Raw genomic sequence first — 230686 nt, 5'->3', positions numbered from 1 at the left:
TCGTTACTTCCCCGAACTGCTCCCGGCGATCCGAGCGTCGCTCCCCGAACGCTGCGTGATCGACGGCGAGATCATCCTCATCACCGACGATCACCTCGACTTCGACGGGCTCCAGCAGCGCATCCACCCCGCCGAGAGCCGTGTGAACATGCTGGCGGAGAAGACACCCGCCTCGTTCGTCGCCTTCGACCTGTTGGCGCTGGACGACGACGACCTGCGCGACCGTCCGTTCGGTGACCGACGAGCTGCACTCGAAGCGGCACTGGCGGATGCACGACCACCGATCCACCTCACCGCCACCACCGCCGACACGGCGGTGGCCGCTCGCTGGTTCCGGGTGTTCGAAGGCGCCGGACTCGATGGGTTGATCGCCAAGCCGATCGCCGAACCCTATGCCGAGAACAAGCGGAGTCAGCTCAAGGTCAAGCATGTCCGCAGTGCCGATGCCGTGGTCGCCGGGTTCCGCTGGCACAAGGACGGTGAGGGCGTCGGGTCGCTGCTGCTCGGTCTGCACGACGACGACGGCAACCTCCAGCACGTGGGTGTGTGCTCGAGCTTCACCGCCAAGCGCCGCAAGGAGCTGGTTGCCGAACTCGAGCCGTACACGGTCGATGCGCTCGAGAACCACCCGTGGAAGTCGTGGGCCGAGGCCGAAGCGCACGAGGACGGCCGCATGCCCGGGGCACCACATCGCTGGAGCGCCCAGAAGGACCACTCGTGGGTACCGCTGCGGACCGAGTTGGTGGTCGAGGTCAAGTACGGCTCGACCCTCAACGGCCGCTTCCGTGAGGTCACCAACCTGCTGCGTTGGCGCCCCGACAAGATGCCCGAGCAATGCACGTTCGACCAGCTCGACGAACCCGAGCCTGCGAGTGTCGATGCTGTGCTCACCCCCGACTAGCGTCGGCCGCCATGAGTACGACGCTGACGCCCGAAGCCATCAATGTTGCGGTCGCCGAGGCCTTTCCCGGCTCGGCCAGTTCATGTGTCGAGCTCGGCGATGGTTGGGTCACCGCACGAATCACGCCGGACGCGTCCTCGCTGCGTCCGGGCGGCTTCATCTCCGGACCGACCCAGTTCAGCCTGGCCGATGCAGCCCTGTGGTTCATGGTGTTCAACGCCATCGGGCGGATCGAGCTGATGTCGCTCACGTCGGAGCTGTCGATCCGCTACCTGCGCCCGGCGATCGGCGAGACGCTGTGGGCCAAGGCGACACTCGACAGTGCAGGACGCCGAAACGTGATCGGGACCGTCCGGCTGTGGGTCGACGATCGAGACGACAAGCCAACCTCCGTCGCCCAGGGCACCTACATCCTCCCCAACAATTGAGCCGTCGCCGCTCAGCGACGCCACAGGGCGGCGAGGCCCGAGGGTGAGGTCTCCACGACATGGAAGCCCTCCTCATGGAGCCGGCGGGCGGTCACCACATCGAGCTCGCCGATGGCGATGAATACCGTCGGCACTACGGGTTCGGCGTCGAACGCCGTGCTCGGAACTCGCCCCCAGACGAACTCGGTGCCGTCGGGGTAGGCCATCGGCGACTCACCGCTGGCGGGAAAGATGTTGGAGAGGAACTCGGTGTCGGTCGCCGCCGCCATCCGACCGGCAACGTGCCCCAGCGGATAGGCGCGGGTGTAGGTGGATCCATCCGGGCCGCTGACCGCAGCGACGATGTCGTCAGGCTCGAGAAAGGCCTCGAGCGAGCGGATCTCGTCTCGCTGGTCGGCGATCGTGAGCACCGTGCCAAAGCGTGCCGCGCTCAGCCCGAGGAAGACCACCACCCCGATGCCGGCAACGAGGCGAGCCGCCCTCGGGCCCAGCGGTTCGAGCGTCTCACCGACCCAAGCGACACCGAAGATCACCGCGGCCATGCCGGCCCGATGCCACAGGTAGGCCCCGTTCAGCAGCGACGGTGGCGCCAGGATCCCGGCCAAACCGATCCCGAGCGTGAGGGTTGCCAGGCCGACCGACGCCGGCCGTCGCAGTCGAGCTCGGAGCCTCGGCGTCACCCAGGCTCGGTCGGCGGCGATGAGATACACCACCGCCGCCAGCACGACGGTGAAGAGACGCTCGGTGTTGTTGTAGATCGTGATGAAGGCGTCCCAGGAGCCGATGGCGACGACACGCTGGACGATGTCGAACTCGCCGGCCTGCACCGTGCCCTTGGGCGCAGCGACGACCCACCAACCGACTGGCACGAACACCGGCCACAGCGAACGCAACCGGTCCCGGAGTGCAGCCAACCCGAGACCGCCGTTCAGGAAGAGGTAGCCGAGCAGCACACCGAACCCGAGGATGTGAGCAAGCCAGGTGAGGACCAGACCCCCGTAGAGCACGAAGCGGTAGACACGGCCACCAAGAAGCGGTTGACTGTCGGTGCCCCGAGCGAGCAGGGCGCCGAACCCGAAGGCGAGGATGATCGACACCTGGTAGTTGTAGAACCCGAGGCCGTAGGTGGCCCCGATCGAGAACGGCGCAGCAAGTGCGACCGCCGTGACCGGCGACCAACCGTGCCGCACCCAGAACGCACCGATGGCGGCACACAATGCAGCCGGCATGAGCGCCAGCATCAGGGCGTCGGCCAGTTCGAGCCCGAGCGGCACAGCGAGAAGGCCGAGGAGCAGATCGCCCAACTCGTTCGGCCACGGCGCGTACTCACGAACCATCAGACCGTGCGGCTCGCCCCTCGCCCAACGGGCAACCTCATGGGCGAGTTGCGCGTGATGATCACCGTCTTGCGGTCGGAATCCGACCCCCACGAAGACCGCCGAGATCAGTGTGACCAGGGCGAGCACGACGGCGACGGGAACGACCGGCCAACGGTTCGAGCCCGAAGGAGCGGCGTCGACGCTCACGGTCGACCCGCGCCGAACAGGGAAGTCGGTCCTCATTCTATCTGTTCCCTCGCTGTCGTCTACCACGCCGTACCTGTCGAACCGCCGATGGACATGTCAGGCTGACTCCGCCAGTGTGGGAGAACACCTCGTCAGACGACAAGCGGCCGATCTACCCACGGAGTCGTGCCGCACAGGCGGGCCGTTCGCATCGCTCGGCGTGGGCCATCCGGCTCCAATTTTCCGCCCCGCAGTGCGTCATACCACCAAGTGTGGTGAACTAGACGAGGTGGGTAGTCAGCAGTCACCGAAGACGCCGAGACAACGCCCCACCTACGTCGAGCCTCAGACCTGGTGGCAGCGCCTGCTCGGCGTACCACAGCGCCAACTCATTCCGGTGCGAGTGCCCCCGCCGCAACCGCGGCGTCGATGATCGACTGAACGAACCGCCAGGCATCAGCCGAGCTCTGCCCGATCGGTGCGTTGAGATCTCGCACCTGTTGCTGCCGGATCCCGTGCTCTTGCCAGCTCCGTCCTCGGGTCGCGGCGTTCAGCAGAAGCGGCTGTAGCCGGTCGCAGGCATAGGCGAACGCTGCGGTTGGTGTGACGCCCTCTTCGTACTCGTCCCACAGCGCTCGTAGCCGTTCCCCTACCGTGGGTGGGGCGAGCGAGAAGATCCGGTCGGCGGCCGCCACCTCACGGTCCCGCTTGTCCTCGTGGCCGGCGGCGTCGTAGGCGAAGGTGTCCCCGGCGTCGATCTCGACGATGTCGTGGACCAGCAACATCTCGATGGCGCGCGTCACGTCAACGTCTCCATCGGCTCGATCCGCCATGACCGTGGCCACCAGGGCGAGGTGCCACGAGTGCTCGGCGGTGTTCTCGAGTCGCGAGTCGTCGGTGATTCGACTTCGCCGGATCACGGTCTTCAACTTGTCGATCTCGAGCAAGAAGTCGATCCGCTGCGCGAAGTCGGCGTCGATGTCGGCCGCCAGCTCGCTCACTCGGCTCCGATCGAGCCGGTCGGCGGTCACGATGCCGTGTGTGCGGCGAGGAACGCACGGAAGGCGTCGTCGGCCGCAGGCAGGTGCTCGTCATCCTTCCATTGCTCGACGAAGGTGACGTTGGGTGCCAGCTCGGCGATCGCCCGCGAGGTGGACTGGGGGTGGTAGAGGTCATTTCCCATCGCCACCAGTAGCGGCGTGTCGATCGCGGCCACCTCATCGGGCGAGGTGTTGAACATGAACTCGCCGTCGTACATGTTCGAGCGGAACGCCTCCCACGTTGCCTCATCGGCCTCGGGGTGGAGGTGGACGATGTCGGCCTTCCATGCGTCGAACATGTCGTAGAACGCCTGGTGGTTGTCGTCGAGCCCGATCGGCTGGAGCAGGACCGCCGCCTGCACCCGGTCGCCTGCTGCCTTCACCACCCCCATCACGTAGGGGCCGCCGATGCACATGCCGATGATGGCGAACCGGTCGATGCCGAGGTGATCGAGGACCGCCAACTGATCGGCGGTGTAGGTGTCCCACCCGTCATCCGCCGACACCGGCGCGGTCGACTGACCGGCGTTGCGTTGATCCATCCCAATGATCCGGTAGCCGTCACCTAGCCGGTCGTGCGGGTTCCACGGCATGTTGGCCCACAGACCGTCCGCCGACTTCATGCCACCGGGGGCGATCAGCAGGACCGGGACGCCATCGGGATCGCCGCTGTCGGTGTAGAAGAGTTGGGCACCGTTGGCTTCGAGGAAGGGCATGGCCCACTCTCTAGCAGAACTGGCAGCGATCGCTCACCTCGATACCGACGCAACGCGCCGAGTACCGTTCGGCCATGGCGTCGAGCGACCACATCATCGTCGAGCTGGCCGGGCATGAGGTCAAGATCTCGAGCCCCGACAAGGTGTTCTTCACCAAGCGGGGTGAGACCAAGCTCGACCTCGTTCGCTACTACGAGGCGGTGGCCGCACCGCTCATGAACACCATGGGCGGCCGTCCGACACTCATGCAACGCTTCCCCGACGGTGCGTCCGGGAAGTCCTTCTTCCAGAAACGGGTGCCGAAGGGTGCGCCCGACTGGCTGGAGACCGCAGTGGTGTCGACCCCCAACGGCACCACGTCGGACGCCATGGTGGCGGCCGACATCGGCCACATCGCCTGGGCCGTCAACCTGGGGTGTCTGGGCTTCCACCCCTGGCCCTACCTTGCGTCCGACCCCGATCACACCGATGAACTCCGCATCGATCTCGACCCGTCCCCCGGGGTCGGATTCGACGGCATCCGCGCGGGGGCGCTCGAGGTGAAGAAGCTGCTCGACGAGCTCGGCATCACCTCGTACGTGAAGACCAGCGGTTCGAAGGGCCTGCACATCTACGTCCGGCTGGTGAAGGAGTGGGACAGCTACGAGGTCCGTGCCGCTGCCGTCGCACTCGCTCGCGAACTGGAACGGCGACGGGGCGACCTGCTCACGGCCGCGTGGTGGAAGGAGGAACGAGGCCAGCGAGTGTTCGTCGACTTCAACCAGAACGCACCCCACAAGACCGTGTTCGGCGCCTGGTCGGTGCGGCCGCGGGTCGGCGCCCAGGTCTCGACCCCGATCGGCTGGGACGAGGTCGAGACGGTGCAACCCGATGAGCTCACGATCGCTACGGTGCCCAAGCGGCTCGAGTCGCAGGGCGATGCCTGGGCCGACATCAATGACCGTCCTCAGTCGATCGCGCCGCTGCTCAAGATGTCGGCCAACGACATGGCCGCCGGATTGATGGATGCGCCGTGGCCGCCCGTCTACCCGAAGCAGCCCAACGAACCGCCGCGTGTGGCGCCGAGCCGGGCCAAGCAGGAGGACTGATCGCCGCGGATTCTCTAAGCGTGATCGCCCCGCACCACGAGGACGGGGCAAGGTGCATGGTCGATCAGATAGCGACCGACCGACGGGTGGAAGAGCCGATCCCAGATCCCTCGCTCGTGCGAACCGATCACGATGAGATCGACCTCGTCTCGGATCGCCATCTCGACCAGTGCCGGGCCGGGAGCGCCGACGGCCGCTTCGATCTCGGTTCCCACCGGCAGTTCCTCGCTGGCCGACAGCGCTGTTGCCTCGGCCTCGACTTCGGAACGGTCACGAAGTTCGGTGAGGAGGACGACGTCGGGCTGCACGCCGAACGGCGAGACCGGCATGGTGATCGGATTGGCACCAATGCTGGCCACGATGAGTTGATGCTCACCGCCGAAGGTGGCGTAGGCGTAGTGCACCGCGTCGACAGATTCAGACGAGTCGTCCACCGCGATCAGAATTCTCATATCAGCTCCAACTCCTCCGGCACCGTTGCCGTGTGTCGACGATGGTTCTACCACGGCGACGAATCGTCAAACAGGGCAAACGACCTCGTCAGCCGTTGGCGGGGACGTCTCGGAAGTTCTTGTCACGATCGGGTTCGGGTTCGCGAGGCAGACCGAGGATGCGCTCGCCGATGATGTTCCGCTGGATCTGGTCGGTGCCGCCACCGATCGAGGTGAAGTAGGCGTTCAGCTGCGAGTAGTTGGCATCGCGCGCTCGCGGGTGCTGATCCCCGTCGAGTGCACCCTCGGGACCGAGCAGCCACCCCTGCACACGGCCGGCCTCGTGGAGCAGACCGGACATCGCCAGTTTGCCGAGCGAGAACAACGGCGACGACCCGCCCATCTTGAGTTCGGCCTTGGCCCGATCGCCGTTCCACTCGGTGACCTTGCGCATCTCGTGGATGCGGGCCAGGCGTTGCCGCACGAGCGGATCGGTGTTCTTGCCGAGGTCCTGCGCCAGCGCAACGAGCGAGAGATCCGGCGCCGGGATCGGGCCCATCGCCTCGGCGGTCTTGTCGACTCGCTCGCTCGATTGCTCGCGTGGCCGGCTCCCCGGCCGCCCCATCACCGCCCGTTCGTAGGCGAGCGCCGCCTGGAGGACACCCCATCCGTTGTTGAGACCACCGACGATGTTGTCGGCACTCACCCGGGCGTCGTTCATGAACACTTCGTTGAAGCGGGCGTCGCCGGTCATCTGTCGCAGCGGCCGGACCTCCACGCCTTCCTGTTTCATGGGGAACCAGAAGAACGTGATGCCCCGATGCTTCGGAACGTCCCAGTCGGTGCGAGCGATCAGCATGCCGTAGTCGGCGTCGCGGGCGCCGGAGGTCCAGACCTTCTGACCGTTGACGACGTACTCATCGCCATCGCGGACCGCCGTGGTGCGGAGCCCGGCGAGATCGGAGCCGGCTCCCGGTTCGCTGTAGAGCAGGCACATGGCGACCTCACCCATGAGCAACGGGCGGAGGAATCGGCCCTTGAGCGTGTCGGACCCGTAGCCGAGCAGGGTGCCGGCCCACAGATTGGTGCGGTCGTGACCGGGACCGGGAGCGTCGTTCGCAGCGAAGACTGCCTCGACCTCCTTGGCATCATCGTTCGACAGGCCCCGGCCGAACCACTCGACCGGCCAGCGCGGTGCCGCCCATCCGTTGTCGACCACCAGCTCGTGCCAGGCAGCCATCGAACCATTCGGGTCCCAGTGTTCCTCGATGAAGGCCTGGGCATCGGCGACATGAGAACTCATGGCCGCAAGCTAGTGCCCGGTACCAGATCGGTCGAACCCGTACCGGCGCACACGAACCAACGATCTGCTTCAGGTCGCCAGCGCGGCGAGTGCGTCGTCGAGTGCAGCGAGCGTCAGATCGGGCGTGGCGATCGCCACCAGACCCCAGCGGTCAGCGCCTCCTGCGATGTCGGCTCCGATCGGGAGCAGCGTTCGGCGCTCGCCAACACCCTGGACGATCCATGCCTGATCGCCACTCGACACGAACCCCTTCAACCGCACGAGCTCCACAGGGAGGTCCGCCAGGCGGTCTGCGAAGCGTTCGGGATCGATCGGGTCCGGAAGGCGGATCGACGACACCGTCCAACGAGAGGTGCCCAAGTGCTCGTCGAACTCGACGGGCACCCCGATCGGCTCGGCCTGCAGGATCGCCTCGAGCCCCAGCGACCGACCGTCGAGGACCGGCGCTGTGGTGTGGCCGAGAAGCGAGGGCGGCCGATCGACGAGGTCGGTCTTGGTGAGCACGATCAGGTCGGCGGCGCGCAGTTGCGCACGAACGGTGTCGGCCAGCCAGCGATCGGCCAGTTGGTGGCCGATTCGCTCGGCGTCGACACACACCACGATAGCGTCGAGTCGAAAGCCCGGCGTCGATGCCCACGGTGCCACCCGATGCGGCTCGGCCACGCCGCTCAGTTCGACCAGCACATGGTCGGGTGGGAGCGGCGATTGCCGAATCGTCTCGAGGGCCTCGCCGAGCCCGTCGGTCATGCTGCAACAGACGCACCCGTTGGTGAGCTCGATCACGTCGTCACGCACCGACGAGATCAGCGTCGCGTCGATGGCGAGGTCACCGACGTCGTTCACCAGCACGACGAGCCGCCGACCACCTGCGTCGGCCAGCAGCCGGTTGAGCAGGGTCGTCTTGCCCGATCCGAGGATGCCGCCGATCAGCGTGACCGGCACCCGTGTGCCGTCCCAGAGCAGGGCCACGGCGTCAGTTCGTCCGGAAGTTCACACCGCCGAGCACCGTGCCGTTGACCGAGATGTCTCGGATCGCCATCGGGTCGACGGTCACCGGGTCGTCGCTGAGCGCGGTGAAGTCTGCCAGCTTGCCGGGTTCGATCGATCCAATCGCGTGGTCGAGGTGGAGCTGATGGGCCGCGCCGATGGTGACCGCAGCCAATGCCGACTCGGCGGAGATCTTCTCGTCCTCGCCGAGGACGCGACCCTTCGGCGTGAGACGGTTCACGGCACACCACATCGTGTGGAGATGGCCGAGTGGAGTCACGGCGGCGTCGGAGTGGATCGAGAAGCTCACACCGTGGCGCTCGGCGGTGCCGCACGCGTCCATACGCTTCGCCCGATCGGGACCGACGGTGAGGTCGTGATGCTGATCGCCCCAGTACCAAAGGTGGTTGGCGAAGATGTTCGCACACATGCCCATCGCCGCCATCCGGCGATACTGAGCCGGCGTGGTGAGCTGGCAATGCTGCACCGTGTGCCGATGATCGACCCACGGCGCCAACCGGTTCGCCTCGGCAACGGCGTCGAGGAAGAGATCGACCGCCTGATCACCGTTGCAGTGGGTATGGATCGTGATGCCGGCTGCGTGGAGTGCAACGACCAGCTGACGGAAGCGGTCGGGATCGTAGAGCCAGATGCCGGTCGCCCCGTTGAGGTAGCCGGGCCAGTTCAGACGGGCGGTGAACCCCTGGATGGAGCCGTCGAGCACCATCTTCACGTGACCGACGTGCAACTTCTCGGTGGCCCGAGGTGCCAGCGCCTTGACCATCTCGACGATCTCGTCGACCGACTTGTGCACCGACCCGGGGTTGAAGAACAGCGAGACCCGGGTGGGGAAGTCGGGCTGCTCGACGACGTCGCTCCACTTGTCGAGCGTGTCGGGCCAGTCGAGGCGGGCGATCCCGAGTTCGGTCACCGTGGTGCAGCCCGCATGGCGAGCGCTGGCGCCAAATCGCTCGATCGCCGCCGGCTCGGCGATGGCGGCACCAACCATCTTCGCCGCCGTCCGCGGCAGCGAGTAGGCCGCAGCCTCCTGCAGTTCTCCGATCGGGCGGCCGTCAGCATCGACCGGGACACCCTCGACCTCGATCCCCTGCGTGATGCCCTCGACCTCCATGAGCGCCGTGTTCACGGTGGCGAGGTGTCCGCTCGCGTGGAAGACGTAGATCGGGCGGGTCTCGCTGACGGTGTCGAGGTGTGCCGCCACGAGGCGCTCCTCGCCCTCGAAATAGATCGGGTCGAGCCCCCACACGACGAGCGGTTGGCTACGGTCGGTGTCGGCCGCATCGATCTCACGCAGGCGGTCGAGCACCTCGGCGATGCTCGTGCATCCCTTGCGAAGAACGCCGTCGGCACCCACGCGGTCGAAGTAGCCGACGTACTCGAACGACCACAGCCCTCCCTCGAGCACGTGGCTGTGCGCCTCGACGAATCCGGGAACGAGCACGGAGTCGGCGAAGGTGTCGTCGATCGTGACCGGCCCCCACACCGAGAGCTCCTCGATGCTGCCGACACCGAGAATGCGGCCGTCGCGCACCGCGACGGCTTCTGCGGTCGGGCGGGCGGGATCGACCGTTCGCACCAGTCGAGCGCGGTACACCGTCGTGATCGGGTTGCCGGCGTCAGCGGCGGTTCCCGTGTCCGCGAGTTCCTTGATGACCATGGCGACCTCCTCGTCGGGACCGTAGGGACGGAAGCGCCCGACTTCGTCGAAACCGAAGATCTCGTGGAATCGCAGCGATCGGGGATTCGGCGGTTGGGTGTTGACCTCGGCGGCGAGGCGCGGTCGATCGTTGGCGACGGCCCATGCTTGGAAGTCGTGATAGAGCGCCGGACCCCAGCCCTGGCCGCGACCGGACTCGGCGATGGCGATGCGGTCGACGTAGGCGAAGGAGTCATGGCGTTCGAGGAACCAGTGATAGTTCTTCGACGGATATGCGACGTTGCGTTCGGTCAGGCCGATCAGCATCCCGATCACCTCACCGTCGACTTCGACCACCTTGAAGTAGGGCGATTCGGCGAAGAAGAAGTCGAGCTTGTCGGCGTCCATGACCCCGACTTCGGGGACATTTGCCGCGTTCAGCTCGAGCAATGCGGCGTGATCTTCGGGCCTGGCGTCGCGGATCACGAGGCCGCCCCACGACGGGAGGTCGCCAGTGCTGCTGCTCGCGTGACGAGATCCGGGGCGTCGAACCGCTCGGCGATGGTAGGGAGTTCGTCGGTCGGTCCGGTCCAGCGCAGTTCGTCGACGTCGGTGATGGTGGGCGCATCGAGATCGAGCGTGGCGATCCGGCGAAAAAGCAGAGCGTCAGCGAGGTTCTCGGCCAGCGTGTCGGCCAGCTTCGAGCCACCGCGCACGGTGATGTCCCACTGACCGGCGCCGGTCGGGATGTTCTCGATGTGGCCGTATCGGCTCAGCACCGCAGCGGCCGACTTCGCACCCCAGCCTTTCAGCCCGGGGAATCCGTCGGCGGTATCACCGACCAAACCGAGGTAGTCGGGGATGGACTCGGGCGGAACGCCGTACTTCTCGATCACATCGGCAACGTCGTAGATCTTCTCGCGTCGACGGTCGAACTGGACGATGCGCCCCTCCTGCACCACTTGGGCGAGGTCCTTGTCGGGGGTACAGATGAGCACCCTGTCGACCCGGGGATCGGCGGCAGCCACGATCGCGGCGGCACCCATGGCATCGTCGGCTTCGAACTCGACCATCGGGAACAGGGTGATGCCGAGCGCTCGGAGGCCGTCCTCGAGCGGCTGGAACTGGCCGAGAATCAACGGGTCGAGGCCCTCGCCGCTCTTGTACCCGTCATACAGGTCGTTGCGGAACGACTCGATCACGTGGTCGGTGGCGACCCCGAGATGGGTGGCGCCGTCCTCGAGGAGATACAGCATGTCGCGTAGCACCGAGCGGGCTGCGCCCACCTCCTCGCCGGCAGCATTCAGGTGCCCGGGGCGCCCGAAGAATTGGCGGAAGAGCTCGTAGGTCCCATCGATCAGATGCACGATCACCCCGCCATCATGCACCAGTTCCGGTCCAGGCGGGCAGGCCGCAGTTCGAAGAGTGCAGCGCCGTGCGCCGGCGACCAGCGTCGGCGCGCTCCCCGGCCGTACGATCACGGCGTGGAACCACCTCTCGACCATTTCTGCCGCTACGACGAGCTGACCGCCTACCTGCATCGCGTTGCCGGCGACCATCCCGACCTGGTCGGGCTGACCTCGATCGGGCAATCGCACGAGGGTCGCGAGATCTGGCTCGTCACGGTCACCGATCGGGCAACGGGAGACCACGCTGACAAGCCGGCCATGTGGGTCGACGCGAACATCCACGCGACGGAGCTCACTGCCAGTGTCGCTGCCATCAACCTCGTCCACCGTCTGGTGAGCGAGCACGGCCGCGACGACACGGTCACGGCAGCACTGCGAACGCGCACGTTCTACGTGGTGCCCCGAGTGAACCCTGACGGCGCCGAGCTGGCCCTGGCCGACGATCCTCGACATCTCCGTTCCGGTGTGCGCCCGTGGCCGTGGACCGACCGCTGGACCCAGCCCGGGCTCCACAAGCAAGACGTCACCGGCGACGGCCGCATCCTCAGCATGCGGATCGCCGACCCCACCGGGGCCTGGACCACCCACGCCGACGACGAGCGGCTCATGGTGCCGGTGCCATCGACCGGGCTCTGCGACCGTCCCCGCTATCGCATGCTCGACGAGGGGCTCATCACCGACTTCGACGGCTACACCGTTCCCACCCCGAGGGCGGTCCAGGGCCTCGACCTGAATCGCAACTACGCAGCGGGCTGGGGAACGAACATCCCCGGGTCGGGCGACTTTCCCGGGAGCGAACCCGAGACCCTCGCCTTGATGCGGGCGATCACCGCTCGCCCGAACATCTGTGGGTTCAACGCCTATCACACCTACAGCGGTGTGCTGCTCCGCCCATCGTCGACCCAAGCCGACAGCGCGCTCCCACCGGGCGACGTGTGGATGTTCGAACAGCTCGGCAAGCGCTGTACGGAATTGTCCGGCTTCCCGGTGCACTCCACCTTCGAGGACTTCACCTGGGACCGGTCCGACACGATGTCGGGAGCCAGCGACGACTGGGCGTACGAGCACCTCGGCATCTACTCGTGGACGACCGAGTTCTGGGATCCGGTCTTCGCCGCCACGGGCAAGCGGGCCCCGACCTCACTGTGGTGGGTCACACTCGATCCCGAGATCGAGCTCGAGGTGTTGCGCTGGTTCGACCAACACCATCCCGGCGCCTACGTGGACTGGGCGCCGTTCGACCATCCTCAGCTCGGACCGATCGAGGTCGGCGGCTGGGACTCGTTGCACTCGTGGAGCAACCCGCCCGATGCGCTCCTGGCCGACGAGGTGGCACCCCACGCCGACTTCGCCATCTTCCAGGCGCTCGCATCGCCATGCCTGGCGATCGAGCACCTGTCGGTCGATCGCCTGGGCGACGATGTGTGGCGCATCAACGCCGGCGTCGCCAACACCGGCTACCTCCCCACCACCGTGACCGAGTGGGCGGCGAAGAAGTCGATCGTGCGCCCAGTGGTTGCCGACATCGAACTGCCCGACGGAGCAGCAACGATCGAGGGCACCAGCCACCGCCAACCGCTCGGTCAGCTCGCCGGCTTCGCCCAGGCTCGTTTCACCGGCGGGAATGACGGCACGCCGAACCGAGCACTCGTCAGCTGGGTGGTGCGAGCTGCGGCCGGCACCAAGGTCGACATCGTCGCGTCGCACCAGCGTGCCGGCACGACACGGTGCACTGTCACCCTCGAAGCAACCTGAGGCGAGCGGCGCTCACCCAGCGGTGTGGGCGGACAGCCAGCCGATGATGTCGGCGGTGATCTCGTCGCGATTGGTTTCGTTCAAGATCTCGTGACGCGCTCCGGGGTAGACGGTCACGCTGACGTCGTCGATCCCGGCGTCGCGATAGCGCTGCCCGAGCAACTCGACCAGTTGTCCGCCGCCGGCGAGCGGATCGTCGCTCCCCGATGCGATCAGGATCGGGAGGTCACCGCGTATTCCGGCAAGCACCGTGGCGTCGGCCAGACGGGCGGCGGGCGCGAACAGCATCGGCACGGTGTCCTCTGGAAGGTCGAACCCACACCACGGATCGGCGACGTATCGATCGACCTCGGCCTCGTCGCGTGACAGCCACTCGTAGCCGGTCCGATGCTCGAACCCGACATTGAATGCCTCGAGCCCGACCGGCCCGTCCGACGCCGCCATCCCCGCGGCGAGCACGTCGAGCACCGTCGAACCGGAGAGCACGACGCCCGAGTACTGCGTCGAGTGATCGACGATGACCGCCTGCGAGGCGAACGACCCCATCGAGTGCCCGAACAAGAAGAGGGGGAGGGCATCGTGCTCATCGGCGAGGAGGCGGCCGTACTGGGCAACGTCGGCAATCAGGCCGTCGAACCCTGCAGCACCGAAGTCACCGAGGTGATCCTGACCCGTCCGGCCGTGTGCTCGATGATCGACACCGAACGCCAGGTAGCCCGCACGATTGAGCGCCATGGCGAAACGTTCGTAGCGACCGGCGTGCTCGGCGAGCCCGTGAGCGATCTGGACCACCCCACGCGCGGCCCCTGCGACGTCGGTCCAGGCGTACGTGGCGATCTCGATCCCGTCGGCGGAGGATACGAAGGACGAGTGGGTGGCGTTGCTCATGGCCGCATGATCACACACATCACCCTCCGGTGTCGCTCGGACCGCGTGGACGCCGGGGCGAGGCCGACCGCCAACAGATGGTTTTGAAATGGTGTGTTCGATCACACATTTTCGTTGACGTCTACGGGGCAAGTGGGTATCGTCACCATCACTGAAGGGGAGTACCCCTCGAGGCCAGTCGTCAGTACGCTCGGAAACGAGCCGGTGTGGCCAGCCCGACACGTTCGGGCGGGGAGACGTTCAGCATTCGTCCAGTCGTCGTGTGCTGAAAGGTCGTCCGTGTCCGACGTCATCGTTGCCTCCCCCGCTCCCTCCGATCACCGTGATTGGCATCGCCTGTCGATCGACGAGGTGGTCCAAGCACAGCATTCGTCGCTCGACGGGCTCTCCGCGGACGAGGCCGCTCGCCGCCTCGCCGACGTCGGTCCGAACGAACTCATCGACAACGGCTCGACGCATCCGCTGAAGATCATCTGGCAGCAGGTCTCCGCCGTGATGGTCGTGATCCTGATCGCAGCAGCCCTGATGTCACTGTTGCTGGGCAAGTACCTCGAGGCCGGCGCCATCGGAGCCATCGTCGTGCTCTTCACCTTGCTGGGCTTCTTCCAGGAGTACCGAGCCGAGCGAGCGATCGCCGCCCTCCGCCAGATGTCGGTACCGCTGGTCAAGGCACGACGAGACGGCCGCACCGTCGAGATCGCCGCCGCCGAGTTGGTGCCGGGCGACGTCGTCCAGTTGGAGGCCGGCACCATCGTGCCCGCCGACCTCCGTCTGCTGGAGGTGGCGAATCTCCGGATCGAAGAGGCCACGCTCACAGGTGAGTCCGAACCCGTCGACAAGCAGACCGAACCGGTCGCCGGCGACGACGTTGCCATGGGCGATCGACGCAGCCTCGCGTTCAGCGGCACCCAGGTCGCGGCCGGGCGGGGCAGCGGCATCGTCGTTGCGACGGGCATGGACACCGAACTGGGCCGCATCGCGACACTGCTGCAGGGTGTGCAGGACGAGGAAACGCCGCTCCAGGTTCGCCTCGACCGCGTCGGCAAGCAGTTGGCGCTGATCGGCGTCGTGGTGGCGGGTCTCGTGGTGGCGATGGGAGCGCTCGGCGGTGAATCCGCATCGGATCTGGTGCTCACGGCCATCAGCGTCGCCGTCGCTGTCATCCCCGAGGGTCTGCCCGCCGTGGTCACGTTCACCCTCGCGATCGGGGCCCAACGCATGCTGCGCCGCAACGCCCTGATCCGCAAGCTGCCTGCCGTCGAGACGCTCGGTTCGGTGACCGTGATCTGCTCGGACAAGACAGGCACGCTGACACAGAACAAGATGACCGTGACAGCCCTGCACGTGGGGAACGAGCAACTGATGGCCGAGCCCGGCGCGCCGATCGATCTCGACGGCTGGAGCGAGGGGCACCGACTGCTGGTCGCCGCGGCGGTGCTCTGCAACGATGCCGAGGTGGAGCCCTCCGGGACCGACGTCGCCATGATCGGCGACCCGACCGAGACGGCCCTCCTCGAGCTGGCGCTCCGCGCCGACATCGATGTCAAGGCACTCCGCAGTGCGTCACCCCGGACGGGTGAGAACCCCTTCGACTCGGGCCGGAAACGGATGAGCACCGTGCATGGTTCGCCCGACACCTCGGGCCACCCGCTGTTCGCCGCACTCGACCCCGAGCGTCCGGTCGCCTTCGTGAAGGGTGCGATCGACGGTCTCACAGCGCACGCCGAGCAGATCTGGACCGACGACGGTCCCCGCACCTTCGACGACGAGCAGCGGCATCGCGTCCTCACGGCCAACGACGAGATGGCCGCCGCCGGGCTCCGGGTGCTCGGCATCGCCTACCGTCAGTTCGATCCCTCCGACGCTCCGGCCGACCAGGCACGAAACGCCGAGACGGCGCTGACCATCATCGGACTCGTCGGCATCATCGACCCGCCACGGCCCGAGGTTCGCGACGCGGTCGAGCGCTGCCGGTCGGCCGGCATCCGCCCGGTGATGATCACCGGCGATCACCCGCTCACGGCACGGGCCATCGCCACGCAACTCGGCATCACCGACGGGGAGCGGGTGCTGACCGGTGTCGACCTGGATCGGCTCAGTCCGGCCGAGTTCGACGACGCGGCGGCAACCGTGCCGGTGTTCGCTCGTGTGTCCCCTGAGCACAAGCTGCGGATCGTCGAATCGCTGCAACGCCAACACCATGTCGTCGCGATGACCGGCGACGGTGTCAACGACGCTCCGGCTCTCAAGCAGGCGAGCATCGGTGTCGCCATGGGCATCACGGGCACGGACGTCACCAAGGAGGCGTCCGACATGGTGCTGCGCGACGACAACTTCGCCACGATCGTCGCCGCCGTCGAGGAGGGGCGGGTGATTTACGACAACCTCCGGCGATTCGTCAGCTTCGCCGTCGCCGGCAACCTCGGCAAGATCATCGTGATGCTCGGCTGGCCGCTGCCGTACCTGTTGGCCGGGGGCGAGTTCGATGACGCCGTCGCCCTCCTTCCTCTCCAGCTGCTGTGGCTGAACCTGATGACCGACGGCCTGCTCGGGCTCTCGATGGGTGTCGAGCCTGCCGAACGACGGGTGATGCAACGCCCGCCCCATCTTCCCGGCGCCAGCCTGTGGGCCGACGGACTCGGACGGCAGACCCTCTGGGTCGGCGCCGTGATCGGTGCCGCCTCGCTGGCCGTCGGCTTCGTCTACCGGGAATCCGGGAGCGATCTCTGGCAGACCATGATGTTCACCACGCTGGCGTTCATGCAGGTGTTCCAGGCGCTCGGGACACGGTCCAACACCGAGTCACTGCGGACCATCGGGTTCACCACCAACCCCGTGATGCTCGCCATCGCCGGCGCCGTCGTCGGTCTGCAGCTGGCCGCGTTGTACACCCCGCTGAGCAGCTTCCTCGATCTCGAACCGCTCGGTGTCATCGATCTCGTCGTGAGCGTCGGCCTGGGCGTTGCGCTGCTGGTCGTGCTCGAAGTGGGCAAGCTCGGCCGTCGTGGTGAGGGCGCCGACGTCGAGGGCTCGGAGGTGCAGGTCCTCCGTTGAACGAGATCCTTCCCCAGCTGGCGTTGATCGGTGTGTTGGTGATCCTCAACGCGGCCTTCGCCGGCACCGAAATGGCACTGGTGTCACTGCGCGAAGGCCAACTCCAACGGCTGGAGGCTGCATCGTCCACCGGTGCCACGCTCGCACGGCTGGCGCGCCAGCCCAACCAGTTCCTGGCGACCATCCAGATCGGGATCACGCTGGCCGGCTTCCTCGCATCGGCAGCCGCCGCGGTATCCCTCGCTGCCCCGTTCGAGGAACCGTTGTCGTTCCTCGGCGGGGCGGCGGGCCCGACGGCGGTGGTCGTCACCACGCTCATCCTCGCCTACCTGACACTCGTCTTCGGCGAGCTGGCGCCGAAGCGACTTGCCCTTCAGCGAGCCGAGGCCTGGGCGATGGCCATGGCCCGACCGCTCGCCGCACTGACCACGGCCACACGACCCGCCGTGTGGCTGCTGTCGCACTCCACCGACCTGGCCGTGCGTCTGCTCGGTGGCGATCCGAGCCGGCATCGTGCCGAGGTCACCGAGGAAGAGCTCCGGGACATGATCTCGGGTCACGACGAGTTCACGGCCGAACAGCGCCTCATCATCGATGGCACCTTCGAGGTCGCAGACCGCACGCTGGCCGAGGTCCTGGTGCCTCGCCGGTCGGTTTTCGTGCTCGACGCCGACCACACCTGCGCCGACGCGCTCGCCGAACTGGCCAAGTCCGGACACACCCGGGCGCCGGTCGCCCCGTCTCGCAACCTCGACATGACGATGGGAGTGACCCATCTCCGACAGTTGCTCACCGGGGCCGACGAGCCGATCACGACCGCCATGGCCGAGGTTCCGGTGTTCCCCGAGGCCGCCCACGTGTTGCCGACGATGCGCGATCTCCAGGTCGCCCGAGCCCCCATGGCGCTGGTTGTCAACGAGCACGGCGGTGTCGAAGGCATCGTCACCATCGAGGACCTCCTCGAGGAGCTGGTCGGCGAGATCTACGACGAGACGGATCCGGACCCCACCACCGTTCGAACGGAGGGCGACGGCACCCTGATCGTTCCTGGCGCCTATCCGGTGCACGATCTCGCAGACATCGGCGTCGAGATGCCAAGCGGGAACTACACCACGATCGCCGGCCTGGTGCTCGACCAGCTCGGCCGCATCCCCCGTGAAGGTGACGAGGTGGTGCTGGATCAGTGGATCATCACGGTGACGTCGGTGCACCGGCACGTGATCGCCGAAGTGGCCGTGACGCCGATCCCCTCTGACGCCGACGCGCCGGAGCCACTGGTGCCGTGACGCCCTCGATGTGGGGCCTGGTGGTCGGCTCCCGCGGTCAGGCAGGCGGACGGTGATGGTGCTGGGGCCGGGCCGACTCCATGGCCCGAGCTGCTCGCAGGAGTTGGGCATCGCCGAGTGGCGCGCCGACCACCTGCACCCCGACCGGAAGGCCGGCATCCGTGAAGCCGGCCGGGAGTGACAGCGCCGGCAGGCCGAACATCGTGACCCGGGAACACGATCGCATCCACTCGAGGTAGCGACCCATCGTGCAACCGGCGACCTCGGTGGGGTACTCCCACTCGACGGGGAATGGCGACACCTGACTCACGGGAGCGACGAGCAGATCGATGTCGGTGAAGAACTCGACGGCTCGACGCCACAACACGGTGAGATGTGACTGCGCCTGCCACACATCGGCTGCGCTCAACGCCCGGCCTCTCGCCACCTCGTCGCCCAGCACGGCCTTCGCCTCGCTCAGACGTTCGCCCAACGCTCCGAGCGGCCCATTGGCGTAGTACCACGCCCGGATGGTCTCGAAGCGCTCGTCGACGCCACCCATGTCGGGCTCGGCGTCGACCACCTCCCATCCCATCGAGGTCAGCCACTCGGGGACGGTCGCGATGACCGCCGACACGTCGGCCTCGACCGGGAGTCCACCCAGCGATGAGCTGTAGGCCACACGGAGCGGCCGCTCGACGGGTTGTCGCGCCGATTGGCAGTCGACCGTGCGATGCAACGGGTCGCGAGGATCGGGAGCGGCGAGCACCTCGAGCAGCAACAGCAGATCATCGACCGTCCGAGCCATCGGTCCCTCGATCCCGTAGGGAAGGAACGCGTTCCCGGGGCCGACACTGGGGACGAGCCGGGACGAAGACCGGAAGCCGACGATGTTGTTCCATCCCGCCGGGTTGCGGAGCGACCCACCGGCATCGCTGCCATCGGCAAGGGCGAGCATCCCGGTTGCCAATCCGACCGCTGCGCCCCCGGACGATCCACCGGCCGAACGCTCGGGTTGCCACGGATTGCGGGTGATCCCATGGACGGGATTGTGCGTATGCGAGCCTGCGCCGAACTCCGGCGTGTTTGTCTTGCCGACGGCCAGTGCGCCCGCCGCCTTCATCCTCGCCACCATCAAGCTGTCGGCGACGGGCCGATGGTCGGCGAAGATCGGCGAGCCGTAGGTGGTCGGGAAATCGATCGTGTCGGTCAAGTCCTTGTGTGCCGTCACGAGCCCGGCGAGGGGGCCGAGTTGGTCGCCACGGGCCAGCGCTGCGTCTTGCGCCTCGGCACGCTCGAAGGCATGGGAGGGATCGAGGGCAACGATGGCGTTGAGCTCCGGGTTGCGTTGATCGATTCTTCGCACGTGAGCATCGAGCAGTTCGCGGGCCGAGACCTCCCCGGATCGAAAGGCTTCCTGCTGGGCAACGGCGGTGAGGTCGACGAGTTCGGTCACCCGCAGATCCTCGCTCAGTGCTCGCCTTCGAGCGACTCCAACCGGGCGAAACTGGAATCGCCACGGCTCTGATCGGTCGACAGTGCGCCCTCGGCGGTGAGTCGTAGGAGCCAGAACAGCGAAGGAATGACGAGCACGACGGCAAGTGCGAACGCCACCACGAGAGCCCAGAGTGTGGCCGACGACGTAGCGGCGTCGGCGATCTCGATCTCGTCGACCAGCATCCACGGATACTGGCCGACGCCCCAACCGACGAGCACGCTCACGACGGCCCCGACAGCGGGCACCCGCGCCACCTGCGGGCGTCCGCGTGCGAGCAGGTACATCGTGGCCAAGCCGCAGGCGCCGGAGGCGACGATCAGCGGCGCGCCCCAGGTTTCGAGACCGTCGGCGAGCGAGGAGGCGTCCGACTCGATGACGTAGATCCCGACGAGCGACACCATGCCGAGCACCACCGCCGTGATCTGCGATCGACGGGTGAAGTACGCCGTGAGGTGCGGCTGGCCATCGCGGTCGGCGTCGGCTGCCAAGAAGACAGCCGCCAGCCACATACAGGTGCCAACGGCGAGTGCGCCGCCGAGCAACGAGGTCGGGGTCATCCAGACCTGCCACGGGTCGATCGGTTGGTCGAGCCGCACCCGCCCGGATGCGACGGCTCCGACGGCGGCGCCGAGAAAGAACGGCGTCACCAACGACGACACGGCAAAGAGGGCGCCGAAGAACCGAGCCTGTTCGAACGACGACGACGACTTGCGGAACACGAAGGCCCCACCCCGGAAGATGATGCCCACCCCGACGCCCAGCATCGGGATGAACACCGCCGTGACCAGCGCGGCGAAGACCCTCGGAAACCCGGTCCAGAGGAACACCAGGACGAAGATCAGCCAGACGTGGTTCGCCTCCCAGACCGGACCGATGCTGCGATCGATGCGATGGCGAACATCGGCGCCGCGGTTGGAGGACCCGGCGAGGAGATCCCACGCGCCGGAGCCGAAATCGGCCCCGCCGAACACGGCGTAGGCGAGCACGCCGAGCCAGATGATCGAGATGACGACGTGGACGAGCATCAGTGAGCCACCTCGACGCGTCCGGCGGCCCCGCCATCGCCGGCATCGTGCGATCGTTCTTCGGTCGGACCGTACGGTGTCGGAGGATCACCTCCTGCTCGCCAACGGTTCGACATGCTGCGCAACACGAACCAGGCCGACGCGCCGAGGCCGAGGTAGACCACGACGAAACCCGCCAGGACCAGACCGATCCCGTCTCGAGGCGTGACGGCATCCTCGACGAGCATGACCTGTTGGGCGATCCAGGGCTGACGCCCGGTCTCGGTCGTGGTCCAACCCGCTTCGAGGGCAAGCACCGCCGCCGGACCGGTCAAGGCAACCAGGCGATACCACCAGGTCGCCGTCGGGAGCTCACCGGTCCGCCACCGCTTCCACCCGGAGAAGGCGGCAAGCGTGAGAAGTGACATCCCGATCCCGACCATGAGCTGGAACGACAGGTGGACGACGTTGACCGGTGGGCGCCGATCGGGTGGGACGGCGTCGAGCCCGGTGATCGTGGCGTTCGGGTCAAAACTCTGCAGGAGCGACGTGAGATCGGGAATCTCGATGGCACCGACCTTCTTGCCGTCGACGATGACGCCGCCCAGGGTCATGGGAGCGCCGGCGGTCGTGGTCTCGAGCAATTCGATGGCTGCGAACTTCGCCGGCTGGTCGGCGGCAACGTTACGAGCCGCGAGGTCGCCGGTGATCAACTGGATGGGAGCGGTGACGGCTCCGACGGTGAAGCCGATGACGACGCCGAGCCGATGGAGCCGATCGCGGCGACCCCGGAGCCAGCCGACGGCGTAGACCGACGCAACGCCGAAGCCGGTGACCATGTAGGTGGCCGGCAGCATGTGCAGGAACTGCGGCAGGACCGAGCCGTTGAACATCGCCCGCCACGGCTCCACGTCGACCACCTCGCCGGTTGCCCGATACGTGGCGAGGTCGAAGCCGGTCGGCTCGTTCATCCAGCCGTTGACCGCCAGGATGCAGAACGTCCCGAAGATGCCGGCCAACCCGATCGGGATCAGCGTGGCGAGGTGGAGGCGGGCCGGCAGACCCTTCCATCCGTAGAGGTAGATCCCGAGGAAGATCGCCTCGAGGAAGAAGAAGATTCCCTCGAGTGCAAATGGCAGCCCCATCACATCGCCGAAGGTGCCCATCAAGCCCGGCCACAGCATGCCCATCTCGAAGCTCAGCGCCGTTCCCGAGACGGCGCCGACGGCGAACAGCACCGCAGCGGCCTTGCTCCAGCGCCGGGCCAGGGCGAGGGCATCGACGTCGTCGTCACGCAGACCGCGTCGGTGCGCGAGATAGATCAGGGTCGGGAAGGCGACGCCGAGGCACGACAAGACGATGTGGAAGCCGAGCGACAACGCCATGAGCCAGCGCGCCGCCAACAGGTTGGCCTCGGTGTTCCCGCCGGCGCCGGCGATCAGACCACTCAGACCAGACATGACGGGCCTCGGCTTTCTTCGTCAGCGAACGAACAGCTGGTAGAGGTCGGCGTAGACCCCACCCTCAGCGAGTAACTCCTCGTGCGTACCGGATTGGGCGACCTGTCCATCGTCGAGCACCACGATCAGGTCGGCCTCGGTGATGGTAGACAACCGGTGAGCGATGACGAGAGCCGTGCGCCCCTCGAGTGCCTCGGCCAGCGCGGCCTGCACGAGCGCCTCGTTCTCGGAGTCGAGGTGGCTGGTCGCCTCGTCGAGGATCACCACGGCGGGATCCTTCAGGAGCATGCGGGCGATCGACAGGCGCTGCTTCTCACCACCGGAGAATCGATAGCCACGCTCACCGACGACCGTGTCATAACCGCTCGGCAACTTGGCGATCACGTCGTGGATCTGCGCCGCCTTGCATGCTGCGATCATGTCCGTCTCGCTGGCATCGGGGTTGGCGTAGCGCAGGTTGTCGGCGATCGACTCATGGAAGAGGTGCGGGTCCTGCACCACGACCCCGATCGCCCGACGCAGCGAACTCTGCGTGTAGTCCCGAACGTCGTGCCCGTCGACGAAGATGGCGCCGTCGGTGACGTCGTAGAGCCGGGGAACGAGGTTCGTGATCGTGGTCTTCCCTGCGCCCGACGGACCGACGAGGGCCACCAGCGTTCCCGGCTCGATCGTAAGCCCGAGGTGCTCGATGACGGGTCGAGCGTCGGCGTCGGACAGCGAGGACGACGGCGTCTCGAGCGACGGGATGATGGTCTCGTTCGACAACGGGTAGCGGAAGGTGACGTCGCGGAACTCGATCCGGCCCTTGGCAGCCGTGAGTTCGATCGCATCAGGGGCGTCGGCGAGCGGGCTCGGGGCGTCGAGCACCTCGAAGACCCGGTCGAAGCTGACGAGCGCGGTCAGGATGTCGATGCGAGCATTGGTGAGACCCGTGAGCGGCTGATAGATCCGGCCGACGAGGAGGCCCATGGCGGCGAGATCACCGACGCTGAAGTCGCCGTTGATCACCATCAGACCGCCGAGGCCGTAGACCAGTGCCGTGCCGATCGAGCCGAGGAGGCCGAGCATGATCATGAACGCTCGGGTGAACAGTGCCGATCGGATACCGATGTCGCGCACGCGCTCCGCTCGGCTCGAGAAGAGGCGGACCTCGTCGTCGTGACGGCCGAACAGCTTGGTCAGGAGGGCCCCCGAGACATTGAAGCGCTCGGTCATCGTGGAGTTCATCTGAGCGTTCAGATCCATCGACTCACGGGTGATGTTCTGCTGTACCGACCCGATTCGACGATAGGGCAGGACGAAGAACGGGGTCAGAATGAGTGCCAGCACGGTCAGCCGCCACTCGAAGATGAACATGGCGATGAGGGTGGTGACCAACGTGATCACGTTGGCGACGACGGTGCCGAGCGTGGCGGTGAGGGCTCGTTGCGCTCCGATCACGTCATTGTTGAGACGATTGGTGAGCGTTCCGGTCTGGGTCCGGGTGAAGAAGGCGATGGGCATGCGTTGGACGTGATCGAACAAGGCCGAGCGGAGGTCGTAGATCACCCCTTCGCCGATGCGCGCCGACAGGTAGCGCTCGCCGAGTGCCAACGCCCCCTCGAGGAGCGATGACCCGACGATGAAGAAGGCGAAGATCCCGAGCAGACGCTTGTCGGCGTTCGGGATGGCGTCGTCGATGATCCGCCCGAAGAGCACGGGAGGCACCAGCCCGAGGGCAGCCTGCGCCGTGGTGATGGCGAGAAATCCCATGACCATGCCTCGGTACGGTTCGGCGAAACGCCAGACCCGCGCCGCCGACTCCTTCGTGATGCGGGCTCCCTTGACGGAGTCTCGGTCGCGGGGCCAGATTGCATGCATCGCCATCATCGCTCTGCAGGCTACGCCCGACACCTCCCGTCGAATCGTTGGGCGAGCTCGGCGAGTGAATGAGCGGGGATCCGAGGGTGTGACGTTCGACCCTATTGGCCCCTGGTCGTTCGCTTCACTCTGTCGTGGTGACGATCTGTGACCCGACCGAGCGCAACCGCGCCAACTCCGGTGCGACCGAGGGTTCTCCAGATCAACGTACCGAGTCGATCGTGCAGCAGCTGTATGCGACCGGTCTCAACCTGCAGATGTGTCTCGACGGCGCCAACAGCCCAGCGCAGCGGCACCGACTCGAGCAGGCGATCGATGTGCTCGATGGCCTGATCACCGAGCTCGGCTCGCGCCCTCTGAACCACCGCTCGGAGGACTGAGCCGAGCGCACCTGCGTCGCGAACAGACAGCCCTTCGCGATGCGAACTGACAGCCCTTCGCGATGCGAACTGACAGCCCTTCGCGATGCGAACTGACAGCAGAGTGTCACCTACGGCGTTTTTCCTCGATACTGGTGGGGCCCATCCCGGTCAGAGGACACAACGTGAGTTCCAGCGACACTCCTATCACCGTCTTTCTTCTCGATGATCATGAGATCGTTCGAGTCGGCTTGAGCGATCTGATCGACGCCGAGGACGACATGAAGGTCGTCGGTCAGGCGGGTTCCGGACCGGAGGCGTTGCGGCTCGTCGGTCAGCTGGCACCCGACGTTGCCGTCCTCGATGTTCGCCTGGGTGAGGGGAACGGCATCGCTGTCTGCCGGGAGATCAAGGAGCAACACCCGGAGACTGCGTGCCTGATGCTGACGTCATTCGCTGACGACCAGGCACTGATCGATGCCGCCGACGCTGGCGCCTCGGGCTATGTCCTCAAGCAGATCCGCAGCAATGAGCTCATCGACTCGATTCGCAAGGTCGCCGGCGGCGCCCAATTGCTCGATCCGGCGATGGTTCGTCTGGGCACCGAGCGGTTGAAGGGCACCGAGGCGGGCATGCTCGAGGGGCTCTCGCCCCAGGAACGGCGCATCTTCGATCTCATCGGCGAGGGTTGTTCGAATCGCGAAATTGCCGACGAGCTGTTCCTGGCCGAGAAGACGGTCAAGAACTACGTGTCGAACGTCCTGTCGAAGCTCGGGATGCACCGACGCACCGAGGCAGCGGCGCTCGCCGCCCGTCTCGACGAGCGCCGGAAGAATCGTTATGAATGACACCACCGACGACGAAGTCGCACCCGGCCATACGAATCTCGTGAGCAGCAGGGCGCTCGGGTCCGAGTTCATCGACGCAGCGCCCGACGCGATTCTCGTCGTCAGGTCTGACGGCACCATTGCCGTCGCCAACCATCAGGCACTCGATCTGTTCGGTTACCGCCACGAGGAACTGGTGGGCTCACCGGTCGAGCTCCTCGTTCCACCAAGCTCGCGCAAGCGTCACGCCGAACACCGCTCCGGCTATCAGCAAGAACCTCGCGTCCGCCACATGGGAGAGCTGCAGACCCAGCTCATGGGGCGGCGGGCCGACGGGTCGAAGCTGCCGGTCGAGATCGGGCTGAGTCCGGTGGTGGTCGACGGGACGCCGTACACCATGGCCATCATTCGTGACGTCACCGAGCGGCTCAACATCGATCGCCAGCAGGCCGTGATGAAGCAGCGGCTCGCCGTCTCGGAGGATCGAGATCGCATCGCACGTGATCTGCACGACCTCGTCATCCAGCGCATCTTCGCTACCGGAATGCGCCTCCAGGCGGCGCTCAACGACCCGGATCGGCTCCGCGATCGAGCCACGGGCGCCATCAGCGAACTCGACGAGACCATCGCCGTGTTGCGCGAATCGATCTTCCGGCTCACCAGCCCGACCGAATCGCTCAGCTCCCGGGTCCGGAGCCTCCTGATGCACCACGACATCAGTGTGCAGTGCGACGTCGACCTCCATATCGATGACGACCTCGACTCCCTGCCGGACTCCCTCGGCGAGCACCTCGTTCCCACCCTCAACGAAGCATTGTCGAACGTGGTCCGACACGCTCGGGCCTCGTCCGTCACCATCAGCCTGGCGATCGAAGCGGGCTCCGCCCTCGCGGTGCGGGTCATCGACGATGGCATCGGGATCGACCCCGACTCGACCCCGGGCTTCGGGCTGGCCAACCTGCGCCAACGAGCACAACAACTGGGCGGCACCATGGAGATCCGCACGTTGCCCGACGGCGGCACCGACCTGGAGTGGTCCGTTCCGATCGAGCGCTGAGAATCCCGGCCTCAGTGCTCGAACGCGGCGAGCGAGCGCTCGAGGAACCGCTCGGTTGCGTCGAGCACCCGGGCTGCGGTGAGGTCGGTCCGACCGACGGCGTGCCATCCGCCGAGCCCCACCGGTAGCGGCAGCAGACCAAGGACCGCCATTATGTCCCACCACGGCGAGTACGGACCGAACGACGAGCGCTCGTTGTAGGCCGCCAGCATGGCGTCGGCGGCGTCCTCATCGCCGAGTACTGCCAGGTTCCAGCGAGCGTGACCAAGCTCGGCGTGCGGATGGCCGACGCAAGCGTTCACCCAGTCGACGACCACCGGCCCGGAGGCATCCCACAGCACATTGAGTGGATGCAGATCGCGGTGGAGAAGCACCGCTGAAGACTGGCTCGGAGCGTCGGTACGACCCGCGGCGATGGCGCGGCGCCAGAGCGCTTCGTCGCCGCCGTCGGGGACGGTCGGACGCTCGGGAGCCCAGCTCCGCCATTCCGGCAATGCGTGCTCACTCGGGAGCGGCACCGCTGCGATCGAGGCCGCCAACCTGCCCAGGTCCCCGGCTCGCTCGGCCACACTCGACGGCGTCGTCGCCAGCTCGCCCGGCACCCACGACATGGCCAACATGCCGTCGGCTGGCGACGACGCCAAGAGTCGGGGAGCCCGGACCGACGACGGCTGCAGCAGGGTGAGTGCCGTTGCCTCGGCGTCGATGAGCCCGGGTTCTCGCTGCCGCCACTCGAGGTCGGTGATGTGTCGGACGACGAATGATCGCCTGCCGCTGCGACAACGACGGATCTCCGACGACATCCCACCCGGAAGATCTGTCCACGCGTCGATGGGACCCAACACCTGCTCGGCCCAGACGATGCTCGGCGGCGGCGTCATCGTCGAGCGCCGACCTGTGCGACGGTCACGGGCGCGGACGACATACCGGTTAGGCTACGACTCCGGGACTCGGCGCGACGCGCCGCAACTCCACGTGTTCTCTCCACCCAATTGGGGCAGACTCGATACATGGGCCACGTGCGGATCACCCCACTCGGGCTGAGCGGGATCAGCGTCGCAGGAGCGATCGATGCCGCCACGGCTCCTGCGGTGGTCGCCGCGGCCACCTCCCATGGCGCGCTCGTGCGCCTCGACCTCAGCGGATGCACGTTCATGGACTCCTCCGGCATCAGCGCACTCATCGAGATCCATCGCCACTCGATCGATGGGGGTGGCTCGTTGTATCTCGTCGACCCGAGCGATGCGGTGACGCGGGTGCTCATCATCAGCGGGCTGATGGCAACGTTCAACGTCGAGTGATCGGCTGATCCCGGGCTACGTGCCCCTCGATGGCGTCGTGAAGTCCAGACGCATGATCTCCTCGCCATCCCATGTCAGTCCCCGCATCGTTGCCGTGATCGTGTCACCGCTGTCGGCGATCTCGAGCGTGGCGAATTGTCCGCCCGATGCACTGACCCCTTCGCTGTAGGGACCACCCTTGACGCTGCCAGGACGGTCGAGCGGCGCGGCGTGAAGGAGGGGGAAGCCCGGATACCCATCGGTCGAGTAGTCCGTGTTGGTTCCGTCGTCGATGGCGACCATGTGGGCGTCTCCGCTGATCATCAGCAGGTTGTCGATGTCGTTGTCGGCGATGACGTCGGCGATTTCCCGGCGTTCGACGGCGTAGCCACCCCAGTGGTCGGCGCCATCTTCGGCGGCTGCAATCCACGGCACCGGGTTCAGCCACACCACGAGTTCGTGAGTCTGCGAGGACTCGATCAGTTCCTGCTTCAACCACGTCTTCTGTTCGGGGCCGAGCATGCTCGGCGCGTCGGAGTTGTCGTCGTTCTGCAGGTTCCTGGCCGATCGGGCGTCGGTCAGGATGAACCGGACGCGGCCGACGGTGAACGCCTGGTAGATCGCCGACTCGTCACCGGAAAGGCCGTAGCTGGGCACGTGTTCCCGGTAGGCCGCCATGGCGGCCTGGCGGCTCGGCGAGTTCCCATCGGCGTCGTTGCCGCCGTAGTCGTGGTCGTCCCACATGTAGGCGACCGGCGTCTGGCGATAGAGCGCCGCTTGCGCCGGCTCGGACAACGTGAGGTCCATCACTTCTTGGTACCGGACCAGATCGTTCCGACCGTTGTCGCCGTAGTGGAAGTCGCCGGCGATCAGGTAGAAGAGTGGATCGAGGTCCGCGATGGTGTCGAACACTGCGCCGTTGGAACCGACCCGGGCGCAGGAACCGATGGCGACGAGGAAGGACGATGCACCCTCGGGAAAGGTCCGGAACGTGCCTGCCCGAGTGGTGTCGAGGTCGCCATCGATCTCGACGGCGTAGTGGTACTGGGTCGCTGGCTGCAGCTGATCGAGCTCGAAGCCGACCACTCGTCCCGATTCGTCCCGAGCGTCGACGACGACGGCATCGCTCAGGTCGGCTGACGTGGACAGCGCAAGGCGGGCCGTTTCGTAGTCATTTCGTGGATGGGCGCGGATCTCGGCGCTGGTACTCGTGACCGCGCCGGACCACACCCAAGCGATGGCCGATGGCGGAGGGGCCACGACGTCCGACTCGGGATGCGTCGGACCCCAGAAGTGGGCGTAGACCTGCTGACCGGCCACAAGGCCGGCGATCGCCATGGCCAACATGCCCGAGACGCCGACGATGGCCGGCCGCGGGGACAGATCGGCAAGGTCGATCAGCGCCCAACACAGCGCAGGCACAACGAGGACGGCAACGACGATCACGGCGTGCACGGCAACGAGCTGGTTGGCGGCGAAGGCAATCAGCGCCGCACCGGCAAAGGCGGCCAACGCCCCTCCGATGATCTCCCACCGGAGCGCGATCAGCATGGCGACCACGAAGATGGCGGTGACGACCGGACGCACCTGGTTGTCGAACGCGGCTCCACCCGGCCGATAGTCCAGCCATCCGTAGCGGTGGCCGAGCGCGCTGGCCAGCACCGCACCGACGGCGATGAGATAGCCGAAGCGTCGCAGCGTGGCGACCACGCGGTCGTCGAGCGTGAGTAGGGGCCGTGGGCCGGTCGATGGCGACGTCATCGACGCTCAGTGTGGCGGTTCGAGGCGGCGTCGAAGCTCGTCGAGATCGAATCCTGGCTGGGGATAGGAGGCGCCGAGCGAGTCGAAGGTCGCCAGAAGCAATTTGGCAATCACCCAATTGCGGTACCACTTGTGGTCCGCAGGGATTACGTACCACGGCGCGTGGTCGGTAGAGGTCGCCGCGACGGCGGCACCGTACGCGGCCTGATACTCGTTCCATGATCGACGAGTGTCGAGGTCGGACTCGGCGAACTTCCATCGCTTGTCATCACGGCGCAGCCGTCGTAGAAACCGCTCACGCTGCTCGTCATAGGAGAGGTGGAGCAGGCACTTGACGAGCGTCACGCCATCGTCGACGAGGCAGCGTTCGAACTCGTTGATCTCTCCGATCCGCCGTTCGACCACCTCAGATGGTTCCGTCTCGTCGACCACCGGCACGATGACATCCTCGTAGTAGGAACGGTCGAAGACACCGAGCTGACCTGGAGCCGGAAGGTTTGGTCGGAAGCGTTCGAGGAAGTGTTGCTTCGCCTCCTCCTCGGTCGGTTCCTTGTACGACGACACCCGGACGCCGGCCGGATTCATGTTGATGACGACGTGCTTGATCGTGCCGTTCTTGCCGCTGCAATCCAGTCCCTGCAGTACGAGGAGGACCGAGCGTTGCGCTTCGGCATAGAGGAGCTCGTGGGCATCGAAGAGGTCCTCCGACATGTCCGCAAGAGCCGACTTCGCGTCAGACTTCGAGCCGTCGAAGAGTGGGGTGGCCGCCGACTCATACCCGGCCAGGTTGACCGCTCCCTGGATGGGGCGAGCCCGCAGGACCTCGTCGAGCTCGGTGAGCGCGGTCACTTGGTGTCCTCCGGATCTCCCGTTCCGGCCTGGTGCACGCTCAGCGCACCCGGTGTGATCGAGAACTGCAGTTTCGTGGTCGGTGGACGATCCTCGCCGTCGAGTTCATACGGCTGGGCGATTGCGTGTTCCACCTCGATCGACGCACCCTGTGCTCGCCTCGCCAGGTCGAGACGTTGTTCCTTGCGGCGAACGAGTCGCCAGAGGATCGACCCCCACTCTCGCATCGTGGTGGCAGACATGACGGCGATGTCGAGCTTGCCGTCGTCGGGGGATGCATCGGGGAACACCTCGAGCCCACCGCTGATCTGTCCGAAGTTGCCGACCAGCACCATCGTCGACCAGCCATCGAACCAGCGGCTGCCGTCGATGTCGATCGTCGTTCGGGCTCGATCTGATCGGAGGTGCCTGATCGCCGACAGGACGTAGGCGGCCGTGCCGACCTTCGCCTTCAGCTTCGGATTGGCGTCGCGGATCATCAGCGCATCGAAGCCCGACCCCGCCATGACCGCGAAGGCCTCGTCGTTCACGACGCCGAGGTCGATTCGGCGACGATTGCCCACACCGATGCCCTCGGCGGCGTCGAGGCCGGCATCGATGCCGAGGTTCGACGCCAGGAGATTGCCGGTTCCCAGTGGCACGATGGCGAGCGACGTCGAGGTCTCAGACAGTGGTTCGAGGCACGCTCGAACCGTCCCGTCGCCCCCGCAGGCCACGACGATCCCCGCCCCATTGGCCACCGCCTCGCGTGTCTGGCCGGCGCCGGGATCGTCCGCGGTGGTCTCGACCAGCGTTGTCTCGTCGCCCAATACCGCTCGAAGTTCGGCTTCGTCCGGCGCACTCCCGCTCGCAGGATTCCAGATGGCGACGGTGTTCCCGGTGGCCATGGTGTTCCCGACGGCCGCAGTCTCGACGCGAGCGTAGGTCCCGGTGGCATCGTTTGGTGCAGTTTCAGGCGTCACGAGATCCATCCCTTCGTTTCAGGCTGATGCGGGCGGAGGATCCGGTGGCAGATCACGATCGACACGATGCCCAGCACCGTGCCGGCCACGACATCGGACAAGAAGTGCATGCCCTGATACATCCGCCCCCAGGCGACGGCGATCGGCAGCAGTACGGCCAGTGCAATGGCGACGAAACGAGCACGGGACGACTCGGTCCGTTGCATCACGATGATGGCGAGCACCGCATAGACGGTGGCGGCAGCGACATGGCCGGACGGAAAACTGGTGTCCACCGGCGAATCGATCAACCGTTCGACGTCGGGTCGGGGCCGACCAACGAGGCGAGAGGTCGTGAAGTACGCCGTGGCTTCGAAGGCCAGCGTGACGCCGATCAACGCCGCTTCGTACCATCGCCGCCAACGCCACACCGCCAGGCCGGCGAGCACGATCGACAGACCGATCTTCACCGGAGTGTTGGCCAGGAACACACTCCAGGAGGCAAGTTCGTTGGTCGAGGCCGATCGACCGGCGGCCAGGTCCTCGGCGGTGCGTGTGTCGAGCTCGACGACGGCGTTGGGTGCCGTCCATTGGGTGAGGATCTCACCCAGCACGACGAAGCATGCGATCACGGCGACCAGGGCGACGAGGAGCTGGACTGCTTCGGTCCGTCCCAGGGGCCAGGTGCGCTTCCACCACGGCGTGGCGACACGGTCGTTGGTCTGGAGTACGTCAGTCATTGCGTGGCCCCTCCAGATCACGGTGGCGAGCCGACAACCCAGCGAACACGCCGTAGGCGATGAAGCCGAGTCCTACCGCAACGCTGAGCGCTGCACCGACCGGGTGGTCCGCGAGCTGGCGTATCGAATCATCGAGTCCGGCGGCCTCGTCGGGGTCGAACAGCCATGCCGCCCGAATCAGGAAGCCTCCGATGATCCCCATCGACGCGCCGCGTGCAATCCAGCCGACGGTGCCGAGCCGGTCGATCATCGTGCCCTCGATGCCGTGGTCGCCCGACATCTGGTCACGGAAGCTGCGGGTCACGCCCTTCTTGATGAAGGCCGCACCTATCCCGATCACGACGAGCCCGCCGACGACGACCAGCACTCGACCGGCGGTCATCGAGAGCACATCCTTCACGGCGCCCTCGACCATCCGGTCCTCTCGCTCACCGGACGAGGACGACGATTGCCGGATCACGCCGACGATCGTCAGCAGCAGTGACGAGTAGATGCCGGCCGACACGAGATACCCGATGCGGTCGAGCAGGGCCCGCCCGGTCCAGTCCCCCGGCAGGACCGCCGTGAGCAGGCGCCAGATCGCATAGAGGGCAAGACCGACGCCAAGCGCCACCAGCAACACGCGCCCCGCCGGCTGCTCGGCGATCTTCTCCACGGCACCGGCCTGGTTGGCTTCCTCACCGCTCGACGACCCGAGAGCGATGCGGACGAACAGAACGCCGACGAGGAGGTAGACGAAGCCCTTGGCGACCCAGCCGGCACGGCCGACCACCTCGAACCGCTCACCGGCGTCCTCCGCCCGTTCTTCGATGTCGATGTCGGACAGGATGGCGGCGTCGTGGTTGGTCATGGTGAGCAGGGTCCTCGTGAGCGTGGCGCCGGGAGGATGCCCACTTCGCGCTCGGCCCAAACCTGCGTTCTCGATGCCGCACGGCGACCGGCAACCGGCGGCCAAAACCACGAAGGTCCCTGACTCGACCGGCGCCCGGGGCGACGGCTGATCAGGGACCTTGACTGGCGGAAGATAAGGGATTCGAACCCTTGGTAACACGAAGTGCTACAACGGCTTTCGAGGCCGCCCCATTCGTCCGCTCTGGCAATCTTCCGTTGGCGAGGTTAGCGCCTTCAGTCGCTCCCACCGACCTCATCGAGTGCGGGACCGAGGTCGCGGAGCACGGCGAGGAGATTGGCGGCCTCGAACTCGTCGACCGGGCCGGTCTCCGACACCACACTTCCTGCGGTCACGAAGGCACGGCCGTCCTCGGTCGAGGTCCACCACACCATGGTGATCAGGCCCGGCTCCGACCCGCCCTTGAACGCAATCGTGTCCCAGGACGACCCGGTCGCGGGGACACCGGGGTTCATCGAGAGGATCTCGAGCGCCGTTGGGTCGGCCGTCAGCCACACCATGGCGTCGCAGAGCGCCGTCGGGCTGGCGAACCACTCGAGCTCGTCGACCAACACCGGCTGCGACAGGTCGACGCCACCGGCGGTCGGCAGCGGCGCCGCCGCCACCCGATCGGCCAGGATCGCCCGGCGACCCGACTCGTCGGCCGAGACGAACTCGCGACCGAGCTCCGGATCGCCGAACTTCAGCACGAACATCTCGCGCGTCGTGAGGAAGGGACGGTTGCGGTCGAGGGCGTCGTTGCCCATCGGAACGAGCATGTCCTCCACTGCCGCCCGTCCGACCAGGTCGATGAGATGGTCGGTGGCGGTGTTGTCCGAGATCGAGATCATCGCCTCGGCAAGTTCGCGAACGGTCATCACCGTTCCCGGCTCGAGGTCCTGCACCGTGCCCGACGGGAGGCTGTCGAGTTCGTCTCGAACCGCCACCTCGGTGTCCCATCCGATCGAGCCATCGTCCATGGCGTGGACCACCGCCCCGAGGACGTAGAGCTTGAACGCCGATCCCAGCGGCATGATCTCGGTGGCCCCCCGGTCGACCACGGCACCGCACGCTCCCTGCGAGGCGTCCATGACCGCGGCGCGCAGGTCGCCGAGTTCCGTCAACCGAGCCACGGCATCCTCGACCGAACCCGGTGCGTCGAAGGCTCGGTCGGGCGAGAAGAACAGGCCAGAGATTCCGTCGGGGCCAATGGCGACATCGAGCAGTACGAGGTCGCCGCCCGCTGCCTGGAGTTCGTAGGTCGCCATCGACCCCGCCACCGATCGCGCCGGTCCGAGCGTCCACGGCCCGTCGGCCGCCACCTGTGCGACCACGGTGGCGAAGTCATCGAACGGGAGCGCCTCTCGGAATACTGGGGCGAAGGCCGCGTCGTAGACCGCCTCGTCGAACGGGCTGCCGTTCAGGAGATCGACAACCAGGACAGCCGCCTCGTCGGTGGTCGTCGGCGTCGACGCAGTGGCTTCGGCGGCCACCGCGTCACCGGCCGATGTCACGGTGGTGTCGGTGGTGGTCGTCGGCTCGGCGTCGCCCGACGAATCGGATCCGCACGCGACGACCAGGATCGAGGCAGCGGCGACGACAGCAATGGCGGTGGAGCGAACCATCGTCGAAGTGTCGCAGGGTCTGGGTCCCGGGCGGTCGCGGTCGCACCGCCTTCTCCCCGAAACGGCTGCTATGACATGGCGTGTGCCTCCGACGCTGCTCGCTCGCCTCCCTGAACTCCGTGACGACTTCGAGGCCGTCGCCGACCCGGTGCGAGCCGTGGAGATGGCCGCCTACATGAAGGGGCACTTCGAGTTCCTCGGGCTACCGGCTGCCGTCCGGAGGTCGGCGCAGAAGCCGGTGCTCAACGCATCGGCCCGGGCGTCGAACTCCGAACTGCTGGCGTTCGCCGACGCCTGCTGGGACGAAGACGAGCGCGAGTTCCAGTACACAGCGGCCGACGTCCTACGCAAGCGGGCGGGTGCGCTCGAACCGGCCGACCTTGCCCGGGTTCGCGCCCTCATCGTGACCAAGTCATGGTGGGACACCGTCGACTCCCTGGCGGTGCACGTGGTGGGCGCACTGGTGAAGGCGCACCCGGACCTCGGTGACGAGATGGATGCATGGATCGGTGACGACGACCTCTGGGTGGCGAGGACCGCCATGCTGCATCAGCTCATGTGGAAGGACCACACCGACGCGGATCGGCTGTTCGCCTACGCCCGGCGCAAGGCAGGCCATCCTGACTTCTTCATGCGGAAGGCCATCGGCTGGGCGCTTCGCCAATACGCCCGGACCGACCCCGACGCCGTTCGGGCCTTCGTCGAGGATCTCGGCGACACCCTGTCACCGCTCTCCCGCCGAGAAGCGCTCAAACACCTCTGACTGTGAGTCTGTAGCTGCGGCCACCGCGCTCGTGGTGTGCTGTGGTCGATGGCCTGGTGCGTGACTCGAATTCTGACTGACCGCAGTGTCTTGTTGGGGACATGTCCGCATCCGGTCATCGGCCCCGGCCCTGGCCGGAGTGACTGGCCTGATCAGGAGCTCGACCGCCAGCTGATCCCTGGCGTGTCCCATCACAGTCCCGCCGATCTCCGCCCTGGACCGGAACCTCACGTTCCACGTTCAAAGGAGAAACGCAGTGACCATGCTGGCAGAAGTCGTCGACGTCGTCATCGGAGTCGACACCCACAAACACACCAACACCGCCGCTGTCGTTGCGGCATCGACCGGCGCCGTGATCGACAGCATGACCGCCTGCACCGATCTCGGTGGCCATCAGGCACTGCTCGAGTTCGCTGGGAATCACGGTGGCCTGCGGGTCTGGGCGATCGAAGGTGCGAACGGATATGGCGCCGGTCTCGCCCGTTGCCTGGCCGAGCGCGGTGAATGGGTGGTCGAACTCGATCGACCGAAACGAGCCAACCGTCGCCACGGAGCGAAGTCCGACCCGATCGACGCCGTTCGTGCTGCTCGTGAAGCACTCAGCCGTGAGCACCTGAGCGAGCCTCGCTCTGACGGGGAACGCCAAGCGCTCGCAGTTCGGCTGGCTGCCCGCCGCCTCGCTGTCGATAGCAGCACCGATACTCAACGCCAGATCCACGGGCTCGTCGTTGTCGCTCCCGAGCAGCTCCGGTCGAAGCTTCGGGGCAAGACCACGGCGGAGATGCTCAAGATCTGTTCCCGTCTTCGTGTGGATCCACGCTGGGACGTGGCGACACGTGAGACCGCACTCGTGTTGCGTTGTCTCGCCCGCCGGGCGATCAACCTTGCTGAGGAAGCCCGGGAGCATGAACGAGCGATCCTTCACCTCGTCCGCGCCTGGCGCCCAGACTTGTTGGACAACTGTGGTGTCGGCCCGATCGTGGCGGCGACCGTGCTCTGCGCCTGGTCACATCCCGGCCGCGTTCGCTCCGACGCTGCGTTCGCGATGCTTGCCGGCACCGCTCCGATTCCAGCCTCGTCGGGAATGACGATCCGGTATCGGCTGAATCGGTCCGGTGATCGCCGTCTCAACCAGGCCATCCACACCGTCGTCGTTACCCGCATGCGGGTCGATCCCGAGACCAGGGCCTACGTCGAGCGGCGCCGCGCCGAGGGCAAGACCGATCGGGAGATCAAACGTTGCCTCAAGCGATACGTCACGCGACAGCTCTTCCGCCAGCTCGAACATCACACCGCTTGACACGACATAGGAGCGTCCTCCAGCCCGCACCGCCTCCAAACCCACGCAACTTTGGGGAGTTGACACCTCTGAGCGGCATGAACTCTCCAAAGTTGCTGGGGGGTGGTGGGAGGTGGTGGGAGTGCAGGGGCCGGTCAGCGGTGGGGGGCGAAGAACGACGTGAGTAGTTCGGCGCACTCGGCCTCGAGGACGCCGGGCACGATGTCGATGCGGTGGTTGAGCCTCGGGTCGTCGCCGACGTTGTAGAGGCTGAGACAGGCCCCGGCCTTCATGTCGGCGGCGCCGTAGATCACGGACGCCACCCGGGCGTTCAGGAGCGCACCAGCGCACATCAGGCACGGTTCGAGTGTGACGACCAGCGTGCAGTCATCGAGCCGCCAGCGGCCGAGTCGTTCCGCCGCGTCGCGCAGCGCCAACACCTCGGCGTGCGCGGTCGGATCACCGGTGAGTTCACGCTCGTTGTGTCGGGAGCTGATCAGCGCCTCCCCTTGGAACACGAGGGCACCCACTGGCACGTCGCCATGTTCGAGGGCTCGCGCTGCCTCGGCCATGGCCAGACGCATCACACGCTCGTGCTCGTCGGTCACGCCGAACCAGGTGGCGGCCTGCGATGCCGGCACCTCGTCGGTCGGGGCGCCGGCGGGAGGTACAGCATCGGACATCGGTTCGGTCACGGCCGCAATGTAGTGGTGAACCTGTCCGGTACGCACGAGCGCGCACCGGGCTCAGGCGATCGTGTGCACGCCCGGGCGATCGCCTGCACACTCGGGCGATAGCGTCCAGCGGTGGCCCGGATCGTGTCGATGATCGCGCCGGACCGTCTGGGGTCCGACTACCGCCAGATGCTGGCCTCATCGTGGGTCACGAACCTGAGCGATGGCGTCGCCCTTGCGGCCGGGCCCTTGCTCGTTGCGTCGCAGACCCGCAACCCGACGCTGATTGCAGCCTCCGCCGCGATGGCCTGGCTGCCGAACCTGCTGGTCGGGCTGTACGCCGGCGTGCTCGCCGATCGGCTCGACCGGAAACGGCTGATCGCCACCGCCAACCTCGCCCGGGCACTGGTGCTCGGCGTCCTGAGCGTGTTCATCGTGACGTCGACCGAGAGCGTCTGGGTGGTGCTCATCGCCCTGTTCCTGCTGGGGGCAGCCGAGTCGTTCGTCGACACGTCGGCGTCGTCTCTCCTTCCGATGCTGGTCGAGTCCGACGACATCGGGGTCGCCAACGCCCGGCTCATGTTCGGGCACATCACGATCAATCGGCTGATCGGCCCACCCTTGGGCGCCGTCCTGTTCACCCTCGGCATGGTGGTGCCGTTCGTCGCCCAGATCGTGGCCGTTCTCGCCGGTGCCGCGCTGGTCCTCACCATCGCCGCGCCGACCATCGCGTCACCGACCGTCATGTCGGACGGAGAAGGTGCGGGCAGCAGCGTGCGCACCGAGATCGTCGAAGGTGTCCGTTGGCTTTGGCGGCATCCGCCGATCCGGACACTCACGCTCACGATCATCACGTTCAACGTCACCTTCGGGGCGGCGTGGTCGATCCTCGTGCTATACGCGCTCGAGCGGCTCGGCCTGGGCGAGATCGGTTTCGGCCTCCTCACCACCGTCGGCGCCGTCGGCGGCCTGCTCGGGACCACGATCTACCCCCGACTGGAACGCCATCTCTCACTCGGCAACATCATGCGGATCGGTCTGCTGATCGAAACGTTCACGCACTTCGGGCTGGCGATGACGACCAGCCCATGGGTCGCACTCCCGATCTTCTTCGTGTTCGGCGCGCACGAGGCCGTCTGGGGAACGGTGGCCACGACGGTGCGTCAGCGGGCGGTCCCTCCCGCCTTCCAGGGCCGGGTGACCAGCGTGTACCTGACGGGCGTCTACAGCGGCCTCGTCATCGGCGCCGTCGTCGGCGGCCTGATCGCCGGGCGGTGGGGCGTGACCGGACCCTTCTGGTTCGCCTTCGCCGGCTCGGTCGCCATCCTGACCACGATCTGGCGCCAACTCGACCTCATCGCCCACGCGGGATCGTGAGCGGGAACGAAGCGAGCCGGTGCCACTGGCACCGGCTCGGTTCGCGTCGTTGGCGGAGGAGGTGGGATTTGAACCCACGGAAGGTTGCCCTTCACACGCTTTCCAAGCGTGCCGATTCGGCCGCTCTCGCACTCCTCCAGTTGGGTGCCCAGGTTGACCTGACCACGAATCCGATAGGCTAGCGGACGTTCCACCTGCTTTGGCAGGTGACGGTCGGACCCTGTGCGACCGAACGCCGTGAACCGAGTCAGGGCCGGAAGGCAGCAGCTCTCAGCGGAACGTTCGGTGCGCCGCAGATCGTCTGGCCGTCACTTGCGAGAGCAGGTGGTTCGCCGTTTTGGGCACCGCCCGTGTCGAGGTTGCACCCCGCCGGCGGTCGCTCGAGACACCGCCGCCCGGGTCTGTCGGTGCTCACCGGTAGGCTCGAATCGTGGCCTATCAGTCCCTCTACCGCCGCTACCGGTCGCAGAACTTCGCCGAGATCAAGGGCCAGTCCCATGTCACGAAGGCCCTACAGACGGCGGTCGCCGAGGGGCGGCACAGCCATGCCTATCTCTTCAGCGGTCCCCGTGGCACCGGCAAGACCAGCACCGCCCGTGTGCTCGCCAAGGCGCTGAACTGCGAGAACCTCACCGACGGCGAGCCTTGCGGTGTCTGCAAGAGTTGCGTCGACATCCAGAACGGCACCTCGTTCGACCTCCACGAACTCGACGCCGCGTCGAACAACAAGGTCGACGACATCCGGGAGCTGATCGGCAAGGTGGCACTCGGCTCACCGGGGCGAACAAAGGTGTACATCCTCGACGAGGTGCACATGCTCACGTCCGGGGCCGAGAACGCACTCCTGAAGACCCTCGAAGAGCCACCCGAGCATGTCGTGTTCGTGCTCGCCACCACCGAGCCGCACAAGGTCGTGCCCACGATCCGGAGTCGTACCCAACACTTCGAGTTCAACCTGCTGCCCGGCGACGACCTCGATCAGCACCTGCGCTACGTCATCGCCGACGCCGGGCTCGACATCGATGAAGAGGGCATCGAGTACGCCTTGCGACAGGGCGGCGGCTCGGCTCGCGACACGCTCTCGGCCCTCGATCTCGTCGCTGCCGCCGGCGGAGTCCCCAAAGGATCCGACATCGGGGTCGAACTGGCGCTCGCCATCGGCGACGGCGACGCACCCGGCACCATCGCGGCGGTCGAGCGGGCCATCGAGGCCGGCCGCGAGCCACGGATCATCGGCGAGACCACGGTGGAAACCCTACGCAATGCCTTCCTGGCATCGATGGGGGCGCCACTCACGCAGCTGAGCGAGACCGCCCGGAAGGCGTCGACCGAGCTGGCCGACAAGCTCGGCCCGGCCACCATCACCCGCTCGCTCGAGATGCTCGGGCAGGCGCTCGTCGACATGCGACAGGCACCCGACCAGCGGGTCCCGCTCGAGGTCGCACTCCTTCGCCTCTCGCGCCGAGACGGCGCCGACACCGCCGGCCTCCTCCAGCGCATCGAACAACTCGAAGCCCAGATCGCCGCGCTCGCTGCCGGTGGAGTCGCGGCGGCGCCCAGCACAGCGCCCTCCGGTCCTGCACCCCAACCTGCACCGACCGCCCCGGTCCCCGAGGCACCAGCGGCAACCCGATCCGCCACCCCCGCCGCACCGCCCCCGCCGTCGGGTGCTCCGCCACCACCCGCCCGTCGCTCGGCACCGGCCCCCACCTCGCCGCCGGCATCAGGAGGCCCGGCCGACCTCGCTCGGGCCAACCTGGCCGAAACCCTCAACGCGTCGGCTGCGTCAGCCCCCGCCTCGCCATCGGACGCCACGGCGACCCCGGCACCAGCGGCAACCCCTCCAGCCGCCGCACCGACACCCGCTCCCCCGCCGGCACCAACCCCGGCGGCGGCAGCGCCGAGTGGTACCACCAAGCCGTTCTCCATCGGCACCCTGACCGCGGCACTCGACGCCGGCCTGCTCGACTCGGTGTCCCAACGAGCTCGGGTCCGCTTTGCCGCCGCCTCGCCGACCGCCGCCGACGACGGTGCCGGCACGGCCACGTTCGCCGTGCCCAACAACTACTACCTCCCGCGTTGCGAAGACGTCCGCCCCGAGATCGAGACCGCGCTGCTCCAGCACTTCGGTCGTGCGGTCACCGTCATCATCGAGGTCGACGACAACGCCCCAAAAGCGGTGAGGCCACCGGCGGCTGACCAGCCGGCAGCGGCCCCGCCCCCAACCCCCGAGATCGATGACGAAGACATCGGCGACATCAACGAGCTGGAAACGGCCACCAACATCGCAGGGTCCGGTATCGAGCGCCTCACCCAGGCGTTCCCTGGCTCCCAGGTGATCGAGTCGTTCGACAGCCCGCTCTGACCACCTCCGCGGCGATCCGTCGGGTCGAGGCGGAGAAACCGGCACCGCGTGACGCCGCGCGCCATCGCGCTCACTACGATTGGGGTTTCGCCTTCCCCAGGAGCGTCCCATGAGCGATTCGGTCGAACCCGCAGGCCTCGATTTCGGAGCCCTGCTGCAGCAGGCGCAGGCCATGCAGGAGCAGATGGTCGCCGCCCAAGAGGCCCAGGCCGCCCAGGTGGTCACCGGCACCGCCGGTGGCGGCAAGGTGTCGATCGAAATGACCGGCGGCGGCCAGTTCGTGAGCGTGTCGATCGCTCCCGACGTGGTCGACCCCGACGATGTGGAACTCCTCGAGGAGCTCGTCCTCGCCGCCCTCCACAACGCCACCAGTCAGGTGGCCGACCTCCAGCAGGAGGCGATGGGCGGCATCGATCTCGGCGGTCTCGATCTCGGTGGGCTGCTCGGGGGATCGTGAGCGTCTACGCCCGCCCCGTCGAAGTCCTCATCGACGAGCTCGGCCGGCTGCCCGGCATCGGGCCCAAGTCGGCCCAGCGCATCGCCTTCCATCTCCTGAAGGTCGATCCGATCGATGCCCGCCGCCTGTCGGACGCCATCAACGACATGAAGGAACTGGTCTCGTTCTGTGACCGCTGCTTCAACGTGGCCGAGGGCGAGCACTGCGAAATCTGCGCCGACACTCGACGGGATCAGCACGTCCTGTGTGTGGTCGAGGAACCGAAGGACATTGCGGCCGTCGAGAAGACCGGCGCCTTCAACGGCCGCTATCACGTGCTCCAGGGCTGCATCAACATGCTCGAGGGCATCGGGCCCGACCAACTCAAGATCAAGGAACTGGCGCTGCGGGTCGCCACCGAGGACATCACCGAAGTGATCCTCTGCATGAACCCGAACATCGAGGGCGAAACCACCGCCGGCTTCATCGCCACCAAGATCCTCGCCCCGTTCGAGATCACGGTCACGCGTCTCGCTTCGGGATTGCCGGTGGGCGGCGACCTCGAATATGCCGATGAGCTCACGCTCGGACGTGCGCTCGAGGGTCGTCGCACCTTCGCCTGACCCCCGATTCGACGAAGCGGCGAGCTGGCGAGTGCTGCGTCGATCGGGCCGACGCGTGCCGTCACACGGCTGCCGTCTGGGTGGCATCTGGCTCCAGACGCGACAACCGGGTCGGCGGGGAGAGGATCACCGACCCGGGAGTCTTCAGATTCGGCGGCCTGACCACTTCGACCTGAGAAGGTCGCCGAACGTCTTATGTCGGTTACGTTACGACATTGACGCTTCTGTGACAAGTGCACGGTGTGGGTATCTTTACCCAACTCGGGGTGCCTTTTTGATTACATCAACGTTATTTGACGCTCTTTAGGAGCACGGCATCGCCCTGCCCGCCACCGCCGCACAGGGCGGCAGCGCCGTAGTCGACATCGGATCGCCGCATTTCGTGCAACAACGTGAGTGCCAAACGGTTGCCGGAGGCCCCAATCGGGTGCCCCAGGGCGATCGCTCCGCCGTTGACGTTGACCACGTCGTCGCTGATGCCAAGATCGGCCATGGCGGCAAGGCCGACCGCGGCGAATGCCTCGTTCAGCTCGAAGAGTCCCAGGTCGGAGAGGGTGAGCGACGACCGCTCGAGCGCATCGACGATGGCGCGAGACGGTTGGGTCAACAGTGAGGTGTCGGGTCCGGCGATCTGGCCGTAACCAACGACTTCGCCCAACGGGGTGACCCCGACCGACTCGGCCTTGGCCTTGCTCATCATGACCACGGCGGAGGCCCCGTCGGAGATCTGTGAGGCGTTGCCTGCGGTGATGTTGCCCGACGCGTCGAAGGCAGGCCGGAGACCGGCCAGGCTTTCGGCGGTGGTGTCGACGCGTACCCCTTCGTCGACCGAGACCGTCAACGGGTCGCCGCGACGCTGGGGCACCTCGACCGTCACGATTTCGTCATCGAAGAGCCCGTTCTTGATGGCGGCGGCCGCACGAGCGTGCGACTGGGCCGAGAACGCGTCCTGGGATTCTCGGCTCAATCCCGCCGACGCGGCGTACTTCTCGGTGCCCGCACCCATTGCGCAGACATCGAAGGAGCAGAACAGACCGTCGAACATCATGGAGTCGACCACGGTCTTGTCGCCCGCTCGATACCCGGCCCGGGCACCCGGGAGCAGGTAGGGAGCGTTGGTCATGGACTCCATGCCGCCGGCAACGACCACGTCGGCCAGCCCAGCCTGGATCAACTGGTGCCCGAGGAAGATCGTGTTGAGGCCGGAAAGACACACCTTGTTGATGGTGGACGACGGCACGGTCATGGGGATCCCCCCGTTGACCGCCGCCTGACGGGCGGTGATCTGCCCGGCACCGGCCTGGAGCACCTGGCCCATGTAGACGTAGTCGACATCGTCGCCGCTGATCCCGGCCCGCTCGAGCGCCGCGGCGATGGCGAAGCCGCCGAGTTCGGTGCCGGGGAAGCCGGCGAGCGAGCCGCTCAGCTTGCCGATCGGGGTTCGTGCCCCGGCAACGATGTAGGAACCTTCTGATGACGTGGCCATGCGTTGTCCTCCTCGAACGAGTGTCGGAACGACACTAGCCACGCGGCTGCACACCGCGACGGAGAACGCGACGATGCCCCCGACCGCCGCAACGGTCGGGGGCATCGTCGATGCGTGGTCAGTTCTGGTTGCCTCGAGCGCTGTCGACGGCCCGCTGCATCGCTTCACGCACAAGCTTGGCCAGTGCGTCCTCGTTCTCCGGGGTGTCGATGTCGGCGAGGGCATCGGACGACCCGGAATCGGCGGCGTCAAGCGAGTCACCGCCCGCCTCGACGGCGTACTCGAGCGTCGGAGCGCCTTCGTTCTCGTCGGGGATCAAACCCTCGAGCGGATCGATCACGGCACCGGGGTCGTTCGAGCCGGTGTCGAAGACGGGGGCGTCGATACCGACGGGGGCGTCGAAGCCCGGAGGAGGGGGCGGGGGCGGAATCGCACCTTCACTGCGGGTGAAGAAGTTGCCACCGTGCTCGGACGGACCGAAACCGGGGGGAGGAGGCGGCGGCGTGATCGCCTCGGGAGCCGGCAGGTCCACCATGCCCGGAGCATCGGCGTCGGTGTCGGCGGGAGCCTCACCGAGCGACTCGATCACGGCTTCGGCGGTCATGCCGCCATCGTCGGCAGCGGCCGCTGCTTCAAAGGCGTCGGCGGCAGCGGAAGCGGCATCGACAGCGTCGGGGTCGATCTCGTCATAGCCGGCAGCTTCGTAGGCGGACGACTCGAATGACTCGGCCTCGAATGATCCGGCTTCGAACGACGACTCGACAAGACCGGCCTCGATGATGTTCGCATCGGCGAACTCGTCGCCACCAGCGGCAGGCTCGGCGGCAGCCGCCTCGTGGCCGACCTGACCGAGCGCCACCTGCTGTGCTTCTTCGAGCACCAGGTCTTCGGTCCCGGCGGGGAGGCCGGGGACCGGCTCGGCGTCGAGCCGAGCAAGTGCACTCTCGAGCTCCTTGCGAGCGGCAGCGATGCGGTCCTTCGAGGCGGTCTCGGTGGTTCGCAGCATGTCGATGCGACGCTGCGCCTGCTCCATGTTGGCTCGCACCTTGGTGCGAATGATCTCTTCGGACTCCTGGCGGATGAACTCCGACTGGGCCCGAGCTTCCTGCAACAGGGTCGAGACTTGCGCACGAGCGTCAGAGAGTTCGGCGAGCGCCTGCTCTCGCTCGGCGGCAACCTGGGCTTCGGATTCGGTGACGGCCTGCTCACGGGAGCTGAGGCTCGCAACGCCGTCGTCGATCGCCTGCTGGCGGAGGGTGACGGCTTCGGTTTCGGCCTGGCTGATGGTCTGCCCGGCCTCGGCGCGAGCAGCGTCGAGTTCGGCGGCGGCCCGGGTGCGGAGCTCGGTGGCGTCGGCCAGGGCGTGCTCGCGGATCTCGGCGGCTTCGGCCTGCGCATTGGCCAGCGCCTCCTCGGCGGCAGCACGCATGGAGGCGGCGTCGGTGTCGGCGGCGGCGCGGACCTCGATCGAGTAGCTCTCGGCAGAGGTGCGGAGTTCATCGGCGGCGGCTGCTGCTTCGCTGCGAGTCTGCGTGGCGTAGTCGTCGGCACTCGAGCGGATCTCGTCGCTGGCGGCCATCGCCTCGGCGCGAGTCTGGGCAGCGTCGGCGTTCGCCTGGTTCCGCACCTGTTCGGCGGTCTCCTGGGCGTCACGCAACAAGTTGGCGATGCGATCGCCCAGCACACCGAAGCGGTCGGCCTCGATCTCGGGCGACGAGCCGCTCAACGCCGCCGGCGGCGTGGCGACGGGCTCGGGAAGGCGGGTGCCAGGAGCCCCGAGGTCGGGCAGATCACGAGCAGGGAGGTCGTCGATTCGCGGAGCGAGCGTGGGCGGGGCCGGGCGGGTGTCGACACGGGGCAGCTCGAGGTCGCTCGACGGCCGCTCGGTGGCAGGTGCGCCACCGCGTGCGGCGTCGACCTCGGCCTCGAGGTATCGGACTTCGCCGGCGACACGGCGCAGGAACGCTCGCACCTCGGCTTTGTCGAACCCGCGCAATGCGGAGCCGAACTCACGTTGTTCGATGTCTTCGGGACGCAAAACCACGGACGGATTCCTCCTCGCTCAGACTATTGGATCGGCAGCAGCCGTTTTTCTGTGAGACTTTCGGAAGCAGTTTTACCCAACAGCGTGCCGCCACTTTGAGCGCGCAAGCCGTCTGCCGGTACCGTTCCCCGATGCATGACTTCCGTGAAGCCATAGAGAACGACGCCAGCCCCGAAGAGCTTGCCGCACTTCCGATCCCCGAGAGCTATCGGGCCGCCTACGTCCAACGCAGCGACGCTGCGATGTTCGAGGGCATGGAGTCCAACGACAAAGATCCCCGCCAATCGATCCACGTCGGCGAGGTGCCGACGCCGGAGCTGGCCCCCGACGAGGTCTATGTCGCCGTGATGGCGAGCTCGATCAATTTCAACACGGTCTGGACCTCGATCTTCGAGCCGCTGCCCACCTTCGGCTTCCTCGACCGTCTCGGCCGAGAGAGCCAGTGGGGCGCACGCCACGCCCTCGATCACCACGTGATTGGCTCCGATGGCTCCGGCGTGGTCCTGCGCACCGGGTCGGCCGTCCGCAACTGGAAGGTGGGCGACAAGGTCACGATCCACTGCAACTACGTCGACGACCAAGACCCCGACGCCCACCGCGACTCGATGCACGCCGCCAACCAGCGCATCTGGGGATTCGAGACCAACTTCGGCGGCCTGGCCGATCTCACGGTCGTGAAGGCCAACCAGCTCATGCCGAAGCCGGCGCACCTCACGTGGGAGGAGTCGGCGGTCAACGCGCTCTGCGCCGCCACGAGTTACCGCATGCTCGTGTCCACCAACGCTGCCGGCATGAAGCAGGGCGACACCGTGCTCGTTTGGGGTGCCACCGGTGGTCTCGGCGGCTACGCCATCCAGTTGGTCCTCAACGGTGGCGGCTACCCGATCGGCGTCGTGTCCTCTCCCGACAAGGCCGAACTCCTCAACCAGATGGGTTGTGAGGCCGTCATCGATCGACGGGCCGAGAACTACCAGTTCTGGTCCGACCCGCACACCCAGGACGAGAGCGAGTGGCGCCGCTTCGGCAAGCGCATCCGTGAACTCGTCGGCGATGATCCCGACATCGTGTTCGAACACCCGGGGCGCCAGACCATGGGTGCGTCGGTGTTCGCGACCAAGCGTGGCGGCACCGTGGTCACCTGCGCCGCCACCTCGGGCTACATGATCGAATACGACAACCGCCACCTCTGGATGAAGCTGAAGCGGATCGTGTCGAGCCACTTCGCCAACTACGCCGAGGCGTGGGAGATGAACAAGCTGATCGACCGGGGCGCAATCCAGCCCATCCTGTCGGCGGTCCACGATCTCGATCACGTCGGCGATGCGGCCTACCAGGTGCATCACAACCAGCACGAGGGCAAGCTCGGCGTGCTCTGCCTGGCGTCGGGTGAGGGCCAGGGCATCACCGACCAGGCCAAGCGTGAGCGCATTGGCGAGGACAAGATCACCATGTTCCGCCGCCACGCCGATTCACTGAAGTAGTCGCCTGGTCGCCGGCCTGCCCCGGCGACCGGATCAGAGCAACGAACGACCAGGGAGCATCCCATGCAACTCACCGCCATCGACCACATCGCCATCGCCGTGCGCGACCTCGAGGCCGCAATCGCCTACTACCAGGAGGCCTTCGGGGCCGAAGTCCATCATCGCGAGATCGTCGAGAGCGACGGTGTCGAGGAGGCGCTGGTGAAGGTGGGCGAGTCCTACATCCAGCTGACCGCCGCCACCCGACCCGATTCCCCCATCGCCATCTCGATCGAGAAGCGAGGCGAGGGACTCCACCATGTTGGCTATCGGGTCGAGAACTGCCAGGAAGCGCTCGACCAGATGGTCGCGGCCGGAGCGAAGGCGATCGATCAGGCGCCCCGACCGGGTTCGCGTGGCACCACCGTTGCCTTCGTGCATCCGAAGGGCAGCTTCGGGACACTGATCGAACTCGTCCAGGAGTAATCCTTGACGGTCGAACGATCGGCCCCGCCGACGAACCTGGTCGAGCTCCTCGAACTCGAACAGCTCGCGGCGGGGCTCTTCCTCGGTCGCAGTGCTGCCCGGGGACGAGAGCGGGTCTACGGCGGCCAAGTCGTCGCGCAGGCGCTCACCGCCGCCCGCTCCACGGTCCCCGACGACCACAAGGTCCACAGTCTCCACGGCTACTTCATCCGCGCCGGCGACGAGACCGTGCCGATCGTGTTCGACGTCGACCTCATCCGAGACGGCCGATCATTCACGACCCGCCGGGTCGTCGCTCGCCAACCGGGCGGCGCGATCTTCAACCTTTCGTGCTCGTTCCATCGTGACGAACCCGATGTCGAGTTCTCGCGAGCTGTCGCCGACCTCGCGGTGCCCCCGCCCGACGAGTGCATCCACGAGGAGTGGGACGACATCTCCGACGTCCGCACCGTGCCCGGCACCGAGCCCGGGCGGGCCATCGCCTGGATCCGCAACGCCCTTCCCGACCGACTGCCCGACGACCCGTGGGTACACACGGCCGCCATGGTCTACGCCAGCGACCACATCCCGATGGACGCCGTCTGGAGCGGCAACACCGAGGCGCAGGGGTACGGCGAGGGCACGCACATGGGGGCGAGTCTCGACCATTCGGTCTGGATCCACCGGGAATCCCGGGCCGACGAATGGCAGCTCTACGACATGCGGTTGCAGTCACTCCAGGGGTCACGGGGCGTGGCCCATGGCACCGTGCACAGCGCCGACGGGGTACTCATCGCCACGGTCGCCCAAGAGGGACTTCTCCGCCGGATTCGCCAAGTCTGATCCGACGCAACAGACTCGCCATCGTCCGAGCCACCTCACCACAGGATCTGCCGATGTCCACCGATCCCTCCGCCCCCGCCCCTCGACCCAGCGAGCCCCGCGTTGCCCCGGTGGCCGAGTTCGACGCCGAGGTCGCCGAGATCCTCGCCAACGCGCTCACCGTCGACGGCACCCCGCTCAACATCTTCGGCACGCTGGCCCACCACCCCAAGCTGTTGAAGCGGTTCAATCTCCTCGGTGGCTTCCTGCTCAACAAGGGACTGATCCCGGCCCGTGAGCGGGAGATCGTGATCCTTCGGGTCGGCTGGAACGCTCAGGCGGTCTACGAGTTCGGTCAGCACACCCTGATCGGCAAGCAGACGGGACTGACCGACGACGAGATCGCCGCCATCGCCGGCGGCAGCCGCGACTGGAGCGACGACGATCGAGCCCTCATCGATCTGGCCGACGATCTGTGCCGTGACGATGTCGTCTCCGACGACACCTGGGCTCGGCTTGGCCGATGGAGCGACGCCGAGAAGGTCGAGCTGGTCATCGTCGCCGGCTTCTACCGCCTGGTGTCGGGATTCCTCAACACCATGGGCGTGCAGCTCGACAACGGTGTGCCCAGCTGGCCGGGAACCGACTGAGACTCGCCGGCCGACGTCGTCAGCTGCCCAGCAGCAGCTGCACGACGGTGAGCCCGTTGAACAACACGTGGGCGATGATGACCGGCGCGAGCCGTCGGGTCCGAACCGCGACGATGGCGAACACCAGCCCGACACTGCCGATCGACGCGAGGAGCACCACGAGCTCGGCCGGGCTGGCCGAGATGTAGTGCGGCAACGTGAAGGCGATGGTCGACCCGATGATCGCGACGACCGATCCGGCTCGTTTCTCGAGCGCTCGTAGGATCAGACCGCGAAACAACAGCTCTTCGGTGAGCGGTGCGCCGATGGCCACTCCGGCGATGAGTACCCAGTAGGAAAGGGTGCCCTCGGCGTCGTCGAGGAACGACGTGTTGGACACCTCGTCGCCACCGACCAGGGTCGAGGCCAGCGCCCCGACGACGACAGCGAGCACGAGCGCCGCCAACCCGGTCAGGGGTCCGATCCACAGGTCACGCCACTCGAACGCCCAGCCCCAGTCGAGTCGCATCCCGCGGCCCTTCCACTTGGACACGATCCACGGCCACACCCCCTGCCCGAGCTGTTGTCCGACGAGCGAGGCGGCGAACAGCGAGGCCGGGAGCTCGGTGTCATCGCCCGACGCGAGACCACCGAGGTCGAGCGTGCCGCTGATCGCTGCGACGATTGCCCAGACCACCGTGGCGACGATGGTCGTCAGGATGATGACGGGTAGCGCAAGCAGGACGTCGCCGAGTCCCCACCACGGACGCTGTCTCGAGGGCGGCGGGCCGAAGGCGCCGGGCGGCGGTGGCGGCGAACCCCAGGGCGCACCGGTGGGCGGAGGCATCGCCGGTACGGCACCGGTTGGCTGGGCCTGCTCGAACGACGGCGGCCCGAGTGGTGGCGGGCCGAAGGGACCGTCGTGAGAGGGCGGGCCGAAGCGACCGTCGTGTGGGGGCGGGACCGGCGGTTTGGTCACTCGTCGGTGAACGGAGTGATCAGCTCACCCTGGGCCCACAGCTGGATTGCCCGCTCGAGCGGCACCGGGGGGCTCAGCAGGTACCCCTGGGCGACGTCGACCCCGAGCTTGGCCAGTTCGGCGAACTGGTCGTAGGTCTCGACGCCTTCGGCGACCACCGACAGGCCGAGCTGGGCGGCGAGCTGGGTGGAGGTCGACACGATGGCCGAGTCTTCACGAGAGATGCCGAGACCGCTCACGAACGAGCGGTCGATCTTGATGGTGTCGGCCATCGAGAACCGGCGCAGGTAGTCGAGGGTGGCGTAGCCGATGCCGAAGTCGTCGATCGAGAGCTTGCACCCGAGAATGGCGAGCTCATTGAGAGTCGCGGACGCTCCTTCGACGTCTTCGACCCGCATCGATTCGGTGACCTCGAAGCCAAGGTGGGCCGTCGACACGTGGTGCCGTTCCAGCGCGCCGATGACGACGGAGATGAGGTTGGCGTCGGACAGCTGCCGTGCCGACAGGTTGACCGAGATGACGGGCTTGGCACCCTCGGGTGAAACGGGCCAGCGAGCGATCTGGCGACACACCTCGTTGATGACCCACGCTCCGACGGGAACGATGAGTCCGGAGTCCTCGGCGATCTCGATGAACTCCGACGGCGGCAGGAGGCCCTTCCCCGGCCGGTCCCACCGCAGCAGGGCCTCGGCACCGACCATGCGCCCCGAGGCGATGTCGACCAACGGTTGGTAGTGCACCACCAGCTCGTTCTCGGTGAGCGCGACCTCGAGCGCCTTCTCGACCTCGAGGCGCACGAGCACCGGATTGGTCGTGCCCTTCTGGTAGATCGCATAGCGGGACCGACCGTCGGCGACGGCCTGGGCGAGGGCCGACTCGGCGTAGGAGATGATCACGTTGGGCGACTGGCCCGGTTCCTCGACCAGCACCACACCGACCGATGCGGTGATCCGGAGTTCGGCGTCGCCGATCTGGAATGGCCGTCCGATGCCATCGACGATCCGCTCGGCCATGGCCTGCACATCGGAGTCCGAGGTCAGGGCAACGCAGAGGACCATGAACTGGTCGCCGCTGATGCGTCCGACCGTGTCGCCGAGTCGCACAGACTGACGCAGCCGGCGCGACACTTCGATGAGGACCTCGTCGCCGACTTCGGGCCCCCAGGCGTCGTTGATCAGCTTGAACCGGTCGACGTCGACGAGCAGTACCGCGAGTCGGGCCCGCTCGCGTCCGAGGCGGGCCACCGCCTGGTCGAGACGGTCGGAGATCAGCATGCGGTTGGGCAGCATGGTGAGCCGGTCGTGCAGCACCTTGTGCGCGAGGTGCGCTTCGGCCACGCTGCGCTCGACCGCCAGGCTCACGAGCCGGGTGAGATGGCCGAGCGCCATCGCCTCGTCGTCGGTGGGCCGCAGACGCGACATGTGGGCGATCACCATGGCACCACGGCGCTGGCCGTTGGGACCCCACAGCGGTTGGAACCACAGCGCATCGATGTGCTGCTCACGAAGCGCAGCGGCCAGCGTGTCGTCGAGGTCGGCGACGCGGACGAACAGCTCGGTGCTGAGCTTGGTGTTGTCGATGACCGACTCGAGAACCCGATGGACCAGCTCGAGATCATGGGACCCCGTGATGACCGGCTCGAGTCCTCCGAGCTGATCGGCGAGCGCAATCCAGCAGGTGCCACCGCTGATGTGACGGTCGATGCGCTCGGCGGCGCGGTGCAACAGATCGGCCACATCGTGGCCACCGACCAGGGCATCGAGGATCTCGGCGGAGTCGGCGAGCAGCTGTTCCTGAGCCACCCGGGCGGTCGGCTCCCGGAAGATCGACAGGTAGTAGGGCCATTCCGAGGTCATCGACGGCAGACGGAGGAACGAGCCACGTACCCAGATGTCGGTGCCTTCGGCGCGTGACAGTTGGAGGTTCACCACCGCCTGCTTGCCGGCCTCGACCAATTCGGCAATGGCGTCGAGTTGCTCGCCGGGAGTGCTTTCGGCGAACAGGACACCTGGGCTCGCACCCAGCAGCTCTGCGGCCTGGTAGCCCAGGAGATCCAACAGATTCTCGCTCGCATAGAGGATGTGCCCGTCGCCGGTCTGCGGGTTGACCGCGGAGATGGCAACACCCTGGATCGACGAATCCGGGGTCTGGTCGCCCGTCAGGTCGATCAGCGGGCCGAGCTCGTCGACGGCGACCAGTGGAGGGTCGAACGGCAACGGCGGAGCGGAGAGATGTCGGGGATCGGGCAATGCGAGACTCGGGAACAGCGGGTGGAGGAGGGACGTCTTCACCGGTCGGGGGTCGGTGCAGACGTTAGTCATCAACGGAAACGGCGTCGGGGATGGTGGGGCGGGGCGACGGCGCCGAGGTCGTCATGGTGACCCCCCGACAGTAGCGTCTTTGGCGTGCCGGAGACGATGAGTGTGGAAGAGGTGTGCCACGCTCTCGAGCGCACGATCGACGACCGGTTCCCCGACGAGGTCTGGATCCGAGGCGCGATCTCGGGTCTCAATCGTTCGAGCAATGGCCACGTCTACTTCGACCTGATCGAACCGGGCGAACTCGGGCGACGCCCCGAGGCCGTCCTGCCGGTGGCGCTGTTCGCGAAACACAAGTTCCGGGTCAACGCGATCCTGAAGAAGTCGGGCCGTATCCGGATGGAAGACGGCATCGAGATCCGGGTGCGGGGGCGGCTCACCTTCTACCCGCCCCAGAGCAGAATGCAGCTGCTCATGACCCTGATCGACCCGTCGTTCACACTCGGTCAGCTCGAAGTGGCACGCACCCAGCTCCTGGCCACCCTCCACGCCGAGGGCATCATCGAGGCCAACCGTCGGCTGGCCGCACCGGCCTTGCCGTTGCGAGTTGCTGTCATCACCAGCGCGGCCAGTGCGGCCGAGGCCGACTTCCTCCACGAGCTGCGAGCCAGCGGCCTCCCGTTCCATGTGCAGGTGATCGACTCTCGGGTGCAAGGCCCCGAAGCCGTCCCGATGATCGTCGCCTCGTTGGCCGAGGCCGTCGACCACGCCCCGGACGTGATCGCCATCGTGCGAGGCGGCGGAAGTCGAACCGATCTGATGGCGTTCGACCACGAGGAGGTCGCCCGAGCGATCGCCCTCTCACCCATCCCGGTGTTCGTTGGGATCGGCCACGAGATCGACCTGTCGGTGGCCGACCACGTGGCCCATCTGACGACCAAGACCCCCACTGCGTGTGCTGCGGCCATCGTCGAGCGTGTACGCGCCTTTGTCGAACGAGTCGACGACGCCGAGCATCGCCTGATTCGCGTCGCCATCCAGCAACTCGATCGTGAGGAACGACGCCTCCTGGCGGCGGGCAATCGGATCGGACGGCTGGCCGGCGGCAACCTCGAGCGTGAACGGTCTCGGCTTGCACTCCTCGAGCACCGCGTCAGCCAATCCACGCGTCGGGTGATCGAGCGCAACGGCGACCTTCTGGAGCGCCAGACGCTGCGGACCAACGCCCTCGACCCCGCCGTCACCCTCGCCCGGGGCTGGTCGATCACCCGACGAGCCGATGGACACCTGGTTCGCTCCCCTGCCGATGCCCCGCCCGGCACCACCCTCGTCACGTCGCTCGCCGACGGGACCCTCACCAGCACGACTATCACCAGCACGACTATCACCAGCACGACCGCCACCACGGGGAACCCCGGAACATGACGAACGACGCCACCGCCATGCCACTGCTCACTCCGAGCGGCGACCCACTGCCCTACGCCGACGCCATCGCCGAACTCGAATCGATCCTGTCATCGCTCGAGTCGTCCGGCGTCGATGTCGACAGCCTGGCCACCCAGGTCGAGCGGGCGACGGCGCTGATCGGCTACTGCCGCACGAGGTTGGCTACCGTGGAGAACAATGTGGCGGCGGTGCTCGACGGCGACACGCGCCACGCCGAGGTCCCCGATGAGTGACATCCCGGTTGGCCTCACTCAGGTCGCCGACAAGGTCGACGCCAGGCTGGAGCAGCTCTTCGCCGACGAACGCGCACAGTGGGTGCAGGTCGACCCTCGGCTCGTCGAGGCGATCGACGAGCTCGCTCGTATGACCGCCGGCGGCAAACGCCTCCGTGCTGGATTCTGCTACTGGGCGTGGGCCGGCGTGCACGACGGTGAGATCGACGAACAACCGATCATCGACGCCGGAGCAGCGTTCGAGCTGCTCCAGGTCTTCGCGCTCATCCACGACGACGTCATGGATGCCGCCGACACCCGACGCAACCGTCCGACCATCCACGTCGAACAGGCCAAACGACTCACTTCGAACCAGTGGCGAGGCGAACCGCGACGCTACGGCGAGGGCGTTGCCATCCTGGTCGGCGACCTCGGCCACGTCTACGCCGATCGGTTCGTCGGGGGCGCCCACCCGACGGCGCGCAACGTCTGGGATCAACTGCGTATCGAGCTCAACCTCGGCCAATACCTCGACATGCAGGCCGCAGCGTCGGGCGAGGTCTCCCGTGAGACCGCCCAGCGGGTGGCGATGTTCAAGTCGGCGCTCTACACGATCGTCCGCCCGTTGCAGCTCGGTGCCGCCCTTCACGGTCGCGCGTCCCCTGCGTTGCTCGATCAACTCGATGCGTTCGGGCGCCCGATCGGCCAGGCCTTCCAGCTGCGCGACGATCTGCTCGGGGTCTTCGGCGATGCCGACCGGGTCGGCAAGCCCGTCGGCGGAGACCTGCGCGACGGCAAGCCGACCGAACTGGTGGCGGTTGCCGCAGAACGAGCATCCGATTCCCAGCGCAAGGTCCTGGCCACGATCGGCAGGCCCGACCTGTCTGACCAGGACATCTCGGCCCTGTTGTCGGTCCTCGACGAGACCGGAGCCGTCCGTGAGATCGAGCGGCGAATAGATTCCTTGGTCGAGGACGCGATCCATGAGTCAAATCGCCTACCCTTTGCCCCCGAGGTCAGGAAGACGTTGGTGGCGTTCGCCACCTATGTAGCGGCACGGAATCACTGAGAGCGACTTCATTTGGTCACCGATTGACACTCGGTGATTGATCCAACGGTTTTCGTGCCGATGGGAGCGGTATGACGACGAGCAAGGGGCAGGCAGGCGATGGCCTCCCACCGAGCGGGGCCTCTCCCGCCGGTGAGGTGCTGCTTGCGCTGCGCGCCCTTCGTCACGGCGGTCTCGACGACGCCGGGCGTGAGCTCGAACTCGGCCCGTCGGTCGCAAGCTCGCTGTCTGCCGTCCTTGCTGCGCTCCGCTGGGGAGCCGTCATGGTCGGCGTGGGCTGGGCCGCCGCCCGTGCCGCCGCCGGTGAGCTCCCCATCGTCGCCACCCTCACCGTGGCCATCTTCCTGGCCTCGTGGCGGACCATCCGTCCGATCCGGCTGGGCGACAAGAGTCAGCCGCAACAAGCCTTCGCCCTCACCGACGTCGCCATCCTGTCGGCCGCCGTCGGTGTTGCCGACGGTCTGAGCAATCCGTTCGTCGGAGCGGTCATCGTCGCCGTTGCGCTCGTCGCCTTCGGCTGGGGCCTACGCCTCGGTGCCTGGGCCGCCGGCACAGCACTCGTGGTGTCCACCAGCGTGGCCTCGGTCGTTGCCCTCGGCTTCGAGCTGCCCAATCCCGCCGGCGTGATGGCCGTCCTCGGCGCCTGGGCCTTCCCCGGCATCGCCCAGCAACGCCTGCTCCAGCTCGAGAACCGGCGTCGACTCACCAACGAGCGCGCCTCCGCACTGAGCGAGACCAACCAGCTCCTCGGCGCCCTGCATGCCGTGGCCACCTCACTTCCCTCGTCACTCGACCTGCCCGACGTGCTCGCCGCCACCCGCAGCCAGCTCGTCGACAGCTTCGACGCCGACCGCTTCCTCGTCCTCGCCTACGACGACAGCGTGTGGTCGCCAATGCTCGTCGAAGGGTTCGACCTGCCTCCCACCTTCACCTCACATCAGCTCCCAGCGCCCTTGGTCGAGGCCGCCATCTCGCCCGACGTCACTCGGGTCAACGACCTGTCCAAGGTCACCGTCGGCCGCACCGGAAGCGGCCTGTATGCCCGACTCGTGGTGAACGGGCGTGACACCGGCCTCGTCGCCGTCGAACGCGAGATGCCCGGTGGCTACACCTCGGCCGACGCCGAACTCCTCGATGGCATGGCCCAGATGCTGGCCCTCACCATCGCGAATGCCCGATCGTTCCAGCACCTGCGCTCGCTGGCCGCTGCCGACGAGCGGGGGCGCATCGCTCGAGACCTCCACGACCGTCTCGGGCAGTGGTTGACCTACATCGGTCTGGAATTGGAGCGGATCAACACGGCGCAGCCCGAACCCTCGCTCGAACTCAAGGAACTGCACGGCGACGTGCAGGGAGCCATCGCCGATCTGCGAGACACGCTCATCGAGTTGCGGGCCGCTGTGCAGCCAGGACGCCCGCTCACCGTCGTCATCGGCGAGGTCGTCGACCGCTTCTCGAAGCGGGGCGAAGTCGAGATCACGGTGAGCGTTCCCGACGACCGAACGCTCCATCTGGCGCCGATTGTCGAGAACGAGCTTTTGCGAATTGCTCAAGAGGCGCTCGCGAATGTCGAAAAGCATGCCAAGGCCACTCATGTTCATTTGAGTTGGTCGATCGAAGATGGACGAGGTGTGCTTGTCGTGCAAGACAATGGTCGAGGTTTCGAACCCAGCAGGGGCATTCGGGGCACCGCCTATGGTCTGGTCGGGATGAGGGAACGTGCTGCGTCTGTCGGAGCCATCCTTGAAGTGACGAGCGAACCCGAGCAGGGCACGGTCATCACGGTGCTGACAAGCCCACCCGCCTGAGAGGTAACCACGACATGATCAAGATCCTGCTGGCTGATGACCACGCCCTTCTGCGCGACGGTCTTCGTCGCTCCTTCGAAGCCGCCGGTGACACCGTCGTCGGCGAGGCGTCGACCGGCGAGGAAGCCGTTGCCCTGGCCAAGGCCCTGGTGCCCGAGGTGGTGCTGATGGACCTCTCCATGCCCGTCATGGATGGCATCGAGGCCACCCGCCGCATCCGCGACGCCGTTCCCTCGTGCCGGATCGCCGTGCTCACCATGCACGACGACCTCGGTCGCACTCGTGACGCCATCGGCGCTGGTGCCAGCGCCTATCTGAGCAAGGGCACCTCCTTCGCCGAGGTCCGTGAGACGGTCCTGCGAGTGGTCGACGGCGAAACCGTGTTGTCGCCCGCCCTTGCCGGCGCGATGCTCACGACCGCCGCCGAGCAGAAGGCCAACGACGAACTGCTGTCGGATCGCCAGATCGAGATTCTCCAGGCCATCGCCGACGGTATGAGCACGAAACAGGCCGGTCGCTACCTCGGCATCACCACCAAGACGGTGCACAACCACCTGAATGCGATCTACCGCAAGCTCGACGCCCAGAGCCTCACCCACGCCGTCCTCGGTGCGGTGCGACTCGGCATCATCAACCTCAACAACATCGACGAAGACGACGACTGAGCCGAGCCCTGCGTCCGTCGACTGACGGTCGCATTCGGGTAGTCCTGCTGCCCACCGATCGTCGTTCTACCCATCCCGGACCAGCTCCGATGCCGCTACAACTGTTGTTGTGCCTGGCGGCGTGGAGGCAGCTGGCATCGGAGGAACGGTGGTCGAAACGTACAAGCGCCTGGCGTTGCACCCGGCGAAGCGACGATGGTGGGCGGCCATGATCGTCTCGACAACGATCACCCTGCTCACCGCCTTCCCGCTCCTGTTCCACTGATCAACTGACGACCCGCGATCGCCTTGCGGCTCCGGCTGCACGTGGCGGTGCGGTCAGGGGTTGACCTTGGGCCCCCGGGCGTAGCGATCCCGCGCGCTCTCGGCCGATTCCCTCAGCACCCCCGGCTCATCGGCCACCGCCTCGAGCCATGGCGGCATGACCTTGGCCGTCACGGTCACCGGGTTGACCAGGTCGGAGTGGTCGAGCACCAGCCGCAGGAAGCCCATGGCGTAGTCGGCGGGGCGTACGTCGGTCGACAGCTCGAACAGGGCGTAGGGGTCGGGACTCGACCCATCGGCGTCGGCCGGTGCGAACCAGGTCCCCGAGCCGGGTCCCGACGATCCTCCGGCCAGGCCCGGACCGTCGCCGATCACGAAGCCACGAACCAGTTCTGGCCGCGCCGCTGCGGTCATGAGCCCGACATAGGCGCCGAGCCCGCGCCCGACGACGGTGGCCGGGCCGATGTGGCCGAGCGCGATGTCGACGTCGCTTGCCAACACCTCGCACGTGTAGCCGCCACCAGAGGGCACGGTGCTGTGGCCGTGGCCCGTGAAGTCGAGTCCCCACACGGCTCCCGGCCAAGTGTCCCACGGCAGTGGGATGGTGGACCCGGTCTCCTCGCCAAGCCCGTGCAGGATCAGCAACGGCTGGCAGTCCCCGGATCCTTCGGCCAATCGGTGGAGCGCGAGATCGATCTTGTTGTGTGGCAGTCGGACGATCATGCGAGGAACTCCAGGACGAGTTGGGCGATCTGGTCGGGCTGCTCGATGTGCACGAAGTGACCGACGTTCTCGAGCGGGACGAACCGGGCTCCCGGCGGAAGCCAGGGCTCGACGTCGTCGGGTTGGGTGCCCCAACCCATCTCCTCGAGTTCCAGGCCGAGGACGGCGAGGAGTGGGATTCGCAGGCCAGGGAGCCGTGACAGCGCCCATTCGGGCCGGTTGGGACCGAACCCGCCGAATCGCATGGACGGGTCGATCTTCCAGCGCCAGCCGTCGGCGTCTTCACGGGCCCCGATCGACACGAGTCGACGGAGCCATTCCCGATCGAGGCGTGGATTCATCCGGGCCCGGCGATCGGCAAGTTCATCGAGCGTGCCGGGCTTGCGTTCGTTCTCGTGCGCCGACCGCCGGTGATCGAGACGGCTGGTGAGCTCGTTGGCCATCATCCGGGTCCGTTCCCGGTCCGGGATGTCAGGGACGGTGCGGCGAGAGGGCAACCCGTCGAGATTGACCAGGTGGCTGATCTGGTCGGGGCGGACCTCGCTCAGCGACATCATCAAGCCACCGCCCTTGGAATGCCCGAGCATCGGCATCGGGTCCTTCGACACCGACCACTTCACGGCCAGGGCGTCGCGCAGGTCGGCGTCCCAGCTGTAGAGCGCAGCGTGCTGGGAGTCACCGTGACCACGCTGATCCCAGCTGATGACCCGCCGTCCGGCATCGGCGAGTCGGGCGGCGAAGCCGTCGAGGGTGCCGGCGAAGTCGAAGCCACCGTGGGCGATCATCAGCGGCGGGGCGGTGTCCTCACCCCACTGGTATGCCGCGATCGACAGTCCGTTGCTGTCGACCGTCCACTGACGATCGGGGCGGCGGGCGCCGGGGTAGTCGATCACGCCGGATGTCGACGGAACCGAACTCGCTGCAGATGCTGGTTCGTTTGCCACTCGGCGACACTAACGCCGCGATCCGCCGACGACAGCATGCGCCAGCCGCCGAAGCGCGCTCGGTGCGTTCGCTCCGCCACCCACTCCGGTAGCGTGCGACGGGTGACCACCGCTCGATCAGAGGCTGCCCGGCGTCGGACCTTCGCCATCATCTCGCATCCCGACGCAGGCAAGACCACCCTCACCGAGAAGTTCCTGCTCTACGGCGGTGCGCTCGGCAAGGAAGCGGGAGCGGTCAAGGCTCGTGAGGGCCGGCGATCGGCCACGTCGGACTACATGGAGATGGAGCAGCAGCGCGGCATCTCGATCACCTCCGCCGTCCTGCAGTTCCCCTACCGGGATTGCACGGTCAACCTGCTCGACACCCCCGGCCACCGCGACTTCTCCGAGGACACCTACCGGGTACTGGCCGCTGCGGACGCTGCGGTGATGGTGCTCGATGCGGCCAAGGGCATCGAGCCTCAGACGCTCAAGTTGTTCGAGGTCTGTCGAGAGCGCGAGATCCCGTTCCTCACGTTCGTCAACAAGTGGGACCGTCCGGGTCTGGGATCGCTCGAGATCCTCGATCTGATCGAGGAGACCCTCGTCGTCGAGCCGACGCCGGTCACCTGGCCCGTCGGCATCGCCGGCGACTTCCGTGGCGTGATCAACCAGGTCGACGGGTCCTACACCCGCTTCGAGCGGACCGCACGCGGCTCCACGATGGCGCCGGAAACCGCGGTCGACGCCGCCGAGGCCGCGGCCACCGAAGGCGATGCCTGGACCACGGCGCAAGAGGAGTCGGAACTCCTGCGCGAGCTCGGCCGCAACGTCGATCACGACTCGTTTCTCGCCGGCGAGTCCACCCCGGTCTTCTTCGGATCGGCCCTCACCAACTTCGGGGTCAGGGCCCTCCTCGATGGTGTGGTCGACTTCGTCCCTTCGCCCCAGCCCCGCCTGTTGGCCGACGGTTCGCGCCGCGATCTCGACGCCGGATTCTCCGGTCTGGTGTTCAAGGTCCAGGCGGGCATGGACAAGGCGCACCGTGACCGCCTCGCCTTCATCCGGGTCTGCTCGGGCCGTTTCGAGCGAGGCATGATCGCGACGGCCGGCCGCACCGGCCGCCAGTTCTCCACCAAGTACGCCCAGACCATGTTCGGTCAGGACCGAGAGACGGTTGACGAAGCCTGGCCTGGCGACATCCTGGGTCTGGTCAACGCCAACGACCTCCGGGTCGGCGACGCCGTCTACGTCGGTGAGCCGGCGTCGTTCCCGGCGCTGCCGGCCTTCGCCCCCGAGCATTTCATGCGAGCACGGGTGAAGGACACCTCGAAGTTCAAGCAGTTCCGCAAGGGCATCAGCCAGCTCGACGAAGAGGGGGCCGTGCAGGTCCTGCGAGAACGCGACATCGGCGATCAGGCCCCGATCCTCGCCGCCGTCGGCCCGCTGCAGTTCGAGGTGGCCACCCACCGGCTCGAGAACGAGTTCGGCGCCCCGGTCGAGCTCACCGCCACCCGCTACACGATCGCCCGGCGCACCGACGAAGCGAGCACGCCGGCGTTGCGAGCCATGCAGGGCGTCGATGTCCTGGAACGAGACGACGGCACCCGCCTCGCACTGTTCGAGTCCAAGTATTGGATGGACCGAGTACTCGGCGAACACCCCGAACTCACGCTCGAACGCCTGGTGGCCGAAGGCGGCCTGAGTTGAGGTTCCGGCCCGCCTGGTGTGCGATCGCGGCCGCCTCGATCGGCCTGGCCGCCTGCACGGGGGGCGGCGCCGCCGAGCTGACCGGCTCCGGCGACGTTGCGATCGACCAGGGCACCACCACGACCGAAGCGACGGCCGCAACCTCCACCACGTCGACGAGCACCACCGAGCCGCCGACCACCGAGGCCACCACCACGACGCTGGCGCCGTTCGACGGCTGGGTCGACCCGGCGTCATCCGGTCTGCCCTGGTCGGCGCTCGGCGCCAACGAGGGGCTGCTCACGTTCCGGGGCAACCCCACCCGCACGTTCTACGGTCAGGGTCCGGTCCCGACCAATCCGAAGGTGCTGTGGACATTCGACATCGGCTGCTCCAACTCCTCGGTTGGTGGTGAGGCCAAGCAGTGGTGCGGGTCCGGGTGGACCGGTCAGCCCTCGGTCTTCCATCCTCCTGGCGCCGAGCAGGGAACCGTCGACCCCGACCAGTGGTGGGTGGCCTTCGGTGGCTACAACCGCAAGGTCAACTTCCTCGACCCCGCCACCGGCGCCGAGGTCTACCCGGCCTATGCCACCGACGACATCATCAAGGGATCGATCACGATGGATCCCGACGGCTACCCCCTCATGTACACGGGCAGCCGCGACAACAACTACCACGTCGTCGCCATCGACGGTCCCGAGCCGCGCGTGCTGTGGAAGTTGGCCGCCGACCTCGTGCAGCCGACCAAGTGGAACAACGACTGGGACGGCTCGGGCCTCATCATCGACGACTACTTGTTCGAGGGCGGTGAGAACTCACGGTTCTTCATCGTCAAGCTCAACCGGGGCTACGACGCCGACGGGAACGTCACCGTCGATCCTCAGCTGGTCTTCACCACCGAGGGTTGGGACGCCGAGTTGATCGGTGCGGTCGGCAACGACGTGTCGATCGAGAACTCGGTCGCCATCAGTGGCAACACGGTCTACTTCGCCAACTCCGGCGGCCTGGTGCAGGGATGGGACATCACGTCGCTGGCTGACGGCGTCGAGCCGACACGGGTGTTCCGCTTCTGGACCGGTGACGACACCGACGCCTCGGTCGTGATCGACGACGAGGGCATGCTCTACGTCGGCAGCGAGTACGAGCGAGGCAATGCTCGATCCAAGGAGATCGGCCAAGTCATGAAGCTCGATCCGTCGAAGCCCGACGACCCGCTCGTGTGGAGTCGTGAGGCCAACAACGGGCTCGACACCGGTGTCTGGGCCACCCCGGCGCTCTACGGCGACCTCGTCATCGTCCCCACCGACGACGGGCGAGTGCTCGGGCTCGACCGTATGACCGGCGCCGAGCGCTGGGTGCTGCGCCTGCCCGGTCCCCTGTGGCAGAGCCCGGTCGTGGTCGACGGCGTGCTCATCCAGGGTGACTGCGAGGGCGGTCTCCATGCGTTCGACCTGAGCGACACCACGGTCGAGCCGCCGAAACTCTGGGACCTCCAGTTGGAGGGCTGCATCGAGTCGACCCCGGCGGTGTGGGACGGGCGACTGTTCTTCGGCAGCCGCACCGGCACGTTCTACGCCATCGGCGAGGCCTGAAGTTCGAGGCGACGGTCAGAAGCCGGCCGGCGCCGGTGGCGCAGGAACCGCCAACGGCCATACCGAAGCGGGCGGTGCGCCAGCGGTGTAAATCTCTTGGATGAGGTCGTTGTGGCGGGCGGTCAGTCGCGACACAACGGAGACGAACAGCACACCGGCCGCCACCAGGGCCATGTTCGACACAACAACGACGTAGGTATTGAAGATCACGTCATCGAGCGCCGGCTGCTGACCGCCGGCGATGGCGAGACGCGGCAGCAGACTGGCGGCGAGGAAGGCCGCCCACCACGAGCGGACGATGCGGGGTGCGGCGGCCGTGTTCCGGTCACGGGGCCGGGTGAGTGACCACGCCTGCTTGATCATCTGCTGAGGGCGGACAAAGTTCAGGAACGGAACAATCCAGCCGAGGATCGCCCACTTGGCCTCGTGGTCACCTTCGCCCGGCCGCAGCGCCTCGGTGTTCGATGTCAGCCGGTGGAGCCACATCATGGTGGTGATCCCGCTGACGAACAGCATCGCCAGCGACACGATCGCGGTCCCTCGATGGAGGTTCTCCACGCCGATCAGGCCGTCGAGGTCGACCGAGCCGTCCCGATACCCGGCGACGGTTTGCGCGTAGTAGATCCCGGTCGCCACCCCCAGCACTGCGAGGCCGGTCGAGATCCATACGGTGACTCGGGTGGCGTTCGCTCGGCCATCGAGCGGCTCGACCCTCCCGCCCGAACCGGGCGTCATGACAGGGATCGGGGGAGGTCCCATCGCCCGACCGGCCGAGGGGTCGTTGGCTGGGGGAGGGCTGGAGAACACCGCGTAGTCCGAACTCATGCGGTCACATCGGCGCGATCCAGGAACGACCTGAGAAGAACGTCACACCAGCGGTAGCTTGCTGCTCGAGCTGACCGAGACCACCGGCGGGAGAGAGATGACCAAACGACTTCGTGACCTGGGCTTCACCATCGGCCCCTACGCCACTGGCCCCCACAACGCCATCACCGACGTGGCCGGGGTCCGAGTCGGCCACCAGACCGTCATCCGTGACGAGCCGGCGGTCGTTCGCACTGGCATCACGGTCGTCGAACCTCGCCCGATCACCGACTCGTCGCTGCTCTGTCCGGGTGCCTATGTGGCGTTCAACGGCAACGGCGAGATGACCGGCTCGCACTGGCTCGACGAGAGCGGGCTGCTCGCCGGCCCCATCGGGATCACCAACACCCATCAGGTCGGCCTGGTCCGAGATCAGCTCGTCGCCGAGATGGTCCGCCGAGCACCCGAGACCGAGTGGTGTCTGCCGATCGTCGCCGAGACCTACGACGGGTTCCTCAATGACATCGGCGCCTTCGCGCTCCATGGCGACGACGTCCACGGCGCTCTCGCCGCGGCAGCCTCGACCGCCGGTTCCGGCCCCGTCGCCGAGGGCAACGTGGGCGGCGGCACCGGCATGATCTGCCACGGGTTCAAGGGCGGCATCGGCACGTCGTCACGGGTGGTTCCGGTCGGTGCCAGCAGCTACACCGTCGGCGTGCTCGTCCAGGCCAACTACGGCAACCGGGCGCATCTTCGCCTCGACGGTCGGCCAATCGGTGCGGTGCTCGACGGCAGCGCGGTACCACTGCCGACCGATCCCCGCACCGCCGACGCCGGCTCGATCATCATCATCGTGGCCACCGATGCCCCGCTGTTGGCCGATCAGTGCCGACGTCTGGCTCGCCGGGCCACCGTCGGTCTCGCTCGGGTTGGCGGGAACGGAGGAAACGGGAGTGGCGACATCTTCCTGGCGTTCTCGACCGGCAACGCCGTGCCGTCCGATGCCGCCGAGCCCGTCTCGATGTTCGCCCTGCCGAGCGGATCGATGACGCCGTTGTTCGAGGCGACCGCCGACGCGGTCGAGGAGTCGATCTGGAACGCCATGTGCGCCGCCGAGACCATGGTCGGCCACCTCGGCCGGACCGTGCACGCCGTGCCCACGCAACGACTCGCCGACTTTCTCTGACGTTGAGCGACCGGGTTGCTATGCGGGGGTGGGTGCGGTCGCCTCGTGGCTCCACATGGCCTGCGGCACCATGGTCGAGCCCGCGAGGAAGAGTGCCGTGAGCCCGATGAGGTTGGCGGCCGATCCGAACAGGAACGCCGTTTCATAGTTCGACCAGTCATGGAGCAGCCCCAGTACGAACGGGCCGAGCGCGACCCCGATGGTGCCGAACAACTGGTTGAGCGAGTAGATCCTGCTGTACTGCTTGACCCCGAATGCCTCGGCGATGAGAAGGGGCTGGAGCATCAAGAGGTTGCCGACGCTCAGCCCGAAGATGGCGGCGGAGACCAGCAGCATCGCACGAGTGTCGGCGAAGGCGATCAGAGCGAGGGCGATCGCCTGGACGACCGTGAGGGCCGAGGTCATCAGCTTGGTCGACAGTCGGATGACCACGACCCCGCCGACGAGGCGCCCGATCACGCTGGACAACGCCATGGTGGACAGCACGGTGGCGGCGATATCGGCGTCGGTACGTTCCTTCGCCAGGTTGAACAGTTGGGCGATGCCACCGACCTGGGCGAGGAAGATCATGGCGTAGGTGATGCACAGCATCTGGAAGAACCGCGTGGCCGTTGCCTCCGACAGCGTCGCGCCAGGGATGGCGGCCACCGTGGCCGGAGCCGGTGCGCCGTCGGGTTGCAGCCCCTTGTCGGAGGGGAATGAGCGGATCAACAACAGCGCGATGGGAACGACACCGAAGAACCAGACCAGTGCCATCCACGGGCTGGCGGCGGCGAGGTCGTGGTCTTCGATGTAGCTGGCCGCAACCGGAGTGAGCAGGATGCCACCGACCGACAGCCCCGTCGATCCGACCGACAACGCCACCGAGCGGCGCTTGTTGAACCAGCGGGCGATCAGCGTGGTCGACGGGACGAGGCCGGCCAGCGCGAATCCCACGCCGAACAATGCGAAGAAGACATAGAGCGCCGCCACCGAGTCGACGAACCGCAACCCGGCGAGCGCCGCTGCGCCGAGGACACCGCCGCTCACGTAGAACCAGCGAATGTCGACCAGTTCCATGCGCTTCGAGAGCACGAACCCGGTGATGCCACTGATGCCGAAGAACAGCGTGGGGCCGAACGAGACGGTGCCGACCTCGGTGTTCAACTCGTCGGCCGCCGCCGACAGGATCACCGAGGCGTTGTAGAACCCGAGACCGGCCGTGACCAGCAACATGAAGAACACGGCACCGACGATCACCCAGCCGTAGAAGAACGAACCGGTGTCGGGGGCGGCGATCGAGCGGGTGTCGTCCATCGAGGCGACGCTAAGAGCAGAGGTGGGGGCACGTCCAACTGACCGGTAGCATCACCTCCGTTCCGGGGGCTGTAGCTCAGTTGGCTAGAGCACCTGCTTTGCATGCAGGGGGTCAGGGGTTCGATTCCCCTCAGCTCCACTGGGGGGTCTTCGCGAAATTGTTGGCCCACAATTCTGGAATAAATGGCTGAGTCGGGTCCTCACGTTCTCGAAATTCGAGGCAACGTGAGATTGGTCCGTCCGGTCAGCACAACAGGATCGGCCCGGAACGAATGACGTTCCGGGCCGATCCTGTTGAATCAGTCTGAAGGTTGACTTCTGTTGTCTGTTCGCTGTGCTGACCGCCAAGAGCCGAGCGAGCGTGGACCCGCACCAAGTCCGTGGCGAGCGCCGAGATCGGCCTAACGGCCGCACGGCACGCTAGCCAAGCGCACTTACGGCGAGGGCCAGCACACCGGCGCTGGTCGCGCTGGTATCGGACACAACTTCGATCTAGGCAGCTTCGCTATCACTTTCGGACGACGAATCGCCAGGTTCGTCGTGTCGATCGAGTGCTACCTCAATGAACACCGTCCGCCCGATATCAGGGGCAGTGAGCCCATGGTCGATCGTCGGCTCGTGATCGCTTGCCCACTTTCTCAGCGTCCGAAGGTTGTAGGAGACGAAGGCGATGCCGACCGCCAAGGTCACGAACGCCAGGCCAGTCTTGCGGACGTACCCCTTCTCCACGCTCTCCAGCGCTTGGTTCTTCATGATGCCGAACACGCCCTCGATGTACGTGCGTCGCGCATAGCTCAGTTCCCAGGCGCGGCTCCCCCAGTAGTCCTCCTGCGTCAACTTGGGCTGCGAATCAGCCACGTCAATCGTCACTGTCCTCTGTGTGCAGCATTTCGGACGGTGCTCGGACGTGTCAGCGTTGACGACCGGCAGGCCGATCTCCCGTGCGGTCGAAACGTCGACACCCTGGAGCGGACAACCGACACTCCCAGCCTGTGCCGGGCATTCCCAGCGGATCCTGCCGGCCTGATCGACGCTCGTCACGCGCCGAAATGCGTACGGCCGTCGCTCCTCGATCTGGTCTCGAAAGTTTGCCTTCTCTTCAGCTGAGGCAAAGGGTGACGGCCTGCGGATGTGGCCCAGATGATCCGGCGTCGCAGGACAATGGGGCACACCGGCCGCCACTTTGATTCCTTGGTAGTGCCGGAAGCCCTGATCGTTCTCGTGCAGGTCAGCGACTTGTCTGATCTCACGTTCGCGCAGCTGGTAGATCCAGCGTTCGGGTGTTCGGTAGCTGTACTCACGGTCGACGAGAATCTCGGAGATCCCTGGATCGTGGTGCAGCGCCCGATCGATCGCGTCGAGGCTGGGCTCGACGCAATCCGCGTCGGCCGGCACGAGACTGAATGACTCGATCAGCCGCGGTTCGATCGCAGGTGCCTGTCCCTTGTCAGGCACCCTGACGAGCGCATGGCAGAAGTACCCGAAGAAGACCGTGTGACGCTCGCTGCCACCGCTGGTGTTGGTCTTCACGCCATATGAAGCGTCGGGGTCATGTGGCAGCGCCGCCGAGTGGCCATTGCGAATCCTTTCGCGGGCGGCCGTCAGCTCCGCCTGGCTGAACGACCGCGAGTAGGCCTTGATCGCCGTCGCGTCCAGGGCCACCGAAGTAGCTCGCCGAGCGATCAGTGTGGTCGCGATCAGCGAGTCAATCGCCTGGTAGATGAGTTCTCGACGTCGCATTCGCTCCTCAGCGTCCACGCCCCAGGCACTGAACTCGCCGAACTCGAGCTTCTCGTTCAGTAGCGCGCTCCAGTAGTAGAAGCGGCCCTCAGGGATATACGAGATCTCCCCCGAGGTTTCGGACCGGGTAGCGAAGCCCAGCTCCAGCTGGATTTCGAGGGTGATCTCCTTCGTGAGGGTTTGGTGGATCTGACGGATGGCCATCGAACCTCGGTTGCCGACCGACAGCAGGCTTCCAGCAAGAAAGCAACGGCTGATTCCGACGAGATCGGACTATCGTCCTCTCTGGTCCGTCCGTAGGGCAGTGGCCAGGAGTGTGGCCGACCCGCTGGTGTCGACAATGTGGATGATGCGACGTGCCTCGGCGTTGGTGAACATGTTGTTTCCCTTCAGTCACGCTCGGTACCGGGCGGTACCGAGGTGATCTGGACAGTCCGAGGATGTTCTGGCTCACCAGGCACCGGCCCGGTTAGCTGACGAAGCAGCTGACAATCTTTTCCAGCGTCGCTCGGCGGCACGTGCTCGAGAAGATCGGTGAGCGTCCGTACATCACGGTTCTCACAGACGACGACACCACCACCTGACGGGCAGGTGTGGGGTGTCGATTCGTGTTGTTCGACAGCAGCCACCCGAGTCGCGAAGACCCTGGTGCTCGAGGGCGAGCCATCGATCCGCCCTGCCGGACCACCGAAGCACCCAGCAACACCACCGTAGCCAGGCGGTATGACATCGCTCTCCGCCCGAGGATGGCCGACGTGCCACGGACGTGGACGCTGCGTCGCTGGCTCGAAGTCCGGCATCGACCGCACCATCGGTGGCCTGATTCGAGGTGGGTGAAACTCATCACCCCGATGGAGCTTGCTGTGACACAGTCGTGCCGTGACCACCAACGAACGCCTGACCGCAGCGCTCGCAACCCCCGATCAGCATCTCGACCCGGCGATCGCCGCCGGCTATGACCGAGCCGCCGGCGCCAGATTCTCCACCGAAGTGATCGGGCGCACCGTTGACGTGCTCAGCGAGCTAGTCGACGGCGGACCGGCAGTCGAGTTCGCCATCGGAACGGGCCGGATTGCGCTCCCGCTCGCGGCTCGGGGCGTGCTGGTGTCGGGAATGGACATCTCCGAACCCATGCTCGCCGAGCTGCGGCGCAAGCCCGGAGCCGAAGCCATCGACACGATCGTCGGCGACATGACCTCGAGCGTCATGCGAACCGACGCCTCGCTGGTGTACCTCGTCTACAACACGATCGGAAACCTGCGGACGCAGGCGCAGCAGGTCGCATGCTTTCGCAACGCTGCCGCCCACCTGCGCCCGGGCGGCCGCTTCGTGATCGAGGTCGGCGTGCCCCAGCTCGACCAGCTGCCGCCAGGACAAACGATTCGTCCGTTCGCGTGGACCGACGACTACCTGGGATTCGACGACTACGTCGACCCCGTCGGTCAAGTGCTCGTCTCGCGGCACTACCGCTTCGACGGGGATAGCGTCGTCCGCATCTCCGGCGCCTTCCGCTACGTGTGGCCGTCCGAACTCGACTTGATGGCGCAGCTCGCCGGCATGGAGCTCGAGTCACGTTGGTCCGACTGGGACCGCAGTGCGTTCACACGCGACGCCCCCTCCCATGTCTCAGTGTGGCGGCGCCTCCCGTAGAAGGGCGGCCCGCCTTGGGCTACGTCGAGACACGACGAGCGATCAGCGTTGCGTGGGGAATCTGACGCTCACGCGTCGTCGGGCGGCGAAGGAGGCGCATCTCCTCGACGATGCCGACCGCGGACAGCATCCCGGCGACGGTGGACGGGTCCAACTGATACGCAGTGCACACGGCGTGGTCGAACGGCTCACCATGTTCGCTGGACTCCGACACGGCGAAGAACGACACGAACAGCAAGCCACCCGGGACCAACACCCGAGCGAACTCCGTGAAGACCGCCTCGAGCTGCGGTGGCTCGGTGTGGATGATCGAATGGCGGGAGACCACTGCGTCGACCCCGCCATCGGCGACCGGGAGCATCGCGAGTTCGCCGACTCGGAAGTCGATGGCGGGAAACGACGCCTGCGCCAGGGCGATCATCTCTGGGGAAAGATCGATCCCGCAGATCTTCTGCAGACCACGATCAGCGAGGAACGACGTGATGTGGCCCGGCCCGCATCCAGCATCGATCGTCAACGCGTCGGGCCCAGCGAGATCGGCGAACAGCTGCAGCGCCGATCGTTCGAGCGATGCGTGGTGCATCTCACCGCCGACATGATCGAGATAGCGGCGAGCGGGTGCGTCGTAGCTGTGACGGACTCGATCCACCCGCTCTCGGTCGGCCATTGCCCCACCGTAGGCGGCACTCATCGACCGAGCGCACGAGCGGGAAAGCAGGAGCGTGTCCACCACAACATGCCAAAGTGGAGCGTGGCCGTTCTCGCCGACATCGTGTTCGATTGCCGACACCCGGCTTCCCTCGCACGATTCTGGGCGCAGGTTCTCGACGGCTATGACGTCGCACCGTACGACGCCGACGAGATCGCTCGTCTTGCGGCACTCGGAATCACCGATGTCGAGGACGATCCCACCGTGCTCGTCGAGGGGCCAAGCGGTCCGAGGTTGTGGTTCCAGCGGGTGCCGGAGCCGAAGACCAACAAGAACCGCGTCCACCTCGACGTGCGCTCAGCCGACCGAGCGGCCGAGGTCCGGCGATTGGTTGGGCTCGGGGCGAGCGTGCTCGACGAGCCTGCCGGAATGGGCCTGACCGTCCTCTGCGACCCGGAGGGCAACGAGTTCTGCGTGATCGACTGACGGCAGTGGTCGCTGCGCCGGCGAACGACCGCTCGCTACCATCGCAAGGCCGCAGGAGCGAACGAGGAGCAGGCGATGAGTGGACCACCGAACGGGCTTCCCCGCTATCGCCTCCTGACCGGGCCGGATGACTCGAGCTTCTGCGAGCGAGTCAGCGAGATGCTGGCGCTTGGCTACGAACTGCACGGCGGGCCGTCGGTCGCTGCCGGACCTGACGGCACGCTCGCCGCTCAGGCGGTTCTGTGGCCAGACGCAGGCGTCTCACGCTCCGAACTCGCGTCGAGGATCCACGAGCTGGCACACCTCGAAGGGTCGTTCCTGCTGCGGTCGGGGGTGACCGCCGACGTGTACTTCGACAAATACCAGTTCGAGGCGCAGCCCGACACGCTCCGCCAGATCGCCGCCGAGTTGGTACCGCTGGTTCCGGACGGGACCGAACTGCTCGCCGGTCTCGAACTCGGTGGCGTCCCGATCGCCACCGCCCTGTCGCTCCACACGGGCATCCCGGCCGTGTTCGTGCGGAAGCAGGCCAAGTCGTACGGGACCGCCAAGCTGGCCGAGGGTCCGTCGATCGAGGGTCGGCGTCTGTTGGTGGTCGAAGACGTCGTGACCAGTGGCGGCCAGATCGTCGAGTCGGTCGGCCAGCTTCGCGAGCTCGGAGCGATCATCGAGCGCGCGGTCTGCGTGATCGATCGTGAGCAGGGAGGCGCGGCCAACCTCGCCGAGATCGGCGTGGAACTCCGGCCGTTGTTCACGCGGAGCGAACTCGAAGCCTGACCGGGGCGAGGTTTGGCCGATGGCAATCGGGGGAAGCCGGTGGCCGAACCACAAGGAGTCCCTCATGAACATCGTCTGGATCATCATCGTCGTCTTCGCCGTCATCGGTTTGATCGCCGTGCTCCGAGGCCGGGTCTGACCTGCTGACCGCAGCGATCGCATCCGGAACGTCAGGTCGACTGCTCGGCTGCCGCCTTGAAGCCGGCGTTTTCGGTGGCGATCGCCTTGGCGATGGGTCGACGGATCAGTAGACCGATCGGGAACGCCAGGGGCCCGTCGAGATCGAGCGTGAGCGTGTTGATCATTCCTTGCGCCGATGGCCGGAGTTCGTGACCACCGGTCAAGGACTGACCGGCCAGCGTCGTCGCCCAGGCGAACCGAACGTTCGGCTCGAACGCCGTCACCGTCCATTCCTTGGCTCCCTGCGCCGGCTGCTTGATCCGGGCCCTCGACCCGAGACCGAACGGTCCGTCATCGAGCCGCTCCACCGATGTGATGGTGGGTGTGTGCTCGGGCCAGGACTCGACATCGATGGTGAGGTCCCAGACCCTCTCGACGGGGGCAGCGATCTCGATCGTGTGCTCGATCCTCATGGGGTGACCAGACCTTCCGAACGCTCGTGTTCCTCAGCTTTTCCAACCGGCCGCCATTGTACCAATTGGTACAGTACGCGTCGAGCGCTAGTTTCGTGACGTGACCGACGTTCGTATCCAGCTCATCGACAAGCTCGTTGCCGAGGTCGGAGCGAACGGATTGGTCGACCGCAGTCTCCGTGAGGTCGCCACGGCCATCGGGTCGAGCCATCGAATGCTCAACTACCACTTCGGTTCACGCGATGGCCTCGTGCGTGCACTGGTCGAACGCGTCGAGTCGTCACAACGCGACCTCCTCCAGTCCTTGGCCGAGGAGATCCACGATCCGGCCGAGCTCGTGCGTGCGCTGTGGGACCACCTCGTGCAGCCGGAGATGCGGCCGTTCATCCGGCTCTTCTTCGAGTGTGTGGCGTTGACGGGCGGCGAAGGACTGACCGACCCGTGGATCGACGACGCCAGGCCGATTGCCGAGCGGCTCGGCGGCTCGACCGATGCCGACATACTGCGCCTCGGTGTCGCCGTGTCCCGAGGTCTCCTGATCGACGTGCTCGCCACCGACGACCCACGACCCGCAACGCGCTCGCTCGAGCTCTTCCTCGATCTGTGGTCGGCATCGTCAGGAGAACTCACGCAGTAGCGTCACCGCCATGGCCACCACCAACGAGTACGGGCAACCGATCGGCGACGACCTCGGATCGTGGACCCCGCCCGAACTTCCGTCGAACGAGACCGTGCTCACCGGCAACCACGTACGCCTCGAGCCGCTCGACCCCGACGCCCACGGCCCCGCCCTCTGGGGTGCGCTCGCCACCGTGCCCGACTCGCTGTGGACCTACATGTCGGTCGGCCCCTTCACCGACGAGGCCGGCCTCACGGCCACCCTCCGCACCTTCACCCAGCTGGCCAACTGGCAGGCCTACACCATCGTGGCCGCTGACGGGCCGGCGGGCTTCTGCAGCTATCTCCGCATCGACCAGGCGGGCGGGGTCATCGAGATCGGATCGATCGTGTTCGGTCCCGACCTCCAGCGCACCACCGCAGCGACCGAGTGCCTGTTCCTCATGATCGATCATGCCTTCGCCCTCGGCTACCGCCGCGTCGAGTGGAAGTGTGACGATCTGAACGAGCCGTCCCGGAGTGCGGCGCGCCGCCTGGGGTTCACCTACGAAGGCACCTTCCGCAAGGCAACGCACTACAAGGGACGCAACCGCGACACCGCCTGGTTCGCCATCGTCGACGACGACTGGCGACAAGTCCGCCGAGCATTCGAGTCGTGGCTGTCACCCGACAACTTCGACGACGACGGCGTGCAGCGGCGCCCACTCGCCGCCGGTCGGTAGCGGCCACCAGAATCGCCCGAACCGAGCCTGCGCCCTAGTGTGCGCTGCAGCACGCATCGCAGTCACACGAAGGCACGCACATGAAACTCAGCACCACGATCGGATTCGACGGCGACCCGCACCGCCTCGCCAAACAGGCGGTCGACCTCGAAGCCGCCGGCATCGATATGGTCTGGGGTGGCGAGATCTACGGCTACGACCTCGTGTCGACCCTCGCCTATCTCGCTGCGAAGACCACGCGGCTCGAGCTGATGACCGGCATCCTCCCGGTGTACTCCCGGAGCCCGGCACTCATCGCCCAGACTGCAGCCACGCTCGACGCCCTGTCGGAGGGCCGGTTCATCCTCGGCCTCGGCACGTCCGGCCCCCAGGTCATCGAGGGCTGGCACGGCTATCCGTTCGACAAGCCCATGGGCCGCACCCGCGACGTCATCGAGATCTGCCGCAAGGTGTGGAGCGGCGACAAGGTCACCCACGACGGACCGGCCTTCAAACTTCCGCTTCCCGAAGGCGAAGGGACCGGCCTGGGCAAGCCGCTGAAGTTCATGAACCGGGTGCCCGAGAAGGACATCCCGATCGTCATCGCATCGATCGGACCGAAGAACGTCGAGCTGACGGCCGAAATCGCCAACGGTTGGCAGACGATTCACTTCGTGCCCGACCGGTTCGAGCAGGTGTGGGGCGACTCCCTGGCTGCCGGCAAGGCGAAGCGTTCACCCGACCTCCCGCCGCTCGACATCATCGGCGGTGGTGTCGTCGCACTCGGCGACGGGCCCCATGTGGCCGAGGCTCGCGAGGCGGCGCGCGCCCACATCGCGTTCTACGTAGGTGGCATGGGTGCGAAGTCCAAGAACTTCTACAACGACCTGTTCAAGCGCTACGGCTGGGAGGAAGAGGCCGAGAAGATCCAAGACCTCTTCCTGTCGGGCAAGCGGGCCGAGGCCACCGCTGCCGTTCCCGACAAATACCTCGACCTTTCGATGCTGTGCGGTGACGAGGCGCATGTGCGCGAGCGGCTCGAGGTCTACAAGCGGGTGGGCGTCACCCATCTCAACATCACACCTGCCGGCGAGAACCCGCTCGACACGATCGAGACCATCAAGGCCTGGATCGACTAATGACCGAACACATCATCGAATCCGAGATGGTCACCCTCGACCGCGACGGCGAGGTGTTCATCCTCACCATGGTCGACGGGGAGAACCGCTGGAACACCTCGTTCACTCGCGCCATGGATGCGGCCCTCGATGCGATCGATGCCACCGACGGACCGGCGGCGCTGGTCACCACCTCGGCCGATCCGAAGTTCTTCTCGAACGGGCTCGATCTCGACTGGGTCACGTCCGAGGGTGAGCATCGCGGCGGCGATCGGAGCGTCTTCGGTCGCGAGTTCATGGCCTTCATGGCCCGCGTCATCACCTTCGGTGTACCCACGGTTGCGGCGATCAACGGTCACGCCTTCGGCGCCGGGTTGATGCTGTCGATGTGCCACGACGTACGAGTCATGCGCGAGGACCGTGGCTTCCTGTGTGCCAACGAAATGGACCTCGGCATGGCGATCCCCCACGCCGAGCTCGCCCTGTTCCGTCACAAGCTGTCGATGCCGGTCTTCTTCGAGACGGTCCAACTTGCCCGACGCTGGACCGGACCGGCTGCGCTCGAAGCCGGGATGGTGCAGCACGTCGCAGCGCAGACCGACGTGCTGGCGGCCGCCACCTCGATGGCGGCCGGCCTCGCTCGGCTGGGCAAGGACCGCGCCCTGTTCACCTGGAGCAAGGAAGCCATCTTCGGCGAGAACGCTGCCGTCGCCGGGGCCAACGGCGCGGCCTACATGCTGCGCCATCCCGACCTCTACCCTCGTTTCACCAAGGGCTGAGCCCGAAACGCCCTCCTACACTCGCTGGGGTGGAACGATTCCTCCAGAACACACTCGTCCGTTCGCTGGTCAGCGTGTGGGCATGGTTCGCCCTCGGTCTCGTCATCGTCACGTTCTTCCCTCTCGTCCTGATCACCCGCGTCGTGACTGCGCCGTTCGATCCTGGCCGCTACCACGCCGGTCTCGTCTTCCGGAAGCTCGCCGTGGCGCACCAGCTCCTCAACCCGCTGTGGCGCTTCTCGGTGTCGGGCGCCGTGCCGACCGACCCTCGCCGGCCCTACGTCGTCGTCGCCAATCACGAGAGCTTCGTCGACATCCTGCTGATCTCTCATCTGCCATTCGAGATGAAGTGGATGAGCAAGGAGACGTTCTTCAAGTACCCGCTCGTCGGCTGGATGATGCGACTGGCCGGCGACATCCGACTCGATCGTGGTGACAAGGCTTCGGCCGCTGATGCGCTCGTACAGAGTCGCGACCGCCTCGACAAACACGTCTCGGTCATGATCTTTCCCGAGGGAACTCGCTCCAAGACCGGTGAGCTCCAGCGGTTCAAGGATGGCGCCTTCCGTCTGGCGATCGAGTCGGGTGCTCCGATCCTCCCGTTGGCCGTGATCGGTACCCGTCATGCCCTGATCAAGCACGACTGGCGGTTCGGCTACAGCCAGGCCGAGGTACGAGTGCTCGACCCTCTTTCCACCGACGGACTCGGTCCCGACGACGTGGCCTCCCTGCGGGAGACGACACGCTCCACCATCGCTGCTGCGCTCGACGAAATGCGGAGCGAACGGACCTGAGCACCAGCTCTAGGTTCAGGAGCGACGGATCCGGGGATCGGCCCAGAGCAGCGCCAGGTCGATCAGCGCCGACACCACCACGTAGACCGCCACCGTGTAGAGCGTCAGCCCGAGCAGCATGTGGAGATCTCGACCGATGCTCGCTTCGATGAGCGACTGCCCGAGTCCACCGATGCCGAAGATGATCTCGACCACAAAGGCTCCGGCAACGACCGACGGAATGTTCAGGCTGAGCACACTCAGCAGGGCCACGGAACCCGGTCGAAGGGCGTGGCGGAACAAGATGTAGCGCCGGCTGAGTCCCTTGCCCATGGCGGCGGCGATGAAGTCCTCGCCGAGGACCTCGACGACTCCCGACCGCACGACGCGAGCGATGACCCCGATCTCGGCGAACGCAATGGCGACCGCCGGGATGACGATCCCGTCGAGGTTTCCGATCAGCGACTCCGAGATTCGCGTCCAACCTGCGGCGGGAAACAAGCCCAGCTTCACGGCGAAGACCCAGATCAAGATCGTCGCGGTGGTGAAGACCGGAAGCGACTGGGCAACGCTGAGCCCGGCGGTGAGCACCCGACCCGACGGCTGACCGTCGGCGGCCGCCGCCATCAGCCCGAGGGGCACGCCCGCCACCACGGCGAGGAGCATTGACACCAGGGCCAGCTCGAGCGAGATCGTGAACCGGTGCCCGATGTACTCGGTGACCACCACGCCACCTCGGGTCGATCGCCCGAGGTCGCCCCGGAGGGCGTCGGCGACCCAGTGCGCGTGGCGGATGACGAGTGGCTGGTCGAGGTGGAATTCCTCGATGATCGCTGCGTCCCGCGGGTCGTTCGGATTGGCCCCCATGGGCAGGAGGACGGCTTCGTAGCCGCCGCTGATCGACACCTCGATCGCCAGGAAGACGGCAAAGGTGGCAACCAGGCTCGTGAGGAGCAGCCGGGTGATGAACCGCCGAACGAACGCCACCGCCACCATCGATGTTCAGTCGGGTTGGCGGTGCCAGATTGCGCCGGTCGGCTCGACGACCACGTGACCGTCGTCGGCCGCCACCACGGTCGCTGTGCCGTCGACCAAGAGGTGCATCGCGCCGGGCTCGCTCGTCGGCCACAGCAGGGTGACGGTCGGACGTTCTCCGCAGTTTGCGGTGCTGCGACGCCCCGCCGACACGGTGAACGCTCCGTCACCGAAACGAACCGGGACATTGGCCGGATGTGGGGACTGGTCGTTGTTCGTGGTCAACAAGAAGCACGACGGTCCGAGTCCGGCGACGGCATCAGCCAGCTCATCCAGTGGCACCTTGATACTCATCCCCGCCACCCTAGGCGAGCGTCGTGGCGACCTCGAACGGATCCAGATCAGCCGACGTGTTCGTAGCGAACGACCAGACCGACGCCGAACGGATGGCGCTCGACCTCGACCATCGGCTCGTCGAGACGCTCCACGATCGGCGCAACGTTGTCGATGCCCTGGGCGCCCCACAGCACGACCCACAGATCGCCCTCGGGCGCCGCGATCGTGGTGTCGGGATACTCCTCGAGGTTGGGATGGCGAGGAGCGGTCCAGCCGAGTGCCGGAGCCATCGGACGGGCCATCGTGTCGGCGTCGCCGTTGATGAACGTGTAGTACTCGAACGGCGACTGGGCATAGGCCGGTTCGAAGGCGATGATGTCGGCGGGTGTCGCCCGCTCGGCCACGAAGGCGTGGAGCTCGTCCCAGGGGACGTCTTCGTTGCCGTAGCCCCCGAGTGTGCGTGCGCCGAGCAGCGCGGCGACGGCGACGAGCGCGGCCATCGACAGACGACGGTCGATTCGCTCCAACCGGACGGTGCCGGCGGCGGCCAGGACCATCACCGGCGGAACCAGCGGCACCGCGTAGCGAGCGGAGAAGTAGGCCCGGGAGAAGCTCCCGGCCGTGATCACCATCAGCGGCACCACCGCCCAGATCACGAACAGCAGGGTCTTCTCTCGATAGTCGGCGCGATCGTGTTCGCTCCGAAGATTGCCGAACGAAACGGCCTCGAACGCCGCGAAGCAAGCGACAACACCCGCACCCGCCACCGACAGCGACAGTGACGCGTTGATGTCCTGCGCCCCGAGCATGGCCATGACCATCTCGGCGAACCGACCAACGGTGAAGGTGCCGAGCCACTCGGTGTGATCGACGGCCTCGAACAGGGTCAGGTAGGCGAAGGGTGCGGCAAGTACCGCGGCCAGACTTCCTGCGGCAACGAAGTAGCGACCGACGACCTGACGGCGATGAAGCAGCACCCACAGCGCCTGACCGATCAGGACCGGAATGCCGAGGGGCTGGGCGTAGAGCGAGAGGGCAGCGAGCGCCCCGACCTTGAGCCATGCTCGTAGCGTGGCGGTCTCGAGGGCACGGTCGAGGGCGAACCAGGTCCACGTGAGGATGGCGGCGAGGACCGTGTAGGCCCGGCCTTCTTGAGCATTGGCGACGAAGGTGTAGGCGACGGCGAGGAAGATCAGCGCTCGAAATGCGGCGTCACGCCCGAGGCGGGGCTGCACCAGACGGTAGAGCGGGTACGGGATTGCCATCGCTCCGAGGAGCGCCGGCAGGCGGATGACCCACGGTGCGTCGCCGAACACGGCCGTGACGCCCCGGACCAGCAGGAAGTAGAGCGATTGACTGCCACCGTCCTCGCCGACCCCGATGCGGAAGGCCTCCCAGGAGCCGAGTCCCAGGCCGGCCGAGATCGACTCGTCTTGGCCGATGCTCCTCGCCCCGAGGAACATGCCGCCCATCACGGCGATGAGTGCCGTGGCGACCAGGACCGGGCCCCGCCAGGCGTCGGCCTGCTGTTCGTTCGTTGCTTCGTACTTCGTGTCCATCCGCCGGACATCTACCGCCATGGTCATCTTCGACTTCTCTTCGGACGAGACAGTTCGAGACCGAGACGGCCCCACGTGAATCGTTCATGGAGCAGGTAATTGGCGACCGCCGCCATGCCAATTGCCAGCAGGTTGGACAAGCCGGCGGCCCAGAAGCTGCTGTCGAGCCGCTCCGAGAGCGGGCCGTCCAACGCTTCGAAGACGAGCCCTTGGATGGCGAGCCCATAGAGGCTGAAGACCTCATAGACCGCCAGGCCCTTCCACCAGCGTTTTCCACGGTAGTTGGTCGGCCGGAACGAGAAGAGATTGTGTCCTGTGAAATTGAACACGATCGAGATCTGGATGCCGATCAGCAGCGCGATGAGCGCGGGGGCACCCAGGCCGAACGCGATCAGGAACGCGACCAGGTTGATCAGCAGGCCGACCGAACCGACGAGCGCGTAGCGAGTGAACTGAGCCGACACGATGAGACCGAAGCGCAGCTCGATCAGCGCGAGGAGGTAGTCGAGCACCACGCCGCCCGAGAGCTTGGTCTCGCCCTCTTCACGATTGCGGAAGACGTAACCGACCTCATCGACCTTGGGTTCGGACCGACTGAGGAACTCGAGGAGGACCTTGAAGCCGCGCGGGTTGACATCACCCTGGAGCGCTTCGTAGTGGTCGCGTGACATGACGAAGAATCCGCTCATCGGATCGGTCGCCTTCACCTGGAGCATCATGTGAGCCATGGCGGTCGCGAGCCAGCTCGCGAAGCGGCGTCCCTTGCCCCAGTCGCCATAACCGCCGCCTTCGACAGCACGGCTCCCGATGCAGATGTCGGCGCCGGCCAGCACCCGCTCGGTCATCTCCGGCAGGATCGCCTCGTCGTGTTGGCCGTCGGCGTCGATCACGCCGAGCACGCGCCCGCGGGCGGCACGCATACCGGCCAGCACGGCGGAACTGAGTCCTCGCTCGGTGCTTCGGCGGATGACGTGGATGCCGGGGTGGTCGGCCGCGTATTCCTGCGCGATACGCCAGGTCTCATCCGGGCTGTCGTCGTCGACGACGATGAGTTCGTGCGGGAGATCGGCCAGGGCTCGGTCGAGACGCTCGAGCATCGACACGATGTTGCCGCCCTCGTTGAACGTGGGCAGCACGATCGAGACGACGGGATCGGTGGTCGACGATTCCGCCATCACATCACCGAGGTCGCTGGCCGAGCCATCGACATCAGACGGCATTGCGAGTCTTCAGCTCGGCGAGAATCCGATCCGACATGTCGATGCCGTCCTTGACCGCGTAGTTGGTGCCGCGGTCCATCGGGTAGATCTGCGAGAAGTTCGCGAGCAGCACTCCCGGGCATGGCGTCTGATGGTCGGCCAACTTCTTCTCGAAGCCGATGTCGACGATGTGCTGCGAGTTGTTGAACTTGAAGACATGGTCTTCGACGATCTTGGACCGATCGAAGTGGGGGAACATCTTGGCCAGCTCGGCGTACCAGTGGTCGCGCATCTCGTCGTCGGTCGCCGTCATGTAGCGGTGCTCCGGCGGCACATAGTCGCCGATGTAGTAGACGTGCTTGCCACCGAACGACTCGGTGCCGATGAGTGCGGTGAGGCTCAGGAACACCACGAACGGAGCGTCCGGCGTGTTCACGTTGTGCCAGTAGAACGGCGACACTTCCTGCTCAGTGGCGAAGACGAGGAGCGCAGCCGACAGGTAGTCGATCGACTCGAGCTGCTGGAAGTACTCGGGGGCCGAATCGCGGCGATCCTCGATGAGGTTGGCCAGGATGCCCGAGGGCACGGTGGCGAGCACTCGATCAAACGATTCGGGAGCACCGCCATCGACGGTGACCTCCACCATGTCGGTGGCCTCGTTGTGGCGCAGCGAGGAGACCTTGGTACCGAGACGGACCTGACCGCCACCGGCGCGGACCTTCGACTCGAGCGTGCCGACGAGGGTGGCGAACCCGCCGTCGAAGTAGCCGAGCTTCTCGGCCTTCTCACCCGGTGCACGGGAGTCGACACGCTGCTTCACCCGACCCCAGAGCCAGGCCATGGTGACCTTGTCGTAGTAGCGGTCGAACTTGCCGATGAGCAGCGGCTGCCAGATCACGTCGGTGACCTGGTCGCCGGCGTACTTGCGGAGCCAGTCGATGGCGGTGATCTTGGTGAGCTTCTCCCAGTTCTTCACCTTCTGGAGGTAGAGAACGGTGACGCCGGCCCGGATCCGGTTGATGAAGCTCAGCGGCTTGAACTTGATCAGGTCGATCGGCGTCATCATCGGGTAGAGCGTGTCGTCGTAGTACGTCGACACCGAGCTCTCGTGGTAGGTGAGCTGATCTTCGAGACCGAGCTCCTTCACCAGTCCGAGCATGTGCTCATCGGTGCGGTAGAGGAAGTGGTAGGCCTTCTCCGCAGGCTGGCCGAGCAGCTCGAAGCCGCTGGCGAGACCACCGAGCTCGTTGCCGGCTTCGAAGATCGTGACGTCGACCCCCGCCTCGGCCAGGCGGTAGGCGGCCGTCAGGCCCGTGAATCCGCCACCGATGATGGCTACCTTCTCGCTCACTTCGATGCTCCGATCTCGAGGTCGTTCGTGTGTGTGTCGGATGGGTTCTGGACACCCTTGAGTTTCTGCTCGCGGAATGTGAGGCGAGTGTTCAGCAGGTACTGAAGGATGAAGACGAGGGGCAACGACACCAGCTTGGCAACGAACCCGGAAATGCCGGCCGACTCGGCGGCCCAGATGATCGCCTGGCTGGCGGCGAAGCCGATACCCGAGACCACCGAGAACGAGGCGAGACGGGCCAAGATGACGTCGGTCGTCTTGAAATTGATCGTCGCATTGAGAACGAAGCTCCACACGACCGACACCGGCACCGACACGGCATTCGCCGCGAGCGCCTGCCATCCCGCCACCTCGTGCAGCAGCGTGAACAGGCCGACATCGACCACGACGGCACTGCCGCCGATGAAGGCGTACAGGATCAGATGGCGCTGCTGGATCCACAGCTTGGCCAGCGTGCCTTTGAGACCCGGCGCCGCCGCCATGGCAACCAGACGGTCAGACGCAGCGGGCGTCGCTGATGGGGCACCGCTCGGGGAGCGTTCGCCGTCGGACTGGCTCATGATGATTCCCTCATCCTTCTCGAAGTCGCTGCCTCGACTTCAAACACAGGTATCTGTGAACGTATCGGCCCCTGGTCGTCTGGCCCCAGGGGAAGAACCACCCAGATCTGCTGCGTGTCGGTGGTTGTTCACATCGATCGAACCACGTCGACGGCAGGGTCGACGCGCTTGCATGCCGTCGAGCCGGGCCTCGACCCGCGCCTCGACGACACCCTTCCCATCGACCCGCAGGGCTCGAACATGAGCGAACGGTCGGCGTCGCTGTCGGGCTACTCCGCCTCGGTGGGCGCGCCGGCAGCCGGCGGTTCGCCCAGCCGGATCAAGGTGGTGAGCAGCCGGTTCAGCGGCACCTCGAGGCCGTGGCGGGCCGCCAGCCGCTGAACGACACCGTTGCGAGCGTCCCATTCGGTGGGGACTCCATGGCGTCGATCGACCACGATCGAGCTCAGGTGCCCACCGGCTCGCTGCAGGAGTGCATCCATGATTCGCTGGGACAGGTCGTCAGCCAGCAGGGCACCCTCGGCCCGACCGACCATGGCCACTTCGTCCATGAGCGCAACGGCGAGTTCCGCCGCTTCGCTGTCGCGAGCGAAGATCTCGTTCCCCGCCTCGGCGATGACACAGATGCCACCCGACGCGGCATTCAGCATCAGCTTGGTCCACGCTGCGCTCAGCCAGTCATCGGCGGTGACCACCGTGATGAACGACCCTTCGAGCGCAGCAGCGACCTCAGCGGCGCCGGGACCATTCGGGATCGTGAGCCGGGAGGCGGCAGAGACCTCGATGCGCCCGGGACCGGAGCGAATCGCCGGCAGCGACACGACGGCGGGGACGAGCGTTGCTTCAGGCGCGACGAGCGGCTTGAACCGTTCGATGTGCTCGACCCCGTTCTGGAGGATCACCACGATGGTCGATTCGTCGACCAGCACATCGAGCCACGGCTGAACCAAGGGTGTCTGGTGCGCCTTCACCGCCACGAAGAGCAGATCGGCCGGGGACGCCTGTTCCGGATCGTGCAGCGTCTGCACGGCGGCTTCGAGGGACATCTCTGGCGTGGTCAGCACGAGTGACTCGAATCGAGTGCGGACGGCCAGGAGCGGCTCGTGGCCGGCCTCGATGAGGGCACCGGCCACGGCCCCTCCGATGGCACCGGGACCGAGGACGGCGTACGGGTGTCGCTGCATGCCACCGATCCTGCCAGATCGCTCGGGCCCCAGCCCATCGGTGTGCGATGCTCGGTGGATTCGCCACCGGAGAAGGAGGCCACACCGTGGCTCTTGAGTGTTTTGCCGTCGAGACGAGCGACAAGGTCGCCCATGTCCGGATGATCCGGCCCGAGAAGAGCAACTCGATGATCGCCGCGTTCTGGCGGGAGCTTCCCCAGATCGTCGATGAGTTGTCGGACTCCGGTGGGGTGCGGGCCATGGTGCTGTCGAGTGAGGGCCGGCACTTCTGCTCTGGCATGGATCTCGAGGTCTTCTCGTCGAACGGCGAGGTGAGCGACGCCGGGCCGGCTTCGTCGGTCGGGTACCGCAGCCGACGCAACGAGCGGTTTCGCAGCACGGCGCTCAAGCTCCAGGACTCGTTCACGGCGCTGGAACGGGCACGCATGCCAGTGCTGTGCGCCATTCAGGGCGCCTGCGTCGGCGGCGGGATCGATCTCGTCTCAGCCGCCGACATGCGCTACGCCGATGCCACCGCCTTCTTCTCCATCGCCGAGATCAACATCGGGATGACCGCCGACGTGGGCACGCTCCAACGGATGCCCAAACTGGTTCCCGAGGGCCTCGTCCGTGAATTGGCCTATACCGGGCGACGCTGGAGCGCCGAAGAGGCCAAGGCGGCCGGCTTCGTCAACGCCGTGTTCGACGACCACCAGGCGCTGGTGAACGGGGTATTGGAGATTGCGACGGAAATCGCTTCGAAGAGCCCGATGGCGGTGTGGGGAACGAAGCAGACGATGCACTACACCCGGGACCATTCGGTGGCCGACGGACTGCAGTTCATCGCCAACTGGAACGCGGCGATGTTCGACACCGATGACATGGCCGAGGCCTTTGCCGCCAAACTCGAGCGACGGGACGCCGACTTTCCTGACCTGTTGCCGCTCAGTCGGGGCCTGTGACGTGACAGATCGATGAAACGCTGCCCCTCCCGTCGTGGTCGGGCGCCGAAGCGCCCCGACCACGACCGGAGAGAGTTCCAGGCCGCCTCGGTGCCTCGCCTCAACGGCCTGGACGGGGAGAAGGGTTGCCGTTGCGAGCGCAGGGACCGGTCGAACCAGGAAGTGGAGTGGCGGGTCGACCCGGACAGCGGAGCAGCGACGAACGACGGCCCTGAGTCGACCCACCAGACCGTGCCGAGACAACTCGGCACCACCATCAGACGGATGGTGTGGGGCGCCGCGTTCTCGGCCTCTGCAGCCACGGAGTGGCCGCAGAGTTCTGGGCCACGCCTGGATGGTTCGCAGGCATGATCCCGATCGAGAAGTTTTGACGATGCGCCGGTCCGACCAGTTGGCGAACAGGCAACCGGCCCACGGCACGCGCGAGCCTTGTTTCTTTCGGTATGGAACAAACCTAGCTGCTTGGACAAGGAGAGAAAAGCAATTTCTTTACGAAATCCCGACATTCGTCGCTCACCAGGGGAAACGGCCGACCCCCACGGGACTCACTGGCAGAGTCGTCCGCCTTCCAGCGACGGCCCGTTGGCACTAGAGTCCAGCACTGCGCTCCCGGGCGCGCTGCCGCCACCTGATCACGAAGGAGACCAGTGACGAGCCCCGCTCCCGACGAGCCTGCCCGACTCCGATCCCCACGAGTGTGGTGGCATCGCTACCTCGACCCCGAGGAACGACGCCGGGTCATGCAGGAGCTGGCCATCACCAAGCGTCCTCACTGGACGTTTCGATTTGCCGTGATGCTCGCCCTTGCGGTGGCCGTCGCGGTCATGGGACTGCTGGCCAACTCGGCGGCGGTTGTCATCGGCGCCATGTTGCTCGCACCGTTGATGATTCCCGTACTCGGGTTGGCCGCCGCGCTCTCGATGGGGCTCCCGAAGAAGATCCTCCTGCAGGCCAGCCGAGTTGGCATTGCCACGCTCGGGTGCATTGCGCTCGCTGCGGCGATGGCCGCATTGGTACCGACGAATGGCCCCTTCCCCGATGAGGTCATCAGCCGCACCAGTCCCGACATCAAAGACCTGGTCGTTGCGCTCGCTGCCGGGCTCGCCGGCGCCTATGCCACCGTGCGGGCCGACGCCTCGGCGGCCCTGCCAGGCGTCGCAGTGGCTGTCGCGCTGGTTCCGCCCTTGGCCACCGTCGGTATCACACTCGAGGCCGGCCGAAGTGACCTCGCACGCGGTGCGCTGTTGTTGTACGTCACGAACCTGGTGGCCATCGTCCTCGTCGGACTGGCCGTCTTCGTGGTCACCGGCTTCGTCCCGCCCCGACGGCTGGCCAAGACATCGACTCGACTCGTCGTCAGCAGCCTGGTGGCAGCGATCGCCTTCGTGGCCATCGCCGTCCTCCTCCTCGGCGCGACGCGGACGGCAACGGCGGAGGCGCAGCAGAACGAGAAGATCAACTCGGTGGTGCAGTCCTGGCTCGAACAAACTCCGGGCACCCGAATCACCGGGTTCGACCACGACGTCGACCTCAACCGGTTATCGATCGAAGTCTCGGGTCCGCTTCAGCCACCGGACAAAGACACGCTGCGGACACTCCTCGATCCGATCGTCGGCGAGGTGCTGCTCAGCGTGCAGTGGATCAAGACCGAGGAGGCGACCACCACCACCGTCGAAGTGACGACCACCCTGGCCCCGACCGAACAAGAACTCCTCCGGTCGTCCATCAACGAGGTCGTCGACGAGTGGCTCGTGCTCGAAGACAACGGCAACGGCTACGAACTCCAGGGCGTCTTCCTCGACGGCAACGCGCTTCGGGTCGATGTGATCGGGGTCGGGGAGCCTCCGTCGGTGAACGACCTCTCACAGATGTTGGCGGAGCGAATCGACACGCCGCTCGAGGTCGATGTCACCTGGGTCCGCAGGGAGCTCACCCAGCCGGGCACGACCGAACCCAATCCGCTCGAGATCCAGCGAGACGAGATGGCCGATCGCCTCTCGACCTTCGCCACGGACAACGGAGTCACCGTCTCATCGTTCGAGTTCGACGGCCAACGCGTCGAACTCGAGTTGGCCGGGCCGGTCGAGCCCGAGACCACCGATCTCGTGCTCGCGCTCCAAGCGGTCGCGGGTGACCCCGATCTTGTGGTCGACGTCTACTTCACCCAACGGGTGCGGTTGGAGACCACCACGACCACGTCGACGAGCACCACGACGACCGAACCGTGACTTATTGCGGCGTCAGCCCTCGGCCGGTGGGCGGTAGAACGCAGCGATCTGGCCGATGCCGGCGGCAACGCCGACCACCAAGGCAATGGCGGCGCCCACCAGTCCGTTGACGTCGTCGGTGAGGCCGAGCGCCTCATCGATCGACCACTCCCCCGGGCCGAGCCCGGCGATGGCAACAGCGAGCAGAGCGGTGACGAAGGTGTACTCCCAGCCATTCTTCACCACGGCGAAGTTCCCCCGGTGCACCGTGTAGCCGGCGACGACCATCACGCCGACTACGGCGGCCGCTGCGAGCGGTGTGACGAGGCCGAGCGCCATCAGCAAGCCGGCACCCATCTCGGTGCCGGCAGCGAGCTGAGCGTGCACCTTGCCCGGTTTCATGCCCATGCTGTCGAACCAGCCGGCCGTGCCGGCGATCTTGCCGCCTTGGAACTGCTTGGCATAGCCGTGCGAGAAGAACGTCAACCCGAACAGCACGCGGAAGACCAGCATGATCAGGTTGAAGTCACTGGTGGCAAGGTCGCTCATTCGGCACCGCCGTAATCGACCGAGCTCCAACGCTGCGGTTCCATCGAGAAGGCGATGCTGTCGTCGTCGCCATCTTCCACGTACTGGTCGCCCATGCTCGGCCCGAGGTAGCGACGCGCCATCGGCCGGGAATCGCGCTCGAGTTCGGCCGGCCTCGACTCCACGATCGGTCCCTCGACCGATACGTACTTGTAGGGCAATCGCTCCCGCTGGACGCAGATCGTGAAACGACCGGCGGCTTGGAGCAGCCGCGTCTTCTGCGAGTTGACGCCGGTGAGGACCTTGACGTGGCCGCCGGGCTCGTACGAGTACCAGATCGGCACCGTCACCGGTCCACGGTCGTCGGCCTCGATGCTGATGACGCCGACGTGTGGTTGGGCCAGGAACGCTTCGCGTTCGCTCTTCGACATGTTTGCCATTGGGCCATCATGGCCCCAAATCGTTAGCTTGGGGAAGTGACTCGACGTGTCCTCGCCATTGCTGCCCATCCCGATGACCTCGACTTCGGCGCCGCCGGTACCACGGCAAGCCTCGTGGCCAACGGCGACGAAGTGATCTACTGCCTCGTGACCGACGGTGACGCCGGCGGTTTCGACAACACGATCTCCCGCTCCCGCATGGCCGAGATCCGCCGCGAGGAGCAAACCGCAGCGGCCAGAGTCGTCGGCGTCACCGAACTGCACTTCCTCGGCTACCCCGACGGTCGGGTTGTCGCCGATCTGGAGCTCCGTGAGGCGCTCACCAGGGTCATCCGCCAGGTGCGGCCCGATCTGGTGCTCTGCCAATCGCCGGTTCGGAACTTCGACCGCATCTACGCCAGCCATCCCGATCACCTGGCCACCGGTGAAGCGACGCTCTCGGCGGTGTATCCCGATGCCCGGAACGAGTTCGCCTTCACCCGGCTGCTCAGCGAGGAACAGCTGGCCCCGCATTCGGTCCCGGAGGTCTGGATGATGGCCGGCCCCGACCTCGATCACTTCGTCGACATCACCGACCACATCGACGCCAAGATCGAAGCGTTGCTCTGCCACGAGTCCCAGATCCAGGACCCCTCCAGCATGCCCGACCGCATCCGTGACTGGGGACGACAGGTCGCCGAGCGCGCCGGGCTCGGACCCGGACGCATGGCTGAGGGATTCCGCCGCATCGACACCCGCTGATCCTCACACCCCGACGCCACCACCGAGCCTTCACGTCGCCTTCATCCCGCCGTCGCTCCGTCGTCGGTTGCCCGACAGGCGCCCGCCATAGGTTGCGGCCAACAGCGGTGTCGAGCCGCTGACCAACTGTGGAGGCAACATGATCGATCTGACCGACGAAGCCAGCACCCATCCGGGAACCACCGAATCGATGGCCGACATCGTCGATCGACGCCTGTCGCGCCGCAAGCTCATCGGCAGCAGCGGTGGTCTCCTCGCTGCCGCCGCGTTCCTCGGCGGAGGCCGCGGCAGTGCGCTGCGACCCACCGATGCCGACGCCCTCGACCTGACCGGACGAGCCATGAGCCCGCTGCTGGGGTTCGAGCCGATTCCGCTCGGCTTCGACGACCACATCGTGGTCCCCAAGGGCTATACCGCGCGAACCATCCTGCCGTGGGGTGACCCGATCGTGCCTGGCGGACCGGCGTTCCGGGGCTTGGCAAACACCGCCGAGGAGCAGGCGCAGCAGCTGGGGATGGGACACGACGGAATGTGGTACTTCCCTCTCGAAAACGGCGATGGGGGAAACCGTCGGGGTGTCATGGTCCTCAACCATGAGTACACCACCGACGACTTCCTCCACGAGGGTGGCACCGACGCCTGGACAGCAGAGAAGACGCTCAAGTCACAGAACGGCCACGGACTCACTGCCGTCGAGATCCGGGAGGTCGAAGGCGAGTGGGTCGTCGTGGACAGCCCGCTCAACCGTCGCTACACCGGCAATTCGCCAATGGCGATGAGCGGGCCCGCCGCTGGACACCATCTCCTCAAGACGGCCGCCGATCCTGCAGGCATGATCCCCTTGGGGACACTCAACAACTGCGGCAACGGCTACACCCCGTGGGGGACCTATCTCACCTGTGAGGAGAACTTCAACGGCTACTTCGGCTCGTCACTCGGTGACGCCTTCGAGCCTGACGACGCCCAAGCGCGCTACGGCATCTCGGCAGACGGTTTCGGCTACCAGTGGCACACCACCGATCCCCGCTTCGACGTCTCGGCACCGGGGAACGAGAACGAGGTCAACCGCTTCGGATGGATCGTCGAAGTCGATCCGACGCACCCCGACGCTCGGCCGGTCAAGCGCACGGCACTCGGCCGGTTCAAGCACGAGGGTGCTGCGGTCACCACCGCAGGCGACGGGCGGGTCGTGTGCTACATGGGCGACGACGAGCGCTTCGACTACGTCTACAAATACCTGAGCTACAACTCGTGGAAGGACGAGCTGTCGTGGAACCGCAGTCCGCTCGACCATGGCGAACTCTTCGTCGCCCGCTTCCTCGACAATGGGACCGGCTACTGGATTCCGTTGATCCACGGACACGGGCCACTGACCGCCGCCAACGGCTTCGCGGACCAGGCCGAGGTGTTGGTCAAGGCACGCCTCGCCGCCGACCTCGTCGGAGCCACCCCGATGGACCGGCCCGAGTGGACGACCATCGGCCAGGACGGCAATGTCTACGTCACCGGTACGAACAACACCCGGCGAACCGAGGAACAGGTCGACGCAGCGAATCCACGGGCCGAGAACGCCTGGGGTCACATCATCCGCTGGAAGAACGACCGAGACCACCTGAGCGTCCACTTCGATTGGGACGTCTTCGTGCTCGCCGGTCCGGGTGACGGCGTCGACGGTTCGACCGTACCGACCGAAGCCGCCTTCGGCTCGCCCGATGGCCTGTGGTCAGATCCCAGTGGCCGAATGTGGATCGAGACCGACGGTGCGCAGCCCGAGGGGGCAAATGATCAGGTGTTGTGCGCCGACCCCGCTACGGGCGAAATCAAGCGCTTCCTCAGCGGCGTCAAAGGTTGCGAGATCACTGGAATCACGATGACGCCAGATCAGCGCACGATGTTCGTCAACGTGCAGCACCCCGGCAATGGCGACCCGGAGATCTCGAGCTGGCCGTCCGGCGTTACCGGTGATTTACCCCGACCTGCCACAGTGGTGATCACCAAGGACGACGGAGGCACGATCGGCAGTTGACACGCCGGTGCCTCCACGGCATCGCCCGTCTCTTGCGCAAGAGTTGGCCGGTTGGGTTGAGGGGCCCAACCGGCCCTCGCGCGTTCGGGGTCAGACGACCTCGGTGGTGAACCGGTTCTCGAGCCAACCGATGCCTTCGACCTCGATCCGTACGACGTCGCCGTCGTGGAGGAACTTGGGCGGGTCGAAGTACGCGGCCACGCCACTGCTGGTGCCGGTCGAGATGACATCGCCGACCTCGAGGGTGCACACGGTCGACAGGGTCTCGATCTGGTTCCAGACATCGAACACCATCTGATCGGTCGTGGTGTTCTGACGGAGCTCACCGTTGACGAACGTCTGCATCCGGAGACCGTGAGGGTCGGAGAGCTCGTCGGTCGTGACCAGCCACGGGCCACACGGGCCGTGTCCATCCCACGACTTGCCCAGCCACATGGTGGGCGACTTGGCCTGCCAGTCACGGACCGACACGTCGTTCACGATGCAGTAGCCGGCGACCACCGACGGGGCGTCGTCACGACTCACCCGCCGACACTGCTTGCCGATCACCACGCCGAGTTCGCCTTCGTAGTCGATCTTGTCGGGCGACTCGGGTGGGATCGGCACATCGGCGTTGGGGTCGTTCACACAGGTCGACTGTTTGTTGAAGAAGACCGGGAACTCCGGCACGGGTCGACCGCCCTCGGCAATGTGATCGAGATAGTTCAGACCGATGGCCAGGAACTTCGGTGGGCGGGCGACCGGAGCCAGGAGGACGACATCCGCGAGCGGCCACCGCTCGGCACCGTCGAGTGCTGCATCGCGTTGCGCAGGATCGAGCAAGGCGGCGGCCACGACGTCATCGCCGAGACCGAGGGCGCCGAGCGAGACGACATCGCTGCCGTCGACGGCACCGAGCTGAGCGGGGGCATCGGCCGGGGCCGACGCGAGGCGGAAACGGGCGATTCTCATGCTGCTCCCTCGAAGGCGAATTCGATGCGTCGGTTCTTGGCCCGGTTCTCGTCAGAATCGTTCGGCACGACCGGCTCGGACTCGCCCGCTCCACGGGAGGTGAGACGGGTTTCGTCGACGCCGAGCTCGACCAGGCGAGCGAGGACGGCCTCGGCCCGGGCGGCCGACAGGGTCTGGTTGGCTGCCTCGCCGCCCTGGTCATCGGTGTGGCCGACGACCTCGACGTTGATGCCGGGCGCTGCGTTGATGGCTGCCGCGGCCTGGGTGAGGATCTCGTCGCTGGCGGGGTCGATCTCGGCCGAACCCAGCGCGAAGAGGATCGGGTTGGCCTCGAGCGCCGCACGGAGCTGCTCCTGCGAACGAGCGAGCGCTTCGGCACCCGAGTCGACGGTCAGACTCGAAGAATCGATCGAAGCGCCCGGAGCCGCATCGGCCAAGGCCGTGAGGAAGGCGTCGCCTCTGGTATCGCCGGCATCGACGGCGCCCGTCACCCGAATCTGGCCGCCGGCCCACGTGGTGTTGTCACCGATGGACAGCCCCGAGCCGTCGACATTGCCCGCACCCCACACCCCTTCTGCTGCCGCGATGACCGCATCGATCGAGGCCTGGTCCGGGAGTTCGCCAGTGAGGACGACCTTCCCGGCCGCCAGCGCCGCCTCGGCATCGACGGGGACCATCGGCGCGGCGGAGTAGTTGACGTCGACACCGTTGTCGGTGAGCCCCAGTGCGGCGACGAGATCGGCCTGGAGATCCTCGGCGTTGGTGTCACCTTCGAATGCGCTGCCGGTCGTGATGATCGAGCCCCCCGTGAGGGTCGTGCCGTCGTCGATCGTCAGCTGATCGACCACGTTGCCTTCACCGAAACGGGCCACGGCGGCGTCGACGATCTGACGGCGGGCGCCCTCGTCGGGAACTGCGCCCGTCAGGGTCACCGTGCCGTCCTCGGCGACGACGAAGGCCAACTCGACCGGCGTGACCTCGGCGCCCGACCCTGCACCATCGTCGACGGCGACCGTGGTGGTGACCGCCGGCATGGTCGATGCCGGTTCGTCGCTGTCACATGAGAAGGCGAGCAGCGCGATGACCCCGAAGATCACTGCGAGAACGGCGAGGTAGGTCCAGCCGTAGGCAACAGCGGCTCGCTCCTCGTCGTCCTCGTCGGTGGTGCCGTGGCCGGCGGCGGCCGATCGGACAGAGCCGGCGGTCGAACCGGCAGCGCCAGCGGCCACCACATCGGCGGCCACCACATCGTCGGCCACGACGTCGTCGTTGTCGCCGTCGTTCACTGCGCCGACGGCGTCGTCGTCGTGCGCCGCGCCGATGGCGTCGTCGTTCTCGTGTTCTTGCTCAGACATGTTGGTCTTTCTCGGGTTGAGCGGAGCGATGGGCGCGTGCCCTACGCCATCTGCGGGAGGTGCGCGAGCGCCTCGGTGACCTTCTCTTCGGGATAGGCGTAGTCGACGACCTCGCCGCCCAGGTAGCGATCGTAGGCGGCCAGATCGAGATGTCCGTGCCCACACAGCGCCGTGAGGATCACGGTTTCCTCACCGGTCTCCTTCGCTCGCTTCGCTTCGCGAATGGCGGCCGCCAGCGCATGGGTGGGTTCAGGCGCCGGCACGATGCCTTCGTTCCGGGCGAACGTGACGCCGGCATCGAAACACTCGTTCTGCCCGATGGCGATGGCCTCGATCAGTCCCAGCTCGTAGATGTGGGAGATGAGCGGGGCCATACCGTGGTAGCGGAGGCCGCCGGCGTGGATCGGGTCGGGGATGAAGTCGTGGCCCAGCGTGTGCATCTTCATGAGTGGCGTCAGGCCGGCGGTGTCGCCGAAGTCGTAGGCGTAGGTGCCCTTCGTCAGCGACGGGCACGCAGCGGGCTCGACTGCTCGGATGGTCGGGTTCATCCGACCGGCCATCTTCTCCCGCAGGAACGGGAAGCTGAGTCCGGCGAAGTTCGACCCACCACCGGTACAGCCGACGATGACGTCTGGCGTCTCACCCACCTTGGCCAGCTGCAGGAGGGCTTCCTCGCCGATGATCGTTTGATGCAGCAACACGTGGTTGAGCACGCTGCCCAGGGCGTAGCGGGTCTCAGGATCCTTGGCGGCGACCTCGACGGCCTCGGAGATCGCGATGCCGAGGCTGCCGGGGGAGTTCGGGTCGGCGGCGAGGATGGCGCGTCCCGCCTCGGTCAGGTCGGACGGGCTGGAATGGATGGTGCCGCCGAAGGTCTCGATCATGATCTTGCGGTACGGCTTGGCTTCGTAGCTCGCGGCGACCTGCCAGACCTCGCATTCGACGCCGAAGAGTGCACAGGCGAACGACAGCGCCGTTCCCCACTGGCCGGCGCCGGTCTCGGTGGTCAGCTTCTTCACGCCCTCCATGGCGTTGTAATAGACCTGCGGTACCGATGTGTTCGGCTTGTGCGAACCGGCAGGGCTCACGCCCTCGTACTTGTAGTAGATGTGTGCCGGCGTATCGAGCAGCTTCTCGAGCCGATGCGCTCGGAACAGCGGCGACGGTCGCCACAGCTTGTAGACGTCTTGGACCGGTTCCGGGATGTCGATGTAGGAGTCGGTCGAGACCTCCTGCATGATCAGCGCCATCGGGAACAGCGGCGCCAGATCATCGGGCCCGACCGGCTCGTGGGTGCCGGGGTGGAGGGGCGGCGGCGGCGGAGCCGGCAGATCCGGGATGATGTTGTACCACTGGGTGGGCATCTCGGATTCGTCGAGCAGGATCTTCGTCGGTCCGGCCATGGCACACTCCTCCAGCAGGAATTCTCGGGGTCGGTCGAGCAATGTAGTGCGCCGCCGACGGCGGGTCAGGCTGAGTGCGACGAGAACCGGGTGGCTCGGTCAGTCGGCGGCCAACAGACGCTTGATCTCGGCGACGGCGGCGATCTCGGTCGCTCGATCCGGTCCACAGGGCGTGATGTTCAGATCGAGCGCACCGGCCGCTACGAACGGTGCGAGCTGCTCGGCGACCTGCGCAGCGGTGCCGACCGGCGTGAACTTCTCGAATGGCTCGAATGGCATGCGGTAGAAGGTCGACATGGCCTCGGCCACGTGGCGCCGAGCATCGGCACGGTCGCCACCGATCCCGACCCAGATCTGGTAGCCGTGACGCCACGCGACGCTCTGGCGACCCGCGGCGTCGGCTGCGACGGTTGCTCGTTCGATCCCCTCGGCGAAGCGCTGCGGGGTGGTCCAGGCCGCCAGCCAGCCGTCGCCCAGTCGACCGGCCCGCTCGATCGCGGCCACACTTCGGCCCCCGACCACGAACGGGACGGATGGATTCGGCACCGGGAGGATGCGAGCCGACTCGAGCGTGAAGAACTCGTCGGCCCGGTCGACGGTGTCGCCTGCAAGCAGGCGCCGCACGATCTCGAGTTCGCTGTCGGTGCGCCTCCCTCTCGTCGACGGGTCGATGCCGCACACCTCGAACTCGTGGCGGTCCTCGCCGCCCACACCGACCCCCATCGTCAGACGGCCCGGAGCGATCGATGCCAGCGTGGCGATCTGGCGGGCGGCGACCATCGGATGGCGAAGGGCGAGAAGGTAGACGCCGGCATAGAGCCCGAGCCGAGGTTCGAGGCCGGCGAGTGCTGCCAGGTGCACGAGCACGTCGTTGCCGCCGCCGCCCCGGAAGCTCACGTGGTCGGCCATGAACAGATGATCGATGCCGGCGTCGACGATGGCGTCGAGCTGACGCCGCTGCTCCTCGACCGGTTCCTCGAACAGGTTCCACGGCGAGCTGACGCCCACTCGCAGCTTCGACGGGTCGGAGAGGGTCGGCACGTCAGTGTTCTAGTTCGGGCGGCGCCTGCTCATCGAACTCGATGAAGATGCACTCACCCGGGCACTCCGCCGCAGCATCGATGACGTCGACCTCACGATTGTGGGGTACGACCGCCAATTCGTAGGAGCCACCCGGGTCGTTGAAGACCTTCGTTCCTTCGAGGCAGTACGCGATGCCGTCTTCGAGAATCGTGAAGACCTCGGGGGCATGGTCGGTACAGATGCCGTCGCCAGTGCAGAGATCCTGGTCGATCCACACCTTCAGCACACCTCGTCGGGCCATGTCCATGATCGGCCAGGGTACCGGTGGGGTTCGCTGCCGGTCGTATCGGGTCGTCACCGACGGGCGTCGATAGCCTCGGCGGGGTGAGCAGCCGCTTCGGACACCTCTTCTCCATCTCGACCTTCGGCGAGTCGCACGGTCCTGCGGTCGGCGTGATCCTCGACGGCTGCCCAGCTCGGCTCGAGATCAGCGCCGAGGAAATCCAGTTCGACCTCGATCGTCGCCGGCCCGGGCAGAGCCGCCTCGTCACGCAGCGGGCCGAGGCCGACCAGGTCGAGATCCTCTCCGGGATGTTCGAGGGCAGGACCACCGGTACCGCCCTGGCCATGATGGTCCGCAACCAGGACCACAACTCCGGTGCCTACGACCACTTGAAAGACGTGTACCGTCCGAGCCACGCCGACTTCACCTACGACGCCAAGTTCGGCATCCGCGATCATCGCGGCGGCGGTCGGGCCTCGGCTCGTGAGACCATTGCCCGGGTGGCGGCCGGTGCCGTCGCTCGCAAGCTGCTGTCGGTGACCCACGGCATCGACGTGCTGGCCTGGGTCAGCTCGGTGCACACCATCGAGGCCAACGTCGACGCCGGCACCGTGACCCTGGCCGAGGTCGAGGCCGACCCCACTCGCTGTCCCGACCCCGATGCGGCGGCCGCCATGACCGAGGCCATCGAGCAGGCCCGTCGCGACGGTGATTCACTCGGCGGAGTCGTCACGTTCGTCGCCCGCAACGTTCCCGCCGGACTCGGCGAGCCCGTGTTCGACAAGATCGACGCCGATCTCGCGAAGGCGATGATCTCGCTGCCAGCGGCGAAGGGCTTCGAGATCGGCAGCGGTTTCGCCGGCACACGATTGACCGGCCTGTCGCACAACGACCCGTTCGAGCCGGGCCCAGACGGTCGCCCCGTCACCACCACGAACAACTCCGGCGGGGTGCAGGGCGGCATGACCACCGGCGGCACGATCGTCGGGCGGGTCGCCTTCAAACCGACCGCCACGATCTCGTCGGAACAGAAGACGGTCACCACCGGCAACGAACTCACCACGCTTGCGGCCAAGGGCCGTCACGATCCGTGCGTGCTCCCCCGGGCCGTCCCGCTGGTCGAGGCCATGGCGCTCTTGGTCATCGCCGATCACCTCCTGCGACAGCAGGCGATCGACCTCCTCCCCCGCTCCTGATCTGCCTCACGTCGCGAACTTTGGTGCTGAGAGCCCCGTTTTGATGCTCTCCGCACCAAAGTTGCTCGCGTTTCTCGGTCAGGGGGTGTCGCCGGGGTTGTTGTCGGGATCGGTGTCGGCGTCGTTGTGGGTGTCGCGGAGGAAGGCCTCGAGTTCGGCGGCGAGGTCGTCGCCGGACGGCAGCAGGTCTTCGTTGGAGTCGACCTGGCGTTCGAGACGAGCCACGTAGTTGGTGGTCTCCTCGTCCGAGCCGACCGCCTGATCGACCCGTTTGACCCACTCGTTGACAGCACCGTCGAGCTCTTCGTAGCCGGTTGGTACCCCGGTGGTCTTCTGGATGCTACGGAGCAGCGCTCGGGTGGCCTTGGGGTTGGGGGGCGACGGCACGTAGTGAGGAACCGCCACCCGCAACGACATCACTGGTAGCCCCGAGCGATCGAGGCGTTCGTTGATCACGCCGGCGATGCCGGTGGGCCCTTCGTACGTGGGTCGGTCGAGGTTCAGGCGGCGTGCCAGTTCGGGGTTCGCCGCGCTCCCCGTGATCGTGAAGGGGCGGGTGTGCGGAACCATCGACACCATGGCCCCGACCGTGACGGCCATCTCGGCCCCGCTCTGTCGGGCCACGTCGAGAATCAGGTCGGCGAAGGTTCCCCAGCGCAGTTGGGGTTCGGTGCCGGTCATGACGAGCAGATCTCGAACCGAGTCGGTGCGCACCGCCCAGACCCTGGCGCCGGGCCAGTCGATGACCCGTCCACCGGAACCGGCGATCCGCACGGTCGGGCGAATTTCGACGAAGTTGTAGAACGTCTCGCCGTCGATCTCGGCGACCTGAACCGAGTCGTTTCGCTCACGGATCCAGCCGAGGGCGTCGGTGGCGGCCTCGGCCGCGTCGAACAGGCCTTCGAAGGCGATGAGCAGCAGCGGTCGCCGCAAGGTGGGGCGTTCATTCCATGTCAGCTCGGTCACTGGTGCCACCTTCGCGCATTTCCGGGGCCAGATGTAGTCTCCTCGCCATGATCGCCACCTGGGGAGAAGACGAGCGCACGCTGACGGACCGAGTGTCGGTCCTCGTCGGCGCCGACAACGGCAAGTATCCGTCGGGCAATTCCGTCGTCGTGCGGGGTGACGGCGAGTCCGTCATCATCGACCCGTCGGTCAGCGTGGTCGAGCGGGGCGGTGCACCTGTGCGGATCGACGCCGTGATCAACTCGCACAGTCACGAAGACCACATGCCCGGCAACGGTCTGTTCACCGAGGCTCGGGTCCACATCCATGAGGCCGACCTCCCCGGGGCTGTGAGCGTCGACGGCCTCATGGAGGTGTATGGGCTCCAGGGGCAGGCCCGCATCGATTTCACCAACGAGGTCATCGAGCACTTCAACTACACCCCACGACCTGATGCCGAGGGATTCACCGATGGGCACCGCTTCGAGCTCGGCGGCGTGGCTGTCGAAGCCGTCCACCTACCGGGGCACACACGCGGCCACAGCGGCTTCCGTATCGACGGTGGCGTGTTCTTCCTCTCCGACATCGACCTGACCGGGTTCGGGCCCTACTACGGCGACGTGTGGTCCGATCTCGAAGACTTCGAGGAGTCGCTCCGGGTGGTCCGCGACGAAGACGCCGACTACTACGTGACCTTCCATCACAAGGGCATCATCGAGGGTCGCCCCGCCTTCCTCGAACTGCTCGACTCGTTCCATGCCGTCATCGGTCGGCGACACGAGGCGATGCTCGACTTCCTGTCCGAGCCCCGCTCCGTCGAGGAGATGGTCGAGCACCGATTCGTCTACCGCCCCCACGTCGAGAGTACGTTCCTTCTCTCGGTCGAGCGTCGGACGGCGGATCTGCATCTGGCTCGCATGCTCGCCCGGCAAGAAGCCGACGAAGTCGAACCGGGGAGATTCAAGCGCCGATGACCATCGACACCATCCACGTCTATCCGGGCTCGCTGGCCAAATTCCTCGCCCCACTGGTCGATGCCCTCCCAGGACGAGAGGTGGTGTTCGTCGAGGATCTGCCCGCTGCCCTCCCTGACATCGAGGTGCTGGTGCACTTCACCCGCGAGCCCTTCGACTGGGCACCCGCCACCAAGCTCCGGCTCATCCAGGTCGGAGGTGCCGGCGTCGACGGGCTGCTCCCCGCCGAGGGTCTGGCCGACTCGGTCATCATCACCAACGCCAGCGGCAGCCACGAACCCGAGATGCCCGAGTTCGCGATCGCCATGATGTTCGCCCTCGCCTACAACGTGCCCACCTATGTCGAGCAGCAGCGCTCGAAGGTGTGGCGTCCCAAGGTCCCCCGGCCCATCGTCGGCTCGACCATGTGTGTCGTAGGCATGGGGACGATCGGCGAATCGATCGGCCGCCGCGCCGCAGCACTCGGGATGACCGTCACCGGCGTTCGCCGCTCGGGCGAGCCCATTGACGGTGTCTCGAGGATGGCCACGATGGAGCAACGAATCGACGCGATTGCCGGCGCCGACGTCTTGGTCGTGGTTGCGCCACTCACCGACGAGACCCGAGGGCTTATCGGCGCTGCGGAACTGGCCGCCCTCGCACCAAATGCCATCGTGGTCGACGTGTCGCGTGGCGGGGTCACCGACATCGACGCGGTCGTCGCAGCGCTCGAGTCCGGGCATCTCGCCGGAGCTGCTGTCGACGTTTTCGAGCCTGAGCCGCTCCCCGACAACTCGCCACTGTGGGAGGTGCCCAACCTTCTGGTCACACCGCACACGGCAGGCAACAGCCGGAACTACGTGTCGAGATGGGCGGAGACCCTGGCCGACAACCTCGTCGCCCTCGAAGAGGGGCAGCCGCTGACCAACGTCATCGATCGGGATCGCGGCTACTGACCATTGGTGCCGGCGGCGGGGAGGCCCGGGCCGCAATGGCTCCATCGCCACCTCTCCCACTACGTTCTCGACCATGTCACTCGTCGAGATCACCCAGCCCGAACCCGGCATCACCCAACTCACGCTGAACCGGCCCGAGCGCCTCAACGCGCTGACGTACGAGTTGGTCGAGGAGGTGCACCGCGCCCTCGACGCCGCCCACGCCGACCAGACGTGTCGCGCCATCGTGCTCACTGGTGCCGGCCGTGGCTTCTGCGCCGGGCTCGACCTGACCGGCTTCGGCACGATTCCAGGCACGGAAGACCTCGGGCGTCCGCAGCAGGGCATGGCCGTGCAGCAGTTCATCGCCAAGCTCGTCCCACACTTCCGGGCAACCCGCCAGCCGATCATCGCCGCGATCAACGGCGCGGCAGCCGGCGGCGGGTTCGCGATGGCGCTGGCGAGCGACATCCGCATCTGTGCCGACAACGCGAAATTCGCCACCTCGTTCGTACGCCTCGGGCTCTCGGGGTGCGACATCGGGGTTTCGTGGATGCTGCCGCGTCTCATCGGTGCGGCGCGCTCGCACGAACTCCTCCTCACCGGTCGCGTGTTCGACGCGGCGGAAGCCGACGCCCTCGGCCTCGTGACCCGGGTGGTCGCACCCGATCAGCTCCTCGAGTCGGCGTACGAGACGGCCAGGCTCATCGCCGGCAACTCGCCGTTCGGGGTCTGGATGACCAAGGAGGTGATGTGGTCCAACCTCGAGATCAGCTCGCTCCAGGCCGGCATCGACATGGAGAACCGCACGCAGATCCTCAGCTCGGGCACCGAGGACTCACGAGCGGCCATGGCCGGATTCCTGTCCGGCGAGCAGATCGACTGGCAGAACCGCTGACGGCGATCAGCCCCGATTCAACAGCTCGTCAGGTTCGAGGCACAGGCCGAGTGCCGTCGCCAACTCGAGCTCGACTTGCGCGGCGGGCAAGCCGACGCCGAGCAGGTTCGCCTCGATCAGCGACTCGATCAGATCTTCGTTGAGCCGACCGGTGATGCATTCCACCGACTCGTCGCTTGCGCCCTGCGCGAACGGCATGATCGCCGACCGGGTCAGTTGATCGGGGTCGACGCAGGCCAATACGAACCCAGCCAACGTCGATGCCAGGTCTTCCTCCAGGCCCGGGTCGTCGATCGCACGTGCAAGCCTGTTGGCCTGCTCGTCGGTCAGCCGACGAGCAACACACTCGGCGTCGCTCTCACCCAGGTCGACCGAGGCAGCAGCAGCCCGATCGAGAACCAGCGAACTCGTCGAGGCAACGAGTTCCTCGGAGAGACGGTCGGTGTCCGACGAACACCCGACCGGCACGATCAACATCAGTGCGGCCATCCCGATACCGAGGCCACGCCGAGCGGCGCCACCGAAGCAGGAGTTGATGGTCCGACGCACGGCGGCACGCTACCTGACAACGATCTTGGATCCGAACGACCGTCGAGTCCGTCGAGTCCGTCGACGATGTCGAGGTCTCACTCGCCGCGGCGACGTCCGCCGCCCGGACGGGCGATCGACGCCGCGGCCGAACCAGCCCTGCCCTGGGCGAACCATTCCTCGATCTGCGTCTGCTCCATCGGACGACCGAGGTAGAAGCCCTGGCCGTAGTTGCATCGCATCGAGCGCAGGAGCGCCGCCTGTTGCGGCGTCTCGATGCCCTCGGCGACCGTCTTGGCGTTGAGGCCGTGCGCCAACTCGATCACACCGGTGATGAGCATGTGGGCATCGTCGGACTCACCGAGACCGTCGACGTAGCTCTTGTCGATCTTCACGATGTCGAAGGGGACATCACGAAGATGGTTGAGACCAGCGGCACCCGTTCCGAAGTCGTCGACGGCGATCCGGATGCCGAGCTTGCGGTACTCCTCGAGCATCGCCCGCAGACGTTCGGTGTCCTCGAGCATGACCGACTCGGTGAGCTCCAGGATCAGTGAGGCCGTGTCCACACCGGTTTCGTGGATGATGCGGAGCAGTCGCTGCGCCTCGTCGGGGTGTTCGAGCTGTCGGGCCGAGACGTTGACGCTCATCGACAGACCTCGTCCGTCGGGCAATCGCTCGTGCCAGTCGGCGAGTTGCTCGCACGCCTTGCGCAGCACCCATCGCCCCAACTCGATGATCGCTCCCGATTGTTCGGCCAGTGGGATGAAGGTGGCCGGCGAGACGAAGCCCCGTTCGGGGTGATTCCACCGCAGCAGTGCCTCGGTAGAGGTCACGACCTGGGAGTCGAGGTTGAGCAGAGGCTGATAGACGACGAAGAACTCGTCGCGACCGATACCGGGCAGCAGTCCGGACGCCAGCTCGAATCGCTCGGACGCCGCCTCTCGCATGGTCTCCTCGAAGATGGCAATGTCGCGCCCGATGGCCTTTGCGTGCTGGAGCGCGATACCGGCCGATTCGAGGAGCCGTGTGGCGTTCTCGGTCCGGTCCTGCGTGGTGACGGCCCCGATCACGACCGTGATCGGCACCGAACGACCGCCGATGTCGAACGGCGAGTCGAATGCGGCCTTGAGCCGGTCGATGAGTTGAGCGACGTGATCCGCCGACGAGCCGAGCGTGACCACGGCGAACTCGTCGCCGCTGAACCGAGCGAGGGTGTCGGTGCGCCGGAGCACGGTGCGCAGCCGTGTGGCGATGTCGATGAGGAGGTTGTCGCCGGCGGCGAATCCGAGACTGTCGTTGATCGACTTGAAGTCGTGCACGTCGAGGTGGAGGACGCCGAGATGCATGCCTCGGTCGAGGCCTTGCAGGGAGCGCTGGAGTTCGGGATAGACCGAGGCCCGGTTGAACAAGCCCGTGAGCGGGTCGTGCAACGCCTGTTCCCGGAGACTGGCTTCGAGACGGCGCTGTTCGGTGACGTCTCGGACGGTCACCATCACCTCTCGACCCGGGAGTCCGGGGTCGAGGAAGGTGAGGTGCGCCCACCGGCTGCCGCCGCTTGCTGTCGGCAGCTGCACCACCGTTTCCGTCCCCGACGCGATCAACCCGCCATCGTCGTCGAACAGTCGCTCGACCGCTGCGTCAGCTCGATCGTCGAGGAACGTGCTCGCCCGAGCGCCGATGAGATCCGCCGAGCTGAATCCGAAGACCCTCTCGACATTCGGCGTGAGGTAGGTGATGACGCCCTCGTCGAGCAGCACCATCACGTCGTTGGAGTTGGTCACCAGCGTTCGGTACTGGATCTCCGCTGCCGCCATCTGCAGCTCGACCATCTTGCGGTCGTGCACGTCGGCGTAGTTGAACAGCAGACCCGACACCTCCGGCTCGGTGGACAGGTCTCGTACCGAGAGCGAGAACCACCGGTAGCGGCCGTCGGCGTGCTGGATCCGCACGTCGATCGGATCGATGACGATCTCGTCTCTCGCTTGCTCCAGTCGGCGTTCCATTGCCGCTCGATCGTCGGGATGCATGCGGGCGAACGGCGAGCGACCGAGCGCGTCGCGCTCCGCAACACCCAGCAGACGATGGAGGGTCGGGCTGACGAACTCGACCCGAAGCGTGCTCGCGTCGACCAACGCCACGATGTCGTTGGAATCTTGCACCAGCGCCCGGAACCGATCGTTGGACCGTCGCTGATAGTTGAGCTCGCGGAGCCGCTGCGCGGTGAACACGAGATCCAACTGAGCGGCGACCGACCGGAGGTAAGGCAACAGATCGGCGTTGAGTCGACGGCTGCTCGCGATCACGACGACTTGGTTGGGCGCCGAGCGCAGCGGCGTTGCGAGGGCGTGGGTGACCTCCATCGGGAGCCCCAGCTCGGCCAAGCGAGAGCCGTCGAGGTCCTCGGCCCCGGAGAGCGACGTGGGTCGGCCGGTGAGGCCACTCGCCGGTCCGACCACCACCGACTGAACGACCGAGATCTCGGCGTGGACGTCGTCCAGCACGGCGACATACCGGATCTCACCTCGGAAGAGCTCGGCGACGAGTGCAAGCGTGGCGTCATCCATGGGATCCTCACCGATGGATGTCTCGACGAATCGGTCAGCCATCTGGCGGAGGAGCACCTCACGTCGGTGATCCTCATCCCGAGCGGCGATCAACAGCTGCATGCGCGAGACGGCGAGGACGGCGTTCACCACTGCGGCGGCAAGGAGGATCTCGCGTTCCGGCTGGGCATCTCCGGTTGCGAACGAGTGAGCGAGACACCCCAACGGCAGGATCAGCAGGACAGCCGACCCCATGAGCTGCCGTGTCCTGAACTCGCGCCGCACCGGGATCTCCCCCACTGCGGGACCGTCGCCGTCACGGGCCGAGATCAACCCCCAGATGATCGGGAGGAAGGGCGACGAAGCGAAGTTGACCGAGATGAACTGGGCGAGATCGGAGACATCGGCGAGGCTGAAACTGAGTTCCACCACCGCGGCGAGAACGCAAGCGATGAACCACGACTTGCTCAGCGACGAACGTGTTCGTCGTCCCAGGTGGCCGACCGACACCACGAACAGCAGCAGTGACGCCCCGGCGACGAATCCGTGGTTGACGCCACCGCCGACGTCCACGACCGCCCAGCCGTAGTTGATGACCGTCCCGACACCAATGCCGACCATCGCCGCTTCGATGAGCGACTCCAGCTCGACGCGACCCCGCTTCACTACGACGATGACGACGCCGAGGACCAGTGGCAGGTAGGCGAGGGAGAAGAGAATGTCGCTGGCCGCAGTGACCGATGATGTGTCGGACAAGGTCAGCAGGCGCGCAACGCCGAACAACAAGGCGGCAACGGCCGCTCCGCGGTACCCCACGGCAAGTGGTGCGTGATCCGACCCGGTGAACGATCGCGGCAGGCGCAAACACGCAATCGCGGCGAGCCAGGCCACCAGCACATAGACGGCGACGGGAGCGCCGTGTCCGAGCAGTCCTGCGACTGCGGAGGCGGCGACATAGGCTGCGCCGAGCATGCGTTGCGTGCGTACGCTCACCCGCGCCCATCGGCAGCCCGAATGGCCGAGTGAGCGATCTGCTACAAAATCAGTTGTGGCAATTCCTGGCGTTTCGACAGGCTGTCGACGTCGATCACGAGATCACCGAGCCCGCCGGTGACGGAGCGAAAGCGCCAGTCGACCATCGCCTGCACGTCGGCGATACGGGTCCGGAAGTCCTCGTCGAACCGAGAGAAGTCATAGAAGCCGGCAAACGAGCTTGGGCTGTCGAGGTAGCGAACCGAGGGAAGGTCGGCGACACGCTCGATGGTGAAGCCACAGACTCGACGGAGCACCCGGCTCACTCGCTCGTCCAGCACCGTGACCCAGCTCTCGGCCCGCAGCAGCCTCGAGGCGACCGGCAGCATCCCGATCGTGAGCCAACTCGCCGCACCTCCCATGGTGGTACGCCATTCCGGGGCCACCGAGAGCGTTGCGATGTCGATCAATCGCGTCGTGCGCATTGCCGCCGCGTGCGGGTGGTCGGATGTCATCACGTCGAAGCACCACTCTGGCTGCGTACGGAGATCACGTACGGACTTGAGCTCGCCTGCCGGGCCGGTGATGAAGCGGAACAGGCCGACGAGCTCGTTGGTCGGCGTGTGCACGATGCCAGTGAAGACGGAGCGGTCGTCATAGGGCTCGTACTCCGCCTTCATCAGGTCGACGCTGTTGCCGTATTCCTCCCAGAAGACCGCTCGTTCGAGTTCGACCGCCGCCGCCCCGAGCGCACCGTCGATGCCGAACACGTGCATCGTCCAGGTCGGCTCGGCCCGCTGCTTGCGCCGCTGCGCGGTGTCGGATCGAAGGTCGATCACGGCAACCATCAGTGGCGTCGACTCGTGGCCATGGACTCCAACAGAGCCAAGGACGTCCGCTGGGCAGCGGTCGGACAACGGCGTGAAGCCACATGGCGGCAGGGGCGCGCAAACGCAGAACGCACGACGGATCTCCTCCGGCGGGACGACGTGCCATTGGGCGGGTCAGCGTCGAGGCGACGCCGCACCCTGCCAACTTGCGGCACTGTGAGTGTTGAGGGAACACGCAACGTAACCCATGGTCATCGGAATGTCACGGCGCGACTTGAGAAAAACTTCATTTTCTGTTGTGACCAGCGACTTCAGGTCGCATCGAGACAGAACGAAGCACCGGTCACGGCGTGCCGGTTGCCGCCGTCGCCGTCGATCCTGGTTCAGACCCGCAGTGGGCCTACGATGGTGCTGCCCGCAGGACCGCTCGACACACCGTTGCCCGCGAACTCGAGGGAAGAAGGCAGCGACATGACCGATTTCGAACCAACGACAGATTTTCCCGAGTCGATCGACGCCGACGACACCCCGATCCAATCGAGCGCAGCGGCACGAGACGAGCAGATCCAGCGACGTCGTCGCAACGTCCTCTTCCTGGCCGTCGTCGGTCTGACCGCCGGGCTCATTGGCTTCGGACTCGAACCGCTGCGGGTTGTCATCGCCATGGTCGCCTTCTACCTGATACTCCGCATCGGCATCGCCGTTCTGGGCGCCTTCGCTCGGCCCATTCCCGAGCCCCCGCCTCCGGGCGAACTGCGGCGGGTCAAGCTCGTCTACCGGTGTTCGTCGTGTGGCGCCGAACTGCGGATGACGCTGGCGAACGACCAGGTGCCACAACCACCGCGCCACTGTGCCGACGAAATGGACCTGCTCACCTCACTCGACGAGCTGCTCTGACCCCAACACGCCACGAAACCGCCGCAACTTTGGAGCGTTGTTGCCGCTCAGCGGTGTCAACTCGCCAGAGTTGCTTGGAGGGTCAGCGGTACTGCGTGGCAGTGAAGATGCCGCCGAGCACGAGACCGAGACCACCGAGCAGGTACCAGTTCGACGGGGCGCTCGGGAGCACACTCAGGTAGTTGAGCAGGATCATCAGCACACCAAGGCCGAGCAACGTGAACATCAGCACCGGCACCCACGTGGGCGATGGGCCGGCCATGTGGAGGGGTGAACCGTCGTCGCCGAGCGGCCGGGGAGCCCGATAGGCGTCGTCACCCTTCGGCGGGGTGGCCTGCGTTCCCTTGGGCGTGATGCGACTGCGTTTCGGATCGTGGCGTGCCATCGGGCGACAGCTTAATCACTCCGACAGCGGTCGACGTGCCGGTACCCTGCCCCCGTGGGTTCGAAGATCCTGGTCATCGACAACTATGACTCGTTCGTCTACATCCAGGTGCAATACCTCGGTGAGCTCGGCGCCGAGCCGATCGTGGTGCGCAACGACGAACGCACCATCGAGGAACTCCTGGCCCTCGAGCCCGACGGCGTGCTGATCTCGCCCGGACCCGGCACACCTGACCAGGCGGGCCTGTCGCTCCAGATCATCGAGGCGTTCGCCGGTCGCGTGCCGGTCCTCGGGATCTGCCTCGGCCATCAGTGCATCGGTCAGCTCTACGGCGGACACGTGATCCGAGCCCCCGAGCTCATGCACGGCAAGACGTCGATGATGCTGCACTCCGGCGTCGGCGTGTTTGCCGGGCTCCCCAGCCCGCTCGAGGCCACTCGCTACCACTCGCTGCTGGTCGAGCGTGACTCCCTTCCCGACGTGCTCGAGATCACCGCCGAGACCCGCGACGGGCTGATCATGGGGGTGCGCCACCGTGAATTCGACGTCGAAGGCGTCCAGTTCCATCCCGAATCGGTGCTCACCGCTGCCGGCATGGAACTGATGAAGAACTTCCTCGTTCGCTGCCAGCAGGCCTGAGGCCGCCGCAACGAGCGGCCCGGCACCGAGCGCGCCCACTCGGCGCCGAAGGCGCTGCTCGTACCCAAGAAGTTGCTGCTAGGGCGTCGAGGTCGAGGTGGAGGTCGTCGTGGTTGACGACGAGGTCGTGCTCGCTGTGGTGGTCGTCGTGGTGCTGGTGGTCGTGGTCTCGGCCACCGCAACACCCACGCGGATCTTGACCTCGGACCCCTTCGGCTGCTTGTCGTTGGCACCAGGGTCCTGAGCGATGACCTTGCCGGCCTCGTTGGACCCGGCAGCCACGTCGACATTCTCGACGACCGGGATGAATCCCTTGTTGATCAAGGCCTGCTCGGCCGCCCCCTGCGTCAGTCCGATCACGGGCGGGACCTGTGCCGTCTCGGGACCGTTGGACACATAGAGCGTGACGCGACGGTCGATCGACACGGGCGTACCGGCGGGAGGATCGGATCGAATGACCTGGCCGTCTTCGTACTCCGACGACGGCTCGAACCGCACGTCGGGACTCGGCAGCTTGCGCTGGCCGAGCTGGTTCGACGCTTCGTCGAGCGGCAGACCAGCGAGTTCGGGCACCTCGACCTGCGCCGCACCGGTGGAGACGGTGATGGTGACCAGCGTTTCCTTGTTGACGTCTTGATTCGGATCAGGGGTCATCGAGATGACGACACCCTCGGGAACCGTGTCGGAGGCCTCGATCTTGGGCGTGACCCGCAGGCCGAGCCCACCGAGGATCGCCTTGGCCTCCTCCTCGGTCTGTCCGACGACATCGGGCAGGAGGACGGTGTCGGCCGCCTGCGACACGGTGATGACCACACTCGAGCCGGCCTCGGCCTGCTCACCCTTGCCGGGCGCCTGCTTGAAGACGAGCCCCGGCTCGACGTCGGGGTTCAGCTCGAACACCGGATCGGCGACCAGGTTGGCGTCGGCCAAGATGCGGGTGGCGTCTTCGGCCGTCTCGTTGATGACCGACGGGACGTCGACCATCTCGCCGGCCGTCTGGTCCGGCGAATCGTCGAGCTGCTGCGCGATGTAGACGAAGAGACCCGCCAGCGACAGGATCAGGACCACGAGCGCCACCAGGAACAAGCCGTTGCGACGGGGCGGGTCGTAGTACTCCTCGTGCTGCACGGCGGCCGCCGGTGCGGCGGCGGCGGCCGTGACCGGCATGGCTCGTGTGGCGTCGATGACGGCTCGGTTCTGCACGGGCTCGGCAACGGCATGCGCCGGAGTCGCCGCGGCAGCGGCTGCGGGCGCGGCGGCACCCCCCATCGCCATCAACGGTTGCCCTTCGCGGAAGCGCCGAAGATCGGCCCGGACCTCTTCGGCCGAGGGGTAGCGCTGATCGGGATTCTTCGCCAGCAATCGAGCGATGATTACCTCGAGCTGCTTGGGGATCGCCGGGTTCAGCGACGTGGGCCGAGGCGGCATCTCCTGCACGTGCTTGTAGGCAATCGCCACCGGCGACTCGCCGACGAACGGCGGCCGACCGGTGACCATCTCGAACAGCACGACACCGAGCGAATACAGATCGCTGCGGGGATCGACGACCTTGCCCTGCGCCTGCTCGGGCGAGAAGTAGGTGGCCGTTCCCATGACCGAGCCGGTCTGGGTCAGTTCGTCGCCGCCGCCGAAGGCACGGGCGATACCGAAGTCGGTGACCTTCACCTGGCCCGCCGGCGTGATGAGGATGTTGCCCCCCTTCACGTCTCGATGGACCGTGCCGTTGCGGTGTGCGAACCCGAGCGCAGCGGCAGTGTCGGCCGCGATCTCGGCGGCGCGATCGTGATGCAGCGTGCCTTCGGTCTTGATGATCTCGGCGAGGCTGCGGCCCTCCACGTACTCCATGACGATGAAGTAGGTGTTGTCGTGCTCGCCCCAGTCGTAGACGGCGACGATGCTGGGGTGGTTCAGGTTGGCGGCAGCTTGCGCCTCGCGACGGAACCGCTCGACGAACGATGGTTCGGCGGCGAACTGGGGAAAGAGGACCTTGACGGCAACCGGTCGGTCGAGCAGCTGGTCTCGCGCCAAAAAGACGTCGGCCATGCCTCCACGGGCCAGGCGACGATGCAGTTCGTAACGCCCGTTGAGGACCGGGCGAGGTGATGACGATTCACTCACAGCGTGCAAAGGCTAGTGAGGGATGACCGGCCTTCGACGGTCACCTCGTACACGTCCATCGGCCTCGTGCGGTTTTGGCTGTTCACCTGCTGGATTTTCGACACTGCATCCTCAACGCTGGAAATACGCCTCGATCATTGCCCGCACGATTGGCCCCGCCACTCTGCCACCAGTTTGTTCCGATGCGCCATCGGTTCCTTCGATCAACACGGCGATCGCGATCTCGGGCGTTCGGCCCGGGGGGCCCGCGAAGGCGATCATCCACGCGTGCGACTTGGGCGGGTCGGTGCCGAGCTGCGCCGTGCCCGTTTTCGCACCCACTTCGATGCCGGCGACCGCCGCCGATCCGGCGGTGCCGTTCTCGACCACGTTGACCATGGCATCGCGTAGGTCGAGCGCCACCGAGGAACTGACCGCCCGCTGCCACCGTTGTGGCTCGATCGATGACACGACCGAACCCGTTCGATCCTTCACCTCGGCCACGACGTGGGGCGCCATCATCTCGCCGTTGTTCGCGACGGCCGCCGCCACGAGCGCCATTTGCAGGGGCGTGGCCGACACGTCGTTCTGACCGATCGAGGTCTGCGCCAGCAGGGGGGTGTTCTCGTAGACGCCGGCCGGGATCTCGGGCGACGACGCCTGCAGCTGCGCTCCGTAGTCGGTCGGGAAACGGCTGGCCACTGCGCCGGGGATGTCGATCGGCGGCGTGAGATTGAACCCGAAGTCCTGGGCGGTCGAGCTGAGCCGCTCGGGTCCGATGAGTTCGGCGCCGAGTTGAGCGAAACCGGTGTTGCACGACACCCGCAGCAGCTCGGTCAGATCGCCGCCGCAGGTGCTGCCGCCGAAGTTGCGGAGCGCCCGAGTGGTGAGGGGCGCCGTGTAGCCCGACGAGTTCGGGAACACCGGCTCGGTCAGTGTCACGCTGCCCGAGGCCAGCGCTGCGGCCGCAGTCACCACCTTGAAGGTCGACCCGGGGAAGTAGATGTCTCGGTAGGCCTTGGCTCGGAGTGGGTTGCCGTCTTCGTTCAGCAGGGCCTGGTAGTTGGCGTTGACCTCGGTGCCGACGAGACCGGACAGCTCGTTGGGGTCGAAGCTGGGGTAGCTCCACATCGCAAGGATGTCGCCGGTTCGCGGATCGAGAGCAACGACACTCCCCTTCCGCTCGCCCAATTGCTGCTTGGCCGTCAGCTGCAGGTCGTGGCGCATCGTGAGCACGACTTCGCCGATCGGCTGTTGGCCGCTCAGCATGTCGGAGATGTTGCTCAGCTGGAACGCGCTCGACCTTCCGATCAGATCGTCGCTGTAGGCACGCTCCACGCCCTCGGCACCGATATTGAACGACAGATAGCCCACCGTGTGCGCGTAGAGATCGTCGTGGGGGTACTGGCGCTGGCGTTCGAGCGGACCGTCGACGGGCACTGAGAGGGCAACAATCTCGCCGTCCGACGTCGAAATCGGTCCCCGTTCGCGAGCGAAGTCACGCTGGATCGTCCTGGTGTTCTCACCGTGCTGACGTAGTGCGTCGGCGTCGAAGTACTGGATGCGGTTCAACTGCACGAAGAGCGCAACGAAGCAGAGCATCAGCACGGCCAGCACGTGTCGCAGTGGACGCTCGATCACGCCGGCACCATCTCGATCTCGACCCCCTGCGTTCGAGGCATGGCGTTGGTCCGCTGGGAGATGCGCACGAGGATCGCGAGCACCACATAGTTGGAGATGAGCGACGAGCCGCCGTACGACACGAACGGCAGCGTGACGCCGGTGAGCGGCAGCACCCGGAGCACGCCTCCGATGATGACGAAGGCCTGGAATCCGAGCAGCGCCGTCAGACCGCCGGCGAGCAGCTGTTCGAAGGGGCTGATCGCCTGCGTGGCGACTCGGAAGCCGGCCGTGACGAGGAACAAGAAGAGGATCAGGATCGCGGTTGCCCCCACGAGTCCGAGCTCCTCGCCGAACGCAGCGAAGATCATGTCGGTCGAGGCATACGGGATCTTGCCCGGTGTGCCGCGACCGAGACCCGTTCCGGTCAACCCGCCATCGGCCATGGCGAACGCCGCTTCGACGATCTGGAACCCCCGATCCTTCGCATCGGCGAAGGGGTCGATCCAGATCTCGACCCGGCGCTGGACGTGGTCGAACAGCCGATAGGCGACCGTTGCGCCCAGCCCGAACATGAAGAACCCGGTCAACACATAGGCCACCCGGCTCGTGGCGAGGTAGACCATGACGACGAACAGGGTGAAGAACAGCAGCGAGCTGCCGAGGTCTCGCTGGGTCACCATCACCATCAGCGCCACACCCCAGGCCAGCAGCATCGGGCCGAAATGCTTGAAGTCCGGCAGGTGGAGCGGGCCGAGTCGTCGGTTCGACACCATCAAGAGTTCACGGTTGTCGACCAGGTAGCCGGCGAGGAAGGCGGCAAGCAGGATCTTCGCGAACTCGCCGGGCTGGATGCTGAACGGCCCGATGTGGAGCCAGATCCTGGCACCGTTGATCTCGACGCCGATGCCAGGGATCAGGGGAAGCAGGAGCAGGATCACGCCCGCCAGCGCGAGCGAGTATCGATAGGGCTGGAGCCGCCGCGGATCGTCGAGGATCATCAGGGTGAGTCCGAATGCCATCAGCCCGATGAACGTCCAGGCCGATTGGCTGTCGGCGAGATCGGGATTCAGCCGGGCGATCATCACGTAGCCCAAGCCGTTGAGTAGCGCGGCAACGGGCAGCAACAGCCCATCGGCCTGCGGGGCGAAGAAGCGGACGAGGAGATGCCCGAGCAGCAGCAGGGCGACGACGATCCCGAGGAACGGACCAATGTCTGCCGGGAGGGAAGCGGCTCGGCCGAGGCTCGTGAGCCCGTAGGCAGCAACAGTGATGATGCTGGCGAGGACCAGCAGACCGAGTTCGACGGTGCGGGGCCGCACGGTCAGCCGCCGGTGGTGGTCGGTGACGCCGGTTCGCCGTCCGTGCTCGAAGTCGAAGGGCTGGAGGTCGACGTCACGAGACCGTCGACGAGTTGCTCGGCCGCCTCGATCGATGAGAACACCGACTGCTCCTCGATGCGCTGCTGCGACGAGGCCTCGAGACTCTCGATCGGGATGTCGGTCTGTTCGACGACGACCGGCTCGAAGATCACTCCGCCGCCGGGACGGCCGCGCAGGATGGCGACATCGCCGTCAACGGTGTCGACATACCAAGCCGAACGGTCGTAGATGTAGGTTGCGACTGCCGCCACGGCGACCACGCTCAGAATGGAGCCCACATAGAAGATCCCGCGAAAGGGCAAGCGGCCCCGTTTCGCTGGCCGCTTGGTATCGGCGAGAGGGTCGGCCGACAAGTGGTGTCGGGGAGTGTCGGTGAAGCCATCGATCTCGGCCGGGGCGTCGTAAGGATCAACAGTGTCGTCGGCGTGATCGTCGACCAGGGTGGCGGGGGCGTCGTCGTCGTCGAGTTGCAGGATCACCACGGTCACGTTGTCGCGCCCGCCGTTGGCAACCGCCGTGTCGACGAGGACCTGCGCCGCCTCGTGCGGGTCGGGATGAGCGGTGAGGATGTCGCCGACGGCGATGTCGTCGACCTCATTGCTCAGGCCATCGCTGCACAACACAATACGATCGCCCGGCTCAGCCACGATGCTGAACACATCGACGTCGATGTCGGGACCGATCCCGAGGGCGCGGGTGACCATGTTCCGCTGTGGATGGTTGCGGGCCTCGTCCTCGGTGAGCCGGCCTTGGCGCAGGAGTTCCTCGACCAGGGAGTGGTCGAGCGTGACCTGTTCGTACTCACCGTTGCGGAACAGGTAGCCGCGGCTGTCACCCACGTTGGCGATGCTGACGACCGACGACTCCGGGTCGAACGTGGCGACGACCAGGGTGGTGCCCATGCCTCGGAGCTCGGGAGCCTGCGAGGCCTCGTAGACCCGATGATTCGCAGCCTTGGCCACGTCGATGAGGCGTTGTTCGGAGATGACGCCGCGCACGCCGCTCAGCTCGGCGATTGCCAACGCCGCGGCCTTCTCGCCACCGACGTGCCCGCCCATGCCGTCGGCAACGGCACCCAAGGTCTTGGTGACCAGCGATCGATCCTGGTTGATCTCGCGCACCTGCCCCACGTGGGTGGCACTCGCCGTCGTGAGCCGCATCAACGGAGCTCCATGATGGTGCCGCCGATTTGGATGAGGTCGCCGGGGCGCACCAACGCCGGAGCCGTGAGCCGCTGACGATTGTGGTAGGTCCCGTTGGTGGAACCGAGGTCTTCGATCACCATGCCGTCGGGTGTCTGCTGGAGCCGGGCGTGCAACTGCGAGGCGTAGGTGTCGTCGAGCGTCACCTCACACCCCGCGGCTCGGCCGATGGTGGAGGTCGGCGAGAGGGTGAAGCTGATACCGGAGTCTTCGGGTGGGGCGATCACGACGAGACTCGTTCCCATCGTGGGCGCTGGAGTCGGGGTGACCGCTCCAGAAGCGGAGGCAGGCCGATCACGCTGAGCACGCCGCTTGGACGGCTTGGTTGTCGACCGTCTCGGCGCCGCCGGTCGGCTCGGTGCCACCGCGCCGTGCCAAGTGGTCTGGAGCACGCGCATGAAGAAGAGGTAGATGAGCGCCAGCAGGCACCACTGCAACACGGTGAGAAGAGCTTCGGACACGTTCGCGCCACAGTACTCAGTGCCAGGTCGTTCGTCGCGTTCACTGTCGAAACCGAATCAGAGAAGACGGAACCGGACACTGACCGTTCCGAACGTCAGCTCGTCGCCGTCGGCCAGGAGGCGGCTGGTGATCGGCTGCCCGTTCACCCGTGTGCCGTTGGTGGAGTTGAGGTCGACCAACCGATAGGTGTCGCCTTCCGGTTGGAGATCGGCATGATGACGCGACGCGTTGGTATCGACCAGGGTGAGCGTGCACTCGTTGGCCCGGCCGATCGACACGACCGACGGGCCGAGCTCGAGACGCGACCCGTTCGGCAGCTCCAGATAGGCCGGTGTGACGGAGCTCCCGGTGGTCTCGTCGAACGAGCCCCTCACCCGACACCGCCCGACCGTCAGCGACGGCTCGTCGACCAGCTCGACCATGACCCGACCGAGGAAACGCAGCTGCTCGGCCGCCGCATGCTCGCGGATGGTGGCGGCGAATTCGGACGTGAGGGCGTCGTTGACCGTGATGAACCGGTCGTAGTCGGAGGTGGCCAGTTCGACCGTGAAGCGGTTCGGGGCGATCGCCATGCCCCGACTGTCGAATGCCCGCTCGGCGTCGACGACCTTGACGAGTCGGCGCCCGACCTCGATGGGCTGGAGACCCGAGCGGAACAGTCGAGCGAACATGCCCTCGACGGCCTGCTCGAGCCGATCTTCGAGATTCCGCAGCACCATCGGGCCAACGCTACCCGAGCTTGGGTCCGCAGAAGGAGCGGGACCGGGCGTCGGGGCGGGGCGGTCGGGCGAGGCGGCAGTGTCGCACCGAGTGAGAAGGTTGCTACGATGCCGTCTTCCACTCGCGCGAGTGGCGGAATTGGCAGACGCGCTGGATTCAGGTTCCAGTGTTCGAAAGGACGTGGGGGTTCAAGTCCCCCCTCGCGCACGAATGAGTCGGTTGCAGAACTGATCCACCCAGGGTTGCAGAACTCGGGCGGCGACCTGCGATCTGACTCCTTGGAAGGCCGTCGGCCCCACCTCGGAGGACCTGTGCCTCGCGATGGCGCTTGCCACCAGGTATCGAGGGGCCACAGCGTCGTCCCGGGCGCGGCGAAGCCGCTGGCTCGGACTTTTGAGAGGCCAGCGAGTTGAGTTGGGTCGCTACGCGCTTCGAGATCGCGCCGGTCGCTCGGTCGCGAGGTTCTTGCGGTATCGCTCGAAGCTCGGACGGCGCTTCCCGCTGTAGCGGCGAAGGCCCACCAGCCCTGGCTCGTCGCTCCTTCGAGCGTCGGCCAACCAGGATGCGATCCGCGACATGTTGACGGCCCAGAGCTGGATTGCGAGCAGGACAGCGACTGCCGCTCGACCGCGGACGCGCCGTTTGTGCGCTACTTCCAGTCCGTGCTCTGTCTCGATGAGCCCATTGAGACCTTCAACCGAATTTCGCAGAACGCCGTAGCTCTCCTGCCACTGCGCCGTGCCAAACCTCAAGTCCTGGCCGTGCTTGGCTCCTGCGGCGGCAGGGAAGACGGTGGAGGACAGATTCGTGCAGACGGCGCCGTACGGCTCGCCGCTCAGGATCCGCAGATTGTTTCGACGTGCCCTGGACTGAGATCCGGACGTCGGCGCGTCTTGGCTTCCAACTCCACGAGCTTCCCGCGCATCCCGCTTGATCGAGCAGTGGCCGATTGTTGGTGATGGGCCTGCGGCCGGGCAGACCATGATCCGCTTGGGTTCGCCGTTTGCCCCGAGGCGCTGTTCCTTGATTCGCATCTCGTAGGGCACTCGGGCGTTGAGGCGCATCTGGTAGACGGCCCACGAGATCTTGTTCGGCTGGTCAGCTTTGGCTCGGTAGTCGATCGATGCGGTAATCAGTTCTGGCGGCATCGCCGAGCAGTAGAACTGGCCATCGACTTGGATGGCCCCAGCGTAGGAATCCTGCAAGCCGAGATCCTGGTACTTGTAGTCGAACGCCATCTGGTAGCCGAGCTGCGTCGCTGGCAGCTGGAACTTCGAAGGTACGGAGTTGTTGTAGGCACGGTCGCCTGCGAGTAGTCCTGCCGGCATGCCCCGCTCGCGAGCGTCGTTCAAGATTGCCATTGCGTTCTCAGCGACTCCTACTGCGGGACGGTCGAGACTCATGCCGACGACGAGGCGGGGGAAGTGCCTTTCCTCGATACAGAACGGGTCGGACGAGATCGCGATGGTCAGGTCGTACCCGTACTTGGCCGTCTTGATGGCCTTGCCCTTAGCCTCGGCATCGACTCCCGGGATGTAGCCGCCAACCGTGCGGGTGTACCAACCTGCATCTGGGTCCGCTCCGGCGAGGTCACGCGGCTTCATCGACCCTTTCGCCCATGTCCGAACGAATGTCGCGTCGATCCCTATCGACCCATCCCACTTCCGTCGAACCTGTCGCGGCAGCGTCGCCCACGAGACTTCGATGATCTGATTCGTCACCCACACCAGTCGGGCGTTGTTGGTGTCGAGCCCGTCGATCGGTCGGGTATCAACCAGACCGGCGATTTCCGAGAGCGTTAGATCGCCCCGGTTCTTCGGAAACGGCGACGAGTCGAGCGGCACGACGAACTCGTGAAAACGTCTGCGTAGCGAGTGGAACAGGTTGGTGATGTACCGGTCGTCGTCCTCGCCGGCGCCTCGCTCAAGCCCAAGCTCCTCCTGCATCGTCGAGCTGAGCCTGTACCCGAGAAGTCGTGCTGCGTTGTTCAGCAGCGCTCCTTGGCTGTCGCGCGCCCCGAGCAGCAGGCCAAGCAGCATGGCTGCGGTCGAGACCCGTGGTGGCCGACCGCCCGGACCGGCCGGCGGGTGCTCTTCCTTCCTCCACTTCTCTACTTGTGACACGATGCCGCGATCGGCGAGCAACCCGAGGAGCCGGCGAATGTAGTTGTCGTCGTAGACAGGTTCCGGAGCGCGCCCGAACATCGCGACCAGCAGGTCGGTTTCTTCCGCTTCAAGCAGAGAATCGGACGCAGCCCGTGAGGTCACTCGACGGTGCCTCGCAAGAGTCGGTTTCGCTGCTCGGCGTCAATGTCCGGGAGGAACACCAAGTACCGCGCAAGGCCGCCCCGCTGGATTCCCGCGCCATCAGCGACAGCCACCACCGGGCATCCCGCCTTCAGGCGCCCCACGATCCAGGTAGCTCTCAGGCGCTGGCACGACAGCAGCGGCACCTGGCCGTGGGCTTTGGCGCGCATTTTGTGGAAAAAGTCGTTGGTGGTGTTCCGGGACACGGTCCGCCGTTCCGGTCGGAACACGAACCGGTCGCGCCCGACGCTGCTCGCAGCGTGGAGCGCGATCTCGTGCCACTCGTCGGTGACAGGGATCTCACGCTGCCGTGCTCCTTCCACCACGATGTGCGCGTGCCCGTCCACCTCGACCACGTGTTCGCCTCGGAGCGAGGCCAGCTCGTTGGCATTCAACCCGGCGCCGGCGCAGCACGCCATCGCAGCAAGAAGGCTGTGCCGTTGCGCGGGCGTGTTCATGAACCGAGCCCAGGCGACAACAGCCGCAATTTCTGCGTCGCTGAACGGCGCACGGGGATCAGGCGGAGCAAGAGGCACCTCATAGCCAGGCACTGCGTCATCACCCAGAGCACGCCGGGCGAGCTGGGTGAGGCGCGACCGGATCGTTCGTGCCGTCCCACCACTCCACCCGTTCCCCGGGTCGGCGACGTACGCCTCGATCACCCACGGCAGCAACAGCGACTCCACTGTCCGCGGCTGACCTCGCCGGTACGCCCAACGAGCGAGCCCAGCCACGTCGCTCAACCACGCCTGCTCGATCTTGCGGCTGTCGGGACGGCCGGCAGCCACGACAGCGAGCACATCGGACTTGATTGCCTCCCATTCATCGGCAGGCATCAACGGCCGAAACGATCGACTCGACATTCCCACTGCACCTCCTGGTCGTTCGAACCGACCAGGTTCCCCGCACCCCTCGCTCATACCGACGTCAGCGAAGGCATGTAGCGGCATAGGCGAATCCATGTCCAGATCGCCGCAACCCGGGGGCCAGGAATCGCCGACGGGACCACGGTCGTCGACGTCGGACATTCGCCGCTCGTTGAACTTGGCCTCCTTGTCGGCCCCATGGACCCCGCTGAACAGGTCAGATGCAAGCCGCGGCGCGGCGGACGAGATCGCCAGAGCGGCGTACGCGCCGGCCACAGAGTGATGACAGATGTTGTTCATAGGGGGCTCCTTTCCGCAGAGGAGGTGCGGCAGAAGGAACTATGGCGACGACGCTCACGTGCAAAATGCCGCGCCCAAACCACGCGACAATCTGCTCACTCAGCCGACGGGGACAGGGTGAGTATCGAGGAACGCCCCTGCAAACTCGCCGAGGAGGGCTGCGACAACACCGTCGCCCGCAACACCCGATCCCTCTACCGCGGCCCCGTGTTCTGCGCCGACTGCAACCGGGCCCGCATCGCCGAACGCAAGCGCCGATACGGCCAGAGACGCGCCGAGGCGACGCGCCGCCGGTCCATCACCATCGATACCCAGAAGCTCGAAGCGCTCCTCGCCTCCATCGAGCGACAAGCCCACGTCGCACGCACCGACGCCCCACCAGCCGCTCAGAAACGGCTCGACGCCATCAACACCGAGGTTCAGCGAGCACGAAGCGGCAGGTACGCGACGCTCCGCTGACGGCGCCAAAGTTCCATTGGCAGTCCCCGCATGCCCTACCCTCGCACCACGACCGCTGGCCCCGGCCAACGAACTCAAGGGACGTGAATGGCGACGGATCTAGTCAACGTGCAAAAGAAGCTTTGGGATGCAGCCGACGAGCTGCGCGCAAACTCAGGCCTCCAAGCATCGGAATACTCCGGCCCAGTCCTCGGGCTCATCTTCCTCCGCTTCGCCGAACAGCGATTCGCGGCGGCGGAGAACAAGATCGGTCCAGGAAGCGAACGACGCCCAACGGGGCCCGACGACTACAAAGCGGAAGGCGTCCTTTTCCTCCCGGCCGAGGCCCGATACCCGCACCTCCTCAAGCAGCCAGAAGGCGTCGACCTCGGGAAGCTGATCAACGACGCCATGGCAGCGATCGAGAGCCACAACCCGGACCTCCGAGGCGTCCTCCCCAAGGTCTACAGCACCCTCCCGAACAGCGTGCTGATCGAACTGCTCCGAACGATCAACACGCTCGCCGACGACATCGAAGGCGACAGCTTCGGCCTCGTCTACGAATACTTCCTCGCACAGTTCGCCATGGCGGAGGGCCAAGGCGGCGGCGAGTTCTTCACACCGCCGTCGATCGTCAAACTCATCGTCGAAATCATCGAACCGTACAACGGCAAGATCTACGACCCCGCCTGCGGCTCGGGCGGCATGTTCGTCCAATCCGCCGACTTCGTCGCCCGCCACCAAGGCAACCCGGGGAGAGAACTCTCCATCTACGGCCAAGAAGCCTCCCGCCGCACCGTGCCGCTCGCCAAAATGAACCTCGCCGTCCACGGACTCGGCGGCGACATCCTCGAAGGCAACACCTACTACGACGACCGCCACGACTGCGTCGACAAGTTCGACTTCGTCATGGCCAACCCACCCTTCAACGTCAACAAGGTCGACAAAGCCAAGCTCGAAGACGACATCAGATTCCGGCTCGGCCTTCCCAGCACCGACAACGCCAACTACCTCTGGATCCAGACATTCTACTCAGCGCTCAACGGCACCGGCCGCGCTGGCTTCGTGATGGCCAACTCAGCATCCGACGCCCGTGGCTCGGAAATGGAGATCCGCCGCAAACTCATTGAAGACAGAGTCGTCGACGTCATCGTCGCCGTCGGGACCAACATGTTCTTCACCGTCACCCTGCCCGTCACTCTGTGGTTCCTCGACAAGGGCAAACGCAACGGCCCCCGAGCCGACGAAGTGCTCTTCATCGACGCCCGAGAGATCTACAACACCATCGACCGGGCCCACCGCGACTGGACACCTCAACAGATCGAATTCCTCTCCAACATTGTCCGCCTCTGGCGAGGCGAAGTGCCCGAGTTCGAGGCTGGCAGTCGAGACATGATCGAGAGCAGGTTTCCGAGCGGGCAGTACGAGAACGTAGCCGGCCTCTGCGGCGTATCGACCGTTGATGACATTGAGACGCAGGGATGGAGCCTCAATCCGGGTCGATTCGTTGGTGTCGACCACACAGTGGTTGAGGGGTCGCTGGAGGATCTGAAGCGACTGCTCGACGAGTACCAGGATCTCGACTCCAAGGCGACCACGCTGTCGGCTCAGGTTGCCGCAACGATGCGAGCAATCAATGTCTGAGAGAGCCTCTCTCGACGACCTGGTTCGGCTAAAGCGTGGCTACGACCTCCCCAGTCGCGATCGGCGGCATGGTGATATTCCAATCCTGGGGAGCTTCGGGGTCACTGGCTGGCACGACACGCCCAAGATCGCCGGCCCCGGCGTAACCGTAGGCCGCAGCGGGGCCTCAATAGGAGTCGCTACCTACCACGACGGGCCGTGCTGGCCCCTCAACACCGCTCTGTATGTACAGGACTTCAAAGGAAACGATCCCCGCTACGTCTACTTTGTTCTAGATGCAATCAACTTTGGCGCCTTCAACAGCGGCGCAGCGCAGCCCTCGCTGAACCGGAACTATCTCGGCTCTATCGACGTCTGGCGGCCCAGCATCGAGCTTCAGAGACGTGTGAGCAGAGCGCTGGGTGCGTTCGATGATCTGATCGAGAACAACAGGCGGCGGATTGCGATCTTGGAGGAGATGGCTCGATTGTTGTACCGGGAGTGGTTCGTGCACTTCCGGTATCCCGGGCACGAGGACATCGAGTTGGCCGACTCCGAACTCGGACCCGTCCCCGAGGGGTGGGAGATCGCACCTACCGGCGATGTCTTCGACTCGGTCGGTGGCGGCACTCCATCCAAGAAGGAGTCCTCCTATTGGGATGAGGGCGATATTGATTGGTTCACGCCATCAGACTTGACAAAGTCAGGAGCGGTGTTCATGTTCCGCTCCACGGATCGAATCAATCGGCTCGGGCTCAAGAAGTCGTCTGCCAAGCTCTTCCCTGCGGGCTCCGTAATGATGACGAGCAGAGCCACCGTAGGCGAGATAGCGATCGCGGCATGCGAGGCAGCCACGAATCAAGGCTTCATCACGTGCGTTCCCAACCATCGTGTGTCTACTGAGTATCTGTACCTCTGGCTTCACTCCCAGGTGGGCTCGTTCTTGCAGCTCGCCGGGGGAGCGACATTCAAGGAGCTCCGGAAGTCCGACTTCCGTGACTACAGGATTGCGTTACCACCGGAGACTCTCATGAGGAGTTTCGACGAGGTCGCTCTGCCCCAGTTCGATCTGATAGCCAACTTGATTCAGCAAAACCGAATCCTCCGTGAATGTCGCGATCTCCTGTTGCCCCGTCTGGTGTCGGGGGAGCTGGATGTTTCGGAACTCGATCTGGAGGGTTTGTTGGTGTGAGTGGGCGGCTGGGCTCGGAAGATGCAGCAGTGGAGCAACCGGCGCTGCGGTTGCTTGCGGAGTTGGGCTGGGAGGTGCTGTCCGGGCTGAATGATCCTGACGAGTTGGGCCGTTCGAGCCAATCCGAGCCAGTGCTTCGGGCTCGTCTCCAAACCGCCATCCAGCGACTCAATCCCGGCCTTGACGCAGCGGCAATCGACTCAGCGATCGAGACGTTGATTAATGACCGATCGTCGCTCGATCCCGTGCGAGCGAACCGAGACGTGTGGACCCTGCTTCGCGACGGCGTCGTCGTGCAGGCGGAGGGCGCCCATGGCGAAAAGGAGCCCCGGAGAGTTAGATACATCTCCTGGGAGGTCTCGGACGACAACGAATGGTTGGCAGTGTCTCAGTTGTGGCTGACTGGTGATCTTCACCGCAGGCGTGCTGACATCGTGTTGTTCGTCAACGGCATCCCGTTGGGCTTCATCGAGCTGAAGGCGCCCGACCAGCCAGTCCTCGCCGCCTACCAGGACAACCTTCGGGCGTATCGGTCGGAGATCCCGCAGCTGTTCTGGTTCAACGGGTTCGTGATCTTGTCGAACGGCTCGGAGAGCCGCATGGGGTCCGCTTATGCCCCGTGGGAGCACTTTGCCGAGTGGAAGAAGATCAGCGACGAGTCCGAGCCGGGTGTGGTGTCGCTGGAGACGATGCTTCGTGCGACCTGTGACCGGCCCCGCATGTTGGATCTGGTCGAGAACTTCACCGTCTTCACCGAACGCCCACAGGGTCTGGTGAAGGCGGTAGCGAAGAATCATCAGTACCTTGGTGTGAACAACGCGATCGAGGCGCTTCACCAGGTCGAGTCCAATCAGGGTCGCCTGGGGGTGTTCTGGCACACCCAGGGTTCGGGCAAGTCGCTGTCGATGCTGTGGTTCTGCCAGAAGGTGCTGCGCAAACGGCCAGGCAATTGGACGTTCGTGCTCGTGACGGACCGCAAGGAACTCGATGACCAGCTGTATGAGGAGTTCGCCGATTCCTCGGTCATCACCGCAGGAGCCCGGGTACACGCTGAGTCGTCGGCGCATCTGCGCGAGCTTCTCGGCACCGATCAGCGGTACGTGTTCACGCTGATCCACAAGTTCATTCCCCCTGAACGTAACGCAGAGATGCCGGTCCTGTCCGAGCGCGACGACATCATCGTGATCACGGACGAGGCGCACCGTTCCCAGTACGACACCCTTGCCGGCAACATGCGCAAAGCGCTGCCCAACGCGTCGTTCCTCGGTTTCACCGGCACTCCGTTGATCGATGGCGAGGAGGAAGAGACCCGCCGGGTGTTCGGCGACTACGTGTCGACCTACAACTTCGCCGATTCGATTCGCGACGGCGCCACGGTCCCGCTCTACTACGAGAATCGGATCCCAGAACTCCAGCTGGAGAACGAGAACTTCGACGCCGAACTCGAAGAGCTGCTGTCCGCCCCCGACCTCGACGACGCGCAAGAACGTGCGATCTCTCGCCGGTTCGCGAAACAGCACCAGCTGATCACTCGTCCGAAACGTCTGGAGGAGATTGCTGCCGACCTTGTCCATCACTTCGCCAACCGTGGCTTCTTGGGCAAGGGCATGTTCGTCGCGATCGACAAGGCCACAGCGGTGCGGATGCATGGTCTGGTCGCTGCGGAGTGGTCTCGATACATCCTGCGGCTCGAAGCCCGGCTCGACACGCTCCCAATCCTGGAGCGAGCCCCCGTCGAGTACCAGATCCGGTGGATGCGGGAAACCGACATGGCGGTGATCGTTTCCCAGGCCCAGAACGAAGTCGAAGACATGGCCGCGCTCGGCCTCGACATCGTTCCGCACCGGCGGCGGATGAACGACGAAGACCTCGACTCGCGGTTCAAGGACCCCAGCGACCCGTTCCGACTCGTATTCGTCTGCGCAATGTGGCTGACAGGTTTCGATGCACCATCGACCTCCACGGTCTATCTCGACAAGCCGATGCGAGGTCACACGCTGATGCAGACCATCGCCCGCGCGAACCGGGTGTTTCCCGACAAGGAAGCCGGTCTGATCGTCGACTACATCGGCGTCTTCAGGAATCTCGAGAAGGCGCTCGCCATCTACGGCGTCGACCGCGAAGGCGCGGTCGGGTCACCCATCCAGCCGACCGACGACCTCCGCAGCCAGCTCGCCAAAGCACTCGCGGAGGTCGAGGCGTACCTCGACGAGAACGATGTCGACCTCGCCGATCTCGGCGCAGCGAGAGGGTTCGAATTCGTCGCGTTGCTCGACTCCGCGGTCGAGTCGCTGTTGATCGAGGAGCGAATCCGGAAACGGTTCGTGACGTTGGCCAACCAGGCCCGCAAGGCGTACAAGTCGCTGATGCCGGATCCCGAAGCCATCCGGGCAACCGAGCGTGTTGCGGTCATCCGTTCGCTGTCGAACAAGTTGGCGTCGCTGGGTGAGGTCGCCGACATCTCCGACGTGATGGATGGCGTGTCCGACCTGCTCGACCGGTCCGTTGGAACCAAGGAATACATCATCCGTGCCGCAGGTGAGGAACAGGCGCTCCTCGACCTCAACCAGATTGATTTCGAGCAGCTCGCCTTCACGTTCGCCCAGAACAAGCGGACAGCAGCGAAAGCGGTCGAGCGGGCGCTCGGCCGAGACGTCGAGCAGGCCGTCCGCGAGAACCCCACCTATGCCGACCTCGCCGACAAGTTCCGCCGACTCATCGACGACTACAACGCCGGCACGCTCAACGCCGACGAGTTCCTCCGACGCGCCCGGCGGCTCAAAGACACCCTCGACGAACGACAGAACCGTGCGGTTGCCGGCGAACTCAGCAAGGCCGAGCTGGCCATCTTCGACCTCCTCACCAAGCCCGCACCCGAGCTGTCAGACGGCGAACTCAAGAAGGTCCAAGCAGCAGCCAAGCAGCTTCTGGCAAGGATCGAGGACATCCTCGTCCTCGACTGGAAGAAAAAGCAGCAAAGCCGATCGCTGCTCCGTCGGGAGATCGCCACGAGCCTCGACAACGACCTACCCGGACCGTACGGGCCCGAGATGCTCCGCGAGAAAACCGAAGACATCTACGAACACGTCTTCGCCAGCTACATGAACGACCTGACCAGCGTGTACGACACCGACGGCGTGCCCGATGAGAGCGGCACGGTCGTCACGGTTCCAGAAACGGCTGTCGAAGTCACCGACGAGCTTCTGGCCCGCCTGCGCGCTGACGACGAACTGTTCGCCGAAGCCATCCAGAAACTGTACGGAACCACCGAACTGTGGGCGCTTCCGACACCGGTCGTGCTCGAAACCGACGAGACCGACCTCGTCGAGTACAAGACCAGTGCACGATGGGACACCGACAGGAAGGTGACCCGGAAAGCTCCCGCGGTCATCACCAAGACCATCGCCGGCTTCGCCAACGCAGCCGGTGGCACCCTCCTCATCGGCGTCCGGGACGACCGCACCGTGACCGGCCTTCAGCCCGACTACGAGACCTTCGGCGAGCCCCAAGATGCCGACCAGTGGCTGAATTGGCTCACCGACATCATCATCGCCAACCTCGGCCGTGTGGCCATCAGCCGTCTCCGCATCAGAATGGAGAAGATCGAAGGCCGCGAGATCTGCCGCATCGACGTACCCGCAAGCCACCGCCCAATCTGGGAAGCCGGCCGGAAAGGCAAACAGATCCTCTGGGAACGCCTCCCCAACTCCACCCGCCAAGTCCCAGCCGACGAACTCGACGCCTTCCTCGCCGACCGGTTCGGTGGAGGGGCTCGCTAGTACATAGCGCTAGAGAGCAGCGACGGTCGCCAGCTCGCCAGTTCCCAACCAACCCCCTGCCGACTTGATGGATGATGTTCTCGTAGAACGCAGTAATTGTGAGCAGCAACTAGTGGTGTGTCGCGGAATTGGTTCGGGTGGTCAGGGCTGCTCGGCCTCGTCGGGTTTTGTCGATGATGTCGTTGGCGGTCTTGGTCCACACGAACGGCTTCGGATCGTCGTTCCAGTGCGACACCCACACATCGATCGCTTCGATCAACTCATCCAGACTCGAGAACGAACCGGTCTTGAGCCGCTTGTTCGTCAACTGGGCGAACCAGCCCTCGATCAGGTTCAACCACGACGACGACGTCGGCGTGAAATGCAGATGCCACCGCCTGACGGGGCTTGGCCAACCATTCACGAACCTCGGGCCCGGAATGCGCGGACAGGTTGTCCAACACCACATGGATCTCCAGATCCTGGGGCGTGTGCAGATCGATCCACTTGAAGAACGCCAACACGTCCGCCGACTTGTGCGACCGGCGGGTCTGATGCAACACCTCACCGGTCCCGACGTTCAACGCCGCGAACAGATCAGTGGTCCCGTGCCGCTTGTAGTCATGAGTCATCGTCCGACCCCGCCCCGGTTTCATCGGCAACGACGGCTGGGTCCGATCCAACGCCTGACACTGGGTCTTCTCATCGAAGGAGAACACCACCGCCCGCTCGGGCGGATCCAGATACAACCCGACCACGTCGACCAGCTTGTCCTCGAACGCCGGGTCGTTGGACAACTTGAACGTGTCGACCCGCCACGGCCGCAGATTCCTCGCCTTCCAGATCTTGGCGACCGTGTCCTTGCCGACCCCGAACCGTTCGCCCATCGACCGGGTCGACCACTGAGTCGACCCGTCATCGGGAACCGTGTGCAACGTGTCGTGCACGATCCCGTCCACCACCGCTTGAGGGATCACGGGTTTGCGGCCCCGACCCGGAGCGATTGTGCCGACCGCTTCGACACCACCGGCCTCGAACTTGCGACGCCAGCTGCGCACCGTGTCCGGAGACGCCGAACACCGTCTCGCGATCTCCTCGTTCGCGACCCCATCAGCCGCCAACAACAGTCCGGTCGCCTGACGCACCTTGCGATGCGGCAACGACGAGGAGCGTGCGATCTTCTCCAACTCGAGCCGCTGCTTGGGCGACACAACCAACGGGGCAGCAACCATCACCGGCATCTTGCCACCCTAGCCTACCTAGCTATTTTAACGACGAACCACTAGCTAGAAGGGTGCTCCCGAAATGCTCTCGAACAACTGCTTCGCTGCGGGGGAGAATGAGTCAGCATCCACGCCGGGCTCGGGAAGCCGACCGGACGCGGCCGCGAGAAGAAGCTCAAGGTGCAAGCACACATCAACAGGCTCAGCCAATCGCTCGGCAAGGAGGTCTCGAAGGGCATCCTCAATCGCAGGAGTCCGCAAGTCAGAGGCGCGAGCTGAGCGCAGTATCGCTGCCACAACTACCTGGGCTGAGAAGCGCCCGCCAAGGTAGTAGTTCGGGTCCAGGATATGCGGGTTCGAAAGGTTCGATTCTAGGTTCAGTTGACCGTTCGACCGTAATGTCTGGACCGCAGACGCAGTCGAAAGTGCTATGTCACCCTCGCGATCCGAGTCGACAATGATGCTGTACGGGCCGAGAGGTGGGATCGCCGTGTCAGAAAGGAAGACCCCATTCGGAATTCCGATCGATCGGCCGAGAGCTAGGTGATCGATTCGCTGAGCCAGAACCGGAGCAGGATCGTCAATCTCGTCGAGCCGGAGAGCCTCCTCACACCAAGCGCAATCCGACTGGTCGAAGTCCGGCATGAACACACTTTCGACCTCAAGGAAGACGGGCACGAGCGAGGCAGGATTTCCCAACTTCCTGCGGTCACACATGTCCTTGACCATGTTCTTGCGCTCGTCCGACTCCATTCGAGACACACCGGAAATGAGACCAATCGAGGCGCCGTCGCGAACCATACCGCTACTTGCCAGCGCGGCACGGTACGAACGGAAGCGGAGGGGCTAACCAGAGTCGCCTCAACGACAAGCAAGGTGCGCGCCCTCATGATCTGCCGTCGTTCTGCGGTGGTCACGTCCGCAAGATTCTCCGCTTCAATCACAATTGGCACAGTGCCGAGTCTCTCGCCGACTATCGACGCGAACTCGACGTCAGTGCGCGGTGCCGGCTAATAGGGCAACCTCCTCTGACAACAAGCGCTCCTCGGTAAGGACACGATCTAGCCGCCTCCCAAACTCCCTCGTGGTAATCAGCTTTGAGGTCTCGATGTAGAAGGCATGATGACGCGACCCGGTGTCACGGTGCACGCGAAACAGATCCTTTTCGGCGTAACGTGAGAAAAAGTCGTGTGACTGTTTCGACGATTGCCGTGTGATTCGAGCCTTCAGATGACTCTCGTCGCTAACCTGGAGAGAAATCGGATCGATCCGAACAATGTCGCAGCCGCATTGCGGGCAGGGAGACCCAAGAGGACCGATGGGAAGGTCCGGTTTGGAGAGAACCTCGACCTCTTTGGATTCTTGACCGAATAGAGCAATCCTCACCACTGAGTCGAATCCACGTCCAAACTCGCTTGCGATCTCTTCGACAGTTCGTCCAGTTCCGAGTACACTAACTAAGGACACAAGGCGACGCTCGTACCTTTTCGAGACTCGCACGAACCCTTGCGAATAGGCGCCAGCCCGACTCCATGTTCGTCGCACGTGCGTCGATCTCTGGCAGATCGACTTCCTCCCAGCCCAGCCTATGCCGAAGGTAGGTGCGGAGAGCGAAACCGACTGAAAGCAGCGAGCCCGTATCCATTAAGACCTGGCTTCGAGGCTCGATGAACTGTGCTAGCCAGAAGCTAAACCCTCCAATGTCGGCGTGTCTGCCAGTGCTGATCCGGCTCGCAGGAATGTGTCGTAGTGTTGTCCGGTGGGTGCCTCGTAGTGTCCGCCAGGAAGAGAGGGAAGAATGGCACCGGGGGCATTTAGATATGAACTCAGCTCCACAGAGCGGCAAAGCTCGATAATGTCGCTGTCCGGGCGAGACTCTTCAACGGTCTCCTCAGCCATTTCAACGAGGGCTCGGCGGACTTGCCGTCGAGATGCACCACAGCAACCGCATGTCGCTCAAAATGATCGAGGTTGACGTCAGCCTCGAACCGTTCGAGCTGTCCGGGGTGCAGGCGTATGCAGAGCAGACTTGCAGACTCAATGTCACGAGGCTTGATTCGCTGATAGGCCTGATCAACCAGATCTCCGCCATCATACGAGCCATCTGCCAGGAGCAGGAGGATGTCTTTGCCGGATCCGACCACATTGACAATCGATGATGCCGGTGACCCCTCAGCCCAGACTGTCGCTCTCACTCGCCCACCCGCCTCGAAGACCAGGCAAAAAGCCCGAGTAGAGCTGTGCCATGGAAGTCCGGGCATTCCTCAAACTTCCAGTTCCTTCCGAAGACAGAAAGGTCATCAAGCTCGGAGTCGAACAGTGCATTGGGATCGCGGGCCAGCGATCCCATGCGCCCTGTTCGCAGGATCATGGCCCCCGCTCACCGACTACAGCTTGTCCCATGTTCTTGAACCCGAGACCTCGACTGGCTGAGAACTTTGTTCGTGCGCTGCTCTTGCCTGGCGACATAGCCTGATGGAGGTCCGCCAATTCATTGACAAACTGGCGGGAAGGATCTCTCTCACGTCCGCTGTACTTCGCCGAGACACCAACCCCCTGGTCAAAGACTGTCCAGACCGCCGCCGAGGCGAGACCCGCACCCGCCGACAGTTCACGAATGTGGGCACCAATAGGGTCGCCATCGCCGAGAGCATCAGCCTCGTCGTGAAGGTTGATGCTTCGAGCGCTCAGGAGAACCCTCCCGGAAAGACTCTTGCTTCCATCGGAGAGACCGTGCTCGTAGGCGTTCTGTAGTGCTTCAGTCAGGAAGCCCAGTTGGCTTCGCCCAGTTCGATCGGCGCCTTGATGCAAGCCGAGCGACCGGTCAAGTGCTAGGACGCTGTCGAGAGAGGTCCAGACAGAGGCCGGTACGGGCGGGGCATTCTTGAGCTGGCTATTGCGAAAGAGGCGTACCGACGAACGACCACAGTCCATGCCCGCACCCGTCACGCGCTCGTGAAGCTGCTGTCGATTCGCCCGAGCGCTGGAAACGTTCGTCATCGATTCAGCGATCATCGCCGCGAAACGAGATCGGAAACCGCTGCCCACATCTCTTGGACCGAATCGGGTTCGAGTGAAGCCCACGATGGCAGTCTCACTCTGAACCGGACCGAGCGGACGGAACCCATGATGGCCTGCGTAAGTATGAACGCACCAGAGATCGACGCCGACTCCAGACCACGAAGGTCAACTTCGATCTCGCCCGAGCTTCGCGCAAGCCGGTCGGCCAGTGCAGTAGCGTGTTCGAACGTCAGACAGCCCTCGACTGCAATTTGGTCGCTAGCCACTTATCAACCCTCGGTTCAACGGCGTCAATCGAGACTAGCCGCGTTCACCAAGTGCGCTTTGCGATTCGAGATAGGTACAAGCGTCGATTGAATACTGACTGTGAGTCTGTAGCTGCGGCCACCGCGCTCGTGGTGTGCTGTGGTCGATGGCCTGGTGCGTGACTCGAATTCTGACTGACCGCAGTGTCTTGTTGGGGACATGTCCGCATCCGGTCATCGGCCCCGGCCCTGGCCGGAGTGACTGGCCTGATCAGGAGCTCGACCGCCAGCTGATCCCTGGCGTGTCCCATCACAGTCCCGCCGATCTCCGCCCTGGACCGGAACCTCACGTTCCACGTTCAAAGGAGAAACGCAGTGACCATGCTGGCAGAAGTCGTCGACGTCGTCATCGGAGTCGACACCCACAAACACACCAACACCGCCGCTGTCGTTGCGGCATCGACCGGCGCCGTGATCGACAGCATGACCGCCTGCACCGATCTCGGTGGCCATCAGGCACTGCTCGAGTTCGCTGGGAATCACGGTGGCCTGCGGGTCTGGGCGATCGAAGGTGCGAACGGATATGGCGCCGGTCTCGCCCGTTGCCTGGCCGAGCGCGGTGAATGGGTGGTCGAACTCGATCGACCGAAACGAGCCAACCGTCGCCACGGAGCGAAGTCCGACCCGATCGACGCCGTTCGTGCTGCTCGTGAAGCACTCAGCCGTGAGCACCTGAGCGAGCCTCGCTCTGACGGGGAACGCCAAGCGCTCGCAGTTCGGCTGGCTGCCCGCCGCCTCGCTGTCGATAGCAGCACCGATACTCAACGCCAGATCCACGGGCTCGTCGTTGTCGCTCCCGAGCAGCTCCGGTCGAAGCTTCGGGGCAAGACCACGGCGGAGATGCTCAAGATCTGTTCCCGTCTTCGTGTGGATCCACGCTGGGACGTGGCGACACGTGAGACCGCACTCGTGTTGCGTTGTCTCGCCCGCCGGGCGATCAACCTTGCTGAGGAAGCCCGGGAGCATGAACGAGCGATCCTTCACCTCGTCCGCGCCTGGCGCCCAGACTTGTTGGACAACTGTGGTGTCGGCCCGATCGTGGCGGCGACCGTGCTCTGCGCCTGGTCACATCCCGGCCGCGTTCGCTCCGACGCTGCGTTCGCGATGCTTGCCGGCACCGCTCCGATTCCAGCCTCGTCGGGAATGACGATCCGGTATCGGCTGAATCGGTCCGGTGATCGCCGTCTCAACCAGGCCATCCACACCGTCGTCGTTACCCGCATGCGGGTCGATCCCGAGACCAGGGCCTACGTCGAGCGGCGCCGCGCCGAGGGCAAGACCGATCGGGAGATCAAACGTTGCCTCAAGCGATACGTCACGCGACAGCTCTTCCGCCAGCTCGAACATCACACCGCTTGACACGACATAGGAGCGTCCCCTTATCGACGGTCGGCCACTGAGGCCGAGCGGGCGACGCTGACCGAGGCCAGATCCCTGCAGGCAGCAGTCTGATTCATCGGGCTGATCCTCCTCGGCTTGGCAGCCTTCGCCGTCGGAGGCCTCAGGCCTCCGGCGGCCAATCTCTCGACCGCTGAAGGCTACGTGCAAACGGGCGTCCGCTTCCTCGGGCCGATCCTTCTTGCGCAGATCGTCTTGGCCTTTCGAGAGCGGGTTGCGAGATGAGAACTCCCGGTCCGCAGTCTTACTCGGAGCGACCGGCCCTCCGGAACCATCTGAGCTTGAAGTTGTCGAGCTATAGCTAGCGTTGTGAACACCCGACGGCTAGTTAAAGCTAGACAAACAAGAAGGAGGGTGGTCATGGCACGAACACCAGCTCGACGTAGCGCAATGAAGCGCTCACAGGACGGGCTCACCCGCCATCTGGGCCCGCTCGTCGACACCGAGATCCTCGTGCCCCACGCCGGGTGGATACGCGCCACGCGGGACGCACTCGGCCTGAGCGCGTCGGAGCTGGCGCGACGGATGAGCGTTCACCGCTCCCGTATCGGGCAGATCGAGGCCGGAGAGAAGACAGGCTCGATCAGGCTGAGCACGCTCGATCGAGCGGCATCGGCAATGGGGTGCCGATTGGTGTACGCAATCGTCCCCGAAGGCAGCTACCAGGCGGTCATCGATCGACAATCCGAGGCCGATGTCGCCGAACTCGTGAGCCGAGTGCTTCACACCATGGCGCTTGAGGGCCAGGAATTGAGTCCCGAAGCAGCCGAGGAACTTCGGAAGCGCACAGCCGAAGAATGGCGCTAGTCAGCCGCGGGCTGCCGAGACGATCCACCCGTCGACGATGGCCACCGACACCCTCGTTTGATCTCTCGACAGCAGAAGCGCAGTGCACGGCCGGTTGTCCCGTCCGACGAGGTTGAGCCAGTCGCCTTCAGAGTCGGCGAGTCGGGAAGCGACGTCCTCTGCTAGCCCGATGTACTGGTCGGCGCCCTGACCCACATTCTGGTAGCAGCTGAACTCGGTAGCCCTGAGGGCGGCTGCTGCCAGCCCTGCGCGCTGTTCATCGGTGAATCCGATTTGCGCGGCACCGGGCTCGGGGCTGACGGACAGAACGACGCCTTCGCCGGGGGAACCGACCGGAGGGAGGTAGGCCTCGCCTCCTCGGGTGGAAGCCTCTGTGCCGGGCAACCCACCGCAAGAGGTGAGCGTCAACAGGGTGAGAACCCCGACAATTCCACTGCGGAGAGCTGTAGTCACTCAGGCCACCTCATCATCTGATCGATCTGACGCTGTCAGCTTCGGCAGCGCCGGTTCGGCCACGCCAACCGTCGATGATCTTTCTCGAACGGTCGACGCGAGCAGCCCCGGTTGGAACCGCGGCTGCCTCAGCTAGCTAGTCGTCTTCTGCGAAGTCGAGGAGGTCCTCCCGAGCGTTCGCCACGATCCCAGCTTCCAGAGTGACGTAGACGTGGCCGCTACGGTGGAACCACGAGGGTACGGAGCACCAAGCCGAATCTCGGGCGGCCACGAACAAGCTGTCACCACGCTCAACCGCCACGGCCTTCGCTGTCTCTTCGGACAGCCCGATGTAGATGTTGGCGCCGGTGTCTTCTTGGGGGTAGCGGCACCAGTCGCTCGGGAGCAGGATTCCCTCGATCGGAGGGTCCGCCACGGAGGGGTCGGGCGCGATGTAGTCGACTGCGATTAGCTCCTCCCCTTCCCGGGTGGAGTCGCCTTCGAGTTGAACGTCGACCGCTACGCCCGGCGCCGGTGGCGGCCAGGTCAGCACAATCGGTCCAACTCCTTCATTGGCTACGTTCGCCGCCCCGGCCTCCGACGCCACCGCATCAGATCCCGTCTCGGCCTGTTCATGCGGCAGCGCCGAACAACTGGTAGCCACGACCACATTTAGCAGGACCGCCGCAAGGTTCTTGATCACTCGATGCTCCAATCAGCGAAGGCGTTGACGCGGCTGACCGCTTTCCGCAGCATCGGCAACAACTCCCGCAACATTCGGGTGCGATGGCCCGCCAGTGGCAGTGGCAGTCGAACCCCTTGCCGGGGGTCTCGGCCCGAAATCGTGGGAAACTTCGAGCGCCGTCATAGGAACTCAACCCGACAGCGGGCTTGTCCACCCTGGTCACAGGGTTCTGCAACCGACCCACGAATGCGAGCCCTCGAACCCCCTGTTCGGGGGCTCGTCTCGTTTTGCCTCGACCAGGCGACGGCCACATCTCCGGTACCAGAGTGCCGTACACGACACCCCGGAAGAGCAGATGCTGGCGCCAGCTCGGTCTCGGAGGCGACGGGCCGATCAGTGCGGCGGCCCGGGGACGACGAGCACGGGCAGATCGGTGAACTCGAGCAGGTGTTCGGTCTCACTGCCCACGTAGTGCCGTCCCGGTCGGCGGTCGTCGGAGCGGCCCATCACGACGAGGTCCGCATGCCAGTCGTGGGCGATGTCGAGGATCGCCTCGAAGGCTGGGTGGTCATCGCGCAAGGTCGTGACGACATCGACACCGTGCCGTTCCGCCGACTCCTGGACATGGCGAAGCAGCGCAACTCCCTTGGAACCCGCATCGGCGATGGTCACGACGTGAAGCCTTGCAGGCACGGTCTCGGCCAGGCGGATGGCGTACTCGGCGGCCCCGAGGGCGGCGGAGGAATCATCGACGGCGACAACGATGCGCTCGATCACGTCGCTACTCCCGTCTGCTGGCGAGCAGCGAGGCGAACTCGCAGCGCCTGATCTCGGTCCTCCTCGTCGAGATGGATCTCGAGTGCCTGGCGTTCGGCGGCCAGGTCGGGGATCAGCCGGTCCTCGATTGCGCGTCGCCGGCGGCGGGTGGCGACGAGTTCGGATTGCAGCCGCTCCAACGCCGACGACATTGCGGCGTGTTCCGCAGCTGTGCGTAGTGCCTGACGATGCGCCTCGATGGTGGGAGCCATCGCGGCGGTGGTGTACACCGCCGGCGGTTCCGGAAACGTGCACGACACGTCGCTCGGGTACGCGACACCCATCGAGGCTTGCCAGGTCACCGAGACCGCTGCGTTCGCGGATTCGGTGTCGACCACACGGTCCAGCTCGCGACTGCCCCCGAGCATGCGCGTCCGCAGCAGCCACGTCGCGGCATCGGACGATCGCTCACGCCACCGCTGCTCGGTGCGATTGACGTGGCCTGCCAGTCGGACGCACTCTCGTTCGAGCGCAGCCTCCTTTCCACTCAGCAACTCGGCCGCGTGCGTGGCCAGCTGCTCCTGCCGGATCAACCGCAGGCGGGCGGCAGCCGTCGGCGTGGCCGTGCCGCTCATCTCGACCTCCCATCTGGAGACCGGTAGCGAGCGATCTGCTCCTCGCTGACCATCGTGAGTTCGCGTGTCGGCATGATCGAAGCCGTCTTCCACAACCGATCGAGGGTGTCCTCGAGCGAGCGAGACTCGGATCCGCCCTGGGCGATCACGTCGGACTCGAACCGATCGGCGAAGCTCAGATAGCGCTGCTCGGTGATTGACAGCGCCTCGACGCCGATGAGCGAGGCCAGTTCCTCGGCCTGGAGAGCGAGCGACAGCAGCGCCAACACCTGCGCTGCGATCGCGCGATGGTCTTCACGAGTTCGGCCCTCACCCACCCCACGTCGCATGAGCCTCGAGAGTGATGACAGCGCGTCGATCGGCGGCGTCACCCCACGACCGAGCACGTCGGGCGACAGAACGATCTGACCTTCCGTGATGTACCCCGTCAGGTCTGGGACCGGATGTGTGATGTCACCGGCCGGCATCGTCAGGATCGGGACCTCGGTGATCGATCCGGGACGCCCGGTGATACGACCGCAACGCTCGTAGATGCTGGCGAGATCGCTGAACAGATAGCCCGGGTAGCCGCGGCGACTCGGCACTTCGCCGCGCGCTGCCGAGAGTTGGCGCACTGCGTCGCAGTAGCTCGTCATGTCGCTCAAGACGACCAGCACATGGTGGCCGAGCTCGTACGCAAGGTGCTCGGCCACCGTCAGGGCGACCCTCGGTGTGAGGATCCGTTCGATCACCGGATCGTCGGCTGTGTTCAGGAAAAGGCACGCCTGCCGCTTGTGTACTCGATCCTCCAGTCCGCCCACGATGAGGTCGACGTCGGCGTTGGTCAGGCCCATGCCGGCGAAAACAACGCTGAATTGCGCACCCTCGACCCGTGCCTGGGCTGCGATCTGGATGGCCAGCTCGAGATGCGGCAGCCCAGCCTCGGAGAACACGGGGAGCTTCTGACCCCGCACGAGGGTCATCAGGCCATCGATCGCCGAGACACCGGTGAGGACGGGATCGGTGGGCACCGTTCGCTTGGCCGGATTGATCACCGATCCCGCCACCGGCCGGGTGACCGCACCGACGATCGCCGGACCGCCGTCACGGGGAGCGCCCCGACCGTCGCACACCCGCCCGAGCCAGCGGTCGGTGGCTGGCAGCACCGTTGGCGTCCCCGAGAATGAGACGGTCGTCTGCGCAGTGCCGATGCCCTCGGTCCCTTCGTAGACCTCCACGATCGCGAGGTCTCGCTCGACGTCGATCACGACACCATGGCGAATGTCGCCGCCGGGCACGCGCACGTCGACATGGTCGTCCCACCCGACCGGCTCGGTCACCCTCACGAAAAGCAACGGGCCGTCGACCCGAAGGACGTCGTCGACCTCGATCGGCGCCGTCAGCGCGTCGACGAGCCGTTGCTCGGCAGCAACCGTTCGAGGCGTCGTCACGACCTCACCTCCTCGACGGAGCGCAGCACCGTGTCAGCAATTGCCGCAACGCCTGCGACATCATCTGGCGCAACCGCATCCTTCGCCCGCACCAGCGGGCCGAAGTCGAGGCTCTCGATGATGGTCGCCGGGATTCCGCCATCGGCCGCCCGAACCGCGGCGTCGTGCACGTCGAGCACCGCCTGCGCCAGTGCGGCCTGTTTGTAGAGCGAGCAGGACGCGTCGTTGTCGCTCAGGGCGCTCTGCTGCAGCACGGCTTCACGGATCAGTCGCGCCGTGAGCAGTACGACTCGATCATGGGAGGCGAGTGAGGTCAGGCCGACCAGATCGGCCAGGCCTTGGAGTCGACCCGCCTCCTTCAGCACCATCTGCAGTCGTGACCGGCGAACGAGCCAATCGGGGTCGCCGTTGGCAGCGTGCCAGCGCGCCACTCGGTCGACGTCGAGCGAGAACGACGTCTGCCAGCTCACCGCCGGATAGTGACGGGCATAGGCCAACGCCCGGTCGAGTCCCCACACCGCCTGGACGAACCGCTGCGTCGACGCCGCAACCGGTTCGGTGGGGTCGCCACCCGGCGGGGACACCGACGTCACGATCGTCACGGCGCCCTGCCGGCCGCCGAGTGTGGTCACGAAGCCGGCTCGCTGATAGAAGTCGGCCAGCGACGATGCCAGATCGGCCGGGTACCCCTGCTCGGCCGGGATGGCACCGGTTCTGCTGGCCAGCTCGCGCCTCGCTTCGGCCCATCGGGAGGTCGAGTCGGCGATGATCACCGCATGCAGACCCATGTCCCGGTAGAACTCGGCGATGGTCGTCGCCGTGTAGATACTGGCCTCGCGGGCCATGACCGGCATGTTCGAGGTATTGGCCAAGATGATGGTTCGCTCACGCAGGCTTCGACCCGTTCGCGGATCGGTGAGCCCGCTCAACTCGTCCACGAGGTCCGCCAGTTCGTTGCCGCGCTCACCGCAACCGACGTAGACGATGACGTCGGCGTCGCCCCACTTCGCAATCTGTTCCAACAGCATCGTCTTGCCCTCACCAAATCCGCCGATGACCGTGGCACTACTGCCCTTGGCGATCGGTTCCATGGTGTCGAGCACTCGCTGCCCGGTGACGAAGGGCGGCCGATCGACCAGCCGTTCGGCGAACGGTCGGGGGCGCCGGATCGGCCACGAACTGGTCAGCGAGATGGTCCGGCCATCGATCACGGCGACCGGGGCCCGGGAGTTCACGACACCCGCGTCGACGATCGAATCGACCGTTCCACGGAGCCCCGGTGGAACGATCACGAGGTGGTCGAGTCCGGGCGTCGAGGTGGCCACCGAGCCGATTTCGGCGCCGGGACCGACGACGTCGCCGACCGCAACGCTCGGCGTGAACTGGTGCTCGGTCATCCGTTGGTCCGTCAGCGCCCGGGCATCGATGAAGTCGGCGGCATCCGACAAGGGTCGCAGGAGGCCGTCGTAGATCCCGCCGAGCAGGTCGGGGCCAAGTTCGATGTTCAGCGGGTGGCCCGATGCCCACGCCGGAGCGCCGACGGCGAGCCCACCGGTGTACTCATAGAGCTGCGCGACCAGATGGTCGGGTTGCAGCGAGATGACTTCGCCAGGCAGCCGCCGCTCGCCCACCTCGACGAACTCACCGTGCACGGCCCCCTCGAGTCCTTCGAGGTGAACGACCGGACCGTTCACCCGCACCACGTGGCCGACCTCGGTCATTGTCCCACCACCTCCGCCACCTCATCGGCGAGTCGGGTGAGCGCCCGCCGCGCCAGCGCATCCAGCGAGTAGTCGACCCGATGGTGGCCGAGCTCCCCGATCACACCGCCAGCCTCGGTCCGATCGGCTTCGATGCCCGCCTCGGGACCCAGTTGCACCCTGGCCCGCTCCGCCAGTGCTTCGAGCAGTCGCGGGTAGCGCTCGTCCGACCGCATGCTCCTCGCCGCTGACACCGTCTCGTCGACCAGCGCAGCCACGTGCTCGGACCGGCGCACCCGAACAAGGCGATCCGAGCGACTCCGCTCCGCTGCCATCATCTGGTCGAACGCTGCCTGCGATGCACGCTCGCGTCGCTCGACCGCTCGGCGAACGGCGTCATCGGCAGCCGTCTCTTCCTTTCGGATTCGGCTCGCCGCTTCCTCGCGCGCCGCAACGAGAATGGATCGGGTAGCAGCTTCAGCCTCATCGAGCAGCGCCCGGCGAACCGGCGCGAGAGACGCAGCAACCGACTCCAGTTCGGCGGGCGACAGACGGGCGATGGTCGTCATGGCAGAACCACCTGCAGCAGACGAGGGCGTTCGCTCAGCTGGTCGCGCAGTATGTCGGCCGACCACCGGGTCAGGAGTACCAGCCCGACCTCTTCCTCCAGAGCTTCGAACGCCTCGACCAGCTGCGTGGCGCTGTGCGAGCGGACGACCCGCGCTCCAGCGAGGGCGTACCCATCGAGTTCGTGGGACTCGCCGAGCGCAACCACCGTGCTCATAGCTTGCCCAGGATCAGCACGGCCACGATGAGTCCATAGATGGCGATGCCTTCGGCAAGGCCGACCACCACCATCGCCCGGCCGAAGAGGTCGGGTTGCTCGCTCACCGTGGCCAGGGCGGCCGAGCCGGTGTAGGCCACGGCGATGCCGGCGCCGATGGCGGAGGCCGCGACGGCGATCGCTGCGCCCAGGAACGCCGAACCCGAGTCGACTCCCACAGTCGTGTCCGTGCTGGTCTGCGCCGGCACGACCACAGCGACGGACGACGCGCTGGTTGCGGCCTCGGTCGCACCGCTCTGCTCCGAGACCAGGCCGACCATGAGCAGCGTCAACCCCAGCGTGAGCGTCCCCCCGACGACACCGAGCTGCAGCCATCGAAGGATACGAGGAGGCAAGCGCAGCACGAAGGGCGCCACCACGACGAGCGGAAACACGAGGACGAGGGCGAGCAGCCAGGAGTTCATGACGATTCCAATCGTTCGTCGGGAAGATGCCAGGGCGAGAAGGGACGTCCCTGGCCGAGGAAGATCCGAGAGAAGAGCTCGTAGTACTCGAGCCTCAACGCCTGGATGGCACCGACGAGCGCGCCGAGCGCAAAGGCCGCTGCGTTGCCAGCCGTGAACAGCAGCACCGCAGCGGTACCCGATGCGATGCCGCCACGCTGCCAGAGTCCCACGGTGCCATCCCACACGACGCTCGTGATCACCGCATGCGTGAGCCCGAAGGCAGCGAGCCGGGTGAAGGACACCACCGACGAACCGAGACGAAGCACCGTGTCGAAGATTTCGATGACCGCCTGTGCCCATCCCGTCGGACCGGTTCCGGTCTGGGCGACGAGCCCGACGGCGACCAACGCAAGACCGAGACCACCCAGAGCGATTGCGACCGATGAGAGCGCCTGCGGACCGCCCAGCGCCACGGCGAGTTCCGACACCAAACCGAGGAAGACCAGCGCGCCGCCGAGACCCGAGGCGTCGTACATCGCAACGGCGGGGCCCGATTCGCGCCACCGGTTCACCGAGGCGAGCACGAAGGTCACTCCCAGAAGGGCGACGCCGACTGCCAATCCTGCGAGCAGCAGGGTTTCGGGTTCGTCGAGTGGGTGCAGCCACAGTGTGGGCACCAGGTCGGTCGGCCCGAAGCACTCACCGTAGAGCAGCCCGAAGCCGGTCGAGGCCACACCGGCGCCGATGAGAAACGAGGCAAACCCTGACAACGTGGCCAGGCGACCGGACGTCGTTCGGTGCAGGATCACGCCGACGACGGCCAACGCCACGCCGTGGGCGACATCGCCGAACATCATCCCGAACATGAGCATGTAGGAGATCGCAGCGAACATCGTCGGATCGACGTCGCGGTAGGGAATCGTCCCGTACGTCGTGACGAGGGGACGCAGCGACGAATCGATGCCCGCCGGTGCGTGTGCGGTTGGCACGATCGCACCGCGCCGAACCGGGATGGCGGCAACACCGCCACCCAGCGGCGTGAGCATGGTACGCAGCGGTTCCACCTCTGCCCTGGGCATCCAACCCGTCAGGGTCGGGCATCCGCTCATGCTGATGGCCGAAGCCAGCCGCTCGTCGACCGTCGCCACGCCGGGTTGGGACGGGGCACGATCCTCGTCGGGCTCGAAGACGCCGGCAGCGGCAACGGCGGCGAGGACGTCGCCCGCCGTCGACATCGTCGCAACGACCGCCACTCGTGACATGGGGATCGGCGTCACCTCACGCCACGTCATCGAACACCTCCCGCGGCCGACGACCGGCGACCTCGATCGCAGCGTCGACCCGCCAGCGGTCGACCAGCACCAGCACCATGAACGCGGCGACGGCGCTGCGATCGCTGCGAGGGCGAGCCAGCAACTGCTGGGCCTTCAGCGCGAACGCGGCGACGACGCCGAGTTCGGCCTTCCAGAGATCGTCCACCGAGTCGACCGGTGCCAAGGCCCACCCAGCCGAGTCGGGGAGCCGCCGCTGCAGATCCGGCAATGTCGCAGCGTTACGCCACGCCCGGGTCAACAGTCGGTCTTCGTCCTCGCCCGCCGGATGTGCGAGCGTTCGTTCGAAGGCAAGCGTTTCACGAGCCAGGACGACCGCTGCCGCCCCGCGCGCCTCGGGGCCGAACTCGTCGACCTGGCGACTGAGGCGTCGCAACCAGGACAACCACAGACCGACGATGATGGCCGGCGGCTCACCGACCCCGGGGTCACCCCAGCTCGAGTGTCGGAGGACGGTCCGGACCTGCCCGACCGAGGTCGTCGCCGCGATCCGTGGCCAGGCGACCGCCAGTGATCCGAGATCGACGGGAGCGGCGGTCTCGTCTCCAGCAAGACGGTCGAAGTGCTGCTCGACGTTCGAGATCTCGACCGGCCCGGCCATCAACCGGGCGAGGCCGGCGCCGTTGGCGGGGAGCCATCCGGCCACGACTCGGAGATACCAGGCCGTCGTGGCTGCGACGGCACGATGCGCAGCATGGCGATCGGCGTCGAGGGCGAGCGTGTTGCCATAGACCGTCGAAGCGAGAAGGCTCCGAGCCTGCGGCCACGACTCGACATGCGCGATCGCCTGCGCACCGTCGAGGCCGACGAGTCGCGTTGCCAACGAGCGTCCGCGCGTCGTTGCCGCCACCCAACCCACGGTCATCGTCTGCTCCCAGCGCCAGGAGCATCACCAAGGACCAGATGCCAGATCAGCTCGACCGCCTCGGCCGCGAGTACGGGTCGCAGCTGCTCCGCTCGTGCATCGATCGCTTCGAGGTCGCGACGCCGTTGTCGTTCGAGGTCAGAGCGTTCACCCCGTGTGCGGTCCTCGTGCGCCGCATCACTCGTCGCCTCGGCGCGTGCCACTCGGTCAGGAAGTTGCTGACGAATTCGTTGGATGCGGAGGTCTGCGTCGTGCCGAATGGCGGCCGCCTCCGCGGTCGCGGCAGACCGCACCGCTGACGCCTCGGCAACGAAGTCGGCCAGCACCTCGGCGACGAGCGCGAGCTCGGGTCGACTCGCCGGATCCTCGTCGGGTCGCTCGCCTTCGGTCGGAGCACCGGGTGCTCCCGCTGGGCGAATGCGCTCAAGCAGCTCGCTCAGTGCACGTGCCACCAGCTCCTCCTCGCCATCGAGGCAACGCCCTCACGATCCCCGCCGGACATCCACCCCGAGCGACGGCTCGATCAACGCTCGGTCAACGATTCGTCAGGCGACGTGTTCAGAACAGGGAGCGGTCGATGGGGGCGCCCTCGATCTCGAGCAACCGCCGTTTCGTGACCGTGCCGCCGTTGGCCGAGAAGCCCCCGAGCTTGCCGTCGGCGGCGATGACTCGATGGCAGGGCACGATCAGCGGCACCGGGTTCCGCCCCATCGCCCCACCGACGGCCTGAGCTCCTCCGGGCTGGCCTAAGCGCTTCGCCATCGCGCCGTAGGTCATCACATCACCGGGAGGGATCGTTCGGGCCAGTTCCCATGCCGAGCGATCGAACGCCGGCGCGTCGCCGAAGTCGACGAGCAGGTCGTCGAGCGATCGCCGGTTGCCGGCGACGAGGTCGATCATCGCGTCGATGCCCCGCCGTACGAACAGCGGCGGTTGCGCTGCGTCATCGACCCCCACGGCGGCGGCAGCACGGGCCAGGGTGGCGGCATCCGACCGCTCCGGCAGCGCGACGATCGTGATTCGCTGCTCCACCCAGCCGACCCCACAGCGACCGATCGCCGTGTCGAACAGCGCTGCCCCTCGGCCGGATGCATCGACCAGCAGGCCGAGGTCGTCGTCGGCGAGTCCGAGCCCGAATCGCTCGGCCAGCACACGGCCGAGATCATCGGGCGCGACGGGGGTCTCCGTGCGAATACCGTCGGTCTTCTCGTGGAGCGACATACCGGTGAGCGTCAGTCGACCCGTCGGGGTCAGTCGCGACGCGAGCGGCCGTCGGGTGAAGCCCGATGCCTGGGCCGTCTGATGGTGATGGCAACCGGGTGCGAAGTCGTCGAGCGCACGCGGCGTCGGTGAGAAGCGGTACTGCGGGCGTCCGTTGCGGATGAGGTCGAACCATCCGTCTCCAACGGCCTCGATCGTGAACCGGCCGGCACGATCCTGCTGCTCGACGTCGGGCTCGAAGACGAGCGGAGCAACGAAAGAATCACCGAAGCCGACGTCGACGAGGTAGCGACGATCGACATCGACAAGGAGACACAGGTGATCGAAGGCGATCCCGAGGTCGTCACCGTCGAACACCCGCGCCTCGGCCAGCGTGACCTCGTAGCCCAGCGAGGTGAGCAGGGCGGCGAAGGCCGAGTTGAGCTCGTAGCAGAAGCCGCCTCGCCGTCGATGGACGATCTTGTCGAGGATGCGATGCTCATCGAGCTCGATCGCCCGTCCGACGTGAATGTCGAGATTCTCGAACGGCACCCGCTCGAGATGCGCAACGTGGAGCGCACGCAACGACTCGAGTGACGGTGGTACATCGATGGCGACAGCGTCGATTCCGATCCGTTCCAGGTACGCCGATCGGTCGGCGGGCGACAACTGCACAGCCCGACACTACCGGCAGGCGCTGGATCTGTTTCGGGTAGCGTTCAGCCTGTGTTTCCGCCTGTTGACGCGACCAACGAGATCGAAGCAGCACTGCTCGAGCACCTGAGCGCGCTGGCGCCGACCGTTCGAGCGAGATTCCTCACCCGGTACCGGCGATGTGTGATTGACTCGCGTCCGTCGCTCGTCGCGCTCTACGGTGAGGACCGAGCCGACGCCGTGCTCTTCCAGCTCGCTTCGTCGTCGGCTCGCGCCCTCGCCGAACGACCGGGCGACCTCGCGGTGCTCGACGCGTCGCGTGAGGTCGACCCCGAATGGTTCCAGGCACCCGACCGACTGGGCTACGTGGCGTACTGCGAACGGTTCGGGCCGACCATCGCCGACGTCGAGCGACGCGTGCCATACCTGCACTCGCTCGGCGTGACGTACTTCCATCTCATGCAGGTCATCGCGGCCAGGCCCGAACCGAACGACGGCGGGTTCGCCGTCGTCGACTACCGAGACGTGGAGCCCTCGCTCGGCACCCTCGACGATCTGGCCTCGCTCACCGCCGCACTTCGGGCAGTGGACATCTCGCTGTGTGTCGACGTCGTGATGAACCACACTGCACGTGAACATGCGTGGGCCGAGGCGGCGCGAGCCGGCGACGCCGAGAAGCTTGCGTACTACATCACCTACCCGGACCGCACCGAGCCCGACGACTGGGAAGCCACGCTCCCCGAAGTCTTCCCCGAGATCGCACCCGGCAACTTCACCTGGGACGATGACCTCCAACGCTGGGTCTGGACCACGTTCAACACCTACCAGTGGGACCTCGACTATTCGAACCCGGCGGTGCTGGGCGAGATGCTCGACATCGTGTTGTTCCTGGCGAACGCCGGCGTCGAGGTCATGCGGCTCGACGCTGTGGCCTTCACCTGGAAGCGCAAGGGCACCAACTGCCAGAACCAGCCCGAGGCCCATCTCATCGCACAGATCCTGCGTCAGTTCACCAACCTCGCCGCTCCTGGCGTGCTGCTCAAGGCCGAGGCCATCGTCGCCCCCACCGACCTGCTCGGCTACCTCGGTCAGCACGGCGAGCAGGGGGAGCGGGCCGAATGCCACCTGGCCTACCACAACCAGTTGATGGTGCTGATCTGGAGTGCGCTTGCCAGTCGCGACGCTCGTTTGCTGCGCTCGTCGATGGCGGCACTGCCGTCCACACCGGACTCGGCCGGCTGGGCCACCTACGTGCGCTGTCACGACGACATCGGCTGGGCCATCGACGACACCAACGCCGACCGGGCCGGCATCGACGGCACGAGTCACCGGAAGTTCCTTGCCGACTTCTACCGCGGCGACTTCCCGGGGTCGTTTGCCGAGGGTGCCTCGTTCAGTGTCAACGAGGAGACCGGCGACGAACGCACCTGCGGCTCGACCGCATCGCTCGCTGGACTCGAGCGCGCCCTGGCAACGGGCGATGACGACGCCGTGACCGCCGCCATCGAACGCATCGTGCTCGCCTACGGACTGGCGGCTTCATTCGGCATGCCGTTGCTGTACATGGGCGACGAACTCGGCACCCTCAACGATCCGTCCTACCTCGACGATCCGGACCTCGCCGACGACTCCCGATGGATGCAACGCCCGTTCATGGACTGGGACGCCGTCGATCGCTCGAACGAAGCGGGCACCATCGAGCAGCGCATACGGTCCGAGCTGCAGCACCTGTTCGCCGTGAAGGCAGCGACACCGGCCTTGGCCCAGGGCGGCTCCACCTGGATCCTCGACACCGGCGACGACCGGGTGTTCGGTTTCGGTCGCTATCACCGGCGCAACGGGCGGCTGGTCGGTCTCGTCAACGTGTCCGACGACTGGCTGAGCGTCGACCGGTCCCTGCTCGCCGAGGCCGGCTTCCGGGTCGAGCCGCGGGAAACGCTCCGTCAACCAAGGGTTGGGTTCGACACCGATCGAGTCCATCTCGGCCCCCGATCCTTGGCGTGGTTCACCGACGACCTCGCGGACCGGGTCGTGCCCTCGGTAGCGTCGCATCCATGGTGAGGCGACCAGACCAGATTCGCAAGAAGCTGAAGGCGGCAGGCGAGCAGGCCAAGCGCGCCGCCGATCGAAGCATCGAGGAACGCCGCGGGAACATGCCCGTTGGCCGGCCGACCCCACCGCGACCACTCGCCGAGATCCAGGCCGAACTCGACTCACTCGTCGGACTCGACTCGGTCAAGGACCAGGTCAAGACCCTCATCGCGTTCCTCCAGGTGCAGGCGCAGCGCCGTGAGCACGGCTTGTCCGAGGTGCCCACCAGTCAGCACCTGGTCTTCCTCGGCAATCCCGGCACCGGCAAAACCACCGTGGCCCGCCTGATCGCCGAGATGTACGGCTCGATCGGACTCCTCAAACGGGGCCACCTGGTCGAGGTCGACCGGGCCGGGCTCGTCGGCCAGTACGTCGGGCACACGGCGGTCAAGACGAACAAGGCCATCAAGCGCGCGCTCGACGGCGTGTTGTTCATCGACGAGGCCTACGCGCTCTCCCCCGCTGGCCCGAAGACCAACGACTTCGGGGCCGAAGCCATCGAAACTCTCATCAAGCGGATGGAAGACCATCGCGATCGACTCGTCGTGATCGTCGCCGGCTACCCGAAGTTGATGCGAGCCTTCCTCGACTCCAACCCGGGCCTGCGTTCCCGCTTCGCTCGCGAGATCCCGTTCCACGACTACACCACGGCCGAGCTCGTCGCCATCACCGAGAAGGTGGCACGCGACGCCGACTACACCCTGGCGCCCGACGTGCATGCTGCCCTCGATCGCATCTTCGAGCGGGCAATCCGTAGCGATGGGTTCGGCAACGCGCGCTACTCCCGCACCCTGTTCGAACAGGCGATCAACCGGCAGGCGCTCCGCCTCGCCGACATCGGCGACGTGGCGAAACTCGGCCGCAAGGCCCTGTCCACGCTCGAAGCCACCGACTTCGAGACAGCCGCGACGCTCATCAAGAACTGATCGGCCGGGCGTTCTGCCCAACTCGGCGTTGGTGCCTTTGGCCCAACGCGCTCGTCGTTTCGCTCTGTGATGGCATCCAGCGGCTCGTCACGATGACGCCATGCGAATGTGGCGGATGTTCTTCACCGGTGTGCTCCTGACGACCCTCGTGTCGACCCGACCGGCCGCAGCCGAGGTGGCGACACCCCAATCGACCTCCTGGGGGCTGGCCACCGAGGGCCCGACCGACAACATCGACCGATGGGTCGCACTCGGCTGGGCAACCGAAGCGGTCGACGGGATGATGATCGTCGGCGGCAAATTCCTCGACACCACCAACGGCGGCCAGAGCTACCGGCAGCCGTACCTCGCCGCGTTCGACGCCGGCAGCGGCGACTTCCTCACCTGGTGGCGCCCCGACGTGGGCGGCGCCGTCACGGCATTGGAAACCACGCCCGATGGCGGCCTCGTGGTCGGCGGCGAGATGGACGAGTGGGAAGGCGCGACCGTCGGTGCGCTCCAGAAGATCGACCCGGCGACCGGCGAGGTGTGGCCGGGATGGAACACCAGGGTCTACGGCGGCTCGTCGATCATCCGTGACCTGCGCCTGGAGCCCGACGGCTACCTCTACGCCGTTGGATCGTTCACTACCGCCACCGACGGTGGCGCCCCATTCGCGGTGAACGGTGCCGTTCGTATGGACCCGACGACCGGCATCATCGACCGGAACTGGCTGCCCCAGCCGGCCGGGAGCTCCATCTGGGGCGTCAGCGTCAGTCGCACCACCAACGAGGTCTACCTCGCCGGCTGGTTCACGAGCATGAACGGCGCACCCAACACCCGTGGCTTCGCCGGCGTGTCGTCGGTCGATGCATCACTCATCCACGACCGGTCGACGATCCCGTTCAACACCTGTGTCGGCTGCACGAACTATCACCGGCTCTACGACGTGGTGGCCACCGAGTACGGCACGGTGTTCGTCGGCGGCGAACAGCACGGCCTGTTCATCCTCGACGAGAGCGACGACCTCGACATGCAGCTCATGCACTACACCGGCTGCAACCGGGCGGTCACCGCCGACTGCAGTCGCGCCGGCGGCGAATACCAGGAGATCGAACGCATCGGTGACCGGATCTACGCCACCTGCCACTGCTGGGGCGACCACATGACCTCCAACCAAGTGATCTATCACAGCAGCTTTCCCTCCGGCAGCTACACCGGACGGATCAGTGGCATCGCCGCCTACGACCCGTTGAGCGGCCAACGAATCCAATCGTTCGAGCCGTACATGGCCGGGACGGCCGGCGGGTTCGCCATTGCTGGCACCACCGACGGCTGCGTCTGGACGGCGGGCGGCTACACCGCGGTTGGCACACCCGGCAACCAGCTGGCCGGCCGCGACCTGGTCCGACTGTGTGACGAGGCCGGGCCCGGTCCGGCACCGACGCCGAGTCCGACGCCGCCTGCGCCCACCAGCTGCGTGGCGACGGTGGTCGGAACGACGGTGACCATCACCTGGACCACGCCGCCCTTGGCGGAGTCGACGATCGTCCACCGTCAGGTGGGGGTGAATGGCACGTACTCGTGGCGAGCCCGGGTCTCCAGCCCGACGAGCACGTTCACCGAGAACGCTCCCACTGGCGAGATCACCACCTATCAGGTCACGGCCCGCTACCCCGGCCTGTTGTACTCCGAGCCGGTCACCTGTGCACCGCCGATCGACCTCACGGCTCCCGTCGTGGACGACGTGTTGCCGCCGGCCAGCTGCCACGCCACCAACAACGGCACCGCCGCCACCATCACCTGGACCCCCTCCGACAACGCCACCGACTACCGCGTCTACCGCACCATCGACGGCTCACCCAACTACTGGCGAGGCCTCACCACCAACACCAGCTTCGACGACACCCTCCGCACCAGCGGCACCCACACCTACACCGTCCAAGCCCGAGGCATCACCGGCGTCTGGTCCACCTCCACCGAATGCACACCGGCGCTCACGCCGTGAGCCCGGGGCGCCAGACGTCAGCCGAGACGAGGAGCTCGTCGAGCTTCTCGTAGCCGTCCCGCACGCCGCCCTCCATCCCACTGGCGATCATTGCGTCGCGCCCCTCGAAGCTGTCGACCAGTGACGTGGCCACCAGCCGGGTGCGCCCGTCGCCCAGATCCTCCAACGTGAGCCGTTCGAGCGACACGCCGTCAGGGAAGCCGGCAAAGGTGAACGTCTGCACGATCAGCTCGCCCGGGCGAACCTCGTGGAAGCAGCCGTAGAAGTGGTATTCCTCGCCGTCCCGCCGCTGGCTGAACGCCCAGTTTCCGCCGGTGCGACAGTCCCATCGGTCGATGGTGGTCACCAGATCGTGGGGTCCGACCCAGCGGGCGTAGAGGTCGGGATCAGTGTGCGCTCGGAAGACCTTGTCCGGGGTGGCATCGAACTCACGCGTGAGCCGGATCATCGGCAGATCTGCGTCGGCGACGATGGAGGTGTCGGGATGGGTGATCGGATTCATGATGCAGTTCCTTGTGCTCGTTCGTCGTGCAGTGGGTGGCCGTGTGCCTGGTCGCTGTCGATGTCGGCGAGCACGGCGTCGAGACGGCGGTACCGCTCTTCGGCCTGGCGTCGATATCGCTCGATCCACTTGGTCATGAGATCGAAGACCTCCGCTTCGAGATGAGCCGGACGTCGTTGGGCGTCACGCCGTCGAGTGACGAGCCCGGCGTCCTCGAGCACCTTGAGATGCTTCGACACCGCCTGCAGGCTGACGTCGTACGGCTCGGCCAGCTCGTTCACCGTGGCGTCGGCCACCGTGAGGCGAGCCACTATGTCCCGACGAGTCGGATCGGCAAGGGCGGCGAAGATCTTGGAGAGCTCGTCATCACTTTGCGGTGCCATGGGCCTCCCACTACTCAACCGATTGGTTGAGTGAAACGTAGGGTCACGACGAGCCGTTGTCAACCAAAAGGTTGAAGATGTGCGAGGTGTTCAGCGAAGTCCTTCGGCCCGTCGACGGCTCAAGTGGACATGGGCCTTCGCCGCCCCCCACATCAACCCCGGTTCGTGGAGGGCTTCGTCGATATCGGCGAAGGTGGCGGGTGCCAGGTCGTAGAGGTCGTCGGGGAACGTCTGCACGGCGAACGGGTCGCGGTCGACCGGCGACACCTCCAACGCACGCAGGAGTTCGGTGACCGGACCCAGTCCGCGACGAACGAGGTCGAGCGGATTGGCTCGCTGCTCGTCGATGTCGGCCTGCAACAACCGCCGAACCTGATCGAGCACGGTCGGCGCCACAGCATCGACCGTGGCACGGATCTCGTCCGACGATGCGGCGCCGCCCGAGCGGACAGCGATCAGCTGCGCCAGCCAGGGACCGAAATGTTGATCAAGACCGTCGGCCAGCGCGTTCGCAAACTCACCGAGTCGCTGCTCATCGTCGGTCATGTCGGACGCTCGATGACCCGCTTGCCGGTGACGTAGGAACGGGCCGGGTCGATCAAGACCTTCCTCCCCAGACCCTGCCGACCGATCAGCATCCGGAAACCGAGTTCGTCGCGCGACGCCAACGACAGTTCGATCGGCCAGGTGGCGCCGGCCATCTCGATCCGGGTCTTGATGATGATCCGGCTCTGTTGCTGACCGTTGGACGACCGGATCAGGCGACGATCGTGAATGGGGGCCTCACAAGTGATGGTCGGCAGGCGCGAGCGTTGCCGGGGATGGACCTGAAAGCGGACCCACTCGACGCCCTCGGCCTCGAATGGCTGAATGCCGAAGGCGTGGATGGCGGAGGTTCGAGCACCGGTGTCGATCTTGGCCTTCACCGCGTCGATCCCGAGGCCGGGGAGGCCCACCCACTCGCGCCAGCCGATGTGGAGCTTCGCCATAGACCCCGATTGTGCCCCGAACCCGACCGAGTTGCTGGCATCGTCCCTCGTGGCAGCCCACCGTCAACGACAAGGGAGGGCCAAACCCGTCCGCTAGCGTCGATCGGGTGAACCACGTACTCGTGTCGGCCGGAGCCGACAGCACCCCAGAGGCGCGGCGCAGCGCCCTCCTCGAGATCTTGAAGACGAAGGGGCTGCTCGAGCTCGGTGCCCCGGTCCAACTGTCGTCGGGAGCCATGAGCCGCTACTTCCTCGATGGCAAGAAGGCGCTGGCCCAGGGTGCCGATCTCGCCCTCGCCTGCCAGTGTCTGATCGACCTGGCCGACGACGCCGGGATCGAGTTCGATGCCGTCGGCGGTCTCACCCTTGGCGCCGACCAGTTCGCCCACGGCGTGGCGATCGTCGGCAACAAGGAGTGGTTCGTGGTCCGCAAGCAGCCCAAGGGCCGTGGCACCGACAAGTACGTCGAGGGCGCCTCGCTCGATGGCAAGCGTGTCCTGCTGGTCGACGATGTCATCACCACCGGCGGTTCCAGCCTGATCGCCAAGGAACGCATCGACGCCGAGGGGGGCGTGGTGGTCCTGGCGTCGACGCTCGTCGCTCGATCCGACGAGCCGGCAGCCACGTTCGCCGCAGCGGGCGTGACCTTCCTCCCGCTCGCCACGTATGTCGATCTCGGTATTCCTGCCGTCGGGACCGAAGAAGGGGATCCGGCATGACCGAGCTTCCGGCGAGCGCCCAGCGAGTGGCAGCCTACGCTGCCGAGTACGGCACCGCCATCGACGTGATCGAGTATCCCGACGGCACGCGCTCGGCCGACGATGCCGCTGCGGCGGTTGGTTGCTCGGTCGACCAGATCGTCAAGTCGATGATCTTCGACGCCGACGGCGAACTGGTGCTCGCCCTGACCAGCGGGGCAAACATGGTCGACGGCGCCGCGCTGGCTGCGCTGGCGGGTGTGGCGAAGTGCGGCCGGGCCAACGCCGATCAGGTGCGCGAGACCACCAGCTTCGCCATCGGTGGGGTGCCGCCGTTCGGGCACGCCTCGCCCATCCGCACCTGGATCGACCCGCATCTGATGAGCTTCGACCAGGTGTGGGCGGCCGCCGGCACGCCGCGCCATGTGTTCCCGATCGCGCCGAACGAGCTGGTGCGGCTGGCTGGTGCCACGGTCGCCGACTTCGCTCAGTGACCGAACCCGAGGTCGGGGTGGGTCCGCACCCGGAGCCATGGCCCGAGGATGACCACTTCGATCCCGACCTCTTGGCCGAAGGCGATCGTCGCAATGTCATCGACCGCTACCGGTACTGGCGACTCGACGCCATCGTCGCCGACCTCGATCAGCGCCGGCATCCGTTCCACGTGGCGATCGAGAACTGGCAACACGACTTGAACATCGGCACCGTCGTGCGGACAGCCAACGCCTTCCTCGCCAACGAAGTCCACATCGTCGGCAAGAAGCGCTGGAACCGTCGTGGCGCGATGGTGACCGACCGCTATCAACATGTTCGACATCACGCCACGCCGGCCGACCTCGCGGCGTGGGCTGCCGAACATGGCCTGCCGCTCATCGGAATCGACAACTTGCCGGGCTCGACACCGCTCGAGGTCGGCACGCTCCCGGAGGCCTGCGTGCTCGTTTTCGGCCAGGAGGGTCCCGGCCTGTCCGACGTGATCCGGCCGTTCCTCGACCAGACCCGATCGATTGCCCAGTTCGGATCGACGAGGTCGATCAATGCCGGCGTGGCGTCGGGCATCGCCATGCACGCCTGGATCTCCCAACACGCCACGCTGCCCTCGAACTAGGCCCCCTTGCGGCGCGCCAGCAGCACTCAGCCCTTGCGGCGCGCGAGCAGCACCGTGTCGTGAATCGTGACGACCACACCCTCGGGGTCGGTGGCCTCGCGTGGACGGGCCGCAGCGTCGACGACGCTCCAACCGTCGCCCAGCAGCCCCGCGATCTCTTCGGCGGTGTAGAAGAACTCGGGCACCTTGGGCCGCCGCACGCTCGTTTTCAGGTCGGACGGGTGATGGGCCACGATCAGCAAGGTGCCGCCGGGGGCCACGGCGGCGATGCATCGCTCGAATAGTGGAGTGCGTTGCTCCGGGCCGAAGTGCATGAACTGGAGAGAGATCAGGTCGAACGGGCCCTCGGGCAGCGGCGCGGACAGCACGTCGAGCTGCACCCAGGTGATGCGGTTGGCGATGGTGTCGCCACGCCGTTCAGCCTCGAGCCGACCACGGTCGAGGGCGACCGGCGAGATGTCGACGGCGGTGACGGTCCAGCCTTGTTCGGCCAGCCAGATGGCGTCGGCCCCCTCGCCGGCACCCACGTCGAGCGCTCGACCAGGAGCCAGGTTGCTCGCGTCGGCCACCAGATGCGGATTGGGGTTGCCACTCCAGATCTGGTCGGCGGCGGCATAGCGCTGGTCCCAGAATGCTTGGTCCATCACGGGCATCGACGGCGGCGTGGTCATGGCCGAGACCCTAGTGGGACCGGGTTGGCCGAACGCGACGATCCCGATCCACCGGAGGGTGGATCGGGATCGTGCTACCCCGCGTGCCCGATGGATGACAGATCAGGCCGGTGTGGACTCGACATCGATGGCGGGCTGGGTGCCCGAGCCGATCGAGATCTTCTTGGGTTTGGCCTTCGCCGAGACCGGAATCCTGAGCGTGAGAACACCATCGGAGAAGTCGGCTTCGATGCCTTCGACATCGAGGCTGTCACCCAGGTGGACCTGGCGGCGCACCGTGCCCTGGGTGCGCTCGTTCATGTAGACCTGGTCGCCCTCTTCGCGGCGCCAGTTCCTGGTGGCGGTGATGGTCAGGACGCTGCGCTCGACATCGATGTCGATCGAATCCTTGCCGACACCGGGAAGGTCGACGTGAACCCAGACGTCGTCGCCGCGGCGGTAGGCGTCCATCGGAACCTGGCGACCGCCCTTGGTGTCACGGAAGAAGAGGTCGAGATCGCGGAAGGGATCGTTCTGCATCAACAACATGGAAGTACTCCTTCGGTTCGAGGACCGCTCGGAATGGCGAACGGTCCGGGCTTGCTCGTTGCTTGGTCATCCAGAGAGGTTCTGGCTCGCTCGAAGCGATAGAGAAAGTCTTTCACAATCCGAGAACTGTTGTCAATACTCTTGATGGAACATCTCGCTAGGAGTACGTTCATCGGCATGGCACCGCCCGCCCGCCTCACACCGACCCTCGTCACGCTCGCCGCCATCGAGCTCGTCGACACGCGAGGGTTCGACAGCCTCACGCTCTCGGCGGTTGCCGAGGACCTCGACGTTGCGACCTCGGCGCTCTACACCCACTGCCGTGGCCTCGACGGGCTGCGCCATCTCGTGGCGATCGCGGCGACCAACAACCTCACGGCCACCGTGCGCAACGCGGCGATCGGTACGGCCGGCAGCAACGCACTGAATGCGATTGGCCTCGCCTATCGCACCTTCGCCCTCGCGCATCCCGGCCAATTCGCCTCGACGCTTCGTCCACCCGAGTCCGACGACGACGACCTCGCCGACGCCAACGCGTCCTTGCTCGATGTCTTCACCCTCGTCTATGCCGCCACCGGATTGACGTCACAGGATTCGCTCCTGGCGGCACGCAGCATCCGCAGTGCGATCCATGGTTTCCTGGCACTCGAGCATTGTTCGGGAACGACCGAGGAACACCCCATCGAATTCCAGTACCTGCTCGACGCCTTGCAGCGCGGCCTGTCGGCCTGAGACACGACACGGCCTGTCGGCCTGAGACAACACACGGCCTGTCGGCCTGAGACACGACACGGCCTGTCGGCCTGAGACAACACACGGCCTGTCGCCTCAGCACCGGGGCTCAGGGCTCGATGAGGATGAACTCGATGCGGCGATTGGCGGCGCGGGCGGCGTCGGTATCGGCGGGAACGATGCGGGGTCGGGTCTCGCCGTAACCAACGGGCTCCAGGGTGGCGGCGACGCCTCGATCGAGGAGCGCGTCCACGACGGCCTCGGCCCGTTCGAGACTGAGTTGGCGGTTGGCCGCATCGGATCCGGTGTCATCGGTGTGGCCGCCGACCTCGACGATTGCCGTGGGTGATGCCTCGAGAAGTGCTGTCACCGCATCGAGCGTGGCTTGCGACGCATCCTCGATCTGGCTCGAGCCCACGGCGAACTCGATCGGCTCGGCGGCCAGCAGCTCGGCGAGATCTTCTTCGAGGCGCGGGATCTCGAGTTGGCGGAACCGGAGGTCGATGCTCGCCAACGCCGGATCGATGGTGTCGAGTGCGTCACCGAGCCGTTCGGCGAGTTCTGACCGGGTCGACTCGAGGGTCACCACCACCTCGGCCGGGGCTGCGACCTCGTTGTCGACCGTCACTGCTCCGGCGATCTGATCGGCGACGTAGACCGATCCAACGGCGTCGAGCAGCAGGGATGCGGTCTCCTCATCGGGGACCGAGCCGGCCAGGGTGACACCACTGGTCGTCCCGCTGATCGTGACGTCGCCGGTGGAGCCAGGCGAAGCGACGACCGTTTCGTCGATCACCTCGGCGACGCCGGGCACCTCGCGGACGAGCCGCACGACCAGCTGGCGCGAGGCCACGTCAGGGACGATGCCTCGGAGCGTGACGACCCGATCGACCTCGGTGGCGTCGACGTCTGGGTACCCGGACGACGTCAGAAGGTTGTTCAGGTCAGCGACTTCGACGGGCGGAAGCGTCGTGGTGGTGGTCGGCGCTTCGCTGCCGACGACACCGGAAGACACCAAGCCGGCTCGAGCAAGACGGGCGCGAACGGCGTCGGACTGTGGCAGTGGACCGAACGCAAAGGCCGCCAGGAACAGGGCGATGGCAAGACGACCCATCAGCCAGAGCGAGCGGCCACTCTCATTGGCGACCGGTCCGCCTCGACGTTGCGGCGCGGCAGGATCGACGGTCAAGCGGCGGTCTCGGCGTCGAGCGGTTCGGAACGCCGACGGGCCCGCAGCGCCATCTCGGCGGCACTGGCCAACGCCACGACCACGGCGAGGATCATCACCCACCGAGCGACGTCTCGCACGATGTCGGGCAGTCCGCCCGGCGGCTCCTCCATCAATTCGCCGAAGAACGCATTGGCCGCCTGCGTGGGGTCGGTGGCCGCGGCCGCCGCCTTCTGCGCCCGGGCGAAACCGTCGAAGTAGTCGTCGGAGACCGAGCCTCGGACCTCGCCGTCGGGACCGTAGACGAGCGTGACATCGAATTCCCCGAGCTGGCGGAGCCGCAGTGCATAGGCCGAGGCGTCGGGTTCGGGGTCGTCCGGCGCGGCGATGAACATGTCGACGCCGCGGCTCCGAGCGGTATCGATCACTGTGGCGAAGTCGGCGGCGTCGAACTCACGCCCCGGTGCGATGTAGACGTTGTCGGTGGCGCCGTCGATCACGTCGACCGGTGCCTCGGCACCAGCTGGGCCAGCAACGAACGAGCCCAGGGTCACCAACAACCCCATCAGGACGAGCGGCACTCGCGATCGCAGACACGACATCGGCCCCAGTTTCACATGCCCACGCCGAAAAGCGGCGCCATGCCGCGGATCAGACCACGCCGGCGGCGCAGGTGCGGCTCGATCAGCCGAGAATCCAGTCCCGCGACTTGTCGTGGTCGATCTCGGCGTGGAAGAACGCGTCGAAGGCCTGGGATTCCAGTTCCTCGGTTTCCTCGTCGGTCTCGATGGTCGAGGCGAAGGTCTTGCGGGGCACGAGGGTTTCACGCCGCTGTTTGGCCGACTTGATCTCCTCGAGTTCTGCAGCGAGTGCTTCGGCTTCGGGAGAGATCTCGCGGTCGGCGCGTTCGAGGGTTTCCTCGTCGTCGGCCGAGTCGACTCCGGTCTCGCTCGAGGTGTCGGTGTCAAGGGCTCCGTCGTCGACGACGAGCTCTTCGATCACGACGTCGTCGTGGCGGCGACGGAGCGCTTCGATCTCGCGTTCTTGCTCGGCCCGCGCCGTCTCGACCTGTTGGAAGGCATCGTGCAGCGCACGCACCTCTTCGCGCAGCGCCGCCACTTCGACGGTCAGCTCGGTCTTGTCCGACAGGAGCTGCACGGCGTCGCCGCGGAGTTTGGCCAGCTGATCGACGATCGCGGCGACTTCGATCGCCAGGTCCTCACGCTCGAGGTGGAGATCGGCTACGGCCTTGCCCGCCTCGGTCTTGTTGATCAACAGCATCGCCACTTCTCCTTTGAGCTGATCACGCTCGTTGGCCAGGCCGGCGAGCAGTGTCACGAGAGCATCCTTCTCTCGCTTCATCACCTCGACCGCCGCCTGGGACGCGATCGCTTCGGGCGAGGTCCCTTGGGTACGGGCGAGCTGTTCGAGTCGCTTGAAGGCCGCCAGCCGGGGCGCGGCAGAACGAAGTGCTGCCTCGTACTCGGTCAACTTGTGACGAAGTTCGTCGAGCTCCCTCAACTCGGCTTCAGATCCTGGCATTCGGTCTCCTCGCGCTACGGGGATCCTTTCGGCCCGAGGTGAGGAAAACTGAGGCATTGTCGTCGACCTGGCACGAGCCCGCGAGCTCGTTGGGCCGGGCTCAGTGGCCGAACATCATCATCCACTGCTCGACCGTCTTCGGCCGGTACACGATGTTGCTCGAACGGGTGACGCCCATGCTCTGGTGGGGCTCGTGGTGGTACTGGTGGCCTGGATAGAGAATGGCCTGGTCAGACACCTTCGCCAGCCGGTCGGTCAGGGAGTAGTAGAGCTGCTCCGGGTCGCCACCGGGGAGGTCGGTTCGGCCACAACCGTCGAGGAACAGGGTGTCGCCCGAGACCAGCCGATCCCGGACCAGGAAGCACTGGCTGCCGGGGGTGTGGCCAGGGGTGTGGATCAGCTCGATGTCGATGGCCCCGACCGACACGATGTCGCCGGATGCGTGCGCCACCAGATCGTCGGACACACCGGTGGTCTTGGTGACGAACTCGGCCTCGGGCGCCTGTACGTGGACCGGCACGCTGACCCGTTCGAGTAGTTGCCCGACACCGTCGATGGAGTAGCCCATCATGTTCCCGCCCACGTGATCGGCGTGATAGTGCGTGGCGAGCACACCGGTGAGTCGCATGTCGTCGTCATCGAGCACGGTGAGCAAGGAATCCACGTCGTAGGCCGGGTCGACCACGACCGCCTCGCCGGTCTCGCGATCGCCGATCAGGTAGGCGAAGTTCACCATCTGACGGGCGATCGGGTCGGTCGTTGCGAAGTCTCGACCGGACAGCAGTTGGCGGAAATAGAGACGATCTTCCATCTCCAAACCGTAGTGGGAAGCGGGCTGTTCACGGAATCGGTCGGCCGAGGGCGCGTGACCGGCCACGCAGAAACCCGTGCCACGGCCAGGCCGGGGCCTCGTAGGCTGGCAGGGTGACTGCAACGACTCGCCGTATCGGCTTCCTCGGGCCCTTCGGAACGTTCACCGAGCAGGCGCTGCGGAGCCAGCCCGATCTCGCGTGCGACGAGCTGGTACCGATGCGCACATTCGTCGACATCCTCATGGCCACCCAGGAAGGCGAACTCGACCTCGGCTTCGTTGCGATCGAGAACGCCATCGAGGGCACCGTCAACGTCACGATGGACACCCTGGTGTTCGACACCAACCTGCTGATCCAGCGCGAGGTCATCCTCGACATCGAAATGATGCTGATGGCGGCGCCTGGCACCACGATCGACGACGTCACCACGATCGCCTCCCACCCGGTCGCGAACGCCCAGTGCCGTGGGTTCCTCCGTGAGCACTTCGCCGACCTCCCGGTCGAGGTTGCGAGTTCGACGGCGCAGGCCGCCGAAATGGCGGCCACCACACCCGGATTGGCGGCGGTCGGACCGGCCATTGCCGGCCAGCAGTACGGACTCGACACCCTTGCTGCGAACATCGCCGACCATCCCGACAACCAGACCCGGTTCCTCGTCGTCGGGCGCGACACCATTCCCGCACCGACCGGCCACGACCGCACGACGATCATGATCACCCAGCGAGAAGACAAGCCGGGCTCGCTCGTCACGATCCTCCAGGAGTTCGCGGCTCGGGGCATCAACATGTCGCTGCTGATCTCCCGACCGGCGAAGACCTCGCTCGGCAATTACCACTTCATCATCGATCTCCACGGCCACATCAACGACGACCTCGTGGCGAGCTGTCTGCAAGCCGTCCGGGCCAAGCACGCCGATGTGAAGTTCCTCGGGTCGTATCCCGCCGCCACCAACGGCTCCTCGGCCGTTCGCCAGGAAGCGGTCGAGGCCTTTGCCGAGGCGGCCGAATGGATGGCCGACCTCAGAGGGCGAGTGGAGCCGAGCGAGTCCGACGAAGCCCGCGACGCCGAACCGGAGCTGGCACGGTGAACGACCTGCGATGCTCGGCCCAGTCGGAACAACTGGGAGACTCGCCCCTCGGCACCGCCGGGCACGACGATCACTACCTCCTGGTCGAGCTGCCACTCCCCTGGCCCAAGTCGATCGAAGACCATCCCCTCCTGACCGGACTGGTCGCCGACGAGACGACGTTCTCGACCCGACTGCTCGCGGTGCTGTCGGATCAGCCATCTTCGACGGCGCCCGACGGCAGCCCGGTGCATCGAGTGATCTCGTACCGATCAGGTGACGGCTCGACCTTCTCGCACTTCCAGCGTCGCGAGGCGTTCATCCGACGCGACGACCTCGTTGCCGTGATCGGCGACATCGTGTCCGGCGACCTCAGCGATCTCGAGCCGGTCGACGACGGCGTCACCGATGTGCTCATCTGCACCCACGGGTCCCGTGACCGGTGCTGCGGCACGGACGGTGCACGGCTCTTTCTCGATCTGATCGGGCGCGATCTGCCCGACGTCCGGGCATGGCGAACGAGCCACACTGGCGGTCATCGATTCGCACCGATCGCGCTGACCTTCCCCGATGGCTACACGTGGGGTCGTCTCGCTGGCGAGCAGCTCGTCGGTCTGCTCGAACAATCCCTCGATCCGAGTGACCTGCTCGACGTCAACCGCGGGTGCATGGGGTTCGCCGACCCGGCGGCTCAGGTCGCCGACGCAGTGGCGCTGGCCGAGTTCGGCTGGGATTGGTCGTCGTCGGAGCGCGAGGCTCAGGTCAGCTCCGGCCACGGGGGACGGGAGTTCACCGTCGAGATCGGAGGCGAACTCGGTCAGCTCGATGTGACCGTACGGCGTGGCGATCCGATCCCGGTGCCGGCGTGCGGCGAGCCGATCGAGATGGCGAAGAAGACCACCTCACCGCTGTTCGTGATCGAGGTCGAACGTGGCGAGTAGGCGCGTTCTCCACTAGGTTCGCTTCCGACATCGGTCGACGACCCCGTCGACTGTGTTCTGGAGGGAACACGATGAACAAGAAACTGTTGGCGCTCTTCGGCGCGGTCACCATGGCGATCACGGCCTGCGGGTCGGGCGATTCGTCCGATGACGGACTCAGTTCGGAGGCGGCGACCACGACGGCCGCGCCAGCGACCGAGACCACCACGACCGCCGCGCCGGAGACCGAGACCACTGAGGCGGAAACGACCGACGACACCGAGGCCGTCGAGGAAGAGGCGGCGTCGACCATCAGCCGCCAGCCGCTCACACTCGCCACGGCCACCGCCGGTCCGATCACGGTCACCCCGACCGAGTGCGCCGTCGAGGGCGCAGCGCTCGAGGGCCCGGGAGGTGCCGAGTCGATCGCCTTCGCCGGGGACCACCTGTTCGTCTCGAACGACGCCGGCGTGCTGGCCTTCTCGTTCACCGGCGGTCCCGACTGTGTGCTGACGCTCGACACCACCATGGGTACCAACGGGGTGATGACCGACGACACCAACCTCTCATCGCTCTCGGGCACGGTCGACGGTCGGCTGGCGGCATCGGGCGTGCTCGGCACGATGGTGTTCGACACTGCGCAGGGTTTCTCCTACGAGTGCAACATGACGGGGTACGTGTCATTGTCGCCCGACGGCTCGACGGCGTTGATGAACTTCCCGGGTCGAGATGCGGTCGAGCAGTGGTCGCTGTCCGACACCAACTGTGACGAGACGGGATCGATGACCTTCGACGGGATTCCCGACGTCAAGTTCGTCACCTACGACGGGAGTGACTTCCTGGTCGGCGGCAGCAACGCCGCGGAGACGGTGGTGGTGAGCCGCTATCGCAACGGTGCACCGGTCTGGACGGCGGGCAGCGATGACACCGGCGCTGACGATTGGTGGGGCTGGGTCCACGGCATGGCGCCGTGCGGGAACTTCACGTGCATGATCGACACGAACACCGATGCGCTCGCACTCATCGGCGACGACGGCGTGGTCGCAGCGGCGTTCGATTTCTCCGATCTGATCGGCATTCGCAGCTGGATCGAGCCGATCGTCGTCGGGCCCGATGGCGCCGCCTACGTCCTGTTCGACGACGCCGTCGACGACGAAACGAGCGACGAGCGGACCTACTTCGCCTCGATCATCCGACTCGACGTCACCAACTGAACCATGAGTGCCGCCGGGGTCGCTCAGAACCCGGCATCGTCTCTCGGAGCGAAGTCCTCCCAGCGCGCCTCGTCGGCTGGGAGGACTTCCGCCTGCGGTGCAGGTCGGGTCTCGGCGGGCGCATCCATACCGGTGGGAAGGTCGGGACCGGGGCCGGGCGACACCTCGCGGCCGGCGACCACGATTGCGGCCAACACGGTCGTCAACGGGGTCGCCGCCACGAGCCCCATCGAGCCGCACAGCGTCCGAACGATCTCGATGGCGACGACCTCGGAGTTGGCGATCATGCCAATCGACTGGTCGGAGATGGCGAACAACAACAGGAGTGGCATGGCCGCACCGGCGTAGGCCAGTAGCAACGTGTTGACCGTCGAGGCGATGTGCTCGCGGCCGACCCGCACGCCGGCGGCGGTGAGCTGGCGGACCGAGAGGTCGGGCCGTTGCCGACGCAGTTCGGCCACCGTCGCCACCTGCGTCACGGTGACATCGTCGAGCGCCCCGAGGGCACCGATCATCGCTCCGCCCAGGAGCAGGCCGACGAGATCGATGTCGCCGGCGACGATGGGCAGCGTGATCGCCTCGTCGGATGCGAGGCCCGAGAATCGTGCGAAGGCGAAGGCGATGCTCGAGATGGCGAGCGTGAACACCAGGGCACCGAGCGTTCCGGCCAACGCCACGGTCGTCGTCGGACTCACGCCATGCGTGAGATACAGACTGGCGAAGGCGATCAGTGACGCCGCGACGAGACACACCATCAGCGGGTCGTTCCCGTCGAGCACCGCTGGTGCCACGAAGCCGACGAGGACGACCACGCTCATCGCCATGGAGACGAGCGCCATGGCACCTCGCATGCGCCCGAGCACCACCACCACGATGACGAACGCCAGCGACAGCCAGGTGAGGAGCGGGCGACGATCCCGGTCGGCGAAGAAGTAGAAGTCGGTCGTCGGCTCGAAACCGACGATCAACTCGTCGCCGACCCGGGCCTGTCCGCCGACACCGGGCTGCGAGAGGTTGAACTCGGGGAGGACGACGATGGCACCACGATCGGGTCCCTCGGTGACCGTCACCGTGACCGTACGACAGACCTGTTCGGCGCCCGTGCCCTGATACGAGCAGTTGGCATCGACCACCGAATCGACGACGGCGCCATACCGGTCGGAGGCAAGACCGATCGCTGCCGCCTCCGCACTGACAGCCTCCTGGCCGCGGCCGTCGGGCCACAGCATTGCCAAGCCGGCGAGGGTCAGCACCGCGCACCCGGCGACCGCAGCGAGCACGACCCGCATCACGGGATGCTCACGCCAGATGACCCAGCCGCCCTCGAGTGCGGCTCCGTGTGCATGGCCGTGAGTGGACCCATCGGTATGGCCGTGATCTGTTCGGTGTTCGTTCACATCCATGGCCCTTTGGTCCGTTCGACGATCGCCAAGACGCCGTCGCGCATCGACGCTGCAGTCTCGCCATCGAGGTGAGGAATGGCGACACTGCCGCCTGCGGTGCGGAAGGTGATCGTCGCCAACCCGTTCCGCCGTTGCCACCAGCTGCGGCGCACCTCCACCGATTGGATCTTGCGGAGCTCGACATCGGTGTGCCGGTCGATGAGTACCCCGTGACGCGTTCGGAGTGCCGACCCGTCGATGTCCCAACGCCAGCGTCGGTGAGCGAGACGTGATGTGGCGAGCCCACCGACGAGCACCAGCGCTGCGACGACCAGCAAGGGCCAACCGAGCGACATCGGCCCGTTCGCGGCCAGCACCACAGCACCGCCGGCACCGACAACGAGCGACGGCCACACGGCGCCGTACAGACCCCAGCGCCACCGGGACCGAGCCGAAATCATTCGTGTCGGTGCGGGCAGGGTGCGCCCGATGAAGAGCCCGGTCAGCCCGTCAAGGGTCGCGTTCGGCGCACTCGGCACCAAGAAGTTCTGAGTCGTTGGTGCCGTCGACGACGAGTTGCCCGCCAGTGCCGACGCCTGCGCGAGCAGGACGGTGGTTCGCCCCAGCAGACGTTCGAGTGGATTGGCGCGCCGACGGACGAGTTGCACCCGCTCGATTCTCGCGAACTGTTCGCGCTTGGTCACCAAGCCGGCGGTGAGGCGGAGTCCACGCTCGGATCGCCACACGGTCAGATCGTGATCCCGCAGCACGGCCCCGCCGACCAGCATGAGTGCCCCGAGGCCGACACCGACGACCGCGAAGGTGGCTGCCGCCAACGTTCCGGTGATCCTGCTCTCGACGAACGAGTCGACCGCCTGACCCAAGCCGAGGCCGAGGAGGGCGACGACCGCGCTCACGATCTGACCTCCGGGACGCACCAGCCCGACCACGATGAGATCTCGGGTCCCCATGTGCACGAGGGTGTCGCCCCAGCGAGGTTCGGCGATCGCCTCCGGATCGACGGGTCGGGCGGTGTCGGCTCCGACGATCAGCTGTCGCAGTTCGGCGACGACGGCATTGCTCACCGCGGTGAGGGAGAACTCGACATCGACCGACCCGGCCGAATCGATCGAGACCTTGCGAACGTCGAAGAGCTGTTGGATGAGTCCCTGCTCGGTCGAGATCTGTTGGATGCGATCGAGGGGGACCTGGAGCCGTGTCCGACGCAGCACCCCTCGCTCGAGAACGAGTTCGCCACGTTCGACCCAGAACCGAGTTCGCCACCAGCGCAGCACGACCCCGCCCAGGAACACCACGACGGCGACGGGGACCAGCACCAGCGTCAGCCGCCCACCGGCGGCGAACCCCACCAGGAGGGCCGGAAGCATGGTTTCGGCGAACTGTCGGAGGGCGGCACCTCCGAAGAACTCGGCAACAATCGCCACCGGGAGCTGGCGCTGCGGGCTGGCGAGGATCGAAGCAGGCGGATCGCCCTGCATCGTCATGCTTCGATGACTGCCGTGCTCTGACCCGCCAGTGCGACATTGGCGAGGACCAGGCGCTGCAACGCCGCGGCGTCGGCCTGCCGCAAGCCTTCGATGGTCACGTCGGCGCCGACCCCGCCGGCCGTGAAGACCCGAAGTGTCGCCAACCCCAGCCAGCGTTCGAGCGGGCCACTGTTGACCGAGGCGTGCTGGACTCGGTTGAACGAGACCGAGGTGACCGTTCGGTTCAGCACCCCGTGACACACCGTCAGGTCCTGCTCACGTACGAGGTAGCCCCAGTGACGGAAGCTGACGCGCGTCGCCACCACGGCAATTGCCGTCAGACCGAGGACCAACAGGATGGCGCCGACGCCGATCACCGACGGCACATCGAGGAGCGCGATGACCACCAGTTCGACGATCGCGACGACGAGTCCGACCGAGAGTGCGATCACGTTGCGAGCTCGTAGGAGCCGGGCATCGAGTGGTTCGAAGTCCTCGGGGTCGATGGCCGGGACATCCGCGAGTGACAGCACGCGATTGCTGGGGCGGCCGCCATCCGAGTGTGCATCGGTCACGCTCGAACCGTAGCCCTCGGCAGGGGTGCGAGTGTTACCGTCCCCCCATGGCAGAAGTCTTCCACCTTGGTCTGAACCGAAGCGATCTCGACGGCGCCACCACGGCGATCGTGCCCGGCGACCCCGCACGAGTGGCGCGGATCGCCAATGCGATCGGTCCTGGCAGCGTCGAACTGGCGTCGGTGCGGGAGTTCACCAGCCGACTTGCCCGACTCGACGGGCATCCGGTCGTGGTGTGCTCGACCGGCGTCGGCGGGCCATCCACCTCGATCGCTGTCGAGGAACTGGCCCAGCTCGGTGTTCGCACGTTCCTCCGGGTCGGCACCACCGGTGCGATCCAGCCAACGGTCGACGTCGGCGATCTCATCATCACCACAGGCGCCGTGCGACTCGACGGCGCCAGCTTCCACTTCGCTCCGGCGGAATACCCGGCGGTGGCCACGTTCGATGTCGTGCGAGCCCTGGTCGACGCCGCCGTCGCCGCGGGTGCCGGCCACCACATCGGGATCACGGCGTCGTCCGACACCTTCTATCCCGGCCAAGAACGCTATGACACCGTCGCCGGCCAGGTGGCCCAACGCTTCCGTGGAAGTCTCGCCGAGTGGCAACGACTCGGAGTGCTGAACTACGAGATGGAGGCCGCCACGTTGTTCACGATGTGCGCAGCAAACGGCTGGCGGGCCGGCTGCATTGCCGGGGCCATCGTGAACCGCACGGCGCAGGAGGCGCCGGTGGAATCGGCGATCGAGGCCACCGAGCAGCGGGCAGTGGGTGTCGCGGTCGATGCCATTCGGCGCTTGCTCGCCGACTGACGAACCGGCTCGGCGCCGCCACTACATCCGCTCGGGGACCTCGATGGTGAGAACGTCGAGTACCTCGACGAGCAACCGGTGCGTGAGGTCGACCAGTGCCAGCCACGAATCCCGAACGGCCGGGTTCGGCTCGGACAGGATATGGCAGGCGTCGTAGAACTGGTTGAACGCTCCGGCCACCTCGTAGGCGAACTCGGCCACCGTGTTGGGGGCGAACCCCTCGAGGCTGCGGGCAACGATCTCGGGCCACTGCAACAGCACGAGGGCGAGCGCTCGCTCCGCATCGTGCGTCGGTGCGATCAGGGCGCCGGGGACGAACCCGGCGTCGGCGGCCTTGGCCAGCACCGAACGGGTGCGGACCGCGACGTACTGGAGATACGGGCCGGTGCGACCCTGGAGAAGCGTGAACCGCTCGAGGTCGAACACGTAGTTGGTCGTGCGATGATTCGACAGCTCGCCGAACTTCAGTGCGCCGAGGCCGACCAACCGGGCGATCTCGGCTCGCTCCTCGGGCGGGAATCCGGCAGCAAGGCCGTTCTCGTCGAGTCGGCGCATCGCCAGTTCGGTGACGTCGTCGAGGAGGGCACCGAGCCGTGGCAGGCTGCCGTCGCGGGTCTTGAACGGCTTGCCATCGGGCCCATTGACCGTGCCGTTGCCGGCGTGGGTCATGTGCACCGAACGCTCGGGTGCCATACCGGTCCGGCGTGCCGCCCGGAAGACCTGCTCGAAATGCAGCGACTGGCGAAGGTCGACCACGTAGACGATGTCGGTTGCACCGAAATCCTCGACCCGTTCCTGAATCGTGGCGAGATCGGTGACGGCGTAGGTGGAGCCGCCTCGGGAGTTCCGCAGCATCAGCGGCGGCAGCTCCTTCTTGTCGGTCGGCTCGCTGACATCGATCACGATCGCGCCGTCGCTCTCGTAGGCGTGCCCCTCGGCCAGCAGTTTCTCGACCATCCCGTCGACCCGGTCGGCGACCGAAGCCTCACCCAGCCACAGCTCGAACTCGACGCCGAGCCGGTCGTAGATCGCTCGTAGCGCATCCACGGACACCGTGCGGAAATGCGACCACAGGGCCCGATAGCCCCGATGACCGTCCTGGAGCGCAACCGTGGCTGCCTGGGCCCGCGCCTGGAACACCTCGTCGGCCTTCGACCGAGCCGACGCCTCGGGGTAGAGCACCTGGAGGTCTTCGATGGTGACGGGTGAGGTATCGGGGAACGGGCCGACCGCTCCCTCGACGAAGTACGGCAGCTCGGGATGACGGTCTTCGAGCTCGGCGAGCAACTGACCCATGGGGAGGCCCCAGTCGCCGAGGTGCACGTCGCCCCGCACGTCGTGACCGGCCACCTTGTGGAGGCGCTTCACGCTCTCGCCGATCACGGCCGGTCGGAGATGACCGACGTGGAGGTCTTTCGCCACGTTCGGACCGCCATAGTCGACGATGACGGTCTTGGGATCCTCGGCCGGCGAGACGCCGAAGTGGGGGTCGGCCGCAGTGGCGGCGACGACATCGGCCAGGAAGTCGTCGGTCACCGAGAGGTTCAGGAACCCCGGCCCGGCGACGTCGACCATCGCGATCCTCGAATCGGCACGCAGTGCCTCGGCCACCCCATCGGCGATGTCACGTGGCGAACGGCCGACTTCCTTTGCCGCCGCAAGCGCTCCGTTGCATTGGAACTGCGAGAGATCGGGACGCTGGGAGACGACCACCTCACCCCGGGAACGGTCGATTCCTTGCGCTTCGAAGGCGTCGCCGACGAGACTCGAGAGGGTGGTGACGATGGACACGGTCGATCAGCGTACCCGTCTGACCGGGACCAAGGTCGATCCTTGGACAAACCTTGGCCGGGACGGTCGCCACGCCGGGCCCGCGGTCCATCCGTCAGTCCAAGGCCCGAGCCATCGCCTCGAAGGACGCCACCGAAGCGGTGAGTCCGAGGTGCGTGGCGTCGACCTCGATCGCTTGCGCCGCCGGATCGAGTGTGGCCTGCCACTCCACGACGCCGTCGGTCCGTGAGTAGATCGTGGTCCACGGCACCGACGACGGGAACGGCTCGAAGAGCTCCGCCTCGTAGGCCTGCTCGGCGTCGACGTCGAGCGACGGGCCGAACGGTGACCGCGCCAGGAGTCGTAGTCCCTCGATCGAGCCTCGGAGCGGGAGGCTGCGGGGGAGGTGGTGCCGCACCGGTGATCCCAAGGTGATCAGCCGGTCGACCAGATCACGGCGACGGGCGGCAGCGACCCGGGCCTGTTGACCGCCGCGGGAATGACCGATGAGGATGACGGTGCCGGACTGCCCGCCCGCGGCATCGTCGATCGCAATGGCGACTCGATCTGCGGCCCAACTCGACGACTGCACGTTGCGACCGATGGCCGCAAACGTCACGGCGTAGTCACCGCGTTCGAGCCAGCGAGCGATCTCGCGCATGCTCGAGTCGCCGGCGAGGTAGCCGGGAACGAGCACGACCGGGCGCCCGTGACCGGCCGGCAGCAGCGAATCGAGCCGGGCACGTTCGGCTTCGAACGCATGGCGTTCGGTGGGGAGCCGTAGCTCCCTCCACGCTGCAGGACCGACGAGTCCACGCAGCGCCGAGGGCAGCGGCGGAAGTTCGGTTTCTCGACCACTCGTCACAAAAGCGCGAACGTAGCGGTCGACGGTCGGGAATGGAGCACCGGGGAAGCCCTGAGCGCCTCTGCGACTTCCGGGCGGCCATTTCGACCCTGCAGGCACCGCCTCCTAGAGTCCGGGCATGACCGACTCCTCGAAACTCGCAGGCCACCACGCGTTCGTCACCGGCGGCGGTTCGGGCATCGGGCTCGGCGCGGCGAGAGCCTTCATCGCCGACGGCGCCACCGTGACGATCTGCGGCCGCTCGCTCGACAAGCTCGAAGCGGCCAAGGCCGAGCTCGGAGCCGCTGCGCACGTCGTCGCCGTCGACGTTGCCGACGAAGACGAGTTGGCTGCCGCGCTCGACGCAGCCAACACCGTTGCTCCCCTCACCATTGCGGTCGCCAACGCCGGTGTCGGCGGGGCGGCACCGATCACGATGCTGCAGCGTGACGACTGGGAGCGGGTGCTGACCACCAACCTGACCGGGGCGTTCCTCACGTTCAAGCACGCAGGTCGACTGCTCGCAGCGAACGGCGGCGGCGCGATGTGTGCCGTGTCGTCGATCGCCGGTTCGCACACCCACCGGTTCATGACGGCCTACACGGTGAGCAAGGCGGGTCTGAACATGCTCGTCCGCAACGCAGCCGATGAGCTCGGATCGCTCGGCGTGCGAGTCAACGCCGTCTCGCCCGGCCTCGTCGAGACCGACATCTCCACCAGCCTCCAGCAGGACCAGGAGGTCAACGAGGACTACCGGATCAACATGCCGCTGGGCCGGCGGGGCAACACGGCCGACATCGGTGCCGCCATTCGGTTCCTGTGCGGGCCCGAGTCCAGCTGGATCACCGGCGTCGTCATGCCGGTCGACGGTGGGCATCACCTCCGGCGAGGCCCCAACATCGACCCGCTCCTGCGGCCGTTCCTCGGCGACGCACTGCCGGCAATCAGCCCCGACATCGAGTACGACAACGAAGGAGATCCGTCATGACCGGTCATGTCCGCATCGGTGACTGGCTACGGATGACCGCCAGTCGGGTCCCCGACATGGCGTGCTTCATCGATGAGGGCCAGCAACGAACGCTCACGTTCGGCGAGACCAACCGGCGGGTGAACCAGCTTGCGAACGCGCTGACTGCACAAGGTGTCGCCAAGGGCGACACGCTCGCCATCCTCGCCACCGACTCCCACCGCTACATGGAGACCCTCTTGGCCTCGATGAAGCTGGGCACCACCTATGTGCCGCTGAACAACCGGCTGGTCGAGTCCGAGATCCAGACGCTCATTCGTGCCGCCGGTACCCACTGGCTGTTCGTGAGCGAGCGCTACGCCGACATCGCCGGGCGGATGGTCGACGTCGATGGCGAGCCAGTGCAAGTCGTCGACTACGACGACGGCTACGAAGCGTTCCTGGCGTCGGCCCCTGATCACGAGCCCGACGTCGACGTGGCCGATGAGGACATCATCGGCCTCGCCTTCACGAGCGGCACGACCGGACTGCCGAAGGGGGTCATGCAATCGCAGTACATGATGAAGAACATGGTGCTGCACTGTCTCCTCGAGTACGCCGTCGAGGACTCGGGCGAGTGCCGCTACTCGGCGGCGCCGATGTTCCACATCTCCGGAATGGCCATGATCTTCATGGGCGTGTTGCGCGGCTACCCCAACGTGCTCAACGGCCAGTTCGAAGCCGACAAGGTCCTTGCTTGGCTGCAGGAGGGCAAGCTGTCGGCCTGCTTCATGGTGCCGACCATGGTGAGCAGCGTGGTCAACCTTCCCGGTGCCGCCGGTGCCGAGTATCCCCGGCTCCGCACGATCCTCTACGGCGCTGCGCCCATGTCGCCGACCCTGTTGCGCAAGGCGATGGACGTGTTCGGGTGCGACTTCATCCAGGCGTTCGGGGCCGGCACCGAAGCCGGGCTGCAGACGATCCTGTCGCGCGACGACCACCGGCGGGCCGTCGACGGCCACGAGCATCTGCTCGAATCGATCGGGCGCCCGGCGCTCGGAGTCGAACTGCGACTGTGCGACGAACACCTCAACGACGTCGAGCCCGGCACCGTCGGCGAGATCGTCACCAGGAGCGACCAGGTCATGAGCGGCTACCTCCGCAACCCCGAAGCCACGGCCGATGCACTCGTCGGCAGCTGGTTCCGGGCCGGTGACCTCGCACGAGCCGACGCCGAGGGCTACCTCTATCTCGCCGGTCGCCGCAAGGACATGATCATCCGCGGTGGCGAGAACGTGTACCCGATCGAGATCGAGACCGTGCTCACCGAGCATCCCGCCGTGCATGACGCCGCAGTGATCGGCGTGCCTGACGACCACTACGGCGAGATCGTCCGAGCCTGCCTGATGCCACGCCCCGGGGTCGACCGCCCGTCCGACGACGAGCTGCGGGAGCACTGTCGAGCCCGCCTGGCGAGCTACAAGGTGCCCGTGGACTACGTGTGGCTCGACGCCTTCCCGCTCAATGCCAGCGGCAAGGTGCTCAAGCGCGAGCTTCGGGAAGCCACCTGAATCGGCCCGCCGTGCGAATGGTGGTCCGTCGGTGCCGTTTCGGGCGTCGGACCACCACCGATCGTCGGAGGTGCCTCAGCCGATGCGGGCGATCTGGCCGCCGTCGACCGGCAGGATCACGCCCGTGACGAAGCGGGCCTCGTCGGAGTTCAGGTAAAGCGCCGCGTAGGCGGTGTCCCAACCGGTGCCCTGCTGTTGTCCGAGCGGAACCTGGCGAGATCGTTTCGCCCGGAGCTCGTCGGGGTCGACGCCGGTGGCACTGCTGTGGCCGCCGATGGCCATTGGTGTGTCCATGAGGCCGGGCATGATCGCATTGACTCGGATGTTGTGACGGAAGTTCGCCGTCGCCAACTGGTGTGTGAGTGCATTGACCGCCGCCTTCGACGCCTTGTACGCCGCCAGCGGGGTCGAGGCCACCGCCGCGACTGACGACACGTTGGTGATCGACCCGCCGCCCGCTTCGCGCATCAGCGGCAGCACGTGCTTGCACGTCATGAACATGCCGGTGACGTTGACCTCGAAGATGCGCTCCCAGATGCTGCGCTCGAGATCCATGACCCGACCGTCGCCGGTGCCGATGCCGACGTTGTTGTGCAGGATCGTCGGCAGGCCGAACGCTTCGCGGCACGCCTCGGGGATCTGTGCGACCTGGTCCTCGTCGGTGATGTCGGCCGCGAAGGCCAGTGCCGTCCCGCCGGCGGCCTCGATCAGATCGACCGTGGCCTGGGCGGCGTCGAGCGTGCGATCGACGGCGAGCACCTGTGCGCCTTCACGGGCGAAGAGCAGTGAGGTCGCCCGTCCGTTGCCGATCGTGGTGTCGTCCGGGCTGCTCCCCGGTGATTGGCCGGCCCCGACCACGATCGCCACTCGGCCGTCGAGTCGTCCCGATCCCGGCCGATTCGCCAAGGTGTCCTCGCTCATCGCGCTCACCCTCCCCCTTCTGTGCGTCAAACGCGTCACCAAACCCGAACTGTGAGCCGAAGTTACCGCGAGCGGGAAGTTTGACGCACAGAACGGGGAACGCGGGGTGAATGACGCACAGAACGGTGGGTGGGGAGGTGGGGGTCGTGGTGGCACCGGGATTTCGCTTGCCAAGCGGGGGTGTTCCCGGCTTCCATCTGCGATGGAAACGAAGGGAGTCGGCAATGTCCGTGCTCGTGCTCAACGCGAGTTACGAACCCATCGGCGTCGTCAGCTGGCGCCGGGCGGTGGTCCTGATGGTGTCCGAGGTCGTCGACCTGACCGAGGCCGACGCGGCGGGTCGCGTCGTGCGTTCCGCCGGTGGTCTCGAGATCCAGCGCCCGGCCGTCGTGCGATGCCGCCGCATGGTGCCCGCCCTCCGGAACCGTCCGGTGCCGTGGACCCGAGCGAACCTGCGCATCCGTGACCAGGGCGTGTGCCAGGTCGCCGGGTGCAACAAGCCGGGCAACTCGATCGATCACCTCCAGCCGGTGTCGCGTGGCGGCGAACCGTCGAGCTGGACCAACACGGCTCTCATGTGTGCCCGGATGAACCAGGCGAAATCCGACCGGACGTTGGCCGAGGTCGGGTGGACGCTGAAGACCCAGCCCCGTGCCCCGATGATGCGGGAGCTGCTGGCCAAGAAGGTGATCGACCACCCGGAATGGGGTCAGTGGGTCGCCTGATCGGCCCACCGGCTCGGGTGTCGGCGCTGCTCGTGAACTACCGCAGATAGGACGACAGGCCTCGGCGAAGGAACCGACCGTCGCCGGGGCGACCGAGGTAGTTGCCATGCTCGACGATGACTCGGCCACGTGACAGCACGGTGTCGACCTTGCCGGTGAGCTCGAAGCCTTCGTAGGCCGAGTAGTCGAGGTTCATGTGATGGTTGTCGACGCTGATCGACCAGGTGGCAGTCGGGTCGTACACGACGATGTCGGCATCGGACCCGGGCTGGATGACACCCTTGCGGGGATAGAGCCCGAACATTCGGGCCGGGGTGGTCGAGCACAGCTCGACCCATCGAGCGAGTGAGATCTCGCCGGCGGCGACCCCTTGGTAGATCAGGTCCATCCGGTGTTCGACCCCACCGATGCCGTTCGGGATGAGGCGGAAGTCGTCGCGCCCGAGGTCCTTCTGTCCGTTCATGCAGAACGGACAGTGATCGGTGGAGACAACCGACAGTTCATCGGTGCGCAACCCCTTCCAGAGGTCGGCGGCGTGATGCTCGTGCTTGGATCGCAGTGGGGTCGAGCACACATAGCCCGCACCGTCGAACCCCGGCTTGCCGAGATGATCTTCGAGGGAGAGATAGAGATAGTGCGGGCACGTTTCGGCGAAGACGTTGGCGCCCCGGGTGCGGGCACGAGCCACTTCCTCGAGCGCCTCCGAGGCCGACAGATGCACGATGTAGAGCGGAGCGGCGCCGACCCGGGCCAGCTTGATCGCACGATGCACCGCCTCGCTCTCGAGCGCCTCGCGTCGGGCGTAGCCGTGATGGATCGGAGCGGTCTCGCCCCGTTCGACGGCCTGTTCGGCGAGGACGTCGATGGCGATGCCGTTCTCGGCATGCATCATGATCATCCCGCCGTTGCCGGCGGCTTGCTGCATGGCCCGCAGGATCTGGCCGTCGTCGGAGTACATCGAGCCGGGGTAGGCCATGAAGAGCTTGAAGCTCGACAGGCCCTCATCGACCATCGTGTCCATCTCCTTCAGCGACGAGGCGTTCACGTCGGCCATCGCCATGTGGAAGCCGTAGTCGATGGCGCAGTTGCCCTCGGCCTTGGCCATCCATGCCTCGAAGCCTTCGCGCAGCGTGCCGCCGATCGACTGCGTTGCGAAGTCGATGATGGTGGTGGTGCCACCCCACGCGGCAGCTCGGGTGCCGGTCTCGAACGTGTCGGACGACGTGGCCCAGGCCAGCGGAAGTTCCATGTGGGTGTGGACGTCGACCCCGCCCGGGATCACGTACTTGCCCGTGGCGTCGATGACCCGCTGTGCGGAGCTCTCGGCCGTCGCCGCCAACTCCGATCCCGGGTCGAGGAGGGCGACGATCCTCTCGCCGTCGACCACCACCTCACTCGGCGCCGAACCCGTGGCGCTGATGTGGATCCCGCCTTTGATGAGAATGGTCATGGTGAGGTTGTAGCCGATGGATCGGGCCTACTCGATGCCGGCGATGGCCGTTCGCAACGCCTCGAGTCCTTCGTCGATCTCGTCGGCGGTCACGTTCAGCATCGGCGCCATACGGATCACGTTGCCGTAGAGGCCACCCTTGCCGACCAGGAGATCATTGGCCTTGGTGGCTTCGAGCACGGCGGTGGCGTTCGCGGGGAGCGGTTCGAGCGACTCCGGCGCTGCGGTCTCGAACGCCTGCATCAGGCCGCGACCGCGCACCTCGGCGATCCATGGCGTGTCGGCCGCAATGGCGTCGAGACCGGCGCGGAACCGATCGCCCATGACCTTGGCGTTGGCCTGGAGATCGTGTTCGAGCACGTAGTCGATGGTGGCGAGTCCCGCCGCGGACACCAGCGGGTTGCCACCGAAGGTGGAGAAGTTGAGCACCTGGATGGTGTCCATGATCTCGGCCCGAGCGACCACACCGGCCAGGGCGACCCCGTTGCCGACACCCTTCGCGAAGGTCAGCATGTCGGGAACGATGTCGTGCGCCTGGTAGCCCCAGAAGTGATCGCCGGTACGACCCCAACCGGTCTGGACCTCGTCGGTGATGTAGAGGATCCCTCGGTTGTCGAGTTCCTTCTTCATCGCTCCGAAGAACCCGTCGGGCGGTGTGGCGAAGCCGCCGACGCCCTGGATCGGCTCGGCGATCAACGCCGCGACATCGCCGGCCGAGGTCATTGCGAGCAGTTGGGTGAGGTCGTCGACCCCGGCCCGGGTGAAGGCGTCGTCGTCGAAGTCACGGAACGGACTCCGCAACTGGTACGGGCCCTGGACGAAGGTGACCTGGAGCCCGGACACGCTGGTCGATGACCAGGCGCTGTGGGAGGTGATGGCCTGGGTGGTGAATGAGCGCCCGTGGTAGCTGTTGCGCATGGCCAGCACCTGGTTGGACTTGCGGTAGCTCGTGGCCAACAAGATGGCGGTGTCGTTCGCTTCGGTACCCGAAGGCGTGAGGAAGACCCGAGCGTCGGGGATGCCCGACAGCTCGGCGATCTTCTCGGCCAGCTCGATCATCGGCTCCGACAGGTAGAGCGACGAGGTGTGCATCACCTTGCCCGCCTGCGACTGGACCGCTGCGGTGACGGCCGGGTTGTTGTGGCCGATCATCGTGGTGAGCACGCCACCGAAGAAGTCGAGGTAGCGGTGATCGTTCTGGTCCCAGACGTAGCTGCCTTCGCCCCGCTCGATGGCGATGGGTTCGGCGTAGTAGGGGTTGAGGAAGGAGGGGAGCGCCCGCTTGTAGCGTTCGTGGAGCGAAGCAGTGCCCGGGGTGACGGTGTCGGTCATGAGACGAACACTACGCCCGTTCCACGACTCCTCCCCGTCTCGTTTCGATCGAGATCAGCTTTCCACCGTCAGGGTGAAGGGGAAGGTCTCGGTCTTGGTCTTGGGGTTCTTGCCGTTGGGATTGCTGTCGATCCAGGTGACCGACATCTCGATCTCATAGGTACCGGGCTCGACCAGCTCGGGATCGAACCAGATCCGGGCCACATCGCTCTCCTGAGCGTGCAGCCGGTCGTCGTGATGGAGGCTGGTGAAGGTCTCCTGCGGGTAGTACGGCTCGAGATCGGTCTCGAGTTCGATCTTGATGCCGTCGGTCACCGGGGCCAGACCGAGCAGATCGATCTCGACCCAGTTGCCCTTGGGATCGGCGGTGCCGGCCGGGCCGGCCTTGACCGTTGCCGAGTCGGTCAGGACCGAGAACCTGTCGCCGTCGAACTTCTCGGCCCGCACGTCGAGACCACCGGGGTAGAAGCGGAAGGTCTCACCGTTGTGCTCCCACTCGGCGACGAGCTGGAGGAAGAAGGATGAGCTCGCGTTCTCGTCGACCTTGAGGAGGAACGCCGTGCTGTCGATCTCACCAGCCGACAGATTGGCATCGTTGGTGAGCGCGGCCGAGGTGCGGTCGGCGGCGTATTCGATCTCGACGCCATTGGTCCACTCGTTGACGATGACTCGGAAGTTCTCCATGTCGGAGGGTGCGGTCCAGTTGACCGACACCCAGCTCTCGCCGCCCTTCATGACGTTGACCTTGTTCGAGCCGACGATCGACGGCTGGCTGTTCCACTGGGCGGAAGCGGGAACGGCCGGCAGAACGGTGGCAGCCGTGAGTGCTGTCGAGGCGAGGGCGAGGAGGCGGCGAGACTTCATGCCACTCCATCGACTGCGCGTTGGGGGCTCTTGAGGGTGAAGCCACCCACGGGCGTGGGCCGTTTGGATCAATCATCAAGGATTTGTCAACCGGTCGGGGCCGCCTCGCCGCCCGGTCGACGCCGACAGTAGGGTCGGCAGATGACTCGGACCGTGCTGACCGGTGGGATCGTTCTCGATGGGCGTGGCGGCGCCCCGACCAGTGCCGACGTGGCCATCGAAGGCGACCGCATCGTTGCCATCGGGCCCGATCTCGCCCCTGGTGACGGCGCCGACAACCTCGTCGATTGCGCCGGGGCGTTCATCGTTCCGGGTGTCATCGACTGCCACGTGCACTTCATGTCCGACGGTGATTTCGACCCGCTGATCAACCTGAACACACCGTTCTCGACGAACTTCTACCTGGCCGCCCAGCGCATGGCTCGAACGCTCGACATCGGGGTCACGACGGTGCGAGAGGCGGGTGGGGCCGACCTCGGGGTCAAAGAGGCGCAGGAACGGGGCCTCATCGAGGGCCCTCGCATGCAGATCTCGATCTCGATCCTGTCGCAGACGGGTGGTCACGTCGACCAGTGGCACGTGTGCGGTGGCCATATGCCCGACATGCTCAGCGCTCATCCCGGTCGACCACATGGTGTGGTCGACGGTCCCGAGGAGATGCGTCGGAAGGTCCGCGAGCTGGTTCGGGCTGGTGCCGACGTGATCAAGGTGTGCACCTCGGGTGGCGTCATCTCGCCGCGCGACGATCCTCGCCATGCCCACTTCCGCGACGACGAATTGACGGTGGCGGTGACCGAAGCCCGGGCCGCCGGATTGTGGGTCATGGCCCACGCTCAGGCCAACGACGGCATCAAGGCGGCGATCCGCACTGGCATCCGGTCCATCGAGCATGGCATCTACCTCGACGACGAGGCCATCGAGATGATGCTCGAGCGCGGGACCTACCTGGTGCCCACGCTGATCGCTCCCCGAGGGGTGCTCGAAGCCGCCGACCGAGGGATCACCTTGCCGCCGGTCTACATCGAGAAGGCCAAGATGGTCATCGAAACGCACCAGCAGTCGGTCGCCAAGGCCATCGGCGCCGGTGTCAAGGTGGCGTTCGGGACCGACACCGGCGTCACTCCGCATGGCGACAACCTGACCGAGTTCGCCGAGCTGGTGCGCTGCGGCATGACCCCCGTGCAGGCGTGGGCAGCAGCCGGTCCGGTGGCGGCGGAACTCATGGGCCTCGATGACGAGATCGGCACCGTGGAGGTTGGCAAGGTCGCCGACCTCGCCGTGTTCGACGGCGACCATGCCGACCTCGACGATCTCGCCGGTCGGGTGCGGTCGGTGTTCCAGAGCGGCCGACAGGTGCGAGGGCGCGAGGAATCGACTCAGTCGTAGGTGCGCACCTCGACCCGGTGACCGTCGGGGTCGCGGACGTACACACCGTCGCCGTTGCCACGGGCGCCGAAGAGCTGGGCGGGACCCATCTCGATCTGGCCCTCGTGGTTGGCGACGAACGCATCGAACCCGGCGCGATCGGTGACGAACGCGACGTGGTCGACGTTTCGGCCATCAGGCTCCTTGGCGACGAGATCGACGAGCGTCGCGTCGTTCACCCGCAGCGACACGAACGGCACCGTGCCGGCGCGCCAGGCATCGAGCCGTTCCGCCTCCAGACCGAGGTGCTCGGCATACCAGGCAACGGACCGCTCGACATCGGCGACGCAGAGCACGAGGTGATCGATGGCAGAGATCATCGCCACACCGTAGGCACGGCCGGCCAACATCCGCCGATCGGTCGGTGTGCGACGAGGACCGCGCCCACGTCGTCTGCGACTACAGGGTGGCGAATGCCCGAACCGTGAAGGTACCGGCGCCCTCGATCTTCGGTGGCGTCGCCGTGAAGACGAAGCCGCTCGCAGGCAGTCGGTCGAGATGGGTGAGGTGCTCGATGATCGGGATGTCGTTGCCGAGCAGTGTGGAGTGCACCGGCCGCTCGCCGCCCTCGGTGCTGTCGATGTTCAGCGAGTCGATCCCGACGCAGGCCACCCCGGCGTCGACCAAGGCATCGGCCGCAGCGGCAGAGAGGTGCGGGTGTCCGCTGAGGTAGGCGTCGGTACCGAAGTGACGGGAGTGGTCGGTGCGGATGAGCACAGCGTGTCCGGCGAGACCGGCAAGTTCTGCGGCCTCCAGATCGATCGTGGTCTGCCCTCGTCGATCCAGACAAACCGCCGGAACCCCCGCCACCCGTTCCAGCGGGAGCGCTGCGAGATCATGACCGTGGGCGAATCGGTGGAACGGCACATCGAGGTAGGTGCCGGTGTTCGTGCAGATCGAGAGTTGGCCGATCGTGAACGTGATCCCGGGGCCGTAGATCTCCTCCGCCGCTTCCCTCGTGAGGTGCACCCCGATGACCGGGGCAGGCAGGCCGGGGTAGGTGACCATGCCCTCGGTGATCGTGTGACTGAGATCGATCAGTTGGCGTGACGTCGACATGGGTCCTCAGGCTTCCCCCGAGTGTCCGGCTCGGTTGACCGGGATTGTCGCCGATCGAGCGAGCACCGCCAAGGCGTTCGACCTACCGCCCATCTGCTGATCGACTCAGGCCGACCGGAAGTGCGATCAGTACCTTCGGTCGCATGCACCTCCGCCATCTGTTCCTTGCCGCCACCACTGGTCTGGGCCTGCTCGTGCTGCCTGCGGGCGCCGATGCCGCTCGCTGCACGATCTCGGGCACCAGTGGGGACGACGTGCTGGTCGGGACCGAGGGTCCCGACGTCATCTGCGCCGGTGACGGCGACGACACGATCACGGCCCTCGGCGGCGACGACATCGTCTATGGCGGCGCCGGCTGGGACACGATCAACGGGGGCGACGGCAACGACACCATCTACCTCGGACCCGATGCCGGGGCCGGCTACGGGGACGCCGGGAACGACCGCATCGTTGGGTCTCGCAACGGTGGCTATGGCAAGTTCGACGGGGGCGACGGCGACGATGTCCTCATCGGGCTCGACTCGGGCGAGAAGGATCATCACGACATGGGCGATGGTCGATTCGCCGACAACCTCTTCTACACCGGTGCGGGCGACGACCGGGTCTACGGATCGTCGAACGCCGACTACATCGAGAGCCAGCTCAACGATGGATTCAAACGAGTGTGGGCACGCGCTGGTGACGACATCGTCTTCGTTCTCGACGGTCGCGTCGAGGGTGAGAGCGGCGACGACGTCATCGTGGTCGAAGGGGTCGGACAGGGCTACGGAGGGTCGGGCAACGACTGGCTCTACAGCGGGAGCACCGAAGGAGTTGCCGGCGGCGGCACCGGAGCCGACTACGTTTCGGGACTCGGACGACTGTGGGCCGGGGATGACGACGATGTCGATGTTCTCGAGGCTGCAGACATCGATGTGCGTTGCGGAGGCCGAAGCAAGGACGTCTACATCGGGTGCACCCGCAGCTGATCTACGCCGTCAGCGTTGCCAGGAGTTCGGTCACGGCGGCAGTGACGGCGGTGGCCACGGCGTCATCGTCGGCGCCGAAGGGCTGACCGGCGAGTAGCGCCTGACGATTCCCGACGATCGCGGCGAGGCGCACGCCACCCGAGCCGGCGGCGAGCGCCGACTCGGCAACGCCTGATGCATCGAGCCGCACCGAGCCCTGTTCGAGGGTGACCCCATCGGCCTCGACCGAGCCGTCGATCGGGACGATCAGGGTCTCGGTGTCGAGCGTGCGAGCGGGCCAGGCAACGGCGCCAGGCTCGGCGTCGATCAGGCACACGACGGGCCCGCGCTCGGGTTCACCGAGCAAGCCCACGAAGGCCTTGACGCCGGGGCCGGCTTCGATCCAGCCATCCTCGCTGCCGAAGCCACCGTTGAGGTGGGCGCGAGAGGTGCCGCCGGCCGTGGTACGGATGGCCGGTGCTCCGGGACACGGGTCGAGTCGCTCGATCCCCATGGCCTTCGCCGCCGCCACCTGTGTCGGCTCGACTCGTTCGGTGACCTCGGCCTTCACCGGCGTGATGGCGAAGCCGCGACGGTCACCCATCAGGACGAGTCCGAAGCCACCCTCGGGACCCCATGCGAGGTTGTCGCTGGCGTACGGGACGCCGCCATCGTGGAACCGGAACTCGCCATGGCCATAGCTGTCACGGCCCATGTTGGTCGTCCCACGGACAGAGATTCGCCAGTTGTCGGAAGGATGGGCGTGGGAGAAGCCCGTCGGCATCTGTTCCTCCATCGGCACCGACGCCGACAGGAAAACGTAGGGGCCGGCCTCCTCGTCGCCGAACAGCATCGACAGCGACGGAATCCCGCTGAACTCGGTCCAGATCGTCGTGTCTCGGAAGTCGAGATCGACGTGAGCCCCCTCGGACTCGATGGCGGGACGGGTCATGATCTTCGGCACGGTGGCTCCCCTCGTTCGCCCGGACCGTAGTGAGACCAACCCGTCAACGCAAAGCGCCAACCGCTCCGCCGGCGGGTGGATGGCCGCTCCGAGCGGCTTCATCGTGTGGCGCGACAGGGCGTTACTATGCCGGACGTCACAGATGACGGTGCGATGGCACCTCGAGGAGCATCAACGAGTGAGCGACAGCTGGATTCCCAATGACCCCTCATCGGCGATCTACCGACTCTGGTCTCGAGCCAACGCCGGAGAGGTGTTCCCGGATCCGATCACCCCGCTCAATGCCTCCATCGGGTTCCTCCACAACATCGAGCCGGGCTGGCGTCTGGCGCTGGTAGAGACTGGCATGTTCGACGAGGGATCGTGGGACGACACCATCCCGCACAATCCCATCGCCGTGTTCCACGGCTACATCTATCTGAACATGTCGCTGTCACGTCTCTTCGGGGTCCGGCTCGGCGTCGGCGCCCAGGCGATCGACGACGCCTATTTCGGTGACATGCCGGGGATCCCGTCCTACGAGAGCGAGGCCCGACCGACCGACGAGGACGCAGCCGCCACCGAGCGAGGCCAGGCATGGATGAGTGGAGCGGCGGCGACGCAAGACCTCGCGCGGTACGACGCCGACCGGGTCACCGTGCTGGGCATCGTCGCAAATCGACCCGACCTCACAGCCTCGACCGAGCGAGAGCTGCTCGAGCAACTGACGGTGCACGAGGAGCTCGCCGTGCACCTCTGGCAGGCCCACCTCGCAGCAAGCACGATCGTCGGCATCGGCATCGGCGCCTGCGGCCAGATCGCCGCAGCCATCGGCCGCCCGGAACTGGCGCTCGCGCTGAGCAGCGGATTCGGCGACATCGATTCGGCCCAGGCCACCCACGAGATGTGGCCGCTCAGTCGGCTCGTCGCGAAGTCTGCACACCTCCGTGAGGTCATCGCCGGCAATGTTGGACGTCGCTGGGACGCGATCGTCGGTGACGATCATCCGGACGCGGTCGAATTCGTTGCCGCCGTCGGGCAGTTCCTCGATCGATGGGGGTTCCGTGGACCGAACGAGTGGGAGCTGCGCAGCGACACGTGGGGCACCAAGCCCGAGATCCTCATGACCGCGATCGAGACCATGAGCCGCGCCGATGATGCCGAGTCTCCCGCCGTGCGATCCGATCGACAGATCGCCGAGCACGTCGAAGCCGTTGCCGCGGTGCGCGAGGCGCTGGCCGCCGACGAGGCGACGTCTGCCATGTTCGAGGGCCAGCTGAACATCGCCGAGATGTTCTCTCGTGCCAGGGAGCGAGCTCGAATGACGGTCGCGCTGCTCCTGCACGAGCAGCGCCTGGCTGCCAATGAACTTGGCCGCAGGCTCGTGGCGAACGGTGTGATCGATCACGCCAATCTCATCTACATGCTCGGCATCGACGAGCTCACTCAGGTGATCGACGGGCAGCATGACGTGCTGGCCGAGCTGCCGGCGCGCGAGGCACGATATCTCGAGCTGTTCGACTACGTCCCGCCGTTCGTGGTTGCCGGCGACGTTCCACCGCTCGAGGATTGGGACCGCCACTCCCAGGCCAAGGCAGGCGAGCCACTCGCGATCGGGGAGAGCCTCACTGGACTGGGAGGCGCGCCGGGCAGCATCTCCGGATCTGTTCGCATCGTTCGGAGCCCGGCCGACCCGACCGCGCTGGAGCCGGGCGAGATCTTGGTGTGCCCGATCACCGACCCGGCATGGACGCCGTTGTTCCTCGCCGCCGGCGGGGTGGTGTGTGAGGTGGGTGCCCCGGTGTCGCACGCAGCAATCGTGAGTCGCGAGCTCGGGATCCCGTGCGCCGTCTCGGTCGGAGGTGCACTCTCTCGACTCGCCGACGGCATGGTGATCGAGATCGACGGCGGGTCCGGCACCGTGACCCGCACGGCGTGAGCCCGTGATCTCGTCGCACCACTTCGAATCGGCGGCACGGCTGCGATGACGGTGTTCCCGCCATGACGGTGTTCCTGCCATGACAGTGCTCGACGCGGCGTTCGACCCCGCTGTTGCCGACAACGGTGTCCGACTGCTGCCGGAACACCCGCCGCGTCTCGGTCCGGTGTCGCGACGACTCGTGACTCGGACGCTCTCGCTCTTGGGGATGCAGGTGGCGCTCGGATCGCTTCTTGTCGTCATCGGCGATGGTGCGATCCGCACCCTGGGACTCGGACTCGTATTCCCGGGAGCAGGCTGGCTCCACTCCGCTGGCGTGCTGGGATTCGTCGTCACGATCGCGTTGTCGCTGCTGGCGGTGGTGCTGTGGTGGGGCATCAGTGCCCACTTCGCGATCCCGCTGGTCTGGTGGGTCTCGGCCCTCGCCGCCGCAGCAACGACCGAGGGCCCTCGGCTGTTCGCCACCGGCGGAACGACCTGGGCGTGGGCGGTGCCCGCCGCGTACGTCGGCCTCGCCGGAACGCTGGGCTTCATCGCTACGCACTACGAGCGGTCGTATCGACAACGACTGGCCAAGGTTCCCGAGCTGAACGCCTACCTGGCATCGGCGACGCTGCCGGCATCGGTCGCCGAGGCGCTCCCGCTCACCGACACCGACCGCGAACTCGTGCGATGGGCCTTCGAGCTGGCGCTGCAGCCGGCCGACCAGTTCGACGGGTTCGACTGGGGTGAGCAGATCCACGGCCCCACCTGTGTTCGCTACCAGCTCGATTTCCTCACCTGGGCGCTCGCGCTCCATGCTGCCAACCACGTGCCGAACGCGCCGAGCACGGTCGAACGGGCGATGGCCGCGCTCATCGAACGACAGACCGACATCCGGGTCTGGGGTTACTGGCGCACGCTCAACCGGATCGGAAACTTCCGCAACGATCCCGACCCCATCGTGCACGACAACATCATGTTCTCGGCCTACCTGCTCGACATCATCAACGCCTACGAGAACGCGACCGGGTCGACTCGGTTCGACGCGGACGACGCGCTGGTCTTCGTCTGGAAAGACGGACGCACCTTCTCCTACAACCACCACACGCTGGCCGAGGCGGTCCATCGCAACCTCTCGGCATCGGCCCTCGGCTTGTTCCCGTGCGAACCGGGCTGGGTGTTCACTGCGTGCAACACCTTCGCCGCTCAGGGATTGGCCGGTCACGCCCGACGCCATCACAGCGCGCTCTGGGACGACGTCGAGAGCCACTGGCGACGCGGACTCGAACAGGAGATGCTCACACCGGACGGCAACTTCCTCCACATCCGCTCGAAGGTCACGGGCCTGTCATTCGACACCGGCGAGGTGCCGGACGGCGTCTACTACTCGACGGGCACGAATGGCTTCGCCGACGTCGCCCCCGACATGGCCGTCCGGGCCAAACTGCTCGCGACTCGGGGCGCCGGTGAGAAGATACGCGCGCTCGAAGGCAAGGTGCACGACGGCGTTCTCGACCTCACGCTCGAGCCGGCAGCGGAACGCAACACCGGGATCCGCACCGAAGTGCCCGAGTGGACTCGGCTCATCGGCGGCGCACTCGGACTCGGCATGCCCGAACTCGCCATCGCGGCCAAGGCCGGCGCCGATCGGCAGTGCGCGACCGGGCGGCGCTGGCCGGAACGGCCCCTCACATCCGGCGTCCAGAACACCGGCGTCCACTTGTTCGTGCGGTGGGGCGCACCACTGTCGACGGCGGGTCTCGCACTCCGGGGCTACGTCGCACCGACGGGTCCGGTGCTGCGGTCGGACCTGTGGCCGAATGCTCTGGTGACCGAGGCGGTGTCGCCCGATGGTGTGCGCTTGCATCTGACGATCGAGCCGGCAGCTGACCCGATCGATGCCCGTCTCGAATTGGATCAGCTCGTGCCTGGCGCCAGCTACACAGCGACGGGCGGGGCGAACGCGATGTCGTTCTCTGCCGACCCCGACGGGAAGGCAGTCCTCGACCTCCACATCGCCGATCGTCATCTGGTCGTCATCGCACCGACTGCATCAGGCGAATCAGGTTCGTAGGCGGCCGAGATGCGACTCATCAACATCGATCGCAACTGGACTCGGCTCGTGTGGTGGGGGTGCCGCCTGACCCGTCGACCGCGGTTGAGCAACGCTCGAGCGCCGGAAGCGGCTGCGGCGCTACCGGTCCGCGCTGCCGCGGCGACGGCCGTCGACGCACGGGCGACAGACGAGGGCGGGAGGCCATGACCGTCGGACTCGATCCCGAGTGGATTGCCGAGCACTCGGCGATCGATGGCCGGCGACCACGCCGCGCCGAGTTCGCCGGCTTCGTCGGTACCGGCCAGATGAGCCGCAACGCTCGCTTCGCGCTGATGTGGGACGACGGCGAGGGACCCGAGACCGTCATCGTGAAACTCCCGTCGTCGGAGGTCAACACTCGGACGCTTTCGTTCGACCACGGGGCCTACCTGCGGGAATGCACCTTCTATCGGACCATTGCGCCACTGGTCGACATCTGCATGCCGCAGGTGCTGGCAGTCCACTACGACGCTGCGGCCTACGACTTCGCGGTGGTCCTCGAAGACCTGGCAGGTTCCGAGCAGGGCGACCAGTTCACCGAGCCGAGCGACGAGCAACTGGTGCTGGCGATCGAACAATGCGCTGCGCTCCATGCACCACTGTGGAACGCCACCGACACCTCCACCTTCGACCTCTACCGGGAAGACGCCGACGATCGTGAACGCAAGTACGCCGACACCATCCCCGGCCTACTCGACGCCGTTCACGAACGCCTCGGCGCGGGACTCGACCCGGCCGTGCCCGAGCTGATCGAGCGGTTCGCCCGCAGTGCCGGTCGATGGGCACGGCTCACCACGGCGTCCACCACGCTGGTGCACGGAGACTTCCGACCCGACAACTTCATGTTCGCCGTCGACCCCGGTGCGCCGGCGATCGCCGTCGTCGATTGGCAGACCGTGCGCCTCGGCATCGGGGTGACCGATGTGGCCTATCTCCTCGGGGCCGCGATCCGGCCCGAGAAGCGCCGGGAGATCGAGCACGACATGCTGCAGCGCTACCGATCCGAACTCGAACGGCGCGGGGTGACCGACTACCCGCAGGCACAATGCGAGCGGGACTACGCGCTGGGATCGCTCCATGGCGTGGTCGTCGCCATTCGCGCGACGACCGTGGCCGACCGGACCGAACGCGGCGACGCCATGCTCACGTTGATGCTCAATCGCCACGCCCGCCACGCTCTCGACGTTGGAGCGCTCGACCTCATCGAGTCCTCCTAGTCGGGGTTGTCGGGTTCCTCCCCTGCGACGTCGTGTGACCTTGGTCCCTATCCGCTGTGGTGTGCCATGCGTACGTTCACCTAACAAGCGGCCGGTTGTTTCTGACCCGCCACCGATTCCTTGGGGGAACACCATGGGACAGATCAACCCGAACGGACCGACGATCCAGCACCTGGCGTTGATGGTGCGCGACATCGACGCATCGCATCGCTTCTACACCGAGGCGGTCGGCTTCGCCCAGTGCGGCCAACTCGACAACACGGTGGAGGGCCGCGAGGGCCTGGACATGCGGTTCTACCGCGGCGCCGAGGACCGTCACCACGACCTCGCGCTCGTGCAGATTCCCGATCCCTCGGCCTTTCCCGCCGCCAATACCGAGTGGAACATGTTCGAGAACAAGATGGGCATCAACCACTTCGCCATCTGCTATCCCACGCGTGAGGAGTTCCTCGAGCGGCTGGTCAAGCTCGAGGAACTGGGTGTCGAGTTCCGCCAGCGCGGCGAACACGGCATGACCCACAGCTGCTACGTGTCGGACCCCGACGGCAACGGCGTCGAATTCCTCTACGAACTCCCTGAGTCGGTGTGGGTCGGCGACGTGAACGCCGCCCTCAACCACTGGGTCGACGCCAAGGACGCCATGGACGACAACACCGACTACGAGGTGTTTGCCTGAGGCCACGCAGGCTCATCGCCTGACGCAACCGCGACACCACCGACCGCTCCCTGTTCCTGGTGTGGAGCCGTTGGCCTCTAACACCTGCCGACCCGGCGAAGGACGCTGGAGGTACCAACGAAATCGAGAGGTGGTGGTACCGGTGTGGACCGAAGAAGAACAACATGAGGCGGCACTTGCGCGCCTCGCGGCCCGGCGTGAATTCAAGACGCACGTTGCGGTGTACGTGATCGTCAACCTGGGACTGGTCGTGCTGTGGGCTGCGACAGGGGCCGGCTACTTCTGGCCGATCTGGGTCCTGCTCGGGTGGGGTATCGCGGTCGCACTCAACGCGTGGACCGTCTACATCCAGCGGCCGATCACCGAGGATGACATCCAGGCGGAGATGCGACGAGGACACCCGCCGGGCGCCCCATCGTGACACCTCCATAGGAGAAGGGGACGCCCGGTGCACCCGGGCGCCCCGATCGCGCTCAGCCCCGGTCCCGGCGCGGGTCGTCCAGCTCGACCGTCCAATAGTCACCGAGTGCAGACCGAATCCGCTGCTCGAACATCGGGAGCAGCCAGTCGGCGGGCATGATGCACTCGGCGCACGCTTGCGTCGGGATGTGGAGCCGGAGCACGACCGACGATGGGCCGGTCACGTCGGCCACGAGGTCGGCGCCGTCGGTGCGCAGACCTTCCGCCAGCTCCTCGACGAGCGCAGCAAGGTCGAGGCCCTCGGTGGCGGCGTCACCTGCATCCACTCGCGGAGCGAGCAGCAGCGCCTCCACCCGGCCGGTGATGGCGTCCGCCAGCGCCAAGACCTGGTCGCTCGTGAGACTGGTGACCGGATGTGGCACGACCGCGAAGAGGTAGTCGGGAAACCCGTTGACCTCTGCCATGGCCGCGCATGTGGCGACGAAGGGCTGGGTCACGATGGCGGCGGCGGGGAGCCCACGCGCCTCGAACTGCACGGCGTCGAGCAAACTGCCCGACGAGCAGCTGCCTCAATCGCCGATGGCAGCGATGATGGCGGTGGCGCCCTCCTCGAGCCGAGCGACCTCCTCGGGCGCGGCGGGAAAGCTGTACGTCGCCTTGCGCACCTCGATGCGTCCCGCGATCCGGTGACGCTGAGCGAGATTGTCGGCAACTCGGGCCAGGATCGCCCGACCGTGTGTCTTGCCGTTGTCGAGCAGACCGAGCACCGCACCGTCGAGGTTTGTGGGTCTCGGTGCGAGCGTCTTGGCCGCGCTCGTCGGTCCGAGCGTCGGGGCGAGCAGACGGATGGTCATTGGACCACCTCCTCGGTGATGAAGGGGACGGAGCGGGTGCGGCTCCAGGTCGGGAAGAACGCCGAATGGCCGCCGGCGTCTCCGCCTCCGACGAACAGGGCGATGTCGTCGGGGCCGGTACCGCGGTGGATCATGATGTCGACGTCACCATCGTGGATCTCGGGGTCGGCGGCGAACCACATGGTGCGGTCGTTGGCGTCGCCATGTCCGCCCGCCTCGACCTTGCCGCCCCGCTTCAGGTCCGCGTAGGTACGGGCCGCGTGCTCGAACAGGAACTCCTGCACCTGCGCTCGACTCCACCCGGCGGCGCCGATCTTGCGAGCGTGTTCAGGAGCAAACACCAGCAGGGAACGGCCCGAGGAGAAGGACCCGAACGCTGCCATCGAGTCGGCGAAGGTCATGAGCAGACCCTCCGGGCCGCCGGACGCGTGATTGAGGACGTTGTGGCCGGATTCGGCCGCCATGATCGTGACCGTCGACTGGTCGGCTCGGAAACCGACCGAGGGTGTGGTAACCGCCCCAGGGACTCGACGCCTCGTCTTCGGCGAAGCACATACTGATCTTCCCTGCCCATCCCTGGGTGCTCTTGTCGAGAAGTCCGGGAACGGCGAGCAGGCAGTTGCGAGCCACCAACCGCACGGCTCGTCCAATCGTGGAGTTGGCCCGGTTGCCGCCGCCCAGCAGGTTCTCCTTGGCATTCATGCCGATCTGATCCCGGACCGGGCCGTTCACCGCGATCAGGACCGCCGCCCCTCCGGTGGAGGTGAGGACGGCGTGCAGACCAAAGCGAGGATGACTCATCGCCTTCAGCACGGCACCGACGACCGGGAAGTACTCCGGCCGACAGCCGGCGAGCACGGCGTTGACCGCAGCGTTGAACGCCGTCACCTCCAAGCCTCGTGACGGCTCGATCAGCAGGACCTCGTCGGCGGACCACGGCCCGGCGTCGAGCACGGCCGACACGAGTGCTTCGGTCGGCGGCACGACCGGGAGCCCGTCACTCCAGCCCGCATCGAAACATGCCTCGATCGCCGCCCACGGATCATCGACGAGCAGATCTCGTTCGGACGTCGGCATGGGTCGGTGCAACGGAACTCCTCAACGGCTCAGCGGAGCATGGCGACCGTAGCACTCCAGCGCCGGCGGGCCGTCAGCGATGCGCGTCCGCCGCCACCCGGTCACGCTCGTTCGCAACCCGTTCGAGATCGGTCGTGAGGTCAAGACTCGACGCGACGTCATCAGCTTCATCGAACCCCTTCACGATCATCCAGACCGCCATCACCATCTCCTGCACCGCAAGCGGCGCGACCAACAGGTTCAGCGCCGACGCGCTCGAGTTGAGGGTTTCGATCATGACCAGCGCGCCGGACAGGAACATGGCAGGTACGCCGACCAGGCCCCATACCGACAGCCAACGGGGAACGAGGCGGTACCGATAGAGCACCCAGTTGAGCACCAGTGCCGACAGGCTGAAGACCATCTGTGCGCCGAGAAGCCCCGTCCAGTCGCTGGACGCCTTGAGCGTTTCGGCAAGGAGATCTGCCTCGGCGGTTGGCGGCGCGCCATCGGCCATGGCGTTCCAGCTCAGCGGCACCAGCAACAAGCCGCCGATGAGCCCGACTGCGATGGTGACCACCTCGAGAGTTCTCGCCAGCACGTAGCCGAGAGCGAGGGTCTCGCTGTGTCGCCGCAAGACGGGCCACAGGAAGACTGCGGTTCCGATCATCGCTGCCAGCATCATGAAGACCAGCAACTCGCCCGCCAGGAGCGACGCCTGGTGGTCGTGGACGGCGACAAGGAGGTCGTCGTCACCAAGCGTTCCCGCCATGGCGATCACACTCGCCACGCCCGTCGCCGTGGCGACAACGAACAGCCAGCCGGCCTTCCGCACCGGCGCCGAGGAGTACGTCATCTCGCACCTCCACGCTCGAAGGATGCTTCCATGCTCCTCCCGTGCGCCGGCAGCGGGCAGAGGAGAACGGCTCTCACCATCGCTCCAGCGAGCGGGACGGCGCGTGGCCGGACGCGTCCGTCACACGCAAGTCAACGACGGGCCGGCGATCAGTCGAGACCGCTGCTCTCGTTCCCCTCCCCCACTTCGCCATCGACATCGTCAGGTCGGTGGGACTCGACGGCGAACGTCGCCGGGCCGGAGAGTTCGACGTGATGGAGTCGAGCGGGCGGAATGACGATGGCTTGCTCGGCCACCAACTCGATCGGTTCGTCGGCGGTGTCCTCGAACACGAAGCCCACCGTGCCAGTGTGGACCACCAATCGGGCCCAGACGCCGTCGGCCACGCGGTGCGCCCGCAGCAGACCCGCCGGGACCGTGTCGTTGTCGAAGACGGCGGTCGTCCGGGCGAGGACGAAGCCATCGGGGATCTCGTGCTGGTCAGCCATACGCGTAGGCTACGGCTCCACGTATCAGCAACGCTCAGGAGCACCCGTGGCCGCAGCTGCCGACAAACCCAAGGGACCAGCGTCGTACTTCCCGTCGATCGAGAAGAAGTACGGCCAACCGATCGAGCATTGGCTCACGCTCGTGTCCGAGCGCAACGATGCAAAGCACATGGAAACGGTGCAGTGGCTGAAGGACGAGCACGGCCTCGGGCATGGTCACGCCAACGCCATCGTCGCCCACGTGCGCGCCCAGTCCTGACCCGGCGCCGAGTCTTCCCCCAGCCCGACGCGGTGCTCAGATGTAGAGAGCCGGGTCGTGGAGTTTGTCGACGTCGGCGGCGGCGACGTTCATCACTCGACCGGGAACACCGACGGCGACACCGCCGGCAGGAACGTCCTTCACGATGACGGCGTTGGCCCCGATCTTGGCGTCGTCACCAATGGTGATCGGCCCGAGCACCTTGGCGCCTGATCCGATGACCACGCGGTTGCCGACGGTCGGATGTCGCTTCCCTTTCGACATGGAGACCCCACCGAGTGTGGTCCCGTGAAAGATCAGTACGTCTTCACCGATCACGGCGGTCTGGCCGATCACCACTCCCATGCCGTGGTCGATGAACAAGCGACGCCCGATGGTGGCGGCCGGATGGATCTCGATGCCCGTGACCGAACGTGCCCACTGACTGAGCAACCGAGCCGGCAGCTTCAGGAAGCGTGATCGGTACCACATCATGTGGGCGAGCCGATGCACCCAGATGGCGTGGACACCGGGGTAGCCGAGCGCCACCTCCCATTTGCTCCGGGCCGCTGGATCGCCGTCGATCGCCGCCTGGAGGTCTTCCCTGAGCAGCTCGATGACACCGAGGCCGTAGTTGGCCTGCGCGGACGCCTTGATGCGGTCCAGCTTCTCGGTGTCGTGGTCGGCCAACTCGTAGGCCTCCGGTGTGGTCACAGCCACAGCTTGCCTCCGTCAGTCGACGAGACCCTCGAACAATGGGGTGGTCTGGTAACGCTCACCGAGGTCACAACCGACGGTGACGATGGTCTTGCCGGCGAACTCGCGACGCTTGGCCAGCTCGAGCGCCGCGGCGATGTTGGCCCCGGCGGAGATACCGACCAGGAGGCCTTCCTGGGTGGCGGCGAGACGTGAGGTGGTAAAGGCGGTGTCGCTCTCGATGTGGAGGACCTCGTCGTAGAGCTCGGTGTCGAGCACCTCGGGAATGAAGTTGGCGCCGATGCCCTGGATCTTGTGCGGTCCAGGAGCGCCACCGGCGAGGATCGGCGACTCGGCGGGTTCGACGGCGAACAGCTTGATGTCGGGGTTCTGCTCTCGCAGGTAGCGGCCGGTGCCCGTGATCGTTCCGCCGGTACCGACGCCCGCAACGAAGGCGTCGACCTTGCCGTCGGTATCAGCCCAGACCTCGGGACCGGTGGTCGCGTAGTGGATCTTCCAGTTGGCCTCGTTTGCGAACTGGCGAGCCAGCACCGCGCCCTCGCGCTGGGCAACGATCTCATTGGCCTTGTCGACCGCACCCTGCATCCCGAGACTGGGGTCGGTGAGCACCAGTTCCGCACCGAAGGCTCGGAGCAGGGCACGCCGCTCCTTCGACATCGACTCGGGCATCGTGAGGACTGCTGAGTAGCCCCGAGCGGCAGCGACCATCGCCAGTGCGATGCCGGTGTTTCCTGACGTCGCTTCGACGATGGTGCCGCCCGGACCGAGTTCGCCCGACTGCTCGGCGGCGTCGATGATCGCAACGCCGATGCGGTCCTTCACCGAGTTGGCGGGGTTGAAGTACTCGAGCTTGACGAGCACCTGGGTGCCGGGCGGCAATCCCTCGGTGAGTCGATTGAGGCGCACGAGCGGCGTGCCGCCGACGGTCTGGGTTACGTCTTCGAAGATGCGTGCCATGTCGAAACCCTACCGAGTCAGTCGGGTATTGCGCCAGCGAAGCGCCGCTCTCGACCGCCGACCGGAAACGGTCTGCCCGCCGGCTGGGGACTACGTTGCAGAGATGTCCCAGGACTCAGACCATAGCGGTGACGCAGCCGAGGTTGCCTTTCCCCTCAAGGACCTCCTCGGCTTCTCGGTGGAGCGTGGCGACGGTGTCGGTCGAGCCGAGCTCGTGATCGACCATCGTCACCTCAACCCCAACGGTGTGGTGCACGGGTCGGTCCCCTACGCCATGATCGACACAGCCATGGGTGCGGCAGCGATGAGCGTGCTGGCAGAGGGGCAGTTCTGCGCCACCATCGACATCCACACCCGCTACCTGTCGGCGGTCGCCCAGGGCACGATCGAAGTCGAAGCCGTGGTCCGCCGAGCGGGGCGACGAATCGTGCATCTCGATGCGAGCGCAACGGTCGACGGCAAGGAGATCGTCACCGCCGTCGGCAGCTTCGCCGTCCTCGGCGAGCCGAACTGACGAGTGAGCACACGGCGAAATCAAGCGGTCGGCGTCGAGGTCGACCACTAGCGTCAGCGGCATGCCCATCGTCGAGCTACCGACCGGAATCACGCTGTCGTTCGAGTCGATCGGATCCCCCGACGATCCAACCGTCCTCCTCATCGCAGGATTCGGCGCCCAGCTGCTGTCGTGGGACGAGGGCATGTGCGAGCAGCTGGTGGAGCGAGGCCTGCGGGTCGTGCGCTTCGACAACCGAGACTGCGGGCAATCGACAGCGTTCGATGACGTCGAGGTCGACCTCGGGGCCGTCATGACCGCCGCTTCGACCGGCCAGCTCGAGGCCGCCCGTCAACTCGCCGCCTACACCCTGCACGACATGGCCGACGATGCCGCCGGCTTGATCGAGGCCCTGGGCCTCCCCTCGGTTCATGTGGTCGGAGCGTCGATGGGCGGAATGGTCGCCCAACTGGTCGCCTCTCGGCATACTGCCCGTGTTCGATCGCTGACGTCGATGATGTCGAGCACCGGCGAGTCGCACGTAGGCCAGTCGACACCCGAAGCGATGGCTGCGCTCCTGTCGCCACCGGCGAACTCGCGCGACGAGTTCATCGAGACGGCCGTGCGGAGCAGCCGGGTCTGGAGTTCACGTCGTTACTTCGACGAGTCGACTGCTGCCGAGTTGGCCGCCGCTTCCTACGACCGGTCGTTCCGTCCGGCCGGCACCATGCGGCAGCTCGCCGCGTTACTCGCCACCGGCCCGTTGACCGACGAGCTCGCAGCCCTCGCCGTTCCCACGCTCGTCATCCATGGCCGGGACGACACACTCATCACCCCATCCGGCGGCGAACGCACCGCCGAGTTGGTCCCCGGAGCCAGGCTGGTGATGATCGAGGACATGGGCCACGACCGCCCACCCCCACTGTGGCCGGACCTCTGCGACCTGATCGCCGACCACGTGCACGCGGCGGAAGCGAGGTAGCTCGCGAATCGCGCCGGCCGATCACTGCTCGAAACCGAGTAGCCACCGGACCGAGGCGGTCCTCAGTCAGGCCCCGATCCTCGCCGCCGATGCGGCGGGATTGTCGGCCTCGTCGGCCACCGTTTCCCTACAGTGGCCGACTGTCGGTACCGGCCGACGATTCGCACCGGACTCACGACGTGGAAGGCACATGCATCGCAGAGAAGCCCTGAAGTTGTTCATCGGCGCGGGCGGCGTCGTTGCGATGTTCGGATGCACGAGCGATGAGCAGGCCGGCGACTCGAGTGCTGCCACGTCCGTCGCCGGTGCGAACCCGACGCCGAGTCCCGACTCCGACCTCTCGCTTCATCTCTGGGCTGAGCCGTCGACTGCCGAGATCGTGCCGGGCATCGTGACCGACGTGCTCGCCTACGGAGGCGTGGTCCTCAACGGTGATCCCGACGCATTGACCGCGAGCGGCTCCTACCTCGGGCCCACGATCAATGTCCGCACGGGCCAGCGCCTGCACGTCATGTTCGAGAACCGACTCGATGAGGACAGCATCGTCCACTGGCACGGGCTCGACGTTCCGCAGGATCAAGATGGGCAACCCGACGATGTCGTCGGACCCGGCGAGACCTACACCTACGACTTCGTCGTCGACAATGCGCCCGGCACCTACTGGTACCGCCCGCATCCACACGGTCGAACCGGATCACAGGTCTATCGAGGCCTGGCCGGGCTCTTGATCGTCCGGGGTGACGAGCCTCTCTCTGCCGGCGACAACGACCTCGCCATCGTGTTGCAGGATCGCACCATCGGCGGCGACGGCGCACTGCGATACGTCACCGACATGCACGATCAGATGGCCGGTTTCCTCGGACTCGACCTCGTGGCGAACGGCGAAGTCGGTCACACGATCGATGTTCGACCTGAGGCTTATCGTGTCCGATTGCTCAACGGGTCGAACTCCCGGACCGGCTATCTGACGTGGTCGACGCAGGACCCGATCACCGTCGTCGCCGTCGACGGTGTCCTGCTTCCCGAGGCCGTCGATGTGCCGGGCCTCGTGCTCACGCCGGCCCAGCGGACCGACCTCTGGGTCGACTTCTCGGGCTTCGGCCCCGGCGAGAGTGTCGAACTCCGACTCGCCAACACATTCGTCGAGAGCGGGATGGGCATGGGCGGCGGGATGGGAATGGTCAGCAGCACCGACACCACCCTCGCACTCGATGGCGAGGTCGCCGTCACCTTTGTGGTTGCCGATGGCGACCCGACGCCCGGAACTCGCCCGACCAGCCTGTCCGAAATACCGTCGATCATCGAGCAGGCGGTCAACCCCGACTCGCCGAAGGTGTTCGAACTGTCGACGTTCCGTGCCGCGCACTGGATCAACGACGCCCAGTGGGAGGGGCGAACGGCGACCGAGTTGGAGACGGTCAAGGCGGGAAGCGTCGAGCGGTGGGAGTTCGTCAACCGCTCACCACTACCGCACCCGATGCATCTCCACGGCCGCCATTTCGAGGTGGTGTCGCGCACCTGGGACGACGACACCGCCGCCACATCGTGGGGCCAGATCGAAGCCGGCATCATCGACGCCGGTCGTCGTGACACCGTGCTCGTGTGGCCGGGACAACGGGTACAGATTGCGGTGCCGTTCGGCGAACACCTCGGCTACTTCATGTATCACTGCCACATCCTCGAGCACGAGGACGCCGGAATGATGCGCAACTTCCACGTGACCTGAGGCCAAGTGCCGACGTCGTCCGCTCACGACCGCCGCACCTCTTCCAGGCGCAACTGGAGGTGGGCGCGCTCCGGTTCGTTCGTGCAGAGTTCGAGCGCCGCCTCGTACGAGGCGACGGCGAGCTCGACATCCCCGGCCCGACTCGCAAGATCACCACACACTGCTGCGAGTCGGTGGTCGCCAACCAGCACCGGGTCGGCTCCTGCGAGCAGCGCCAGCCCGGCCGCAGGACCCAACGATTCGGCGACAGCGACGGCCCGATTGAGCCGGACGATCGCCGAGCCGGTCAAGGCTTCGAGTGCTGCGTACCAGCCGGCGATCGCCGCCCAGTCGGTTTCCTCCGCGGTCGTTGACCGCGCGTGTTCGGCGGCGATCAACGATTGCAATCGGAGCTGTTCGGCATAGCCCTCGGTGGGAGCGAGCGCGTCGACGAGTCCCAGCCCGACCTCGATCTCGTCGTGGTGCCACACACCACGATCCTGGTCAGCGAGTGTCACCAGACGGCCATCGTGCTGCCGAGCATCACGTCGAGAGTGGTGGAGGATCAGCAGGGCTCGCAATGCCGTCACTTGCGGAGCTCCAGGTGTGAGCTCATGGAGGATCGCTGCGAGCTGGAGTGCGTCGCCGGCAAGATCGGCTCGCAGGAGGTCGGGCCCGGTGCCCGGGCTGTAGCCCGCCGTGAACGCGAGATAGATCGTTCGGCACACCTCGTCGAGGCGGACGACGAGTTCGTCTGCAGCAGGCGATCCGAGCGGGATGCCCGCCGCGACGATCTTCTTCTTGGCCCGGGTCAGACGGGCCGCCATCGTCGGGGTCGAGACCAGGAAGAGCCGCGCAATCCGCTCCGTCGTCGTGCCGATCACCAGGCGCAACGCGAGTGCCGACCGTGACTCCTGCGGGAGCGCTGGATGGCAGCACAGCAGGATGAGATGGAGTCGGTCATCGGGCAGCTGCTCCCCTCGATCGACCGGTGGCGTCCACTCCGGCCGAACCGCCAACAATGGGGCCTTGCGCCCGGCGACGGCTTCGGCCCGAAGCCGTCCGAGCACCTGGCGGTGCGCCGTCGTGTAGAGCCAGCCGGCCGGATTGGCCGGGACCCCATCGACGACCCAACGTTCGGCGGCGCGAGCGAACGCTTCGCTCAAGGCGTCTTCGACGAGATCGAGGCGCCGGGTCCTCGCCACCAGCAGCGATGACAAGCGGCCCCACTCGTCGCGCAGCGCAGCGGCGAGCGCCTGATCAGGGGGCGTCGAGGACGGGTCGGATGTCGATGTCATAGGCAGGCAGGATCCGGCACAGTTCGATCACCGTGTCAAGGTCGGGAGCGTCCAACAGGTAGTAGCCGCCGATCTGTTCGGCCACCTCGGCGAACGGACCATCGGTGATGGCCATCTCACCGCCGCGGGTTCGCAGCGTCGTCGCCGATGAGCCGTCACCGAGTGCCTCGGCGCTGACGATCGACACGCCGTCGCGCTCGGCGCACGCCTCGTCGAAGGCAACGTGCTTGGCCATCCCGGCTTCCTGCTCCTCGGGGGTCAGCTCGTCCCAGCCTGGCATCTCGCCGTAGCCGGCGAGCAGAATGAAATACTTCACGCCAGATCTCCTTCTCCGTGCCGACGACCGTCGCCGACACCAAGGATGACGCGTCGACCCTCCCGAATTCGACAGCTCGGAAGAAAAAGCCCCGGCGATCGTCAGCGCTGGTCCCAGAGATCGAACGATGTCGGGCCGTCAGCCATCACCGGCCCGGACAGGTCGAGGTCGCCGAGGTAGCGGGCAACGAATCTGCGGCCGACGAACCGCCATCCCTCCGGGAATCGTGCGAGTTCGTCTTCGTAGCGACCGACGACGAACCGACGTGTCCCGTCGAGCATCACCTGCAGTTCGGTCACCTGCCATCGGGCCCTGGCTCGGTCACCGTCCAACCGCACCACACCGCTGTGCACCAACTGGGTGATCAGCTCGTAGCGGGCAACGGTGGCCTGGAGCACGGCCTCGATCGCGTCGCGCCCAACGACTGTCGGACGATCCATCATGGTGAAGGTCGACTCGTCGGCATACGTGCGAATGGCCTCGTCGACGGCAAGGCGATTGATGGCGTCGGTATAGGTCGCCACGAGGTTTCGGAGGCGAGTTCGTCGACGGCGGCTCGCCATTCGGACGACGAGGGAGTGGTTGTCATGCGTCCTCGATTCCGGCCAGGAGCTCACGCACTCGACCGTCGGCGAGCCGAGCGGCGGTCGCAGGGTCCATCGCTTCGAGTTCGGGGGAGATCACTTCGGTCCCGACCCAACGGAGCCCACCGATTCGATGCAACGTGGCGAGTACGGCACCAAGATCGATGGTGCCGTCGCCGGGAAGCATTCGGTGGATGGTGTCCGCCCGAACGTTGTCGGTGATCTCGGGGCGAGCGTCAGCGACCTGCACCGAGAAGATCCGATCGCCTGGTACCGACGCCAGGGTTGCCAGGTCGCCGCCGGAACGATCGAAGTGCCACGTGTCGAACAGCAACCCACCCGAAGGATGATCGGCGGCGCGAACGATGTCCCACCCCTGCGAGAGCGTGGCGATCGCGCTGATCGGGGTGAACTCGAGCGTCGCCTCGGCACCGATCTCACGCACCCGGTCGCACACGGCAGCAAACGCTGTCACCAGCTGATCGAGCGTGGCGTCGTGTTCGGGCTGGCCGATGATGTTGACCGAGACGGCGCCAACGTTCTCGCACATGCGCAAGGTGTCGTCGGCCGAGAACCGGCCGAATCTCGATCCGGGGTGTGGATCACCGCCGTACCAGTTCACGAGTGGATCCATGACGATGTCGTACCCCGATGCGTTGATGCGCCGCCCCAGCTCTTTCGGTCCGACGCCGTTGTTGCCGGCCCACTCGACATCGAGCGGTGTAATCGAGAATCGTTGGACGTCGACAGCGGCCGCGGCTTCGAGTCGGTCGAACACGGGGACGCCGAAGCCGACCGTTCCTGCCCAGAACACCCAACCGGTCGATGCGTGCGTCACGATGCCTCCGTCGGCGGTCGATCTCGGCGGGTCACCTCGGGATTGCCGTCGCGCCACGAGTAGGTCTGCACTCGTTCCGCGATCTGCCACCGACCGTTCTCGTAGCTCCAGCGATCACGGTAGGTCCCGGCGATGATGAGGTGATCACCGCCGGGCGTTCCGACCTTGACGTGCTGGGCTTGGAAGTAGGTGCTGCTGGTTGCGGTCTCACCGTCGACGGCGACGAGGATCGTGCCGAGGAGATGCTGACTCGCATCGAGCGGAGAGAGCGCCACTCGCGTGCGCTCCACGATCGCCTCGACCCCCACCAGCTCACCGCCTGGGTGGCGGTAGACCGCGTCAACGCAGTAGCAGTCGGTCAGCGTCGGCCAGTCGCGATCGTCCTGTGCGAGCGCGAGCCGGCACAGCTCATCATGAATGGCGGCTCGGGCTACCAGTTGCTCGGATCCGGTCATGAGCCGAACCGCTCGTCGATCGCCGCTTTGACCTCGGCGAGGTAGTCGACGTGCGCTCCAGCATGCGGGAGTCCGACCTTCATCGTGAGCACGGAGACGCCGGTGCCGCCCACCTCCTGCCACCGCTCGGCCGTCTCGACGACCTCGGCCGCCGATCGGGCTCGGGTCATGATCAGCTCCCGACCGAATCCGTCGAGGTCGTGACCGGCGTCGGCGATGAGGGTCGTCATTCGTTCGAGTCCCTCGAGCGCAGTGTCGACGTCGTCGGCGAACGAGAAGCCGTCGCCCAGCGCAGCCGCCCGCTGGAACGCTCGTTCGCCGAAACCGCCGAACCACACAGGGATCGGTCGCAGCGGTCGAGGGTTGATGCAGCCGCGCTCGATCGTGTCGAACCTACCGGTGAACGTGACGAGCGGTTCGGTCCACAGCCGCCGCAACAGCTCGACCTGTTCGGTCAGCCGAGGTCCGCGAGTGGCGAAGTCCTGCCCGAGCGCGTCGTACTCGACCCAGTTCCATCCCGTGCCGACACCGAGCCGAAGCCGACCGTGGGACAACAGATCGACGTCGGCCGCTTGCTGGGCGACCAGCACCGTCTGACGTTGCGGAAGGATGAGCACGCCAGTCGCGAGTTCGATGCGCTCGGTGATTGCGGCGGCATAGCCCATCGCCACGAATGGATCGTGGAAGGGATCGTTCTCGGTGTAGGGACCCCACAGCGCAGGCTCGCGGTCGGCGTGCTCGGCCCCGACCACATGGTCGTAGAACAACAGCGAGTCGTAGCCTGCTTGCTCCACCGCACGGGTGATCGCCGGGAGGGCCTCGGGATCCTGGGAGACCTCGGTTTGGGGAAACACCACGCCGAACTTCATTCCTTTGCCCTTCTCGGATTCACCGCGCCGCCGCCACGACGGGGCTCGATGCCGGCTTCCAGTACGCGGCGTTCGGCGATTCGCCACTCCGAGGCCGTGCGGACCCAACGGTCGTGGTATTCGCCCCACAACACCATGTCGGGCTTGTCGTGGTCACGCCAGCGATGCCACGCCCGCACATAGCTGACGGCCTCGGCGGTGTCGTCGCCGGTGAAGGTGATGGAGATGTTGCCGATCAGATGCTGGGTGGCCTCGAAGGGTTCGAGCGCCCGGTTCATCCAGTCGACCACGGTCTCGACACCGTGCATGTCGCCGCTGTGCGGCGAGGCGAACACACAGTCGGATACGAACACTTCTCGGTGTCGTTCGGTGTCGAGCCAGTCGGTTGCTCTGGCGTAGCGATACATCTGCTCCTGGATCGCGAACCGATCCTCGAGCCGAGCATCGAGGCTCATGCCTCTCCTCCCGACGGCGAGCGCCGGATGGCCGGCCCGACCAACGAGTTGGGCATCCCGAAGTGGCTGCGGGCCTTGTCGCCAAGGCTTTCACCTGCTCCGTCGATGACCAGGCATGCTCCGTTCACGTACCAGGACTGCTCACTGGCGAGGAACACCGCCGCAGCGGCGATGTCGGCGGGAAACGCTGCTCGCCCGATCACCGAACGGTTCGCCATGTGGGTTGCGGTGGTCGCCTCGTCGTCGGGATCACCAGCGACCAGACCAGCGGTGAGCCCACTCACCGTGCGGCCCGGCGCGATCGCATTGACCCGGATGTTGTGGGCCGAGAGCTCGACCGCAGTCGACTCGGTCAGACCGACGACCGCGAACTTCGCCGCGGTGTAGGCATGAGGGCCGAGACCACCGCGCACACCGGCCGTGCTGGCCGTGTTGACGATCGCTCCCCCGCCAGCCGGGATCATCACCCTGGCCGCCTCGCGAATACCGAGGAACACACTGGTCTGGAGGACTTCGATGGTCCGATTCCAGTCGGCCAATTCGTGGTCGACGATCGAGCCGACCACGCCGAGCATCCCGGCGTTGTTGAACATGGCGTCGAGCCGACCGAACCGTTCGACCGCCGTGTCGACCGCAGCGGCGACGTCGGCTTCGTTCGTGACGTCGGTACGGATGGCAACGACACCATCGCCGAGTTCATCGGCGAGCGATGTCGCTCGCTCCACCTGGAGGTCGGCGATCACACACCGATGATCATCGGCGACCAGCCGACGGACGATGCCTTCACCGATCCCACTGGCACCACCCGTCACGACGGCAGCAAGCTCGTTCGCTTCCAACCTGCATCCTCCCACTTGTGTACGTCTGTGTGCCGAAACAGGACACTAATGTTACAAATTTTATCTGTCGAGGTGATGCCACTGGGGCGTCAGGTCGACCCCCAACGGCCCTTGGCTTCCCGCGAATTCCAGATCTCGGTGATCTTGCCGTCGACGACGCGGAAGATCTCGACCGCCGCGAACTCGTAGGAGCGCCCATCGGTCTGGGTCGACCAGCCGTTCCAGGCGACCGAGACGAGGTCGTCCTGCACGATCACCAGCTCCGGCTCGAACCGCAAGACGGGGCAGAGTTCGAACATCTTCTCCAGGCGCTCGATGTTCTCGGCCAGGGTCAGCACTCGGGTCTCACCCGGGGCATGGCGGATCTCGGGGTCGGCGATCAGCTCCGGTGCAAGATCGAGCCGTCGTTCGTTGTACATCTCGGCCAGGTAGCGACGCACGACCGTTTCGGGGGACGGGGTGGTCATACGGGCGATCTCCTCTCGATCGAGCAACCGCTGGGATGTGGGCGCTCGGGTGCAGAGCCGAACCTAGCTCGCCGTTCCGCTCGGCGACCCGAAGAACAGCGAGGAACGACCGCCCACCGGCGCCGATCGAGGCGTCGGAGTAGCGTGCCTCGGTGCGGCGAGGCCGCGATCATCACGACCGGAGGAGGACGAATGGACGTCGGAGTACAGACCCTTTTCGCCAGTCACGGCTGGGAGGACATCAGTGACGGTCAGGTGTACCGCGAGGACACCCGCCTGGCGTTGTTGGCCGAGGAGCTCGGCTTCGACGTCGTCTGGGCCGTCGAGCATCACTTCTACGACTACTCGTTCTGCCCCGACAACACCCAGTGGCTGTCGGCGATCGCTGCTGCCACCGAGCGGATCGACGTCGGTACCGCGGCGGTCATCATGCCGTGGAATGAGCCGCTGCGAGTGGCCGAGAAGGTCGCGCTGCTCGACCACATTGCGGGAGGTCGGGTGAGGTTCGGCATGGGTCGAGGCCTCAGCCGCCGGGAGTACAGCCACTTCCGTGGCATCGAGATGGACGAGTCCCGCGGCCGCTTCGACGAGGGCGCGCTCATGGTTCAGGCCGCTCTCGAATCCGGCTTCATCGAAGGCGACGGGCCGTACTACCCGCAACCACGCACGCCGATCCGGCCCGCACCCGAGCGATCGTTCGCCGGCCGAACCTACGCCGTGGCCACCTCGGAGGACTCGCTCGAATCGGCCGCCCGGCTGAAGGCGGCCATGGTGATGTTCGCCGACCGATCGTGGGAGGGTCGGCTGCCCCAGATCGAGACGTGGCGGAACCACTTCCGGGCTATGCACGCCGAGGAGCCGCCTCCCCCGCTGATCTGTGACTTCGTCTACTGCACCGACGACTCGGCGGTTGCCGTCGAACGGGGTCATCAGTACATCGCGTCCTATCTCGAGAGCGTGCTCGAGCACTACGAGATCATGGGCGACCACTTCAAGGGAATGGTCGGCTACGAGGCCTACGCCGGTGCGGCCGGTGCGCTCAAGCGCATGGGAGCGTCGGGCTTCCTCGACGGGTTCCTGCAGGCAACAGCTTCGGGCACACCGGACGAGATCATCGAGAAATATCGTTGGCGGTGGGAACTGCTCGGCCCGTTCGAGGCGGCGCCTGCCTTCCGCTTCGGTGGCATCCCCTTCGCCGAGGCCGAGGCGTCGATGCGGCTCTTCGCCAGCGAGGTGCTCCCCGAGCTCAGGAGCTGGCGCTGAGCGGGGTGCCTCCCCAACTGGCGGATCAGCTTGCCGACTGGTTGTCCGACTGCCTTGGCACGACCGTCGACCCGACGGCGCTCGAGATCGACCGACCGACGTCGGGCGGTTGGTCGAACGAGACCTGGTTGGTGCGAACGGGTCTCGACGACCCAGCACAGGTCGTCATCCGTCTCCAGCCCGATCGCGCCGCGATGTTCCCGAGCTACGACCTCGGGCGGCAGGTTGCGTGCCTCCGCACGCTGACCGACCAACCCGAGACGCCCGTGCCGCGAGTGCTCGGCTTCGACGCCGCCGGCGACCGGCTGGGGCGACCGGCCTTCGTGATGGCTCACATCGAAGGTCGCATCCCGCGTGACGACCGCCCGACCTTCGCCGAATCGGGGTTTCTCCGCGATGCCTCGAGTGCAGACCGGCGACAGTTCTTCACCTCGTTGCTCGACGTGCTCGCCGCCGTGCACCGAACCGACATCGCCCAACCGTCGCTCGAACCGGTGCGGCGCGCGGGAGCCCAAGACTCGAACGCTGTGGCCGTCGACGGGCTCCGGCAGCTCTGGGCGTGGGATCGCGGCGAGCGATGGCCGTCGTCGATCGACGCTGCGCTCGAGCGGTTGGGTGATGACCCCCCCGAGCCGAGTGACGAGGTGCTGCTGTGGGGTGATGCTCGACCGGCCAACGTCATCGTGTCAGCGACCGGGTTCACACCCGTGGCGCTGCTCGACTGGGAGCTCGCATCGATCGGATCTCCGGAGCACGACGTCGTCTGGCTCCTCGAGATGAACCACATGCGGATCACCGGTGCCGGTCTGCCGCCGTTGCCTGGCTTTCTCGACGACGACGCTGCAGTTCGCCACTACGAACAGGTCTCGGGGCGCCAGCTGGCCGATCTCGACTGGTACCGGCTGTTCGCCGCCACCCGGGTGGCGGTCCTAATGCACCGCTACCTCCGCGCCGCAGTGCACGCCGGTCAGCTCCCCCACGATCACAAGCTCCTGTCCGACACCGTCGCCTCACGACGACTGAGTGAATTCGACGGGTAGGACGAGATCAGCCGCTGGTACGCACGTCACCCACGCTCCACAGGCCGAGCGCCGGGTTGGCGACGTAGAAGTACGGCGCACCGTCGCGGTCAGCGCGTGGGCCCGTCGGTTCGGTGCCAGTGACTCCGAGGCGGTCGAGTTCGTCGGCGAGCGGTCGCCATTCGAAGCCCACGGACGTGACCTCCTGCTCGGTCAGACCGCCCGTCGCCGGGTCGGTGCAGTACACGATCCGGAACCGTCCCTCGGAACTGCCATGGATCAGGTGAGCGGCGGCGCTGAGGTTGGCAGCGAGCGCGGGATCGGCGTCGACCGCTGCCATCGTCGCCGGCGTCCCTCGGTAGCCGTGACGCCGAATCAGGGCGTCGACTTGGTCGTCCTCACCGAAGCGGCGAACGCCGGGCGCCAGGACCACGAGTTCGCCCTCGTCGGCCATCGCCATTCGGGTGCGATAGATCGCCTTGTTGCCGAGCCAGGTGCTGTGCATCTCCTCGGGGTCGAGCCAACACACCGCTCGATCGAGCGGAGCCTCGACCACCTCGACGTTGACCTGAGCGGCCAAGGCTGCTGCGGCCCGGTAGGCGGCGCCACCGGACTCGTCCGACCCGCCACGCCCGGCGAACAGGCCACGAAGGGCAGCACCATCGGCGGTGTCCTCGACGACGCTCAGCAACCAGAGAACATCGACGTCGGGCGCCACGAACCGATCGAAGGCCGCATCGAGGAGGTCGCGGACCGGGCTCGACGCCCGCCCCATGATCGACTCCATTCCGCAGACGGCACCGACCCAGTGGCTGCGATGAATCGTGGGGGCACCACCGAGACCGACGATCAGGTTCTTGGTGAAGTTGGCCATGCCGATCACTTCGTGGGGGACCACCTGACCGACGGACACGACGAGGTCCCAGTCCTCGAACAGCTGGGCGTCGACGGCGACATCGACCGGCTCGACGAAGCGCCCCGCCGTGACCGCAGCGACTTCGTCCGCCCTGATTTCGCCACGATGCCGCAGCCCGTCGCGCCAGTCGTGCACCAGCAGCTCGTCGGCGCGCAGTCCCGTACCGAAGAGGAGTGCTGCTGCGTCATCACCCATGGCCACATGAGTGCCGAGCGCTGGGAGGACGCCGACCTCACAGCCGGCGGCCATCAGCTCGTCTCGGAGCCGGACGGTGATGGGTCCGGCCTGGGAGTGCAGCCGGGTCTGGTCCGGCGGCACCAGGAGCACACGCCGACAGCCGCGGTCGAGGATCTCGGTTCGGGCGAGATCGACCACCAGCGCATCGAGCTCGGCTCGATCGATCCGGTGATCGGGCGAGCCTTCCGCGAGGAGGGGGACGGTCGATGCTCCCGGCTGGAGATCGCGTACGAGGGCAGCGGCGCGGTCGACGACCATCTCGAGATCGCCCTCGCCGACCACTGCGACATCGGTCTCGTCGGCCGACGCTCGCTCGAGCGCGTCGAACTGGCTCTGCACCATGCCGGCTCGCATGAAGTGTCCCTGCCGTTGCCCGAGCCGGTCCTCCGCCTCCTGTTCATCGATGTCGAGGTGGACGAACACGACGTTGCCAGATTGGCGCAGCAGATCCCGGTACCGACGCCGAAGCGCCGAGCAGGCGATCACCACCGGCTCGTCGCCCCGCAGCACGGAGCGAATGCGAGCCAGCCACGGCCAACGGTCGGCGTCGGTGAGTGGAGTGCCAGCGGTCATCAGGGCCACAGCGTCGGCCGAGTGGAGGTCGTCGCCATCGACGAAGGTCCGCCCGAGCCGCTTCGCCAGCGCGGCGCCGACGGTCGACTTCCCGGAACCGGAGACCCCGATCACGACGATCTGTTTCGAACCGATGTTTGCGTCGTCGAAGGTCGACATGGATTGCTCCCCGTGATCAGTAGCCGAAGAATGCTCGGGCGTTGTCGACCGAGACAGCACGTACCAACGCCCCGAGCGATTCGATGTCGGCGGGGATCGTGCCCGCCTCGACATCGCGACCGACGACGTCGCACAGGATCCGCCGGAACAGCTCGTGCCGGGTCATCGACAGGATCGAGCGAGAGTCGGTGAGCATGCCGATGAATCCACCGAGCTGTCCGATCTGCGACAGGTCGTCGAGCTGGCGTCGCATCCCGCTCTCGTGGTCGTTGAACCACCACGGTGGCCCCCACTGGACGAGCCCAGCGACGCCCGGTCGGGCGAAGGCACCGGCCATCGTCACCAGCAGCGCATTGTCGGCCGGATTGAGGTTGTAGAGCACGGTGCGGGGGAGTTCGCCCGCTCGCTCGAGGTCGCCAAGGAAGAGGGCGAGCCCGTCGGCCTGACGTTCGTCACCCATCACGTCGGCGCCGGCATCGCGACCAACCAGATCGAGGAGTCGCGGCGAGGCGTTGCGGATCGGACCGAGGTGGAGCTGCAGGACGCCGTCGTCGGCGTGCGCCAGCCGGGCGGCGAGCGCAACGACCTCGAGCATGACGATCTCTTGGTTCTCGTTGGTCGCCGGCTGACCGGAGCGCGCCGCGCGGACGACCTCGTCGGCACGACCAGGGTCGCGAGGACGAGGCGGGAGGCGGGCGAGCCCGTGATCGGATGCGCGGCCACCGGCAGCGGCCATCCGTGCGTAGGACGACTCGAGCGCACCGAGCAAAGAGGCGAGATCGTCGATCGTGGTCGCGTCGCCAGAGGTGAGGAGGCCATCCACCCACCGGTTCCACGCCCCCGGGTCACCGAGGAGGGCGTGGGCCGCGTCGGGCCGGAAGGTCGGCACCATGCGCAGACCGTCCTCGCCGAGCGCGGCCAGGCGCTCGTGATGTGCGAGGTCGCTGCCCGGTTCGTCGGTGGTCGCCACCAGTTCGACACCGAACTGTCGCAACAACCGGCGAGCTCCGAGCTCGGGGAGCTGCTCATTGGCGGCGTCGTAGATGGAGCGGGCGCTCGACGGGGTGAGTGGGGTGTCGATACCGAAGGCTCGCTTCAGCTCGAGGTGGGTCCAGACGTAGAGCGGGTTGCGCACGAGCTGAGGGACCGTGGCCGCCCAGGCCCGGAACTTCTCCCAGGGATCGCCCGCGCCGCTGATCAGCTCCTCGGGAACCCCATGGAGCCGCATCGCCCGCCATTTGTAGTGATCGCCACCGAGCCACAGGTCGGTGATCGTTTCGGCCACGGCGTCGTCGGCGATCTCGTCGGCCGGGAGATGGTTGTGCACGTCGACGATCGGGGCCGGTGCGGCATGGTCGTGGTAGAGCTCGCGGGCGATCGGTGTCGACAGCAGGAAGTCGTCACCGAGGAATGTGGGTGGGTGGGCAGTCGTCATGTCGGCCTCAGATGGTCATGGCGGCGAAGCCGCCGTCGACGACGAGCTCGGAGCCCGTGATGAAGCGCCCGGCATCGGATGCGAGGAGCAGCACCGCACCGACCAGCTCGTCGGCCTCACCAAATCGACCGAGCGGCGTGTGGCCGAGAATCGATTCGACCCGGTCGGGCGTGAGGACCTTGCGATTCTGCTCGGCGGGGAAGAAGCCCGGGACCAGCACGTTGCACCGGATCCCGAGTGGGCCCCATTCGCGGGCGAGATTCTTGGTCAGGTTGTGCACCGCCGCCTTGGTCATCGAATAGGTGAAGACTCGGGAGAGCGGCGTCAACCCCGAAGCGCTACCGACGTTGATGATGCTGGCGCCGATGCCGTCGGTCTGGGCCCGCAGCACCATCGACCGACCGAACTCCTGGCAGGCCCGCACCACGGCGAGTTGGTTGATTCCGACGATGCGATCGAGCTCGTCGTCATCGATGTCGAGGAACGGCGTGGCGGAGTTGACACCCGCCCCATTGACCAGGATGTCGACGACCCCGTGGGAGTTGCCGATGCGGTCGACCAGTGTCCGCAGCTCGGCTCGATCAGCGACGTCGCAGGGCTCGAAGACGACATCCCAACCGTCACCCTCGGAGGCAAGGCCGGCTGCAGCTTCGATTCCCTTGGCGGCGTCGCGTCCGACCACGATGACTCGGGCGCCGGCGCCGGCCAGTGCTGCGGCCATGCGTCCGCCCAACACGCCGGTGCCACCGATCACGGCGGCGGTCCGGCCCGTGAGGTCGAACTCGTCACCCGCCTCATCGCCTCGCATCAGCGCGCCTGCCAGCGGCGGCGGACGTGGTGGGCGGCCATCTTCGGTTGACGGTCACGAGTGAACACGCCCTTCTTGTTCCCGCCGACGCGGATGATGCCCGAACGGGTCGCGAAGTCGGCAAAGTTCCAGATGTGCTCGCCGACGATCTCGTCGAACTCGTCGAACACCGTGTGCATGGCGTCGAGATACTCGACCTGGTACTCCTCGGACCACGGCTCGGCTGGCAGATGGTGGAGGCCGGGCTGGGTGTCGGCGCCGTACTCGGTCATGATGATCGGCTTGCCGTCCGACGCCCACCCGGACAGTTCAGCCCGAGCCGAGGCCATTGCCGCGTCGAGGTCGCCCGTGTCGACGTACCAACCCCAGTAGCGATTGAGCATCACGAGATCGCACATCGGCGTGACCCGACACCGGCCATGTGGCGCAAGCATCACGTTGACCACACCGACCGGGCGACCTTGAGGATCGGCGGCGCGAGCCGTGTCGATCAAGGGACGGAAGTACTCCTCGGCGGCCTCGGTGTCGGACTCCGGCTCGTTGGCGATCGACCAGGCGATGACCGACGGGTGGTTCTTGTCGCGTGCGATGAGCTCGCGGATCTCGGCGTCGTGGACCATCTGGGTTTCGCCGTTGATCGTGTCGTCGCTGAACGTCTGGCGGCGTTGGCCGCCGAAGAAGCCACCAGAGATCCCCATGTTCATTCCGACCGCAGCGGTCTCATCGATGACGAGCAGCCCGGCCTCATCGGCAAGGTCGAGCACTTCTTCGCTGTAGGGGTAGTGCGAGGTCCGGAATGAGTTGGCCCCGATCCACTTCATCAGTTCCAGGTCGCGCAGCCACATCGCATCGTTGTGGCCCTTGCCCAAGACGAGGTGGTCTTCATGCATGCCGAAGCCCTTGAGCTGCACGGGTTCGCCGTTGAGGAGCAGCCGGGTGCCGTCGATGGCAACGGTCCGCACACCAACTCGCACGTGGTACTCGTCGAGCAGGTCATCGCCATCGACGAGCCGGATCTCGAGGTCGTAGAGGCAGCCGCGCCCGACCTCCCATCGCTCGACGTCGTCGACCCGGAGCGTGCCCTCGGCGCCGCCGGCCTCGGCCACCACGACACCGTGTGCGTCTCGCAGCGTCACCTCGACGCCGGCGTCGCCACCGGTCGTGGCGACCCGATAGTCGACCAGTCCGGTCGTGCCGTCCAAGCCGGTGATGACGTCGACATCATCGACCGCAACGAGCGGCGAGGCGACCAGCCACACCGATCGATGCAGACCGGCGTAGTTGAAGAAGTCGTGGAAGTAGTTCTGCACCCGGCGACCGGTCGACGAGGTCTCGACCACGCCGGGTGGCAGTGTCTGCCAAGTGAGGGTGTTGTCGACCCGCACGGTGATCCGCATCGCTCGACCGGGTTCAGCGTGGTCGGTGACGTCGGCAGCGAAGGGGAGGTAGCCGCCGCCGTGCGCTGCGACCTCGACGTCGTCGACGTAGACGGTTGCGTGGTGGGTCGCCGACTCGAGATACAGCGAGAGGCGCTGCCCGGACCAGCCTCGGGGGACACGCACCTCGGTCTGATACCAGGCCGGCCCCACGTGTTCACGGGAGGCGAGATCAGTGAAGATGTCGTTGTAGGAAGCAGGCACGGCCATCGTGCGAGCGTCCGGCAGGGCACCGGCAAACCAACGATCGGCGATGCCGCGATCGTCGGCGTCGAGACAGAACGACCAGCGACCATCGAGGCGCTTGCGTTCGCGAGTCGTCGAATCCTGGGGGCGAAGTGGCATGCGAGTTCCTCTGTGAGACGAGTCGGTCGAGGCCGGACTGCGATCAGCCGACAGGAGCACGCTAAACGAAAACCAATCACATGACAAGTTTTCAATCGGCGAGGGCTAGGCTCGCCGGATGGCATCGACGACGAGCCGACGCGGTCCCTACGCGAAGACGGAGGCGACCCGCGAGGCGATCATGCAGACGGCGCTCGAGCATTTCGCCCTGCACGGGTTCCACGGTGCCTCGATGCGCGAGATCGCCCGTCAGGCCGGACTGAGTCAGGCGGGCGTCCTGCACCACTTCAAGACCAAGGACGAGCTCCTCATCGCCACGATCGACTCGCGGGATGCCCTCACCGCCGAGGTGGTCAAGGCGAGCATCTCGTCGACCAGTGACCCACTCGACGGCATGGTGGCGGTCGTCCGCGACAACGTCACCCATCGGCAAGAGGTGCAGATGTTCGTGGTCGTCTCGGCGGAGGCGTCGGACCCGAGCCACCCCGCCCACGACTACTTCACTCGACGACAGACCCGGGTCGTCGAGATGCTCGCCGCTCAAGTGCGCCGCGCCATCGAGCAGGGCGCCGCTCGCGACGGCATCGAGCCGACGACGGTGGCCCGACAGTGCCAAGCGCTCATGTACGGCCTCCAGGTCCAGTGGCTCCTCGATCCCTCCACCGACATGACGGCGATCTTCGGCGAGTTCGTCGACACCCTCCGGGCCCGCCCTACCACGACGCGAGCGCACCGATCCGCACCCCGGCAGTAGCGTGGCCCGGATGAAGACCGACGACAAGACCCTCCAGCGCGTCTACCGGATGGCATTCTCCGCCGTCTACCCGCACTACGTGACGAAGGTCGAGAAGAAGGGACGCACCAAGGCCGAACTCGACCAAGTCATCACCTGGCTGACCGGCTTCGACGACGCCGGCATCGAGCGACACCTGACCGATGAGACGTCATTCGAGGAGTTCTTCGCCGACGCCCACCTGCACCCCAACGCAACGTTGATCACCGGCGTGGTGTGCGGTGTGCGGGTCGAGGAGATCGACGACCCCGTGATGCGTCAGGTCCGCTACCTCGACAAGTTGGTCGACGAACTCGCCAAGGGAAAGGCGATCGAGAAGATCCTGCGGTCCTGAGTCGACGGCGTCGGGCGGTCACCGCTCGATCCGCAGCGAGATCTCCTGGCCGAGTCAGCGCTTCGGCAGGTTGAGGCTGGCGTCGAGGCCGAGGCGGTAGCGCATGGTCGGCGACATGGTGGCCTGGACCTCGGGGCATAGCCCGACGGCGAAGTTCCACTGGGGGCGGACGAAGGATCGCGAGTAGTAACCGAACAGGAGCGGCCGGTCCTCGTCTTGGGTGATATTGGCTCCCGAGGTGTGCCACACCCGGCCCTCCATCGCGACGATCGACCCAGCCGGAGCTTCGAAGGGGACCATCCGGTCGGCGAGGTCGTCAGGTAGCTCGGCTGCGGTCGAGAACCGATGACTCCCCGGGGCATAGCGGGTTCCACCGTTCTCGCCTCGCACATCGCACAGACACCAGATGATGTTGAGCGACCAGGGCTGCGTCCACGGTTCGGGGGCAACGAATGACTGGTCCGAATGCACTCGCATCGACTCACTTCCCGGGCGAGCGATGTTGGCGGTGAAGTTGCTGACGATGTAGTCGGTGCCGAGCAGCTGCGACGCGATGGCGTCGGCGACAGGGTGCTGGATCAGGTCGGCGAAGACCGGGTCGAGGTCGACCAGATTGAAGACTCGGACGTTGCTGGCGTTGGGGTCGAGTCCTTCGATGTGGGTAGGCACGCCACGCCGCTCACTCTCGGCGCTCGACGCCCAGAGCCGCTCGACAACGTGGTCGACTTGCGCGAGCGAGAGCACATCGGGCACGACGGCGTACCCGTCGGCATCGATGGATGCGAGGACTTCATCGATTGGCGCACCTGAGGTCATTCGTCGGCCTTCCATCGAGCAGTGGCGCCTATCTGCCGCACCGCCTCGGGATCGCACATCTACCAGCCCTCGGTTCCGTCCCAGCCCCACGGGGGCAGGGGAAGGTCGTCGGGCACGCTGTCGGCAGCGTCCCATCGATGGTTCAGCAGGGCGGTCGCCCAGGTGAACCAGGCGACCAACTGGAATCGCAGTTCATCGTCGTTCGGAATGTGCGCATCATCGAGTGCGAGCACGAACGCAGCGACTGCCCGTCCGTCCATCTGTTCGTGGGGGCCGTTCCCGGTGAGGACTCGAACGACGGCCGGGTAGCTGCCAAGCGATTCGGTGTAGTCCGTCGGGCCACCGAGCTGCTCGGCCCAATAGGCGGCCAGCCGTTCGGTGTGCTGCGGGTGGATCTCGCCGTGAAAGGCGTGGGAGACGATCGGGTCGGCGAGGCAGCGCCGATGCCACGACTCGGCCAGTGCCAGGACAGCGTCGTTGCCTCCCATTGCCTCGTAGATCGAACCGTCCATGGATCGCGACGCTACTCGGGCTTGCTCCGCCGTGCCCTACGCCGGAGCGGGCACCGACACGGAGATGTTCGACGAGAGGAAGCGGCTCGATCGCAGTGCGTCGGCCTCTCGTGCGTTTCGAGCGCCTTCTGGAGAACGCCTCGTCGGCTTGCTCGATCAGCTCCAACTACAAGGCCCGCGAGTGTGGCTGTCTTCGAGCCGCCGCAGCGCCACATGACCATCGACAAGAATCCTCATGGTGCCGGGTCATTCGCGGACTCGCCGAACAAGGCCACCACGTCGCCGTCGGACGCCAAGGGTTTCTCGCTGCCGCGTACTCGACCCGCCCATGCCCCCGGCGAACGAACGGGACGGTCGGGCTGCCACGGAACGATCTTGGCAACGGGATATTCATCGCGAGTGACGATGACCTCGACCCCGTTCTCGGCTTCACGGATCAACTCCGAGAGTCGTGCCATGGCCTCGTGCAAGTTGACCACTCGAGTGACCATCGTTCAAGTTTGGCCGAGTCGCACGCTCGGTGTCATCAGGCAAGAGCTTGCGGCACTGGAAGCTGAGCTCGCCGCCAAGGTCGGCGAGCGGCGTTGTCGCACCTTTCGTGCGGTGCTGGTCGAGCTGGCCACCGGCTGAGTCGCCGGGTGGCCGTCGTTCGAACTGGCCTTCACAACGTCGACCGAGCCTACGATCCAGCGATGGGACTCCTGACCTTCAGCATCAACGTCACCCTCGATGGCTGTATCGATCACCAGGAGGGAGTCGCCGACGACGAGACTCACGCGTTCTTCACGCAGCTGCTGGAGGAGAGCGGGGCAATGCTGTGGGGTCGTGTCACGTACGAGATGATGGAGAGCTACTGGCCTGCCGTCGCCCGGGGTGAAGAGGACGCGCCGCCTGCGATTCGTGCGTGGGCACTCCAGCTGGAGAACCATCCGAAGTACGTGGTGTCCTCGACCCGCAGCGACTATCCGTGGGCCAACAGCCATCACCTCACCGGTGACTTGCGAGCCAGCGTGCAGGCTCTCAAGGACGCGACACCGGCAGGCGTCCTCCTCGGCAGCGGGATGCTCGCCACCGAACTCGAGCGGCTCGGCGTGATCGACGAGTACCGCTTCCTCGTGCAGCCCCGACTCACAGGGCACGGCCCGACCCTCTACGAACGTGGACTCCCGAGCACCCGACGCCTCGAACTGGTGTCGGCACAGCCACTTCGTTGCGGCGCGGTCGCCATGCACTACCGACGAGCGGACTGACGACCCCACCGAGGTCGACGCCGGCGACGGATTGCGGATCAGTCCGAGTTCCCCGCGGTGATCGTGGCCCGACTCATGGCCCGGGGCTGCGGCCAATAGTCGTGGATCGCGTAGTGCTGGGTGCTGCGGTTGTCCCAGATGGCAACCGTCCCTGGGCGCCAGCGGACCCTGACCTGGTACTCGGGGATCGTTGCCTGGGTGAGCAGATAGTTCATGAGGTGGTTGGCCTCGACCGTGAAGTCGAGCCCGTTCCGCACCCGATCGAAGCGTTGGAAGTTGACGAAGTGCGTGGTGAACCCCTGGTTCACGTACAGCACCGGATCCCCGGTGTCGGGATGCTGGAGCACGACGTCGTGCTCTGCCGGTGGGAACTCGGCGGCCAACACCGCCCGTCGCTCTGGCGTCATGGTGCCGCCGAAGGAGTGCTCGATCGAATGCTTGGCCCGGAGCGAACCGATGCGCTCCTTGATCCGTTCGGGAAGCCTGTCGTAGGCCATCGCCATGTTGGCCCACATGGTGTCACCACCGACCGGAGGACAGTCCTCACACTTCAGGACGGCACCGATTGGCGGACGAGCTCGGAAGGTCGCATCGGCGTGCCAGACGTTCTCGTAGGTCGTGCGCTCCTCCTGACGGTGGATGAGCAGCAGCGCGGGGTAGTCGGCGTGCGACGGCTGGATGGGGTGGGACTCGAGCGGACCGAACCGTTCGGCGAGGCGAACGTGCTCGGCCGGCGGCAGCGCTTGGCCTCGGAACACCAGCAGCTTGTGCTCGAGCCAGAGCTGGTGGATCTCGGCAAAGAGATCATCGTTGGAGGCGACCTCGACGAGGTCGACCCCGGCCACTTCGACCCCCATCGCGGGGGCGATCGGTTCGACGGTGAGCACCCGTTTTCGAGCTGTTGTCGGCATGGCGGAGCCTCCTGTATGGGTGGGCCGAACGGGAATCAGATGGTGAGATCGAAGATCGATGAGCCAGTGGTCGACCGTGACTCGAGTGCCCGATGGGCGGCCGGTGCGTCGGCGAGCGCGTAGCGATGGTTGACCGTCGCCAGAATCCGGCCCTCGGCAACATGACCGAAGAGCTCGGATACCAGCTGATCGCGTTCGATCGGGTCGGCGAGATAGTCGGCCAGCGCGGGACGAGTGAGGAACAGCGAGCCCCGACGAACGAGTTCGGGAGTGTCGACCGGGCGGACCGGCCCCGAGGCCGTGCCCAGACACACCATGAGCCCCCGACGAGCCAGGCACCGGATCGAGGTATCGAAGGTGTCACGGCCGACCCCGTCGTAAGCGACCTTCACACCGCGACCCTCGGTCAGTTCGCGAACTCGGCCAACGACGTCGGCCTCACCGATGATCACCTCGCTGCACCCGTGTTGCCGGGCGATGTCGGCCTTTTGCTCGGTGGAGGCGGTCCCGATCACTCGGACGCCGAGGAGCCGAGCCCACTGACAGAACACCAGACCCACACCACCGGCGGCCGCATGGAAGAGCACCGTGTCGCCCTCCTGGAGGGGCCAGATCCGCCGCAACAGGTAGCCGGCGGTCAGCCCGCGCATCGTGAGCGAGGCCGTTGCGTCGAACCCGACCCCATCCGGAATTCGAACGAGGGAGTCGGCCGGCATGACTCGGGCCGTGCTGTACGCACCGAGGGGGCTCCCCGTGTACGTGACTCGATCGCCGACGACGAACTCGACGCCAGACCCGACGGCCTCGACCACGCCGGCCGCCTCGACACCGATGCCGGTCGGCAGGCTCGTGGGATACAAACCGGTTCGGAAGTAGGTGTCGGCGAAGTTGATCCCAATGGCGTGGTGCCTGACCCGCACCTCTCCCGCTGCTGGATCGCCGACCTCGACATCCTCCAGACGGAGTTCCTCGGGTCCGCCGTGAGCGGAGATGACGATTGCCTGCTCGGTCATTTCTCCCCCTGTCGACCAGTGTCGGAGGCTTGGGCTCGGAGCACGGCACCGAGCACGGCGGTGGTCGAGGCGACGACGGCGTCGAGATCACGTCCGAGGTCATCGATCAGCGAGTGCGTTGCGAACGACGAGATGGTGAGGCCGACCGCGTCGACCACCGCGGCGGGCACCGGACCCGAACCACCGAACCGCGACCAAGCCGTGGTTGCGATCGAGTTGGTCATCGTTCGCCGGAACTCCCGCCGACGTCGATTCACCGCAGCCAACGCCGGGGGCAGCTCTGCGTCAGCAGCAATCGTCAGCTGCCAGAGCCCGCGCCCCGATCGGTGGTGCACGTCGAGCAGGTGACCGACCATTCGCTCCAGCCACACGTCCGGCGGTGCATCGGCTTCGGTCTCGAGCTGCAGCACGTTCTCGTACCAGCCGAGGGCCGAGTCGAGCGCTTCGGCGACCAGCTCGTCACGACCGTCGAAGTGGCGGAACAGGGTGCGACGCCCAACGCCTGCGGACTCGGCGAGTTCGGACATCGACACGCCAAGGCCACGCTCGGCAATGAGACGACGGGCGGCACGCAGGGTGCGCAGCCGAGCCGCCAGACCGGGATGGTCGAGCAACTCGTCGATGTCGGACCGTTCGTCGCTCGACAAGATCATGATGGCACTCTAGAGTGCCATCAGCGGCACTGTCCAGTGCCACACCACACCACGAGATCCACCGGGGGGACCGATGGCACTACTCACACCGACCGAGCGACTCGACCTCAACCAGCACGTTGGCACCGAACTACACGGCATCGACCTGCTCACGCTCGACGATGACGGGATTGCCGATCTGATCCGCCTCGTCGGCGAGCGAGGCGTCGTCGTGGTTCGCGACCAGACGATGACGCTCGACGAACAGATCGAGTTCGGACGCCGTCTCGGCCCACTCCACGTCCACCCCGCCTACGCCGATGGCGCTCGCCCTGAGGCGCTGCGCATCCACACCGATGCGTCGTCACGGTTCACGGCCGGCGAGGGTTGGCACAGCGACGTCTCGTGTGATGCCGAGCCGCCCGGCGTCTCGATGCTGCGGATGGAGATCACCCCGAGCGCCGGTGGCGACACCGCGTTCGCCTCGATGGTCCAGGCGTTCGAGTCACTCTCGACGACGATGCAGGCGTTCCTTCTTGGCCTCGAAGCCGTCCACGCCGGTGACCTGCCGTGGCGTGGCTCCTACCAGAACACCTCCGACAAGGAGTTTCCGGTGAACGTCCACCCTGTCGTGCGAACCCATCCGGTCACCGGTCGGCGTGCGCTGTACGTGAACAGCAGCTTCACCGAGCGCATCAAGGGACTCAAGCGAGCCGAAAGCGACGCGCTCCTCCAGATGCTGTTCCGTCACGTCGCCGACGGGGTGAACTTCCAATGCCGGGTCCGGTGGGAACCCCGCACGATGACGATGTGGGACAACCGAACGGTCCAGCACCACGCCAGCTGGGACTACTTCCCCGAGACCCGTTCCGGTTGGCGAGTCACCACACGCGGCGAGCGGCCGTTCCTGTCACCCGACCAAGCGGACTGACCACGAGCAGACAACAGCAGCGGCGGTCGGTCGCTCAGTTGTCGGCGCCGAACCGGTAGCTGGAGGCGGTGATGTAGCCCGCCATGTCCTGCTCGTAGTACCCACGGACCCCGGGCTCGTCCTCGGCGGCGCCGACGGCAACCATCAGAGGAATGAGGTGATCCTCCGCGGGATGAGCGATGCGAGCGCTCGGCGCCTGCTCCCATTGCTGGAGGCGCCGAAGCCGTTCGGCCGGCGCGGACTCGAGGAGCGTCGTTGCCAGCCACCCATCGAACTCCCGTGAGGGCTTCTCCGCTGCCGGACCCCAGAGCCGAAGATTGTGATAGCTCAGACCGCTGCCGACGATCAGCACACCTTCGTCGCGAAGCGGGGCAAGGGCCCGTCCGGCGGCCAAATGGGCATCGGGGTCGTAGCCGTGAAGGATCGAGAGTTGCACCATCGGGACGTCCGCCTCGGGGTACATCACGTACATCGGGGCGAACATGCCGTGGTCGAAGCCGCGCCGGGCATCCTCGGCATGTGGGATGCCGGCCGACGCCAGCAGTTCGGTGACACGGTGTGCGAGGTCGGGCGAGCCCGGGGCGGGGTACTGGATCCGATACGTGAAGTCGGGGAAGCCGCCGTAGTCGTAGACCATGGGGGGTCGGGGGTTGGTCTGGACGGTGAAGGTCGGTGTTTCCCAGTGCGCCGAGACCACCAGCACCGCCTTCGGCGTGACACCGATCTCGGACGGGATCGCCTGCAGCGATGCCTGGAGCTTCGACATGTCGAACGGCATCTGGTCCATCATCCACGGCCAGGGGCCGCCGCCGTGAGAGATGTAGTAGGTGGGAAGTCGCTTTGCCATCGGGTCCATCGTTCGGCTCCTTCAACAGTTGATCATTCAAGTTATCGGATCAAACAGTTGAGCCGTCAAGTTATTCCGACATGCAGTAGCCTCACGACGTGACAGCACCCGAGACCGACAGCCGGTGGCTCAGCGACACCGAGATGGCAACCTGGCTCGAGCTGATGTCGATGCTCGTCAGGCTGCCGGCAGCACTCGACACCCAGCTGCGCCGGGACGCCGGCATCACGCACTTCGAGTACACCGTCCTCGCCACCCTCTCCGAGGCCGAAGGGGCCGAGATGGCCATGAGCGAACTGGCCTTCCTCGCCGAGGGTTCGCTCTCGCGGCTCTCTCATTGCGTCAAACGGCTCGAAGCAGCAGGTTGGGTGCGACGATCCCCCCACCCGACCAACGGCAGGGTGACGCTCGCTGCACTCACCGACGAAGGACGGACGAAGGTGGAGGCCACGGCGCCAGGACACGTGGCGGCCGTGCGACACCATGTCTTCACTCCCCTCACGAGCCGTCAGGTCGACGAACTCCGAAGGATCGCGCATCGCATCAGCGCCACCATCCCGCCCGAGATCGCTCCGACACCAACGCTCAGCTGAGCGCATACCTACCGTTCGGACCGCACATGAGAGGCAGCCCGCATGCCCGAATACGAGGTCGTGATCGTCGGAGCCGGACCGGCCGGGATGATGCTTGCAGCGGAGCTCACGCTGGCCGGCGTCGAGGTCGTGGTGGTCGAACGCCGTGCCAACCAGGGACTCGAGAGCCCGCGCAGCCGCGGACTGCACGCTCGAACGATCGAGGTCCTCGACCAGCGCGGCGTCGCCGACCGATTCCTGGCGGCAGGCCAACCAATGCAAGTCCAGGCGTTCGCTGGAATCCCGCTCGACATCAGCGACTTCCCGACCCGCCACCCCTATGGCCTCGCACTGATGCAGAGCGAGTTCGAACGCACCATGGCCGACTGGATCGACGAACTGGGTGTGCCGGTGATGCGCAGTCGACAGGTTGTTGCGTTCGAACCGACCGATGAAGGTGTGTTCGTCTCACTCGACGACGGCATGGTGCTCGAGACCGAATACCTGGTCGGCTGCGACGGGAGCCGGAGCATGGTTCGCACGACGGCCGGGATCGAGTTCGCCGGCTGGGACCCGACCGTGTGCTGGATCCACAGCGAGGTCGAGGTGGACGAGCTGCCTCCGTTCGGCCTTCGTGGCGGCGGAGGGATCGGACCGGCATCGTCCGGCCGTATCGGCGTGACGCTCGCCGAGGCCGACCTCGATCGAGGCCACGAACCAGCGACGATCGACGACGTTCGCGCTGCCCTGTATCGAGTCGACGGAACCGATTACGGCGCCCGCAACCCCCAATTCGTCGCACGCTTCACCGATGCAACTCGTCAGGCGGTCGACTACCGGGCCGGGCGCGTCCTGCTTGCCGGCGATGCTGCGCACGTGCACGCTCCGTTCGGGGGGCAGGGACTCAATCTCGGTGTGCAGGACTCGGTCAATCTCGGGTGGAAGCTCGCTCAGGTCATTCGCGGGGAATCGCCGGCATCTCTGCTCGACACCTATCACGACGAACGGCACCTGGTCGCCGCCAGCGTCATGGCCAACACCATGGCCCAGCGAGCGCTGCAGTCCAACGACGAGCGGACCGTGGCGCTGAAGTCCGTCGTTGCCGACCTCCTCGGCCTCGATCAGGCGCGCACCCTTCTTGCGGCTTCGATCAGCGGGCTGGACATCAGGTACGCACACGAGGGGGACCATCCGATGGTCGGTCGACGTGTGCCCGACGTCGACCTGGCGACCGCCGACGGGTCGGTTCGAGTGTTCGAACTTCTCAGCGACGCTCGCCCCCTCCTGGTCGACTTCGACCCAGCGAGCGCGCTCGACATCACCGAATGGCGCCAGGTCCGTCACGTCCGGGCGCGCTTCGATGGGCCGTGGGAGCTTCCCGTCGTCGGCAGCGTGGCACCACCAACGGCACTACTCGTACGGCCCGATGGTCATGTCGCATGGGTGGGCAGCGGTTCCGACGATGGGCTGCACACTGCGCTCGCCACCTGGTTCGGAGGCCCGGCAGCCCCGGGCGTTCGACGAGTTCTCAAGCGCTGAGTTCGGTCTCAATCACGTCATCGATGGTGGTCGGTTGGCCACAACAACCCTGTGGCGCCGGTTCCGGTGTCGGCACTTCGACCTCGGCCTGCTCCAGATCGACATCCGCCGCCTTGGCGCTGATCCGCACTCGACGCCCTTCGCGAAACACCGTGACCGGACCGTCCTCGCTCACGACGAACGCAATCGTGTGGTGGTGATCCCAGGTGAAGCGAGCGGCAGAGCGGTGCCGCATGCCGCCCTTCTGAGGGACGGCGCGCTCCGACTCGATGGACGAGCGCAAGCCGACGCCGATCTTGTCGATCGTGCCGTCGGCACCGACCAAGGCCGCCAGGTCGGTTTGTGCGAGGGAGGCGAACAACGCCGGGTAGTGGTGCCGGCTCGTGACCGAGAGATGCGGCGCGTCGATCGCTGCGTCGAGGTCGAGCGACGGTGCGTCGTCCTCCCGAGGATCGAAGTCATAAAGCACGGTCGCCCCGATCCGAGCGGGCGACAACCAGTGCACACACAGGTCGAGGATCCCCGCGAGAATCTCCCGGTTGGCTCCTTCCACCAGCGCGTCGATGGTGGCAAGGAGGTACTGCGCCCGCTTGCGCACCGTCCACTGCCGGCCGTTCCACTCGACGACCCCGTAGTCGGTGAACAGTCGGGGCGTGCCGGCCAACGTGCGCTGCACGATGTAGGCGCCGGTCTGGCGCTGCACCTCGACCATGTCGGCCTCGTACTGGATGGTGCGACGGAAGCAGGCGAGCTGTGTGCGCTCCGACCTCGGACGGCGAACGACAAAGGTGGACCGGCCGTCGGCGAAGCGTCTCGAGGTCTCGATCGACGAGTCGAGATCGATGGTCTCGACCAGATCGGGAGCGACCGACATGTCGCCGGTTTGCGGACAGATGAAGGCGCCGTAGAACGCCTGGGTGCCCTCGTGCACCGGCGGCCGGCGGACTTCGTCGAGTTCCTCCAGCACCAGCCGGAGCGCCTCGGCGTCCAGCGGCAGACGGATCCCGTCGTCGTCGAGCTCGTCGAGCAGGCGCCGCAGCGAGCGCGGCAGCGATGGATCACCCAACAGTTCGCGGACCGCCCGGTACGGATCGAGCTCCATCCTCCGCACGCTATCTGCGCCCGAGTCCCCCACGTCGATCACCCTCATCGGCCGGCGGTCGCCCAGGTCCCGAACCGTCGAAGGCGTTCGCGTTCGTTGTCCGACATGTTGCGGTCGGTCAGTCGATGGGCCACAGCCGCCGGGATCGCTCGACGAGCTGCCGCACGATCGACCTGCCCGAGGAACGATCGCAACATGACACGGCGGCCGAGCGGAATCAGGATCCGATCGAGTCCCTTCGCCGGGGCCGACGCGCAGGCGAACAACGCCCACGTGTCGGCAACGTCGAAGGCCGGGTCACCGGCGGAGGCGTTGGACCAGTCGATCACCACCGCACCATCGGTCGTGAGGATGACATTCATCGGGTGCAGATCACGATGGAGCAGGCGGTCACCCTCGAGCGGAGCGACATCGAGCCAGGGCGGCGCAGCAATGCGGTGCAGCTGTTGGTGAAGATCGCCGAGCATGCGGCCCACCTTGCGGAGCGGGAACGGCGGTCGGCCGGCCGCCTCCATCATGGTGGGGCCGACGAGTCGGTCCATCACGAGGTAGCCATCGCCGGCGTCGTGGACCGCCGGGCAGGGGTACCCGTGATCACGCGCATAGCTCATCGTCTCGGCTTCTTGCGCGAGCGAACGACCGTCGCGGGCCACACGCAGCACACGATCAGGACCGTGCTCGAAGATCTCGCTGTCTCGCCCCTCGGCGAGCTTTGGTCCGATCGGATCCACCGGAACATTGTCGCGTCGCTCGGCGAGTCGTGCACCGAGCGACGCAGCGACATCAGCCGCCAGGCCTGGTCCCGCCACCGCCTCGACCACCCATTCGGCTCTCCGGGATCGAGGTCATCTGTTGTCCGTTCACGACGATGGTCCCGCCCGTCATCTCGGCGGTCGTGTCGTAGTCGAACGACGAGGTGGGTGCGGTGACGGTGATGTCGCCACCCGTGATCACGATCGCACCGTTGGCATCGAAGGCGTCGGTGTCGCCGCTGCCGACCGTGACGTCGATCGTTCCGCCGTTGACGGCGATGTAGACCTCACCGGCGATGTCACCAGCAGCGGCATTGATGCCGTCGTCGGCGGCGTAGACGGTGATGTCACCACCGTTGATCGTGATGTTGATCGCCTCGATCCCTTCGAGACTGTCCAGGATGTCGATGGTGCCATCGTCGATCGTGATCGTCGTTGCCGCCTTGATGGCGTCGTCGCCCACATCGAGCGTGATGGTCCCGCCGGTGATGTGGATGATGCCCTTGTCGAGGCTCTCGGCGTTGGTGGTCTTGAGCCCGTCGCCTCCTGCGCTGATCGAGATCTCGCCGCCGGTCACCGTGATGGAGTCACGGCCGCGGATGCCCTCGTCGGCGGCGTTCACGGTGATGACTCCCGCGGAGATGACGAGATCGTCCTTGGTGACGATTCCATCCTCGTAGTTCGCCGTCACTTCGAGCGTCCCGGATCCTGAGAACGTCAGATCGGCGGTGGAGTAGATGGTGCCGTCGATCTCGGGATCGCTGCGATCGGCAGCGTCCTCGAGGACGTTCTCGCTGCCGTCGGCCAGCACGATCTCCACGTTGTCGGCTTGCTCGACGACGATGGCCGCACCCTCTGCGGAGATGATGTGGACACCATCGAGGACGAGTCGCACGTCGTCCTCGGTGCTGACGATCACTTGGGCGGTGCTGCCGCCGGTCAGGGTGTAGGTCCCGCCCTCGGTGATGGTCAGCACGCCACTGCCGAGCGTCGTCGTCTGTTCGGGCAGCGCTGTCCAGTCGATGTCTTCGGCCTCGCTCTCGGAGCTGTCGGCCGTGGCGTCAGTGCCCGAGGCTTCGCTGTCGCTCGTGGCTGAGGCGACACCGGCCGTTTCGGCCGACGAGGACTGGAGGGATCCGTTCGCCGTATCCAGCTCGCTTGCACCGCAGCCGCCGAGCACGAGCGCGGTGGCGGCAGAGAGCGCCCAAAGAGGGTTGATGGGTTGGCGTTTCATGATGTCGGGTCTCCGATCTTGGTTGCGATCCGAGTGGATCGAGGGGAATGGTTCGTGCCGACACCGAGGTGTCGACGGAGGACGGGTCGCCACTTGTGAGCGGGAAGCGCAGGTTGGAGTGCGGCCAGGCCGATGCCGTATTTCGAGATGGTCTGCGGGCGGTGGCCAGCGGCCCACAGGAGTCGATCGAGCCGCGTCGGTGACCCTGGCGACTTCGTCTCGACGATCACCACATCCGGCCAGACCTGCGATCGCCCATCAGGCGTGCTGACCGTGAGCGAAGTGTCGATGGTGGCCCTGCTCGCCAACTCGGCGCCGTGTTCGATCGGGTCGAGTAGCAGCGTCGTCCGTTGGTAGGCAGTGCGAAGGCTTGGCACCAGTTGTTTCGGCAGTTCGGTCGACCAAGCTCTGGTCGGCAGTCGCTCGCTCAGGTTGGCGGCGATGAATGCGACGGCATCGGCGTCGAGGTCGACGAGGTGATCGGTGACGACCGTTCTGGTCTTGACCGTGGAGCGACTGCGGTCCCGGGTCTTCAGTTCCAACACGTGGGTGCCCGAGTCGAGATAGGTGCGGGTGCGCACCTTGAACCGGTTCGGCCGGCTACGGGCGGCGGCGAGGTAGCAGTCGAGTCCGGCGGTGTCGAAGTAGGTCGATTCGTAGCCAAACCGACGCTGTCCGTCGATGTCGAGGACTCGGACCGCTGGCAGATCGGCCCACAAACGGTCGAGGTCGTCACCCCGAAGCACGTACTTGCGGTCGACTCTCGTCTGCAGCGCCGCCGATGCGTTGAGTTCGTCGAGGGTCACCGTGATCATCGCACGCCCACCCGGGAGGTGCCGTCGAGCAGGGACTCGTGGCTGCCATCGGGGATCGACTGGTCGAGCACCCGGTACCGCACCTCCAACGAGGTGGTGTCGTGGACCAGATCAACCTTGCGAATCGTGACCTGCTGGACGGTGGCACCGAGGAGCCCCTCGAGGTGGGCGACCAGTTCTGGCTCGTTCGTGTAGGCCCGGTCGAGCGTCATGTGGTGCAACCGGTAGCCGGGGAACAGTCGGGGATGATCGGCTGCGAACACGACGGCGAGGATCGTGGCCATGAGCGCAGGCGTGAGCCACTCGGGCGAGACCGGGATGCCACCGAGCAAGCCGAGCGAGAGCGCCGCGAAGTAGTAGGCGACCTCGTGCTGCACGAGTTCGGACGACCGCAGGCGAATGATCGACAGCACACCGAACAGGCCCAGGCCGAGCCCGGCCGACACTTGGGTGGACGCCAGGGCGTTGGCCACGGCGAGCACACCCACGTTGACGCCGAGGAAGGCGACGAGGAGGTCCTTGCGGTGATGCCTGGGGAAGTAGAGGGCGAACGTCAAGATGATGACGGCGGCGAGATCGAGGGCGAAGAGGACCGGGGTGGACATGTGAGGCTCCAGTGATGGGGTGGACATCGCCACGATGACCCGGCAGTCCGAGAGTTCCCTGAGAGCCACCGCGGAGTCTCCGCAGGATCTCGGTCCTGTGGTGCGTGATGCGGGGTTCATGGCCGCGACACCTTGCGCTCGGCAAGGGTTCGTGCTTATCTACAACCATATGGTTGTAGGTTTGCTGACGGATGAGCGAGCAAATCGGGTGTTCCACGCCCTCGCCGACAGCACGCGCCGAGACATCGTCGTGCGGACGTTGCAGGGGGAGCATTCGGTCTCCGCCCTCGCCCGCCACTACCCCATGAGTTTCGCCGCCGTTCAGAAGCACGTGGCTGTGCTGGAAGAGGCCGGGCTCGTGACCAAGCACCGCATGGGTCGCGAGAAGATCGTTCGCGGCGACGTCGAGACCATCCGTCGGGCCAATCAGTTGCTCGACGACCTGGAAACGGTGTGGCGAGGCCGCGTCGAACGGATGGGCGAACTCCTCGCCAATGACCCGAATGGAGACACACGATGACCGTGACCAATGTGCACAAGGACCCCGAGCAGCTCACGATGACGATCACCGTCGAACTCGACGCCAACCTCGAACGGGCCTGGCAGCTGTGGGCCGATCCGCGTCAACTCGAGCGTTGGTGGGGTCCGCCCACGTATCCGGCAACGTTCGTCGACCATGACCTCACGCCGGGCGCCGAGGCGAGGTACTACATGACGAGCCCCGAGGGCGACAAGTACTACGGCTGGTGGGAGATCATCGCCGTCGACCCTCCTCGACGGCTCGAGGTGATGGACGGCTTCGGCGACGAGTCGGGTCAGCGCAACGAGGAGATGCCGGCAGGACGAATGGTCGTCACGTTGGACGAGCGGGACGACAAGACCGTGATGGCCATCATCTCGTACTTCACCTCGCTCGAGGCCATGAACCAGCTCATCGAGATGGGCCAGGAAGAGGGCATGGTGATGGCGCTCGGACAGATCGAGGCCATCCTGGCCGACTCCGCCACGGCGTAGCGTCCTCCGTCGAACGAGTCTCGATCACCCGAGCCGAGGATGACTCACTCCAGCGCGATGACCTGGAGTTCGGCGAAGCCGCCACAGTCGAGTGCCTCGTGACCGCCGAACACCAGCCGGACGGTGTCGCCCTCCACGCCTCCGACATCGAACGAACCCGGCGTGTCCGGCGTACCGGGGAGGTCCACGCTCTGCGAGAAGACCACCTGACCCGACAGGAGTACTTCGACCGTCATGCTGCCGAAGCCGAATCCGGTGCGGAACTCCGGTACCTGGTGTCCGCCGTTGCCGGTCACGACAATCTCATCGATCAGTACGGTCGGGCCAGACCAGGTGTAGACGGCGTCACCGGCACTCGGTCCAACCGAGAACCAGGAGGTCGCCGCATTCCCGTCCACCGCAAGCGAGGCTGGGAACCCGTCGAACGACGAGTTGGCGCTGACGCTTCCCTGACCGGTGACGTCGACAGGAAGGAGCGGCTCCGTGGTGGTTGTCGGTTCCGTGGTGGTTGTGGTCGGCGCCGTCGTGGTCGTCGCCGGCGACGCCGCGTCGGCGGTGATCCCGACCTCTGCAAGGGGGTCAGGTGCGGGGACCCCGAGTTCGACATCGGCCTCGCCGACCGTGCCGATCGGGCGCTCGACTGCTTCGCCGGTCGACACGTTGCGCAGCACGAACTCGGTCGTCGGGCCGCGGTCGGCAACCGCCATCACCTGTCCGGCGTCGAAGCCCTCCCAGACCGTGCCTTGATAGGCAACGGACGACACGACCATCGGTTCCAGCAACGGGTTGCCACAGTTGCACTTCACCCGGGGCACCCCGGTGTCATCGACCAGCACCGCAGTACCTGCCTGGAGTACCGACTGGAGCGTGGTCGGCGCGCCATCTCGGTAGCCGTGATTGGTGACCCGGGTGTCGGCCAACAGCTGCACGGCCGTCAAACCATCGACGAACGATCGAATCTCCGACGGCGTGATGCCATGGACCTCGGCCCACGCCGCCGCCTTGTCGGGCGTCGTCTCGAGGAACGCCACCAGAGCCTCGACGTCGCAGGTGGTCGCGTCGCCCGATCCACCGTACAGACCCGGCGCTCGTCCGACGACCGTGGGCACGGCCGTCACCGGCTCGAGATCGGCAACATCGATCGATGCGGGCACGAGTGCTGGCGGCTCGCCCTCGACGAGCGCCGCGAGGTCATCGAAGAACGGATCGTTTCCGGACGTCGACGCCGGTTCGAGGAAGAGTTCGCTCCCCGATGCTGCCACCTCGCCCTCACTGCCCCCGAGCTTCACCGCAGCAAACACTCCCCCGGCGATGGCCGCAACGGCGAGCACACCGATGACGGCGAGGAAGGCGGTACGGGAACCGTGTGGAGCGCCGCTCTCGCCCGGAGCGGGCGGTGTACCGCCGGGTGGCGGACCAAATGCACTGGCATTGCTGAACGGCGGGTCCCCGCCAGGAGGCATCGACTGCCCGGCGATCGGTTCGGGGGACGGCGGTGTGGGAGTCGCAATGTCTGCGGCATTCATCACCTCGGCGGGGTCCGAGTCCGAGGGAGGGGCCGGCTGGACGGGGGGCGCCGGTGGAGGGAGGACGGGCGGAAGTGGCAGCTGGGTCGGGTCCGACGTCGGGTCGGACGCCTCAGCGCCGGCCGACGGATCGGGAGGCTCGCTGGCCTCGGCGAGATACGGACTGATCGCAGCACCGAGTGCAACCGCGTGCTTCGGGTGGGTATCGACGGCGATCGGTAGTCCCGTTCGTCCACCGACGGCGGCAGCAACGAGGGGAATCCGAGAGCTCGCACCGACGAGGAGCACCCGATCGATACCGGTCGCACCGACTCGTTCGATGGTGGCGGCCAGCGCATCGACCGATCGGTCGATCGCCGGACGGATCGCGGCTTCGAACTCCGAGCGATTCAGCCGCACCTCGGAGGCATAGCCGGGAATGAGCGACGAGACCGTGGCGGAAGTCGCCTCGCTGAGCTGTTCCTTGGCCTCGACCACATCGGTGCGAAGGCGAGCAAGCGCGGCCAGGACCACCGGATCGTCTTGATCGAGACTCGCAACATCGATGCCAAGTCGGTCCACTGTCATCTGGTAGAGCGCCTCATCGAAGTCGACCCCACCAAGCCGTTCGATCCCCGCAGCCTCACCGAGCTGGACCCAACTGCCCCCGGATTTCTCGAGCACCGCCGTATCGAAGGTGCCACCTCCCAGGTCGTATACCGCCAGACGAGTGCCGTCCTCGACTCGTTCCTGCGCGGCGTAGTGGACCGCCGCCGCAACGGGCTCGGGGAGAACAGAGAGTTCCCCTGCCGCCACCGGGCGGAGTGCGTCCTCGAACAGCGAGAGCCGGTACTGCCCCCAATTCGCTGGGTAGGTGGCCACGACATGTTCGGGCGCGCCGCCAGAACGCTCGGCAACGATCGCCTGTACCCGCTCGAACATCGTGACCATCAGCGATTCGGCCGATACCGGGCTGCCCCCGAGGAGCAGCGGCGTCGGGTCACCGAACCGTCGTTTGAATTCCCGCGCAAGCCGCAGTGGATCCGCACGTCCCTGTTGGACGGCGGTCCGTCCGATCAGGGCCGCACCGCCTTCCTCGAGAAACACGACCGTCGGCTCGGTTGTCTGCGTATGGCTGAGGCCGACCATCTCCGCCGCACCACCCGGTGTCGCCACCGCCGCTGCGGTCACGGTCGTTCCAAGGTCGATCCCGAGCGAGTATCCCGACACGTTTCCCTCCGATGTCGCTCAGATGGAACCTATCAGGTCGGGCGATGCCGCTCTGGAGGAGGGCGAACCGAGTGTTCGGTGAATCACCGCCGTATCTGGACCGCACTCCCCGTCAGAGCAGCACCGACCGACACCACTGATGGAGCGTCGGGTCGTCAACGGCCCACGCCCAGAAGGCGGCGATCCAGCGTCGGGCCGGCTCGTAGAACTCGGACAAGCCGGCGTTCGCCAGCCAGCCCTGGGCGACGCGCCGGTCGTCTTCGTCGGCGTTCGGCGTGATGGCCGGGGTACAGAGATAGACCACGGCGCTGAGCGGGTCGAGCCGGCGGTCGCCGCGGATGCTCGATGCGCCGATGTCGATGACGGAGGTGATCACCGAGCCGACCGCCAGCATGTTGCCGGCGAAGGCATCGAGGTGGACGAAGGATCCCTCCGTGGTGTCTGGTAGGTCCGCTGCGAGTTCAGCTGGATCGACGTGTTCGAAGCCCGGTGCGCGCCCGAGGCTCCATGCCGCTTTGTCGTGGAGAAAGCCTCGCCAGGTCGTCGCACGAACGGGAGATCCTCCGAGCAGATCACCGAACCAGGTACGGGCGTCGAGGTGGAGATCGCCCAGCAACGCTGCGGTATCGAGATGCGCCTCGATCAGGCTGCGGCGGCTGGGCCGGTCCACGCGGTGCAGCGCGTCGCTGACAGCGACGCCGGGCAGGCGGCGCTCGACAGCGTACGTACGTTCACCGATCGACCCACATTCGAGCACCTCCGGCAGCTTGAAGAGTACGTGCCGATGTTGCCGCAGTTCGTCGACGAGCGTCTGTCGCTCGAGCACGTGCTCGCCGTTGCCCGAGTCGTGGAGCACCCGCAGCACTCGAAGGTCATCAAGCGCATAGACCCAGGCCTCGCCGCCGTGACCGAGCAGCTCCGACGGCTCGACACCGAACTGGCGCAGGACAACCCGGAGACCCTCATCTGCCGGGAAGTCGAGCGCGTCACCCACCCGGCAAGTCTGGCTCATCCGGGAGGTGAAGGACCTGTGCCTGCGCCGGGCCGGTGGAGCGAACCCGCCACCGCTCGCCGGCCGCCGGATACGCCCGGAGCGTGGTCGAGCCTGTCGCAGTGAACATCTCGACGATCGAGCCGTCGGCGAAGACGTCGACGGTGCCGGACGTAGATCCTCGCCATGCCGCACGGACCGCTCCCGTCGTATCGTTCACCAGATCGATCATCACGTCACCTGTCGCCGTGTGCATCCAGGCAGGTTCTGAGGTGTGCATCTCGTATACACCATCGACCTCCTGCACCTGCAGACCGCCGCCCCTCAGACGGTCGAGCTCGTGGGCCGGCATGCACACCGGAAGCCCGGACGGGCCAGCCATCACCTCACGCGGAAACGTCAGCGTGCCCGCCCAACCCGACGCGGCGATGTCGGCGGCCGATCGATGGTTCGTGCCAGTACCACGTCCCTCCCACGACCATCCCCACGCCAAGATGCGCCCGTCATCGACGACCAGCTGGGGCGCATAGAAGTCGGGTCCGTGGTCGAGCGGTGTCTCCGCAGTCGGAACGAATCGAGGAACCGAACCCGACAGGTCGAGATCGCCGACGTAGGCCGCGACACCGTGGCGACGTTCCGGCGCCGACTCACCACGCCGCTCGTCGGCGGGAACCGGTTCGTCCCATGACACCACGAGTAGCCACCGTTCGCCGAAGGGGACGAGCTGCGGGCATTCCCAAAAGGTACCCGAGCCGACCATGTGCGCAGGAAGCTCGGCGGCAGTGAGCAGCGTCCCGAGCAGGCGCCAGTCGTCGAGGTCGTCGGCGTCGTAGACCAGCACCGCACCGGTCCGCGTACGCTCCCTGGTCTCGGCGGACCCATGGTGCCCATTGGTGATGTCGAACTGGCCGGCGCCCATGATCCCGAGGCGGCGCCCGCCAACGAGGACGACGAAGGGATCGCGGACGTCGAACCAACGACCGTGATCCGGATGATCGGTGGCCGTGCGTTCGGGCTGTACCCAGTCGCCATCGCTCTCCTGGCGAGCCACGGCAACACGAGCGGTCGATGCGTCGGCGGAGACGGCGGTATAGACCAGTGCTGCGCCGCCGCCTTCTGGAACCGCGACCCCGCTCCACACACCGGCCGCGTCGATCGTCCCGGGTCGCGGTCGCAGGGCAACGCCCTCGTCCCGCCACGACAGGAGGTCGGTGGACGACATATGGCCCCAGTGGATGTCGCCGTGGTCCGGTGCGTTCGGATTCCACTGGTACATCACATGCCAGCGACCCTCCCAACGGCCGATGCCGTTCGGATCGTTCACCCAGCCGTGCGAGGGACGGGTGTGCAGATGTGGGAACGGGTCGATTGGTGACATCGAAGCGTGCTCCTTCCGCCGGTGGTTCCGGGACCACCGACGCTGTGACGTGCTAGCGGAAGCGATCGCTGCGGCGGAAGTCGGCGGGTGAGGTGAACACCGACTCACCGATCTCCAGACGGAACGACCGTCGAGTGACATCGATCGTCGCCTCCAGCACATCGTCGCCTCGTGTCCACCGGAACGCCAGTACGCCGGACGGCGAGTCGAGGACGTCGAACGATCCTTCGAAGAGGTCGGCGTTGCAATTGCGCCACCGCAGGAGTCCGAGCGTGTCGATGACCACGTCGGTCTGCATCGCCGCGGCAAGACCCTCGTCGGAGTAGTAGGGACGGTTGATGTCGCGGCCCACCTTGGTCCGGTGCAGCAGCTCCATCTGATTCGGTGCGGCAAGAAGGCCGGCGTAGTAGACCTGCGGGATCCCCGGGCACAACACCTGAATGAGCCGGGCGACGAAATGGGCCTCGTCCTCCGAAGCCAGCGCCTCGTAGAACGTGGTGTTCACCTGGTAGAGGTCGAGGTTCGACGCCGCTGCGCCCGTGGCCTCTCGGGATCGGCCGCCACTCGCCTCGTGCATCGTCTCGACCAACTCGTCGACCTGCTGTGCCGAGAGCAGGCCATCGAGCTCGCCCTCGGGAGCGACGTCGACGATGCCAATGCCATCGTGGGTGTCGAGCACGGTCACACAGTTGCGTGGGGCGATGCGCAGCCACTCCTCGAGCGGCGCGGCGTCGCCAGTGTGGAGCGCGTGGAGGACGAGCGGGGGCAGTGCGAAGTCGTAGACGGCGTCGACTCGATCGGCGATCTCGATCTGGTGCCGGTGGTGGGCGTGGATCTCGACCAGCACCCCCATGCCACGCGTGCGGCTCTGCTCGGTGATCCAATCAATGAACTCGAAGGTCTCCGGGATCATGAAACTGGACGAGCCCGGCTTCTTGATCGCGTACCCGACGGCGTCGAGGCGAACGAGATCGATGCCCGCTGCGGCGAATCGATCGAGCACACCGAGCAGATGGTCACGGCCGGCGGGGCTGTTCACGTCGATGTCGACCTGGTCGCTCGTGAAGGTGGTCCACACCTGCTGTTCGCGACCTGCGATCTCGTAGGCCGTGAATGGGCGTCCCGGTCGCGGCCGATAGAGCTTGTCGATGTCGGGGTCATCGGGTCCACCGGAAAAGACGCGTTCCAGGGTCAGGAACATGCCGTCGTACGGTGATGCCGAGCCGTGCGCCTGCCAGTCGAGGAACGGCGCAGACGCCGATGAGACGTGGTTGACGATCAGATCGGCCATGACGACGAAGTCACGACCGATGCGACCGACGTCCTCCCATGTGCCGAGTCGGGGGTCGACCTCGCAGTGATCGATCGGGTCGAATCCCGCGTCGGCTCCATCGATCGGGGTGAAGAACGGAAGCAGGTGGACGCCCCCGAAGGCGCCATCCAACTCACTGCGAAGCAGCCGGTCGAGACCTTGAAGGTCCGAGGCGAGTCGATCGACGTAGGTGATGAGTTGCGGCCGGTTGGGGCTGATCGGCGCCATCTACGACCTGGTCTTGCGCGCTCCAGCACGCTGTTCGATGTCGTCTGGCCGCACCATCCAGACGGCGCAGTCAGGCTCGAGCACTCGGCCCTGATCGGGGTTCGACGCGAGGATCACGGAGCCTTCGGGCAGGGCGAAGGGCTCGTCACCCATGTTGACCAGACAGGTGAACCCGCCGGCCCGGCCGAGCGCCAGCACATCACCGCTGCCGAGCGTTGTGACCGTCAGATCGTCGCCGTCTCGCAGCCAGGTCGAGCGAAGCCCGATCGCCGACCGGTAGAGGCTGAGCGAGGACCGCTCGTCGTCGAGCTGTTCCGCAACCGACCGACCGAGGAACTCTGGCGGTTGTGGCAACCATGGTTCGGCCGTGCTGAAGCCCATGGCGTGACGGTCTGCGTCCCATGGGATCGGGACACGGCACCCGTCGCGTCCCTTGAGCGTGTGGCCCGACTGCTCCCACGTGGGATCGCGCAACACCTCGACGGGAAGGTCCCAGACTTCCGGCAGTCCGAGTTCCTCGCCCTGATAGATGTAGGCCGACCCGGGCAGCGCAAGCGTGACGAGGGCGATGGCTCGGGCCCGTCGGGCGCCACGTTCGACATCGAGGGCATCGTGTGGCCCTTGTGCTGACCACCGGTACCAATCGATGCCGACCGGTAGGCCATACCGCGTCGCCGGGCGTACGACGTCGTGGTTGGACACGACCCACGTGGGAAGCGCGGGAGTCTCCTCCAACGCCCGCATCGACCGCTCGATGCTCGTGTGGAACTG

The 230686-nt window shown here is 66.3% G+C and carries 223 protein-coding genes, 4 tRNA genes, 1 other RNA gene and 1 pseudogene (2 of these 229 only partly in view); 92 read left to right on the top strand and 137 right to left on the bottom strand.

The window, feature by feature from the left end:
* Together R2733_11250 and R2733_11245 are read left to right on the top strand one after the other, a co-directional pair.
* On the top strand, positions 1–901 hold the 3' portion of the coding sequence (locus R2733_11250; GenBank protein ID MEZ5377074.1) for an ATP-dependent DNA ligase. 290 nt of this gene lie to the left of the window's left edge; only the last 901 of its 1191 coding nucleotides appear in the window; the start codon falls outside the window, past its left edge; its stop codon occupies positions 899–901.
* 11 nt (positions 902–912) lie between these two features.
* Positions 913–1329: a PaaI family thioesterase gene (locus R2733_11245; protein MEZ5377073.1), complete on the top strand. Its 417-nt coding sequence runs from the start codon at positions 913–915 to the stop codon at positions 1327–1329.
* Positions 1330–1340: 11 nt separating this feature from the next.
* On the opposite strand, the gene R2733_11240 is transcribed toward R2733_11245, so the two are convergent.
* The 3 genes from R2733_11240 to R2733_11230 all read right to left on the bottom strand — a co-directional run bounded on the left by R2733_11240 (position 1341) and on the right by R2733_11230 (position 4590).
* Positions 1341–2855, bottom strand: a complete 1515-nt coding sequence (locus tag R2733_11240; protein ID MEZ5377072.1) for a hypothetical protein — start codon at positions 2853–2855, stop codon at positions 1341–1343.
* A gap of 368 nt (positions 2856–3223) precedes the next feature.
* The gene (locus tag R2733_11235) at positions 3224–3865 is read right to left on the bottom strand and encodes an HD domain-containing protein (protein MEZ5377071.1); all 642 of its coding nucleotides are present in this window, start codon (positions 3863–3865) and stop codon (positions 3224–3226) included.
* Positions 3862–4590: an alpha/beta hydrolase gene (locus R2733_11230; protein MEZ5377070.1), complete on the bottom strand. Its 729-nt coding sequence runs from the start codon at positions 4588–4590 to the stop codon at positions 3862–3864. The genes R2733_11235 and R2733_11230 overlap by 4 nt, the downstream gene beginning before the upstream one ends.
* A 74-nt stretch (positions 4591–4664) precedes the next feature.
* Between R2733_11230 and ligD the strand changes: the two genes are divergently transcribed.
* The gene (gene ligD, locus R2733_11225) at positions 4665–5678 is read left to right on the top strand and encodes a non-homologous end-joining DNA ligase (GenBank protein MEZ5377069.1); all 1014 of its coding nucleotides are present in this window, start codon (positions 4665–4667) and stop codon (positions 5676–5678) included.
* 14 nt (positions 5679–5692) lie between these two features.
* On the opposite strand, the gene R2733_11220 is transcribed toward ligD, so the two are convergent.
* The 5 genes from R2733_11220 to R2733_11200 all read right to left on the bottom strand — a co-directional run bounded on the left by R2733_11220 (position 5693) and on the right by R2733_11200 (position 11429).
* Positions 5693–6130 (bottom strand): universal stress protein, encoded by a 438-nt coding sequence (locus R2733_11220; protein ID MEZ5377068.1) that lies wholly within the window; start codon positions 6128–6130, stop codon positions 5693–5695.
* Positions 6131–6218: 88 nt separating this feature from the next.
* Positions 6219–7412: an acyl-CoA dehydrogenase family protein gene (locus R2733_11215; protein ID MEZ5377067.1), complete on the bottom strand. Its 1194-nt coding sequence runs from the start codon at positions 7410–7412 to the stop codon at positions 6219–6221.
* 69 nt (positions 7413–7481) lie between these two features.
* Positions 7482–8381 (bottom strand): GTP-binding protein, encoded by a 900-nt coding sequence (locus R2733_11210; protein MEZ5377066.1) that lies wholly within the window; start codon positions 8379–8381, stop codon positions 7482–7484.
* 4 nt (positions 8382–8385) lie between these two features.
* Positions 8386–10542, bottom strand: coding sequence for a GNAT family N-acetyltransferase (locus R2733_11205; protein ID MEZ5377065.1), 2157 nt, complete (start codon positions 10540–10542; stop codon positions 8386–8388).
* Positions 10539–11429, bottom strand: a complete 891-nt coding sequence (locus R2733_11200) for a 5'-3' exonuclease H3TH domain-containing protein (GenBank protein MEZ5377064.1) — start codon at positions 11427–11429, stop codon at positions 10539–10541. The genes R2733_11205 and R2733_11200 overlap by 4 nt, the downstream gene beginning before the upstream one ends.
* A 111-nt stretch (positions 11430–11540) precedes the next feature.
* On the opposite strand from R2733_11200, the gene R2733_11195 reads away from it, so the two are divergent.
* Complete coding sequence (locus R2733_11195; GenBank protein MEZ5377063.1) at positions 11541–13220, top strand: M14 family metallopeptidase; 1680 nt, start codon at positions 11541–11543, stop codon at positions 13218–13220.
* Between the two features lie 12 nt (positions 13221–13232).
* On the opposite strand, the gene R2733_11190 is transcribed toward R2733_11195, so the two are convergent.
* The gene (locus tag R2733_11190) at positions 13233–14108 is read right to left on the bottom strand and encodes an alpha/beta hydrolase (GenBank protein MEZ5377062.1); all 876 of its coding nucleotides are present in this window, start codon (positions 14106–14108) and stop codon (positions 13233–13235) included.
* 279 nt (positions 14109–14387) lie between these two features.
* On the opposite strand from R2733_11190, the gene R2733_11185 reads away from it, so the two are divergent.
* Both R2733_11185 and R2733_11180 read left to right on the top strand, forming a co-directional pair.
* Positions 14388–17162, top strand: a complete 2775-nt coding sequence (locus tag R2733_11185; GenBank protein MEZ5377061.1) for a cation-translocating P-type ATPase — start codon at positions 14388–14390, stop codon at positions 17160–17162.
* Positions 17159–18448, top strand: coding sequence for a hemolysin family protein (locus R2733_11180; protein ID MEZ5377060.1), 1290 nt, complete (start codon positions 17159–17161; stop codon positions 18446–18448). The genes R2733_11185 and R2733_11180 overlap by 4 nt, the downstream gene beginning before the upstream one ends.
* A 37-nt stretch (positions 18449–18485) precedes the next feature.
* On the opposite strand, the gene R2733_11175 is transcribed toward R2733_11180, so the two are convergent.
* The 4 genes from R2733_11175 to R2733_11160 are packed head-to-tail and all read right to left on the bottom strand — an operon-like array spanning position 18486 to position 24258.
* Positions 18486–19883 (bottom strand): amidase family protein, encoded by a 1398-nt coding sequence (locus R2733_11175; protein MEZ5377059.1) that lies wholly within the window; start codon positions 19881–19883, stop codon positions 18486–18488.
* A gap of 14 nt (positions 19884–19897) precedes the next feature.
* Positions 19898–20950, bottom strand: a complete 1053-nt coding sequence (locus R2733_11170; GenBank protein MEZ5377058.1) for a cytochrome d ubiquinol oxidase subunit II — start codon at positions 20948–20950, stop codon at positions 19898–19900.
* Positions 20950–22389 carry a cytochrome ubiquinol oxidase subunit I gene (locus tag R2733_11165; GenBank protein ID MEZ5377057.1) on the bottom strand — a complete coding sequence of 480 codons (1440 nt, stop codon included), beginning with the start codon at positions 22387–22389 and terminating at the stop codon, positions 20950–20952. The genes R2733_11170 and R2733_11165 overlap by 1 nt, the downstream gene beginning before the upstream one ends.
* A 21-nt stretch (positions 22390–22410) precedes the next feature.
* On the bottom strand, positions 22411–24258 hold the full coding sequence (locus R2733_11160; protein MEZ5377056.1) for an ABC transporter ATP-binding protein: 1848 nt from the start codon (positions 24256–24258) through the stop codon (positions 22411–22413).
* 128 nt (positions 24259–24386) lie between these two features.
* Between R2733_11160 and R2733_11155 the strand changes: the two genes are divergently transcribed.
* The 3 genes from R2733_11155 (at position 24387) to R2733_11145 (ending at position 26492) form a co-directional block, all read left to right on the top strand.
* Entirely contained in the window at positions 24387–24629 is a 243-nt protein-coding gene (locus R2733_11155) for a hypothetical protein (GenBank protein ID MEZ5377055.1), read from the top strand.
* A gap of 164 nt (positions 24630–24793) precedes the next feature.
* Positions 24794–25456: a response regulator transcription factor gene (locus R2733_11150; protein MEZ5377054.1), complete on the top strand. Its 663-nt coding sequence runs from the start codon at positions 24794–24796 to the stop codon at positions 25454–25456.
* Positions 25449–26492 carry a PAS domain-containing sensor histidine kinase gene (locus tag R2733_11145; GenBank protein ID MEZ5377053.1) on the top strand — a complete coding sequence of 348 codons (1044 nt, stop codon included), beginning with the start codon at positions 25449–25451 and terminating at the stop codon, positions 26490–26492. Before R2733_11150 ends, R2733_11145 begins: the two co-directional genes overlap by 8 nt.
* 11 nt (positions 26493–26503) lie before the next feature.
* Here the strand turns inward: R2733_11145 and R2733_11140 are convergent, their stop codons facing one another.
* On the bottom strand, positions 26504–27373 hold the full coding sequence (locus R2733_11140) for an aminoglycoside phosphotransferase family protein (GenBank protein ID MEZ5377052.1): 870 nt from the start codon (positions 27371–27373) through the stop codon (positions 26504–26506).
* Between the two features lie 129 nt (positions 27374–27502).
* Here R2733_11140 and R2733_11135 point away from each other — a divergent pair, with 129 nt between their 5' ends.
* Entirely contained in the window at positions 27503–27793 is a 291-nt protein-coding gene (locus R2733_11135; protein MEZ5377051.1) for an STAS domain-containing protein, read from the top strand.
* Positions 27794–27808: 15 nt separating this feature from the next.
* Here R2733_11135 and R2733_11130 read toward each other — a convergent pair whose 3' ends face one another.
* The 7 genes from R2733_11130 to R2733_11100 all read right to left on the bottom strand — a co-directional run bounded on the left by R2733_11130 (position 27809) and on the right by R2733_11100 (position 34577).
* The gene (locus R2733_11130; protein MEZ5377050.1) at positions 27809–29533 is read right to left on the bottom strand and encodes an alkaline phosphatase D family protein; all 1725 of its coding nucleotides are present in this window, start codon (positions 29531–29533) and stop codon (positions 27809–27811) included.
* A 6-nt stretch (positions 29534–29539) separates the two neighbouring features.
* Complete coding sequence (locus R2733_11125; protein ID MEZ5377049.1) at positions 29540–30382, bottom strand: polyphosphate kinase 2 family protein; 843 nt, start codon at positions 30380–30382, stop codon at positions 29540–29542.
* Positions 30379–31344, bottom strand: coding sequence for a diacylglycerol kinase family protein (locus R2733_11120; protein ID MEZ5377048.1), 966 nt, complete (start codon positions 31342–31344; stop codon positions 30379–30381). Before R2733_11120 ends, R2733_11125 begins: the two co-directional genes overlap by 4 nt.
* A complete protein-coding gene (locus R2733_11115; GenBank protein MEZ5377047.1) occupies positions 31341–32063 on the bottom strand; it encodes a phosphatase PAP2 family protein in 723 nt (240 codons plus the stop codon). Before R2733_11115 ends, R2733_11120 begins: the two co-directional genes overlap by 4 nt.
* On the bottom strand, positions 32056–32913 hold the full coding sequence (locus R2733_11110; GenBank protein ID MEZ5377046.1) for a DUF1206 domain-containing protein: 858 nt from the start codon (positions 32911–32913) through the stop codon (positions 32056–32058). The genes R2733_11115 and R2733_11110 overlap by 8 nt, the downstream gene beginning before the upstream one ends.
* 165 nt (positions 32914–33078) lie before the next feature.
* A tRNA-Ser gene (locus tag R2733_11105) sits at positions 33079–33169 on the bottom strand.
* A 19-nt stretch (positions 33170–33188) separates the two neighbouring features.
* Complete coding sequence (locus R2733_11100; GenBank protein MEZ5377045.1) at positions 33189–34577, bottom strand: serine hydrolase; 1389 nt, start codon at positions 34575–34577, stop codon at positions 33189–33191.
* Positions 34578–34659: 82 nt separating this feature from the next.
* Here R2733_11100 and R2733_11095 point away from each other — a divergent pair, with 82 nt between their 5' ends.
* A complete protein-coding gene (locus R2733_11095; GenBank protein MEZ5377044.1) occupies positions 34660–35340 on the top strand; it encodes a DNA alkylation repair protein in 681 nt (226 codons plus the stop codon).
* A 262-nt stretch (positions 35341–35602) separates the two neighbouring features.
* The gene (locus R2733_11090; GenBank protein MEZ5377043.1) at positions 35603–36640 is read left to right on the top strand and encodes an IS110 family transposase; all 1038 of its coding nucleotides are present in this window, start codon (positions 35603–35605) and stop codon (positions 36638–36640) included.
* Between the two features lie 134 nt (positions 36641–36774).
* On the opposite strand, the gene tadA is transcribed toward R2733_11090, so the two are convergent.
* On the bottom strand, positions 36775–37314 hold the full coding sequence (gene tadA / locus R2733_11085) for a tRNA adenosine(34) deaminase TadA (GenBank protein ID MEZ5377042.1): 540 nt from the start codon (positions 37312–37314) through the stop codon (positions 36775–36777).
* Positions 37315–37425: 111 nt separating this feature from the next.
* Between tadA and R2733_11080 the strand changes: the two genes are divergently transcribed.
* Positions 37426–38670: an MFS transporter gene (locus tag R2733_11080; GenBank protein ID MEZ5377041.1), complete on the top strand. Its 1245-nt coding sequence runs from the start codon at positions 37426–37428 to the stop codon at positions 38668–38670.
* Positions 38671–38720: 50 nt separating this feature from the next.
* Here R2733_11080 and R2733_11075 read toward each other — a convergent pair.
* A tRNA-Ser gene (locus tag R2733_11075) sits at positions 38721–38808 on the bottom strand.
* Between the two features lie 73 nt (positions 38809–38881).
* On the opposite strand from R2733_11075, the gene ffs reads away from it, so the two are divergent.
* From ffs to recR, 4 genes are all read left to right on the top strand, one after another.
* An RNA gene (gene ffs / locus R2733_11070) (signal recognition particle sRNA small type) lies at positions 38882–38980 on the top strand.
* A 120-nt stretch (positions 38981–39100) separates the two neighbouring features.
* Positions 39101–41035, top strand: a complete 1935-nt coding sequence (gene dnaX / locus R2733_11065) for a DNA polymerase III subunit gamma/tau (protein ID MEZ5377040.1) — start codon at positions 39101–39103, stop codon at positions 41033–41035.
* A 109-nt stretch (positions 41036–41144) separates the two neighbouring features.
* On the top strand, positions 41145–41492 hold the full coding sequence (locus R2733_11060; GenBank protein ID MEZ5377039.1) for a YbaB/EbfC family nucleoid-associated protein: 348 nt from the start codon (positions 41145–41147) through the stop codon (positions 41490–41492).
* Positions 41489–42094, top strand: a complete 606-nt coding sequence (gene recR, locus R2733_11055; protein ID MEZ5377038.1) for a recombination mediator RecR — start codon at positions 41489–41491, stop codon at positions 42092–42094. The genes R2733_11060 and recR overlap by 4 nt, the downstream gene beginning before the upstream one ends.
* Positions 42095–42383: 289 nt before the next feature.
* On the opposite strand, the gene R2733_11050 is transcribed toward recR, so the two are convergent.
* Both R2733_11050 and R2733_11045 read right to left on the bottom strand, forming a co-directional pair.
* Positions 42384–43580: an acetyl-CoA C-acetyltransferase gene (locus tag R2733_11050; GenBank protein ID MEZ5377037.1), complete on the bottom strand. Its 1197-nt coding sequence runs from the start codon at positions 43578–43580 to the stop codon at positions 42384–42386.
* A gap of 118 nt (positions 43581–43698) precedes the next feature.
* The gene (locus tag R2733_11045) at positions 43699–45624 is read right to left on the bottom strand and encodes a DivIVA domain-containing protein (protein ID MEZ5377036.1); all 1926 of its coding nucleotides are present in this window, start codon (positions 45622–45624) and stop codon (positions 43699–43701) included.
* A 131-nt stretch (positions 45625–45755) separates the two neighbouring features.
* Here R2733_11045 and ccrA point away from each other — a divergent pair, with 131 nt between their 5' ends.
* From ccrA to R2733_11025, 4 genes are all read left to right on the top strand, one after another.
* Positions 45756–47105: a crotonyl-CoA carboxylase/reductase gene (gene ccrA / locus R2733_11040; protein ID MEZ5377035.1), complete on the top strand. Its 1350-nt coding sequence runs from the start codon at positions 45756–45758 to the stop codon at positions 47103–47105.
* 63 nt (positions 47106–47168) lie between these two features.
* Positions 47169–47570, top strand: coding sequence for a methylmalonyl-CoA epimerase (mce, locus tag R2733_11035; protein ID MEZ5377034.1), 402 nt, complete (start codon positions 47169–47171; stop codon positions 47568–47570).
* 3 nt (positions 47571–47573) lie between these two features.
* Positions 47574–48392, top strand: coding sequence for a thioesterase family protein (locus R2733_11030; GenBank protein MEZ5377033.1), 819 nt, complete (start codon positions 47574–47576; stop codon positions 48390–48392).
* Positions 48393–48445: 53 nt separating this feature from the next.
* Positions 48446–49021 carry a carboxymuconolactone decarboxylase family protein gene (locus R2733_11025; protein ID MEZ5377032.1) on the top strand — a complete coding sequence of 192 codons (576 nt, stop codon included), beginning with the start codon at positions 48446–48448 and terminating at the stop codon, positions 49019–49021.
* 19 nt (positions 49022–49040) lie between these two features.
* Here R2733_11025 and R2733_11020 read toward each other — a convergent pair whose 3' ends face one another.
* A complete protein-coding gene (locus tag R2733_11020) occupies positions 49041–49979 on the bottom strand; it encodes a type II CAAX endopeptidase family protein (protein MEZ5377031.1) in 939 nt (312 codons plus the stop codon).
* Positions 49976–52270 carry an EAL domain-containing protein gene (locus R2733_11015; GenBank protein MEZ5377030.1) on the bottom strand — a complete coding sequence of 765 codons (2295 nt, stop codon included), beginning with the start codon at positions 52268–52270 and terminating at the stop codon, positions 49976–49978. Before R2733_11015 ends, R2733_11020 begins: the two co-directional genes overlap by 4 nt.
* A 114-nt stretch (positions 52271–52384) precedes the next feature.
* Here R2733_11015 and xseA point away from each other — a divergent pair, with 114 nt between their 5' ends.
* The 6 genes from xseA to R2733_10985 all read left to right on the top strand — a co-directional run bounded on the left by xseA (position 52385) and on the right by R2733_10985 (position 57702).
* The gene (xseA, locus tag R2733_11010) at positions 52385–53662 is read left to right on the top strand and encodes an exodeoxyribonuclease VII large subunit (GenBank protein ID MEZ5377029.1); all 1278 of its coding nucleotides are present in this window, start codon (positions 52385–52387) and stop codon (positions 53660–53662) included.
* A complete protein-coding gene (gene xseB / locus R2733_11005) occupies positions 53659–53916 on the top strand; it encodes an exodeoxyribonuclease VII small subunit (GenBank protein ID MEZ5377028.1) in 258 nt (85 codons plus the stop codon). The genes xseA and xseB overlap by 4 nt, the downstream gene beginning before the upstream one ends.
* Positions 53909–54964, top strand: coding sequence for a polyprenyl synthetase family protein (locus tag R2733_11000; GenBank protein ID MEZ5377027.1), 1056 nt, complete (start codon positions 53909–53911; stop codon positions 54962–54964). The genes xseB and R2733_11000 overlap by 8 nt, the downstream gene beginning before the upstream one ends.
* A 71-nt stretch (positions 54965–55035) precedes the next feature.
* A complete protein-coding gene (locus R2733_10995) occupies positions 55036–56772 on the top strand; it encodes a GAF domain-containing sensor histidine kinase (protein MEZ5377026.1) in 1737 nt (578 codons plus the stop codon).
* A gap of 14 nt (positions 56773–56786) precedes the next feature.
* The gene (locus R2733_10990; GenBank protein MEZ5377025.1) at positions 56787–57437 is read left to right on the top strand and encodes a response regulator transcription factor; all 651 of its coding nucleotides are present in this window, start codon (positions 56787–56789) and stop codon (positions 57435–57437) included.
* Between the two features lie 121 nt (positions 57438–57558).
* Positions 57559–57702 carry a hypothetical protein gene (locus R2733_10985; protein ID MEZ5377024.1) on the top strand — a complete coding sequence of 48 codons (144 nt, stop codon included), beginning with the start codon at positions 57559–57561 and terminating at the stop codon, positions 57700–57702.
* 53 nt (positions 57703–57755) lie between these two features.
* Here R2733_10985 and R2733_10980 read toward each other — a convergent pair whose 3' ends face one another.
* Both R2733_10980 and R2733_10975 read right to left on the bottom strand, forming a co-directional pair.
* Positions 57756–58424, bottom strand: a complete 669-nt coding sequence (locus R2733_10980; protein MEZ5377023.1) for an alpha/beta hydrolase — start codon at positions 58422–58424, stop codon at positions 57756–57758.
* A complete protein-coding gene (locus R2733_10975; protein MEZ5377022.1) occupies positions 58421–59368 on the bottom strand; it encodes an alpha/beta hydrolase in 948 nt (315 codons plus the stop codon). Before R2733_10975 ends, R2733_10980 begins: the two co-directional genes overlap by 4 nt.
* A gap of 102 nt (positions 59369–59470) precedes the next feature.
* Between R2733_10975 and R2733_10970 the strand changes: the two genes are divergently transcribed.
* Positions 59471–61057, top strand: coding sequence for a peptide chain release factor 3 (locus tag R2733_10970; protein MEZ5377021.1), 1587 nt, complete (start codon positions 59471–59473; stop codon positions 61055–61057).
* Positions 61054–62628 carry a PQQ-binding-like beta-propeller repeat protein gene (locus R2733_10965; GenBank protein ID MEZ5377020.1) on the top strand — a complete coding sequence of 525 codons (1575 nt, stop codon included), beginning with the start codon at positions 61054–61056 and terminating at the stop codon, positions 62626–62628. The genes R2733_10970 and R2733_10965 overlap by 4 nt, the downstream gene beginning before the upstream one ends.
* A gap of 15 nt (positions 62629–62643) precedes the next feature.
* Here R2733_10965 and R2733_10960 read toward each other — a convergent pair whose 3' ends face one another.
* Complete coding sequence (locus R2733_10960; GenBank protein ID MEZ5377019.1) at positions 62644–63453, bottom strand: DUF4328 domain-containing protein; 810 nt, start codon at positions 63451–63453, stop codon at positions 62644–62646.
* 97 nt (positions 63454–63550) lie between these two features.
* Between R2733_10960 and R2733_10955 the strand changes: the two genes are divergently transcribed.
* On the top strand, positions 63551–64618 hold the full coding sequence (locus R2733_10955) for a P1 family peptidase (GenBank protein ID MEZ5377018.1): 1068 nt from the start codon (positions 63551–63553) through the stop codon (positions 64616–64618).
* Between the two features lie 18 nt (positions 64619–64636).
* Here R2733_10955 and R2733_10950 read toward each other — a convergent pair whose 3' ends face one another.
* A complete protein-coding gene (locus R2733_10950; GenBank protein MEZ5377017.1) occupies positions 64637–65914 on the bottom strand; it encodes an MFS transporter in 1278 nt (425 codons plus the stop codon).
* Between the two features lie 65 nt (positions 65915–65979).
* Here R2733_10950 and R2733_10945 point away from each other — a divergent pair.
* Positions 65980–66053 (top strand) — tRNA-Ala (locus R2733_10945).
* Positions 66054–66406: 353 nt separating this feature from the next.
* Here R2733_10945 and R2733_10940 read toward each other — a convergent pair.
* Complete coding sequence (locus R2733_10940; GenBank protein MEZ5377016.1) at positions 66407–67858, bottom strand: hypothetical protein; 1452 nt, start codon at positions 67856–67858, stop codon at positions 66407–66409.
* 675 nt (positions 67859–68533) lie between these two features.
* On the opposite strand from R2733_10940, the gene R2733_10935 reads away from it, so the two are divergent.
* Entirely contained in the window at positions 68534–69304 is a 771-nt protein-coding gene (locus tag R2733_10935) for a class I SAM-dependent methyltransferase (GenBank protein MEZ5377015.1), read from the top strand.
* Positions 69305–69323: 19 nt separating this feature from the next.
* Here the strand turns inward: R2733_10935 and R2733_10930 are convergent, their stop codons facing one another.
* Positions 69324–69971, bottom strand: a complete 648-nt coding sequence (locus R2733_10930) for a class I SAM-dependent methyltransferase (protein MEZ5377014.1) — start codon at positions 69969–69971, stop codon at positions 69324–69326.
* Positions 69972–70040: 69 nt separating this feature from the next.
* Between R2733_10930 and R2733_10925 the strand changes: the two genes are divergently transcribed.
* Together R2733_10925 and pyrE are read left to right on the top strand one after the other, a co-directional pair.
* Positions 70041–70439 carry a VOC family protein gene (locus R2733_10925; GenBank protein ID MEZ5377013.1) on the top strand — a complete coding sequence of 133 codons (399 nt, stop codon included), beginning with the start codon at positions 70041–70043 and terminating at the stop codon, positions 70437–70439.
* Between the two features lie 75 nt (positions 70440–70514).
* A complete protein-coding gene (gene pyrE, locus R2733_10920; protein ID MEZ5377012.1) occupies positions 70515–71216 on the top strand; it encodes an orotate phosphoribosyltransferase in 702 nt (233 codons plus the stop codon).
* A gap of 170 nt (positions 71217–71386) precedes the next feature.
* Here pyrE and R2733_10915 read toward each other — a convergent pair whose 3' ends face one another.
* Positions 71387–71809 carry an SRPBCC family protein gene (locus R2733_10915; GenBank protein MEZ5377011.1) on the bottom strand — a complete coding sequence of 141 codons (423 nt, stop codon included), beginning with the start codon at positions 71807–71809 and terminating at the stop codon, positions 71387–71389.
* A gap of 100 nt (positions 71810–71909) precedes the next feature.
* Between R2733_10915 and R2733_10910 the strand changes: the two genes are divergently transcribed.
* The 5 genes from R2733_10910 to R2733_10890 all read left to right on the top strand — a co-directional run bounded on the left by R2733_10910 (position 71910) and on the right by R2733_10890 (position 75819).
* Complete coding sequence (locus R2733_10910; GenBank protein ID MEZ5377010.1) at positions 71910–72446, top strand: hypothetical protein; 537 nt, start codon at positions 71910–71912, stop codon at positions 72444–72446.
* Between the two features lie 10 nt (positions 72447–72456).
* On the top strand, positions 72457–73149 hold the full coding sequence (locus tag R2733_10905; GenBank protein ID MEZ5377009.1) for a GNAT family protein: 693 nt from the start codon (positions 72457–72459) through the stop codon (positions 73147–73149).
* A gap of 80 nt (positions 73150–73229) precedes the next feature.
* Complete coding sequence (locus R2733_10900; GenBank protein MEZ5377008.1) at positions 73230–74267, top strand: LLM class F420-dependent oxidoreductase; 1038 nt, start codon at positions 73230–73232, stop codon at positions 74265–74267.
* Positions 74267–75025, top strand: coding sequence for an enoyl-CoA hydratase/isomerase family protein (locus R2733_10895; GenBank protein ID MEZ5377007.1), 759 nt, complete (start codon positions 74267–74269; stop codon positions 75023–75025). The genes R2733_10900 and R2733_10895 overlap by 1 nt, the downstream gene beginning before the upstream one ends.
* Before the next feature lie 29 nt (positions 75026–75054).
* Positions 75055–75819, top strand: a complete 765-nt coding sequence (locus tag R2733_10890; protein ID MEZ5377006.1) for a lysophospholipid acyltransferase family protein — start codon at positions 75055–75057, stop codon at positions 75817–75819.
* 15 nt (positions 75820–75834) lie between these two features.
* Here R2733_10890 and R2733_10885 read toward each other — a convergent pair whose 3' ends face one another.
* The 7 genes from R2733_10885 to R2733_10855 all read right to left on the bottom strand — a co-directional run bounded on the left by R2733_10885 (position 75835) and on the right by R2733_10855 (position 82962).
* Entirely contained in the window at positions 75835–76785 is a 951-nt protein-coding gene (locus R2733_10885; GenBank protein ID MEZ5377005.1) for an ABC transporter permease, read from the bottom strand.
* A gap of 15 nt (positions 76786–76800) precedes the next feature.
* The gene (locus tag R2733_10880) at positions 76801–77127 is read right to left on the bottom strand and encodes a pyridoxamine 5'-phosphate oxidase family protein (protein ID MEZ5377004.1); all 327 of its coding nucleotides are present in this window, start codon (positions 77125–77127) and stop codon (positions 76801–76803) included.
* 47 nt (positions 77128–77174) lie between these two features.
* On the bottom strand, positions 77175–78695 hold the full coding sequence (locus R2733_10875) for a glycosyltransferase family 39 protein (GenBank protein MEZ5377003.1): 1521 nt from the start codon (positions 78693–78695) through the stop codon (positions 77175–77177).
* Entirely contained in the window at positions 78692–79888 is a 1197-nt protein-coding gene (locus tag R2733_10870; protein MEZ5377002.1) for a glycosyltransferase family 2 protein, read from the bottom strand. Before R2733_10870 ends, R2733_10875 begins: the two co-directional genes overlap by 4 nt.
* Positions 79878–81218: an NAD(P)/FAD-dependent oxidoreductase gene (locus R2733_10865; GenBank protein ID MEZ5377001.1), complete on the bottom strand. Its 1341-nt coding sequence runs from the start codon at positions 81216–81218 to the stop codon at positions 79878–79880. The genes R2733_10870 and R2733_10865 overlap by 11 nt, the downstream gene beginning before the upstream one ends.
* On the bottom strand, positions 81215–81778 hold the full coding sequence (locus R2733_10860; GenBank protein ID MEZ5377000.1) for a GtrA family protein: 564 nt from the start codon (positions 81776–81778) through the stop codon (positions 81215–81217). Before R2733_10860 ends, R2733_10865 begins: the two co-directional genes overlap by 4 nt.
* A 269-nt stretch (positions 81779–82047) precedes the next feature.
* Positions 82048–82962 carry a 2-dehydropantoate 2-reductase gene (locus tag R2733_10855; GenBank protein ID MEZ5376999.1) on the bottom strand — a complete coding sequence of 305 codons (915 nt, stop codon included), beginning with the start codon at positions 82960–82962 and terminating at the stop codon, positions 82048–82050.
* 86 nt (positions 82963–83048) lie between these two features.
* Between R2733_10855 and R2733_10850 the strand changes: the two genes are divergently transcribed.
* Together R2733_10850 and R2733_10845 are read left to right on the top strand one after the other, a co-directional pair.
* Entirely contained in the window at positions 83049–83903 is an 855-nt protein-coding gene (locus R2733_10850) for a crotonase/enoyl-CoA hydratase family protein (GenBank protein ID MEZ5376998.1), read from the top strand.
* 647 nt (positions 83904–84550) lie between these two features.
* On the top strand, positions 84551–86131 hold the full coding sequence (locus tag R2733_10845) for a DUF389 domain-containing protein (protein ID MEZ5376997.1): 1581 nt from the start codon (positions 84551–84553) through the stop codon (positions 86129–86131).
* A 12-nt stretch (positions 86132–86143) separates the two neighbouring features.
* Here the strand turns inward: R2733_10845 and R2733_10840 are convergent, their stop codons facing one another.
* Both R2733_10840 and R2733_10835 read right to left on the bottom strand, forming a co-directional pair.
* Positions 86144–86659, bottom strand: coding sequence for a DoxX family protein (locus R2733_10840; protein MEZ5376996.1), 516 nt, complete (start codon positions 86657–86659; stop codon positions 86144–86146).
* Complete coding sequence (locus R2733_10835) at positions 86656–87078, bottom strand: pyridoxamine 5'-phosphate oxidase family protein (protein ID MEZ5376995.1); 423 nt, start codon at positions 87076–87078, stop codon at positions 86656–86658. Before R2733_10835 ends, R2733_10840 begins: the two co-directional genes overlap by 4 nt.
* Before the next feature lie 36 nt (positions 87079–87114).
* Between R2733_10835 and R2733_10830 the strand changes: the two genes are divergently transcribed.
* Positions 87115–87819 carry a PIG-L deacetylase family protein gene (locus R2733_10830; GenBank protein MEZ5376994.1) on the top strand — a complete coding sequence of 235 codons (705 nt, stop codon included), beginning with the start codon at positions 87115–87117 and terminating at the stop codon, positions 87817–87819.
* Positions 87820–87958: 139 nt separating this feature from the next.
* Positions 87959–89845 (top strand): PhoX family phosphatase, encoded by a 1887-nt coding sequence (locus R2733_10825; protein ID MEZ5376993.1) that lies wholly within the window; start codon positions 87959–87961, stop codon positions 89843–89845.
* A gap of 90 nt (positions 89846–89935) precedes the next feature.
* Here the strand turns inward: R2733_10825 and R2733_10820 are convergent, their stop codons facing one another.
* The 5 genes from R2733_10820 to R2733_10800 all read right to left on the bottom strand — a co-directional run bounded on the left by R2733_10820 (position 89936) and on the right by R2733_10800 (position 94884).
* Entirely contained in the window at positions 89936–90796 is an 861-nt protein-coding gene (locus R2733_10820) for a fumarylacetoacetate hydrolase family protein (GenBank protein MEZ5376992.1), read from the bottom strand.
* Complete coding sequence (locus tag R2733_10815) at positions 90793–92151, bottom strand: OmpA family protein (GenBank protein MEZ5376991.1); 1359 nt, start codon at positions 92149–92151, stop codon at positions 90793–90795. Before R2733_10815 ends, R2733_10820 begins: the two co-directional genes overlap by 4 nt.
* 41 nt (positions 92152–92192) lie before the next feature.
* Positions 92193–93554, bottom strand: coding sequence for a TrpB-like pyridoxal phosphate-dependent enzyme (locus tag R2733_10810; protein ID MEZ5376990.1), 1362 nt, complete (start codon positions 93552–93554; stop codon positions 92193–92195).
* A 99-nt stretch (positions 93555–93653) separates the two neighbouring features.
* Positions 93654–94595: an LLM class flavin-dependent oxidoreductase gene (locus R2733_10805; GenBank protein ID MEZ5376989.1), complete on the bottom strand. Its 942-nt coding sequence runs from the start codon at positions 94593–94595 to the stop codon at positions 93654–93656.
* A gap of 1 nt (position 94596) precedes the next feature.
* Entirely contained in the window at positions 94597–94884 is a 288-nt protein-coding gene (locus tag R2733_10800; protein ID MEZ5376988.1) for a ferredoxin, read from the bottom strand.
* A gap of 77 nt (positions 94885–94961) precedes the next feature.
* Here R2733_10800 and aroC point away from each other — a divergent pair, with 77 nt between their 5' ends.
* A complete protein-coding gene (gene aroC / locus R2733_10795; GenBank protein MEZ5376987.1) occupies positions 94962–96056 on the top strand; it encodes a chorismate synthase in 1095 nt (364 codons plus the stop codon).
* A 78-nt stretch (positions 96057–96134) separates the two neighbouring features.
* Here the strand turns inward: aroC and R2733_10790 are convergent, their stop codons facing one another.
* Positions 96135–97022 (bottom strand): PAC2 family protein, encoded by an 888-nt coding sequence (locus R2733_10790; GenBank protein MEZ5376986.1) that lies wholly within the window; start codon positions 97020–97022, stop codon positions 96135–96137.
* A gap of 47 nt (positions 97023–97069) precedes the next feature.
* Between R2733_10790 and R2733_10785 the strand changes: the two genes are divergently transcribed.
* The 3 genes from R2733_10785 (at position 97070) to R2733_10775 (ending at position 99787) form a co-directional block, all read left to right on the top strand.
* Entirely contained in the window at positions 97070–97975 is a 906-nt protein-coding gene (locus tag R2733_10785) for an MBL fold metallo-hydrolase (GenBank protein MEZ5376985.1), read from the top strand.
* Complete coding sequence (locus tag R2733_10780) at positions 97972–98910, top strand: D-2-hydroxyacid dehydrogenase (GenBank protein ID MEZ5376984.1); 939 nt, start codon at positions 97972–97974, stop codon at positions 98908–98910. Before R2733_10785 ends, R2733_10780 begins: the two co-directional genes overlap by 4 nt.
* Positions 98911–98983: 73 nt before the next feature.
* Positions 98984–99787 (top strand): enoyl-CoA hydratase-related protein, encoded by an 804-nt coding sequence (locus tag R2733_10775; GenBank protein ID MEZ5376983.1) that lies wholly within the window; start codon positions 98984–98986, stop codon positions 99785–99787.
* A gap of 6 nt (positions 99788–99793) precedes the next feature.
* Here R2733_10775 and R2733_10770 read toward each other — a convergent pair whose 3' ends face one another.
* From R2733_10770 to R2733_10760, 3 genes are all read right to left on the bottom strand, one after another.
* A complete protein-coding gene (locus R2733_10770; protein MEZ5376982.1) occupies positions 99794–100336 on the bottom strand; it encodes a hypothetical protein in 543 nt (180 codons plus the stop codon).
* 77 nt (positions 100337–100413) lie between these two features.
* The gene (locus R2733_10765) at positions 100414–103854 is read right to left on the bottom strand and encodes an EAL domain-containing protein (protein MEZ5376981.1); all 3441 of its coding nucleotides are present in this window, start codon (positions 103852–103854) and stop codon (positions 100414–100416) included.
* A 41-nt stretch (positions 103855–103895) separates the two neighbouring features.
* A complete protein-coding gene (locus R2733_10760; GenBank protein ID MEZ5376980.1) occupies positions 103896–104672 on the bottom strand; it encodes a hypothetical protein in 777 nt (258 codons plus the stop codon).
* 462 nt (positions 104673–105134) lie between these two features.
* Between R2733_10760 and R2733_10755 the strand changes: the two genes are divergently transcribed.
* The gene (locus R2733_10755) at positions 105135–105560 is read left to right on the top strand and encodes a hypothetical protein (GenBank protein ID MEZ5376979.1); all 426 of its coding nucleotides are present in this window, start codon (positions 105135–105137) and stop codon (positions 105558–105560) included.
* A gap of 82 nt (positions 105561–105642) precedes the next feature.
* Here R2733_10755 and R2733_10750 read toward each other — a convergent pair whose 3' ends face one another.
* Complete coding sequence (locus R2733_10750) at positions 105643–105945, bottom strand: cell division protein CrgA (protein MEZ5376978.1); 303 nt, start codon at positions 105943–105945, stop codon at positions 105643–105645.
* Between the two features lie 54 nt (positions 105946–105999).
* Here R2733_10750 and R2733_10745 point away from each other — a divergent pair, with 54 nt between their 5' ends.
* Positions 106000–106584, top strand: coding sequence for an aminodeoxychorismate/anthranilate synthase component II (locus tag R2733_10745; GenBank protein ID MEZ5376977.1), 585 nt, complete (start codon positions 106000–106002; stop codon positions 106582–106584).
* A gap of 78 nt (positions 106585–106662) precedes the next feature.
* Here the strand turns inward: R2733_10745 and pknB are convergent, their stop codons facing one another.
* From pknB to R2733_10715, 6 genes are all read right to left on the bottom strand, one after another.
* On the bottom strand, positions 106663–108702 hold the full coding sequence (pknB, locus tag R2733_10740) for a Stk1 family PASTA domain-containing Ser/Thr kinase (GenBank protein ID MEZ5376976.1): 2040 nt from the start codon (positions 108700–108702) through the stop codon (positions 106663–106665).
* 111 nt (positions 108703–108813) lie between these two features.
* Complete coding sequence (locus tag R2733_10735; protein ID MEZ5376975.1) at positions 108814–110322, bottom strand: penicillin-binding transpeptidase domain-containing protein; 1509 nt, start codon at positions 110320–110322, stop codon at positions 108814–108816.
* Positions 110319–111623 (bottom strand): FtsW/RodA/SpoVE family cell cycle protein, encoded by a 1305-nt coding sequence (locus R2733_10730; protein MEZ5376974.1) that lies wholly within the window; start codon positions 111621–111623, stop codon positions 110319–110321. The genes R2733_10735 and R2733_10730 overlap by 4 nt, the downstream gene beginning before the upstream one ends.
* A 2-nt stretch (positions 111624–111625) precedes the next feature.
* Positions 111626–112843: a Stp1/IreP family PP2C-type Ser/Thr phosphatase gene (locus R2733_10725; protein MEZ5376973.1), complete on the bottom strand. Its 1218-nt coding sequence runs from the start codon at positions 112841–112843 to the stop codon at positions 111626–111628.
* Positions 112843–113346, bottom strand: coding sequence for an FHA domain-containing protein (locus R2733_10720; protein MEZ5376972.1), 504 nt, complete (start codon positions 113344–113346; stop codon positions 112843–112845). The genes R2733_10725 and R2733_10720 overlap by 1 nt, the downstream gene beginning before the upstream one ends.
* 57 nt (positions 113347–113403) lie before the next feature.
* A complete protein-coding gene (locus tag R2733_10715) occupies positions 113404–114066 on the bottom strand; it encodes a DUF3662 and FHA domain-containing protein (GenBank protein MEZ5376971.1) in 663 nt (220 codons plus the stop codon).
* Positions 114067–114190: 124 nt separating this feature from the next.
* Here R2733_10715 and R2733_10710 point away from each other — a divergent pair.
* Positions 114191–114274 (top strand) — tRNA-Leu (locus tag R2733_10710).
* Between the two features lie 215 nt (positions 114275–114489).
* Here the strand turns inward: R2733_10710 and R2733_10705 are convergent.
* On the bottom strand, positions 114490–116334 hold the full coding sequence (locus R2733_10705; protein ID MEZ5376970.1) for a hypothetical protein: 1845 nt from the start codon (positions 116332–116334) through the stop codon (positions 114490–114492).
* Positions 116331–117209 carry a hypothetical protein gene (locus tag R2733_10700; protein ID MEZ5376969.1) on the bottom strand — a complete coding sequence of 293 codons (879 nt, stop codon included), beginning with the start codon at positions 117207–117209 and terminating at the stop codon, positions 116331–116333. The genes R2733_10705 and R2733_10700 overlap by 4 nt, the downstream gene beginning before the upstream one ends.
* A gap of 447 nt (positions 117210–117656) precedes the next feature.
* Between R2733_10700 and R2733_10695 the strand changes: the two genes are divergently transcribed.
* The 4 genes from R2733_10695 (at position 117657) to R2733_10680 (ending at position 124571) form a co-directional block, all read left to right on the top strand.
* Entirely contained in the window at positions 117657–117998 is a 342-nt protein-coding gene (locus R2733_10695) for a hypothetical protein (protein MEZ5376968.1), read from the top strand.
* 87 nt (positions 117999–118085) lie between these two features.
* Positions 118086–119621, top strand: coding sequence for a class I SAM-dependent DNA methyltransferase (locus R2733_10690; protein ID MEZ5376967.1), 1536 nt, complete (start codon positions 118086–118088; stop codon positions 119619–119621).
* Entirely contained in the window at positions 119614–120792 is a 1179-nt protein-coding gene (locus R2733_10685) for a restriction endonuclease subunit S (GenBank protein MEZ5376966.1), read from the top strand. Before R2733_10690 ends, R2733_10685 begins: the two co-directional genes overlap by 8 nt.
* Entirely contained in the window at positions 120789–124571 is a 3783-nt protein-coding gene (locus R2733_10680) for an HsdR family type I site-specific deoxyribonuclease (protein ID MEZ5376965.1), read from the top strand. The genes R2733_10685 and R2733_10680 overlap by 4 nt, the downstream gene beginning before the upstream one ends.
* 109 nt (positions 124572–124680) lie before the next feature.
* Here the strand turns inward: R2733_10680 and R2733_10675 are convergent.
* Positions 124681–125791 (bottom strand): annotated as a pseudogene (locus R2733_10675) (IS630 family transposase).
* Positions 125792–125836: 45 nt separating this feature from the next.
* Entirely contained in the window at positions 125837–126526 is a 690-nt protein-coding gene (locus R2733_10670) for a hypothetical protein (GenBank protein ID MEZ5376964.1), read from the bottom strand.
* Between the two features lie 1178 nt (positions 126527–127704).
* Here R2733_10670 and R2733_10665 point away from each other — a divergent pair.
* Positions 127705–127932 carry a hypothetical protein gene (locus tag R2733_10665; protein ID MEZ5376963.1) on the top strand — a complete coding sequence of 76 codons (228 nt, stop codon included), beginning with the start codon at positions 127705–127707 and terminating at the stop codon, positions 127930–127932.
* Between the two features lie 208 nt (positions 127933–128140).
* Here the strand turns inward: R2733_10665 and R2733_10660 are convergent, their stop codons facing one another.
* A complete protein-coding gene (locus R2733_10660; GenBank protein MEZ5376962.1) occupies positions 128141–128857 on the bottom strand; it encodes a hypothetical protein in 717 nt (238 codons plus the stop codon).
* Positions 128858–129420: 563 nt separating this feature from the next.
* Between R2733_10660 and R2733_10655 the strand changes: the two genes are divergently transcribed.
* Together R2733_10655 and R2733_10650 are read left to right on the top strand one after the other, a co-directional pair.
* The gene (locus R2733_10655) at positions 129421–130458 is read left to right on the top strand and encodes an IS110 family transposase (protein MEZ5376961.1); all 1038 of its coding nucleotides are present in this window, start codon (positions 129421–129423) and stop codon (positions 130456–130458) included.
* A gap of 399 nt (positions 130459–130857) precedes the next feature.
* Positions 130858–131304, top strand: a complete 447-nt coding sequence (locus R2733_10650; GenBank protein ID MEZ5376960.1) for a mobile mystery protein A — start codon at positions 130858–130860, stop codon at positions 131302–131304.
* On the opposite strand, the gene R2733_10645 is transcribed toward R2733_10650, so the two are convergent.
* The 13 genes from R2733_10645 to R2733_10585 all read right to left on the bottom strand — a co-directional run bounded on the left by R2733_10645 (position 131305) and on the right by R2733_10585 (position 142243).
* A complete protein-coding gene (locus R2733_10645; protein ID MEZ5376959.1) occupies positions 131305–131757 on the bottom strand; it encodes a hypothetical protein in 453 nt (150 codons plus the stop codon).
* 136 nt (positions 131758–131893) lie between these two features.
* A complete protein-coding gene (locus R2733_10640; protein MEZ5376958.1) occupies positions 131894–132439 on the bottom strand; it encodes a hypothetical protein in 546 nt (181 codons plus the stop codon).
* 375 nt (positions 132440–132814) lie between these two features.
* A complete protein-coding gene (locus R2733_10635) occupies positions 132815–133198 on the bottom strand; it encodes a universal stress protein (GenBank protein MEZ5376957.1) in 384 nt (127 codons plus the stop codon).
* Positions 133195–133812: a V-type ATP synthase subunit D gene (locus tag R2733_10630; protein MEZ5376956.1), complete on the bottom strand. Its 618-nt coding sequence runs from the start codon at positions 133810–133812 to the stop codon at positions 133195–133197. The genes R2733_10635 and R2733_10630 overlap by 4 nt, the downstream gene beginning before the upstream one ends.
* Entirely contained in the window at positions 133809–135242 is a 1434-nt protein-coding gene (locus tag R2733_10625; protein ID MEZ5376955.1) for a V-type ATP synthase subunit B, read from the bottom strand. Before R2733_10625 ends, R2733_10630 begins: the two co-directional genes overlap by 4 nt.
* Entirely contained in the window at positions 135239–136963 is a 1725-nt protein-coding gene (locus tag R2733_10620) for a V-type ATP synthase subunit A (GenBank protein MEZ5376954.1), read from the bottom strand. Before R2733_10620 ends, R2733_10625 begins: the two co-directional genes overlap by 4 nt.
* Positions 136960–137511 (bottom strand): hypothetical protein, encoded by a 552-nt coding sequence (locus R2733_10615; GenBank protein MEZ5376953.1) that lies wholly within the window; start codon positions 137509–137511, stop codon positions 136960–136962. The genes R2733_10620 and R2733_10615 overlap by 4 nt, the downstream gene beginning before the upstream one ends.
* Entirely contained in the window at positions 137508–137726 is a 219-nt protein-coding gene (locus R2733_10610; protein ID MEZ5376952.1) for a hypothetical protein, read from the bottom strand. Before R2733_10610 ends, R2733_10615 begins: the two co-directional genes overlap by 4 nt.
* Positions 137723–138190 (bottom strand): ATP synthase subunit C, encoded by a 468-nt coding sequence (locus R2733_10605; protein MEZ5376951.1) that lies wholly within the window; start codon positions 138188–138190, stop codon positions 137723–137725. Before R2733_10605 ends, R2733_10610 begins: the two co-directional genes overlap by 4 nt.
* On the bottom strand, positions 138187–139464 hold the full coding sequence (locus R2733_10600; GenBank protein MEZ5376950.1) for a V-type ATPase 116kDa subunit family protein: 1278 nt from the start codon (positions 139462–139464) through the stop codon (positions 138187–138189). Before R2733_10600 ends, R2733_10605 begins: the two co-directional genes overlap by 4 nt.
* Positions 139451–140368, bottom strand: coding sequence for a hypothetical protein (locus tag R2733_10595; GenBank protein MEZ5376949.1), 918 nt, complete (start codon positions 140366–140368; stop codon positions 139451–139453). The genes R2733_10600 and R2733_10595 overlap by 14 nt, the downstream gene beginning before the upstream one ends.
* A complete protein-coding gene (locus R2733_10590) occupies positions 140365–140820 on the bottom strand; it encodes a hypothetical protein (GenBank protein MEZ5376948.1) in 456 nt (151 codons plus the stop codon). The genes R2733_10595 and R2733_10590 overlap by 4 nt, the downstream gene beginning before the upstream one ends.
* 106 nt (positions 140821–140926) lie before the next feature.
* Positions 140927–142243 (bottom strand): methylated-DNA--[protein]-cysteine S-methyltransferase, encoded by a 1317-nt coding sequence (locus tag R2733_10585; protein MEZ5376947.1) that lies wholly within the window; start codon positions 142241–142243, stop codon positions 140927–140929.
* 51 nt (positions 142244–142294) lie between these two features.
* On the opposite strand from R2733_10585, the gene R2733_10580 reads away from it, so the two are divergent.
* The 3 genes from R2733_10580 (at position 142295) to R2733_10570 (ending at position 147226) form a co-directional block, all read left to right on the top strand.
* On the top strand, positions 142295–144283 hold the full coding sequence (locus R2733_10580) for an alpha-amylase family protein (GenBank protein MEZ5376946.1): 1989 nt from the start codon (positions 142295–142297) through the stop codon (positions 144281–144283).
* Positions 144277–145239 (top strand): AAA family ATPase, encoded by a 963-nt coding sequence (locus R2733_10575; GenBank protein ID MEZ5376945.1) that lies wholly within the window; start codon positions 144277–144279, stop codon positions 145237–145239. The genes R2733_10580 and R2733_10575 overlap by 7 nt, the downstream gene beginning before the upstream one ends.
* Before the next feature lie 100 nt (positions 145240–145339).
* Entirely contained in the window at positions 145340–147226 is a 1887-nt protein-coding gene (locus tag R2733_10570) for a hypothetical protein (protein MEZ5376944.1), read from the top strand.
* On the opposite strand, the gene R2733_10565 is transcribed toward R2733_10570, so the two are convergent.
* The 4 genes from R2733_10565 to R2733_10550 all read right to left on the bottom strand — a co-directional run bounded on the left by R2733_10565 (position 147216) and on the right by R2733_10550 (position 149100).
* Complete coding sequence (locus tag R2733_10565; GenBank protein ID MEZ5376943.1) at positions 147216–147728, bottom strand: SRPBCC family protein; 513 nt, start codon at positions 147726–147728, stop codon at positions 147216–147218. The genes R2733_10570 and R2733_10565 overlap by 11 nt on opposite strands.
* The gene (locus tag R2733_10560; GenBank protein ID MEZ5376942.1) at positions 147725–148111 is read right to left on the bottom strand and encodes a metalloregulator ArsR/SmtB family transcription factor; all 387 of its coding nucleotides are present in this window, start codon (positions 148109–148111) and stop codon (positions 147725–147727) included. The genes R2733_10565 and R2733_10560 overlap by 4 nt, the downstream gene beginning before the upstream one ends.
* A 90-nt stretch (positions 148112–148201) precedes the next feature.
* A complete protein-coding gene (locus R2733_10555; GenBank protein MEZ5376941.1) occupies positions 148202–148657 on the bottom strand; it encodes a hypothetical protein in 456 nt (151 codons plus the stop codon).
* On the bottom strand, positions 148654–149100 hold the full coding sequence (locus R2733_10550) for an ATP-dependent zinc protease (protein ID MEZ5376940.1): 447 nt from the start codon (positions 149098–149100) through the stop codon (positions 148654–148656). Before R2733_10550 ends, R2733_10555 begins: the two co-directional genes overlap by 4 nt.
* Before the next feature lie 107 nt (positions 149101–149207).
* Here R2733_10550 and R2733_10545 point away from each other — a divergent pair, with 107 nt between their 5' ends.
* Genes R2733_10545 through R2733_10535 form a run of 3 tightly spaced genes read left to right on the top strand, consistent with a single transcriptional unit; the run spans position 149208 to position 150906 of the window.
* The gene (locus tag R2733_10545; GenBank protein MEZ5376939.1) at positions 149208–149819 is read left to right on the top strand and encodes an orotate phosphoribosyltransferase; all 612 of its coding nucleotides are present in this window, start codon (positions 149208–149210) and stop codon (positions 149817–149819) included.
* Complete coding sequence (locus R2733_10540) at positions 149816–150292, top strand: YbaK/EbsC family protein (protein ID MEZ5376938.1); 477 nt, start codon at positions 149816–149818, stop codon at positions 150290–150292. The genes R2733_10545 and R2733_10540 overlap by 4 nt, the downstream gene beginning before the upstream one ends.
* Entirely contained in the window at positions 150289–150906 is a 618-nt protein-coding gene (locus tag R2733_10535; GenBank protein MEZ5376937.1) for an RNA methyltransferase, read from the top strand. Before R2733_10540 ends, R2733_10535 begins: the two co-directional genes overlap by 4 nt.
* 26 nt (positions 150907–150932) lie before the next feature.
* Here R2733_10535 and R2733_10530 read toward each other — a convergent pair whose 3' ends face one another.
* The gene (locus R2733_10530; protein ID MEZ5376936.1) at positions 150933–151577 is read right to left on the bottom strand and encodes a class I SAM-dependent methyltransferase; all 645 of its coding nucleotides are present in this window, start codon (positions 151575–151577) and stop codon (positions 150933–150935) included.
* A 102-nt stretch (positions 151578–151679) separates the two neighbouring features.
* Positions 151680–152105: an Hsp20/alpha crystallin family protein gene (locus R2733_10525; GenBank protein ID MEZ5376935.1), complete on the bottom strand. Its 426-nt coding sequence runs from the start codon at positions 152103–152105 to the stop codon at positions 151680–151682.
* Between the two features lie 177 nt (positions 152106–152282).
* Here R2733_10525 and R2733_10520 point away from each other — a divergent pair, with 177 nt between their 5' ends.
* Positions 152283–152837: a TetR-like C-terminal domain-containing protein gene (locus tag R2733_10520; protein MEZ5376934.1), complete on the top strand. Its 555-nt coding sequence runs from the start codon at positions 152283–152285 to the stop codon at positions 152835–152837.
* A 109-nt stretch (positions 152838–152946) separates the two neighbouring features.
* On the opposite strand, the gene R2733_10515 is transcribed toward R2733_10520, so the two are convergent.
* The 4 genes from R2733_10515 to R2733_10500 all read right to left on the bottom strand — a co-directional run bounded on the left by R2733_10515 (position 152947) and on the right by R2733_10500 (position 156358).
* On the bottom strand, positions 152947–153951 hold the full coding sequence (locus R2733_10515) for an OmpA family protein (protein MEZ5376933.1): 1005 nt from the start codon (positions 153949–153951) through the stop codon (positions 152947–152949).
* 71 nt (positions 153952–154022) lie between these two features.
* Complete coding sequence (locus R2733_10510) at positions 154023–154607, bottom strand: DUF6676 family protein (protein MEZ5376932.1); 585 nt, start codon at positions 154605–154607, stop codon at positions 154023–154025.
* A gap of 82 nt (positions 154608–154689) precedes the next feature.
* Positions 154690–155547, bottom strand: coding sequence for a hypothetical protein (locus tag R2733_10505; protein MEZ5376931.1), 858 nt, complete (start codon positions 155545–155547; stop codon positions 154690–154692).
* Between the two features lie 100 nt (positions 155548–155647).
* Positions 155648–156358 (bottom strand): MBL fold metallo-hydrolase, encoded by a 711-nt coding sequence (locus R2733_10500; GenBank protein MEZ5376930.1) that lies wholly within the window; start codon positions 156356–156358, stop codon positions 155648–155650.
* 113 nt (positions 156359–156471) lie between these two features.
* Between R2733_10500 and pheA the strand changes: the two genes are divergently transcribed.
* The 3 genes from pheA to R2733_10485 all read left to right on the top strand — a co-directional run bounded on the left by pheA (position 156472) and on the right by R2733_10485 (position 159559).
* Positions 156472–157446 (top strand): prephenate dehydratase, encoded by a 975-nt coding sequence (gene pheA, locus R2733_10495; GenBank protein MEZ5376929.1) that lies wholly within the window; start codon positions 156472–156474, stop codon positions 157444–157446.
* Positions 157443–158366, top strand: a complete 924-nt coding sequence (locus tag R2733_10490) for a sucrase ferredoxin (protein ID MEZ5376928.1) — start codon at positions 157443–157445, stop codon at positions 158364–158366. Before pheA ends, R2733_10490 begins: the two co-directional genes overlap by 4 nt.
* A 71-nt stretch (positions 158367–158437) precedes the next feature.
* Complete coding sequence (locus R2733_10485; GenBank protein MEZ5376927.1) at positions 158438–159559, top strand: hypothetical protein; 1122 nt, start codon at positions 158438–158440, stop codon at positions 159557–159559.
* A 23-nt stretch (positions 159560–159582) separates the two neighbouring features.
* On the opposite strand, the gene R2733_10480 is transcribed toward R2733_10485, so the two are convergent.
* The 3 genes from R2733_10480 to R2733_10470 are packed head-to-tail and all read right to left on the bottom strand — an operon-like array spanning position 159583 to position 163003.
* Positions 159583–160962, bottom strand: coding sequence for a YibE/F family protein (locus R2733_10480; GenBank protein MEZ5376926.1), 1380 nt, complete (start codon positions 160960–160962; stop codon positions 159583–159585).
* Entirely contained in the window at positions 160953–162446 is a 1494-nt protein-coding gene (locus tag R2733_10475) for a PH domain-containing protein (GenBank protein ID MEZ5376925.1), read from the bottom strand. The genes R2733_10480 and R2733_10475 overlap by 10 nt, the downstream gene beginning before the upstream one ends.
* The gene (locus R2733_10470; protein MEZ5376924.1) at positions 162443–163003 is read right to left on the bottom strand and encodes a PH domain-containing protein; all 561 of its coding nucleotides are present in this window, start codon (positions 163001–163003) and stop codon (positions 162443–162445) included. The genes R2733_10475 and R2733_10470 overlap by 4 nt, the downstream gene beginning before the upstream one ends.
* Before the next feature lie 47 nt (positions 163004–163050).
* Between R2733_10470 and udp the strand changes: the two genes are divergently transcribed.
* Positions 163051–163815: a uridine phosphorylase gene (gene udp / locus R2733_10465; GenBank protein ID MEZ5376923.1), complete on the top strand. Its 765-nt coding sequence runs from the start codon at positions 163051–163053 to the stop codon at positions 163813–163815.
* Positions 163816–163836: 21 nt separating this feature from the next.
* On the opposite strand, the gene argS is transcribed toward udp, so the two are convergent.
* Entirely contained in the window at positions 163837–165606 is a 1770-nt protein-coding gene (gene argS, locus R2733_10460) for an arginine--tRNA ligase (GenBank protein ID MEZ5376922.1), read from the bottom strand.
* Between the two features lie 94 nt (positions 165607–165700).
* Entirely contained in the window at positions 165701–166450 is a 750-nt protein-coding gene (locus tag R2733_10455; GenBank protein MEZ5376921.1) for a hypothetical protein, read from the bottom strand.
* A 118-nt stretch (positions 166451–166568) separates the two neighbouring features.
* On the opposite strand from R2733_10455, the gene R2733_10450 reads away from it, so the two are divergent.
* Positions 166569–167417 carry an SDR family oxidoreductase gene (locus R2733_10450; GenBank protein ID MEZ5376920.1) on the top strand — a complete coding sequence of 283 codons (849 nt, stop codon included), beginning with the start codon at positions 166569–166571 and terminating at the stop codon, positions 167415–167417.
* Positions 167414–168946, top strand: a complete 1533-nt coding sequence (locus tag R2733_10445) for an AMP-binding protein (GenBank protein ID MEZ5376919.1) — start codon at positions 167414–167416, stop codon at positions 168944–168946. Before R2733_10450 ends, R2733_10445 begins: the two co-directional genes overlap by 4 nt.
* 75 nt (positions 168947–169021) lie before the next feature.
* Here R2733_10445 and R2733_10440 read toward each other — a convergent pair whose 3' ends face one another.
* Positions 169022–169867 carry an SDR family NAD(P)-dependent oxidoreductase gene (locus tag R2733_10440; protein ID MEZ5376918.1) on the bottom strand — a complete coding sequence of 282 codons (846 nt, stop codon included), beginning with the start codon at positions 169865–169867 and terminating at the stop codon, positions 169022–169024.
* A 224-nt stretch (positions 169868–170091) separates the two neighbouring features.
* On the opposite strand from R2733_10440, the gene R2733_10435 reads away from it, so the two are divergent.
* Positions 170092–170592 carry an HNH endonuclease gene (locus R2733_10435; GenBank protein MEZ5376917.1) on the top strand — a complete coding sequence of 167 codons (501 nt, stop codon included), beginning with the start codon at positions 170092–170094 and terminating at the stop codon, positions 170590–170592.
* Between the two features lie 37 nt (positions 170593–170629).
* On the opposite strand, the gene hydA is transcribed toward R2733_10435, so the two are convergent.
* Genes hydA through R2733_10420 form a run of 3 tightly spaced genes read right to left on the bottom strand, consistent with a single transcriptional unit; the run spans position 170630 to position 174238 of the window.
* Positions 170630–172042, bottom strand: a complete 1413-nt coding sequence (gene hydA, locus R2733_10430; protein ID MEZ5376916.1) for a dihydropyrimidinase — start codon at positions 172040–172042, stop codon at positions 170630–170632.
* A 27-nt stretch (positions 172043–172069) separates the two neighbouring features.
* Positions 172070–173374: an aspartate aminotransferase family protein gene (locus R2733_10425; GenBank protein MEZ5376915.1), complete on the bottom strand. Its 1305-nt coding sequence runs from the start codon at positions 173372–173374 to the stop codon at positions 172070–172072.
* A 54-nt stretch (positions 173375–173428) separates the two neighbouring features.
* Complete coding sequence (locus R2733_10420) at positions 173429–174238, bottom strand: hypothetical protein (GenBank protein MEZ5376914.1); 810 nt, start codon at positions 174236–174238, stop codon at positions 173429–173431.
* A 141-nt stretch (positions 174239–174379) separates the two neighbouring features.
* On the opposite strand from R2733_10420, the gene R2733_10415 reads away from it, so the two are divergent.
* A complete protein-coding gene (locus R2733_10415; protein MEZ5376913.1) occupies positions 174380–175624 on the top strand; it encodes an amidohydrolase family protein in 1245 nt (414 codons plus the stop codon).
* Here R2733_10415 and R2733_10410 read toward each other — a convergent pair.
* The gene (locus tag R2733_10410) at positions 175615–175983 is read right to left on the bottom strand and encodes a VOC family protein (protein MEZ5376912.1); all 369 of its coding nucleotides are present in this window, start codon (positions 175981–175983) and stop codon (positions 175615–175617) included. The genes R2733_10415 and R2733_10410 overlap by 10 nt on opposite strands.
* Before the next feature lie 79 nt (positions 175984–176062).
* Positions 176063–176722, bottom strand: a complete 660-nt coding sequence (locus R2733_10405) for a cyclase family protein (protein MEZ5376911.1) — start codon at positions 176720–176722, stop codon at positions 176063–176065.
* A gap of 143 nt (positions 176723–176865) precedes the next feature.
* Between R2733_10405 and R2733_10400 the strand changes: the two genes are divergently transcribed.
* Positions 176866–177690 carry a hypothetical protein gene (locus tag R2733_10400; GenBank protein ID MEZ5376910.1) on the top strand — a complete coding sequence of 275 codons (825 nt, stop codon included), beginning with the start codon at positions 176866–176868 and terminating at the stop codon, positions 177688–177690.
* Position 177691: 1 nt separating this feature from the next.
* Here the strand turns inward: R2733_10400 and R2733_10395 are convergent, their stop codons facing one another.
* The gene (locus R2733_10395) at positions 177692–178633 is read right to left on the bottom strand and encodes a hypothetical protein (GenBank protein ID MEZ5376909.1); all 942 of its coding nucleotides are present in this window, start codon (positions 178631–178633) and stop codon (positions 177692–177694) included.
* A gap of 178 nt (positions 178634–178811) precedes the next feature.
* On the opposite strand from R2733_10395, the gene R2733_10390 reads away from it, so the two are divergent.
* From R2733_10390 to R2733_10370, 5 genes are all read left to right on the top strand, one after another.
* Positions 178812–180551, top strand: coding sequence for a PEP-utilizing enzyme (locus tag R2733_10390; GenBank protein MEZ5376908.1), 1740 nt, complete (start codon positions 178812–178814; stop codon positions 180549–180551).
* 79 nt (positions 180552–180630) lie between these two features.
* Positions 180631–182607 (top strand): hypothetical protein, encoded by a 1977-nt coding sequence (locus R2733_10385; GenBank protein MEZ5376907.1) that lies wholly within the window; start codon positions 180631–180633, stop codon positions 182605–182607.
* Between the two features lie 185 nt (positions 182608–182792).
* Positions 182793–183845, top strand: coding sequence for a phosphotransferase (locus R2733_10380; GenBank protein ID MEZ5376906.1), 1053 nt, complete (start codon positions 182793–182795; stop codon positions 183843–183845).
* Positions 183846–183978: 133 nt separating this feature from the next.
* Positions 183979–184521 carry a VOC family protein gene (locus R2733_10375; protein MEZ5376905.1) on the top strand — a complete coding sequence of 181 codons (543 nt, stop codon included), beginning with the start codon at positions 183979–183981 and terminating at the stop codon, positions 184519–184521.
* A 142-nt stretch (positions 184522–184663) separates the two neighbouring features.
* Entirely contained in the window at positions 184664–184942 is a 279-nt protein-coding gene (locus R2733_10370; GenBank protein ID MEZ5376904.1) for a 2TM domain-containing protein, read from the top strand.
* A 52-nt stretch (positions 184943–184994) separates the two neighbouring features.
* Here the strand turns inward: R2733_10370 and R2733_10365 are convergent, their stop codons facing one another.
* The 6 genes from R2733_10365 to R2733_10340 all read right to left on the bottom strand — a co-directional run bounded on the left by R2733_10365 (position 184995) and on the right by R2733_10340 (position 188195).
* The gene (locus tag R2733_10365; GenBank protein MEZ5376903.1) at positions 184995–185477 is read right to left on the bottom strand and encodes a hypothetical protein; all 483 of its coding nucleotides are present in this window, start codon (positions 185475–185477) and stop codon (positions 184995–184997) included.
* A 33-nt stretch (positions 185478–185510) separates the two neighbouring features.
* A complete protein-coding gene (locus R2733_10360) occupies positions 185511–185795 on the bottom strand; it encodes a hypothetical protein (GenBank protein MEZ5376902.1) in 285 nt (94 codons plus the stop codon).
* Entirely contained in the window at positions 185792–186196 is a 405-nt protein-coding gene (locus R2733_10355) for a hypothetical protein (protein MEZ5376901.1), read from the bottom strand. Before R2733_10355 ends, R2733_10360 begins: the two co-directional genes overlap by 4 nt.
* A complete protein-coding gene (locus tag R2733_10350) occupies positions 186123–186872 on the bottom strand; it encodes a hypothetical protein (GenBank protein MEZ5376900.1) in 750 nt (249 codons plus the stop codon). The genes R2733_10355 and R2733_10350 overlap by 74 nt, the downstream gene beginning before the upstream one ends.
* A gap of 73 nt (positions 186873–186945) precedes the next feature.
* Positions 186946–187707: a DUF4386 domain-containing protein gene (locus tag R2733_10345; GenBank protein ID MEZ5376899.1), complete on the bottom strand. Its 762-nt coding sequence runs from the start codon at positions 187705–187707 to the stop codon at positions 186946–186948.
* Positions 187708–187856: 149 nt separating this feature from the next.
* Positions 187857–188195: a DUF1971 domain-containing protein gene (locus R2733_10340; GenBank protein MEZ5376898.1), complete on the bottom strand. Its 339-nt coding sequence runs from the start codon at positions 188193–188195 to the stop codon at positions 187857–187859.
* 46 nt (positions 188196–188241) lie between these two features.
* Between R2733_10340 and R2733_10335 the strand changes: the two genes are divergently transcribed.
* On the top strand, positions 188242–188454 hold the full coding sequence (locus R2733_10335) for a DUF4287 domain-containing protein (protein MEZ5376897.1): 213 nt from the start codon (positions 188242–188244) through the stop codon (positions 188452–188454).
* A 36-nt stretch (positions 188455–188490) separates the two neighbouring features.
* Here the strand turns inward: R2733_10335 and cysE are convergent, their stop codons facing one another.
* Both cysE and cysK read right to left on the bottom strand, forming a co-directional pair.
* Positions 188491–189147 (bottom strand): serine O-acetyltransferase, encoded by a 657-nt coding sequence (cysE, locus tag R2733_10330; protein ID MEZ5376896.1) that lies wholly within the window; start codon positions 189145–189147, stop codon positions 188491–188493.
* 18 nt (positions 189148–189165) lie between these two features.
* Complete coding sequence (gene cysK, locus R2733_10325; GenBank protein MEZ5376895.1) at positions 189166–190107, bottom strand: cysteine synthase A; 942 nt, start codon at positions 190105–190107, stop codon at positions 189166–189168.
* A 103-nt stretch (positions 190108–190210) separates the two neighbouring features.
* On the opposite strand from cysK, the gene R2733_10320 reads away from it, so the two are divergent.
* The 3 genes from R2733_10320 to R2733_10310 all read left to right on the top strand — a co-directional run bounded on the left by R2733_10320 (position 190211) and on the right by R2733_10310 (position 193308).
* Positions 190211–190621, top strand: coding sequence for a PaaI family thioesterase (locus R2733_10320; protein ID MEZ5376894.1), 411 nt, complete (start codon positions 190211–190213; stop codon positions 190619–190621).
* A 61-nt stretch (positions 190622–190682) separates the two neighbouring features.
* A complete protein-coding gene (locus tag R2733_10315; protein ID MEZ5376893.1) occupies positions 190683–191582 on the top strand; it encodes an alpha/beta hydrolase in 900 nt (299 codons plus the stop codon).
* 190 nt (positions 191583–191772) lie between these two features.
* Positions 191773–193308: a multicopper oxidase family protein gene (locus R2733_10310; protein ID MEZ5376892.1), complete on the top strand. Its 1536-nt coding sequence runs from the start codon at positions 191773–191775 to the stop codon at positions 193306–193308.
* 23 nt (positions 193309–193331) lie between these two features.
* Here R2733_10310 and R2733_10305 read toward each other — a convergent pair whose 3' ends face one another.
* The 9 genes from R2733_10305 to R2733_10265 all read right to left on the bottom strand — a co-directional run bounded on the left by R2733_10305 (position 193332) and on the right by R2733_10265 (position 199408).
* Positions 193332–194585 carry a DUF6596 domain-containing protein gene (locus R2733_10305; protein ID MEZ5376891.1) on the bottom strand — a complete coding sequence of 418 codons (1254 nt, stop codon included), beginning with the start codon at positions 194583–194585 and terminating at the stop codon, positions 193332–193334.
* Positions 194548–194901 (bottom strand): YciI family protein, encoded by a 354-nt coding sequence (locus R2733_10300; protein ID MEZ5376890.1) that lies wholly within the window; start codon positions 194899–194901, stop codon positions 194548–194550. Before R2733_10300 ends, R2733_10305 begins: the two co-directional genes overlap by 38 nt.
* A 101-nt stretch (positions 194902–195002) precedes the next feature.
* Complete coding sequence (locus R2733_10295) at positions 195003–195464, bottom strand: nuclear transport factor 2 family protein (protein MEZ5376889.1); 462 nt, start codon at positions 195462–195464, stop codon at positions 195003–195005.
* A 22-nt stretch (positions 195465–195486) separates the two neighbouring features.
* Entirely contained in the window at positions 195487–196323 is an 837-nt protein-coding gene (locus R2733_10290; GenBank protein MEZ5376888.1) for a sugar phosphate isomerase/epimerase, read from the bottom strand.
* Positions 196320–196778 (bottom strand): nuclear transport factor 2 family protein, encoded by a 459-nt coding sequence (locus R2733_10285; GenBank protein MEZ5376887.1) that lies wholly within the window; start codon positions 196776–196778, stop codon positions 196320–196322. Before R2733_10285 ends, R2733_10290 begins: the two co-directional genes overlap by 4 nt.
* The gene (locus R2733_10280) at positions 196775–197647 is read right to left on the bottom strand and encodes an LLM class F420-dependent oxidoreductase (protein ID MEZ5376886.1); all 873 of its coding nucleotides are present in this window, start codon (positions 197645–197647) and stop codon (positions 196775–196777) included. Before R2733_10280 ends, R2733_10285 begins: the two co-directional genes overlap by 4 nt.
* Positions 197644–198102, bottom strand: coding sequence for a nuclear transport factor 2 family protein (locus R2733_10275; protein ID MEZ5376885.1), 459 nt, complete (start codon positions 198100–198102; stop codon positions 197644–197646). The genes R2733_10280 and R2733_10275 overlap by 4 nt, the downstream gene beginning before the upstream one ends.
* On the bottom strand, positions 198099–198941 hold the full coding sequence (locus tag R2733_10270; GenBank protein ID MEZ5376884.1) for an SDR family oxidoreductase: 843 nt from the start codon (positions 198939–198941) through the stop codon (positions 198099–198101). Before R2733_10270 ends, R2733_10275 begins: the two co-directional genes overlap by 4 nt.
* A gap of 89 nt (positions 198942–199030) precedes the next feature.
* Positions 199031–199408 (bottom strand): ester cyclase, encoded by a 378-nt coding sequence (locus R2733_10265; GenBank protein ID MEZ5376883.1) that lies wholly within the window; start codon positions 199406–199408, stop codon positions 199031–199033.
* 192 nt (positions 199409–199600) lie between these two features.
* On the opposite strand from R2733_10265, the gene R2733_10260 reads away from it, so the two are divergent.
* Both R2733_10260 and R2733_10255 read left to right on the top strand, forming a co-directional pair.
* Positions 199601–200671, top strand: a complete 1071-nt coding sequence (locus tag R2733_10260) for an LLM class flavin-dependent oxidoreductase (protein MEZ5376882.1) — start codon at positions 199601–199603, stop codon at positions 200669–200671.
* Positions 200672–200676: 5 nt separating this feature from the next.
* Positions 200677–201711 carry a phosphotransferase family protein gene (locus R2733_10255; GenBank protein ID MEZ5376881.1) on the top strand — a complete coding sequence of 345 codons (1035 nt, stop codon included), beginning with the start codon at positions 200677–200679 and terminating at the stop codon, positions 201709–201711.
* 7 nt (positions 201712–201718) lie between these two features.
* Here the strand turns inward: R2733_10255 and R2733_10250 are convergent, their stop codons facing one another.
* From R2733_10250 to uidA, 4 genes are read right to left on the bottom strand one after another with little or no spacing between them, the layout of a single operon-like run.
* Positions 201719–203575, bottom strand: coding sequence for a gluconokinase, GntK/IdnK-type (locus R2733_10250; protein ID MEZ5376880.1), 1857 nt, complete (start codon positions 203573–203575; stop codon positions 201719–201721).
* Positions 203576–203591: 16 nt separating this feature from the next.
* The gene (gene uxaC, locus R2733_10245; protein ID MEZ5376879.1) at positions 203592–205010 is read right to left on the bottom strand and encodes a glucuronate isomerase; all 1419 of its coding nucleotides are present in this window, start codon (positions 205008–205010) and stop codon (positions 203592–203594) included.
* 7 nt (positions 205011–205017) lie between these two features.
* Positions 205018–205818 (bottom strand): SDR family oxidoreductase, encoded by an 801-nt coding sequence (locus R2733_10240; protein MEZ5376878.1) that lies wholly within the window; start codon positions 205816–205818, stop codon positions 205018–205020.
* Positions 205818–207599: a beta-glucuronidase gene (gene uidA / locus R2733_10235; protein ID MEZ5376877.1), complete on the bottom strand. Its 1782-nt coding sequence runs from the start codon at positions 207597–207599 to the stop codon at positions 205818–205820. The genes R2733_10240 and uidA overlap by 1 nt, the downstream gene beginning before the upstream one ends.
* Positions 207600–207717: 118 nt before the next feature.
* On the opposite strand from uidA, the gene R2733_10230 reads away from it, so the two are divergent.
* Complete coding sequence (locus R2733_10230) at positions 207718–208353, top strand: TetR/AcrR family transcriptional regulator (GenBank protein MEZ5376876.1); 636 nt, start codon at positions 207718–207720, stop codon at positions 208351–208353.
* Between the two features lie 10 nt (positions 208354–208363).
* Positions 208364–208726 carry a DUF2200 domain-containing protein gene (locus R2733_10225; protein ID MEZ5376875.1) on the top strand — a complete coding sequence of 121 codons (363 nt, stop codon included), beginning with the start codon at positions 208364–208366 and terminating at the stop codon, positions 208724–208726.
* Positions 208727–208780: 54 nt separating this feature from the next.
* Here the strand turns inward: R2733_10225 and R2733_10220 are convergent, their stop codons facing one another.
* The 3 genes from R2733_10220 to R2733_10210 form a co-directional block, all read right to left on the bottom strand.
* A complete protein-coding gene (locus tag R2733_10220; GenBank protein ID MEZ5376874.1) occupies positions 208781–209542 on the bottom strand; it encodes a phytanoyl-CoA dioxygenase family protein in 762 nt (253 codons plus the stop codon).
* 59 nt (positions 209543–209601) lie between these two features.
* Positions 209602–210054, bottom strand: a complete 453-nt coding sequence (locus R2733_10215; protein MEZ5376873.1) for a group II truncated hemoglobin — start codon at positions 210052–210054, stop codon at positions 209602–209604.
* Between the two features lie 233 nt (positions 210055–210287).
* Entirely contained in the window at positions 210288–210545 is a 258-nt protein-coding gene (locus R2733_10210) for a type II toxin-antitoxin system prevent-host-death family antitoxin (protein MEZ5376872.1), read from the bottom strand.
* A 201-nt stretch (positions 210546–210746) separates the two neighbouring features.
* On the opposite strand from R2733_10210, the gene R2733_10205 reads away from it, so the two are divergent.
* A complete protein-coding gene (locus tag R2733_10205) occupies positions 210747–211304 on the top strand; it encodes a dihydrofolate reductase family protein (GenBank protein MEZ5376871.1) in 558 nt (185 codons plus the stop codon).
* A gap of 38 nt (positions 211305–211342) precedes the next feature.
* Here the strand turns inward: R2733_10205 and R2733_10200 are convergent, their stop codons facing one another.
* From R2733_10200 to R2733_10190, 3 genes are read right to left on the bottom strand one after another with little or no spacing between them, the layout of a single operon-like run.
* A complete protein-coding gene (locus R2733_10200) occupies positions 211343–212215 on the bottom strand; it encodes a TauD/TfdA family dioxygenase (GenBank protein ID MEZ5376870.1) in 873 nt (290 codons plus the stop codon).
* Between the two features lie 35 nt (positions 212216–212250).
* Positions 212251–213228 (bottom strand): quinone oxidoreductase, encoded by a 978-nt coding sequence (locus tag R2733_10195; GenBank protein MEZ5376869.1) that lies wholly within the window; start codon positions 213226–213228, stop codon positions 212251–212253.
* Positions 213225–213881 carry a helix-turn-helix domain-containing protein gene (locus R2733_10190; GenBank protein ID MEZ5376868.1) on the bottom strand — a complete coding sequence of 219 codons (657 nt, stop codon included), beginning with the start codon at positions 213879–213881 and terminating at the stop codon, positions 213225–213227. The genes R2733_10195 and R2733_10190 overlap by 4 nt, the downstream gene beginning before the upstream one ends.
* Positions 213882–213954: 73 nt before the next feature.
* Between R2733_10190 and R2733_10185 the strand changes: the two genes are divergently transcribed.
* Positions 213955–214791, top strand: coding sequence for a TauD/TfdA family dioxygenase (locus R2733_10185; protein MEZ5376867.1), 837 nt, complete (start codon positions 213955–213957; stop codon positions 214789–214791).
* A 34-nt stretch (positions 214792–214825) separates the two neighbouring features.
* On the opposite strand, the gene R2733_10180 is transcribed toward R2733_10185, so the two are convergent.
* Positions 214826–215647, bottom strand: coding sequence for a class III extradiol ring-cleavage dioxygenase (locus R2733_10180; GenBank protein ID MEZ5376866.1), 822 nt, complete (start codon positions 215645–215647; stop codon positions 214826–214828).
* Positions 215648–215736: 89 nt separating this feature from the next.
* Between R2733_10180 and R2733_10175 the strand changes: the two genes are divergently transcribed.
* Together R2733_10175 and R2733_10170 are read left to right on the top strand one after the other, a co-directional pair.
* Positions 215737–216231, top strand: coding sequence for a MarR family transcriptional regulator (locus R2733_10175; GenBank protein MEZ5376865.1), 495 nt, complete (start codon positions 215737–215739; stop codon positions 216229–216231).
* A gap of 42 nt (positions 216232–216273) precedes the next feature.
* The gene (locus R2733_10170) at positions 216274–217749 is read left to right on the top strand and encodes an FAD-dependent monooxygenase (GenBank protein ID MEZ5376864.1); all 1476 of its coding nucleotides are present in this window, start codon (positions 216274–216276) and stop codon (positions 217747–217749) included.
* Here the strand turns inward: R2733_10170 and R2733_10165 are convergent.
* From R2733_10165 to R2733_10145, 5 genes are read right to left on the bottom strand one after another with little or no spacing between them, the layout of a single operon-like run.
* Positions 217739–218851, bottom strand: coding sequence for a diadenylate cyclase (locus R2733_10165; protein MEZ5376863.1), 1113 nt, complete (start codon positions 218849–218851; stop codon positions 217739–217741). The two genes, R2733_10170 and R2733_10165, sit on opposite strands and share 11 nt — an antisense overlap.
* A gap of 44 nt (positions 218852–218895) precedes the next feature.
* A complete protein-coding gene (locus tag R2733_10160; GenBank protein ID MEZ5376862.1) occupies positions 218896–219582 on the bottom strand; it encodes a phosphotransferase in 687 nt (228 codons plus the stop codon).
* A 52-nt stretch (positions 219583–219634) separates the two neighbouring features.
* Complete coding sequence (locus R2733_10155) at positions 219635–220837, bottom strand: carbohydrate-binding domain-containing protein (GenBank protein ID MEZ5376861.1); 1203 nt, start codon at positions 220835–220837, stop codon at positions 219635–219637.
* Entirely contained in the window at positions 220834–221643 is an 810-nt protein-coding gene (locus tag R2733_10150) for a polyphosphate polymerase domain-containing protein (GenBank protein ID MEZ5376860.1), read from the bottom strand. The genes R2733_10155 and R2733_10150 overlap by 4 nt, the downstream gene beginning before the upstream one ends.
* Before the next feature lie 5 nt (positions 221644–221648).
* Positions 221649–222257, bottom strand: a complete 609-nt coding sequence (locus R2733_10145) for a DUF4956 domain-containing protein (GenBank protein MEZ5376859.1) — start codon at positions 222255–222257, stop codon at positions 221649–221651.
* 19 nt (positions 222258–222276) lie between these two features.
* On the opposite strand from R2733_10145, the gene R2733_10140 reads away from it, so the two are divergent.
* The gene (locus R2733_10140; protein MEZ5376858.1) at positions 222277–222777 is read left to right on the top strand and encodes a metalloregulator ArsR/SmtB family transcription factor; all 501 of its coding nucleotides are present in this window, start codon (positions 222277–222279) and stop codon (positions 222775–222777) included.
* Positions 222774–223271: an SRPBCC domain-containing protein gene (locus R2733_10135; GenBank protein ID MEZ5376857.1), complete on the top strand. Its 498-nt coding sequence runs from the start codon at positions 222774–222776 to the stop codon at positions 223269–223271. The genes R2733_10140 and R2733_10135 overlap by 4 nt, the downstream gene beginning before the upstream one ends.
* Before the next feature lie 44 nt (positions 223272–223315).
* On the opposite strand, the gene R2733_10130 is transcribed toward R2733_10135, so the two are convergent.
* The 5 genes from R2733_10130 to R2733_10110 all read right to left on the bottom strand — a co-directional run.
* Positions 223316–226006, bottom strand: coding sequence for a DUF6777 domain-containing protein (locus R2733_10130; GenBank protein ID MEZ5376856.1), 2691 nt, complete (start codon positions 226004–226006; stop codon positions 223316–223318).
* A gap of 112 nt (positions 226007–226118) precedes the next feature.
* The gene (locus tag R2733_10125; GenBank protein MEZ5376855.1) at positions 226119–227000 is read right to left on the bottom strand and encodes a hypothetical protein; all 882 of its coding nucleotides are present in this window, start codon (positions 226998–227000) and stop codon (positions 226119–226121) included.
* The gene (locus R2733_10120) at positions 226993–228375 is read right to left on the bottom strand and encodes a glycoside hydrolase family 32 protein (protein ID MEZ5376854.1); all 1383 of its coding nucleotides are present in this window, start codon (positions 228373–228375) and stop codon (positions 226993–226995) included. Before R2733_10120 ends, R2733_10125 begins: the two co-directional genes overlap by 8 nt.
* 52 nt (positions 228376–228427) lie before the next feature.
* Positions 228428–229915, bottom strand: coding sequence for a sucrose phosphorylase (gene gtfA, locus R2733_10115; protein MEZ5376853.1), 1488 nt, complete (start codon positions 229913–229915; stop codon positions 228428–228430).
* Positions 229916–230686, bottom strand: the end of a protein-coding gene (locus tag R2733_10110) for a glycoside hydrolase family 13 protein (protein MEZ5376852.1). It continues 888 nt past the right edge of the window; 771 of the gene's 1659 nt are visible here — the last part of the coding sequence; its start codon lies off the right edge, out of view — the gene reads right to left on this strand; the stop codon is at positions 229916–229918.

Source organism: Acidimicrobiales bacterium, from assembly GCA_041394265.1.
GTDB lineage: Bacteria > Actinomycetota > Acidimicrobiia > Acidimicrobiales > SZUA-35 > JBBQUN01.
This window is presented reverse-complemented; position numbering and strand designations above follow the sequence as displayed.

Bases quoted from the DNA above. Each gene is read 5' to 3' on its own strand.
- R2733_10855 (MEZ5376999.1), bottom strand. From the start codon at position 82,962: ATGCAGCGACACCCGTACGCCGTCCTCGGTCCCGGTGCCATCGGAGGG.
- ligD (MEZ5377069.1), top strand. From the start codon at position 4,665: ATGGCGTCGAGCGACCACATCATCGTCGAGCTGGCCGGGCATGAGGTC.
- R2733_10990 (MEZ5377025.1), top strand. From the start codon at position 56,787: ATGATCAAGATCCTGCTGGCTGATGACCACGCCCTTCTGCGCGACGGT.
- pyrE (MEZ5377012.1), top strand. From the start codon at position 70,515: ATGAGTGGACCACCGAACGGGCTTCCCCGCTATCGCCTCCTGACCGGG.
- R2733_10825 (MEZ5376993.1), top strand. From the start codon at position 87,959: ATGATCGATCTGACCGACGAAGCCAGCACCCATCCGGGAACCACCGAA.
- R2733_10905 (MEZ5377009.1), top strand. From the start codon at position 72,457: ATGGCCACCACCAACGAGTACGGGCAACCGATCGGCGACGACCTCGGA.
- R2733_11110 (MEZ5377046.1), bottom strand. From the start codon at position 32,913: ATGACCAACCACGACGCCGCCATCCTGTCCGACATCGACATCGAAGAA.
- R2733_11090 (MEZ5377043.1), top strand. From the start codon at position 35,603: ATGCTGGCAGAAGTCGTCGACGTCGTCATCGGAGTCGACACCCACAAA.
- R2733_10960 (MEZ5377019.1), bottom strand. From the start codon at position 63,453: ATGAGTTCGGACTACGCGGTGTTCTCCAGCCCTCCCCCAGCCAACGAC.
- R2733_10600 (MEZ5376950.1), bottom strand. From the start codon at position 139,464: ATGACGTGGCGTGAGGTGACGCCGATCCCCATGTCACGAGTGGCGGTC.
- R2733_11160 (MEZ5377056.1), bottom strand. From the start codon at position 24,258: ATGATGGCGATGCATGCAATCTGGCCCCGCGACCGAGACTCCGTCAAG.
- R2733_10500 (MEZ5376930.1), bottom strand. From the start codon at position 156,358: ATGGAAGATCGTCTCTATTTCCGCCAACTGCTGTCCGGTCGAGACTTC.
- R2733_10480 (MEZ5376926.1), bottom strand. From the start codon at position 160,962: ATGGATGTGAACGAACACCGAACAGATCACGGCCATACCGATGGGTCC.
- R2733_10540 (MEZ5376938.1), top strand. From the start codon at position 149,816: ATGACCGAGCTTCCGGCGAGCGCCCAGCGAGTGGCAGCCTACGCTGCC.
- R2733_10950 (MEZ5377017.1), bottom strand. From the start codon at position 65,914: ATGGACGACACCCGCTCGATCGCCGCCCCCGACACCGGTTCGTTCTTC.
- R2733_10315 (MEZ5376893.1), top strand. From the start codon at position 190,683: ATGCCCATCGTCGAGCTACCGACCGGAATCACGCTGTCGTTCGAGTCG.
- R2733_10210 (MEZ5376872.1), bottom strand. From the start codon at position 210,545: ATGGTCACTCGAGTGGTCAACTTGCACGAGGCCATGGCACGACTCTCG.
- R2733_10615 (MEZ5376953.1), bottom strand. From the start codon at position 137,511: ATGACGACCATCGCCCGTCTGTCGCCCGCCGAACTGGAGTCGGTTGCT.
- R2733_10550 (MEZ5376940.1), bottom strand. From the start codon at position 149,100: ATGGCGAAGCTCCACATCGGCTGGCGCGAGTGGGTGGGCCTCCCCGGC.
- R2733_10800 (MEZ5376988.1), bottom strand. From the start codon at position 94,884: ATGGACATGGCCCGACGAGGTGTGCTGAAGGTGTGGATCGACCAGGAT.
- gtfA (MEZ5376853.1), bottom strand. From the start codon at position 229,915: ATGGCGCCGATCAGCCCCAACCGGCCGCAACTCATCACCTACGTCGAT.
- R2733_10670 (MEZ5376964.1), bottom strand. From the start codon at position 126,526: ATGGAGTCGGACGAGCGCAAGAACATGGTCAAGGACATGTGTGACCGC.
- R2733_10170 (MEZ5376864.1), top strand. From the start codon at position 216,274: ATGCCCGAATACGAGGTCGTGATCGTCGGAGCCGGACCGGCCGGGATG.
- R2733_10415 (MEZ5376913.1), top strand. From the start codon at position 174,380: ATGACTCGGACCGTGCTGACCGGTGGGATCGTTCTCGATGGGCGTGGC.
- R2733_10840 (MEZ5376996.1), bottom strand. From the start codon at position 86,659: ATGAGCGACCTTGCCACCAGTGACTTCAACCTGATCATGCTGGTCTTC.
- R2733_11245 (MEZ5377073.1), top strand. From the start codon at position 913: ATGAGTACGACGCTGACGCCCGAAGCCATCAATGTTGCGGTCGCCGAG.
- R2733_10450 (MEZ5376920.1), top strand. From the start codon at position 166,569: ATGACCGACTCCTCGAAACTCGCAGGCCACCACGCGTTCGTCACCGGC.
- R2733_10240 (MEZ5376878.1), bottom strand. From the start codon at position 205,818: ATGCGAGGCGATGAGGCGGGTGACGAGTTCGACCTCACGGGCCGGACC.
- R2733_10690 (MEZ5376967.1), top strand. From the start codon at position 118,086: ATGGCGACGGATCTAGTCAACGTGCAAAAGAAGCTTTGGGATGCAGCC.
- R2733_10650 (MEZ5376960.1), top strand. From the start codon at position 130,858: ATGGCACGAACACCAGCTCGACGTAGCGCAATGAAGCGCTCACAGGAC.
- R2733_10820 (MEZ5376992.1), bottom strand. From the start codon at position 90,796: ATGAGAATCGCCCGTTTCCGCCTCGCGTCGGCCCCGGCCGATGCCCCC.
- R2733_10575 (MEZ5376945.1), top strand. From the start codon at position 144,277: ATGGTGAGGCGACCAGACCAGATTCGCAAGAAGCTGAAGGCGGCAGGC.
- R2733_11130 (MEZ5377050.1), bottom strand. From the start codon at position 29,533: ATGACGTCGCCATCGACCGGCCCACGGCCCCTACTCACGCTCGACGAC.
- R2733_10165 (MEZ5376863.1), bottom strand. From the start codon at position 218,851: ATGGAGCTCGATCCGTACCGGGCGGTCCGCGAACTGTTGGGTGATCCA.
- R2733_11000 (MEZ5377027.1), top strand. From the start codon at position 53,909: ATGAGTGACATCCCGGTTGGCCTCACTCAGGTCGCCGACAAGGTCGAC.
- R2733_10875 (MEZ5377003.1), bottom strand. From the start codon at position 78,695: ATGACCATGGCGGTAGATGTCCGGCGGATGGACACGAAGTACGAAGCA.
- R2733_10275 (MEZ5376885.1), bottom strand. From the start codon at position 198,102: ATGAGCCTCGATGCTCGGCTCGAGGATCGGTTCGCGATCCAGGAGCAG.
- R2733_10400 (MEZ5376910.1), top strand. From the start codon at position 176,866: ATGCACCTCCGCCATCTGTTCCTTGCCGCCACCACTGGTCTGGGCCTG.
- R2733_10185 (MEZ5376867.1), top strand. From the start codon at position 213,955: ATGGCACTACTCACACCGACCGAGCGACTCGACCTCAACCAGCACGTT.
- R2733_10700 (MEZ5376969.1), bottom strand. From the start codon at position 117,209: ATGCCTGCCGATGAATGGGAGGCAATCAAGTCCGATGTGCTCGCTGTC.
- R2733_10230 (MEZ5376876.1), top strand. From the start codon at position 207,718: ATGGCATCGACGACGAGCCGACGCGGTCCCTACGCGAAGACGGAGGCG.
- R2733_10655 (MEZ5376961.1), top strand. From the start codon at position 129,421: ATGCTGGCAGAAGTCGTCGACGTCGTCATCGGAGTCGACACCCACAAA.
- R2733_10715 (MEZ5376971.1), bottom strand. From the start codon at position 114,066: ATGGTGCTGCGGAATCTCGAAGATCGGCTCGAGCAGGCCGTCGAGGGC.
- R2733_10755 (MEZ5376979.1), top strand. From the start codon at position 105,135: ATGACCGATTTCGAACCAACGACAGATTTTCCCGAGTCGATCGACGCC.
- R2733_10385 (MEZ5376907.1), top strand. From the start codon at position 180,631: ATGACAGTGCTCGACGCGGCGTTCGACCCCGCTGTTGCCGACAACGGT.
- R2733_10930 (MEZ5377014.1), bottom strand. From the start codon at position 69,971: ATGGCCGACCGAGAGCGGGTGGATCGAGTCCGTCACAGCTACGACGCA.
- R2733_10915 (MEZ5377011.1), bottom strand. From the start codon at position 71,809: ATGAGGATCGAGCACACGATCGAGATCGCTGCCCCCGTCGAGAGGGTC.
- R2733_10725 (MEZ5376973.1), bottom strand. From the start codon at position 112,843: ATGCGGCTCACGACGGCGAGTGCCACCCACGTGGGGCAGGTGCGCGAG.
- R2733_10685 (MEZ5376966.1), top strand. From the start codon at position 119,614: ATGTCTGAGAGAGCCTCTCTCGACGACCTGGTTCGGCTAAAGCGTGGC.
- R2733_10435 (MEZ5376917.1), top strand. From the start codon at position 170,092: ATGTCCGTGCTCGTGCTCAACGCGAGTTACGAACCCATCGGCGTCGTC.
- R2733_10215 (MEZ5376873.1), bottom strand. From the start codon at position 210,054: ATGGACGGTTCGATCTACGAGGCAATGGGAGGCAACGACGCTGTCCTG.
- R2733_10515 (MEZ5376933.1), bottom strand. From the start codon at position 153,951: ATGGGTCGTCTTGCCATCGCCCTGTTCCTGGCGGCCTTTGCGTTCGGT.
- uxaC (MEZ5376879.1), bottom strand. From the start codon at position 205,010: ATGACGACTGCCCACCCACCCACATTCCTCGGTGACGACTTCCTGCTG.
- R2733_10205 (MEZ5376871.1), top strand. From the start codon at position 210,747: ATGGGACTCCTGACCTTCAGCATCAACGTCACCCTCGATGGCTGTATC.
- R2733_10620 (MEZ5376954.1), bottom strand. From the start codon at position 136,963: ATGACCGAGGTCGGCCACGTGGTGCGGGTGAACGGTCCGGTCGTTCAC.
- R2733_10405 (MEZ5376911.1), bottom strand. From the start codon at position 176,722: ATGTCGACGTCACGCCAACTGATCGATCTCAGTCACACGATCACCGAG.
- R2733_10605 (MEZ5376951.1), bottom strand. From the start codon at position 138,190: ATGAACTCCTGGCTGCTCGCCCTCGTCCTCGTGTTTCCGCTCGTCGTG.
- R2733_10345 (MEZ5376899.1), bottom strand. From the start codon at position 187,707: ATGACGTACTCCTCGGCGCCGGTGCGGAAGGCCGGCTGGCTGTTCGTT.
- R2733_11190 (MEZ5377062.1), bottom strand. From the start codon at position 14,108: ATGAGCAACGCCACCCACTCGTCCTTCGTATCCTCCGCCGACGGGATC.
- R2733_10285 (MEZ5376887.1), bottom strand. From the start codon at position 196,778: ATGACCGGATCCGAGCAACTGGTAGCCCGAGCCGCCATTCATGATGAG.
- R2733_10835 (MEZ5376995.1), bottom strand. From the start codon at position 87,078: ATGGCAAACATGTCGAAGAGCGAACGCGAAGCGTTCCTGGCCCAACCA.
- R2733_10510 (MEZ5376932.1), bottom strand. From the start codon at position 154,607: ATGTCGTGTCTGCGATCGCGAGTGCCGCTCGTCCTGATGGGGTTGTTG.
- R2733_10425 (MEZ5376915.1), bottom strand. From the start codon at position 173,374: ATGACCGACACCGTCACCCCGGGCACTGCTTCGCTCCACGAACGCTAC.
- R2733_10925 (MEZ5377013.1), top strand. From the start codon at position 70,041: ATGCCAAAGTGGAGCGTGGCCGTTCTCGCCGACATCGTGTTCGATTGC.
- R2733_10780 (MEZ5376984.1), top strand. From the start codon at position 97,972: ATGACCATCGACACCATCCACGTCTATCCGGGCTCGCTGGCCAAATTC.
- R2733_10940 (MEZ5377016.1), bottom strand. From the start codon at position 67,858: ATGGCCATCCGTCAGATCCACCAAACCCTCACGAAGGAGATCACCCTC.
- udp (MEZ5376923.1), top strand. From the start codon at position 163,051: ATGGCAGAAGTCTTCCACCTTGGTCTGAACCGAAGCGATCTCGACGGC.
- R2733_11170 (MEZ5377058.1), bottom strand. From the start codon at position 20,950: ATGCTCGTCCACGTCGTCATCTCGATCATCTGGCTCGGCGTGCTCGCC.
- R2733_10530 (MEZ5376936.1), bottom strand. From the start codon at position 151,577: ATGACCACGCCGCCGTCGATGCCCGTGATGGACCAAGCATTCTGGGAC.
- R2733_10440 (MEZ5376918.1), bottom strand. From the start codon at position 169,867: ATGAGCGAGGACACCTTGGCGAATCGGCCGGGATCGGGACGACTCGAC.
- R2733_10475 (MEZ5376925.1), bottom strand. From the start codon at position 162,446: ATGACGATGCAGGGCGATCCGCCTGCTTCGATCCTCGCCAGCCCGCAG.
- R2733_10250 (MEZ5376880.1), bottom strand. From the start codon at position 203,575: ATGTCGACCTTCGACGACGCAAACATCGGTTCGAAACAGATCGTCGTG.
- R2733_10520 (MEZ5376934.1), top strand. From the start codon at position 152,283: ATGGCACCGCCCGCCCGCCTCACACCGACCCTCGTCACGCTCGCCGCC.
- R2733_10980 (MEZ5377023.1), bottom strand. From the start codon at position 58,424: ATGATCGTCCGACTGCCACACAACAAGATCGATCTCGCGCTCCACCGA.
- R2733_10260 (MEZ5376882.1), top strand. From the start codon at position 199,601: ATGGACGTCGGAGTACAGACCCTTTTCGCCAGTCACGGCTGGGAGGAC.
- R2733_10420 (MEZ5376914.1), bottom strand. From the start codon at position 174,238: ATGAAGTCTCGCCGCCTCCTCGCCCTCGCCTCGACAGCACTCACGGCT.
- R2733_10485 (MEZ5376927.1), top strand. From the start codon at position 158,438: ATGAACAAGAAACTGTTGGCGCTCTTCGGCGCGGTCACCATGGCGATC.
- R2733_10310 (MEZ5376892.1), top strand. From the start codon at position 191,773: ATGCATCGCAGAGAAGCCCTGAAGTTGTTCATCGGCGCGGGCGGCGTC.
- R2733_10225 (MEZ5376875.1), top strand. From the start codon at position 208,364: ATGAAGACCGACGACAAGACCCTCCAGCGCGTCTACCGGATGGCATTC.
- R2733_10525 (MEZ5376935.1), bottom strand. From the start codon at position 152,105: ATGTTGTTGATGCAGAACGATCCCTTCCGCGATCTCGACCTCTTCTTC.
- R2733_10280 (MEZ5376886.1), bottom strand. From the start codon at position 197,647: ATGAAGTTCGGCGTGGTGTTTCCCCAAACCGAGGTCTCCCAGGATCCC.
- R2733_11215 (MEZ5377067.1), bottom strand. From the start codon at position 7,412: ATGAGTTCTCATGTCGCCGATGCCCAGGCCTTCATCGAGGAACACTGG.
- R2733_10220 (MEZ5376874.1), bottom strand. From the start codon at position 209,542: ATGACCTCAGGTGCGCCAATCGATGAAGTCCTCGCATCCATCGATGCC.
- R2733_10750 (MEZ5376978.1), bottom strand. From the start codon at position 105,945: ATGGCACGCCACGATCCGAAACGCAGTCGCATCACGCCCAAGGGAACG.
- R2733_10810 (MEZ5376990.1), bottom strand. From the start codon at position 93,554: ATGGCCGGACCGACGAAGATCCTGCTCGACGAATCCGAGATGCCCACC.
- R2733_10895 (MEZ5377007.1), top strand. From the start codon at position 74,267: ATGACCGAACACATCATCGAATCCGAGATGGTCACCCTCGACCGCGAC.
- xseB (MEZ5377028.1), top strand. From the start codon at position 53,659: ATGACGAACGACGCCACCGCCATGCCACTGCTCACTCCGAGCGGCGAC.
- cysK (MEZ5376895.1), bottom strand. From the start codon at position 190,107: ATGGCACGCATCTTCGAAGACGTAACCCAGACCGTCGGCGGCACGCCG.
- R2733_10410 (MEZ5376912.1), bottom strand. From the start codon at position 175,983: ATGATCTCTGCCATCGATCACCTCGTGCTCTGCGTCGCCGATGTCGAG.
- R2733_11165 (MEZ5377057.1), bottom strand. From the start codon at position 22,389: ATGTCTGGTCTGAGTGGTCTGATCGCCGGCGCCGGCGGGAACACCGAG.
- R2733_10135 (MEZ5376857.1), top strand. From the start codon at position 222,774: ATGACCGTGACCAATGTGCACAAGGACCCCGAGCAGCTCACGATGACG.
- R2733_10360 (MEZ5376902.1), bottom strand. From the start codon at position 185,795: ATGACCATCCGTCTGCTCGCCCCGACGCTCGGACCGACGAGCGCGGCC.
- R2733_10190 (MEZ5376868.1), bottom strand. From the start codon at position 213,881: ATGATCTTGTCGAGCGACGAACGGTCCGACATCGACGAGTTGCTCGAC.
- R2733_11050 (MEZ5377037.1), bottom strand. From the start codon at position 43,580: ATGGCCACGTCATCAGAAGGTTCCTACATCGTTGCCGGGGCACGAACC.
- uidA (MEZ5376877.1), bottom strand. From the start codon at position 207,599: ATGCCACTTCGCCCCCAGGATTCGACGACTCGCGAACGCAAGCGCCTC.
- R2733_10595 (MEZ5376949.1), bottom strand. From the start codon at position 140,368: ATGACCGTGGGTTGGGTGGCGGCAACGACGCGCGGACGCTCGTTGGCA.
- R2733_10340 (MEZ5376898.1), bottom strand. From the start codon at position 188,195: ATGGCTGACCAGCACGAGATCCCCGATGGCTTCGTCCTCGCCCGGACG.
- mce (MEZ5377034.1), top strand. From the start codon at position 47,169: ATGCAACTCACCGCCATCGACCACATCGCCATCGCCGTGCGCGACCTC.
- R2733_10630 (MEZ5376956.1), bottom strand. From the start codon at position 133,812: ATGAGCGGCACGGCCACGCCGACGGCTGCCGCCCGCCTGCGGTTGATC.
- R2733_10955 (MEZ5377018.1), top strand. From the start codon at position 63,551: ATGACCAAACGACTTCGTGACCTGGGCTTCACCATCGGCCCCTACGCC.
- R2733_10505 (MEZ5376931.1), bottom strand. From the start codon at position 155,547: ATGCCAGGATCTGAAGCCGAGTTGAGGGAGCTCGACGAACTTCGTCAC.
- R2733_10155 (MEZ5376861.1), bottom strand. From the start codon at position 220,837: ATGAAACGCCAACCCATCAACCCTCTTTGGGCGCTCTCTGCCGCCACC.
- R2733_10195 (MEZ5376869.1), bottom strand. From the start codon at position 213,228: ATGACCGAGCAGGCAATCGTCATCTCCGCTCACGGCGGACCCGAGGAA.
- R2733_10180 (MEZ5376866.1), bottom strand. From the start codon at position 215,647: ATGGACCCGATGGCAAAGCGACTTCCCACCTACTACATCTCTCACGGC.
- R2733_11220 (MEZ5377068.1), bottom strand. From the start codon at position 6,130: ATGAGAATTCTGATCGCGGTGGACGACTCGTCTGAATCTGTCGACGCG.
- R2733_11145 (MEZ5377053.1), top strand. From the start codon at position 25,449: ATGAATGACACCACCGACGACGAAGTCGCACCCGGCCATACGAATCTC.
- R2733_10565 (MEZ5376943.1), bottom strand. From the start codon at position 147,728: ATGAATCCGATCACCCATCCCGACACCTCCATCGTCGCCGACGCAGAT.
- R2733_11060 (MEZ5377039.1), top strand. From the start codon at position 41,145: ATGAGCGATTCGGTCGAACCCGCAGGCCTCGATTTCGGAGCCCTGCTG.
- R2733_11135 (MEZ5377051.1), top strand. From the start codon at position 27,503: ATGGGCCACGTGCGGATCACCCCACTCGGGCTGAGCGGGATCAGCGTC.
- ccrA (MEZ5377035.1), top strand. From the start codon at position 45,756: ATGCATGACTTCCGTGAAGCCATAGAGAACGACGCCAGCCCCGAAGAG.
- hydA (MEZ5376916.1), bottom strand. From the start codon at position 172,042: ATGACCATTCTCATCAAAGGCGGGATCCACATCAGCGCCACGGGTTCG.
- R2733_10995 (MEZ5377026.1), top strand. From the start codon at position 55,036: ATGACGACGAGCAAGGGGCAGGCAGGCGATGGCCTCCCACCGAGCGGG.
- R2733_10775 (MEZ5376983.1), top strand. From the start codon at position 98,984: ATGTCACTCGTCGAGATCACCCAGCCCGAACCCGGCATCACCCAACTC.
- R2733_10555 (MEZ5376941.1), bottom strand. From the start codon at position 148,657: ATGACCGACGATGAGCAGCGACTCGGTGAGTTTGCGAACGCGCTGGCC.
- R2733_11025 (MEZ5377032.1), top strand. From the start codon at position 48,446: ATGTCCACCGATCCCTCCGCCCCCGCCCCTCGACCCAGCGAGCCCCGC.
- R2733_10860 (MEZ5377000.1), bottom strand. From the start codon at position 81,778: ATGAGCCAGTCCGACGGCGAACGCTCCCCGAGCGGTGCCCCATCAGCG.
- R2733_10815 (MEZ5376991.1), bottom strand. From the start codon at position 92,151: ATGTCTGAGCAAGAACACGAGAACGACGACGCCATCGGCGCGGCGCAC.
- R2733_10375 (MEZ5376905.1), top strand. From the start codon at position 183,979: ATGGGACAGATCAACCCGAACGGACCGACGATCCAGCACCTGGCGTTG.
- R2733_10900 (MEZ5377008.1), top strand. From the start codon at position 73,230: ATGAAACTCAGCACCACGATCGGATTCGACGGCGACCCGCACCGCCTC.
- R2733_10355 (MEZ5376901.1), bottom strand. From the start codon at position 186,196: ATGACCTTCGCCGACTCGATGGCAGCGTTCGGGTCCTTCTCCTCGGGC.
- R2733_10380 (MEZ5376906.1), top strand. From the start codon at position 182,793: ATGACCGTCGGACTCGATCCCGAGTGGATTGCCGAGCACTCGGCGATC.
- R2733_10200 (MEZ5376870.1), bottom strand. From the start codon at position 212,215: ATGCCGACAACAGCTCGAAAACGGGTGCTCACCGTCGAACCGATCGCC.
- R2733_10265 (MEZ5376883.1), bottom strand. From the start codon at position 199,408: ATGACCACCCCGTCCCCCGAAACGGTCGTGCGTCGCTACCTGGCCGAG.
- R2733_10445 (MEZ5376919.1), top strand. From the start codon at position 167,414: ATGACCGGTCATGTCCGCATCGGTGACTGGCTACGGATGACCGCCAGT.
- R2733_10320 (MEZ5376894.1), top strand. From the start codon at position 190,211: ATGTCCCAGGACTCAGACCATAGCGGTGACGCAGCCGAGGTTGCCTTT.
- R2733_10785 (MEZ5376985.1), top strand. From the start codon at position 97,070: ATGATCGCCACCTGGGGAGAAGACGAGCGCACGCTGACGGACCGAGTG.
- R2733_10305 (MEZ5376891.1), bottom strand. From the start codon at position 194,585: ATGACATCGACATCCGACCCGTCCTCGACGCCCCCTGATCAGGCGCTC.
- R2733_11230 (MEZ5377070.1), bottom strand. From the start codon at position 4,590: ATGCCCTTCCTCGAAGCCAACGGTGCCCAACTCTTCTACACCGACAGC.
- R2733_11115 (MEZ5377047.1), bottom strand. From the start codon at position 32,063: ATGACTGACGTACTCCAGACCAACGACCGTGTCGCCACGCCGTGGTGG.
- R2733_10145 (MEZ5376859.1), bottom strand. From the start codon at position 222,257: ATGTCCACCCCGGTCCTCTTCGCCCTCGATCTCGCCGCCGTCATCATC.
- R2733_10665 (MEZ5376963.1), top strand. From the start codon at position 127,705: ATGCACCACAGCAACCGCATGTCGCTCAAAATGATCGAGGTTGACGTC.
- R2733_10350 (MEZ5376900.1), bottom strand. From the start codon at position 186,872: ATGCCGACGTCCGAACGAGATCTGCTCGTCGATGATCCGTGGGCGGCG.
- R2733_10295 (MEZ5376889.1), bottom strand. From the start codon at position 195,464: ATGGCGAGCCGCCGTCGACGAACTCGCCTCCGAAACCTCGTGGCGACC.
- R2733_11100 (MEZ5377045.1), bottom strand. From the start codon at position 34,577: ATGGTTCGCTCCACCGCCATTGCTGTCGTCGCCGCTGCCTCGATCCTG.
- R2733_10610 (MEZ5376952.1), bottom strand. From the start codon at position 137,726: ATGAGCACGGTGGTTGCGCTCGGCGAGTCCCACGAACTCGATGGGTAC.
- R2733_11140 (MEZ5377052.1), bottom strand. From the start codon at position 27,373: ATGACGCCGCCGCCGAGCATCGTCTGGGCCGAGCAGGTGTTGGGTCCC.
- R2733_10120 (MEZ5376854.1), bottom strand. From the start codon at position 228,375: ATGTCACCAATCGACCCGTTCCCACATCTGCACACCCGTCCCTCGCAC.
- R2733_10880 (MEZ5377004.1), bottom strand. From the start codon at position 77,127: ATGAGTATCAAGGTGCCACTGGATGAGCTGGCTGATGCCGTCGCCGGA.
- R2733_10870 (MEZ5377002.1), bottom strand. From the start codon at position 79,888: ATGCCGTCTGATGTCGATGGCTCGGCCAGCGACCTCGGTGATGTGATG.
- R2733_10560 (MEZ5376942.1), bottom strand. From the start codon at position 148,111: ATGGCACCGCAAAGTGATGACGAGCTCTCCAAGATCTTCGCCGCCCTT.
- R2733_10570 (MEZ5376944.1), top strand. From the start codon at position 145,340: ATGCGAATGTGGCGGATGTTCTTCACCGGTGTGCTCCTGACGACCCTC.